The following is a 229,517-nucleotide window of genomic DNA, read 5'->3' as shown; positions in this document are numbered from 1 at the left end:
GACAGACCTGTATTGCCTCGCCTACGAATACCTGGAAGACGTGCATGGCCACGGCGTGCGCTATGCGGAGTTCTTCTGGAACCCGACCGGCACCGTGCGCGTGTCGGGCATCCGCTATGACGCGGCGCAAGACGCCATCGTGGCCGCCATCCGCGACGCGCAGCGCGACTTTGGCGTGATCGGCCGCTTGATCCCCAGCATCGACCGCGAAGCGGCTCCCGCCGAAGCCGTGCAGATGGTGGAATGGATGAAGGCTTACCGCGCGCCGGAAGTCATCGGCATCGGCATCGACTACCGCGAAAACGACCGCCCGCCAGAGTTGTTCATCGAAGCCTACCGCGCCGCGCGCGAGGCCGGATTCAAATGCACGGCGCATGCTGGCGAATTCGGCATGCCGTGGATGAACGTGGAGACGGCCATCGAGCAACTGCAGGTGGACCGGGTCGACCATGGCTACACCATCGTCGACAACCCGGAGCTGGCGCAGCGCTGCGTGGAGCGCGGCCTTGTCTTCACCGTGGTGCCGACCAATTCCTATTATCTGCGCACACTGGCGCCTGAACGCTGGGCCCTCGATCACCCGATCCGCGCCATGGCCAAGCTGGGCTTGAAACTGCATCCGAACACGGACGATCCGACCCTGCACCACGTGACGCCGACGGGCGCCTGGATGATGATGCGCGCATTCGGCTTCGGCCTCGATGACATGCGCGGCTTCATGTTGAATGGCCTCGACGCGGCCTGGATAGACGACAGCACGCGGCGCGACTGGCGCGCGCAATTTACGCGTGAATTTGACGCGCTGCGGGCAAGAGTCGTCGAATAAATCAGGCTGACGCCGGTGGTGGCGCCAGCAGCGATGGAAATGCCCGCTGCGGGCAGCTTTGGCGCTCGCACACCTTGCAGCCCGTGCCGATCGGCGTGGCGCTGGTGGGGTCGTGCAGATCGAGTCCCTTCGAATAGATCAAGCGGTGCGCCTGCGAGATGTCGCAGCCCAGCGCCACGGCAAAGGTTTTCCCCGGTGCCCTGAAACCCGGTGACGCCGTGCTGACCTGGCGCGCGATCCACAGATAGGTGCAGCCGTCCGGCATGCTGGCCACTTGCGTGAGTACTTGCCCCGGATGGCTGAAGGCGTCGTACACGATCCACAGCGGACACGTGCCGCCCACTCTTGAAAAGTGAAAGTCCGTGGCCGACTGGCGCTTCGAGACGTTGCCCGCGCGGTCGACGCGCACGAAGAAGAAGGGCAGTCCCGCTGCCTCGGGGCGCTGCATGGTGCTCAAACGGTGGCAGACGGCTTCGAACCCCACGCCGAACTGGTGCGCCAGGCGCTCGATATCGTAGGCGCGCGTTTCCGCCGCCTGCAGGAAGCGCTGGTACGGCATCAAGAGGGCGCCCGCGAAATAATTGGAAAACGCCAGGCGCGCGCTCGTTTGCGCGGCCGCGCCGGAGAGCCCCGCCGCCAGCACGAGAGCGTCGATCAGCTCGCTGTGTTCGAGCAGGCTGATTTGTGCCGCCATCTGGAAGGCGCGCTGGCCGCCCGTCAGGGTGTCGGGCAGCCACAGTATCTGTTGCTGGGCGTCGTAGCGGTGCTTGCGCACCATGCCCGCGTCGCCATCGGACAAGCGCACTTCGATGCCGTGGCGTTCCAGCAGCCGGCCTTGCAGCGCATCGAGCGTGCGCAGGGCGGGATCGAATTGTCCCGCCACCAGTTCCGCCGCCCGGTCCAGTTCATCGATGTAGTTTTGCCGCCGGTTCAGGTATTCGCGCACTTCCTCGTCCGTGGATGGGGCCGCCGAGCTGGCGCCGCGGCTGCCGTCGTCGAGGCGTGCGGCCAGCGTGTCGGCCCGTTCCGCCATCACCCGGTAGCGCCGCTGCAAGAGCAAAATCGAGCGCGCCAGTTCCGGCATGTTTTCCACCAGCATTTTCAATTCCGCCATCGAGGTGGGCGGCGCGTCGGGCAATTCGCCGAACACGTCGCGCACGTCGGCCACCAGGCTGGCGCTGTCGTGTTCGGAAAAGATTTGCGGATCGACCCCCAGCACGCTGCTGATGCGCAGCAAAATCGGCACCGTCAGCGGGCGCTGGTTGCGCTCCATCTGGTTCAGGTAGCTGGGTGAAATGCCCAGGGACTTGGCCAGCGCCACCTGCGTCATGCGCCGTTCCTCGCGCAGCCGCTGCAGGCGCACGCCCATGAAAACCTTTGCCATTGCGTTTCCTCTTCCCCGGTTTGTGGAATCTGCAAATTTACAACATTTGCAGATTAACAGATTCAGCTTTGCATTATCTCGCATTTTCACGCCTTGTTCGCGGCGGCGATTGTGCGAATAATGCAAACAGACTTATACCCACACAAGGAGACACCGAGTGACCACGCAAACTGCAATTCCGACCGTTCCCCTCTTGATCAACGGCGAGTGGGTTGAATCCCAGACCACCATCTGGCGCGACGTCGTCAACCCGGCCACGCAGGAAGTATTGGCCAAGGTGCCGTTCGCCACGCCGGACGAAGTCAACGCGGCCATCGCCTCGGCCCAGCGCGCCTTCAAAACCTGGCGCAAGACGCCGATTGGCGCGCGCGCCCGCATTTTCCTCAAATTGCAGCAGCTGATCCGTGAAAACATGGCCGACCTGGCCGCCACCCTGACGATGGAACAGGGCAAGACCCTGCTCGACGCGGAAGGCGACGTCTTCCGTGGCCTGGAAGTGGTCGAGCATGCCGCCAATATCGGCACCCTGCAAATGGGTGAATACGCGCAAAACGTGGCCGGCGGCGTCGATACCTACAGCGTGATGCAGCCGCTGGGTGTGTGCGCCGGCATTACCCCGTTCAATTTCCCCGCCATGATCCCGTTGTGGATGTTCCCGATGGCGATTGCCTGCGGCAACACTTTCGTGCTGAAACCATCGGAGCAAGACCCGCTCGTGACGGAAAAACTCGTGCGCCTGGCCTTGCAGGCGGGCATCCCGGCCGGCGTGCTGAACGTGATACACGGCGGCGAAGACGTGGTCAATGCCTTGTGCGACCACCCGGACATCAAGGCGATTTCGTTCGTGGGTTCCAGCAAGGTGGGCACGCACGTGTACCAGCGCGCCAGCCTGAACGGCAAACGCGCGCAATGCATGATGGGCGCCAAGAATCACGCCGTCGTCTTACCGGATGCCAATAAAGAACAGACCCTGAACCAGCTGCTGGGCGCCGGTTTCGGCGCGGCCGGCCAGCGCTGCATGGCCGCATCCGTCGCCGTGCTGGTGGGCGAAGCGCGCACATGGCTGCCGGAACTGTCCGCCAAGGCGCAGACCTTGACGGTCGGCGCGGGCAAGGACAATCCGGACCTGGGTCCCGTGATTTCCTGCGCCGCAAAAGAGCGCGTGTTCAGCCTGGTCGCCAAGGGCATCGAGCAGGGCGCCGTGCTGACCCTTGATGGCCGCGACGTCAAGGTTGACGGCTATCCGAATGGCAACTTCGTCGGACCGACGATTCTGTCTGGCGTGAAACCTGGCATGGTCGTGTATGACCAGGAAATCTTTGGCCCCGTCCTGATCGTCGTCGAAGTCGATACCCTCGATGAAGCGATTGCCCTGGTGAACGCGAATCCGAACGGCAACGGTACGGCGCTGTTCACGCAAAGCGGCGCGGCCGCGCGCTACTTCCAGGAAGAAATCGACGTGGGGCAAGTCGGCATCAACGTGCCCATTCCCGTACCCGTTCCCCTGTTCAGCTTTACGGGGTCGCGCGGCTCCAAGCTGGGCGATTTGGGTCCGTTCGGCAAGCAAGTCGTGCTGTTCTACACGCAGACGCAAACGATTACCCAGCGCTGGTTCACGGACGCTGCCTCGGTGGGCAAGGTCAACACCACCATCAGCCTGAAATAAGGAGCTGGCATGGACTTTGAACTGAGCGACGAGCAGCGCGAGTTCCAGCAGGCGGCGCGCGCGTTTGCCGAAGGCGAACTGGCGCCGCACGCGGCCCATTGGGACGCGGAATCGATTTTTCCTGTGGAAACGATAGCCAAGGCGGGCGAGATGGGCTTTTGCGGCCTGTACACGCCGCAGCGCTGGGGCGGCCTGGGCCTGTCGCGCCAGGACGCGGCCATCGTGTTTGAAGAGCTGGCCGGTGGCTGCACCTCGACCACGGCCTACATCACCATCCACAACATGGCCACCTGGATGCTGTCGCGCTGGGGCCAGGAAGCCCTGTGCGACGAATGGGTGCCGGCCCTGGCCGCAGGCCAGAAGCTGGCCAGCTATTGCCTGACGGAACCGCAATCCGGTTCCGATGCGGCATCGCTGCGCACGAAAGCCGTCAGGGATGGCGACTTTTATGTACTCGACGGCACGAAAGCCTTCATTTCCGGCGCGGGCCAGACGGATATGCTGATCGTCATGGCACGCACGGGCGGCGAAGGCGCGGCCGGCATTTCCGCGTTTGCCGTGCCGGCGAACCTGCCCGGCATCGTGTATGGCAAGAAGGAAGAAAAGATGGGCTGGAACAGCCAGCCCACGCGCATCATCAGCTTCGACCAGGTGAGAGTGCCGGCGGCTAACTTGCTGGGCGCGGAAGGCGAAGGCTTTGCCATTGCCATGAAGGGCATCGATGGCGGACGCATCAATATCGCTGTGTGCTCGGTGGGCACGGCGCAGGCGGCCCTCACGCGGGCGCAGGCGTACATGAAGGAGCGCACGCAGTTCGGTCGTGAACTGGCGCAATTCCAGGCCTTGCAATTCAAGCTGGCCGACATGCTGACGGAACTGGTGGCGGCGCGCCAGATGGTGCGCCTGGCGGCCTGGAAACTCGACCAGGAAAGCCCGGACGCGACAGCCTATTGCGCCATGGCAAAACGTTTCGCCACGGATGTCGGTTTTAATGTTGCCAACGATGCGCTGCAATTGCACGGCGGCTACGGCTACATCCGCGAGTATCCGCTCGAGCGCCACGTGCGCGACACGCGGGTACATCAAATCCTGGAAGGGACGAATGAAATCATGCGCCTGATCGTCGCGCGAGCGATTTTGAAAGATGGCGCCACGGAGAATCTGCGATGAGTAAAGTGTATACAAATTTGCTGCTGGAACGCCATGGCCATACGGCCCTGGTGACTCTCGACAACCCGCCCGCCCATACGTGGACCCTGGCCAGCCTGAACGCGCTGACGCAACTGGTGGCCGACCTGAATGCGGACCCGGACGTGTATGCGCTGGTGATCACGGGCGGCGGCGCCAAGTTCTTCTCGGCTGGCGCCGATCTGAAAGTGTTTGCTGACGGTAATAAAGACACGGCGTTCGCCATGGCCGCCGCCTTTGGAGAAGCGTTCGAGGCGCTGTCCGCGTTTCGCGGCGTCAGCATCGCCGCCATCAATGGCTATGCCATGGGCGGCGGGCTTGAATGCGCGCTCGCTTGCGATATTCGCATTGCCGAAGAACACGCGCAGATGGCCTTGCCGGAAGCGTCCGTCGGCTTGCTGCCGTGCGCGGGCGGCACGCAGCACCTGCCGTGGCTGGTGGGCGAAGGCTGGGCCAAGCGCATGATTTTATGCGGCGAGAGAGTCGATGCGGCCAAGGCGCTGGCCATCGGCCTGGTCGAGGAAGTCGTGCCAACCGGCAAGGCTGCCGCCACGGCACTGGCCCTGGCCGCCAAGGTGGCGCGCCAAAGTCCCAGCAGCGTGACGGCGTGCAAGACCCTGATCCAGGGCGCGCGCAGCCATCCGCTGGTCAATTCCTTGCCAGACGAGCGCACCTTGTTCCTCGGCCTGTTCGATACGCAAGACCAGAAAGAGGGCGTGCAAGCGTTCCTGGAAAAACGTCAGGCGGAGTGGAAGAATGGCTGAAACAGTGAAACTGGAAGAGCGTGACTGTCCCGGCGGCATGAAGCTGGGCGTCATCACCCTCGACGCGCCAAAGTCCTTGCATGCCCTGACCCTGGACATGATACGCGCCATCGATGGCGCCCTCGTGCGCTGGGCCAGTGACGCTGCCATCGCCTGCGTGGTGCTGCAATCGTCGACCGACAAGGCCTTCTGTGCCGGCGGCGACGTGCGCAGCCTGCGCTCGGCCATCGTCGAGCAACCGGGTGTCGTGCCGAACCCGCAGGCGCTGGCCTTCTTTGCCGAGGAATACCGGCTCGACCACCGCATCCATACGTACGTGAAACCGCTGCTGGTGTGGGGCGGCGGCATCGTCATGGGCGGCGGCCTGGGCCTGATGGCGGGCGCCAGCCATCGCGTCGTGACGGAAAGCACGCGCATCGCCATGCCGGAAATCACGATCGGCCTGTTCCCGGACGTGGGCGGCAGCTGGTTCCTCGGCCGCATGCCGGGGCGCAGCGGACTGTTCCTGGGGCTGACGGGGGCACCGATGAACGCGGCCGACGCCCTGTTCACCGGTCTGGGCGACTATTTCCTGCGCCAGGAAGAGCGCGCCATGGTGCTTGACTCGCTGGCGCTGGCGCAATGGCAAGCCAGCCCGCAAGCGAACAGCGAGCAGCTGAACCGCTTGCTGCGCGGCTTCTCGGCGCCGGCATCCATGCTGCCCGTCTCGGAAGTGCGCGCCAACTTCGACGCCATCGCCGTGCTGACGCAAGCGCCCACCTTGCCTGAAGTGGTGGCCGCCATTGCCGCATATGACGGCGATTCGGCGTGGCTGCAAAAGGCGGCCCACTCGCTCGACAAGGGTGCGCCCACTTCGGCGGCCTTGGTGTGGGCCATGCGTGAACGCACACGCCACATGAGTCTGGCGCAAGTGTTCCAGCTGGAACTGACCGTGGCCGTGCAGTGCTGCGCCCATGCCGATTTCCGCGAAGGCGTACGCGCCTTGCTGATCGACAAGGACAACGCGCCGCAGTGGCAGCCGGCCAGTCTGGCCGAGGTCAGCGGTGCGTATCTCAATGAATATTTCGCGGCGCCATGGGATAGCCATCCTTTGCGCGACCTGCATTAAAAGAACAACAGGAGATTTTTACCATGCAACATATCGCTTTCATCGGCTTGGGCAACATGGGCGCGCCGATGGCCCGCAATCTGGTGGCCGCCGGCTTTCACGTGTCCGTGTTCGACCTGGCGCCGGCGGCAGTGGCGTCGCTGGTCGAGGCGGGCGCCACGGCGGCTGCGTCCGCCAGCGCGGCCGTGCAGACGGCCGACGCCGTCATCACCATGTTGCCAGCCAATAAGCACGTGCAGGAACTGTACCTGGCGGCCGGTGGCGTGCTCGATTCGGCCAAGCCCGGTGCCTTGTTCATCGATTGCAGCACCATCGCCGCCGATGTGGCGCGGCAAGTGGCGCAGGCGGCCAGCGAGCGCGGCTTTGCCATGATCGATGCGCCCGTCTCGGGCGGCACGGCGGGCGCGGCGGCTGGCACCCTGACTTTTATCGTCGGCGGTAGTGTAGCGGCCTTGCAGCAGGCGCGGCCTTTGTTGGAAAAGATGGGCAAGAATATCTTCCATGCGGGCGAGGCGGGCGCGGGCCAGGTGGCGAAGATTTGCAACAACATGCTGCTGGGTATCTTGATGGCGGGGACGGCCGAGGCGCTGAACCTGGGCGTGGCGCATGGCCTGGATCCGAAAGTGTTGTCCGATATCATGGCCAAGAGTTCGGGCCGCAACTGGACCCTGGAAGTGTACAACCCGTGGCCAGGTGTCATGGACGGCACGCCCGCGTCGCGCAATTACACGGGCGGCTTCGGCACGGCGCTGATGCTGAAAGACCTGGGCCTGGCGCAGCAGTCGGCTCTGTCGGCGAACGCGCCCACGCCCTTGGGCGGGCTGGTGCGGCAGTTGTACCAGATGCATGCGCAAGCCGGTTATGCGCAGCAGGATTTCTCCAGCATCGTGCAAATGCTGCAGCCGGGCTTGAATAAACCCGTTTGAGAAATTTTGGGCAAAAAAAAGCCCGCTGGTAAAAGCGGGCTAAATCCAATTCTTGGAAGAGTTGGAGGAGACAGATGCATTATGCTGCATCGCCACATATAACTCCAATTTATCTTTGGAATATCAACTATGGATTTCCGTGATATCTCTTCCCGGTAGCCGCGCAGCGGCTACCGTTGCCGCCACTCAGGCCGGATTGCAAACGACCTTCACCGTCGTCACATTCGCTTCACCCATGGTGCCGCCACCCGTGCCTGGCTGTACGACGCAGAGCAGACCCTTAGGCTGAACGGAGACGCTGACGCCAAAGGTGTCGCCATAGGCGACAGGGCCGACCATGGTAAAGGTCGTGGCATCCTTGGCCACCGTTGTGGGTGTACTACCGTTAATCAGCACCAGGCCGTCCACCGTCAGGCCGGAAATCGTGCCGCCCACGGTATATTTGTTTTGCGAGCAAGTAACCGAGGCGCTGATATTGATGTAATGGCCAGCCGAACCGGAACCACCGCTGATGCCGCAAGTCATGTGGGCTGGTTGTTTATTGACGGTGATGTTGTAGTCGGTGCCATAGTCGATGCGCTTGGCAAAGGTAAACGCTGTTTTTCCCGCAGGAACCGGCAGGGTGTCGCTGCCATTGGCCAGGATCAGTCCTTCATTGTTTAAGCCTGTGATGGTGCCGCCGACCTCATACGAGGCCTTGCCGCCGCAAGCGGCCAGTCCCAAGGTCAGCAGCAGTGCGGCGAGTGGGCGCAAGCAGGATAACTTCATGTATTTCTCCAAAAATTAGGTGACGAATCGCAAGGATTACTGCGGCGTGCAGTCAAGTGTGGCCGCGGTCGTGGCGGCGGAGCCCATCGTGCCGACCGTATCGCTGCCGTCTGCACTGCTGGAACCCTGGAAGCGGCACTTCAGGCCCGTTGGCTGCGTCAGTATGGAAATGCCGTACGCGGCGCCGTCATCAACGCTTGCGAATTCGTAGGCGGTGGCGCCAGCCAGCAGGGTGGTGCCGGTGGGGCCCATCACCAGACGCAAGCCATCGGCGCTCAGGCCCGTGACCGTGCCGCGAAGCAGGTAGGTGTTGGTCTTGCAGTTCACCTGGGCCGTGCTCACGGAGTAGCTCGATGCCTTGCCGACGCCATTGATAATCGTGCAAACGGCGCCCTTGGGCTGTTGCGCGATGGTGATGTCGTAGCGGTCATCGGTCTTGACCAGCTTGGTGAAAACAACGGAGTTCTGGCCCGCAGTTACCGGCAAGCGTTCCCCGTCATTCTGGAGAATCAGGCCATCCTTGGCCAGGTCTCTGATTTGGACTTGCAGATACAGGTTGCCGCCACTGCCGCCGCAGGCTGCCAGTGTGGCGGCACAAGCCGCCGCCAGCATCGAGCGCAGGTACAAATTTTTCATACAGTCTCCAAAACGAATTAGGTTGGGTAGCGCAACGCGGACGCTGGCGCCGCATTGGAATGGCGCCTATTTTAGTCTATCTGGCAAGCTGGATGATCTTGCCTTGTATCACCCTGTAACAATTTTTCGCCGGGAAGCGCTGGCCCGGCCCCATTTCACGGGGGCGCAGCCATGCCGGCGGCGGCGATCGGTGCGACAATAGCTATACCCTGCGCACTGTGACGCAGCATCCCATTGTGAGTCCCATGTCCCTTGCTCCTGTAAAACCCGCCGTGCCGCCCAAGGCCATCCTCTTCGACCTCGACGATACCTTGTGGCCCATCGCGCCCGTGATTGCTGCCGCCGAAACCCTGCTGCACGACTGGCTGGCCACGCATGCACCCAAGGTGGCGCAGCAGTTTTCCATCGAACTGCTGCGCCAGCACCGTCTGGCCATGCTCAATGAACAACCGCATTTCCATGGCAACCTGATCGAGTTGCGCCGTGCGGGCCTGCTGGCCGCCTTCGAGGCTGCCGGCGAGGATCCCGCCCTGGTCGACGGCGCCATCGCGCAGTTCCTTGCGGCCCGTCATCGCGTCCAGCCATATGACGACGTCTTGCCGGGCCTGGACTGGATGGGCCAGCGCATGCTGGTCGGTTCCATCTCGAATGGCAATGCGGACCTTGAAATTATCGGCCTGGCGCAGCATTTCAAGGTATCGATCGCCGCCAGCGACTTTGGCGTGGCCAAGCCAGACGCCAGCATCTTCCTGGCCGCTTGCGCCGCGCTGGACGTGGCGCCGCATGAAGCCGTGTATGTCGGCGACGATCTGTATTTCGATGTGACGGGAGCGCAGGGGGCGGGCATGCGTGCCGTGTGGATGAACCGCAAGGGCAGCGATGCCCACCTGGCCGCCGGCGTGCAGCCCGACGCCATCTGCGCCAACTTTGATGAATTGCTGTTGTGGCTGCAGGGGCAACTGGAAGATTGATCGCCGCCGGACGGGCGAACGTGCATAATAGGCGCTGTTGCTGCACGTTCGGCCGCTTTCGTTGCCGCTTGCCTAAAAAATACTTGCTAAAAAATACTTGCCTAAATAAAACACCATGCAACTCGATACACGTGCCCAAACACTGCTGAAAGCCTTGGTCGAGCGATATATCGCCGACGGCCTGCCGGTCGGTTCGCGCGCCTTGTCGAAAATTTCGGGCCTCGACCTGTCGCCGGCCACGATCCGCAACATCATGGCTGACTTGGAAGAGCTCGGTTATGTGTCCAGTCCGCACACCTCGGCCGGACGCATCCCCACGCCGCGCGGCTACCGCATCTTTGTCGACACCTTGCTGACTGTGCGGCACCTGGACGAGCACATGGTGGAGTCGCGCATGCGCCTGCAGACGCCGCAGCCGCAAAAAACCATCGCCAACGCGGCGCAGATGTTGTCGTCGCTGTCGCAGTTTGCCGGCGTCGTGCTCAGCCCGCGGCGCGAATCCGTGTTCCAGCAAATCGAATTCTTGCGCCTGTCCGAAAAACGCATCCTGCTCGTCATCGTCGCCCCCGGCGGCGACGTGCAGAACCGTCTATTGCTGACGGAGGCCGACTATACGCCGGCGCAACTGGTGCAATCGGCCAACTATATCAATCAGAATTATGGCGGCCTGTCCTTCGACGCCGTGCGCGTGCGCCTGCAGGGCGAGCTGCGCCAGTTGCGCGACGATATGGGCAGCCTGATGCAGGCTGCCGTGGAAGCGGGCAGCGAAGCGATGGCCGACCATAGCGACGACATGGTGATTTCCGGCGAGCGCAACTTGCTCAGCGTGAGCGATCTGTCATCGAATATGCATTCGCTGCGCCAGATGTTCGACATGTTCGAGCAAAAAACGGGTTTGATGCAGCTGCTCGACGTTTCGAGCAAGGCGACGGGCGTGCAGATTTTCATCGGCGGCGAATCGAACCTGGTGCCGATGGATGAGATGAGCGTGGTGACGGCGCCGTATGAAGTCAACGGCAAGATCGTGGGAACGCTGGGAGTGATCGGACCGACGCGCATGGCTTACGAGCGCGTCATCCCGATTGTCGATATCACGGCCAAGTTGCTGTCAAGCGCACTCAGCCATCATTGATCGTACTGCCTGACGTTTGCCGCTCCGGTGGGAGCGGCAAACGTGGATCAGGCGGTTTTGTGCGGGCAAGCTGTCTTGGTGCAGTTGCCGTAGATGGCCAAAGCGTGTTCGGCGATCTTGAAGCCGCGCTCTTCGGCCACTTTTTGCTGGCGGATTTCGATGTCTTCGTCGAAGAATTCTTCGACCCGGCCACAGTCGAGGCACACCAGGTGATCGTGGTGGGAGCCTTCGTTGAGCTCGAAAATCGCCTTGCCGGTTTCAAAATGGTTGCGGTTGAGCAAGCCAGCCTGTTCGAATTGCGTCAGGACGCGGTAGACAGTTGCTAAACCGACATCCATATTGTCGGCCAGCAGAATTTTATACACGTCTTCCGCGGTCAGGTGGCGTACCGGGCTACTCTGGAAGATATCGAGTATCTTCAGCCGTGGCAGGGTGGCTTTCAGGCCGCTTGCCTTGAGATCACTAGGATTGTTACTCATGTTTGTTGCTCGTATGTGGGTCAGGTGCTTTATCATATAGCGTTTTGTCGGGGAGTGCCAAAATATGCTTTTTTTTGGCGGGCCGGTCACTCCTGGCGTTTTGTTCATCCAATTGAGGTCATTTATGCGCGTAACACCGGCTGTATTGCCATCTCTCTGGCACCGTATTTCATTTCGAGCACCAGTCGTGGCAGGCATGGTCTGTGTCGCGCTGGCCATGTCCGGCTGCGCCAGCCGTGGCATTCTGGGCGAAAAGCCGGCAGCTGCTCAAAAAGAAGGCAAGGAACTGGTTCCCGAACAGGGCGCACAAACGACCACCATCACGCCGCTGCAAAAATTCATGTGGTTTTTCTCGCCCTACCGTCCTGACATTCAACAAGGCAATTTTGTCTCCGAAGAGATGCTGGCCCAGTTGAAAGTGGGCATGACGCGCGACCAGGTGCGTTTCGTCCTCGGCACCTCGCTGCTGACCGATATCTTCCATGCCGACCGCTGGGATTATCCATTCCGCCTGGCCCGTGGCAGTGGCGAAACCACCAGCAGCCGCGTGGTCGTGTACTTCGGCAAGGATGGCAAAGTGGAACGTTTCGAAGGCGGCAACTTGCCGACGGAAAAAGAATACATCGACCGCATCGCTGGTCCGTCGCCATTCGCCAAGGTCGCCAAGGCCGACGCGCCTGCCGCCGCCGTGCCATCGCCCGTGGCGCCAAGCGCCGTGCCGGTGCCGGCCGATGCCGCGCCAGCCATTCCCGTGAGCAAGCCTGCGCTTGTACCTGCACCTGCAACGGCGCCTGCCGCCGAGCCTGCGCCTGCACCTGCTGCCGAACCCACCAAATAAGTTGTTGTAAGAGAATAAAATGACTGAACTGAAAATTGCCATCGCTGGCGCCAGCGGCCGTATGGGCCATATCCTGATCGAAGCCGTCAGCAACGCACCTGACGCCGTGCTGGCCGGCGCGCTCGACCGTGCTGGTTCGCCATCCGTCGGCCAGGATGCCGCCGCCTTTCTCGGCAAACCTGCCGGCGTGCTGATCGAATCCGACTTGGCCACCGGCCTGGCCGGCGCCGATTACCTGATCGACTTCACGCGTCCCGAAGGCACTTTGCAGCACCTGGCGTATTGCGCCGAGCATGGCATCAAGATGATCATCGGCACCACCGGTTTCAATGACGCTGGCAAGGCCGCCATTGCCGCCGCCGCCGAAAAGACGGCCATCATGTTCGCGCCGAACATGAGCGTGGGCGTGAATGTCACCATGAAGCTGCTGGAACTGGCCGCCAAAAGCCTGTCCGAAGGCTACGACATCGAGATCATTGAAGCCCATCACCGCCACAAGGTCGATGCGCCGTCGGGCACCGCCCTGCAAATGGGCGAAGTGGTGGCCGGCGCCTTGGGCCGCGACTTGAAGGAATGCGCCGTGTACGGCCGCGAAGGCGTGACGGGCGAACGCGACCCGTCGACCATCGGCTTTGCCACCATCCGCGGCGGCGATATCGTCGGCGACCATACGGTGCTGTTTGCCGGCATCGGCGAGCGCATCGAGATCAGCCACAAGTCGAGCAGCCGCGTCACCTACGCCCACGGCGCCTTGCGCGCCGCGCGTTTCCTGGCCGACAAGCCGACCGGCCTGTTCGACATGCAGGACGTGCTGTCGCTGAAGAACTGAGGAAGATCATGGCCACTGCCATCCTGAATGGAAAAGACATCACCGACGCAGCGAGCTTTCACGCGCAATGCGTGCCCGCCTTCGGTTTCCCCGCGTTCTACGGCAACAGCATGGATGCCTGGGTAGATTGCCTCAGTTATCTGCGCGACGACGAAAACATGACGCAGTTCCGTTTGAAACCAAACGAAGTGCTCGACATTGTCGTGCAGGATGCGGAAGCGATGAAGGCGCAAGTGCCGGACTTGCTGGAAGAAATCACGTTCTGTATCGCCGGCATCAATGAGCGCTATGAGGATTATGGCGAAAAACCGGCGTTGAAATTGACGCTGAAGTAATTCCGGGGTCAGTCGCTTCGCGATCGGAATGCGCCCGATTCGGGCGCATTCCCCCTCAGGGTCCGACCCCGGCCGTTCCGCCGTTGGGGTGAGTTACACCACCTTGCGTTCGCGCAAGCCGTCAATCTCCGTACTGTCCAATCCCAGCCACTGCTGCAGCACCTCCTGCGTATGCTGCCCCAGCAACGGTGGCGGCAGCCGGTACTGCACTGGCGAGCTTGAGAGGCGGACGGGGTTGGCCACCAGCGCCACCATGCCCGCCGTGGGATGCGGCATTTCCACTTTCAAGCCACGCGCCACTACTTGCGGGTCGGCAAAGACCTGGTCGATGCGGTTGACGGGGCCGCACGGCACGGCTTGCGCCTCGAAGGCGCTGATCCACTCGGCCGTCGTGCGCATGACCGTGGCCTGGCGCATCAAGGGGATCAGGATTGCCCGGTTTGCCACGCGCTGCGGATTGGTGGCGAAGCGTTCATCCTGCGCCCATTCCGGATGGCCGGCGACGGCGCAAAAGCGCGAGAATTGCCCGTCATTGCCGATCGCCAGAATCATGTCGCCATCGGCCGTGGGAAAGTCTTGATATGGGACAATGTTCGGATGCGCATTGCCCATGCGCTGCGGCACCTTGCCGCCGCACAGGTAGTTGGCTGCCTGGTTGCCCAGCGCCGCCACTTGCACGTCGAGCAAGGCCAGGTCGATATGCTGACCCAGTCCCGAGCGTTCCCGTTCGGCCAGCGCCGCCTGCACGGCGATGGTGGCGTACAGGCCCGTCAGAATGTCCGTCTGCGCCACGCCCACTTTTTGCGGCCCGGCACCGGGCTGGCCATCGGGTATGCCCGTGATGCTCATCAAGCCGCCCATGCCCTGGATCAGGAAGTCATAGCCGGCGCGCGCCGCGTACGGCCCATCCTGGCCGAAGCCCGTGATGGAGCAGTAGACGAGGCGTGGGTTGAGCGCCAGCAAGCTGGCCGCGTCCAAACCATATTGCTTCAAGCCATCGAGCTTGAAATTTTCCAGCAGCACGTCCGATTCGGCAGCCAGCTTGCGCACCAGCGCTTGTCCTTCAGGGGCGGCCAGGTCGATGCACAGCGAGCGCTTGTTGCGGTTGGCGCACTGGAAGTAGGCGGCTTCGGCCGTGTCGCGGCCGTCCTCGTCTTTCAGGTAGGGCGGGCCCCAGGAGCGCGTGTCGTCGCCGCGGCCCGGCTGTTCAACCTTGACGACGTCGGCGCCCAGGTCGGCCAGCATTTGCCCGGCCCACGGACCGGCCAGCACGCGTGACAGGTCGAGCACGCGCAAGCCGACCAGCGGCGCGGGCCGCAGGGTGGAAGCCAAGGCGTCCATTAGTTGAACGCGGCGATGCCGGTGATGGCGCGGCCGATGATCAGCGCGTGCACATCGTGCGTGCCTTCATAGGTGTTGACCACTTCCAGGTTGACCAGGTGGCGGATGACGCCGAACTCGTCGGAAATGCCGTTGCCGCCCATCATGTCGCGCGCCACGCGGGCAATATCGAGGGCCTTGCCGCAGCTGTTGCGTTTCATGATGGACGTGATTTCCACGGCGGGCGAACCTTCATCCTTCATGCGGCCCAGGCGCAAGCAGCCTTGCAAGCCCATGGTGATTTCCGTCAGCATGTCGGCCAGTTTCTTTTGTACCAGCTGATTCGCGGCCAGCGGCCGGCCGAATTGCTGGCGGTCCATCGTGTACTGGCGCGCTTTCAGGTAGCAGTCTTCGGCCGCGCCCAGCGCGCCCCAGGCGATGCCGTAACGGGCGCTGTTCAGGCAAGTGAATGGGCCTTTCAGGCCGCGCACGTCGGGGAAGGCGTTTTCTTCCGGGCAAAATACTTCATCCATGACGATTTCACCGGTGATGCTGGTGCGCAAGCCGACCTTGCCGTGGATTTCCGGCGCCGACAGGCCTTTCCAGCCTTTTTCCAGCACGAAGCCGCGGATCGCGCCTTCATCGTCCTTGGCCCAGACGACGAACACGTCGGCGATCGGGCTATTGGTGATCCACATCTTCGCGCCCGACAGGCTATAGCCGCCCGGCACTTTACGCGCGCGCGTGACCATGCTGCCAGGGTCGGAGCCGTGGTTCGGTTCCGTCAGGCCGAAGCAGCCGATGAATTCGCCCGTCGCCAGTTTCGGCAGGTATTTCTGTTTCGTTTCTTCGTTGCCGAAGGCGTTGATCGGCACCATCACCAAGGATGATTGCACGCTCATCATCGAGCGGTAGCCCGAATCGACGCGCTCGACTTCGCGCGCGGCTAGGCCGTAGCAAACATAGTTCAGCCCGGCGCCGCCGTATTCTTCGGGAATCGTCGTGCCCAGCAAGCCCAGCTCGCCCATTTCGCGGAAAATGGCCGCGTCCGTGCGGCCATGGCGGAACGATTCGAGGACCCTGGGCACCAAGCTGCCCTGGCAATAGTCGCGGGCCGCTTCCAGCACGGCGCGTTCGTCGCCCGTCAGTTGATCTTCCAGCAGCAGGGGGGAATTCCAGTCGAATACGGTTTTGCTCATCACAGGCCTCGCAGGTGAGCGCCGGTGATCGGCGCAAGATTGAATATGGCTCATGGTAGGTTTTTGCCTAGCCTTGCGCAAACGATTTTTTCGCACCCAGACATGCGTTCTGCGCATATCTTGCGGCATACTAGGGGTCTTTCACCGGCCGGATACCCCCATGTCACGCAAAATCCCCATGCTGCAAGCCTTGAACTGCTTCGAGGCGGCTGCGCGGCACCAGAGCTACACGCATGCGGCGCGCGAACTGTCGCTGACGCAAAGCGCCGTCTCGCGCCAGATTTCATCGTTGGAAAGTTTTCTCGGCGTGCAACTGTTCCAGCGCACGCGCCATGGCGTGCTGCTGACCAGCGCCGGCGCCGCGTATGCGCGGCAGATCGCGGCCCGCCTCGACGGCCTGGAGCGCGACACGCTCGACACCATGGCGCGCCAGGGCGGTGGCGGCGCCTTGCAGCTCGCTTCCGTCCCCACGTTTGCCACGCGCTGGCTGATGCCGCGGCTGTCGTCGCTGGCGGGCTTGCACCCGGACATCGTCGTGCACATCGATGCCTACACGAAACCGTTCATGTTTGCCGATACGGAATACGACGGCGCCCTGTACGCAGGCACGCCCGAGCAGTTGGCGCGCTGGCCCGGCACGCGCGCCACCTTGCTCATGCATGAAGAAATCGTGCCCGTCGCCAGCCCGCGCCTGCTGGCGGCGCGCAGCGAGTGGCAGCCGCAGGATTTACTGGAACTGACCTTGTTGCAGCAAAGTACGCGCCCGGGCGCCTGGCGCCAGTGGTTTGACGCCATGCAGGTCGAGGGAGAAGGACGCGATGGCGCGCACTATGGCGCCCGCTATGAACTGTTTTCCATGCTGGCCATGGCGGCCGTGCAAGGGCAAGGCGTGGTTTTGCTGCCACGCATGCTGGTCGAGGCGGAACTGGCGCGTGGCGAGCTGCGCATCGCGTGCGAGCGCCCACTGCGCGGCCAGCGCGCCTATTACCTGATCACGCCTGAAACGGCGCATGAAAAGACGGCCCTGCAGCAACTTCGCGCATGGCTGCAGGGTGAAGCCGCCTAAACGACCTTGGCCGTGTCGAAATGGGGATTGTCGATCAGGCCGATCTGGTTGCCGTAGGGGTCGAGCAATTCCACCGTGCGGATGCCGTCGCCCACGTCCGTGATCGGATGGTGCAGGCTGCCACCCAGCGCCACGATGCGCTCGACTTCCTGCTCGATGCCGTCCACGCCCCAGTACGTCACGCTGCCCTGCGCGCCAGGCTGGCCGTCCGGCAGCAAGCCCAGCTCGAAGCCGCCGATATTAAAACCGACATAGAACGGCTGGTCGAAATACGGCGCCGTGCCGAATACCTGGCTGTACCAGGCTTTGGCCTTGTCCAGGTCGGGGACGGGATAGGTGACGGTACGTAAACCCTTGATCATGTTCTGCTCCTGGTGAATGAAGAATCACGCCATCATGCCACCGGCGCGTGGCGCGTGATTGTAAAAATGGAAGGTGTTCAAGTGCGCCTGCCCGCCAGCCACGCCTCGGGCGAGCTGCGGGCGAAATCCTGGAAGTCGTGGATCAGGTGCGACTGGTCGAAATAGCCATATTGCAAGGCCACTTGCGCCCAGTCCTGTTGTCCCGCCAGGTTTTGCATGCCGGCGCTGGCGGCGCGAAAGCGGCAGATGCGGGCAAACAGCTTCGGGCTGATGCCCACTTGCTGGCGAAATTGCAGCGCCAGGTGCTGGCGCGACACGCCCAGCTGGCGCGCCAGGCCGTCCACGCGCACCTGGCCCGATGCCGCCTCGATGGCGGCGATCGCATGCTCGGCCGCGCCCGCCTGGCGCCGTGGCGGCGCGGTGCGCAGGCGCAGCAGCAGATATTCCTGCAAAATGGAAACTCTTTGCGCGTTGGACAAGGGCTCGCTCCACAGCGCGTCGCCGAGGCGCGCCGCCAGTTCGCGGCCCCACAGCTGCTGCAAGCCCGTGCGGCCATCGCTGAGCTCGTACAAGGGGAGCTGGAAGAAGCGGGCCGCCGCGCCTGGCTTGAAGCGGGCCGCCACCGTTTGCACGAGACCCTGGCTGACGACGGCAATCGGCGCCGTCATCATGCCGACGGCAAAGCTGGCGTCCTGCTGGTCCTGGCACAGGATGTCGATGCAATTGTCGGGCAAGACCTGGTGCGTGACGGGCGTGGCGCCCGTCTGCACGCGGCAGGTCCAGACGCAATCGAGCCAGGGCCGCAGGGCGGGGAGGGGCGGATATTCCTGGTAGACGATCATGGCCGGTTTTGATGCAAAGAACAAGATTGTGCATATATTACACAGCAGAATTGCGCGCCGGCCAAAATTTGCCAGACCGGGCCGCCAGCGCGCCGTGCTATCGGGCGGCGACAACCAGTATAATGCTCGGTTCATATCCACTATTGGCCGGGCCACGCTGGTCGCACATCATCATGCAAGATAAATATAGTCCCGCCGACGTCGAACAAGCCGCCCAATCGCACTGGAAGGCGATCGACGCCTATAAAGCCGTCGAACACGACCCACGTTTCCCTAAAGGCAAGTATTTTGCCTGCTCGATGCTGCCTTACCCTTCGGGCAAGCTGCACATGGGTCACGTACGCAACTATACGATCAATGATGTGATGTACCGCTACCTGCGCATGAACGGCTACAACGTGCTCATGCCGATGGGCTGGGATGCGTTCGGCATGCCCGCGGAAAACGCGGCCATGGCCAACAACGTGCCGCCCGCGCAATGGACGTATTCGAACATCGCCCACATGAAGCAGCAGATGGAATCGATGGGCCTGGCCATCGACTGGTCGCGCGAAATGACCGCCTGCAAGCCCGAATACTACAAATGGAACCAGTGGATGTTCCTCAAGATGCTGGAAAAAGGCATCATCTACAAGAAGACCGGTACCGTGAACTGGGATCCGATCGACCAGACCGTGCTGGCCAACGAACAAGTCGTCGATGGCCGCGGCTGGCGTTCGGGCGCGCTGATCGAAAAGCGCGAAATCCCCATGTACTACGCGCGCATCACCGATTACGCGGAAGAATTGCTGGCGTATGTGGATGACAAGCTGCCGGGCTGGCCCGAGCGCGTGCGCACCATGCAGACCAACTGGATCGGCAAGTCGACGGGCGTGCGCTTCGCCTTCCCGCACCAGATCAAGGATGCCGAAGGCAGCCTGATCGGCGACGGCAAGCTGTATGTGTTTACCACGCGTCCTGACACGGTGATGGGCGTGACCTTCTGCGCCGTGGCCGCCGAGCACCCGCTGGCCATCCACGCCGCGCAAAGCAATCCTGCGCTGGCGGCGTTTAACGCCGAATGCAAGCTCGGTTCCGTGATCGAAGCGGACATGGCGACGATGGAGAAGAAGGGCATGCCGACCGGCCTGTTCGTCACCCATCCGTTGACGGGCGCGCAGGTGGAAGTGTGGGTCGGCAACTACGTCTTGATCACCTACGGCGATGGCGCCGTGATGGGCGTGCCGGCGCACGACGAACGCGATTTCGGCTTCGCCAAGAAATACAATCTGCCGATCAAGCAAGTGATCGAAGTCAAGGGCCAGGAATTTTCGACGGACGCCTGGCAGGAATCGTATGGCAGCAAGGATGGCGTCTGCGTCGCCTCCGGCAAATATGACGGCCTGCATTTCGCGTCCGCCGTCGATGCGGTGGCCGCCGACCTGGCGGAGCTGGGCCTGGGCGAAAAGAAAACCACGTTCCGCCTGCGCGACTGGGGCATTTCGCGCCAGCGCTACTGGGGCACGCCGATCCCGATGATCCATTGCCTTGACTGCGGCGTGGTGCCGGTGCCGGAAAAAGATCTGCCGGTGGTGCTGCCGGAAGACTGCGTGCCGGACGGCACGGGCAATCCGCTGAATAAATATGAAGCCTTTTTGCAGTGCGACTGCCCGCAGTGCGGCAAGCCGGCGCGCCGCGAGACGGACACCATGGATACTTTCGTCGATTCGTCGTGGTACTACATGCGCTATACCTCGCCAGGCTCGAACGACGCCATGGTCGACGCGCGCAACGATTACTGGATGCCGATGGACCAGTACATCGGCGGCATCGAACACGCCGTCATGCACTTGCTGTACGCGCGCTTCTGGACCAAGATCATGCGCGACTTCGGCCTGGTCAAGTTCGACGAGCCGTTCGTCAACCTGCTGACGCAAGGCATGGTGCTCAACGAAACGTATTTCCGCAAGGACGCCGTGGGCAAGACCACCTGGTTCAATCCGGACGACGTGCGCCTGTCGCTCGATGACAAGGGCCGTCCGCAAAGCGCCGTCCTGGTGGCCGATGGCCAGCCGGTGGAAATCGGCGGCACGGAAAAAATGTCGAAGTCGAAGAACAACGGCATCGACCCGCAAGCGCAGATCGAGCAGTACGGCGCCGACACGGCCCGTTTGTTCACCATGTTCGCCTCGCCGCCGGAACAGACGCTGGAATGGTCGGGCAGCGGCGTCGAAGGCGCGAACCGCTTCCTGCGCCGCGTGTGGAACTTCGGCTACGCCCAGTCGGCCACGATCCAGGCCGCGCTGGCTGGCGGCGCCGCTCCTGCCACGGGCGACGCGCAGAAAAACCTGCGCCGCGAATTGCACAAGCTGCTGCAGCAAGCCGATTACGACTTGAAGCGCATCCAGTACAACACCGTCGTATCGGCTTGCATGAAGATGCTCAACACGCTGGAATCGGCCAAGCTCGATGACAGCGCGCAGTCGAAGGCGCTGATCGCCGAAGGCTTCTCCATCTTCCTGCGTCTGTTGAACCCTGTCGCGCCGCACATCACCCACGTGCTGTGGCAGGAACTCGGCTACGCTGGCGTGCACGGCGATCTGCTCAACGTCGCCTGGCCGCAAGTCGACCCGGCCGCATTGGAACAGTCCGAGATCGAGATGATGATCCAGGTGAACGGCAAGCTGCGCGGCTCGATCACGGTGTCCAAAGATGCGGACAAGGCCAGCATCGAAGCGGCTGCGCTGGCGTGCGAAAGTGTGCAGAAGTACGTCGAGACCACGCCGAAGAAGATCATCGTCGTGCCAGGCAAGTTAATCAGCATCGTGGTGTAATCATGACGACTTCCTCTCAAGTATCGCTGTTGGGCCGCCGCGCCGTGCTGGCATTGGGCCTGACTGTTTTGCTGTCGGCCTGCGGCTTTCATTTGCGCGGTTCGAACGGCAGTTTCATGCTGCCGTTCGCGACGATGTACATCGGCTTGCCCGACACGTCGCCGCTGGCGATCGGCCTGAAGCGCTATATCCGCGCCATTGGCAGCACGGAGGTGGTGAGCACCAAGGATGGCGCCGACGCCGTCCTTGAAGTGCTCAACGACCCGGAGAGGAATCGTACCAAGACCATTTTGTCGCTGAACAAAAATGGCCGCGTGCAAGAGTACCAACTTGGCTATTCGATCAATTTCCGCGTGCTGGACAAGGAAGGCAACCAGTTGCTGGCGCCGACCACCATCAGCCTGGTGCGTCCGATTACCTTCGACGAATCGCAGGTACTGGCCAAGGAAACGGAAGAAGCGGCGCTGTACCGCGACATGCGCAACGACCTGGTGCAGCAGATCATGCGCCGCCTGGCCGCCATCAAGCCGGTGCTGCCGGCCATGTCGGTGGCGCCAGTGGCGCCCGTGACGCCGGTCGCCCCAGCCCCGCAGCAGTAACGGGGACGCCATGCAATTGCGGATAGACGCGCTCGATGGGCATGTGGCCAAGCCGCTGGCGCAGCTGTATGTGATCACCAGCGACGAACACTTGCTGGCGCTGGAAGCGGCCGACAAGATCCGCCGTGCGGCGCGCGCGCAAGGGTTTTCCGAGCGCGACGTGCTGACGGTGGAGCGCAGCTTCAAGTGGGGCGAACTGCTGGCGGCGAACCAGGAGCTGTCGCTGTTCGGCGATAAAAAACTGATCGAGCTGCGCATCCCCACCGGCAAGCCGGGCAAGGATGGCGGCGCGGCGCTGCAAAGCTACGCGAAAAACCTCAGCCCCGACAACCTGACCCTGATCACCTTGCCCAAGCTGGACTGGGCCACGCAGAAGGCGGCCTGGGTCGCCAGCCTGCAGCAGGCGGCCGTGTATATCGACATCCCGAACGTGGAACGGGCGCAGTTGCCGGCCTGGATATCACAGCGCCTGGCCGCGCAGGGACAAAGCGCCGAACGGGCCAGCATCGACTTCATCGCCGAGCGGGTGGAAGGCAATTTGCTGGCGGCGCACCAGGAAATCCAGAAACTGGGCTTGCTGCATGCTGCGGGCAAGCTGACGTACGAACAAGTGCAGGACGCGGTGCTGAACGTGGCCCGCTACGATGTCTTCAAGCTGTCCGAAGCCATGCTGGCCGGCGACCCGGCGCGCCTGGTGCGCATGCTCGAAGGCTTGAAGGGCGAGGGCGAGGCGCTGCCGCTGGTCTTGTGGGCCGTCTCCGAGGAAATCCGCACGCTGTTAAAATTAAAGGCCGGCATGGCGCAAGGGCGTCCATTGGGCGCGCTGCTGAAGGAATACCGCATCTGGGGTCCGCGCGAGCGGATGATGGAACCGGCCCTGCGGCGCATTTCGCTGCCCGTGCTGGAAGCGGCGCTGCAGCAGGCGGCGCAGGTGGACAAGATGATCAAGGGCTTGCGCGCCAAGGGCTACGCGGGCGACGCCTGGGACGCCATGCTGCAGCTGGGCCTGAAGATCGCCAAGGGTTAACTTTTATGGATACGAGCATGGACATCACAGAATATATGCAGGACGTGGGCACGCGCGCGCGCGCCGCCTCGCGCGCCATGGCGCGTGCCGACAGCGCCACGCGCAACCGCGCCTTGAGCCTGATCGCCGCCGCCATCGTGCGCGATGCCGACCTGCTGCGCGCGGCCAACCAGCGTGACCTCGATGCGGCGGCCGCCGCCGGCCTGGCGCCGGCCATGCTCGACCGCCTGACCCTGTCCGACGCCGCCATCGCCACCATGGTCGAAGGCTTGACGCAGATCGTCTCGCTGGCCGATCCGATCGGCGAAATCTCGAACATGAAGTTCCGCCCGACGGGCATCCAGGTAGGCCAGATGCGCGTGCCGCTGGGCGTCATCGGCATCATCTATGAAGCGCGTCCGAACGTGACGGTGGACGCGGCCGGCCTGTGCATCAAGAGCGGCAACGCGACGATTCTGCGCGGCGGCTCGGAAGCGATCCATTGCAACCGCGCGCTGGCCAAGCTGGTGGCCGAGGGTTTGCAGGGGGCGGGCTTGCCGGCCGATGCCGTGCAAGTGATCGACACCACGGACCGCGCCGCCGTCGGCGCACTGATCACCATGCCGCAATTCGTCGACGTCATCGTGCCGCGCGGCGGCAAGGGTCTGATCGCGCGCCTGATGGAAGAGGCCACCGTGCCGATGATCAAGCACCTCGACGGCATCTGCCACGTGTATATCGACGCCAAGGCCGATATCAAAAAGGCGATCGATATCGGCTTCAACGCGAAGTGCCACCGCTACGGCACCTGCAACACCATGGAAACCCTGCTGGTGTCGCGCGCCGTCGCCGCCACCGTGCTGCCGCAGCTGGCCGAACTGTATTTGACCAAGCAGGTGGAACTGCGCGCCGATCCGGAAAGCCATGCGATCCTGGCCGCCGCTGCCTATCCGCACCTGGTGCCGGCCACCGAGGAAGACTGGTCCACCGAATACCTGGCGGCGATCCTGTCGGTGAAGGTGGTCGACGGCATCGACGAAGCGATGGATCACATCAACCAGTATTCATCGAAGCACACGGAATCGATCATCACGGAAGACTACAGCGACGCGCTGCGCTTCCTGCGCGAAGTCGATTCCGCCTCGGTGATGGTGAACGCGTCAACGCGTTTCGCCGACGGCTTCGAATATGGCCTGGGCGCCGAAATCGGCATCTCGAACGACAAGCTGCATGCGCGCGGTCCGGTGGGACTGGAAGGCCTGACCTCGCTCAAGTACGTGGTCTTTGGCCACGGCGAAGTGCGCAAATAGTCTCTTTCACGGGCTGCTCACAAGGCGGCCCGTGCTCTCGTTTTTCTCCACCTCCGACACTGGAAACCCCATGCTCTTTCTCTGGACCAAAGCCTTCCACATCATCTTCGTCATGTCCTGGTTCGCCGGCCTGTTTTACTTGCCGCGCATCTTCGTGAACCTGGCGATGGAGACGGAAACGGTCGCCACCGAGCGCCTGCTGCTGATGGCGCGCAAGCTGTACCGCTTCATGTCGTTGCTGGCGCTGCCGGCGATGGTGCTGGGCCTGGCCTTGATGTGGATGCTGTACGGCGGTGGCGAAGGCCGCATGAAGATGCCGGGCTGGATGCATGCCAAGCTGACGTTCGTGGTGCTGCTGCTCGGCTATCACCACGCCTGCGGTTCCATCCTGCGCAAGTTTGAAAAAGGTCTCAACAAGCGCAGCCACACCTGGTTCCGCTGGTTTAATGAAGTGCCGGTGGTGATGCTGCTGGCCGTCGTCGTGCTGGTCGTGGTCAAGCCTTTCTAAGGGAGTAGAGATGAGTGCAAGCCAGAGCAAAGTCGTGCAGTATTTCTTCGCCCCCCACTCGCCATGGACCTATCTGGGTCACGCGCGCCTGATGGCCATCGCCGCAAAGACGGGCGCACAGATCGACGTGCGTCCCTTCGACCTGGGCAAGGTCTTCAGCGTGTCGGGCGGCCTGCCGCTGGCCAAGCGCGCGCCGCAGCGCCAGGCCTACCGCCTGGCCGAACTGGCGCGCTGGTCGGCCTTCTTGCAAGTGCCATTGACCCTGCAGCCGAAGTTCTTCCCCGTGTCGCCGGAAGCGTCGGCCAAGCTGATCATCGCCACGCGCCTTGCGCACGGCGTGGAAGCCTCGCTGAACCTGGCGCACGCCATTATGCGCGGCCTGTGGGCCGAAGAGCGCAACATCGGCGACGAGGAAACGCTGGTGCAGATTGCCGTTGACGCCGGCTTCGATGGCCGTCAGTTGCTGAAAACGTCGGAAACGGCCAGCGTGCAGGCCGAATACGACGCCAACACGGAAGCGGCTACCGCCGCCAGCGTCTTTGGCTCGCCGTGGTACATCGTCGATGGCGACGGGTACTGGGGTCAGGACCGCCTCGATTTTGTCGAGCGGGCGCTGGACGCAAAATAGATAGAGGTGTAGGTCGGATTAGCGCCCCGCGCGTAATCCGACAAGCTCAGTCGCTAGCGCATGTCGGCTTACACCCTGGCGGGCTAAGCCGACCTACGTGATATACAGGATTTTTAGTTAATTGTTTTTCAACGGATAAAAGGTATCCTAATTATGGCTTCATATTTTTGCCCATGCCCGCGCGGCATGGAAGCGGCACTGGCCGAGGAACTGGGCGAGATCGCCCAGGATAGTTCGACCATGAAGGTCCACAACCAGGTGCCGGGCGGCGTACACTGCTCGGGCGACCTGCTGGACTCCTATCGCATCAACCTGCATTCGCGCATCGCTTCGCGCGTGCTGATGCGCATGGCCCATTCCGGCTACAAGACGGAAAACGATATCTATGACCTGACCCTGGCGCAATCCTGGGAAGACTGGTTCGGCGTGCACCACACGATCCGCGTCGACGTCACGGCCGTCAAATCGCCGCTGCGCAGCCTGGAATTCACGACCCTGAAAATCAAGGATGCGATCTGCGACCGCTTCCGCGACCAGTTCAACGAGCGTCCATCGGTCAACACCAAGACGCCGGACATGCGCATCGTCGGCTTCCTCGACGCGCACACGTTCACCGTCTACCTCGACACCTCGGGCGAAGCCCTGTTCAAGCGCGGCTGGCGCGAAGAGACGGGCGACGCGCCGCTGCGCGAAAACCTGGCCGCCGGCCTGCTGCGCGTGTCGGGCTGGAAGCCTGGCATGGTGCTGTTCGACCCGATGTGCGGTTCCGGCACCATCCTGGCCGAAGCGGCGCAGATGCTGCAGGGAATTCCACCGGGCGCCTCGCGCCAGTTCGCGTTTGAAAACTTCCACGACTTCGATCCGGCGCCGTGGAATGCCATGAAAAACGCCATCAAGGTCAATCCGCTGCCGGCCGAACCGACCATTTTCGGCAGCGATATTTCGGGCGACATGGTCGCCATGACGCGCCATAACCTGCGCTGCGCCGGCGTGCGTTTCGACGTGCCGCTGAAACAGATCGAGGCGCAGGAAGTCAAGCCGCCAAGCGACGTGCCGGGCATCATGCTGACCAACCCGCCGTACGGCGAGCGTATCGGCGTGCGCGGCGACAGCACCATCCCGGAAGATGAACTGTCGACGTCCTTCTATTCGGCCATGGGCACGACCCTGAAGCAGCGTTTCGCCGGCTGGACCGTGTTCCTGTTCACGGCCGACCTGGGCTTGCCCAAGCTGCTGCGTTTGAAAGAAGCGCGCAAGACGCCATTCTTCAACGGCGCGCTGGAATGCCGTCTGTTCCGCTTTGACATGGTGGCCGGATACAACCGCCGTGAAGAGGCCAAACCGAAACCACAGCAGTAAGCGTTCACCGCAGACCCCCGCAGTAACCCCGCGCCCGGACCGTTGTCGGTCCGCCCGCCACTTTGGATCCGCCATGTTTCCCACCCCTCCGGCCGACGTGCCGCCCGACCCGGTCACCCCCGTTCCGCCTCCCACGCCGAGCCACATGGCGCCGCTGAGCCGCGGTGCGCTGGCGATGATGCTGGCCGGGCTGTCGATGCTGGGGCCCCTGTCGATCGACACCTATCTGCCCGCGTTTGGCGCGATCCAGGGTTCGTTGCAGGCCTCGCCGCTGGAAGTGCAGCAGTCGCTGACGTTCTACATGCTGGCCTTTGCCGGCATGGTGCTGTGGCATGGCGCCATCTCGGATACTTTTGGCCGGCGCAACGTCATTCTCGTGTCGCTGCTGATGTTTGCCATCGGCTCGCTCGGTTGCGCTTCGGCGCACACCGTGCACTACCTGTGGTTCTTCCGCATCATGCAGGGCGTGTCGGCCGGCGCCGGCGTGGTGATCAGCCGCGCCATCATCCGCGACTTGTACGCCGATGCGGCGGCGGCGCGGCTGCTGTCGCTGGTGACGATGATCTTTTCCATCGCCCCGGCCGTGGCGCCGATTCTCGGCGGCTGGATCGTCATCTGGTTCGACTGGCGCTCGATTTTCCTGTTCCTCGCCTTTTATACGGTGGTGTTGCTGGCGTTCTGCTACTGGCGCCTGCCAGAAACCCTGCCGATGGAAAAGCGCCAGCCGTTCAATCCCCGTTTCCTCGCGTCGAGCTATGGCCAGATACTGCGCTCGCCCCTGTTCCACATCAAGGCTGGCATCGTCGCCCTCAATTTCGCGGGCCTGTTCCTGTTCATCACGGCCGCGCCGGAAATGCTGCCCAAGCAGCTGGGCCTGGGGCCATCGCAATTCGCCTGGCTGTTCATTCCCTGCGTCAGCGGTATCTTCATGGGCGCCGCGGCGGCCAACCGCATCGCTGGCAAGGTCACGTTCGCGCGCCAGATCGGCATCGGCTTTGCCTTCCTGCTGTGCGCCGCCAGCGTCAACGTCGTGTATCACCTGTTCCTGCCGCCATCGTTGCCCTGGTCGGTGCTGCCCCTGTTCTTCTACACCTTCGGCATGTCGCTGGTGGGGCCGGGCGCGACCCTGCTGGCGCTCGACCTGTTCCCGCATATCCGCGGCACGGTCGCTTCGTGCCAGTCGTTTGCCAGCACCTTGCTGGGCGCCGTGGTGGCCGGCGTGATCTCGCCGCTGCTGTCCGGTTCCGTGCTGTGGCTGGCGTCGGGCCAGCTGGCGTTTACGGGCCTGGCGCTGGCGCTGTGGCTGATATCGCGGCGCTTCCGCCACCGTTTGCTAGGTTCCTTCAAGGCATAAGTTTCCACTGCAGAACGCTGGATTTATTTCAACTTAATTTTCTATATTGCAAGTAATATCCGGCGCTTATGATAAGATGACTTCTTTCCCGGCATCCTCTCAGGCAATAGATTTTTTGGTTACAGGAGTGGAGGATTCCTCTGAACGTGGCCGCGCTTCGCTGCTAAGCGCTCATCCTTTTCGAACCGGCAATGCCTGATACGATGCATCAATCTGATCAAGATATTCGCAATCGCCTGCTGATTGCCCGCCTGCCGGCCATGCCGCAGATCCTCCTCAAGCTGATCGCCCACCTGCAGGCCGACGATGCCGGCATGCCGGAGCTGGCCGCCCTGATCGCCAAGGATGCGGGCATGACCAGCAAGATCCTCGGCGTGGCCAACAGCTCGGCCTACCATCGCCAGGGCAAGGTCGTCAGCCTGGAGCAATCGCTCGTGTCGCTGGGCACGGACATGATCAAGACCCTGGTCATCAGCGAATCCGTCTTCCAGACCTTCAACAGCTTCCCCCATTCCGGCAGCACGGATTTGCGCGCCTTCTGGAAAAGTTCGCTGTCGGCCGCCGTCATGGCGCGCGCGCTGGCCAAGGCCATGGCCTATCCGCACGTCGAGGAAGCGTATCTGGCCGGCTTGCTGCACAACGTGGGCCGCCTGGCTTTGCTGGCCACGGCGCCGAAGGAATACGCGTTCAATTTCACGGCGCGCGACGATGCCGCCCTGTGCGCGGTGGAGCAGCGCACCTTGCAGATCACGCATGCCGAAGCGGGCGCCTGGCTGATCGAGCGCTGGCATCTCGATTCCTTCCTGGCCGACAGCGTGCTGTATCACCATGAACCGCTGGCGCGCCTGGAAGCGAGCCATCCCCTGATCCGCATCGTGCGCCTGGCGCACCTGCTGTGCTGCCATGCGGACGATGCGGACGAGGCCGAGTCCATCGCGCAGGCGGCAAGCCTGTGCGCGCTGGACGTAGCGGTGCTGGATGACCTGGCCGGCAGCGTCGCGCGCCAGGTGGCGCAGGCGGCGCAGCACCTGGGCATCGACCTGGCCGGCGCGGACGATATCGCCACGCCGCCCGCGTATGCGCCGCCCGCCCCCGATCCGGTGCAGCAGCGCCTGTCCGACGAAGTGCGCAACATGGTGCTGGTGTCCGAAGTGGGCCAGACCTTCGCCCGGCAACAGGGCGAGAGCAGCCTGCTCGAAGCCATCACGCGCTCGGCGCGCATCCTGTTCGATTTCGACACCGCCGTCATCCTGCTGCAAAACCCCACCGGCCATGCGCTGGTCGGCGTGGCGGCGGGCGAACATCAGCATCGCCTGGCCGGCTTCTCGATCCCGCTGGCCAAGGGTGGCCCCCTGGCGGCCTCCGCGCTCGAATGCCAGCTGGCGTTCCTGAAACGCGACATGCCGGCGCTGGGTATCGTCGAGGAGCAGCTGTTCCGCATTCTCGGCACGGACAGCCTGGTTTGCATGCCTCTGGCGGCGGGCCAGCGCAGCCTGGGCGTGCTGATTGGCGGCGTGGCGGCGTGGCAGATTCCCGCTTGCCAGAAGCGCGAGGGTTTCCTGCGCGCGTATGCCAACCAGGCCGCCACGGCGCTGGAAACGGCCATCAGCGCGCGCGGCCTGGCACGGCGCCAGCTCGATCACGTGGCCGAGGAGTACCGCGAAGCGTCGCGCCGCGTCGTGCATGAAGTGAATAACCCGCTGTCCATCATCAAGAATTATCTGAGCGTGCTCGATCACAAGCTGGAGAAACAGGAGCCGGTGACGGGCGAGATGGCTATCCTGAACGAGGAAATCGACCGGGTCGGCCAGTTGATCGGCGGCCTGGCCGATCTGCAGCCGGTGCCGGCCAGTGGCGTCACCGATTGCGCGCGCGTGGTCGACGAGGTGCTGCGATTGTTCCGCGCCACCGATTTCCTGCCGCCGAAGATCGAAGTGGTCACGCGCATGCAGGATGCGCCTTGCGAGGTGGAGGCCGATGCCGGCATGCTCAAGCAAATCCTGCTCAACCTGCTGAAAAACGCCGTCGAAGCCTTGCCCGATGGCGGGCGCATCGAAGTGGCGAACCGTGGCCACGTCAACCGCGACCGCCGTCTGTACCTGGAACTGTGCGTCAGCGACAATGGCGCCGGCCTGGCGCCGGAAGTGCTGGCCAATCTGTTTTCCCCCGTGCGCAGCAGCAAGGAAGGCGCGCATCACGGCCTGGGCCTGTCCATCGTGCACGACCTGGTCACGCGGCTGCATGGCGTGATCGGCTGCCGCAGCAGCAAGTCCGGCACCTCGTTTGAAATTTTACTGCCCATTCCCGTGCCGGCGAGCGCTGCAACCGCGCTGCCCGCGCCCGGCAATATCGCCTTGTCTTCGTAACGTCCATGAACTCCTCTGCCATTCCGTTTGACCTGGAAAACAGCCCGCGCATCCTGCTGGTCGACGACGAGCCCCGTTTGCTCGCCTCCCTCCACGAATTGCTGAAGGACCGCGGCTACCAGCTGTACACGGCGACCTGCGGCAGCGAGGCGCTGGCGCAGCTGTCGAAACTGCGCTTCGACCTGATCCTGCTGGACTTGCGCCTGCCCGACATGAGCGGCCATGAAATCATGGACCACATCAACCGGCGCGGCATCGAGGGCGACGTCATCGTCATGAGCGGCGACGTCGGCATCGAGGCGGCCATCGGCGCTCTGAAGCGCGGCGCCTACGATTACCTGCGCAAGCCGTACAGCCGCGAGGAGCTGCTCAAGACGGTGGAGAACGCGCTGCAAAAGCGCAAGCTGGCGCTGGAAAACGAGCGCATCGCGCTGCAGCTGGAAAACTCGGAAAAGATGTACCGCTACCTGGTCGACAGCTCGCCCGACATCATCTATACCCTGAACCACGAAGGCCGCATCACTTTCATCAACGACCGGGTGCACCAGTTGCTGGGCTTTAGCCGCGAAGAGCTGATCGGCAGCCATTATTCCATCCTCGTGCATGATGAAGACCAGGAGCGGGCGCGCTATGCCTTCAATGAGCGCCGTATTGACGAGCGCGCCTCGCGCAATGTGGAACTGCGCCTGAAGTGCCATAGCGGCAGCGGCAGCGACCGTACCTTCAACAACACCTTGATGACGGTTCCGCTCAATTCAATCGGCATGCACGGCCACGATCAGGAAGCGAAAAAGCAGGAATACTTCGGCACCTACGGCGTGGCGCGCGACATCACCGACCGCAAGCGCGCCGAGGAAGTCATCTCTTACCAGGCCTATCACGATATCCTGACGGACCTGCCGAACCGCATGCTGTTCAAGGATCGCCTGGGCCTGGCCGTGATCCAGGCGCGGCGCAAGCTGACGGAACTGGCCGTGATGTTCATCGATCTCGATCGCTTCAAACTGGTCAACGACACCCTGGGCCACGTGAAGGGCGACGAATTGCTGCAGCAGGTGGCGCTGCGCCTGAAGGATTGTTTGCGCCGCGGCGATACGCTGGCGCGCCAGGGAGGCGATGAATTCACCATCGTGCTGCCGGAGCTGCGCGACCGCCAGGATGCGCGCCTGATCGCCGACAAATTCCTCGAATGCCTGCACCAGCCCTTCGACCTCGATGGCAACCAGGTGCATATTTCGGCCTCGATCGGCATCGCCATCTATCCGGGCGACGGCGAGACCATCGACGAGCTGCTGCGCCACGCCGACATCGCCATGTACCAGGTCAAGGCGCTGGGCAAGAACGGCCACAGTTTTTATCACGAGTCCATGCTCGACGTGTCGCACCAGAAGATCGCGCTCGAGCAAAGCCTGCGCAAGGCGCTGGAACTGAACCAGCTGGAGATGTATTACCAGCCGCAGGTCGATGTGATGACGGGCCGCATCGTCGGCGCCGAAGGCCTGATGCGCTGGAACCACCCGCAACGGGGTTTGCTGACGGCCGGCGAATTTTTGCCGTTCGCCGAGGAAAACGGCTTGATGCTGCCGATCTCGGACTGGATGCTGGGCGCCCTGTGCCGCGACCTGGTGCAGTGGAACGCGGCCGGCGGCGAAGCCGTGCGCCTGTCGCTCAATCTGTCGCCGCAATACCTGGACCGGGGCGACTTTTTCGAGAAGATGCGCGGCGCGCTGACGCGCTATGGCATCGCGCCGGAAAAGATCGAAGTGGAGATCACGGAAAACATCTGCATCCGCAATCCGCAGTATGCGATCGAGCAGTTGAACAAGCTGTGCCAGCTGGGCGTGTCGGTGGCCATCGACGATTTCGGCACCGGCTATTCCTCGCTGTCGTACCTGCACCGCTTTCCCATCCACACGATCAAGATCGACCAGTCGTTTGTGAAGGAAATCCATGACGAGCACGGACACTATCCCGTCATCCTGGCCATCATCTCGATCGCGCGCGGCCTCGGTCTGCACCTGATCGCCGAGGGCGTGGAAACGGAAGGCCAGGCGCGCTACCTGCAGGACAAGGGCTGCACCACGATGCAGGGCTATCTGTACCACCGGCCCATCTCGCTGGGCAGTTTCATCGGCGTGCTGCAGGAGCAAAACCGCCTGATCGCCGATGCCGCCCCCGCGCTGCCACAGGCGCTGGCCATCGAGGCTTGACCGTGCCGCTTGCCGATCCCCGCTCCACGGCTGCTCATTACACAGCGGACTATTTGCGCCTGAAAGGCCTGGCCGAGAAGGGCAATGCGAACGCCCAGCACAGCCTGGGCTTCATGCATTTCAATGGCCAGGGTATCGAGCAAAGCTATGCGCTGGCGCTGCACTGGTACGGCCTGGCCGCCGCGCAGGGGCTCGAACACGCGCAATACAACCTGGGCGTGATGTGCCAGAAGGGGCAGGGCGTGCCACAGGATTTTGCGCAGGCGGCGCACTGGTACCAGCAGGCGGCCGAGCAGGGGTACGCGGCGGCCCAGTACAACCTGGGCTGGCTGTATGCCAAGGGCCAGGGGCTCGCGCAAGATAGCGGGCTAGCCATGCTGTGGTTCAGCCGTGCGGCGGAACAGGGCGACGCCGGTGCACAAAACAACCTGGGCATGATGTATGACAATGGCAAGGGCGTGCCGCAGGACTTCGTGCAAGCCATCAATTGGTACCGCAAGGCAGCCGAACAAGGCTATGCGCGCGCGCAGTTCAACCTGGGCCTGCGCTACGACAATGGCCAGGGCGTGCGCCAGGATCGCCAGCAGGCGACGGCCTGGATGCGCAAGGCGGCCGAACAGGGCTATGCGCCGGCCCAGTTCAACCTGGCGCTGCGCTATGAAAATGGCGATGTGCTGCCGCAAGACAGCAAGCAGGCGATCAGCTGGTACCGGCGCGCGGCCGAGCAGGGCCACGCCAGTTCGCAGTTCAACCTGGGCCTGATCTACGACAATGGCCAGGGCGTACCCTGCGACAAGCAGACGGCGCTGGAATGGTATGTCAAGGCGGCGGGACTGGGCCATGCGGCGGCCCAGCACAATCTGGGCCTGCACCATGAACATGGCGCCCACGATTACGCGCAGGCGCAAGCGTTTTACCGCCAGGCCGCCGAGCAGGGCTTTCCCGCCGCGCAGTACCAGCTGGGACTGTTGCATGAGCATGGACAGGGCACGCCTGCCGATGCGCAGGAAGCCATCTTCTGGTACCGCAAGGCGGCCGACCAGGGACATGTGCGGGCGCAGTTCGACCTGGGCCTGCGTTATGAACATGGCCAGGGCGTGCCGCAGGATCTGTCGCTGGCGCTGGAGTGGTACCGCCGTGCCGCCGAGCAGGACTACGCGCCGGCGCAATACATGCAGGGCGTCTTGCATGACCGCGACGACGGTCCCGCGCCCGACAGCCAGCAGGCCTGCGCCTGTTATTGCCGCGCCGCCGCGCAGGGCCACAGCCTGGCCCAGTTTGCGCTGGGCGTGCGGCATGACAATGGCCAGGATGTGCCACAGGACTATGCCGCCGCCTGGGATTGGTATGCGCTGGCCGCGCGCCAGGGCCATGCGCGGGCGCAAATGAATCTGGGCTTGATGGCGGCCAGCGGCCAGGGTGGCCCGCTCGATTTGCAGCAGGCGTACATCTGGCTGTCGATGGCGGCGGCGGCCGGCGTGGCCGGCGCTGAAAAATCCCTGCGCCAGACGGCGGCGCGCATGCGCGAGACGGATCTGGCGCGGGTGCGCGAACAGCTGGCGGTGATAGCCGGCTGAGCTGCGTTGCCCGCGTTAGCGTGCGCGGATACAACAGCAGGTGCTGTATAGTCCTTTCCCTTCGCCATCTGTGGCTCTCCTTGTTTTCCCCAAGACGCAAAAAATTGCTGCGGTATTTGCGGTTTTGATGTGCTAAGGTTCCAGCAGAAGGTGGTCTGTCTATTCTTTAGAAAAGGAAAACTATGCGCCTGAACCCTTCCACTGGCCGTTCGGCCGCCCTCCTGTGCGCGCTGGTGTTGCTGTCGTCCGGCGCCGGCGCCGGTCCCCTGGATGCCCTCAGCAACCAGGATGCGAGCAATGGCTTGAAAGCGGCACTGGAAGCCGGATCGGCCGCCGCCGTTGCCAAGTTGGGCATCGAAAATGGTTTTCTGAACAATGACAAGGTCAAGATCAAGTTGCCCGGCATTCTGGAGCAAGCCAAGCCCTTGCTGAAAATGACGGGCCGCGGCCAGCAACTGGACGACCTGGTGGTGTCGATGAACCGTGCCGCCGAGTCGGCCGTGCCGATGGCCAAGCCCTTGCTACTCGACGCCGTCAAATCGATGAGCGTGAGCGATGCGAAAAATATCCTGTCCGGTGGCGATACCTCCGTCACGGATTTCTTCCGCCAGAAGACCTCGGCGCCCCTGGCCGTCAAATTTCTGCCCATCGTGAAATCCGTGACCGACCGTTCCGGCCTGGCCAGCAAGTACAACAGCACCATGAGCCAGATCGGCAAGACGGGACTGGTACCGCAGCAGCAATCGACGGTGGAAGGTTATGTCACGGACCGTGCGCTTGACGGCCTGTATCTGATGATCGGCGAGGAAGAAAAAGCTATCCGCAGCAATCCGCTCGCCTATGGCAGCAAGATTATCGGCAAAGTGTTTAGCAGTTTGAAGTAGCCCGCCACCGCCGCCGCGAAGATTTGCTAGCGGCGTTCGATTCAGGTGTTTGCATCTTAGACTTGCATGGCATCGATTGAGTCCGCTCCCATATGCGGACGCTCAATCTGATCCATCGCTTTGTCATACCCGTCGTCAGAGGAGAGCGCAGCCGTTCCAGTATGTCGAATTCGATTGGTGTTGGGCTGGTCTGCCTGGGTAGTCAGGATATCGATTGCAGCAATGATATCGCTGCCAGGAACAGCGCAGCAATGGGCAGAGCATTTCGTAGAATCCTGCTCTTCATGCTCGATGACTCGTTTAATGCCGCATTCAGCTTGTTGATGAGGTCTTCCGCGAGTCTGCATTGCCACCTGTACCAGCTCAAGTTTATCGTTATGCTGTGCTTGCCGGTTAATGAGTTTTATCTGGTCATCGATAAGCGTCCGCTGCGCATCCGCGTTCGTTTTTACCCTGTCAGGAACGAAGATAAATATATTGTGACATTCGACGAAAAAATTGTCCCAAAAATTCCACGGTTTGCTCAGACTGCGATGGGAAAAGTGGCTTTGATGGCCTACCACGATCTACAGATGGCGAAGCACCGGACGCAGTCATTGGTAGGTGCGAATACTACGCGTGACCGTGTGATTGATGCCATGCAGCGGCAGCTTGATACTGAAAAACCTGACCTGATTTTAAACGCGTTTTATTGGCTTGACAGCCTGACAAATACCCGCACTTTTCGAATATTTCTCAGCCAGATTGCCAACAACAATCCATCTGTCAAACGTGCTGCCGCCGCGTTTGGTTTTGGCGATGGTTGCAGGTCAGACGCTGACTTGTTGGATATATTTGACAGGTTAAAGACGCCAGGCTTTGCCACAACAAATATGGCATTCAAGTAGGCAGTTTAGACGACTGAAAAAGGCCATTTGGATGCGCGTGGTTGGGTTTTCGCGTCCGGCGCCGACTCGCGGTCCAGATCGATGCCGACAAGGGCTCGAATGGATTGGCTGTCGTAGTTCGTACCGTCGATGCCTTCGTCCGACATACCAAAGCATTGCTGGGCCACGTACATGCACAGCATGCGCACCAGTCCGATCGGTGGGCGCCCTGCGCACTCAAGCTTCGGATAGAACAGCTCGATGGCTTGATGCAGATTGCCCCATGGCTTCACGCTGTCGATCTTGGCCTGGACGGGCGCCCCGCGTCAGCTTCTTCTTCGCGGCGTATTAAGATCGGCAAAGCTCTTTTGCATGGTAGATGGTGGTGATACCGTGATTGTCTCAGGTCAGGCGGCGGCAGGGAACAACGTCCGATAAATTAATCAGTGTTTTCATAAACGCATACAAAGCAAAGGATGCACTACATCCGAATTGGAACGACGCAGTGTACAACTTGCAGTGTCAAGTTCTATTTGACGGAGAGCAAGATCAAAACCTTCTGAGGCTAGCAATTCGTCTCATGATGTTTTGTGCTCATTTCTTGCCCTCCGCCTACCTGTCAGCTGAAATTACCGATTATTCCACGGACCGCTTTTTAATGGCCCGGAGGAGAAAACTGCCTAATGACATGTCGACTCCATTCCTTAAAAATACCGAAGTACCCAGCCATACTTTGATTTTTTTGGTTGTCATTGCTGCTGCTGGCAAGATAAGCCCGTATTTCTTCGCCTAAATTTTCACTGCGAATAGTTCTACCTTCGCAGTTCAGATGATATGGAGTTTCGAAGAAGAATTCCTTCGCCATCATCGAATTATTAACGGTTCCGACTATCGGTAATCTGGCGGCCTGCATAATTCTGCCAATTTCATTAAAGTTTTTTTGAGTAATCTCCGACATCGATTTTTCGTTCTTATCAGTTGAAGGGAACGTGAAAACGACTCTAATTCCCAGAGTGGAAAAGTAGCTAACTCTCTCTCTAAGAAAGGCTAAAGTTTTAAATGATATGTTTAATGGTCCATCCATGCCATATCCGGAATTTACTTTAGTGCTGATCATCCCACAGGTATTTTCAATGTCTCCAAGCTTATTGGTGGTCAAATAACTGTATGCAAATTCTTTCTGCCCTGGCCATTTCGAATATTTTTCAAGAAGTTCCAACTCTGACGCTAATTTCCTTGCTGGATGATCCTTCAATATTTTGTCGGAATTGACCTTGTTGTACCAATTATTCAATATCGTTTTGATTGATACCGAGCTAATAAAAAATATTCTTCGATATGATGATAAAGCCTCGAAATAATCTTGATTCCATGAGAATATTTCGTTGATCCAGCCTGAACTCGGTTTGTCAAAATTGCTGGTATAGTATTCCCATTCAAGTGGCATAACCACCAAATCGCCAGGTTTTGCAACTTTTTCAATTTGATTGAAAATTCCATCTATTGGGATGCCAGCGTAAATGGCCATATTCACCACTGGACGACCAATTATTTTAGAGACTTTGTCACTGTCCACGCCGAAGAGTGAATTTGATCCTGACGCGATCAAGACCTTTTTTCCGACCGTATTTGCAGCGAAATGGTTCTTCAGAACCTGCTCTTCACCAACCCAGTATTGTGCTTCATTTGGCGCTCCAAATTGATAAGAAAAGAAAAGATAATATTGCGCAGACAGGAAAGTAATCGCGCCACAAAAAAATAGAAGATAAAGACGTGTACTTTTCATCAGAACTGAAAGTAAAGGAAATGGTTAGGGGCATCGGTTCCAAATTGCATCACAATCCCGAAAAAGAACAGGGTAGCCAAGAGGGCTGCCCATGGAAGCGATTGTGACCATTTATATGGCGCATTAGAACAGACCTGAACTATTTGTCCTTCTTTATTCAAGCCAAACAGTTCTGCTGTGTTTCTAACTCCAAGCACTATCACAGTTGCCGTGGCAATGACAGCAAGTGCAATTGTTTGGTCAAGTTCTGAAAATATTGACGGATTTTGATTGTAGGTAATCATTGAATTCAAAATAGTTACTGCAGATTTCACCGATTCAGCACGGAAAAATACCCATGCAATGATCACGCAAAACATCGTGATAGCCCAATAAAGTAATTTTACTGGAGCGAAACCAGAAAGCCATTCTAGATTAAATGATTTAATTATCTTTCTGTAAATATGGTTGAATACCAATAGAATGCCGTGAAGAGCTCCCCATATCACGAATGTATAAGCTGCACCATGCCAAATTCCGCCAAGAAGCATTGTCAAAAATAAATTAAAAATTCGGCGCGTCTCCCCATGTTTATTTCCACCCAAGGGGATGTAGAGGTAATCCCGTAGGAATGTCGAAAGGGTCATGTGCCACCGACGCCAAAATTCGATAATGCTGGTAGCTTTGTACGGGGACCAGAAATTAATTGGGATATTGATACCTAACATTAAGGAAACACCAATCGCCATATCTGAATAGCCCGAGAAGTCGAAGTAGAGCTGCATGGTATAGGCCAATGCTCCTATCCAGCTATCAAACATTGCTACGTTTCCACTGGTCGACGCAGAAAATACCGCGTTCGCAAATGGTGCGGCCTGGTCGGCAATGAGAACTTTTTTTGCCAGTCCTAACGTAAAAATACTCAGTCCAATTGCAATATTTGAAGATTTAAGCCGCGTTCGAGAAGTATCATAGAACTGCGGGATCATCTGTTTATGGTGCAAAATAGGTCCGGCAATCAGATGCGGGAAAAAGGTTATGAATAGAGTATAGTTAACGACATTTCGCTCGTGCGCTTTACCTCGGTAAACATCCACTAGAAATGCAATCTGAGTGAATGTAAAGAAAGATATACCAAGCGGCAGATCAATATGTGGATCTGTGTATGTATATCCCAACAAGCTGCTCAAGGCCTCCATTACAAATGCAGTGTATTTGTAATATCCAAGCAGTGCTAAATTGCAGCTAACTGCGATTGTTAGGGCAATATATGCATTTTTGTGAGTGCCTTTATTGCCTGCCTTGAGCCGTGAAATTAGCGAGCCGGATAGGTAGTTAAACGCAATTGATGTTAACAACAGCGGGATATATTTTAATGTCCAATAGCCATAAAAAAACAGCGATGCTGTTGCAAGAAATGCTATGGCTGATCGATGGCTGAATCTACCTAGGGCAAAATATCCCGCAAGGACGATTGGTATATACAGAAAGATGAAGTTAAAAGAGTTGAATAGCATCGTGTTTTTCACAACTCCTATCACCGGAGAACACATGGCAAATAGGTAAATTGTAGATTTTTTATAAAAAGCGATTTTGCCGTAGATTTATTCTTGTGCATTCTTCGGCTATATGGAGCTGCACCCTCGATCGTCATTTTCAACTCGCGTATGACGCCGCGTTCCTGTCTAGATTTCAAATCTGCACACAGTTGTTATCTACGCACTACTTCTTGTTGATAAACTTCATTTGCAGTTTGACGCGAGAGAAAAGTTATGTCTGTTTGAATACCTCGCAAAGTATATGCTTATCAAAATGATCCGCCGGATTCACTGCGTACCAACGACCAAGTTCTTATCGTGTATCATCACTATCGCTTTCATCATGCTGAATTCATATGGACTCTTGGCGCTGGCAACATATTTGACCTCGGGGCCTTGGGGGCATACAGCTTATTTTTCCTTCGGCTTTTGCCTCAGAATCCGTCGCGCTCGGTCGAGAAGGTCTGTTTGGTTTGTTGCTGCTGTGGTACTTCAGCCATTTGTCGTTCGACTCCTGATGGAGTCGCCATATACGGGAAGATAACGTGCGCAACACTCACTTCATCCGTTTGACTTACCGTGGATGGACCTAAGGTTCCCTACAATGCCAAGTTCGCAATTCATGATTCTAGATCTGTCACAGCGTCCTCGAGCATTCCTACGCACCCTGTACCAGATGTCTGTGGGAGCGTTCCAGCAGCTTTGAGGTGGTTAGATGCATAATCGCCTATCTCATTATTGTTGTATAGATAATCATATGTTTGATGCACGACGAATTGATCACTGATGCCCACTTGGCCGCTGCGATAGAAGTGGCTCCGTTTGTCTGGACCGAGAAGCCCGTTTTATAAGTGGAATCGCTGTAGCAGTTAAGCCGTCGATTTTATCGCTGGCAGCGTCCCGAAGTATATCTCATCCGGTGTCCGATCCGCCAGACGCGAATGAAGACGCTTTTGGTTGTACAGCATCAGGTAGTGACCGATTCAGCGACGTGCCTGGCTGACCGATTCGTATGCCCGCAATAGATATCTTTACATTTGAGACTGCGGCATACTCGCTCGGTCAACACTTTGTCACGCCAGCTGCCTTTGAATGAAAACTCCAGGTGCAATTCATCGATACGGCGCATCAATTCCAGATCGGCCTCACGAGCCGGCTGTGCCTCATAGTGGGCGTTTGAGCGGTTGATCCCGATCAGCTTAATCTGCTTACTCACTGGCAATTTATGATAGCCAGCGTCGCCGAGCACTACAATTTTGTCGCCATGCTGCAGTGCATGCACCTAGGTCACGTCGGCGACACAGCCCGCTGTGCCGACGACGCTGTGTACCAGGCCTGATGGCCGCGTTTACACCACCATTGGCTGCAAGTAGCTGGCGGAACTTCAACAAAGTCGTTGCGTCCGGTGCCGACTCGCGACCCAAATCAATGCCGACCAAGGCACGGATAGACTGGCTGTCGTAGATCGCATATTCGATGCCTTCATCCGATCATCATCAGTGCGGGGCGTAGTTTGCTGCAGAGTTAGAAATCCCTAAATTGATTACTCAATATAGGGATTTTTAGAGCAACTTTAGCCGATTCTACCTATTGACAAATCTGCGTAAATTCCAGGAATGTAGTATGCAAGTAATGCTATGGATATGGTTGCCATCGCAATTTGTATTGAGGAATTCAATCGGGTAATCAAAAAACCTATTGGAATTAAATTCACTATTAATGTCATATTGAGAGATCTGGGTGGAAAAAATGGAGCCAAAAATAAAATAATGGCCATAAATAAAGATAAAATCAATGGAATGACAACGTACTTAATGTATGAGGATTTTGATGTATTTACTTTTAGAGCTAATGAAATTATTATCAATGCAAATATTAATATAAAAGAAAAAACAATGGGAATGCTTGTCTGGGGAAGTCTTTCAAAAAGATGGAGTTGAATATGTTCAAGGAAAGACATAGTTCTCCATGAGTCAAAATCTTTTGCCATCATTCTTGCTTTATTACCAGGTGAAAATATAAGGATGGCTGCGCCGACACAAAATGAAATTGCCATTGTAATTAATCTTGATAGCAATTCCGGGCATTTAAAAAATGAATAGCCTATCAAAATGAAGCTCAAGGCAACAAGTGATGCACTTGAGCCTTCATTTGTGCAGCCGGCAATTAGAGAAAGGAAAATCGCTATTGGCAAATTATCATATTTTCGGTCAAATACACGATAAAGCATCCATATATATATAATGCAGAACATGGAAGTCCATAGATAGTTGGCGGCACCAACTATCCAGAATGTGGTTTGAGCTATCGCTGGATTGAATAAAATATAAGAGGAAAAACATACTATTAACGCGCTTGTAGATATCTCGTTGTTATTTTTTCTGCCTATTGAAACTACAATGTATATTATAATTGCAACGGGAATTGCATTTACGAAAGACATTAAATTTCTATCTGGAAATTGTAGAATGCCGGAACTTATAAAGTCTGCCACTACCCTTCCACTCCATGAAAGATAATGATTAAATTTCACATCGAAATTGAGCCCAAATTTCTGATACGCGAAATCATCAGATAAAAGTGGAGTAATTACATTGCATGCCAGGGTAATTAAATATATGCCTATAAGGGCAATCCAGTTTCTTTCTTTGCTATTTATCATTTTTTAATATAACTATTTAAAATAAATCGTGGTCTGGTCCTGGTTTAAACATATATTTTTCCAATATATGTCCAACCTTTGAGAGAGAGTGTCGAAAATAAGTTTATCCCTAAAGCGCAAGATTTCGTATCTTCCACCTATTACGCATGAGCGTATTTGCGACGCTTTCAGCGAGGTCATATATTACTGCAGCAAAAATTAGGTCAGAGGCGCCCCTCTGTTGTACATCGTCCCGCTTGAGCCACTTGGTGGCCGTGGCACGGGTGATATTGAAGACCTTGGCGGCCTCGTGGTCGGACAAGCCCAATTCCTTGATTTCCTGCCGGACTTTCGAGGAAGTGTGGGCTTGAGGGTGAATGCGTATGCTCATGGAGTGAAGTTTATGCGATGTGCTGCAAACGGTAGGACGATCGCGGTGTCAAGCCAGCGATCAACTCGTCAAGCACGGTTCTGGCGCGAAACAGAGCCATGCTGCGACGAGGAATATGATCATACGAAACTAAATAGCGAGTTGACTTAGGTCATTCAGGGCAAACCCAAAGATTTCTACAATGTCTTGTTTTAATGCTCGTATTTAATTCACCTATGCAGGCGCCAGTAATATTAGCTGGCACAAGTCTATCAGAGCTGCAAGGCAACTGTTAGACAAATATTTTTGTTTAATTGAATAGGTGCGTGTGAGCATGCGTGTAGCGACGGTGCGTCTTATTGAGCAAGCTATTATACCTTGGTGACATTGGCCATCGCATCTTTGAGCACAGCAACCATGCTGCAACGTTGCCAACAGCGGTGAAACCCGCGTAAAATGCAGGCTTCGCGGGTGTAGCTCAATGGTAGAGCAGAAGCTTCCCAAGCTTACGACGAGGGTTCGATTCCCTTCACCCGCTCCATTTTTCGCTGGCGCCTGGCTTGATGCGGCGCAGCCACTTATTTCTCCATTCCCATGTCTTCTGATACCCCAGCAAACGGCCCGGCGCGGCCGATGATGTACGATCCGACCGAACACCGCATCCGCAGTTTCGTGACCCGCGCGGGACGGCTTTCCGTTGCGCAGGCGCGCGCGCTCGAGACCCTGGGTCCGCAGTTCCTGCTGCCTTTCGCCAAGGAATCGGTAGATTTCGAGCAGGTGTTCGGCCGCAAGGCGCCCGTGATCCTGGAAATCGGCTTTGGCATGGGCGCGACGACCGCGCATATCGCCAAGGCCATGCCGGAGAAGGATTTCATCGGCGTTGAAGTGCATACGCCCGGTGTCGGCAGCCTGTTGAAGCTGATCGGCGAAGAGTCGCTGACGAATCTGCGCCTGCTGCAGCACGATGCTGTGGAAGTGCTGACGCACATGATTCCCGCCAATTCGCTGGCCGGTATCCACGTTTTCTTCCCCGATCCATGGCACAAGGCGCGCCATAACAAGCGCCGCCTGATCCAGTCGCCGTTCGTCAAGCAGTTGACCGATCGCCTGGCGCCGGGCGGCTATCTGCATTGCGCCACCGACTGGGAAGATTACGCGGTGCAAATGCTGGACGTGCTGGGCGCCGAGCCGCAACTGCGCAATAGCGCTGAGGGCTACGCGCCGCAACCGGCGTATCGTCCGCTGACCAAGTTTGAAAACCGTGGCTTGAAGCTGGGCCATGGCGTGTGGGATCTGGTGTTCATCAAGAAATAATCTGGCGGTTTGCCCACCTGTGCCGTTTGCACGAGAACAAGCCTGCCGCGGCGACGCCGCAGGCTTTTTTAATGCGCGCGCTAGCGTGCGCTGGCTAGGCAAGGTGGGCGAATTACGGTAGTCTTATCTTTTTTGCATTGATTGATATTATGTCCAAGAAAATACTCGTGACCGGCGCATCCGGTTTCATCGGTTCGCATACTTGTGTCGAATTGCTCGCTGCCGGCTTTGATGTCGTCGCGGTGGATAATTTGTGCAATAGCGCGCGCGAAGCGATGGCGCGCGTGGAGCGCATCTCCGGCAAAAGCGTGCCCTTCTATGAGGCGGACGTGCGCGACCGCGCGGCCATGGCCGCCGTCCTGCGCGAGCACGCCATCGATGCTGTGATCCATTTCGCCGGCTTGAAGGCGGTGGGCGAATCCGTGGCGCAGCCGCTCATGTATATGGACAACAATGTGTCGGGCACCGTGGCCCTGCTGGAAGTGCTGGCGGCGGCGAATGTGAAGCGTTTTGTATTCAGCTCGTCGGCCACCGTGTATGGCGATCCGGAAGCCTTACCGACCCTGGAATCGTCGCGCCTGTCCGTGACCAACCCATATGGACGCTCGAAGCTGATGGTCGAGCAGATCCTGGGGGATCTCGTGCATGCTGATGCCCAATGGCAAGTCGGCGTGCTGCGCTACTTTAATCCCGTCGGCGCGCATGCCAGCGGCTTGATCGGTGAAGATCCGGCCGGCATCCCGAATAACCTGATGCCCTTCATCGCCCAGGTGGCCGTGGGCCGTCGCGAACGCCTGGCCGTCTTCGGCAACGACTACGATACGCCGGATGGCACGGGGGTGCGCGACTACATTCACGTGGTCGATCTGGCGCTGGGCCATGTGGCCGCGCTGAACCGCCTGTTCTCCACCGAGGGCGGCTTTACCGTCAACCTGGGCACGGGCCACGGCTACAGCGTGCTCGACACCGTGCGCGCCTTCGAAGCGGCCAGCGGCCGCAAGGTGCCGTATGACATCGTGCCGCGCCGCCCCGGCGACATCGCCAGCTGCTACGCCTCGGCCGACAAGGCAAAGGAGTTGCTGGGCTGGCAAGCGCAGAAAAACATCGACGACATGTGCCGCGACCACTGGCGCTGGCAGCACCAGAACCCGCAAGGCTACGCAGCCTGAGAGAAGATTGATGTCTCTAGTTTTGGCACAGCATTAATGCATCCTGCCAGTTAGGCAAGCCGCAGAAAGTCTCCATCAGTTTCTGCGACGACAATACCGAATTGGCTGGTCGCTGTGCCGGAACCGGGTACTCGGATGCCAGTATCGGTGTCAGCCGCGGCTTTTTCGTGACCGATGCATGGGCCATGATCGCCTCGGCAAAGCCAAACCACGTGGTTTTTCCTTGTGCCGTCAAATGGTAGAGCCCGGAATGCTTGTCCCACCACGCTTGCTGGTCGGCTGTGGCCAGGCTTTGCGCTACGATGTGCGCGGTAGTATCGGCGATGGTACGGCTCCATGTGGGAGCGCCGAATTGATCCGACACGATGTTCAGCGCGTCGCGCTCCTGAGCCAGGCGGCGCATGGTGAGCAGGAAGTTTTTGCCATGCGTGCTGTAAACCCAGCTGGTGCGCAGTATAAGATGGGCTACGCCGCTGGCTTGAATGGCCTGTTCGCCTGCCAGCTTGCTGCTGCCGTAAACATTCAGCGGGCAGGTCGGATCCGTTTCCAGATAGGGGATGTCTTTGCTGCCGTCGAACACGTAGTCGGTGCTGTAATGTATCAATGTGGCGCCAAGCTTCTTGGCCTCTTCAGCCATGACACCAGGTGCCTCGCCATTGATGCGCAGTGCAAGTTCCGGTTCACGTTCCGCCTGATCGACCGCGGTGTAGGCCGCAGGATTGACGATCAGCGTAGGCTTCACAGTGCGAATGACGTCCCGCACCTGTTGCAGATTGCTCAAGTCCATTTGACTGCGATCAAGCGCGATGATTTCTCCCAAGCCTTGCAGGCTGCGCTCGAGCTCATAGCCTACCTGGCCAGTTCTTCCGGAGATTAAAATTCGGCTCATGAGTATTCCTGTCTATATTGGTGCCAATAGTATGCCTGAAGGCGGCTGGATTGAGTGAATAGCCCGCTAGTTTTTCGGTGCCTTGTCTGGTGAGAGTTGCCATGCGCCGCCCATAAAAAATCCCGCTCACACGCAAGTGTGGCGGGATTTTTTTTAGAGCGCCATCAACCCAATGGCGTCAAAAGCAGCTATTAAGGATACAGGCCGCGCACTTCACGAGCCTGGAGAACACGCGTGCATGCCAGGATGAAGGTGGCGGTACGCATCGACACTTTCTTCTCTTGCGACACTTGCCATACCGCGTCGAACGCTTCGCGCATGATGCGGGTCAGGCGGCTGTTGATTTCTTCTTCCGTCCAGAAGAAGCTCGAGAAGTTCTGCGCCCACTCGAAGTAGCTGACGGTTACGCCGCCGGCGTTGGCCAGTACGTCCGGCACGATCAGCACGCCACGGTCGGTCAGGATGTCGTCCGCTGCCGGCAGGGTCGGGCCGTTGGCGCCTTCCAGGATGATCTTGGCGCGGATGACTTGTGCGCGTTCGGCCGTGATCTGCTGTTCCAGTGCGGCCGGGATCAGGATGTCGCAATCGATGCCCCAGAAATCTTCGCGTGGCACGAATGCCTCGGCGCCCGGGAAGCCTTCGACGCTGCCCACTTCGGCCACGTGTGCCAGCAATTGCGGGATGTTCAGGCCGCCGGCATGCACGACGGTGGTCTTGTGGTCTTGTACCGCGACGATTTTCGAACCGGCTTCAGCGAACATGCGGGCAGCGACGCCGCCCACGTTGCCGAAACCTTGCACGATGACTTTCGCGCCTTCGAGCGACATGCCGACCTTGGCGGCCGCATCGCAACCGACGACGAACACGCCGCGGCCCGTCGCATCGCGGCGACCCAGGCTGCCGCCCAGCGAAATTGGTTTACCCGTCACCACGCCGGTCGACATATTGCCGCCGATCATGGCGTAGCTGTCCATCATCCACGCCATGACTTGTTCATTCGTGTTGACGTCCGGCGCCGGGATATCCTTGTTCGGTCCGATGATCATGCTGATCTCGCTCGTGTAGCGGCGGGTCAGGCGTTGCAGTTCGTTGCGCGACAGGGTCTTCGGATCGACACGGATACCGCCCTTGGCGCCGCCGTATGGCACGTTGACCGCTGCATTCTTGACCGTCATCCAGGCCGACAGGGCCATCACTTCCGACAAGGTCACGTCCTGGTGGAAGCGCACGCCGCCTTTGCCCGGACCGCGCGACAAATTGTGCTGCACGCGGTAGCCTTCGTAGTGGGCAATGGTGCCGTCATCGCGCTCGATAGGCACGTCGACCGTCAGGATGCGCTTTGGACGCTTCAGCGTTTCCACCCAGCGCGACAGGTTGCCCAGGTACGGCGTAACGCGGTCGATCTGCTCGAGGTAGACGCCCCATGGGCCCAGGTCTTCAGGATTGAGGTAGGAAGGAAGTGCGTGCTTGCTGGTCATGCTTGATAAGCTCCTGGACAATACGAATACGTTAGAGGCACAGCCGAGATGCAGCTGCGCGCAGCGGAACCGCATCGTAGGCGATAGCCTCATGCCCGGGCCAATGCTTTGTGCGCATCCGGTTATGCATTTCTTGCATAGTTGTATTGTCAGGATTGCCAGTCAGGACTGAACGGCCTCGGTGGCGCGTTTGCGGCGCTTGCTGGCGCGCGCCTTGCCTTCCTGCGCCTGCACCAGGTACTGCCACAGGCTTTCGACGATCTGCTTGCCAGGGCGCAGGCTCGATGGGCGCTCGCGATATAAACGGATTTCCAGCTCGATTTCCCAGCCTGGCGCGCCGCCGTCGGCGCGCGCCAGATGCTTGTACTTGACGTCGCGCATGACGGCCGATTCGGGCAGAAAGGCGATGCCGCGTCCCTCCAGCGCCATCATTTTGAGGCCTTCGGCCATGTCCGTTTCGTAGCAGGTTTCCAGGAACAGGGGCGCCTTGGCGTCGGCCAGCAGCAGCTCCACCATGCGTCCCAGGTAGGCATTGCTGGTGTAGGAAAGGAAGGGTAGCGGCTCCTTGGCGCTGCCGGGCAGGACGAAGTCCGGCACCTTGTCCTGGCCGCAGCGCGCATACGCGCGCAGGGTTTCGCGGCCCATCACCAGCATGTCGTAGCGGCCCGTATCCAGCTGCACCGGCTGGCGCGGATGGTGGTAGCACAGCAACAAATCGCAGCCACCGTCGACCAGCTGCAGCACGGCGTCGTGCACGTTCAGGGCCATCAGGCGGCTGTTGATCGGCGCAAAACCGTCTTCCAGCGCCGTCAGCCATTTCGGCATGAAGGTCAGCGACAGGGTATGCGGCACGGCGAAATCGACGCTCGTTTGCGTGGCGGCGCGCTTGCCGCGCAACAGGGCGCGCACGCCATTGATTTGTCCCAGCATTTCCAGCGCCTGCTCGTAGAACACGGCGCCGGCCGGCGTCAATCGCGTCGGATAGGACGTGCGGTCGACCAGGTCGATGCCGAGCCAGTTTTCCAGCGACTGGATGCGCCGCGAGAAGGCTGGCTGGGTGACGTGGCGCAGGGCCGCGGAACGGCTGAAATTATGCGTTTCAGCGAGCGAGATGAAGTCTTCCAGCCATTTGGTTTCCATCGCGGCAGCGTTCTCTTATCAAGGGCAGGGGCAAGGTGCAGTGCTCAGGGCGTCTCGGGCGATGCCGCCGGCTGGTACAGCGCGGCGGGCAGGCCGAAGAAAGACGGCGGGCCCAGGGTCGTGCCATCGAGCGAGCCGCCCGCATTCAGGGCCTTGTTGATGGCCGCCAGCAGGGAGCTGCGGTCGGCCAGGTTTTGTATCAGCGCGCGCGGGCCATTGTGGAAGGTGTGCTGGGCGATATCGGCGGCGACGACAAAGATCGGCTCGCGGCGCAAGGGGAACTCCACCCATTCGCCGTCGTCGTCCTGCGCGCAGAACGTATCGGGCAAGGTCATGTTTTCGGCGCCGGGAAGGTGCGACGCCAGCACCAGCCCGAAGGCTTCCGGCACCACGTCGGCCAGGCGGCGCACGGTGAGGTCGTCCTGCACCAGGGCGCGTACTTGTGCTTCCACCGCATCTTCGGCGTCGGGCTGGGCGCCGAGGATTTTCACGGCCTGGTAAATCAGGTCCGGCGAGAGCGCTTCCATCAAATCTTCCATCAAATCATCTCCAGAATCATGGCGACGATTTCGTCGCCGTACGAGGCCAGTTTTTTCTCGCCCACGCCGCTCACGCCGCGCATCTGCTCGAGCGAGGTGGGCTTGGCCTTGGCGATTTCGCGCAGGGTAGCGTCGACAAAAATGACGTAGGCCGGCACATTGTGTGTGCGCGCCGTCTCCACGCGCCACCAGCGCAGCTTGTCGAAGATCGCCTGTTCGCTGGTGGACAGATCCGTCTCGACATAGCCCTTCGCCACGCTGGTGCTGCGCTTGCTGGTTTTCACCGGTTTCTGGTACTGGCGCAGCTGCACTTTCTGGCCGCCCTTGAGCACGGGGCGCGAAGCGTCCGTCAGTTTCAGCGAGCTGTATTGTTCATGGTCGACCGAGACGAGACCCAGCGCGATGGCCTGGCGCAGGATCGACTTCCATTCCGCTTCGCCCAGATCCGAGCCGATGCCGAAGACGGACAGCGAATCGTGGTGCCAGGTCTTGATGCGTTCCGATTCCACGCCGCGCAGCACGTCGATCACGTGGCCGCCGGCGAAGCGCTGGTCGACGCGGTAGATGGCCGACAGCAGTTTTTGCACGGGTACCGTGCCGTCGAAGGACACGGGTGGCACCAAACAGGTGTCGCAATTGCCGCACGGCGAAGCCGGTTCACCGAAGTATTCGAGGAGGCGCATGCGGCGGCAGCTGAGCGTTTCGCACAGGCCCAGCATGGCGTCGAGTTTCACGCCCAGCACGCGCTTGAAAGTGTCGTCGGCCTCGGACTCGTCGATCATGCGCCGCTGCAGCACCACGTCCTGCAAGCCATACGCCATCCAGGCGTTGGCGGCCATGCCGTCGCGGCCCGCGCGCCCCGTTTCCTGGTAATAGCCCTCGATACTTTTCGGCAGATCCAGATGCGCGACGAAGCGCACGTCGGGCTTGTCGATGCCCATGCCGAAGGCGATGGTGGCGACCATGACGATGTTTTCTTCGCGCAGGAAGCGCGCCTGGTTGGCGCTGCGCTTGGCGTACTCCATGCCGGCGTGATACGGCAGGGCGCGGATGCCGCTCTGGTTCAGAAATTCCGCCGTCTCTTCGACCTTTTTGCGCGACAGGCAGTAGACGATGCCGCAGTCGCCCGTGTGTTCCGTGTTGATGAAGTCGAGCAGCTGCTTGCGGCCATTCGCCTTTTCCACGATCTGGTAGCGGATGTTCGGGCGGTCGAAGGACGAGACGAACTGGCGCGCGTCTTCCAGCTGCAAACGCAGGGCGATTTCGGCACGCGTCTGCGGGTCGGCCGTGGCCGTGAGCGCGATGCGCGGCACGTCCGGGAACTGCTCGTGCAGCACCGACAGCTTGATGTATTCGGGACGGAAGTCGTGACCCCACTGGGCCACGCAGTGCGCCTCGTCGATGGCGAACAGGGAGATTTTCGAGGCCTGGAACAGGTCCAGGCAGCGCTGCGTCATCAGGCGCTCGGGCGCCACGTAGACGACGTCGATGCCGCCCGTGCGCACCAGGCGTTCGATGCGGCTCGCTTCTTCGTAGGTTTGCGTGGAATTGAGGAAGGCGGCGCGCACGCCGACTTCGGCCAAAGCGTCCACTTGGTCCTGCATCAGCGCGATCAACGGCGAGACGACGACACCGACGCCATCGCGCAGCAGCGCGGGAATCTGATAGCACAGCGACTTGCCGCCGCCCGTGGGCATCAGTACCAGCGCGTCGCCGCCATGGCTGACGTGGTCGACGATGTCGGCTTGCTGGCCGCGGAAGGCCGGGTAGCCGAAAACGGTTTGCAGCAGGTGCAGCGCGCGCTGGTTAAGATCTTGATTCATAGTGCCTTATTCTGCCCAAACAACCCAGCCGTAGTGGGCGCTGGCCAACACCAGCAAGCCGAACACAATGCGGTACCAGGCAAAAAACGTGAAGTCGTGCGAGCTGATGTAGCGCAGCAGCCAGCGCACGCACAGGAAGGCGGAGATGAAGGCGGACACGGTGCCCAGGCCGAACAGTGGCACGTCGGTGGCCGACAGGATGTCGCGCGCTTTGTACAGAGAATAGGCGGTGGCCGCCAGCAGGGTGGGGATGGCCAGGAAGAACGAGAATTCGGTGGCCGTCTTGCGCGACAGGCCCAGCAGCATGCCGCCGATGATGGTCGAGCCGGAGCGGCTGGTGCCGGGGATCAGCGCGAACGCCTGCGCGCAGCCCACTTTCAAAGCGTCGAACGGCGTCATTTCATCGACCGAGTTGACGCGCACGGTGACGGGATTGGTGCGCGCGCGGCGCTCCACCAGCAAGATCACGATGCCGCCAATGATGAAGGCCATGGCCACCGGTACTGGCTTGAACAGCGCATGCTTGATCATCTTGCCGATGGCCAGGCCGATGATGGCCAGGGGCAGGAAGGCGATGGCCACGTTCAGCACGAACTTGCGCGATTTGGCTTCGCTGCCGAAGGTGGTCAGCACGCTGCCGATGCGCTGGCGGTATTCCCAGCACACGGCCAGGATGGCGCCGGCCTGGATGGCGATCTCGAAGACATCCATGACCTCTTTCGAGACATCCTTGGTAAAGTCGAGCAGGCTGCCGGCCAGGATCAGGTGACCCGTGGACGAAATCGGCAAGAATTCGGTAAAACCTTCGACCAGCCCCATGATGATGGCTTTTAACGCAAGAATGAGATCCATAGGTATAAACGGGTATAAGTGGCAGGATGGGGTGAGTGTGCGGCGCCCGCAATGTGCGCGGGGTCGAAGCTTACCATGCCGCAGGCCCGCGGACCTTATTTGGGCGCAGTTGGGCGGCGCTTTTTTAGCGCCGTCCGCCAGGCGAGGGGAGGCTTCAGGAAGCCTGTTTTGCCGGCGCCACCAGGCGCGCGCTGGCCGCCACCAGCAGCAGGGCGGCGCCCAGCATGGCGAAAGCGATATTCAGGCTGGTGGCGTGGGCGACGAAGCCGATCACGGCCGGGCCGGCCAGGATGCCCGCGTAGCCGATGGTGGTGATGGCCGCCACGGCCAGGCTGGCTGGCATGGCATGCTGATTGCCCGCCGCCGTAAACAGGATGGGCACGATGTTCGCCGCGCCCAGGCCGATCAGCACGAAGCCGAGCATGGCCAGGCTGGCGTGCGGCGCCATGACGGCCAGGAAGAAGCCTGCCGCTGCACACAGGCCGCCAAAAGTAAGCACCCGCTTGCCGCCAAAGCGGCTGACCACCTTGTCGCCTGTAAATCGACCGACCGTCATGGCGATGGCGAAGGCGGCGTAGCCGAGACCGCCCTTGGCTTCTTCCACGCCGCGCGTGGTGGTGAGGAACAGGGCGCTCCAGTCGAGGATGGCGCCTTCGGCCAGGAAGACGATAAAGCACAGCAAGCCGATGAAAATGACGGCGCCATGCGGCATGACGAACAGCGGCGTCTTTTCGCCGGAGGCGGACGCCGTCGGCAGCAGATGGCCTTGCGCCGCGCCCAGCACGCCGCACAGCAGCAGCATCACCACCACGCAGGACCAGGCCGGCGTCAGGCCCAGCCACAGCAGCAGGGCCATGCAGGCCGCGCCGGCGAAGCCGCCCACGCTGAACAGGGCGTGAAAGCCCGACATCATGGCGCCGCCGTTGGCTTTTTCGATGATCACGGCCTGGATATTGATGGCCACGTCGAAGGTGCCCATGGCCGCGCCAAACACCAGCAGCACCAGGCCCAGTTGCAGCGGCGTGGCGGCCAGCGCCAGGCCGGGCAAGATGGCGGTCAGCAGCAGGCCGGCGCCGGCGATGACCTTGCGGCAGCCGAAGCGTGCCGTGAGCATGCCCGTAAACGGCATCGCGCACAGCGAGCCGGCGCCCAGGCAGAGCAGCAAAATACCGAGAGTGGCTTCATCGAGGCCCAGGCGCGACTTGGCGTAGGGAACCAGCGGTGCCCAGGCGGCCATGCCGAGGCCGGCGGCGAAGAAGACCAGGCGCGTGGCGCGTTGTTGCAGGGTGCCGGTGAGATGCATGATGGAACTTTTCAAAGGTCGGGGTGGATAAAATCAGGCGCGGGCGCGCAGCACTTGCACGCCCAGCCGTTCAAAGGCGGCCACATGGGCGGCGCCGGCATCGGCTTCCAGCACCAGGTGCTGCAGCAAGCCCGTGGCCAGCACGCCGAACGGTGCGGCCGTGCCCAGCTTGTCGCTGGTGACGGCCACCACCACCGCCTTGCTGGCGCCGGCGATGCTGCGCTTGAACTCGGCCTCGTCGTAATTGAAGGCCGTCACGCCCGCGTCCGCATCGGCGCCGCAAGCGCCGAGGAAGCACAGGTCGGGATGCATGCGCTCGACCGTGCGCAAGGCTTGCGGCCCCAGGCTGGCGCCGGCGCGGCGGTCGACCCGGCCGCCAGCCATGATCAGTTCGATTTCCGGACGCTCCATCAGGGCCATGGCAATGGCTGGTGCGTTGGTGATGACAGTGAGCGCCAACTCTGGCAAGGCGCTGGCGATGGCCAGGTTGGTCGAGCCCGCATCAAAAAACAGCACCTGGCCCGCGCGCACGAGTGACACGGCGGCCTGCGCCAGGCGCGCCTTGCGTTCCGGCGCTTCCTGTTTGCGCTGCGTCAAGGTACCGCCGTCGGGCGCCAGCGGCAGGGCGCCGCCATACACGCGCTGGCACAGGCCGGCCGCCGCCATCTCGCGCAGATCGCGCCGTATCGTATCTTCGGAAACGTCGAGCTGGCGCGCCAGATCGAGCGCCAGCACGCGTCCATCGGCATGCAATTGTTGCTGGATCAGCGCGTGGCGTTGTTTGAGGAGCAGGGTGGCGGACATCGGTATATGTTTGAAACGTGCAGGAATGTGCATGAATATACGTAAACGTGCAGATGGAGTCAAGCGTACGCTATGCTTCCGTCAAATATGGCCGAAAAAATATAAACTCTGTTAGTGTTGTAAAAAATGGAATGAAATAAGGAAAGCCATGTTTTCAGTTACTTCTTTCAAAGCAAGCTTGCCGGGCCGCGCCCTGCGCCGCAGTGGATGGTTGATCCTGGGCATGATGATCGTGTTGAACGCGCTGCATTACTTGCGCAATGGCACGCTGGGCTGGAGCGATGCACGCGATTCCGTGTTCCTGCTGTTAATCTATTTCGGGATTGCCACATTGCTGGAATACAAGCGCCAGCGCGACGCCGAGGAAGCGGAGGACGCGCGCTGAGCACGGGGCAGGCAGGGACGCCGTTCGTCGCGCCGCTCAGGGCGCCGTCAGCCGTTCCAGCTCGGCCAGCCAGTGCACCGCGTGTTCGCGGCTGTCGCCGCACATCTCTGCCGATGGCTGCAAGCCGCCGCAAAAGGCGGGCCGCTGCGGCTGGCCAAAGATCTTGCAGCGGTTGTCGTCGGCCAGCTGTATGCAGCGCACGCCCGCCGGTTTTCCATCCGGCATGCCGGGAATCGGGCTGGTGATGGACGGTGCGGTGCAGCAGGCGCCGCACGATGGACGGCATGCCAGGGTGGCGGATGGTGACATGGGATTTCAGACGGGCGGGTGAGGAGCCGACAGTATAGCAAGCCGGCTCCCATGCGTCGCCAGGGTGTGTTTAGCGCACGATGCTGACGCGCTTGCCCGACAGGGTGCGGCGGGCCGGATCGCCATGCACGGTGATGCGGCCGGAACCGCTGGCGCGGGCGTTGACTTCACTCTGGACGGTGACGTCGATGTCGCCGGAACCGTTGCTCGCCAGATAGGCAACGTCGCTGCGCAGGGCCGCCAGGTTGACATCGCCCGAGCCATTCACGTTGGCGTCGAGGCGCTGCACGGCGCCGCTGGCGCTGATGCTGCCCGAGCCGTTGACGGCCACGTTGATGCGCTCGCCACGCACGCTGCCCAGCTGGATGCTGCCCGAGCCGTTTTGCGCCGCGTCCGTATTGCCGCTGGCAAGGGCCGCCGCGTTGATGCTGCCCGAGCCACCGTTGGTCACGCCGAAGCGGCCCACCGTGCCTGACAGTTCGCTCTTCATCGAACCGCGCTGCTCCAGGCTGAAATCATCGCCATTGAGGCCGCTGACCACCAGGCGGCCCGAGCCCGAGATATTGATTTTCTTCAATTGCGGCGTCGTATAGATGACGTGGATGCCATTGCTGCTGCGAATGTTCGTATCGCTCCAGAGGCGCAGGGTATTGCCGCTCACGTCGCTGTGGATCTGCGGCTGCAGATTGCTGTCCGCTTCGATCACCAGCGATGCCGTCGGGCCGACGCGCACGTCGATCTTGATGTCGATGCGCTTCATGTTGTCGATGTCGAGCGCGCTGATGTTGCTGACCTGGCGCACGTCGCGGCTCACTTGCCCGTTGCCCTGGATGGCATTGCCGCTTGAATCGGCATAGCGCACTTCGCCATCGTTGGGGTTGATGACGATGGCGCAACCGCCAAGAGCAACGGCACAGCACAGGGCCAGCAAGGTACGCATGGTGTTTCCTTTATGATTGTTTTAAGTAAGTACCAAGAATTTATGCGTACTTGCTTAGTTCAGGACAAGAAAAAGCCGGCTGCCGCGCCGCGGCTGCCGTGCTGTCGATGAGAAGATAGCAAGGCGATACCTTGGCTTGCAGGGAAATGCGATGAACTGCGCAAAATGGGGGCTGAAACGCATTCTGCTTCACCCGGCGCCGCAGGTCCGGCGCCAGAGGGCGGTGCCGCCAACGCCGGCACGGAGGGTACAATGCCTGTGTTCGGGATGCCGGGCGATGCCCCGCGCTTGACCTTGACGGTAGACCGGTCTACCATTAATGACTCAAAAGTAAGTTACTTGGAAAGATACATGCAAGCCCCGATTGATACCAAGCCCCGCTGGGAGCGGCGCAAGGATGCCCGCCCGCAGGAATTGCTCGCCGCCGCCCTCGACCTGTTTGTCGAACGGGGCTTCGCATCGACGCGCCTGGAGGATGTGGCCAAACGGGCCGGCGTGTCGAAAGGCACCCTGTACCTGTACTTTGAGAACAAGCAAGAGCTATTCAAGGCCGTGGTGCGCGACAATATCGTGCAGTCGATCGGCGAGGCGGAAGACAGCATGGCCGCCTCGGACAGCAGCAGCGCCGAGTTGTTGCGCAAGGTGATGATGCAATGGTGGGAAGAGTTTGGCGCCACCAAGCTGGCCGGCTTGACCAAGCTGATGCTGGCCGAAGCGAACAATTTCCCGGAACTGGCGCAGTTTTACAACGAAGAAGTCGTCACGCGCGGCAATGGGTTGATCGTCAGCCTGCTCGAGCGGGGCATGCAGCGCGGCGAATTCCGCCAGGTCGATCCCGTGCTGGTCAGCACCATCCTCAGCGCCCCCGTCACCATGCTGATGATGTGGACGCACTCCTTCCTGCCGTGCGAGGTCAAGAACATCGATCCGATCGCCTACATGGATGCCTTTATCGACATGAGTTTGCGCAGCCTGCAGGTGGAGGCGCCCGGGAAAAGTTGACATGCGGCGCTTGCCTCTACCGTTCAGTTGCCCCTATCCAAGGTTCGCCCCCTCAAATCTGCAGATCGTCGCAAATTTCCTCCATTCCCCGTCTTTATGGTTAACATGTGCTTTCAGCCAGTTCAACGATAAAATGGCGGATTATTACTTCACTTACCGAGTCCAAAGATGAATATCGAACAAGCCCGCTTCAATATGATCGAACAGCAGATCCGTCCATGGGACGTACTGGATATCGACGTATTGGAGCTGTTGAACGTGGTCAAGCGTGAAGATTTCGTGCCGGCCGCCTATAAAAACCTGGCCTTCGTCGATACCGAAATTCCGCTGGGCGGCGGCGAATGCATGTTGACGCCGAAGCTGGAAGCGCGCATTTTGCAAGACGTAGCCGTCAAAAAGCATGAAAATGTGCTGGAAATCGGCACCGGCAGCGGCTACATGGCCGCTTTGCTGGCGCACAAGGCACGTCATGTGACGAGCGTGGAAATCGTTCCCCAATTGAAAACCCTGGCCGAGCAGACCCTGGCCGCCAACGGCGTGACGAACGTCACCGTGGAACTGGGCGACGGCGCGCAAGGCTGGAGCAAGGGCGCACCGTACGACGTGATCGTCGTGTCCGGCGCCCTGGCCGTGTTGCCGGAAGCACTGTTGCAACAAGTGAAAGTCGGCGGCCGCATCCTGGCCATCATCGGCGAAGCGCCGATCATGTCGGCGCACCTGATCACGCGCAGCTCGGACAAGGCTTACGACACGCGCAAGCTGTTTGAAACCAATGTCACGCCGCTGCAAGCCGTGGCACCGTCGCATTTCCAGTTCTGAGGCGACCGATTCGATGGAGCATTTGAGTGCACCGCAGCTGGCCGCCTGGCTGGCTGACCCTTCCCGCCCGCGTCCGCTGTTGCTGGATGTGCGGGAACAGTGGGAGTTCGACCTGTGCCACCTCGACGGGGCCACCCTGATGCAGATGAATTCGATTCCTGCGCGCATCGATGACCTCGATGAAGACGCCGAGATCGTTTGCATTTGCCATCACGGCATGCGCAGCATGCAGGTGGCGGCCTTCCTGGAGCGCAATGGTTTTGGCAAGATCAGTAATTTGACGGGCGGCGTGCATGCCTGGGCGCTGCAAGTCGACAGCGCGATGCCTACATACTAAGTTATTTTGCAGTAGATGCACCCAGGCATGTTTTCCTGCATGCCTGCGGAGGCCTGTACCCCGCTCACCCGGCGGGCGCAAGGCAAGCGGTAGCAGATTTTTGATTCCATCAACTTTTGACGACTCCAACGGAGAAATGCAATGCGGAAACCCCTTATCGCCATGCTGATGACCAGCGCCTTTGTCTCGATGACATGCTCGCTGCAAGCGCAGGCGGCCGATCTCATCCAGGTGTACCAGCAGGCGCTGGCCAATGACGCGCAGTATGCGAGCGCGCGCGCGGCCCTGTCGGCCGGGATGGAGCGGGTTCCGCAGGGGCTGGCAGGCTTGCTGCCGCAAGTTGCCGCGTCGGGTACGAATACGCGCGGCAATACCGAGCAGATCGTCCAGAACAATGGCGGTAACAAGATCACCTCGCCGTCCGTCAACGTGCGCACGAATAGCTACAACCTGACCCTGACGCAGCCGCTGTTCCGCTGGGACCGTTGGGAAACCTATCAGCAAAGCAAGCTGGCGCAAGCGATTGCGGAAGCGCAATTTGCGCAAGTGCAGCAAGACCTGATCACCCGCGTGGCGCAGGCATATTTCGACGTGCTGAGCGCGCAGGACAACCTGGGCGCCACGCAGGCGCAAAAGGTCGCCACGACGGAGCAGCTGGCATCGGCCAAGCGCAACTTCGAAGTCGGCACGCAAACGATTACCGACACGCACGAAGCGCAGGCGGCCTACGATCTGGTGGTGGCGCAGGAATTTGCCGCCATCAATGACCTGGCCAACAAGCGCAGCGCCTTGCAAACCATCATCGGCGAAGCGCCGACCACCCTGGCGCCGATGCGCGCGGGCGTCGTCATCAGCGCGCCGGAACCGGCCGCCGTCGAGCCGTGGGTGTCATCCGCCGAAGAGCAGAATTACAGCGTCGTCACGGCCCAGTTCAATGTGGAATCGGCCAAGCGCGACATCGGCCGCAACCGCGCCGGCCACTACCCGACCCTGGACCTGATCGCCAACACGGGCCATAGCTACAGTTCCGGTGGCGGCAATGGCAACGGCAACAACAACAACGCCATCGGCGTGCAGTGGAGCATCCCGATCTTCAGCGGCTTTGCCGTCACCAGCAAGGTGCGTGAATCGATCGCGCTGGAAAACAAGGCCCGCAACGACCTGGAAACGGCACGCCGCACGGCCTCGCAAGGCGCGCGCCAGGCTTTCCTCGGCGTTAATAGCGGCCTGGCGCAAGTCAAGGCGCTGGAAGCGGCGGAAGTGTCGAGCAAGTCGGCGCTGGAGTCGAACCAGCTCGGCTATCAAGTGGGCGTGCGCATCAATATCGACGTCTTGAATGCACAGAAACAATTGTTCTCCACGCAAAAAGACCTGTCGAAAGCCCGCTACGACACCATCATGAACGGCTTGCGCCTGAAGGCGGCCGCTGGCACCCTGAAGGAAACGGACTTGATGCCCGTCAACGCCTTGCTCGACAAGTAAGCGCGGTTTTGCTCTGAATGAAAACCAGCCCCGGCAGCGGTGCTGGTTTTTTTTCGTCTTGAAGTGGTGTTACACGGCGCGGCTGTTGGCGAATTGGGTCAGCACGACACCGGCCACCACCAGCCCCGCGCCGGCCCAATGCAGCGGAGAAATGTGCTTGGCGGCAAAGCCCAGCAAGCCGTAGCGGTCGATGGCCAGCGCGGCCAGCATTTGCCCGCCGATGACGGCCGCCATGAAGGGGCCGGAGCCCATGCGCGGCGCCAGCATCAGCGCGGCCGTAATGTAAAACACGCCGGCCGCGCCGCCCAGCCAGGACCAGCCCGGTCCCCGCATGGCGAGACCGACATCGGGCGCCGGTACCCGCCAGACCAGCATCACCAGCGAGGCGAGCACGGCGCTGACGGCCAGCGAAGCGAGGGTGGCCCACAACGGGTGGCCCAGGTTGCGGCCCAGCGCGGCATTCGCGCCCGCCTGGAAGGGGACGACGGCGCCGGCCAGCATGGCCAGCGGGGCAAATACGGTAATCCATCCATGCATGGTGACACTCCCACAGTTGAGTTGATGGGATCATCGTATTATGCTGTCATGATTAAATCCAATTCGTAGTTTGTCATCTAACTATGCACCAAATGAATAATCTGCGCGCCGTCGATTTGAACTTGCTGGTGATCCTGGACGCGCTGCTCAGCGAGCGCCATTTGTCGCGCGCGGCCGAGCGCTTGCACATGAGCCAGCCTGCCGTCAGCCATGCGCTGGCCCGCTTGCGCCACTTGCTCGGCGACCCGCTGCTGCTGCGCGGCAAGGGCGGCTTCCAGCCAACGGCGCGCGCCCTGGAGCTGGCGCGGCCGCTGGCCGAAGCCCTGCAAAGCGTGCGTTCCGTGCTCGGTGGCGCCGTCTTCGAGGCGGCTACGGCGCAGCGCGTGTTTCGCCTGGCCATGTCGGATTACGGCGCGGCCTTGATCTTGCCCGCTTTGCTGCGGCGTCTGCGCGTGGAAGCGCCCGGCATCGACCTGGCCATCAGCTATGCCAGCCGACCGGCCGTGATCGCTGGCGTGCAGGATGGCGAGATCGATCTGGCGCTGGGCGTGTTCCCGCAATTGCCCGAGCAGTTGCACCGTGAAACCTTATTCGAGGAAACGTTCGTGTGCGCGCTCGATCCGGCCAGCCTGGCGGACGGTGAAACGTTGAGCCTGGAAACTTATCTGGCGCGCCCGCATGTGCTGGTGGCGTCCAGCGAAGGCGGCATGGCGGCCGAAGTCGACGCGGCCCTGGCCCAGCTGGGACAGACGCGCCGCATTGCCGTGCGTGTGCCGTACTGGACGGTCGCACCGGATGTCGTGAGGGGGACGGACTTGATCCTGACGGTGGCGCAGCGGGCCTTGCAGGGGAGTGTGGCGCAAGGGCTGGCGCTGTATGCCGCGCCGTTTGCCATCGCGCCGTTTGCGTTTGAAACGATACGGCACCGCCGTACGGACGGCGATGCGGGCATTGCCTGGCTGCGCGCGGCCATCGCACAGGCCGCCGAGCCAGGCTGAGGTATTACAGGCCGCCGCCCTGGCCGTCGAACTTGCGCTCGATCAATTCGATCTTGTAGCCGTCGGGATCGGTGATGAAGGCGATGACCGTGTTGCCGCCTTTCACGGGGCCCGGTTCGCGCGTGACGTTGCCGCCATTCGCGCGTGCCGCGTCGCACGCGGCGACGATGTCGTCGGCCGAGATGGCGATGTGGCCGTACGCCGTGCCCAGCTCGTAGCTGGTGGTGCCATAGTTATACGTCAGTTCCAGTTCCGCGTGGTCGGGGTTCGAACCATAGCCGACGAAGGCCAGCGTGTACTGGTATTCCGGATTGTCACTGGTGCGCAGCAGCGTCATGCCCAGGACCTTGGTGTAAAAATCGATGGAGCGCTGCAGGTCGCCGACCCGTAACATGGTGTGCAAAATACGCATCGTAAATCCTTGATGTTGATAGGGGAATGGCAGGATTTTATGCGTTTTACGGCTTTCTTGCCGAGACCGCCTCTGCCGCCCGGTGATGGAACAGCAGCGGACGGCATGCCGGCGTTACTCCAGATGGGCGTCCAGGGTGATTTCCGTCGCCAGCAACTTCGATACAGGGCAGCCGAGCTTGGCGCGCAGGGCCGCGTCCTGGAACGCTTCGTCGGTGGCGCCGGGAATGGTGGCCACCAGGGTCAGGTGCACGGCCGTGATGGCATAGCTGCCATCGATTTTCTCCAGGCTGACGTCGGCCGTGGTTTTCAGGGCTGTGGCGCGCAGGCCCGCCTCGCCCAGCTGGCCGGACAGGGCCATGGTGAAGCAGGCGGCATGGGCCGCGCCGATCAGTTCTTCCGGATTGCTGCCGGGACCGTCTTCGAAGCGCGTATTAAAACCATAGGCTACATTGTCGAGCGCACCGCTTTGGGTGGAAATAAACCCTTTGCCATCCTTAAGGCCGCCACTCCAGACGGCTGATCCTGTTTTTTTCATGATGTACTCCTTGCGTGGTTCGAGCGTCCATCATGCGCGCCCCATCCTTGCCCTTCCGTTCGTTGCGTCACACAGGGGGCGCATGCAGGGGAGCACGTGCAGGGCTTAGTCACTCACTGGTCCGGCGTCACGCGCCAGATGACATTGCCCACGTCGTCCGCCACCAGCAGCGCGCCCGCCTTGTCGACGGCCACGCCGACGGGGCGCCCCTGCGCCTTGCCATTGCTGTCAAGGAAACCGGCGATGATGTCCTGCGGTGGCCCGCTGGGTACGCCATTCGCGAAGTGCACATAAATGACTTTATAGCCGCTGAAGGGCTTGCGGTTCCACGAACCGTGCTGGCCGACGAAGGCGCCGCCCCGATAGCGTTCGGGCAGCAAGGCGCCGTCATAAAACGCCAGGCCCAGCGAGGCCGTGTGCGCACCGAGCGCGTAGTCCGGCGCGATGGCGGTGGCCACCAGTTCGGGGCGCGGCGGCTGGACCCGCGCATCGACGTGCTGGCCGAAATAACTGTAGGGCCAGCCATAGAAAGCGCCGTCCTTGACGGACGTCATGTAGTCGGGCACCAGGTCGTTGCCCAGCTCGTCGCGTTCATTGACGGCCGTCCAGAGGGCGCCCGTCTTGGGTTGCCAGGCCAGGCCGACAGGGTTGCGCAAACCCGTCGCATACACGCGTGCCTTGCCCGTCGCGCGCGTGACTTGCCAGATGGCGGCGCGGCCATCTTCGGCCGCCATGCCGTTCTCGCCCACATTACTGTTCGAGCCGACGGAAACATATAAAAACTTGCCGTCGGCGCTGGCGACGACGTTCTTGGTCCAGTGGTGATTGATGGGCCCGCCCGGCAAATCGATCACCTTGACGCCGGGCGCCGTGATGGCCGTCTGTCCAGTTTTGTATGGGAAACGCAGCAGCGCATCGGCATTCGCGACGTACAGATCGTTACCTACCAGGGCCATGCCAAATGGCGAGTGCAAGCCTTGCAGGAAGACGCTGCGCGTTTGCGCCATACCCTTGCTATCGATGCCGCGCAGCAAGGTGATGCGGTTGGCGCTGGGTGTGGCGGCGCCCGCCTTTTTCATCTGCATCTGCATGATGGCGCCCTTGATGCCTTTGTTATCGTCCGGTTTCGGCGGCGCATTCGTTTCCGCCACGAGCACGTCGCCATTCGGCAGCACGTACAGCCAGCGCGGATGGTCGAGGTCGCGCGCATACGCGTGGATGGCCAGGCCGGCCGCGACCACGGGGCGTTGATCTGCCGTCCAGCGCTGCACGGGGGCCACGTTGACGGTGGGAATGAATTGCTTGTCCGGCGCGGGCAGGGCGGGTTGCGGGCCAAAGCCCGCGGGCATGGCGGGCGCCTGGGCGTGGGCGACAGATGCGCCGCAGGCAGCGACCAGCAGGAATGAACAGACGTAACGGTGCATGGCGTACTCCAGAGCAGCAGTGCGTGACAGTTGGAGTCAGCGCGCCTTCTTTGGTTCCAGCTGCGGGTCGGGCCGGGCCTGTTTTGGCACGGTGGGCTTGACCTTTTCCACGCCGGGCTGGGCGCGCCGGTCCGTGTCGACCAGGCCCCGTTCCAGATCGCTGGCCGCCTGCTGCATGATCTTGCGCGGACGCACGTCTTGCGCATCGGGCGATTCATCGCGCTCGTGCGGCAGGCGGTCGACGCCGTCATTTTTGACCTTTTCATCGGTATTGATCTTGCGTTCACTTGGTTGGGTAAGCATATGGCCTCCTGACAGTAAAGTAAAACCAGTGTCCCGCCGCGGCAGGCCGCCTGCAAGCGGATTTGTCCATGCAGGGAGCGCTGGCGCACGCATGGACGATTCTTTTTCTGCGCTACACTGCGTGCAACACCAAGAACGCCCCTTGCGGGCACACGGCAGCCGCACTATACTGTGCATATATACAGTATCATGCGATGCCGGCGTGCGACGCGACAGCCTGGGGCGGTTTGCCACCGAATTCATTACCGAGACTCTTATGCCCGTCGATACACACGCCGAACAGCGCGCCGAACAGCCAGCAGCGACCTTGCCAGCCCCGGGCGAGCGCTTCAACCTGGGCGCCAAGACCATCGCCCTGGTCGTGCGCCAGAATACGGATGGCATTGCCGAGCCCGTAAAAAGCATCGTCGATTTCCTGCAAGTGCTGGGCCACACGGTGGTCTTCGAGGCGGAGACGGCCGCGCACCTGAACCTGGCGTTTCCCGGCGTGCGCGCCATGTCGCCGGCGGAGATCGGCGCCGCCGCCGATTGCGCCATCGTCATGGGCGGCGACGGCACCATGCTGGGCATTGCGCGCCAGCTGGCGCCATTCGACGTCCCCTTGATCGGTATCAATCAGGGGCGATTAGGTTTCATGACGGATATCCCGCTCGAGCGCATGCTGCCCGTGCTGGCGCAAATTCTCGGCGGCCGCTTCAAGGCCGAACGCCGTACCTTGCTTGAAGGCAGCGTGCTGCGCGACGGTGTATCGATTCACGTGGGCATGGCCGTCAACGATGTCGTCGTCTCGCGCGGCGCCGGCGCCGGCATGGCCGAATTGCGCGTCGAAGTCGACGGTCACTTCATGTACAACCAGCGGTCCGATGGCTTGATCATTTCCACGCCCACGGGCTCGACCGCGTATTCGCTGTCGGCTGGCGGCCCGCTGCTGCACCCGACCCTGGGCGGCATCGTGCTCGTGCCGATCGCCCCGCACGCGCTGTCGAACCGGCCCATCGTCTTGCCCGATTCCAGCCAGATCGTCGTGGAGATCGTGCGCGGGCGCGATATCAGCGTCAATTTCGACATGCAGACCTTTGCCAGCCTGGTGCAGCAAGACCGCATCCTCATCCGCCGTTCGCCGCACACGATTACCTTCCTGCATCCGGAAGGGTGGAGTTACTACAACACCCTGCGTGAAAAGTTGCACTGGAATGAGTACCCGTCGGGCGAGGGCAAGCTCAGCTAACATTTTTCTCCACGCTAACCCGCGGTGCGCCGCCTAACCACAGAAGCCATGCTCCATACACTGTCCATTCGCGATTTTGTCATTGTCGATACCATTGAACTGGAATTTTCCGCCGGCTTCAGCGTGCTGACGGGCGAGACGGGCGCCGGCAAGTCCATCCTCATCGATGCGCTGACCCTGGCGCTGGGCGGGCGCGGCGACGCCAGCGTGGTGCGCGAAGGCGCGGCCAAGGCCGACATCACGGCTGATTTTTCCGTCAGTGAAGTGGCGCAAGCGTGGCTGGTGGCCAACGAATTCGCCAACGACGAGGGCGGCGCCCTGCTGCGCCGCGTGATCGACAATGCGGGCCGCTCGAAAGCGTATATCAACGGCATCGCCGCCACGGCCGCGCAGCTGCGCGAACTGGGCGACATGCTGGTCGACATTCACGGCCAGCACGCGCACCAGTCCTTGCTGAAAAGCGAAGCGCAGCGCGCCTTGCTCGATGGCCAGGCGACGGCGCGCGAAGCGGGCGCGGAACAGGATGCGCGGCAAGTGGCGGCCCTGCACAAGCGCTGGCGCGCCCTCGTGCGCCAGCGCGAAGAATTCGAAACGAATGCCGCCAACGTGCTGTACGAGCGCGAACGCCTGGAATGGCAAGTGGGCGAGCTGGAAAAACTGGCCGCCAAGCCCGGCGAGTGGACGGAGATCACGAACGAGCACAGCCGCCTGTCGCACGCGGCCAGCTTGCTGGAAGGGGCGCAGGAAGCCCTGTCCCTTATTTCCGAGTCGGAAGACCATCCGATCGTGTCGCAACTGTCGGCCCTGAACCAGAAGCTCGGCAAGCTGGTGTCCGTCGATGCGGAATTGCAGCCCATCGTCGACCTGATCGAATCGTCGCGCATTCAATTGCAGGAATCCGTGTACGCGCTGAACAATTATCTGGACCGGGTCGAGCTGGACCCGGAACGCCTGCACCAGCTCGATGCGCGCATGGAAGCGATGCACAGCACGGCGCGCAAATTCCGCGTCACGCCCGAAGAATTGCCGGAGGAACACGCCAAGCTGTCGGAAAAGCTGCAGCACCTGGCCGACGCTTCCGACATCGAAGGCTTGCTGCGCCAGGAAGCGAAGATCGAGGCGGAATACCGCGCCGTGGCCGAACGGTTATCACACACGCGCCGCGCCGCCGCCCTGGAGCTGGGGCAAGCCGTCACGCGCGCCATGCAGGAACTGAGCATGACGGGCGGCAGCTTTGAAATCGCCCTGCACCCGTGCGAACCGGCCGCCCACGGCTTGGAACAGGTGGAATTCCTCGTCGCTGGCCACGCGGGCACGGCGCCCCGCTCCCTGGCGAAAGTGGCTTCCGGCGGCGAACTGGCGCGCATCGCGCTGGCCATTTCCGTCATTACCTCGCACGCCACCACCACACCGACCCTGATCTTCGACGAGGTCGACAGCGGCATCGGTGGCGCCGTCGCGGAAGTCGTCGGGCGCCTGTTGAAACGCCTGGGGCAGGGACGGCAAGTGCTGTGCGTGACCCACTTGCCGCAAGTGGCCAGCCAGGCGAATCAACACTTCCAGGTGGCAAAAAGCACCCTGGACAATGGCAAGACGGCCTCGCGCATCGACATGCTCGACGCCAAGGCCCGGGTGGAAGAAGTGGCGCGCATGCTGGGCGGCCTGGAAATCACGGCCACCACGCGCAAGCATGCGCGTGAACTGCTGGCAATTTAAACGCAGGCTTAAATCCGGGGTCAGACCCCCGGATGCGTTAGCGCTGAGCTTGACGTTAGCGGCATTGAGGGTCTGACCCCAGCACTTCGCTATTAACTCAATGCAACTATAATAACTGGCTAATCCATCCAACGCCTTCGAAGAGCCTTCATGTCATTTCAAACAGAACCTCCGTACACGCATGGCAGTATCGACCGCAGCGCCGTGGTGCTGGTCAACCTGGGTACGCCCGATGCGCCGACGTCGTCGGCCGTGCGGCGTTACCTGAAGCAATTTTTGTCGGATCCGCGCGTGGTGGAAATTCCCCGCATCGTCTGGTGGTTCATTTTGAACCTGATCATCTTGCCGTTCCGCTCCGGCCAGTCGGCCAAGAAATACGCGTCGATCTGGACGCGTGAAGGCTCGCCCCTGAAAGTGCATACGCAAAAGCAAGCCAAGCTGCTGGCCGGCGCGCTGGCCGAGCGTGGCCACGACGGCGTCACGGTGGCCATGGCCATGCGCTACGGTTCGCCTTCCTTGCCCGACGTGCTGGCCAAGCTGAAAAGCGAAGGCTGCGAGCGCATCGTCATCCTGCCGGCCTATCCGCAATATTCTGGCACGACGACCGGTTCCATCTACGACGCCGTGTTTGCCCATTACGCCACGGTGCGCAATGTGCCGGAATTGCGTTTTATTAAGCAATACCACGAGCACGACACGTATATCGACGCCTTGCGCGACTCCGTGCTGAACCATTGGGACGCGCATGGCCGTCCGGAAAAACTGGTGATGAGCTTTCATGGCGTGCCCAAGCGTACTTTGCTGCTGGGTGACCCCTATCACTGCCAATGCCTGAAAACGGCGCGCCTGCTGGCGGAAAAGTTGAAATTAACTAAAGAGCAATACGTGGTGACCTTCCAGTCGCGCTTTGGCAAGGCCGAATGGCTGCAGCCGTACACGGCGCCTACCCTGGTGGCGCTGGCGCAACAGGGCGTCAAGCGCGTCGACCTGCTGTGTCCGGGCTTTACCAGCGATTGCCTGGAAACCCTGGAAGAGATCGCCATGGAAGCCAAGCATGATTTCGAGACGGCCGGCGGCCAGCAGTTTCACTACATCGCTTGTCTGAACGAAACGCCAGCCTGGATCGCGGGCCTGGCGGAAATTGCGGAACAGCACATGATTGGCTGGCCGACGATGAGGACGGCGGCGCAGCGCGAGGCGGACAAGAAGGCGGGCGAACAGGCGCGCGCGGCGGCCTTGGCCCTGGGCGCGACGAACTGACATTATTGAATTTTTTGCCATCTTGAAGCCGCGCTTGCGCGGCTTTGTCATGTCTGGCGCGGTCAAGGAGTTTTCCAAATAGCAACACCGCCAGTGGCGATGGCCGTGGCGGGGCTGGTAGAATGCCCGCTTTGCCGTGGGAAGCCTGGCAAATCAAGGGATACGCGCACGGATCGCTGGCCAAAATGGATAGCGTTTTGTAATACGCTGTAACATGGACCGATGTAATTCTGGTTTTGCCACGCATACCCCTTGAAACAATAGGATATAGCCCCATCTGCCCGTTAGTGTTGTAAAGATAGTTAGACTAACTCATTTAAGTCATTGATTGTAGGAGCTTTTCAGATGCAAGATCAGGAAAACCAAGCTGTACCTAATCCGCAAGCGGACGCCGCGGCTCCCGCAGAGCCTACTTTGGAAGAGCAGCTGGCGAGTACCGAAGCGCGTCTTGCAGAGATGCACGATGCCTTCATGCGCGCCAAGGCTGATGGCGAAAATATCCGCCGCCGCGCGCAGGAAGATGTTGCTAAAGCGCACAAATTCGCAGTCGAGAGCTTTGCCGAAGCCATGGTGCCCGTCAAAGACAGCCTGGAAACGGCGCTGACGGTGGAAGCACCGACCATCGAATCGCTGAAAGAAGGCGTCGAGATGACCTTGAAGCAATTGAACGCCGCGTTCGAGCGCAACCGCCTGGTGGAAGTATTGCCAGTGCAGGGCGAGAAGCTCGATCCGATGAAACACCAGGCCGTTGCCGTGGTGCCAGCGGAGCAGGAAGCCAATACCATCGTGTCAGTCCTGCAAAAGGGCTATATGATTGCGGACCGCTTGCTGCGTCCAGCCATTGTCACGACCGCGCAAGCAAAATAATCAGAGTGCGGCATCAAGCAAGCCTTGAAACCATGCCGCTTTGCCACATATAAGAACCATCTGAAATCTAGCAAATAAAAGGAAATAAATCATGGGTAGAATTATCGGTATCGATCTGGGAACCACGAATTCCTGCGTTTCCATCATGGAAAACGGTCAACCAAAGGTAATCGAAAACGCTGAAGGCGCACGCACGACGCCGTCGATTATTGCTTATCAAGAAGATGGCGAAATTCTCGTCGGCGCGCCAGCGAAACGCCAGGCCGTGACCAATCCGAAAAACACGCTGTACGCAGTCAAGCGTCTGATCGGTCGCAAGTTCGACGAAAAAGAAGTTCAAAAAGACATCGCGCTGATGCCGTACCAGATCATGAAAGCCGACAACGGCGATGCATGGATCGGCGTACGCGACAAAAAACTGGCGCCGCCGCAAATTTCGGCTGAAGTCCTGCGCAAGATGAAGAAAACGGCAGAAGACTACCTCGGTGAAGAAGTCACCGAAGCCGTCATCACCGTGCCTGCGTACTTCAACGACTCGCAGCGTCAAGCCACCAAGGATGCCGGCCGTATCGCTGGCCTGGACGTCAAGCGCATCATCAACGAGCCAACCGCGGCAGCGCTGGCGTTCGGCCTGGACAAGACCGAAAAAGGCGACCGTAAAATTGCCGTGTATGACTTGGGTGGCGGTACGTTCGACGTGTCGATCATCGAAATCGCGGATGTTGATGGCGAGAAACAATTTGAAGTGCTGTCGACCAACGGCGACACCTTCCTGGGCGGCGAAGACTTCGACCAGCGCGTCATCGATTACATCATCGACGAGTTCAAGAAGATCAACGGCATCGACCTGAAAAAAGATCCGATCGCCCTGCAGCGCATCAAGGCTTCGGCCGAGCGCGCGAAGATCGAATTGTCGTCGTCGCAGCAAACCGAGATCAACGAGCCGTACATCGCCATGGCGAACGGCGCACCGGTCCACTTGAACCTGAAGATGACCCGCGCCAAGCTGGAGTCCCTGGTGGAAGAGCTGATCACGGCCACGATGGAACCATGCCGCATTGCTATCAAAGATGCTGGCGTGAAAGTGTCGGACATCGATGACATCATCCTGGTCGGCGGTATGACGCGTATGCCGAAGGTGCAGGAAAAAGTGAAGGAATTCTTCGGCAAGGATCCACGCAAGGATGTGAACCCGGACGAAGCCGTCGCCGTGGGCGCAGCGATTCAAGGTTCGGTCCTGTCGGGCGAACGCAAGGACTTGCTGTTGCTGGACGTCACCCCTCTGTCCCTGGGTATCGAAACCCTGGGCGGCGTGATGACCAAGATGATCCACAAAAACACGACGATTCCGACCAAGTTCAGCCAGGTATTCTCGACGGCCGACGACAACCAGCCTGCGGTGACCATCAAGGTCTTCCAGGGTGAGCGCGAAATCGCCGCCGGCAACAAGGGCCTGGGCGAATTCAATCTGGAAGGCATCCCGCCAGCATCGCGCGGTACGCCACAGATCGAAGTGACCTTCGACATCGACGCCAACGGCATCTTGCATGTCGGCGCGAAAGACAAGGCCACCGGCAAGGAAAACAAGATCACGATCAAGGCCAATTCCGGCTTGACCGAGGCTGAAATCCAGAAGATGGTCAAGGATGCCGAGCTGAACGCGGAAGAAGACAAGAAGGTCAAAGAATTGGCCGAGTCGCGCAACCAGGCCGATGCTCTGGTACACTCGACCCGGAAATCCTTGACCGAATACGGCGACAAGCTGGATGCGGGCGAGAAAGAGAAGATCGAAGCGGCGATCACCGACCTGGAAGCAAGCATCAAGGCGGGCGACAAGGCTGAGATCGACGCCAAGGTGGAAGCACTGTCGAGCGCATCGCAGAAACTGGGCGAAAAAATGTACGCCGACATGCAAGCGCAGCAAGCTGCCGGCGGCGCGGAAGGTGCACAGCAAGCCGCTGGCGCATCGGACGCAGGCGCCAAGCAAGACGACGTTGTTGACGCTGACTTCAAAGAAGTCAAAGACAGCAAGTAATGTCTTGCGCTCCCATGCACTGGGGGCAGCCGGGCTGAACGCTACATCGCGGGATTAGCCGCGAAGACCGGCCGAGCCGAGTCGCTGCGCCTAGCGCAGCACTCGACTCGGCTTTTTCGTGTAATTTTTACATCAGTAGATAGACTGCAAGGTGCCGACAACATGGCAAAGCGTGATTTTTACGAGACACTCGGTGTCGCAAAAAATGCTTCGGAAGAAGAGATCAAAAAGTCTTACCGTAAACTGGCGATGAAATACCATCCGGACCGCAATCCGGATAGCAAAGAATCGGAAGAAAAGTTTAAGGAAGTCAAAGAAGCCTACGAGATGCTGACCAATCCGGAAAAGCGCGACGCGTATGACCGTTATGGTCACGCTGGCGTGGACCCGAACATGGGCGGCGGTGGCGGCTTCGGCGGCGGTGCTGGCGGCTTTGCCGACAGCTTCGGCGATATCTTCGGCGACATCTTTGGCGGTGGCGGTGGACGCAGCCGCAATGCGGGGCCACAGGTGTACCGTGGTGCCGACTTGCGCTACAACCTGGAAATTACACTGGAGCAAGCTGCTCACGGCTTCGACACGACCATCCGCGTGCCGAGCTGGGACAAGTGCGACACCTGCCACGGTAGCGGCGCCAAGCCGGGCACGTCGCCGACCACCTGCGGTACCTGCGGTGGCCACGGCCAGGTGCGCATGCAACAAGGTTTCTTCAGCATCCAGCAAACCTGCCCGAAATGCCATGGCAGCGGCAAGGTCATCACCGACCCGTGCACGCCATGCGGCGGCGCCGGTCGCATCAAGCGCAACAAGACCCTGGAAGTGAAAATTCCAGTCGGTATCGACAACGGCATGCGTATCCGCTCGTCCGGCAACGGCGAACCGGGCACGAATGGCGGTCCGTCGGGCGACCTGTATGTGGAAATCCACATCAAGCCGCACGCCGTATTCCAGCGCGAAGGCGACGACCTGCATTGCGAAATGCCGATCTCGTTCACCAAGGCGGCTTTGGGCGGCGAAATCGAAGTGCCTACCCTGAACGGCAAAGTGTCGTTCACGATCCCGGAAGGCACCCAGTCGGGTAAAACCTTCCGCCTCAAAGGCAAGGGCATCAAGGGTGTGCGCTCCGGTTACGCGGGCGACCTGTTCTGCCACGTGGCCATCGAAACACCCGTGAAACTGACGGAAAAACAGAAAGACCTGCTGCGCGACTTTGAAAAGTCGACCACCGAGGGCGGTGCCAAGCACAGTCCGCAAAGCAAGACCTGGAAAGACAAGGTCAAGGATTTTTTTGAATAAGCACACGTAATACCATGCGCCGGGATGCTTCAACATCCCGGCGTTTTTTTCATCACGACTGAGCAATGTGCGCGCATCGCCGGCCTATGGGCGCGATCTGCCGCCAATGCAGTCGTACGTACACAATGGGAGCGATATGACCGAACAGAAAAATGGCCCGGCCCTGGCGGAACTGCTGCAGCGTAACCGCCGCTGGGCCGACTCGATGGTGGCAAAAGACCCGAACTTCTTCAAGAACCTGGAAGCGCAAACGTCGCCCGAATACCTGTGGATCGGCTGCTCCGACAGCCGCGTGCCAGCGAATGAATTGCTGGGCATGGCGCCTGGCGACGTGTTTGTGCACCGAAATATTGCCAATGTGGTCGTGCATTCCGACCTCAATTGCCTGTCCGTCCTGCAATTTGCCGTGGACGTGCTGAAAGTCAAACACGTCATCATCGTCGGCCATTACGGCTGCAAGGGCGTGCATGCGGCCATGACGGGCACGCGCATCGGCCTGGTCGACAACTGGCTGCGCCACGTGCAGGACGTGGGCCAGAAGCACGAACGCTACCTGGGCGACGTGCTGACCAGTCGCCAGCGCGGCGATCGCCTGTGCGAACTGAACGTCGTCGAACAAGTCTTGAACGTGTGCCAGACCACCGTCGTGCAAGATGCGTGGGAACGGGGCCAGGAACTCAGCGTCCATGGCTGGGTCTATGGCTTGAAGGATGGCTTGCTGAACGACCTGGAAGTGACCGTCACGGCTGGCCACGAACTGGCGCCGCGCATGGCGACCCGCCTGGCCCGCTACGAAGCAATCGCGTAATCGATGCCGGCGCCGTGCTTACGGCGCCGCATTATCCAGGCGGCCCAGGTAATCGGCCGCCTCCCGCACGCCCTCCTGCGCCGCCTGGCGCAGCCAGGTTCTGGCCTGGGGAATGTCCTGCGGCGTGCCCCGGCCTTCGGCCAGCGCCACGCCATAGTGGTAGCGCGCCAGCCGCGCATAGGCCGCGTCATCATTCGTATGCGCGCCGCGCCGCATCAGCGCCGTCGCCTGTTGCAAGTCCTTAGTCACGCCGATGCCCGTTTCGTACAGCTGGGCCAGCCAAATCATCGAATACACATCGTTCCAGCGCCGGATGCAATCTTCAAAGATGGCGACGGCGGCCGTATGGTCACCCGTCTTGTCGGCCGCATAGCCGTACAAACACTTGATGCGCTTGTCACTGTGCACATAGGCTTTGTAGCTGAGATCACTTTCACCCTCGCTATCCTGGGCGTGGACGAAAGCAGGGAGCAGCAGGGCGAGCAGCAGGGCGTAGGTGGGCATGGCTTTCCTGATCAACGATTGAAGCTTGGTAGATAAGCAAGTTGCGTGCTAGCGCGATTCCCCGGCAAAGCCGGCGCAGCTGCGCCATTGCGTGACAGTGCCTGTTGCAGCGTGGCACAACGCGCCGCGCATATCCATATCAGAAATGCTTCGTTTGCAGGATGGGCGAGCAGGCATACAGTGGACTTCCCCAGACTTTTGGCGAGTTCCCATGTCGGCCGTCCTGAAACCCAAGTACTCCACCAGCCATTTCCGTATCGAGACGTTCGATGCGCCCCTGGGCGCGCAAGTGCTGGGGCTGGACCTGGCGCAGCCGCTGTCACTGGACGACTTCCAGCGCCTGCACCACGCCCACCTCGACCATCACGTGCTGGTGTTCCGCGACCAGCGCATCACGCCGCGGCAGCAAGTTGATTTCAGCCGCTGCTTCGGCCCGCTGCAAATTCACGTGCTGCGCCAGTTCCAGTTGCCTACGCAGCCGGAAGTGCTGATCATCTCGAACATCGTTGAAAACGGCCAGCCCATCGGCCTGGGCGACGCGGGCCATTTCTGGCATTCCGATTTGTCGTACAAGGAAGTGCCCAGCCTCGGCTCCATGCTGCACGCGCAAGAGTTGCCGCAGGACGGTGGCGATACCGTGTTTGCGAATATGCATCTGGCGTGGGACAGCTTGCCTGCCGCGCTGCGCCACGCCGTGCGCGGCGCCCGTGCCGAGCACAGCTACCTGAGCCAGTATGAGGAATTGCGTCGCCGTAACCCGTGGCGGCCCGCCCTGACGCAGGCGCAGATCGATGAAGTCACACCCGTGACGCACCCCGTCGTACGCGTGCATCCGGAAACGGGACGCCGCGCCCTGTTTGTCAGCGAACATTTCACCACGCGCATCGTCGGCTTGCCCGACGATGAAAGCCGCGCCCTGCTCGACGAACTGTTTGCCCATAGCGTGCGCCCGGAGCACCTGTATGTGCACCGCTGGCAGCCGTACGACCTGGTGTTCTGGGATAACCGTTCCCTGATGCATCTGGCGACGGGTTGCCCGCCCGAGCAGCGCCGCAAACTGTATCGCACCACGATTGAAGGCGATGCGCCCTACTGATTTTTTTGAACGTAGTTGACCCAAGGAGTGTCCATGTTGCCGATCTTTAGCTTTTCCCGCCGCCTGCTCGCCGCCATCGCCGTGCTGTGCATGGCCATGCCCATGGCCCGGGCCGAAGGGCAGATCCGCATCGCGGGCCAGCATGGCATCACCTTCTTGCTGCTCAATATTGCACAGGAACAAAAGCTGATTGAAAAGCATGGCAAGCAGCAGGGCATCGATGTCAAAGTCGAGTGGATCACCCTGTCCGGCGGGCCGGCCATCAATGACGCTTTGTTATCGGGCAATATCGATATCGCAGGCGCCGGGCTGGGGCCGTTGCTGACCATCTGGGACCGCACGAAAGGCCGGCAGAATGTGCGCGGCGTGGCGTCGCTGGGCAACTTCCCCTACTATTTGGTCAGCAATAATCCCAAGGTGAAAACCCTGGCGGACTTGACGGACAAGGACCGCATCGCCCTGCCTGCCGTCTCCGTCTCCGTCCAGGCGAGGATATTGCAAATGGCTGTGGCGAAACAGTGGGGCGACAAGGAATTTGCGCGGCTCGATAAAATCACGCAAACCCTGCCGCACCCGGATGCGGCCGCCGCCATCATCGCCGGCGGCACGGAGCTCAGCGGCCACTTCGGCAATTCGCCGTTCCAGGAACAGGAACTGGCGCAAAACCCGAACGCCCACATCATCCTGAACTCGTACGACGTGCAAGGCGGCCCCAGCTCGTCGACCTTGCTGTATGCGACGGAAAAATACCGCAAGGACAATCCGAAAACCTACCGCGCCTTCATCGCCGCGCTGGCGGAAGCGGCGCAGTATGCGAGCAGCAACCCGCAAGGCGCGGCCGACATCTACATCAAGGTGAATAAAAGCAAGGTGGACCGCAATCTGCTGCTGAAAATCTTTGCCAACCCGCAAGTGCAATTCAAGATCGCGCCGCAAAATACCTATGGCCTGGCGCAATTCCTGCACCGCGTGAGCGCCATCCGCAACTTGCCCGACAGCTGGCGCGATTATTTCTTTGACGATCCTGCCATCACGCAAGGAGGCTGACATGAACGCGCCCGCTTTTCACCTGGTCCGTCCTCCCGTTGCGCTACAGCCGCTGCTCAGCGTCAAGCATGTCAGCCTGGAATACCGCACCGAGCAGCGCACCGTGCGCGCCACGCATGACGTCAGTTTCGACGTGTTTCGCGGCGACCGCTTCGTGCTCCTGGGGCCATCCGGCTGCGGCAAGTCGTCCTTGCTGAAAGCCGTGGCCGGTTTCATCGCGCCGCGCGCGGGCAGCATCGCCATGCAGGGCCTGCCCATCCACAAACCGGGGCCGGACCGTGTCGTCGTGTTCCAGGAATTCGACCAGTTGCCGCCATGGAAGACCGTGCTGGAAAACGTCATGTTCCCCTTGCTGGCCAGCAAGCGCCTGGACAAGCAGGCGGCCCGTGAGCGCGCCCATCACTGGATCGCCAAGGTGGGCCTGGCCGGCTTTGAGGATGCCCATCCGCATACCTTGTCGGGCGGCATGAAGCAGAGGGTGGCCATCGCCCGTGCCTTGGCCATGCAGCCGGAAGTGCTGCTGATGGACGAGCCGTTTGCCGCCCTCGACGCCTTGACGCGGCGCAAGATGCAAGAAGAGCTGAGCCGGCTGTGGGAAGAGCTGCGCTTTACCCTTGTGTTCGTTACGCATTCGATCGAGGAAGCTTTGGTCGTGGGCAACCGCATCCTGCTGCTGTCGCCCCATCCGGGCCGGGTACGGGCCGAACTCAACAGCCATCAATTCGGCTTGCACAGCGCGGGCAGCGCGGAATTCCAGGCCGCCAGCAGCCGCATCCATGGTTTGTTGTTCGATGAGGAAGTCGCTCCCGTCCCGCAAGCAGTGACCGCGCAGCGGGAGGCCGTATGAGCGCGCTGCTGGAGCCGCCTATCCGCCAGGAATTCGTCTACGCGGCGCCGCCGCCGGCCGGCGTCACCGTCGAGCGGCCGCTGTCGCGCTGGCAGCGTCTGAGCCAGCATGCGCTGTGGCGCAAGGCTTTCATTTTGCTCAGCCTGGCCCTGCTGTGGGAAGGCGCGGCGCGCTGGACGCAGAACGATTTATTGCTGCCCAGTTTTCTGCAGACGGCGCAGGCGTTTATCGGCGGTATCGCCAGCGGGGAATTGCTCACGCGCACGGCCGCCTCCCTCGTCGTCTTGCTGCAAGGTTATGCGGTGGGCGTGTTGGCCGCCTTCGTGCTGACCTTGCTGGCCGTGTCCAGCCGCCTCGGACGCGATCTGCTGGAAACCCTGACGGCCATGTTGAATCCCTTGCCGGCGATTGCCTTGCTGCCGCTGGCCCTGCTGTGGTTCGGCCTCGGGCGCGCCAGCCTGATCTTCGTCATCGTCCATTCCGTGATGTGGCCGCTGGCCCTGAACACGTATGCGGGTTTCCAGGGCGTGCCGGAAACCCTGCGCATGGCGGGCCGCAATTACGGGCTGAACGGCTTGCGCCTGGTGCTGCACATCCTTGTGCCGGGCGCCTTGCCCTCCATCGTCTCGGGTCTGAAAATAGGCTGGGCATTCGCCTGGCGCACCCTGATCGCGGCCGAACTGGTGTTCGGCACGACGTCGGGGCAGGGCGGCCTGGGCTGGTACATCTTCCAGAACCGCAACGAGCTGTACACGGACAAGGTCTTCGCCGGCCTGGCGGCCGTCATCGTCATCGGTTTAATTGTGGAAAACCTTGGCTTTCGCAGCCTGGAACGGGTGACTCTGAAACGCTGGGGCATGCAGCGCTAGTTCTCACGACAATTATTTCAGCATGCTGCGCGCCGCCGCGATGATTTGCCGCGACAGCTGCTCCATGCGCGGCGATTGCACCTTCCACGTGTGCCAGTACAGGGCCACGTCGGCCGGGGTCTTGGGCGTGAGCATTTCCACCAGCTCGCCATCCGTATTCGCTTTCAACAGCAGTTCGGGCACCATGCCATAGCCGAGGCCGTAGCGGATGGCGTTGAAGTGCGAGGTGGCGCCGGGCACGTAATGGCAGGGGTAGGCGCCTTCGGGCAAGCCCAGCGCTTCTTGCAGGAACGACGATTGCAAGGTGTCCTTGCGCGTGTAGGCGACGACGGGCGCCGTGCGCGCCGCCTTGCGCGTCAGGCCGTGCGCAAACCACTGCTGGCGGAACGCGGGCGTGGCCACCAGCCAGTAGCGCATCACGCCCAGCGGCTCGGCCGTGCAGCCGCGCATGGGCTTGGCTTCCGTGCTGATGCAGCCGATCGCCATGCCCGTTTCCAGCAAGGTATACGTGTGGTCCTGGTCTTCCACGGTCAGGTCTAGCAGCACTCTTTCGCGTATCAGCACTTCGGACAGGGCCGGGAAGAACCAGGTGCCCATCGAGTCCGCATTCAGCGCCAGCACCAGGGTCAGCGGGGCATCCTGCTGCACCGCCAGTTCCGCCTGCAAGTCCGCTTCCAGCAGCTTGGCGCGTTTCAGGTACTGCATCAGCCGCTGGCCCATGCGCGTGGCGCGCGCGGGACGGCTGCGCACGATCAGCGCATTGCCCAGCTGACTTTCCAGTGCCCGCACCCGCTGGGAAATGGCCGGGGAGGTCAGGTGCAGCCGCAGCGCCGCCTGCTCGAAGCTGCCCGTTTCAACGACGGCGCGAAACGCTTCCGTGTGCTTGGGATTGAGATCCATGGTGATTGCCTTGCATAAGAAAAATTTATCAATACTAAATAATACTTACTTTTGATAAGGATGGGTGTGTTGCAGTGCACAATGCCTCTTTGATGGAGTGCCGCGCGCCAGCGTGCGGCCTCCTGGCAGCAAGGAATACCAACATGGAAGCACAAGCGAACGACAGCATCACCCGCAAGCCCCAGTCGAAGCTGGCGCGCAATCTGAAATTCGGCCTGGGATTGACCCTGGGCCTGGGCATGGCCGCCGCCCTGGCGGGCGGCTGGTGGCTGCGCCAGGCCTGGCAGGATTTGCCGGCCGTCGAACACCTGGCCCAGTACAAGCCCGCGCTGCCGCTGCGCATTTTCTCGAGCGAAGGCGAGCTGCTGGCCGAATACGGCGAAGAGCGGCGCGAATTCCTGCCCTTGAAAGACATCCCGCTGCGCATGCGCCAGGCCTTGCTGGCCATCGAAGATGCGCGTTTCTACGAACACGGCGCCGTCGATTTTTATGGTCTGACGCGCGCGACCCTGGCCAACGTCGTCACGGGCCACCACGTACAGGGCGCCAGCACCATCACCATGCAGGTGGCGCGCGACTTTTTCCTGTCGCGCGAAAAAACCGTGCAGCGCAAGCTGACGGAGATGCTGCTCGCCTACAAGCTGGAACAGCACTACGGCAAGGACAAGCTGCTGGAACTGTATATGAACCAGATTTACCTGGGCGAGCGCTCCTACGGTTTTTCCGCCGCCTCGAACATTTACTTTGACAAGCCGCTGGCCGACGTCAGCATCGCCGAAGCGGCCATGCTGGCCGGCTTGCCGAAAGCGCCGTCGGCCTACAACCCCGTCGCCAATCCCCAGCGCGCCACCGTGCGCCAGCATTACATCCTGCAGCGCATGCGCGAACTGGGCTATATCACGCCAGTGGAATACGATGCGGCGGTGGCGGAAAAACTGGCCCTGAACAAGGACCGCAACAGCTCCGTGCATGCGGCCGCGTATGCGGTCGAGGAAGCGCGTCAATTGATACTGCAAAGCTATCCCGAAGGCGCCTACAGCATGGGCCTGGACGTGACGACCACCATCCGCATGGCGCCGCAGCGGGCGGCCGACAAGTCGCTGCGCGATGGCTTGCTGAATGCGCAGGCGCGGCGCGGTTACCGTGGCCCGGAAGCCCGTCTGGCCGCTTCCGCAGACAGCGTGGCGCGCCAGCTGGCCGCCTACCCGGACAGCGGTGAACTGCGCGCCGCCCTCGTGCGCAAAGTCGATACCGCCGGCAAGCGCCAACTGACGGCGCAGCTGCGCAATGGCGACGACATCGTGGTCACCGCCTCGGAAGCACGCCTGGGCGGCAAGCTGGCCTGGGATGGCAAGCGCGCCATCGTTGAAAACAGCGTGATCCGCGTGGTGCACGATGCGGCGAAAAAACGCTGGCTGGTGAGCCAGTTGCCCGAGATGGAAGGCGCGCTCATTTCCGTCGAGGCGCACAGCGGCGAAATCGTCGCCATGGCGGGCGGCTTCGATTTTTACCGCAACCACTATAACCATGCCATGCAGGCCTACCGCCAGCCTGGTTCCAGCTTCAAGCCTTTCGTGTATTCGGCGGCGCTGGAAAAGGGATATTTTCCCGGCACGGCCGTGGACGACACGCAGCGTTTGCTGCTGCCGCAGGAAACGGGCGCGCGTCCCTGGCGTCCGCGCAATTACGGCAACAACTATGAAGGCTTCATCAGCGTGCGGCGCGGCCTCGTGCGCTCGAAAAACCTCGTGGCCGTCAGCCTGATGCAGGCGGCCGGCCCCGGCTACGTGCAGCACTACGCCACGCGCTTCGGCTTCGAGGGCGCGCGCAATCCCGTCTCCCTGCCGCTGGCGCTGGGCGCGGGCGCCGTCACGCCGCTGCAGCTGGCGCAATCGTATGCCGTGTTTGCCAATGGCGGCATGCAGATGCCGCCGAAACTGATCAAGGAAGTGCGCAGCCGCAGCGGCGAAGTGCTGTTCAGCGATGCGGCGCCGCGCGCCAAGGGTGAGCCGGCGCCCGGTACGCAAGTGATCTCCACGCGCAATGCCTACGTCATGGACAGCATGCTGCGCGACGTCGTCAAGAGCGGCACGGGACGCGGCGCGCTGGCGCTGGGACGCGGCGACGCGGCCGGCAAGACGGGCACGTCGAATAACGCCTATGACGCCTGGTTCGCCGGCTATTCCTCGGGCCTCGTCTCCGTCGTGTGGCTCGGCTACGACCAGCCGAAAAGCCTGGGCAACGCCACGGGTGGGACGTTGGCGCTGCCCGTCTGGCGCGACTACATGCAAGTGGCCGTGCAGGGCCGCCGCGAGCAGGTGCTGGCCGAGCCGCCAGGCCTGGCGCTGCTCGATGGCGATTACGTGTATGCCGAATACCTGGCCGGCGACTGCCTGCAGGATAACTTTGCCTTTATCCACAGCAGCGTCAGTTGCGGCAGCGGCGGTGCGGACACGCGCATGGCGCACGGTGAGGCTGGCGCTGGCGATGGCGGCTCGAGCACGGGCATGAACGAAGCGCGCACCCTGAGCGAAGCGCGCGAACGCGAACAAATTCTCAAATCATTTTCGGAAGAATAAGAGCATGCTGCTATATACGATTTACCTGGTGGCGATCGTCGCCGAAGCGATGTCCGGCGCCATCATGGGCATGCGGCGCGGCATGGATTTGTTCGGCATTTGCATGATCGGCACCGTCACGGCGCTCGGCGGCGGCACCGTGCGCGACGTGCTGCTGGGGCACTATCCGCTGGGCTGGATCGCGCATCCCGAATACCTGCTGTTTACCATCGGCGCGGCCATCGTGACGGCCTTTGTCGCGCGCTATTTGCACCATTTGCGCGCCATCTTCCTGCTGGTCGATGGACTGGGCCTGGTGGCGTTTTGCGTGATCGGCTGCGACATCGCCATGTCGGCCAAGATGCATCCGGCCATCGTCGTGCTGGCGGGGATGATCACGGGCGTCTTCGGCGGCCTGCTGCGCGATATCCTGTGCAACCAGATCCCGCTGGTGCTGCAGCGCGAAGTGTATGCCACCGTGGCCCTGTTTACGGGCGCCCTGTATGTCGCCCTGCTGCACTTCAAGGTCGACAGCTCGGTGGCGCAGCTGGCGTCCATCGGCGCCGGCTTCCTGTTCCGCTTCCTGGCCCTGCACTTCGAGTGGCGCCTGCCGAATTTCAATGGCGACCGCATACGCGGTTTTGAGTAAGGCAGCAGCAGCGTGATTATTTTCGCGCGCGTTTAACCCCTTTTTCTGCGCTGCCGCGTTTCATGTTGGACACCCCAGCCAACCGGAGAAGAAGCGATGCCCAGCGTCCTCAAGATCACATTGATACTGTCCCTGCTGCTGTCGGCAGGCAGCCACGCCGCCGGCACGGCGTCGCGCAAGACCCTGGCGCCGTTCGCCAGCGAACAGGCCTTGAGCAGCTATCTGCAGCAGTTGCAGGCGCGCCAGGCGGCCCTGCAAAGGGAGCAGCAGAAACTGCAGCGCGCCACGGCGCAGCCCATGTCGGCGCCGCCGGCCCCGCCCGCGCCGATGATGGCGAAATCCGCGCCGGCAGCATCGGCAGAAGCGGCGGAATCCGTCACCAATGTGCAGACGGCGGGCGTGGACGAAGGCGGCATCGTCAAGCTGCATGGCAAGCACCTGGTGATGCTCCGGCGCGGCAAGCTGTTTACCGTGCAGGTGGGGGGCAATGTCCTGCAGCCCGTGTCCTCGCTCGACGCCTTCGCGCCGGGCAGCGACCCGTCGGGCAGCTGGTATGACGAGATGCTGATCGATGGCGACACGGTCGTGGTGATCGGCTACAGCTACAGCCGCGGCGGTACGGAGATCGGGCTGTTCGACGTCAACGCCGACGGCAAGCTGGCCTACCGTTCCACCTATCACTTGCGCTCCAACGATTATTATTCCTCGCGCAATTACGCGAGCCGCCTGGTCGGCGGCAAACTGGTGTTCTATTCGCCCCTGTCGCTGAACCTGCGCCGGGGCGACCCGTTCGGCGGCTTTCCCGCGCTACGCCGCTGGCGTCCCGATGCCGTGCCGTCCGACTTCAAGCGCATCGCCCCTGCCACGCGCATCTACCGCACCGATGAAGAACCGGAAACGGGCTTCGGCCTGACCCTGCACACGGTCACCGTGTGCGACCTGGCGCAGCGCGACATGCGCTGCGAAGCGACGGCCGTGATGGGGCCGCAGGGCCGCGTGTTTTATGTGTCGGGCGAATCCGTTTTCGTGTGGACGACGCGCCGCGGCAGCGACTCGGGCGTGTTCCGCATTCCCCTCGATGGCAGCGCGCCCAGCGCACTGAAGGTGGCCGGCGCGCCCGTCGACCAGTTCTCGTTCCTCGAAAGCCCTGACGGTCATCTGAACGTGCTGCTGCGCGCCGAAGGCCAGGGCGACGCCATGTGGGACGGCGCGCGGGGGCGCGGCGACATGGCCTTGCTGCGCGTGCCATTGGCCTCGTTTTCCGATGGCCGCGACAGCGCGCCCGCCAGCAGCTACCAGCCGCTGCCCGGTGGTGGCGGTTATGGGCTGCAAAACCGTTATGTGGGATCCTATCTCTTGTACGGCAATCCGGGCAATCCCGGACGTCGTCAGGCGGACCAGGCCTGGCCGCGCCAGCCACTGTATGCCGTGCGCTGGGCCGATGCGGGCAGCGTGCAAGCCTTGTCCCTGCCGCATGGCGTGGAGCGCATCGAGGCGCTGGGCAATGACGCCGTGGTGATCGGCGCGCAGGGCAGGGATCTGCACTTCAGCACCATCCGCCTGGGGGCGCAGGCGGCGATTGCCACGCGCTACATCCGCGCCGACGCGGCGCAGGGCGAGTCGCGCAGCCACGGCTTTTTCTACAAGCCGCAAACGGCCAGCGAAGGCGTGATCGGCCTGCCCATCCTGAGTGCGGACGAGCGGCCTGGCCTCAACAAGTCAGCCGCCTCCGTCCTGTATCTGCGCAACAGCGGCTTGCAGTTGACGGAACTGGGCGCGCTGGCGGCGCGCCCGGGCCAAGTGCCGGACGACGGTTGCCGCGCATCGTGCGTGGACTGGTATGGCAATGCGCGTCCCTTGTTCCTGCAGGGCCGGGTCTTCGCCCTGCTCGGCTATGAAGTGGTGGAAGGGGCGCTCAAGGATGGACAGATCCGCGAAGTGCGCCGCATCAGCTATGCACCCATTGCGTCCCCTGTTCGCTGACGGCGCTGGGAAATTGCCGCTGCCGCGTAGTTCGGCTACACTGCTCCGCATGCCCGACACCCTCATTACCGCGACGGATGAAGACCTGATGCTGCGCTACAGCGCCGGCGACCTGCCGTCGTTTCGCGAATTGTACCGGCGCCATGGCCAGGGACTGTACCGCTTCGTGGCCTGGCGTTCGCCGCGCCGCGCCTGGGTGGACGAGATCGTGCAGGATGCGTGGGCCAGCCTGCACGCGGCGCGCGCCGGCTACCAGCCGCAAGCGGCGTTTCGTACCTATCTGTACCAGATCGCGCGCAACCGCCTGATCGACCTCCTGCGCCAGCGCGAAGGTCAGGAAATCGACGCTACGGACGAACTGGCGGACGAGGGCGCATCGCCGCCGCAATCGCTGGAACAGAAACAGCAGCACGCGCTGCTGCATGCGGCCATCGCCGCGCTGCCGGTGGAACAAAAGGAAGCGCTGGTGCTGCAGCAGTTCAGCGGCATGAGCATTCTGGAGATCGCCGTGGTGACGGGAGCGGAAGCGGAAACCGTCAAGAGCCGGCTGCGCTACGCCATGCAGAAATTGCGCGCGGGCTTGGACAGCGCCGCTGGCGCGGGAGGACAGGCATGAAGACGCACGATCAAGATAATGACGATTTGCATGACGAGGAATTGAAGGCGTTGCTGGCCAGCCTGCCGCAGCCCGCGCCTTCCAGCGCGCTTGATGCGGCCATCCTGGCCGACGCGGAAAAAGCCTTGCCGCAACCGGTCGCCGCGAACGACAGCGCCGATGGCGTGCTGCGTACCTTGCCAGCCAAAAAATCACCGGACTACCTGCAGCGCTGGCGCGTTCCGCTGGGGCTGGCCGCCGCCGTGCTGTTGACGGTGAACCTGATCGGCGTGGACTGGTTCGGTTCGAAGCCGGCGCAATTTCCCGTGGTGGGGGAACCGGTCACGCAAGAGGTGATGCGGGAAGCCGCACCGGTCATTGCACCGGCGGCCGCACCTGCGACTGAGTTTGCGCCACCACCGCCAGCACCGCGCGCCATGGCCAAGGCGGCACCGAGGCCGCCGGCGCAAGCCGAGCCAGTGCCAGCACCCGTGTCAGCACCCGTTCCTCCGCCAGCGCCACCGGCCCCGCCACCTCCTCCGGCAATGCGGGAGGCGATGGAGCAGCAAGCGGCCATGCAGGCCGAAGCCAGCCTGCAGCGCCAGGCGCCGGCACAGCGGGCGCTGGCCAAGCCTGCGCCTGTCGCGGCACGCGCCGCGCCGCTGCCGCCGCCCGCAAAGCTGGACGCCTCCGTGTGGTTGGTGAAGATCGACGCGCTGCTCAAGGCGGGCGAAGGCGCGCTGGCGCAGGAGGAGTGGACGGCGTTCCAGCAGGCGTATCCCGATTATCCGGTGGCCGGGGAGCTGCGGCAGCGGCTGGAGAGTAAGTAAAAAACGCTAGACGATCCCCTTCCTGCGTTCCCACACGGCGCTGCCGACGAAAATGGCGGCGCACACCCACATCACGGCCGGCAGGGCGTTCACGCCCACCGATTGCATCAGGACGCCCGTCAGCAGGGGGCCGCCGCCGCTGGTGATGCCCCAGGTGGCATTGACGATGGCGCTGGCGCTGGTCAGTGACAGGCCCGTAAACCGTTCGCCGCAGGCCACCAGCGCCAGCATGTAGATGCCGCCCGCCGCCGCGCCCAGCAAGAGCAGCAAGGTCCACCACAGCCACGGCGTGCCGACGGCGAATGGCAGCAGCGGCAGCAACAGGCAGACGGCCACGCCGCAGCCCGCGTGGACTTTGGCGCGGCCGTAGCGGTCGGCCATCCAGCCCAGCGCGAATTGCAGGCCCGTGTCGCCCACCAGCACCACGGTGGCCGACAGCAGGGCCAGGTCCGTGCCGATGCCGTGCTCCATCGCGTACAGGGGCAGCAAGCTCAATGCCAGCGTATCGAACAGGGCGAAGAAGGCGGCGCCGAGCACGATCATCGGCATGCGCGGCAGGATCAAGGTCCACTTCACGCCATGTTCTTCCGGTTCCTTTTCCGGGCCGCTGTTCGAGATCAGCATCAATCCCGGCACGGCCAGCAAGAACAGCAGGCCGCAGGCGGCGAAGCTCCAGCTGATCTTGTCATTGAACAGCGCCACGAGGGCAGGGCCGATCAGCTGGAAAAACGTAAAACTGGTGGTGTACATGGCCACCACTCTTCCCCGCGAATTATCGGGCGCCAGCCGGTTCACCCACGCTTCGCCGATGGTAAACAGCACGCCCATGGCGCCGCCGAACAGGAAGCGCAGCACGCTCCACGCCAGCAGGTGGTCGGTACACTGCATGGCGATCGTCGCCAGTGAAGCCACCCACACGGCGCCCAGCATGGTGGCGCGCGCGCCGAAACGTCCCACCCAGCGCGAGACAAATGGCGAGGCGGCCAGGATGCCCAGGGCGCTGACGGCCGTGATCATGCCGATGATGTCCGTGCCCACGCCGCGCTGGTGCAAGGTCAATGCGGTGAGCGGCATGGTGGCGCCCAGGCCCAGGCCCACCACGCCGATGCTGACGACGAGGGCGAAGAAGTCGCGCCATGGCATGTGCTTCATGGCTGCCCCCGCAGGGTGAAAATGGTGTTCGGGATGGCTGGAAAACGGTGTGGATGCATGGGAAAGGTAGGGACTTTGCCTGCGGCGCTGGTGTTTGGCGCCGGACGGGCATATGATGATTTTATCAAGAGCAATATTGCAAAGCCGTAGTGTAGGCGATGTGTGCCACCGCTGGCCATTCCCATCCGTGTGGCCGCTGCCTGCGGCTCTGCTGTACAGTGAAGCGAGCGGCAGCGCTGTCATGGCGCTGTCATTGGATCGTCACGCCAGCGAGGAAGCTCCATGCGCCGTCCCATCGTTCTCGTTCCCGCCTGCCAGCGCCAGCTTGGCAGCCACGCCTGGCACATGGCGCAGGATAAATACCTGCACGCCGTGCTGCGTGGCGCCGGCTGCATGCCGCTGCTGCTGCCCGCCCTGGGCGCGGACGCGGACCTGGAGGCGGCGCTGCACGTCGCCGACGGCGTCATGCTGACCGGCTCCGCCTCGAACGTCGACGCTCGCCTGTATGGCGAAAACATCCTCCATCCCGACCTGCCGCAAGACCCCGCGCGCGACGCCACCACCTTGCCCCTGATCCGCGCCGCGCTGGCGCGCCAGTTGCCCTTGCTGGCCATTTGCCGCGGCTTCCATGAAGTCAACGTGGCCCTGGGCGGCAGCCTGCACCAGGCCGTGCACGCGGTGCCGGGCATGCAGGACCACCGCGAGAACGTGCTCGATCCTTTGGAGCGCCAGTACGCGCCTTCGCACCGCATCAAGCTGATGCCCGACGGCCTGCTGTCACGGTTGCTGGGCGGCGAGAGCGAGATGATGGTCAATTCCCTGCATGGCCAGGGCATCGCCAGGCTGGCCGATGGCTTGCTGGTGGAAGCGCTGGCCGACGACGGCCTGGTGGAAGCGTATAGCGTGGCCAGCGCCGCCGGTTTTACCTTGGCCGTGCAATGGCATCCGGAATGGCAGGTGGAAGACAATCCGCAGGCCATGCGCTTGTTCGGCGCCTTCGGCCAGGCGTGCCGCGATTACCAGGAACAGCTGCATAGAAAGAAAGAATGACAGGCGCACCGCACCAGTATCACGAGGTGTTTGATCAAGACCAGCGAGAGGGAAACATGGCAATACGCGAAAATTTCACTTATACGGACATGGATTTGTGGCTCAATGAAAAGCGCGTCACGGAAATCGAATGCCTGGTCCCCGACTTGACGGGCGTGGCGCGGGGGAAGATCCTGCCGCGCGGGAAATTCACCCAGGAGCGCGGCATGCGCATCCCGGAAGCGGTACTGGGCATGACGGTGACGGGCAATTACCCGGTCGATGATGGCGGCTATGACCGCGCCATTTCCAGCACCGACCGCGACATGATCTTGAAGGCCGACCCCACCACCATCACCATGGTGCCGTGGGCCACGGACCCCACCGCGCAAGTCATCCACGACTGCTATTTTTCCGATGGCGCGCTGGTCGATTTCGCCCCGCGCTCCGTGCTGCGGCGCGTGCTGAAACTGTATGCGGACAAGGGCTGGAAACCCGTGGTGGCGCCGGAGCTGGAGTTCTACCTGACGGCGAAAAACACGGACCCGGACTTGCCACTGAAGCCGCCCATCGGGCGCAGCGGCCGGGCCGAGACGAGCCGCCAGGTCTACAGCATCGATGCCGTCAACGAGTTCGACCCATTGTTCGAGGATATCTACGATTACTGCGAATTGATGAACCTTGACGTCGATACGCTGATCCACGAGATCGGTGCAGGGCAGATGGAAATCAACTTCCTGCACGGCGACCCATTGGGCCTGGCCGACAAGGTGTTTTTCTTCAAGCGCACCTTGCGCGAAGCGGCCTTGAAACACGATATGTACGCCACCTTCATGGCCAAGCCCATGGCGGGCGAACCGGGTTCCGCCATGCACGTGCACCAGAGCGTCGTCGATGCGAAGACGGGCCTGAACATCTTCAGCAACGAGGACGGTTCGGCCGCCCCCATCTTCAAGCATTACATCGCGGGCTTGCAGCGCTACATGCCGTCGGCCATGGCCATCGTCGCACCCTACGTGAATTCCTACCGCCGCATCGTGCGCCACACGGCCGCGCCGATCAATATCCAGTGGGGCCTGGACAACCGCACGGTGGGTTTTCGCGTGCCCGAGTCGGGCGTGCAGGACAGGCGCGTGGAAAACCGCATCATCGGCGCTGACGCGAATCCCTACTTGGCCCTGGCCGTCACCCTGGCTTGCGGCTACCTTGGCATGACGGAGCAGCTGGAGGCGACACCGATGATGGTGGGTAGCGCCTACGACATGAAGTTCGAACTGCCGCAAGGCTTGCCCGAGGCCCTGCAGCTGCTGCGCGCGGAAGACAAGCTGCGCACGGTGCTGGGCGAGCGCTTCATCGACGTGTATGCGGCCATCAAGGACCTGGAGCACCAGGAGTTCATGACGGTCATCAGCCCCTGGGAGCGCGAACACCTGTTACTGCACGTATAAAGGATCATCTATGAGCACATCCAACAATCCGCTGGCGCCAAGCGCCGCCCTGGTTGCGTCCGTGGCGCAGAAAAACGCGGCGCCGCAGGTGTACGATACAAACGCCATCCAGCAGATGGACTCGGCCCACTACCTGCATCCATTCACCGATTTTAAAGATCTGGCAAGCAAGGGCGCGCGCGTGATGGTGCGCGGCGACGGCGTCTATCTGTGGGATAGCCAGGGCAAGAAAATCGTCGACGGCATGTCGGGCCTGTGGTGCGTGAATGTCGGCTATGGCCGCACGTCGATCTCGCAAGCCGTCTACCGGCAGATGGAGACGCTGCCGTTCTATAACAGCTTCTTTGGCACGACCAACGTGCCGGCCGCGCAGCTGGCGGCCAAGCTGGCGCAGATATCGCCGCCGCAGTTCCAGCACGTGTTCTTCACCAGTTCCGGCTCCGAAGGCAACGACACGAATTTGCGCATGGTGCGCCGCTACTGGGATATCCTCGGCTACAAGGAGAGACATACCATCATCAGCCGCCACAACGCCTATCACGGCAGCACGGTGGCGGGAGCGTCCTTGGGCGGCATGGACGGCATGCATGCGCAGGGCGGCATGCCGATACCGGGCATCGCGCATATCGGCCAGCCCAATTACCTGGAGTCGGGCCACGGATTGACTCCCGAGGCATTCGGTGTAAAAGCGGCTGGCTGGCTGGAAGACAAAATCCTGGAAATCGGCGCCGACAAGGTGGCCGCCTTCATCGGCGAACCGGTGCAGGGCGCGGGCGGCGTCATCATCCCGCCATCAACCTACTGGCCCGAGATCCAGCGCATCTGCGACAAATACGGCATTTTGCTGATCGCCGATGAAGTCATCTGCGGCTTTGGCCGCCTGGGGCGCTGGTTTGGCTCCGAACTGTTCGGCATCAAGCCCGACCTGATCACCTTTGCCAAGGGCGTCACCTCGGGCTATGTGCCGCTGGGCGGCGTGCTGGTGGGGGACCGCGTCGCTAAAGTCTTGATTGAACAGGGCGGAGAGTTCACCCACGGATTCACGTATTCCGGCCACCCCGTCGCCTGCGCGGCGGCGCTGGAAAACATCCGCATCATCGAGGAGGAACAGCTGGTGGCCAAGGTGGCCGATGATACGGGGCCGTACCTGCGGCAGTGCTTCGCCAGCCTGGGCGAACACCCGCTGGTCGGCTATGCGGACAGCTGCGGCTTGGTCGCGGGCCTGAACCTGGTGCGCAAGAAGGGCGCCACCGTGCACGAGAACGAGCTGTTCGACGAAAGCCAGGGCGTGGGCATGATCTGCCGCGGTCACATGTTCGACAATGGCGTCATCATGCGCGCCGTGGGCGAGCGCATGATCGTCGCCCCGCCGCTGGTGATGACGCGCGCGCAGATCGATGAAATGGTGGGCCTGATACGGCTGTGCCTGGACAAGACGTATGCGGACGTGAAAGCGAAGGGGTGGGTGTAGGTTTTTGCTGAACCCAAAATCTAAGCGCCGGGGTCGTACCCTGAGGGTACGACTCCAGTCTCTGCTGTTGGGTTTTTATCGACATCTGTACAATTTTTAGACCAGATAAGCGGCAGTTCCGCTAAACTTCCATCCTGGCCGCTCTTTGTAGCGGCCAGTTTTTCATTTTGACACCCACTTACCCAAAGCACCCACATGACGATAGCAACATCCGCCGCGTCGGCCAGCGACGCCCCAGCGCCTTTTTTGCTGATTGATCAACTGGTCAAGGAATTCGATGGCGTGCGCGCCGTCAATGATATTTCCGTGACGATCAACAAGGGCGAGATCTTCGCCTTGCTCGGCAGTTCAGGTTGCGGCAAGTCGACCCTGCTGCGCATGCTGGCGGGCTTCGAGACGCCGACGTCGGGCAGGATCGCCTTGGCTGGCAACAGCATCGTCGATGTGCCGCCGCACCAGCGCCCCATCAACATGATGTTCCAGTCGTACGCGCTGTTCCCGCATCTGTCCGTGTGGGACAACATCGCCTTCGGCCTGCGCCGCGATGGCTTGCCGAAAGCGGAAGTGGCGGCGCGGGTCGAGCAGATGCTGGCGCTGGTGCAGCTGGGCCAATACGCGAAACGCAAGCCGCATCAGCTGTCTGGCGGGCAGCAGCAGCGCGTGGCGCTGGCGCGCAGCCTGGCCAAGCGGCCGCAATTGCTGCTGCTCGACGAGCCGCTCGGCGCGCTCGACAAGAAACTGCGCGAGCGCACGCAGATGGAGCTGGTGAACATCATCGAGCAGGTGGGCGTCACCTGCGTGATGGTCACGCACGACCAGGATGAAGCCATGAGCATGGCCACGCGCATCGCCGTCATGAGCGAAGGGCGCATCCTGCAAGTGGGCGCACCCGGCGAAATCTATGAAACGCCGAACTGCCGTTTTGTCGCCGACTTCATCGGCAGCGTCAACCTGTTCGACGGCCGCATCACGCAGGACGAAGCCGATCACGTGGTGATCGCCACGCCCCATGGCGAGCACTATGTTTCGCACGGCATCACGGGCAACCTGGGCATGGATGTCTCGGTGGCCGTGCGCCCCGAAAAAATCGGCATCCAGATCGCGCCACCCACTTTGGAAGAGCGCGCGTCACCAAAGGAACACGGCTACAACTGCGCCCAGGGCGTGATCGTCGCCATGGCGTATTTTGGCAATGAAACCAGCTACCACGTACGCCTCGACAGCGGCACGGTGGTGAAAGTGTCGCGCACCAACGCGGCCCGCCACGACGCCGCGCGCCTCGAGCGCGAACAGCGCGTGTGGGTGTGGTGGGATGGCGCCGACATCGTCGTGCTGACCAGCTGAGGCCACCATGACGTCCATTCTGCAAATGCTGCGCAACCTGGTGACCTTACGCTGGCTCACTGGCCGCAACGCCGTCATCGCCGTGCCGTCGCTGTTCCTGACGGCCGCCTTTTTGGTACCGTTTCTGATCGTGCTGCGTATCAGCCTGTCCGACATGGACACGGCGGGCAGCCCGTTCGGCGGCTTGCTGTCGTATGTCGACGGCATCGTCGTGCTGAAGGTGAAAATCGCCAATTACCTGTTCATCGCCGCCGATGAACTGTATCTGCTCACCTACCTGAGCTCACTCAAATACGCGGCCATCACCACGGCCATCTGCCTCTTCATCGGCTATCCGTTCGCCTACTTCATGGCGCGTGCCAAACCGTCCATCCGTCCCGTGCTGATGATGCTGGTGATGCTGCCGTTCTGGACCTCGTTCCTGCTGCGCGTGTATGCGTGGAAGGGCATCCTGGCCAACCACGGCTTGCTCAACGACCTGCTGATCGCGCTGGGCATCGTGAGCGAGCCGCTGCACATGATGAACACTTCGTTTTCGCTGGTGGTCGGCATGGTGTACGCCTACCTGCCGTTCATGATTTTGCCCCTGTATGCGAACCTGGTGAAAATGGACATGCGTTTCCTGGAAGCGGCGGCCGACCTGGGCGCCACGCCCCTGCAGGCGTTCTGGCGCATCACGGTGCCCCTGTCGAAATCGGGCATCATCGCCGGCGCCATGCTGGTGTTCATTCCTTCCGTGGGCGAATACGTGATTCCCGAGCTGCTGGGCGGCCCGGAAACCCTGATGATCGGCCGCGTGCTGTGGGATGAATACTTCACCAATAACGATTGGGCCATGGCGTCGTCGGTGACGGTGCTGGTGGTCTTGCTGATCCTCGTGCCGATGGCCATTTTTAACAAATACAAGACGGACCAGGACGCGGAGGAGCGCACATGAACGGACGTACTTTCCTGCAGCGCTGGTTCGGCCGCGGCTGGCTTTCGCTCGGCTATCTATTCCTGTACCTGCCCATCATCGTACTGATCGTCTTCTCGTTCAACAGCTCGCGCCAGGACATGGTGTGGAGCGGCTTCTCGCTGCGCTGGTACAGCGAGTTGATGAGCGATATGGAGATCATCTCGGGTTTTGGTTTGTCGCTGAAGATCGCCTTCATGTCGGCCACCTCGTCCGTCATCCTCGGCACCTTCGCCGCCTTTGCCTTGACCAGCTACCAGCGCTTCCGCGGCCGCACGGTGTTTTCCGCCATGGTCAGCGCGCCTTTGGTGATGCCGGAAGTGATCATCGGCCTGTCCTTGCTGCTGATGCTGGTGTCCATGCAAAAGGTCTTCGGTTTTCCCGAGCGGGGCGTGCTGACCATCTGGCTCGGCCACACCCTGCTGGGCATGGCGTATGCGGCCGTGGTGGTGCAGTCGCGCCTGCAGGAGATGAGTAAATCGCTGGCCGAAGCGGCCATGGACCTGGGCTGCCGTGCGCACCAGGTGTTCTTCCTCGTGACTCTGCCGAACATCACGCAGGCGCTGGCGTCCGCCTGGCTGCTGACGTTTACCCTGTCGCTCGACGACGTGGTGCTGTCCGCTTTCCTGTCCGGCCCCGGCTCGACGACGATGCCGCTGGTGATCTTCTCGCGTGCGCGCCTGGGGCTCGATCCGCGCGTGAACGCCATCGCGGCGCTGACGATACTGGTGGTGACCATCGCCGTCATCGTGTATGCGATGATGCTGGCGCGCGCGGACCGCAGACACCGCAAGCAACTGTCTGCGGCCTATTTGGAAGACTAGAGTAAGCTGGCGTTTTCACCTTGCAGGAGACGACCATGACGGAAAACACCAGCTGGCATGCACGGGCCGCAGCGCTGACGATCGATGGACGCGCAGTTATCAATGGCAAGCGGACAAGTTCCATATCCGGCCAGACTTTCGATAACCTGTCGCCCATCGACGGGCGCTTGCTGGGGCGGGTGGCCCGCTGCGACACTGCCGACGTGGATGCGGCCGTGCAGGCCGCCCGCGCCGCCTTTGACGACCGCCGCTGGGCAGGCAAGTCGCCCGCGCAGCGCAAGCGGATAATGATCAAGTTCGCCGACCTGGTGCAGAAATACGGTCCCGAGCTGGCCCTGCTGGAAACCCTGGACATGGGCAAGCCGATCAAATACAGCCAGAGCGTGGACGTGGGCTCCACGGCCAACTGCCTGCGCTGGTATGGCGAGGCGATCGACAAGGTCTACGATGAAATCGCACCGACACCCGCCAATAGCCTGGCCCTGATCACGCGCGAACCGGTGGGTGTCGTCGCCGCCATCGTGCCGTGGAATTACCCGATGATCATGGCCGCCTGGAAGATCGCGCCCGCCCTCGCGGCCGGCAACAGCGTGATATTGAAACCATCCGAAAAATCGCCGCTGACGGCCTTGCGCCTGGCCGACATCGCGCTGGAAGCGGGCGTGCCGGCGGGCGTCTTCAACGTGCTGCCCGGTTACGGCAACGAGGCCGGCGCCGCGCTGGCGCTGCACATGGATGTTGATTGCATCGGCTTTACGGGTTCCACGCGCACGGGCAAATTGATCGTGCAAATGGCGGGCCAGTCGAACCTGAAACTGGCGTGGACGGAATTGGGCGGCAAGTCCGCCAACATCGTTTGCGCCGATTGCCCGGACCTGGACAAGGCCGTGGCGGCCGCCGTCGGCTCCATCTTTTTCAACCAGGGCGAAAGCTGCAACGCGCCTTCGCGGCTGTTCGTGGAGGAATCGATCAAGGATGAATTTATCGCCAAGGCGCTGGCCATGCTGCCCCGCTTCCAGCCCGGCGACCCGCTCGACGAAGCCACCGTCATGGGCGCCATCGTCGACGCCACGCAGATGCAAACGGTGATGGGCTACATCGCGGCCGGCAAGAACGAAGGCGCGCAATTGCTCGGTGGCGGCGAGGCCGTGCGCCTTGATACGGGTGGCTATTACGTGCAGCCGACCATTTTCGGCGTGGACGCGGGCATGACGATCGCGCGCGAAGAGATCTTCGGCCCTGTGCTTTCCGTGCTGGGCTTTACGGATATCGCCGAGGCGGTACAGCAGGCCAACGCCACGCCGTACGGCTTGCAGGCGGCCGTGTGGACGTCCGACATCTCCAAGGCCATTCAGACGGCGCGCGCCCTGCGCGCGGGCACCGTGCACGTCAACCAGTACGACGGCGACGACATCACCGTGCCGTTCGGCGGCTACAAGCAGTCGGGCAACGGGCGTGACAAGTCATTGCATGCGCTGGACAAGTACACGGAGCTGAAGACGACTTGGATACAGGTGGGCTAGTGTGCGTAGATTATCGCGATGATTAGCTCCTATATGATCTAATTATTGGCAAAAATATGCTAAATTAGGTGTTATAGGGACTATTTTGGGGGCGGTATGGAGTATCATTTTCAAATCTTTCATGAGGAAGTATGGAAAGATTGTGCATTGCTTACCCTGCTCGAACCCGCCGGCGGCAACCCCCGTACTGCCACGCTGTTTGAGTACGACCTCGATTATGCCTTCGAGAAAAAAGTCGAACCCGTATCGCTGCGCTTTCCCGTCACGGCAGATATGCAGAGGTTGGCGCAATGGCCAGCCTTTGTGTTTGACCTGATCCCCCAGGGGAGTGGGCGGGCGTATCTGCTGGGGCAGCTGCAACTGGCGGATGGTCCTGCCGCCGATTTTCCGTTGATGTGCGCCGGTGCCTTCAATCCCATCGGGTGTGTCCGCGTTGCCGAGGCAGTGCAATACTATGAACAGCATCTTGCCCGCCACGAGACCGACACACCCATGCACGGGTTGTCATTGGAAGACATCATTGGCCGCGGCGAGGTATTTCACGAACGCATGCTGGTACACAGCATGCTGGCAGCAGGTAGCCTCGGTGTCCAGGGCGCGGCGCCGAAATATTTGCTGACGACGGACCATGAGGGAATGTGGCATGCGGATGGCGCATTGGCCGACGAGCGCGCGGCAGCGCATTTTATCGTCAAGCGGGCGCGGGGCAAGACCCCGAGCGATGACAAGGTGCTGAGAAATGAAGCGGCCTACATGCGCGTGGCGAGTGCGATGGGCTTGCGCACGGCTGGCGAGCTTCGCTACCAGGAAGATACCCTGTTCATTCCACGCTTTGACCGGATAGTCCGGGATGGCAAGGTACTTCGCCTGCATCAGGAAAGTGCGGCTTCGTTAGCCGGCATCGTTGGATTTGAAGCTTCGCCCAGCCAGTTCGAGCTGTTGCAGGCATTGCGCGCCGTCGTCAGCGACAAGACCACCGAGACCGTTGAATTCCTCAAGCGCGACATATTGAACCTGGCCATGCGCAATACCGACAACCACGCACGCAATACCGCCGTTCAAAAGATCGGTGCCAACGTGCGTCTCACGCCGTTGTTCGATTTTGCGCCCATGTATCTGGACCCGGCAGGCATTGCACGGGCAGCGCGCTGGTACCATCCGGTCAGCAAAAAAGAGCTGCATGCATGGCCTGCCATTCTGGCCGCCATGGATATTGCCGACGTGGAGCGCAATCACATTCAGGTTGAACTTTACCGCTTCGGCCAACGACTCGTCGAGCTGGAGCGGCGCATGCTGCAGGCAGGCGTGGATGATGATATCGTCGCCTTTCTCAGGCCTCACATCGCCACGCAGATCGAACAATTGAGCGCGCTGGGGGAGCACTGAGATGGCGCGCACCCATATCGACAAGGAACAGCTCAGGCAGCGCAGGGCGGTGCTCTACGACGCCATCGCGCGCGGTGAAGTCACGCTCCAGCATGCGGTGAAGGAGATGCGCGCCATCTCGCGCATGACGCAGGCGCAATTTGCGGAACACCGAGGAGTCAGCCTGAAAACCATCAAGGAAATCGAGAACGGCAAGGGCAACCCGACCATCCAGTCGCTGAATCGCATCGGACAGTTTTTTGGACTGGAGGTGGCGTTTGTACGGACAGAAACGCTACGCGAAAAAAAAATCGCCCCGGCAAGTACCGGAGCGATATCGCCTCAATAGGCTAAGTAATCCTCAGGAAATTATTGTGAAATTATGACGAACATAGCCGGATGCTATGCAAGGCGTCCGCCGCGACGCAGTGCGAGCACTGCGAGCGGTGGGCAACGCCGCAGAGTGCCGGTTATGGAAGTCAGAAATCACAATAATTTATGGGGGTTACTTGGATCAGAAGCAGTGTTCCAGCGCCGGGAAGCTGCCATCCTTGACGGCTTTGACGTAGCCGGTGACGGCGTCGTCGATGCTGGCCGCGCCTTCCATGAAGTTGCGCACGAAGCGCGCTTTGCGGCCTGGGAAGACGCCCAGCATGTCGTGCATGACGAGCACCTGGCCCGAGCAGTCGGGACCTGCGCCGATGCCGATGGTCGGAATCGTCAGCATGTCGGTCACTTCCTTGCCCAGTTGCGTCGGCATGGCTTCCATCAGCACGATGGCGGCGCCCGCGTTTTGCAGCACCAGCGCGTCGTTCTTCAGTTCCGCCGCGCTTTCCGTGCTCTTGCCCTGGACTTTATAGCCGCCCAGCTGGTGCACGAATTGCGGCGTCAGGCCGATGTGGGCGCAGATGGGAATGCCACGCTCGGAAAGGAAACGCACGGTCTCGGCCAGCCAGGCGCCGCCTTCGATCTTGATCATGTGCGCGCCAGCCTGCATCAGGATGACGGCGTTGGCATAGGCTGTCTCGGGCGTGCCGTACGCGCCGAACGGCAGGTCGGCAACGATCATGGCGGACTTGCTGCCGCGCGCCACGGAAGCCGTGTGGTAAGCCAGTTCGGCCACGGTGACGGGCAGGGTGGAGCTATGGCCATTGCAGACCATGCCGAGCGAATCGCCGATCAGCAGGATCTCCACGCCGCAGCGGTCCATCAGGGACGCGAAGCTGGCGTCATAGCAGGTCAGCATGGTGATCTTTTCGCCGGCGGCGCGCAGCGTAGCCAGCGTGTGGATGGTCACGGCCTTGTTGGCGACAGGCTTGGATGGCGCCGGCGCCGGTGTGGCGGCCTTGTCTTTTGCGGCCAGATCTGTTCCTTGCAAATAAGCGGACATAGGTATTCTCTAGAGTGAAAGGGGGTGATGCGATTGCGACGCCGCTAGTGTAGTACTTTATGCGGCGTGCTGCAGGGACGGCATTGTAGTGTATGTCTGGCGCAGCGGTTCAGAGCCGGCTGATGGCCTGGTCGGCCACCGTGGCCAGGTAGTCTTGCGCCGGCCCGAGTCCGGGCACGACGATGGCGGGCGCCAGGGCCAAGAGCGGCACCAGCACGAAGGCGCGTTCGGTGAGGCGCGGATGCGGCACCGTCAGGGTGGCGCTGGCGATCTGCTCATCGCCGTACAGCAGCAAGTCCAGGTCCAGGGTGCGCGGGGCGTTGCGGTAGGGCCGTTCGCGCCCGTGCGCCGCCTCGATGGCGTGCAGGGCCAGCAGCAGTTCCTCTGCCGGCAGGGTGGTGCTGATGCGCGCCACGGCGTTGATGTAGTCGTCACCGCTGGAAGCTATGGGCGCCGTGCGGTAGCTGGCCGAGGCGTCCAGCAGCGATGCGCCAGGCAGGCGCGCCAGTCGCGCGATGGCATCGTGCACATTCGCGCGCGCGTCGCCCAGGTTGGCACCGATACCGATGTAAGCAATGACTACCATTATTCGCCGCTGCTGCTGCCGGTGGTCGAACCGCCGCCCGTGCTGGTCTTGCTGCGCGTGCTGCGGCGTGGCGGACGCTTTTTCTTGACGGCGCCCGGTGCGGCATTGGCGCTGACGAGCAGCGCTTCGCGCGTTTCCTCGTCGCCTTCATAAAAGGCCGTCCACCATTCGCCGATGTCCATGTCGATCTCGCCCGAGGCGCAGCGCAGCAGCAGGAAGTCGTAGCCGGCGCGGAAGCGCAGGTGCTCGAGCAGTTTGTACGGCGCCTTGCCGACACGGCGCTCGAAGCGCGGCTGCATCGACCAGATGTCGCGCATGTCGGAGCCGATCTTGCGCTGCAAGGCCAGTTTTTCCGTTTGCGAATCGAGCACGTCGTCGGCCGCCAGGTGCAGCGCGGGAATGGTCGACTCGCCGGCGGCGCGGTAAGCCGTCCATTTTTCCAGTACTTGGTGCCACAGCAGCGAGGCAAACAAAAAGCCTGGCGAGACGGTCTTGCCGGCCGCGATGCGCTGGTCCGTGGCGTCCAGTGCCAGGGTGACGAATTTCGCGCCCAGCGGCTGCTCCAGCACCACGTCGAGCAGCGGCAGCAGGCCGTGATGCAAGCCTTCCTTGCGCAGCTGCTGCAGGCAGGCCAGCGCGTGGCCGCTCATCAGCAGTTTCAGCATCTCGTCGAACACGCGCGGGGCGGGCACGTTGTTGATCAGCGGCGCCATGATGGGGATCGGCGCGGCCGTGTGCGGCTCGATGGTGAATTTCAGCTTGGCGGCGAAGCGCACCACGCGCAGCATGCGCACGGGGTCTTCGCGGTAGCGCTCTTCCGGTTTGCCGATCATGCGCAGGGTCTGGGCGCGGATGTCTTCCACGCCGCCGTGGTAGTCGAGCACTTCCTGCGTGGCCGGGTTGTAGTACATGGCGTTGATGGTGAAGTCGCGGCGCAGCGCGTCTTCGTGCTGCAAGCCGAAGGTGTTGTCGCGCAGGACGCGGCCATGTTCATCCTTCGGCGCGGAGTCGGCGCCGGCGCCGCGGAAGGTCGTCACTTCCAGCAAGTCCTGGCCGAACATCACGTGCACGATCTGGAAGCGCTTGCCGATGATGAAGGCGCGGCGGAACAGGCGCTTGACCTGTTCCGGCGTGGCGTTGGTGGCGATGTCGAAGTCTTTCGGTTTCACGCCCAGCAGCAGGTCGCGCACGGCGCCGCCGACGACAAAGGCCTCGAAGCCCGCTTCCTGCAGGCTGCTGGTGACGCGGATGGCATTCGACGACACCAGTTTCGGGTCGATTCCGTGTTGCGCAGGACCGAGCACGATGGGTGCCGTGGTGTCGCGCGCTGCCTCTTTTTTAACGCCGAGGATCTTGCGGATGAATTTTTTAATCATTGAATAAGTGAAGTGATGGCCAGCCGTGGAGGGATGCGTGTGCGCTCAAAGCGGTATTGGGGTTGGTCGCGACAGGGTGGGTCACGACCGACAGCAGGGGAATGTCGTTGTGCGAATCGCTGTAAAAATAGCTGCGCTCGAACTGCCCCAGTTCCTTGCCCATCTTTTCCAGCCAGGCGTGGGTGTGGGTCAGCTTGCCCGCGCCCAGGGTCGGCGTACCAACCAGCTTGCCCGTGACATTGCCTGCGTCGTCATACTCGGGCATGGCGGCCAGCAAGTGCTCGACGCCCAGCGCATCGGCGATGGGTTTGGTGATGAAATGGTTGGTCGCAGTGACGATGGCCAGCAGGTCGCCCGCGTCCTGGTGCTGCTTCAGCAGGGCCACGACTTCCGGGCGGATGGCCGGCATGACCACTTCAGCCATGAATTGCCGGTGCAGCGCTTCGAGGCGTTCGCGCGGGAATTGCGCCAGGGTGCCGAGGGAAAATTCCAGGTATTCCACCGGGTCGAGCGTGCCGGCCTGGTATTGCGCGAAAAATTCGTCGTTGCGGCGGGTGAATTCGGCGGCGTCCACGGCACCGATGCGTACCAGGAATTCGCCCCACTCGTGATCCGAGTCGATGGGCAGCAGGGTGTGGTCGAGGTCAAACAGGGCCAGATTCATCATTCTTTCGCTTCCGCCTGCAGCAACTCGCGCAACAATGGCAAGGTGATTGGGCGTTGGGTTTCAAGGGAGTAGAGGTCGAGAGAGTCCAGCATTGTCGACAGCGAACGCATGTCGCGCCGGAAATGGGACAGCAGATAGGGTAACACGCCGGGCGACAAGGTCAAGCCGCGGGTGGTGGCCGCCTGGGTCAGGGCGGCGATTTTTTCATCGTCGGTCAAGCCGTGGATCTGGTAGATCAGGCCCCAGCCCATGCGCGTGCGCAAGTCTTCGCGCACGGGCAGCACGGCCGGTGGCACGGCGCCGCTGCACACCATATAGGCCTTGTTGGCGCGGATTTCATTGAACAGGGCAAAGGCGTCGATCTGCGCCAGCGGCGACAGTTTTTCGCAGTCGTCGAGCAGGTACAGGTCGACGTCGGGCGAATACACGAATTCGGACTCGATCGAGAATGGCGAAATATAGCGCGCGCGCTCGGTGCTGGCCAGGGCCTTGAGCAGGTGGCTCTTGCCGGCGGCCAGTTCGCCCCACAAGTAGGCAAAATGTTCGCGCGACGTGCGCGCGGCGAACTGGCGCATCAGCTGCGCCACTTCGGCATTCTGTCCCACCTCGAAGGTATCGAGGCTGTGCGCCTGGTCTGTGCCTAAATCGAGCACCAGTTGTTTCATGGCGTACGCCTTGTCCTGTTTTTCATTACTGCATGTGCATCGTGGTATTGCTAGGTTGATATGATATCCGCTTTTACTAGGTATTATAGAAGCTGCTGGAGAGGTAGTGGCGTCTTAGATGCTTAAAAGCGACCATCAGCACGGCAGAAGCGGGTAAAGCGAGCAAAACGCCGACGAAACCGAACAATTGTCCGAAAGCCAATAAGGCGAAGATCACGGCCAGCGGATTTAAACCGATGCGCTCGCCCACCAGGCGCGGCGTGAGGAAAAAGCCTTCGATGACCTGGCCGCAGCCGTAGATGACGGCCACGGCGATGACGCCGCTCCAGTCGGCAAACTGCAGCAGGGCGGCGATCAGGGCCAGCATCAGTCCCAGGCCGAAGCCCAGGTAGGGGATGAATACCAGCAAGCCCGTGATGATGCCCACAGGCAATGCCACTTCAAAACCGGCTATGGCCAGCGCCACCGAGTAGTACGTGGCCAGCACCAGCATGACGAGCAACTGGCCGCGCAGGTATTGCGCCAGCAAGGTGTCGACTTCCTGCGCCATGCCCACCGTGCGGCCGACCCAGCGGCGCGGCACGGCGCCGGCGATGCGCGCCAGCATCGGGTGCCAGTCCAGCAACAAATAAAACAGCACGACGGGAATGAGCACCACGGTGGCCAGCCAGCCCAGCACGGCCGTGCCGCCGATGCGCGCCGAGGCCAGCACCGTGCTCCAGATTTCATCGCCGCTGGTGGCCATCTGCTGGCTCAGCATGCGTTTGATGCCCGTGCCATCCAGGCGCACGCGGATGCCGAGGTCGCGCAGTTTCGGCGCCAGGAATTCGTTCGCCTTGCTGAGAAATTGGGGGATTTGCGCCTGCAACAAGGGGATTTCCTTCTGCAACACGGGCACGACGATCAGCACGAGCGCCGTAATGGCGAGGAAAAACAACACTACGACGACCAGCACGGCCAGCGGACGGGGCACGTAAAAACGCTTGTAATGCAGGCGCTGCAAGCGGTCCACGCCGGGATTGAGCACATAGGCGAGGATGGCGGCGGCCAGGAAGGGCGTCAGGATGGGACCGAGGCTGACGAGCAGCAGCAAAAATGCCAGCCAGACCGCGATCCAAAATGCTGTTTGCTTCTGCTCGGCGGTGATGGCGAATGGCATGTAGTTTGTGCTGTTGCGTTAAAAAAAGGCAGTTAATTACGAAATGGCGGGGCAGTTTGATAAAATAGCGACTTGATCGACCGAATTCACCCGCTGGCGTCCTGCCGTACGATGTTGAAAAACATGCTTGCGCGCGCGTGCCGGCGGGTATCCGCCTTCTATTTTACCGCCTCCGCTGCCACCACACCATGAACCAGACTTCTAATGTTTCCCTTTCCTACCGTGACGCTGGCGTCGATATCGACGCAGGCGACGCTTTAGTCGAAGCAATCAAGCCGTTTGCCAAGCGCACCCTGCGCGAAGGCGTGATGGGCGGCCTGGGCGGTTTTGGCGCCATGTTTGAAATCAGCAAGAAGTACAAGGAACCAGTGCTGGTCTCCGGCACCGACGGCGTCGGCACCAAATTGCGCCTGGCGTTCGAACTGAACCGCCATGACACGGTCGGCATCGACCTGGTCGCCATGAGCGTCAACGATATCCTGGTGCAAGGCGCCGAGCCCCTGTTCTTCCTCGACTACTTCGCTTGCGGCAAGCTGGACGTGGCCATCGCCACCGACGTCATCAAGGGCATCGCCCAGGGTTGCGAACAAGCCGGTTGCGCGCTGATCGGCGGCGAAACGGCGGAAATGCCGAGCATGTACCCGGCCGGCGAATACGACCTGGCAGGTTTTGCCGTCGGCGCCGTGGAAAAATCGAAAATCATCGACGGCACCAAGATCGCCCCGGGCGACGTGGTGCTGGGCCTGGCCTCGTCGGGCGTGCACTCGAACGGTTACTCGCTGGTGCGCAAGATCATCGAAGTGGCGAAACCTGACCTGGAAGGCGACTTCCACGGCCGTAAACTGGCCGACGTGCTGATGCAGCCGACGCGCATCTACGTCAAGCCGCTGCTGGCGCTGATGGATGCCATGGAAGTCAAGGGCATGGTGCACATCACCGGTGGCGGCCTGGTGGAAAACATCCCGCGCGTGCTGCAGCCTGGCCTGGTGGCCGAGCTGGACTCGAAGGCATGGACCATGCCGCCACTGTTCACGTGGCTGCAACAGCACGGCGGCGTGGCTGACGCCGAAATGCATCGCGTCTTCAACTGCGGCATTGGCATGACCGTCATCGTCTCGCAGGAAAACGCGGATGCCGCCATCGCCCAGCTGCAAGCGGCTGGCGAAACCGTCTCGCGCATCGGCACCATCCGCGCCCGCGTGGGTGACGAGCACCAGACCATCGTGATCTAAGTTATCACACGCATAGAAAAGGCAGGCACTCGCGAGAGGCCTGCTTTTTTTACGTCCGCAGGTCTTACCTTGCGTGCGCCGGCTTCATGCGGCCATCCGGCTGCGAGCCTCCTTTTCCGATCATGGCCACGCTGACGGCCGAGATGAGGGAGGCGAACAGGATGTAGCCGACGATGTGCCACGGCTCGCCATTGCCCGTTTTTAGCAGGTAGGTGGCGATGATGGGTGTCAGGCCGCTGGCGAAGATGCCGGAGAACTGGTACACGAAGGAGATGCCCGTGTAGCGCACCTTGGCGTCGAACAGGTCGCAGAACAGGGCTGCTTCCGGGCCGTACACGGCCGAATACAGCACGCCCAGCGGGATGATCACGGAACACCACAGCAGCAGCGGATTGTCGGCGTGGTGGAGCATGATCCAGAAGGCGGGAATCGACGACACGCCCGTGATCAGCGAGCCCCAGAAAAACACCTTGGTACGGCCGATGCGGTCCGACAGGCGGCCGAAGAAGGGTATGCAGAAGCACATCACGACGGCCGACGCCATCACGCCCATCAGCGCTTCCGTGCGATCGATCTTGATGGTGTTGGTCAGATAGGTGATGGAAAACACGCCGAAGATATTGAAGAACACGCCGTCGATATAGCGCGCACCCATGCCCTTCAAGACATTGCCGGGATAGCGTTTCAGCAGGTCGAAGAACGGGATTTGCGTCTCCGCGTTCTTCTCCTTGACGGCCTGGAACTCGGGCGTTTCCATCACGTTCAAGCGTATCCACATGCCGATGAAGACGAGGGCGGCCGACAGGATGAAGGCGACGCGCCAGCCCCAGGACAGGAACTGCGCATCGCTCAAGCTGTAGGAGAGGATGGCCACCACGCCGGAAGCGAGGCACAGGCCGATGGCCAGGCCGATCTGCGGCAGGCTGGCGTAGAAACCGCGCTCCTTCGGCGGTGCATATTCATACGCCATCAGTACGGCGCCGCCCCATTCGCCACCGAGGCCGATACCTTGCAGCACGCGCAGGAACAGCAGCAGGCCAGGCGCCCAGTAGCCGATGTGCTCATACGTCGGCAGCACGCCGATCAGGAAGGTGGAGACGCCCATGATCATCAGGGTCATCACCAGCATGCTCTTGCGGCCGATCTTGTCGCCGAAGTGGCCGAAGATCACGCCGCCGATGGGGCGCGACAGAAAGCCCACGGCGAAGGTGCCGTAGGCCAGCATGGTCGAGACGAGCGGATCGCCGCCCGGGAAATACAGCTTGCTGAACACGATGCCGGCCACGACGCCGTATAAAAAGAAGTCGTACCACTCGATGGTGGCGCCGATCACGCTGGCCATCACGACTTTCCGTAGCTCTTTGGCCTTTTTCGGATGGTTCGTATTGTTATCCATAATATCTAGTCTCCAATCGATATCGATTATGTGTTTTTTTCTGATGCTTGGCTTGTCGCCGAGTCATTGGAGGCGGGGCCGTCTGCCCGCCGCTGGCATCCTCCTTTGAGAACGAAATGGGGGCGAGTCAGGCTGCCTTGGGCAGGCGCACGGCGTCGGCCAGGATCATGTCGGCCGCTTTTTCGGCGATCATGATGGTGGGTGCGTTCGTATTGCCCGAGACGATTTCCGGCATGATCGACGCGTCGACCACGCGCAGGTGCTGCAGGCCGTGCACGCGCAGGCGGTCGTCGACGACGGCCATGGCGTCATGCCCCATCTTGCAGGTGCCGCTGGGGTGGTAGATCGACTGGCTGAAGCGCCGCGCCGCGTCCAGCAGTTCCTCGTCCGTTTCGAACTGCGGGCCGGGCACGAACTCGGAAATGATGTGCGGCGCCAGCGACGGGGCGGCGGCGATTTTTCTCGCCACGCGCAGGGCGGCAATCGCCGTTTTCTGGTCGCGCGGGTCGGACAGATAGTTCGGGTAGATGCCCGGATAGGCAAATGGATCGGCGGACTTGATCGACACGTGGCCGCGGCTGTGCGGGCGCAGCTGGCACACGGACGATGTAAAGGCGGAAAACGGATGCGCGCCTTCGCCCGGCTTGTCGGCGCTCAGCGGCTGCATGTGGAACTGGATGTCGGGCCGCTCCACCTCGGGCGAGGAGCGGGTAAACACCGTCACCTGGCTGGCCGCCAGGGTCAAAGGTCCCGAGCGGGAAAATACATATTGCATGCCCACCCACAGCTTGCCCCACAGGCTGTTGACTTCATCGTTCAGGGTTTTCAATCGCGTCTTGAAGACGAGGCGGATTTGCAGATGGTCTTGCAGGTTCTGTCCCACGCCGGGCAAGTCGTGCACCAGCGGCACGCCCACTTCATCGAGCAGGGCGCGCGGTCCGACGCCCGAGCATTGCAGGATTTGCGGCGAGCCGATGGCGCCCGCGCATAAAATCACTTCACCGCTGGCGCGCGCCTGGCGCAGCTGGCCATCCTGCCGGAATTCGATGCCGACGGCGCGCTTGCCCTCAAACAGCACGCGGGTGATTTGCGCGCGCACTTCCACGCGCAGGTTGGCGCGCTTGCGGGCGGGCCGCAGGAAGGCTTTCGCCGTGCTCCAGCGCAAGCCCTTGCTGGCCGTCTGCTGGAAGTAGCCGACGCCTTCCTGCGTGGCGCCGTTGTAATCGGCATTGAAGGGGATGCCGCTTTCCGTGGCGCCGGCAATGAAGTGTTCCGCGATGGGACGGCGCAGGCGCAGGTCCGACACTTTCAATGGACCGCCGACGCCGTGGTAATCGCTGGCGCCGCGTTCCTGGTCTTCCGATTTCTTGAAATAGGGCAGCACTTCGGCATAGCTCCAGCCTGCATTGCCCAGCTCGGCCCAGCGGTCGTAGTCTTCCTTCTGGCCCCGTACGTACAGCAAGCCGTTGAGCGAGCTGGAGCCGCCCAGCACCTTGCCGCGTGGCCATTGCAGCTGGCGCCCCGCGATGCCGGCGTCCGCTTCCGTGCGGTAGCACCAGTCCAGCTTTGGATCGTGCATGGTCTTGAAATAGCCGACCGGTACGTGTATCCACGGATTGTTGTCCTTGCCGCCCGCTTCCAGCAGCAATACCTGGTTGTTGCTGTCATGCGACAGCCGGTTGGCCAGCACGCAGCCGGCGGAACCGGCGCCGACAACGATGTAATCATAGTGTGTTTGCAACATTGCTCTTGTCTCCTGCGTTGCGGTATCTAACTGCCTCGGCGGGCATTTTTTGCGATACACTGGTCTTTATTGGTTATTTTTTGGAACGTCTGGTTCCATTTATAAAAGACGTGCAGCACCGGGACAAGCGGAAACAGCCGCATACGCGAGAGGTGAAACAGAACATGCATGATGCGTTTCAAAAACGGCCGGGTGAGGCCGAAGAAGGCAACCAAGCGGGTGCTGGCACGGCGGCCAGTCATGGCGACGAGGCGCGGGGCTTGCGTGTGCTGCGCCTGATTGAGCACCTGGCCAGCGCCAGCCAGCCCTTGACCCTGTCGCAGCTGGCTACGCGCATGCAGGTGCCCAAGGCCAGCATGATGCGCTTGCTCGATACCCTGGAACAGCATGGCTATGTGCTGCGCACGCCCGTGGGACGCGGCTATGTGCCCGGCGCGGCATCCACCAACCTGGCGCTGGCGACCCTGCGCAACAATGCCCTGATCCGCGTGAGCCGCAGCATCCTGGGCAGCCTGGTGGCGGTCACGGGCGAGACGTGCAACCTGGCCATTCCCGAGGGCAATGCGATCGTCTACGTGGACCGCGTGGAAACGCAGGAACCGCTGCGCCTGCACCTGGTGCTGGGTTCGCGCGCGCCCATGCATTGCACGGCCAGCGGAAAATTATTTCTGGCGCACATGACCCTGCTGGAGCGGCGCGAATTGCTGGCCATGCTGGGCCTGGAAGAGCGCACGCCGAAAAGCATCACGGATCCCGCGCTGCTGGAGCGCGAGATCGTGCGCATCGCCCGCCTGGGCATCGGCATTGATGACGAGGAATTCGTGCACGGCATGGTGGCCGTCGCCGTGCCCATTTGCGCGGCCGACGGGCGCATCGTGGCGGCCGTGGCCTGCCACGCGCCTGTGGCGCGCAAGTCCGTGGAGCAACTGCTGCAACACGTGCCGCAGTTAAAAGAAGCGGCCGTCAAGCTGCGGCCGCTATTGCTAGCGGAAAACAGCTAAGGTTTCAAGACCTTCGCTACTTTTGCGGCGCGCAGACGGAAGGCATCGGGCATGCCCGAACCCAGCAGCGGGCGCAGATATAACCTGAAAGCATCGGTGACGTCCGTGCCGCTGGCGCTGATGAATTCGTCTTCCATGGTGCGGGTCTTGCCCGCGACCTCGGTGAGCGGCAGCAATTCATAATCGACGGAATAAAAGCCCGTACGCTTGATGGCAACAGAGCCGTCACGGTCGCCCCACATGGCGAACTGCACCGCCTTCTCGCCCACTTCGCGCGCTTCGCGTTGATCGACATCAGAGACGCAGCCGATGAAGGAGCGCTGCAGATAGCCGAAGGTATCGCCGCGCACGCGCTTGATGCCGAGCCTGGCCTTGATTTCGTCGCACAGCAGGTCGGCCAGCGCGCCCGTGCCGGACAATTGCACATTGCCGTGCGCATCGCGTTCGACCTCATTGCCCACCTGTTTGGCCAGCAGGCTGGCGATCGGTTCGCCCGAAGCGTCGTGGATGCCTTCCGACACGGCGATCACGCAGCGGCCATATTTTTCATAGGTCGCCTTCACGTCGGCAAGGAAGTTGTCGAGCACGAAGACTCGCTCGGGCAGGTAGAGCAGGTGCGGGCCATCGTCGGGGAACTTCTTGCCCAGCGCCGAGGCGGCCGTCAAGAAGCCCGCGTGGCGGCCCATCACCACGCCCACGTACACGCCGGGCAAGGCCGCGTTGTCGAGGTTGGCGCCGGCGAACGCTTGTGCGACGAAACGCGCGGCCGAGGGAAAGCCGGGCGTGTGGTCGCTGCCCACCAGGTCGTTGTCGATGGTCTTCGGGATGTGGATGCAGCGCAGCGGATAGCCGGCCTTGTGCGCTTCCTCGCTGACGATGCGCACCGTGTCGGACGAGTCATTGCCGCCGATATAAAAGAAATGTTCGATCTCGTGCGCGCGCAGCACTTCGAAGATTTGCTGGCAGTAGGCAATGTCGGGCTTGTCGCGCGTGGAACCGAGGGCCGAGGACGGCGTGGCGGCCACCAGTTCCAGGTTGTGGCTGGTTTCCTGCGTCAGATCGACGAATTCTTCATTGACGATGCCGCGCACGCCATGCAGCGCGCCATACACGCGCGTGACATGCTGAAAGCGCCGCGATTCGAGCACCACGCCCACCAGCGACTGGTTGATGACGGCGGTCGGGCCGCCTCCCTGGGCAACAAGAATTTTTCCAGACGGCATGGGATTTCCTCGTAAATGGAACGGCCCTCCAGCCTACTCCTTTTTTGCCGCGGCGCTGTCTTTTTACCCCAGGTCTTGATGCGCTTTTATTCCGGCGCCCTAATATGCTCGACCAGCCCCGTGCTGCGGCGTCCCGGCGCCGGTGTCAGCCAGCTGACGAGGATGGCTGCGGCTAGGCCGGCCGGCACGCCGAAGATGCCGGCGGAGATGGGCGCGATATGCATCCATTGACCACTGGCATTACCTCCCAGCATGGTGCTTGTGTGCAGCATGTAATACAGGCACACGCCAAAGCCCGTCAGCATGCCGGCCAGCGCGCCCTGGTAGTTGGCGCGTTGCCAGAACACGCCCAGCACCAGCGGCGGGAACAGGGTCGAGGCGGCCAGGGAAAAGGCCACGCCCACCAGCGACAAGATGTCCGCCGGCTTTTGCGAGGCCGCATAGGCGGCGATGAAGGCCACGGCCAGCAGCAGCAATTTTGAAATCGTCACGCGCTTTTGCGTCGAGGCGGTCGGGTCGACCACCTTGTAATACACGTCGTGCGACAGGGCGTTGGAGATGGCCAGCAGCAAGCCATCGGCCGTCGACAGGGCGGCAGCCAGGCCGCCGGCCGCCACCAGGCCGGAAATCACGTAGGGCAGGCCGGCGATCTCGGGCGTGGCCAGCACCAGCACGTCGGCGTCGATGGAAATTTCCGCCAGTTGCACGATGCCGTCGCGGTTGACGTCGACGATGCTGATCAGGGGACTGAGCTTGTCCACATTGGCCCAATACGACACCCAGGTGGGCAGGTTCGCGTATTGCGTGCCCACCAGCGCCGAGTAAATGTCGTATTTGACCAGCACAGCCAGCGCGGGAATCGTGAGGTAGATCAACAAGATGAAGAACAGGGTCCAGAAGACGGAGACGCGCGTCTCGTGCACGGAGGGCGTGGTGTACGATCGCATGAGGATATGCGGCAGGGCGGCCGTGCCCAGCATCATGCAGAATACGAGGGCCAGGAAATTGTTGCGCTTGATGTCGGATTGCTCCCGGTCGGCGGCGGGAAACGGCTGCGCGTGCGGAATGATGGGCTCGGCGCGTTTCTGGTTCTGCGCCTGCGCGGCCTGCCACAGCACGCGTGCCTCATCCGGACTTTTCGGATAGGCAATCAGATAGCGTTCCGCGTTGCGGATGTCGAACAGCGAGGCATTGCGCTGGCGCAAACTATCGAGCTGGCGCTGGGCCGTCAGATGGCCTTGTTCCCAGGAAGCGGGCAAGTCGTCGATGCGTGCCTGGTAGCTGATGGCGCGCTGGTGGAAGATGGCGCGCACTTCGTTTTCTTTCGGATCCGTTTCCAGCACGTGTTCGCGCGCGCTCAGTTGCGGCAACACCTTGCCGTAGGCGATCTGCGGCACGGGATTGTCCGCATGCTTGACCGACAGCCATATGGCGGGAATCAGAAAGGCGACGAGGATGATGATGTACTGCGCCACCTGCGTCCACGTGATGGCGCGCATGCCGCCCAGAAAGGAGCACACGAGGATGCTGGCCAGGCCCAGGAAGATGCCGACGGAAAAATCCACGCCCGTGAAGCGCGAGGCGATCAGGCCGACGGCGTAGATCTGCGCCACCACATAGGTAAACGACACGATGATGGTGGCGGCCACGGCTACCACGCGCACGCTGGCACCCCGTTTGTCGGTGCCGCTGCCGTAGCGTGCGGCGAGGAAATCGGGAATCGTGTACTGGCTGAACTTGCGCAGGTAGGGCGCGATCAATAGCGCCACCAGGCAATAGCCGCCCGTCCAGCCCATGATGAAGGCCAGGCCGTCGAAACCGTTCAGGTACAGGCCGCCGGCCAGGCTGATGAAGCTGGCCGCCGAAATCCAGTCGGCGGCCGTGGCCATGCCGTTGAACATGGCCGGCACCCGGCGCCCCGCCACATAGTATTCGGTGACGTTCGAGGTGCGGCTGATGACGCCGATGGTGGCGTACAGGGTGATGGTGACGAGCATGAACAGGTAGCCGATCCACGCGCGCGGCATGCCTTCCTGCTCCAGCACGGACAAAGCCAGCAGGAAGGCGGCGAAGCCGGCCGTAAACAGCAGGTAGTAGCGGCACAGGCGCGCAAAGAAGCTGCGCTGGGCGCTCATGTTTGCTCCTCGGCATGAAAAGCCCGGTCCAGGCGCCGCATGCGCCAGGCATACAAGGCGATGATGGCCAGGTAGACCAGCGAGGCGCCCTGGGCCGCCATATAAAAGGGCAGCGGCCAGCCGAACAGATTTAAATGCAACAGTTCGCGTGCATAAAACACGGTCAGGAAGCCCGTCAGCAGCCAGACCAGCAGCAGGATGGCCGTCAGGCGCCGTGTCTTGCGCCAGTGCACATCGCGGCGCGCCTGCAGCTCGGGGCTGGGCGTGCGCGCCGGCCGCGCCGGGGGAGCGCTTGGGCTTGGCTTATCCATACGTGATGTCATCCTCTTCTGGCGCGTCCGGCAACAGCAGGGCGATGCTCAGGCGCAACAGGGTGCCCGGCAGCTTCGGCGACTGCGCGCGCGGATTGTTAAAAATATCGACTTCGGCGCCATGCTGCTGGGCAATTTCGCGCACGATGGCCAGGCCCAGGCCGCTACCGTCGACATTGCTGCCGAGAATGCGGTAAAAGCGTTCGAACACGTGGGCCCGTTCGGCCGGCGCAATGCCGGGGCCAGTATCTTCCACTTCCAGGATGGCCAGCTCCAGGGTGCTGCGCACGCGCACCGTGACGCTGCCACCGGCCGGCGTATAGCGCAGGGCATTGTCGATCAGGTTGCTCAGCAGCTCGCGCAGCATCATGGCATTGCCGGAAATCATGATCGAATACGCGGGCTGCTCGAAGCCCAGGTCGATATGCTGGGCAAACGAGGCTTGCACCCAGTCCTGCACCACGCCGCGCGCCAGTTCGCTCAGTTCGATCGGCTCGAAAGCCGTGCCCGCCTGCGGCTGGTTTTCCGCGCGCGCCAGGGCCAGCAGTTGGTTGACCAGGCGCGTGGCCGCTTCCGAGCTTTTCGCCAGTTGCAGCAGCGAGCGGTGGATTTCGTCGTGGTCGGTCTGGCGCAGCGCCAGCTCGGACTGCATGCGCATGCCGGCCAGCGGCGTCTTCATCTGGTGCGCGGCATCGGCGATGAAGCGTTTCTGCATGTCGATCGACAGCGACAGCCGCGCCAGCATTTCGTTGAGCGAGCCGACCAGCGGCGTGATTTCCTCGGGCACCTGGCCCGATTCGATGGGCGATAAATCGTCGGGTGGCCGGGCGCGTATGCGCTCCTGCAATTGCGCCAGCGGCGACAGGCCGCGCGCCAGGGCAAACCAGACCAGGGCCAGGATCACGGGCAGGATGATGAACTGCGGCAAAATCACGCCCTTGATGATTTCATTGGCCAGCTGGGCGCGCTTTTCCAAGGTTTCGGCCACTTGCACCAGTGCGCGGCTGGGCTCATCGTCGTTGCTGGAAGGAATGTCGAGATAGCTGAACGCCACGCGCACGGGCGTGCCGTGGATGGTGTCGTTGCGAAACAGCACCATGCCGCTGCGGTATTTGTCGGGGTCCTGCGGCGGCGGCAAATCGCGGTCACCGTCGAGGTATTCGCCGCGCGGCCCCACCACCAGATAATACAGGGTGTCGATATCGTCGCCGCGCAGGAAGTCGCGGCCATTATTATTGCTGCTCTTTTCGTTCTTGTCCGGCACGCGGCGCAGCATGGCGCCGTCAGCCTGCTTGACCTGTTGCGTGAGCACGGTCACGCTGTCTTCCAGCGCATGGTCGAACGGCTGATTGGCGATGCCCTTGGCCACCAGATAGGTGATGGCGATGCTCATCGGCCACAGCAGCAGCAGGGGCGCCAGCATCCAGTCGAGGATTTCGCCGAACAGCGAATGCTCGATGGTGTCGTCTTGTTCCGTGGTGGGCGGCTCGAACCAGTCGTCGTCGTCCGGCTCGTCTGCTGGCGCCTCGCGCGCCTTCACTTGCTGGCGGGTCCGCTGGCCGGGCTGGCCGACTCGCCTGCTTCGGCGTTCAGGCGCGCCGCTTCCGAGTATTTTTCCAGGCAATAGCCGAGGCCGCGCACGGTGGCGATGCGCACGCCGCCCACCTCGATTTTCTTGCGCAGGCGGTGCACATACACTTCGATGGCGTTGTTCGACACTTCTTCGCCCCATTCGCACAGGTGGTCGACCAGCTGTTCTTTCGAGACGAGGCGGCCGGTGCGGCCCAGCAATATTTCCAGCAAGCCCAGTTCGCGCGCCGACAGGTCGAGCATCTGGTCGTTGATGTAGGCGCTGCGCCCCACCTGGTCGTAGCTGAGGGGGCCGTGCTTGATGATGGTGGCGCCGCCGCCAGCGCCGCGGCGAGTCAGGGCGCGCACTCTTGCCTCCAGTTCCGACAGGGCGAACGGCTTGGCCATATAATCATCGGCACCGAGGTCGAGGCCATTCACGCGTTGTTCGATGGAATCGGCGGCCGTCAGGATCAGCACGGGCAACAGCGAGGCGCGCGCGCGCAGGCGGCGCAGCACTTCCAGGCCGGACATCTTGGGCAGGCCCAGGTCGAGGATCAGCAGGTCGAATTCCTGGGTGGACAGGGCCGTATCGGCCTCCTGGCCCGTCTTGACGTAGTCGATCGCATAACCGGACTGGCGCAGCGAGCGGGTCAGGCCATCGGCCAGCACGCTGTCATCTTCGGCAAGTAAAATACGCATGGTGCACTTCCTATGCTTGCGGCGGTAGAAGTTTGTATTGTGTTTCATTTTCCGCAAGGTGGCGAGTTTTTGTGAGAAACCAGGCTTGTATTGATCTGTTTCAAAACAAATCCACGTTCCGCTTGCATTGATCACTGTTTTTTTATACAGTACTGTCTGTGTAAAGAATTTAACCCACTGGCGCTATCGCAGGCTGCACGGTTCACGTAGATGCGTCACGTGAATCCGCAACTGTAGAACGGCTGAAAGAACATATGGACGATAAAAAAGCTGTAGTACCCGCATCGGAAAAAGCCAAGGCGCTCGCCGCTGCACTGGCGCAGATCGAGAAGCAGTTTGGCAAAGGTTCGGTCATGCGCATGGATGCCAGCGCAGTGATCGAAGAAGTGCAAGTCGTGTCGACCGGTTCGCTCGGCCTCGATATCGCGCTGGGCGTGGGCGGCTTGCCGCGCGGCCGCGTGGTGGAGATCTATGGTCCGGAATCGTCGGGTAAAACCACGCTGACCCTGCAAACCATTGCTGAAATGCAAAAACTGGGCGGCACCTGCGCCTTTATCGATGCCGAGCACGCGCTCGACGTCGGTTACGCGCAAAAGCTGGGCGTGAACCTGCATGAATTGCTGATCTCGCAACCGGACACGGGCGAACAGGCGCTGGAAATCTGCGACGCCCTCGTGCGTTCGGGCAGCGTCGACCTCGTCGTCATCGACTCCGTGGCCGCGCTGACGCCACGCGCCGAGATCGAAGGCGACATGGGCGATTCCCTGCCAGGCCTGCAAGCGCGTCTGATGTCGCAAGCCCTGCGCAAGCTGACCGGTTCCATCAACCGCACGAATACCCTGGTCATCTTCATCAACCAGATCCGCATGAAGATCGGCGTGATGTTCGGCAGCCCGGAAACGACCACCGGCGGCAATGCGCTGAAATTCTACGCCTCCGTGCGCCTCGATATCCGCCGCACTGGCTCGATCAAGTCCGGCGATGAAGTGATCGGTAACGAAACCAAGGTCAAGGTCGTCAAGAACAAGATCGCGCCACCGTTCAAGGAAGCGCACTTCGACATCCTGTACGGCGCCGGCACCTCGCGCGAAGGCGAAATCCTGGACCTGGGTTCGGATGCCAAGATCGTGGAAAAATCCGGTTCGTGGTACAGCTACAACGGCGAACGCATCGGCCAGGGCAAGGACAACGCCCGCGCCTTCCTGCAAGAGCGTCCGGCGCTGGCCCGCGAAATCGAAAACAAGGTCCGCGCTTCGCTGGGTGTGCGCGAACTGCCGCCGCTGGCTGTTGAAAAGCCGGAAAAAGCCGATAAAGCCGCCGACAAGGCTGCCAAGGCTGCGGAAGCCAAGCCAGAGTAGGTCGGATGAGCGCGGCAAAGCCGCGCGTAATCCGACAACACCACAGACGTCAACAATGTTGTCGGATGACGGCCCAAGGGGCCTGATCCGAGCTACGCATGGCTTGCCGCAAGGTGTGACCATGATCGCCGTCCCGCGCTGTTGCGCCGGGCGGCGATTGTGTTTGGGTGATGTGATCGTGGAATGAAAGACAAGGTGGGTGTATGGCCGCAGTACAACTGAGCCTGAAGGGCAGGGCGCTCCGCTTTTTGTCGATGCGTGAACACAGCCGCATGGAATTGCGGCGCAAGCTGCAGCGCCATGCGCAGGAGGGCGATGACGTGGAAGCCTTGCTCGACAGCCTGGAACAAGCCAACTGGCTGTCGCAGGAGCGCTTTTCCGAGTCGCTGATCCACCGCCGCTCGGCCCGCTTCGGCAATAGCCGCATCATGGCGGAATTGCAAAGCCATGGCATAGCCGGCGAGGCGCTGCAGGAACTCAAGGCGGGCCTGGCCGAAGGCGAGACCGCGCGCGCCTGCGAAGTGTGGCGCCGCAAATTTGGTGAAGTGGCGCAGGATGCCGAGCAGCGCAACAAGCAGATGCGTTTTTTGATGCAGCGCGGCTTTTCGCAGCGCGCCGTGCAGGTGGCCTTGAAGGGGCTGGACCCCGACGAGGAATAAGGTTGGCCATGGCGACCCCGCCGTGCCCCCATGAACTGCGCATTCAAACGCCGTCTGTTTCCTGTATGGCGACGCCGCGCGATCAGGTATGCTGGCGCTCGAACGCTGTGCGATGCGCGCGGCCCCACTGATCGTGACAGGATGCAAGATGAGCAACTGGAATGCCGGCTATATGGCCGAAATCGCTTATACCTATGGCTATTACGAAGAATTGAATCCCTTGCGCTTGCGGCTGCCCCTGCTGGCCGCCGGCCTTGCCTTGCCGGCCAGCGGCACGGCTTGCGAGCTGGGCTTTGGCCAGGGTATCAGCGCCAACATCCATGCGGCGGCGTCCGCCACGCGCTGGCATGGCAATGATTTCAATCCTTCCCAGGCCGCCTTTGCGCAGGAGCTGGCCAGCGCGGCCGGCGCCGGCGCGCAGTTCACGGACGAATCGTTCGCGCAGTTTTGCCGACGCGACGACTTGCCCGATTTCGACTTTATCTGCCTGCACGGGATCTGGAGCTGGGTCTCGGCGGACAATCGCGCGCTGATCGTCGACTTCCTGCGGCGCAAGCTGAAAGTCGGCGGTGTCGTCTTCATCAGTTACAACACGCAGCCAGGCTGGGCCGCCATGATGCCGATGCGCGACCTGATGGCCGAACATAGCCGCGTCATGAGTGCTCCGGGCCAGAGCGTGCTGGCCAGAGTCGCTGGCGCCATCGATTTCGTCGACAGGATGATCGCCGTGCAACCGCGCTATCTGGCGGCCAATCCGCTCCTGGCGGAGCGCTTCGACAAGCTCAAGACGATGGATGGGCAGTATCTTGCCCATGAGTATTTCAATGCCGACTGGCAACCGATGGCCTTTTCCAGCGTCGCGGCCATGCTGAGTGAGGCCAAGCTCGAGTTTGCCGCATCCGCCAACTATATCGCTCTGGTCGACATGCTGAACCTGACGGCCGAGCACCAGCAATTCCTGGCCGAGATACCCGATCCCACCTTCCGCGAGACGACGCGCGCTTTCCTCGTCAACGAGCAGTTCCGCAAGGATTACTGGGTCAAGGGCGCGCGCAGGCTGACGCCATTCGCCCAGGCCAGCGCCTTGCGGGCCGTGCGCGTGATGCTGGCCGTGCCGCGCGACGAAGTGGTGTTGAGCGTGCATGGCGTGCTGGGCGACGCCGATATGGATGAGCGCGTATATGCGCCCGTGCTCGATGCCATGGCCGACCATCGCGTGTACACGATAGGCGAGCTGGAGCAGCAACTGTCGGGCAGCGACGCCAAGCTGGCCGCCTTGCTGCAGATCATGCTGGTGCTGGTCAGCAAAGGCAGTGTGCTGGCTGTTCAGGACGAGGCCGATATCGCCGTGGCGCGGCCGCAGACGGCACGCCTGAATGCGCACCTGCTGGAACAGGCGCTGGCAAGAACCGATTTGCTTGTCCTTGCCAGTCCCCTGACGGGCAGCGGCGTGATTGTATCGCATTTACAACAGCTCTTCCTGTGGGCGAAACTGCAAGGTTGTCTAACGCCCCAAGACTGGGTAAGCGCGACCTGGCCCGTGATGCTGCGCCTGGAGCAACTGTTGACAAGGGATGGGCAGCCCTTGCTGACGGAAGAGGAAAACCTGGCCCAGTTGCTGGTGCACGCGCAGTATTTTTCTGCGCACACCTTGCCTGTTTTGCGCGCATTGGGCGTGACAGACTGAGGCGTGGCGTCGGCCAGCTTGCCGGTGCCTGTCTACCTGCTTCCTGCTTATTCGTATTGTGAATGTTTGTTATTTATTTTGCGATTTTCATTGATAATTTGCGGCGGACGGCCAGACCAATAAATAATTATGTTGCGGCGCAACTAGCGCCCTGTGTGCTACACTTTTAGGGTTTTTGCGGCGCCGCAGGTGCGGTTGCTGTTCGTAGAAGCTGCGAACGGCGTGCTTTATGCACATGGCTGCTTACTAATTATGGCCGCGCAAGCGGCATCGGTCTTATGCCCCTGTCAACTCCCGTATCCCGGCGCGCCCTACGGCACTCCCGCGTTATCGACGTCCAAGCGTATGTGCGCGACGACGGCCTGTGGGATATTGACGCCCGTATCACCGATATCAAAAGCTATGATGCGACCCTGGCCTCCGGCCCCCGTCCCGCCGGCGCCCCTCTGCATGACCTCCATTTACGCATTACCGTCGATCGCGAACTGACCATTGTCGAGGCCGAAGCTGCCTCCGATGCCGTGCCCTATCCCGGTTTTTGCGATACCATCGGCCCCGCTTACCGGGCCTTGATCGGTCTGAATTTATTGAAGAATTTCCGCCGCGACTTGAAACAGCGCCTGGCGGGAATCGCTGGCTGTACCCATTTGACCGAACTGGCGCAAGTCTTGCCGACTGCGACGGTTCAGGCATTTGCCGGCGATGTCTGGTCGACCCGCGACGGTGCGAATGCTGACTTATCGCATGAAAAGCCGTTTCAACTCGACAAATGCCACGCCCTGCGCACCGATGGCGGGGCGGTGGCACAGTATTACCCGCGCTGGGTAGCCAAGCCGTGACCCCGGCGCTTTCCTGTTTTTTTTGCACCACTAACCGTATTTTTACACATCAGTATCAGAAGGGAAGCCAGCATGAAAATCCATGAGTATCAAGCCAAAGAAATCCTCCGGCAGCACGGAGTGACGGTACCACGCGGTATCCCGTGCATGTCCGTCGAAGAGGCAGTCAAGGCTGCGGAAACCCTGGGCGGCCCGGTGTGGGTCGTCAAGGCACAGATCCACGCAGGTGGCCGCGGCAAGGGCGGCGGCGTGAAAGTGGCAAAATCGATCGAGCAAGTCAAGGAATACGCTGACCAGATCATGGGCATGCAGCTGATCACGCATCAGACCAGCGCCGAAGGCCAGAAAGTCAACCGCCTGCTGGTGGAAGAAGGCGCCGACATCAAACAAGAACTGTACGTTTCGCTGGTCACCGACCGCGTTACCCAGAAAATCGTCCTGATGGCGTCGTCCGAAGGCGGCATGGACATCGAAGAAGTGGCCGAGAGCCACCCTGAGAAGATCCACCACGTCACCATCGATCCAGGCACCGGCCTGACCGATGCCCAGGCAGACGACATCGCCGCCAAAATCGGCGTGCCTGCCGGCTCCATCGCCGACGCGCGCGTCAACCTGCAAGGCCTGTACAAAGCGTACTGGGAAACCGACTGCTCGCTGGCCGAGATCAACCCGCTGATCGTTACCGGCAGCGGCAAAGTCATCGCTCTGGACGCCAAGTTCAACTTTGACCCGAACGCCCTGTTCCGTCATCCGGAAATCGTCGCCCTGCGCGATCTGGACGAAGAAGATCCAGCTGAAATCGAAGCGTCGAAATTCGACCTGGCCTACATTTCGCTCGACGGCAACATCGGTTGCCTGGTGAACGGCGCCGGCCTGGCCATGGCCACCATGGACACGATTAAACTGTTCGGCGGCGAGCCAGCCAACTTCCTCGACGTCGGCGGCGGCGCCACGGCGGAAAAAGTCACCGAAGCGTTCAAGATCATGCTGAAAAACCCAGGCCTGAAAGCCATCCTGGTGAACATTTTCGGCGGCATCATGCGTTGCGACGTGATCGCTGAAGGCGTTATCGCCGCAGTGAAAGCCGTCTCGCTGAACGTGCCACTGGTGGTGCGCATGAAGGGCACCAACGAAGACCTGGGCAAAAAGATGCTGGCCGATTCCGGTCTGCCTATCATCGCAGCCGACACCATGGAAGATGCAGCCAAGAGCGTCGTTGCCGCTGCTGCCGGTCAAGCTTAATTAAGGAATCAACATGTCCATTCTGATCAATAAAGATACCAAAGTCGTTACCCAAGGGATCACCGGCAAGACCGGCCAGTTCCACACCCGCGGTTGCCGCGACTACGCGAACGGCAAAGCTGCCTTCGTGGCAGGCGTGAACCCGAAGAAAGCCGGCGAAGATTTCGAAGGCATTCCAATTTTCGCTAACGTTACCGAAGCGAAAAAAGAAACCGGCGCCAACGTTTCCGTGATCTACGTACCGCCAGCAGGCGCGGCAGCGGCGATCTGGGAAGCTGTCGAAGCTGAAATGGATCTGGCCATTTGCATCACCGAAGGCATTCCTGTGCGTGACATGATGGCTCTGAAAGACCGCATGGCCAAAGCCAACAGCAAAACCTTGCTGCTGGGCCCTAACTGCCCAGGCCTGATCACGCCAGACGAAATCAAGATCGGCATCATGCCAGGTCACATCCACAAGAAGGGCCGTATCGGCGTGGTGTCGCGTTCGGGTACCCTGACCTATGAAGCAGTGGGTCAGCTGACCGCACTGGGCCTGGGCCAATCGTCGGCAGTCGGCATTGGTGGCGACCCGATCAACGGTCTGAAGCACATCGACATCATGAAGATGTTCAATGATGATCCAGATACCGACGCGGTCATCATGATCGGCGAAATCGGTGGTCCAGACGAAGCCAACGCGGCTTATTGGATCAAAGACAACATGAAAAAACCGGTCGTCGGCTTCATCGCTGGCGTGACGGCTCCTCCAGGCAAGCGCATGGGCCACGCCGGCGCGCTGATCTCGGGCGGTGCCGATACGGCACAAGCCAAGCTGGAAATCATGGAAGCTTGCGGCATCACCGTGACCAAAAACCCGTCGGAAATGGCGCGTCTGCTGAAAGCCATGCTGTAATTTCAGCCTGGTTACCGCAGTACAAAAAAGGAGCTTCGGCTCCTTTTTTTTGTCCGCAAGACAGGCCGATTCCCGGCCTGGGCGGACGATGCTGGTCCGAACCTGCCCAAATGTGTCGCTTTTCTTTCCATGCGTGCCGCCGCTGCCCGGGCGCGCCGCTGGCATGGCGCTTGCAACGTACCTGGCGTGAGCAATGCACCATGGGAGGATACGATGCGCGCGCAAAGCGGATTTACCCTGATAGAACTGATGATCGTGGTGGCCATCGCCGGCATCCTGGCGGCCGTGGCCATTCCCCAGTATGGCGACTACACGATGCGGGCCAAGGTTAGCAACGTGCTGGCGGCCGCTGCCCCGTTGAAAACGGCCGTGGCCCTGTGCGTGCAGGAAAACGGCGGTGAGGCGGCCGCCTGCAGCACGCCCACGGAGAGCGCACCAAGTGCGATTCCCGTGTTCAGTGCCACGCGCGAAGTGGCCAGCGCCACGGTGGACAAGGGCAATATCGTGCTGACCCTGGCGGCCGACCTGGGCACGGGTATCGGTGGACAAACCGTGACGATGACCATGAAGCCGGGCACGAGCAGCCTGACCTGGTTCAATAGCACCACCGTGACGAATCCGGCGGCGAAGGAGGCGATTACCAAAAACAATATTCCCGACGTGACGCCGACGCTGTAGGTGACGCTTGTCAGCCCGGTATCAGACGATTTTTTGCCGGTCCGCGATCAGCGCTTCATAGGTGAGGTTTTGCAGCAGGGTGTAGTGGGTCGGCTCCAGGTCGATGAATTGCACGCCATACGTATAGATTTCCGCCACCTCGGCGGCGTGGCCATTCGACGGCTTGCCCACGCTGACGTTCTGGATGCGGGCGCGCGTATTGACGCGCATCTGATGCTTGTTCGGCTGCACCAGCAGGGTAAAGCTCAGGGCCACGCCTTCGTCGTCCGGCGTGAGCATGCCGGGCGCTTCGATCAGCGCGCCCGAGACGCTGAGGTTGACGATGAACACGGGCACGGCCGCCACGTCGCGGTAGCTCAGCTGCGCCGGAATGTCCACCTTCACGCGCATGGCCGTGCGCAGGCTGGTGCCCTGGATGGCGTCGGGAAAGCTCAGGTGGACATAATTGAGCGGGCGGCCAAAGATGCGCAGCACGCTGCAGGAAAACGAGCAGACGGTGACGCCGGAAAACACGCGGATGGTCAGCTTGTCACCCTCGTTGAGCACGATGGAAGCGCCGTTTTCCATGGGAATCTTGACGATCAGGTACTCATCTTTCACATAGCCGATCAGGGTCGAGAAATGCTGGATGGGCTTGATGGTGCGGTGCGTGATGAACTGGATGCGGCCACCCACCTGCAGATTCATGGCCTCGAAGTCGAAGTCCTGGAGCTTGGTTTCCGCGGCGGGGTGCTTGCTTGTCATGCGATGCTCATCTGGATATGGACGACTCGCAGTATGCATGATTTCTTGATGAAAAAGCATTTATATCAATGAAATTCATATTGGCATTGAAAAATGCCAGGTGCACGCGCCGTCACGCGGTGCAGGCTTTACAATTGCTTCAATATTGACGAATGTGAATCCTATGCAGCGCAGCTACTTCTGGACCATGTTGTTCCTCATCCTGCATCAAATCGACGCTGCCTACTGGAAAGAGTGGGAAATGTTCCATCTGCCTGGCGGCGTGCAGGGTTTTCTGGTGTTTAACCTGGCGGCGATTGCCGTGGTGCTGGTGGGCTACAAGCACGTGTTGCTGTCCACCGCGCGGGCACCTTTTTATGCGAGCTGCTGCGCGGCCCTGGGCGTGGCCACCTTCCTGATCCATACCGGCTTTGCGCTGGCAGGACAGGAGCAATTTCACTTGCCGCTGTCCAAGGCCATCATCGCGCTGTGCCTGTCCGGCGGCGCCTGGCTAGTGTACGATTTGCGCCGCTTCCAGGAGCAGCTGGCGCGCCAGGCAAAATAATTACACCTCAGCGTGCCAGTCACCCGACTTGCCGCCATGCTTTTCCAGTACGCGCACATTCGTCATGACCATGCCCCGGTCGACGGCCTTGCACATGTCGTAGATCGTCAACAAGCCGATTTGCACGGACGTGAGCGCTTCCATTTCCACGCCCGTCTTGCCCGTCGTGTCGACCTGGGCGCGGCAGTGCACGCTGTTGGCCGCTTCGTCGACTTCAAAATCGACGGTGACGCGCGTGAGGGCCAGCGGGTGGCACAGGGGAATCAGGTCGCTGGTGCGCTTGGCGCCCATGATGGCGGCGATGCGGGCGATGCCCAGCACATCGCCTTTTTTTGCATTGCCTGAAATGATCAATGCCAGGGTGGCGGGCTGCATGCGGATGGTGCCGGCGGCCACGGCGCTGCGGCGCGTGTCTTCCTTGCTGCCCACGTCGACCATATGGGCCTGGCCCGTGGCGTCGAAATGGGTCAATTCCCCGGCGGGGGCTTGCTTGTCTGCTGTTGTCATGGCGTCAAAAATAGGTGAGGAGTGGGGCGCGGCACGCGTGGGAATGGGGGCCGCTAACAAGGTATGATAGCACCCGTGAATTCAAAAACTCCCCTCCAGACCGTACTCGAAAACGCCGCTGCCGCATGGCTGCGCCAGTCATGGCGTGCGTCCCTGCTGGCCGCGCTGTGCTGTGCTGCGCCTTCTGCGCTGGCGCAAACCTATACCTCCGCGCCAGCGGCGCCGGCCGCCAGCGCGGCGGCCAAGCCGGCAAGCAGCTGGACGCCGCTGGCCGTGCCGCCGGCGCCGAACCTGCCGAACCTGGGCGACACGTCGCGCGAAGACCTGTCGCCGGCGATGGAGCGCAAGATCGGCGAGGAAATCATGCGCGGCATCCGCGGCGACCGCGACTACCTCGATGACGCGCCCTTGCTCGAATACCTGAATACCTTCGGCAACGCCCTCGTGGCGGCGCGTCCCAGCGTGCGCGGCGAAACGAATTACGACTATTTCTTCTTTGCCGTGCGCGATCCCCAGTTGAACGCGTTTGCCTTGCCTGGCGGCTTCATCGGCGTGCACTCGGCCCTGGTGCTGGCGGCGCAAACGGAGGCGGAACTGGCTTCCGTGCTGTCGCACGAGATCGGCCATGTGGCGCAGCGCCATATCGCGCGCATGCTGGGCCAGCAGCGCCAGGATGCCCTGATGCCGCTGGCCGCCATGCTGCTGGCGGCGCTCGCTTCGCGCGCCGGTGGCGACGTGGCCATGGGCGTGTTTGCCGCCGGCCAGGGCCTGGCCATCCAGCGCCAGCTCAATTTCGGCCGCGACGCCGAACGCGAGGCGGACCGCATCGGTTTCCAGATCATGGGCGAAGCCGGGTTCGACACCACCGGCATGGTGGCCTTCTTCGGCCGCATGCAGGCGGCCAGCCGCTCGTACAGCGACCTGATGCCTGCTTATCTGCAGACTCACCCGCTGACGACGGAACGCATCGCCGACATCCAGGCGCGCATCCGCGAGCAGCCGTACAAGCAGCGTGCGGACAGCCTGAGTTTTCACCTGGCCCGCGCCCGCGCCCGCGTGCTGCAGGATGAAAGCGTGCAAGGTTTGTTGAATGCCAAGGCCCTCTTCAAGACGCAGCTGGAACAGCAAAGCCGCTTCCAGGTGACGGCCGCCCATTACGGCTTGTCCTTTGTCGCCGTCAAGCAGGGCAAGCCGGCGGAGGCGCAAAAGGAACTCGATGCGGCCAATGCGGCACTGCACCAGCCGGCCGCGCCAAATGTGCTGACGTCGGGCGGCACGCAGGGTCCCAATTCGCTGCTGGCGGCGATGGCGCTGGAAGTGCTGTTGATGCCGGCGCAAAAGAAGGAAGTGGCGCAACAGGCACTGAAGGCGGCCGACGCTGCGCGCCAGCAGTTCCCTCTCTCGCGCGGCATTGCCCACCAGTATGCGGAAGCGTTGATGGCTGCCGGCAAGCTGGAGCAATCGACCCTGTATTTGCGCGAACAGGTGCAGCTGTACAAGGAAGAGCCGGAACTCTACGATTTACTGGCGAAAGCTTATGCGGACCAGGGCAAGATGACCTTGCAGCACATGGCGCTGGCCGAATCGTACGTCTTGCAGGGCGCTACCATGGCCGCGCTGGACCAGCTGACGATCGCCCGCAAATCAACGGACGCGACCTTTTATGACCAGGCCGTGATCGATGCGCGCGAACGCGAATTGCAGGAAAAGCGCCGCGAACAGATCAAGGATCAGAAGGGTTAGTCCTGATCGGCTTGCGGCACCGGCTGGAAGTCGAAGGTTTGCGGCACGGCATCGTAGCGCAGCGGCTGCACGGCAATGTGCTTGCCTGCGTGCAATAGGGTCAAGCTGCCCTGGTGCAATTCCAGCCAGTCCAGCAAGTCGTCGTTGCTGGCCACTTGGCCATCGACATGTAGCGCATCGAGCACCTGCGACAGGTCGCGGTCGTCGACCTGCGCCACGATATCGCCATGGCGCAAGATCAGCATGCCGTCGTCGCACCAATACACTTGCTCGATCTGTTCCAGCGGCGCGCCCGTCTGCAAGACAAAACCGTGCTGCGGATCGCTGCGGGCGATATACGGCGTCGCCTCCAGATTCACATACACGCGCTGCGGGCCGTTCTGGAAAAACCAGCAACCGCGTTCATCCTGCGCATAATTGCGGTTGATGAAATTCAACAGGGCGGCGTGGGCGATCTTGTCGCCGGGCAGTTGCTGTTGCTGCGCCTGCTGGTCGCGCATGCGCCAGTGGCCGCGCGCGTCCAGGCCCAGCCAGCCGTAGCAGTGCGGTACGTTCGGCCATTTGGCCAGGGCTTGCTTGACGAGTTCATCCATGTGTAGCGTTTTCCGTGTGAGTGGGCGCACCGCCAGCGTGCCAGCTTTGCGACACAGACGGCGCCATGTTGCCGTTTTCAAAAAAGGAGAGCAGCCGTTGCGGCAGCCAGCGTGTGCTACCCGGCAACTTGCCGGCGGCAAAGCCGACGTGGCCGCCGTGGCGCGGATACTCGAGTGTGACGTTCGGCGCGGCGCTGCGCGGCAGGAAGCGTCCGGGCAGGAAAGGATCATTTTGCGCATTCAGTACCAGGGTCGGCACGGTGATATCGTGCAAGACGTGCTTGGCGCTGGCGCGGTGCCAGTAATCGTCGGCGTCGCGGTAGCCGTGCAGGGGGGCCGTGACGACATTGTCGAAGGCGTGCAAGTCGCGCGCGGCCAGCATGGCGTCACGCGCGAACAGGCCGGGGAACTGTTCCAGCTTGGTCAGGCATTTCGGTTTCAAGGTGTTCAGGAACATGCGCGTGTAGAGCCGGTTGGCGCCCGAAGACAGGGCCTTACCCCCTTGCGCCAGGTCCAGCGGGGCCGATACGGCCGCGGCCGCATCGATGAAATCGGCCTGGTGCTGCGACTGGCCCAGCCAGCACAGCAGGGCGTTGCCGCCCAGCGAGACGCCGGCCGCGTAAAATTTACCGGTGGCGCGCGGGCGCAGGCGCTGCACGATCCAGTCCACTTCCTGCGCATCGCCAGAATGGTAGAAACGCGGGGCCAGGTTGGCTTCGCCCGAGCAGCCGCGAAAATGCGGCACGGCGCCGGACCAGCCGCGCGCGGCCACCTCGGCCATCAGCGCGCGCGCGTAATGGCTGTTCGACGAGCCTTCCAGGCCGTGGAACAGCACCACGAAGGGCTGGCCCGGCTGGCCGTCGACCAGGTCGACGTCGACGAAGTCGCCATCGGGCGCTTGCCAGCGTTCGCGGCGGAAGGCCACGGCCGGCTTGGCAAGGCACACGGCCGGATAAATCGTTTGCGCGTGGCCGCCAGGCAGCCACAGCGGGGCGGTATAGAAAAGAGACAAAGCCATCAGTGCAGGATCTGTGTCCCCGCGGCATCGGCCGGTGCGCCGCCGGGGGCGATGGAGGCGTGATGCAAGACGATGCGCCAGCCGCGCGGCGTTTTTACATACACGTTCGTGGCCAGCAGGTGCGCCGGACCGCCTTCTTCCTGGGTCACGCCTTCGATGACCGTGTGCACCGAGCTCATCAGATTGTGCGTTTCATGCAGCTGCGCCGGCACGATATGCAGGCCGCCGCCGGCCAGGATGGTTTCCCACGAGGCGCGGATGGCGGCGTGGCCGATCAGGCGCGCGCCGCCCGGGTGGATGCAGACGATCTCTTCATCGTCGGCCCATAGCGCCATCAGCGCTTCGAGGTCGGCGCGGTGCAAGGCATCGTAGAACGCCGCTTCGACTTCGGCGGCGCTGCCATTGAGTTCTTTCAGACGTTTCATGACGACTCCGGCTTGATCGGTATAGCTCAGTGTGCAAATGAAAACGGCGCGCTGGGGGCGCGCCGCTGGGCAGTTTAATGGTGGCCGGCGCTGGCGCCTTCCTTCAGGGTGTAGGCCGTGCCGCAGTAAGGGCACTTGGCGATACCGTCCTTGTTGAATTCCAGGAACACACGCGGATGCGACGACCACAATGGCATGGCCGGGTTAGGGCAGTGGGCTGGCAAGTCTTTACTGTCGAGTTCGACCGCTGGCTGGGTGGTTTTTGTCATCTTGTCATGCTCCGTGAGGCTGTATGGAAGGAAGTCGGCTGCTGCCAAAAGCACGATTTTAACGGATTCAGGCAGACAGCAAAAATCATGGCTAAAATGTCGGCTCGATCATCTTCGGCTGCGGCGCGGGTTTTTGCGGAAATATGGCAGCTGCAGCGCCACACTGACTGGATTTGCCTTGCCGGTATTACCGTTGCGCCCATGCGCCCCGCGCACCATTGTTGTGCAGTTACCACACTACCTCGGCCGGAGCGCCGCGTGAACGCCGTCCCGGCCGCCAAGGACGACGCCCTGCTGAAAGACGCCTGGCGCGCCGGCCTGAACCTGGGTGCGCCCACCCTGCTGGGCATCGCCGCCTGGGGCATGGTGGTGGGCGTGGCCATGGTGAAAAGCGGCCTGACTGTCGCGCAGGCGGGGGCCATGACCCTGTTTGTCTTCGCCGGCTCGGCCCAGCTCGCATCCTTGCCCCTGCTGGCCGCGCAGGCGCCCGTGTGGGTGATCTTCGCCACGGCCCTCGTCGTCAATTTGCGTTTTGTCATCTTTTCCGTGCTGCTGGCCCCGCATTTTTCCCATTTGCCGTGGCGCCAGCGCTTTGCGCTCGGCTATGTGGCGGGCGACATCACGGTGGGCCTGTTCCTGCAGCGCTATCCCCATGAAACGCCGGACCCGGCCAAGCTGCCCTTCCTGAAAGGCTTGATTTACCCCAACTGGCTGGCCTGGCAAATCGGTTCCTTCATCGGCATCGTGCTGGGCGCCGTCGTGCCGGCCGAATGGGGGCTGGGTTTTGCGGGCACCCTGGCGATCCTGTGCGTGACGGTGCCGCTGATCCTCAGCCGCGCCGCCCTGTGCGGCGTGCTGGTGGCGGGCGCGGTGGCCGTGCTGGCCTTCAGCCTGCCGTACAAGCTGGGCTTGCTGGTGGCCGTCGTGGTGGGCATGGTCAGCGCCATGGCCGTGGAAGAATTGACCGAAAAATGGACAAAACGCCATGATTGACGGCATCGACCTGGGCGGAAGCGACGTGTGGATCGCCATCGCCGTGCTGGTGGTGGCCACGGCCGCCACGCGCAGCACCTTTTGGCTGATCGGCCACCACATCACCATTCCGCGCCGCGTGGGCGAGATGCTGCGCTATGCGCCGGCCTGCGCGCTGGCGGCCATCATCGCGCCTGACCTGCTGATGGAGGGGCAGCAAGTGCACTTGGAATTGTCGAATTTGAAACTCTTGTCGGGGATTGCCGCCACGCTCTTTTTCGTGATCCGCCGCAATATGCTGCAAACCATCGTCTTCGGCATGCTGGTTTTCACGGGCTTGCGACTGTTGCACGTTTTTTAGTAAAGCAGGACAAATCGGGGATTTGCTCTGGTCATTGCGGTAAAATAGCGCACTTCCTTCCACTCGTCATCTGGATCGCCATGTCAGCTGTTCTCAACTTCATCCGTCTGCAAGATTTGATCGCCCAAAATGCACTGCAAGGCAAGCGCGTGTTTATCCGCGCCGACCTGAATGTCCCGCAAGATGACAGTGGCAAGATCACCGAAGATACGCGCATCCGCGCCTCGGTGCCGGCCATCCGCGCCGCCCTCGACGCTGGCGCCTTTGTTATGGTGACGTCGCACCTGGGCCGTCCGACGGAAGGCGAGTTCAAGCCTGCCGACAGCTTGGCGCCCGTGGCCGCCCGCCTGTCCGAGCTGCTGGGCCAGGAAGTTGCACTAAAACAAAATTGGGTCGATGGCGCCGGCCTGGAATCGCTGGCTGCCGGTCAGGTCGTCCTGCTGGAAAACGTGCGGGTCAACAAGGGCGAAAAGAAAAACAGCGATGAGCTGGCGCAGAAAATGGCCAAGCTGTGCGATATCTACGTCAATGACGCGTTCGGCACAGCCCACCGCGCGGAAGCGTCCACGCACGGCATCGCCAAGTTCGCTCCCGTCGCCTGCGCCGGCCCGCTGCTGGCCGCCGAACTCGATGCACTGGGGAAAGCCTTGCACGCCCCAGCCCGCCCACTGCTGGCAATCGTTGCCGGTTCGAAAGTATCGAGCAAGCTGACCATTTTGAAAGCCCTGTCCGACAAGGTCGATAACTTGATCGTCGGCGGCGGCATCGCCAACACCTTCATGAAGGCCGTTGGCTTGAACGTCGGCAAGTCGCTGGTGGAAGCGGAACTCGTCGAGGAAGCCAAGGCCATCATCGAGATCATGGCCAAGCGCGGCGCGCAAGTGCCGATTCCCGTCGACGTCGTGTGCGCCAAGGAGTTTTCGCCGACGGCCGTTGCCACCGTCAAGGACGTGGCCGATGTGGCGGACGACGACATGATCCTCGATATCGGCCCGAAAACGGCGGCCCTGCTGGCGCAGCAGATCGCCGCCGCCGGCACCATCGTGTGGAACGGTCCGGTTGGCGTGTTCGAATTCGACCAGTTCGGCAACGGCACCAAGACTCTGGCCCTGGCCATTGCCGAGTCGAAAGCTTTCTCGATTGCCGGCGGTGGCGACACCCTGGCGGCGATTGCCAAATACGACATTACCGATAAAATCAGCTATATCTCGACCGGCGGCGGCGCTTTCCTGGAGTTCCTGGAAGGCAAGACTTTGCCGGCCGTCGAAATCCTGATGCAGCGCGCCGCTTGAGGCGCTGCCGTTAGCAGTTCAGTACCAAGCGCAGCCTGACCGCTGCGCTTTTACCTTGCCGGGCGGTTCAGCCGCCAGGTCTTGCTCACCTTCGCTCGCGCACAAGGACTCCTATGCCACGCGGTACAAAAATCGTAGCAACAATCGGCCCCGCTTCCACTGACTTCGATATTCTGGTCAAAATGATACGCGCGGGCGTCGACGTGGTGCGCTTGAATTTTTCCCACGGCAAGGCGCAAGACCATATCGACCGCGCGGCGCTGGTGCGCCTGGCGGCGGCCGAGTGCGGACGCGAAGTGGCCATCATGGCCGACATGCAAGGGCCGAAGATTCGCGTCGGCAAGTTTGAAAACACCCGTATCCAGCTCGAGGCGGGCGAGCGCTTCATCCTCGACGCCAAGTGGGGCGAAAACGGCGAACTGGGCAACCAGGAAAGAGTCGGCCTCGACTACAAGGCCTTGCCGCGCGATTTGCACAAGGGCGACGTACTGCTGCTCAATGACGGCCTGATCGTGCTGATCGTCGAGCGCATCCACGGCAGCGAAATCCACACCACCGTCAAGATCGGCGGCGAGTTGTCGAACAACAAGGGCATCAACCGCCAGGGCGGCGGCTTGTCGGCGCCCGCGCTGACGGCCAAGGATATGGAAGATATCAAGACGGCCATGAGTTTCCAGGCCGACTATCTGGCCATTTCCTTCCCGAAATGCGCGACCGACATGGAAATGGCACGCCAGCTGGCCAATATCGCCGGTGAACCGTACCACCACAAGCCGATGATGATTGCCAAGATCGAGCGCGCGGAAGCCATTCCTGCCCTGCAGGAAATTCTCGACGCTTCCGACGGCATCATGGTGGCCCGTGGCGACCTGGCCGTCGAAGTGGGCAATGCGGCCGTGCCGGCCTTGCAGAAGCGCATGATCAAGATGGCGCGCGCGTCGAACAAATTAGCCATTACTGCCACACAGATGATGGAATCGATGATCGTCAACGCCGTGCCGACCCGCGCGGAAGTGTCCGACGTGGCCAATGCCGTGCTCGACGGCACGGACGCCGTCATGACATCGGCCGAAACGGCCTCGGGCAAGTACCCGATCGAGACGGTGGAAATGATGGCCGCCATCTGCGTCGAAGCGGAACAGTCCGAATACAACAAGCTCGACGCCGATTTCCTCAACGTCACGTTTACCCGCATCGACCAGTCGATCGCCTACGGCGCGCTGTTCACGGCCCATCACCTGCGCGTGAAAGCCATCGTGGCGCTGACGGAATCCGGTTCCACCGCCTTGTGGATGAGCCGCCACAGTATCGACACGCCGATCTACGCGCTCACGCCCAGCGTGACGACTTTGCGCAAAGCCGCGCTGTACCGCAATGTTCGGGCGTATCATCTGATGCAGAACGCCCCCAGCGCGCAAGTGCTGAAGCAGGCGGAAGAGCTGCTGGTGGCGCAAGGCATCGTCCGCAAGGGCGACATGATCGTCGTCACCTGGGGCGAGCCGATGGGCCAGGTGGGCGGCACGAATGCATTGAAGATCGTCACAGTGGGTGAATTTGAATAAGGCCCAAGAATTCAGGCGCCGCCGCGGTCATTGACCGCGAAGCGCCGCAACGGTTTCTATTGTTATCTGGAGTATTACCATGTCTCTCGTATCCATGCGTCAACTGCTGGACCATGCCGCCGAAAACGGTTATGGCATTCCTGCTTTCAACGTCAACAACCTGGAGCAAGTGCAAGCCATCATGGCCGCCGCCGATGCGCTGAACTCGCCGGTGATCATGCAGGCGTCCGCTGGCGCGCGCAAGTACGCCGGTGAAGCGTTCCTGCGCCACCTGATCGACGCGGCCGTCGAAGCGTATCCGCACATTCCCGTCGTCATGCACCAGGATCACGGCCAGTCGCCGGCCGTCTGCATGGCCGCCATCCGCTCGGGTTTTACTTCCGTGATGATGGACGGTTCGCTGGAAGCGGACGGCAAGTCGGTCGCCTCCTACGACTACAACGTGGAAGTGTCGCGTGAAGTGGTGAAATTCTCGCACGCCATCGGCGTGACGGTGGAAGCGGAACTGGGCGTGCTCGGTTCGCTGGAAACCATGAAGGGCGACAAGGAAGACGGCCACGGCGCGGACGGCACCATGACCCGCGAGCAACTGTTGACGGACGTGGCGCAAGCGGCCGACTTCGTGCAGCGCACTCAGTGCGACGCCCTGGCGATCGCCATCGGCACCTCGCACGGCGCCTACAAATTCACGCGCAAGCCGACGGGCGACATCCTGGCCATCGACCGCATCAAGGAAATCCACGCGCGCATCCCGAACACCCACTTGGTGATGCACGGTTCTTCGTCGGTGCCGCAGGAATTGCTGGCCATCATCCGCGAATTCGGCGGCGACATGAAGGAAACCTACGGCGTGCCAGTCGAGGAAATCCAGGAAGGCATCCGTCACGGCGTGCGCAAGATTAACATCGACACCGACATCCGCCTGGCGATGACGGCTGCCGTGCGCAAGTACCTGTTCGAGAACCCGTCGAAATTCGACCCGCGCGACTTCCTGAAGCCAGCCCGCACCGCCGCCGAGCAAATCGTGCGCGCGCGCATGCAGGCTTTCGGCTGCGAAGGCCAGGCGTCGAAAATCAAGGTCATCACGATGGAAAAAATGGCCGAGCGCTACAAGGCCGGCGAGCTGTCGCAAATTGTGAAGTAAAATTCTGTCTGGAACGGGCCGGAAGCAATGCTCCGTGCCCGATTTTCTCGACCGGCGGGCACCCCCTGCCTGCCGGTTTCGTTTCATCCAACTATTCCCCCGCTATGAACAGCCTCTATCAGACTTCCATCCATTCCCTGCCATTGCTGGGCCACGGCAAGGTCCGCGACAACTACGCCGTTGGCGACGACAAGATTTTGATCGTCACCACGGACCGCCTGTCGGCCTTCGATGTCGTCATGAACGAGCCTATCCCCGGCAAGGGCAAGGTTCTCAACCAGATGAGCGACTTCTGGTTCGAGAAACTGGGCCATATCGTGCCGAACCACCTGACCGGCGTGGCGCCGGAATCCGTCGTGGCAGCTGAGGAAGTGGAGCAAGTGCAAGGCCGCGCCGTCGTGGCCAAGCGCTTGAAACCGATCATGGTCGAGGCAGTCGTGCGCGGCTACATCATTGGTTCGGGCTGGAAAGATTACCAGGACACGGGCAGCATCTGCGGCATCGCGCTGCCAGCGGGCCTGCAACAGGCGGAAAAATTGCCGCAACCGATTTTCACGCCGGCCGCCAAGGCCGAGCTGGGCGAGCATGACGAAAACATCAGCTTTGCTGAAATGGAAGAGCGCATCGGTGCCGACCTGGCCGCCAAGATGCGCGACGTGGCCATTCAACTCTACAAGACGGCCGCCGAATACGCGGCCACGCGCGGCATCATCATCGCCGACACCAAGTTCGAATTCGGCCTGGACGACAATGGCGTCATGCATTTGATGGATGAAGTGCTGACGGCCGACTCGTCGCGCTTCTGGCCTGCGGATTCGTATCAGCCTGGCATTTCGCCGCCATCGTTCGACAAGCAATTCGTGCGCGACTACCTGGAAACCCTGACCTGGGGCAAGACCGCACCGGCGCCTGCGCTGCCGGCCGACGTCATCGAAAAAACCCAGGCCAAGTATTTTGAAGCCATCGAACGCCTGACGGGCGAGAAGCTGAAGGCCTGAGATGACTGAGCAAAACAAGCCGCTGGTCGGCGTCATCATGGGTTCGTCCTCGGACTGGGACGTGATGCAGAACGCGGTTGCCATGCTGAAACAGTTTGGCGTGCCGTACGAAGCGCAAGTCATTTCCGCGCACCGCATGCCTGACGAGATGTATGCGTACGCGAAAAGCGCGCGCGCGCGCGGCTTGCGCGCCATCATCGCCGGCGCCGGCGGCGCGGCCCACCTGCCTGGCATGGTGGCGGCGATGACCATCGTGCCCGTGCTGGGCGTGCCCGTGCCGTCGAAATACTTGCGCGGCGAAGATTCCATGCTGTCCATCCTGCAAATGCCCAAGGGCGTGCCGGTGGCCACCTTCGCCATCGGCGAAGCGGGCGCGGCGAATGCGGCGTTGACGGCGGTGGCGATGCTGGCCGCCAATGACGATGCCCTGGCCGAGCGCCTGGAAGCCTTCCGTGCCACGCAAACGGCCGCCGCCAAGGCCATGGTCTTGCCTGAATAATGTGTTTGAAAAATAATGAATAGTAAATCGACTTCCCCATTGCTGCCTGCCGCCCATCCATCGGCGTGGCTGGGCGTGATGGGCGGCGGCCAGCTCGGCCGCATGTTTGCCCAGGCCGCCCAGAGCATGGGTTATCAGGTTGCAGTTCTTGAACCTGTGCTGGAACCGGCCGCCACTTGCCCTGCGGGGCAGGTGGCGCAGCGCCTCATCAATGCCGGCTATGACGATGTCGCCGGCCTCGACGCCCTGGCGGCGCAATGCCTGGCCGTCACCACGGAATTCGAGAACGTCCCGGCCGACAGCCTGTCGCGCCTGGCCGAACGCGTGTTCGTGGCGCCCAACGCCCATGGCGTGTCGGTGGCGCAGGACCGCATCGCGGAAAAGCGTTTTTTTGTCGGCTGTGCGGCCAAATCGGGCGTGCTGCCGGCGCCGCACATGGTGATCGCCACGCAGCTTGACATCGACGCCATCAGCGACGACTTGCTGCCGGGTATCTTGAAAACCGTGCGCATGGGCTATGACGGCAAGGGCCAGTTCCGCGTGCGCACGCGCGACGATGTGCGCGCCGCGTTCGCGGAAATGGGCGAAGTAACTTGCCTGTTGGAAAAGATGCTGCCGCTGGCGTATGAAGTGTCCGTCCTGACGGCGCGCGGCGTGGACGGTGAATCGGTCGTCTATCCGATCGCCGAAAATGTGCACCGCGACGGCGTGCTGTTTACCACCACCGTGCCGGGTCCGAACGTGTCGGATGACTGCGCTGCCAAGGCGCAGCGGGCGGCGCAAGCCATGGTGGCCGAACTCGGCTATGTCGGCGTGCTGTGCATCGAATTTTTCGTGCTGGAAGATGGCAGCCTGGTGGTCAATGAAATGGCGCCGCGTCCGCACAACAGCGGCCACTATACGATGGATGCCTGCGTCACCAGCCAGTTCGCGCAGCAGGTGCGGGCCATGGCGCGTCTGCCGCTGGGCGACGTGCGCCAGCATTCGCCGGCCGTGATGCTCAACATCCTCGGCGACGCCTGGTTTGCCGGCGACAGCGATGCTGCCTGCGAACCGGCGTGGGACCAGGTGCTGGCGCTGCCGGGCGCCTGCCTGCATCTGTATGGCAAGGATGATCCGCGCCGTGGCCGCAAGATGGGCCACCTGACTTTCATCGCCGCCACCTTGCCGCAGGCGCAGCAGCGCCTGCGCGACGCTTGCCTGATTTTGGGAATCGCACCGTGAGCGTGCCCGCGCAAGACTTGGCAGCGGCGGCGGCCGTGCTGGAGGCGGGCGGCCTCGTCGCTTTCCCGACGGAAACCGTGTATGGCTTGGGCGCCGATGCGGAAAACCCGGCCGCCGTGGCGCGCATCTATGAAGCCAAGGGCCGTCCTTCGGACCACCCCGTGATCGTGCACGTGGCACCCGGCGCCGACCTGGCACACTGGTCCGATGATATCCCGCCCGAAGCGCAGCAACTGGTGGCCGCCTTCTGGCCCGGTCCGCTGACCCTGATCGTCAAGCGCGCCGCGCATATTCCCGACGCCGTCTCCGGCGGCCAGGATACGGTGGGCTTGCGCTGCCCGTCGCACCCGGTGGCTATCGCATTGCTACGCACTTTCAAGGGTGGCAAGGGCGGCCTGGCGGCGCCGTCGGCGAACAAGTTCGGCAACGTCAGCCCGACCACGGCGCAGCATGTGCGCGATGAATTCGCGGCGGAACTCGCCAGTGGCTTGCTGGGCCAGGTTCTCGATGGCGGGCAGAGCGACGTGGGCATCGAGTCGACCATCGTCGACCTGTCGCGCCTGGCCACACACGGTCCCGTGCTGTTGCGTCCCGGCCATATCAGCAGCGAACAGATCGCCGCCGTCATCGGCCGCGCACCGGCAGTGGCGGACGCTGCCGCGCCGCGCGCCTCGGGCACCCTGGAATCGCACTACGCGCCGCACACGCCTGTTGCGATGCAGCACAGCGACGACGTGAGCGCTACCCTGAACCGCCTGCTCAATGACGGGCGCCGCGTGGCCCTGATCCACTACTCGGATCTGCCGCCGGCCAGCGCCAGCGTGCGCCTGGCCGCGACGCCGGAAAATTACGCACATGCGCTGTATGCCTCGCTGCGCACGATGGACCAGGTCGGCGCCGAGCTGATACTCGTCGAAGCCCCACCCACCGGCCCCGCGTGGCTGGGCGTCAACGACCGTTTGCGGCGCGCCGCATTCGGCTCAAGTGGTATCTTGCAGCAATTCCTGTCCGTCTGAAAAAAGCCCCGCAAGGGGCTTTTTCTTGATGCAGCGCAATAGCGATGCTTGCCACGAAACATAGTAAATCCGCCATAATCCATCTGATCGCCCGGCCATGACAGGGCGCCGGCGGTGTTGTTATTTCGTTGATTTTTAAAACATATTTTCTATACAAGCCTGAGGAACGATGGCATATTAGTTGGGTAGCGAATAGCACGCCCGTTCGTTTAGAAACCAGAAAAAAGACCGAGGAGACAAAATGCATCAAACAAAATTCGCGCTGGCCGTGCTGGCTGCGGCTGTCCTGGCAGGTTGCGGTGGCGCCAGTGGCGGTGATCAAACCTTGAAAGTCAAATACACGGCGCAGGTGTCGTTCGGCGACAGCCTGTCCGATGTCGGTTCGTATGCCGTCGCCGGCGTGGCGGCGAGCGGTGGCGGCAAATTCACCATCAATGGCGACAATACCAAGATCAATCCTGAACTGACGGGCAAGAACTGGACCGAGCACCTGGCCGCGCAATTCGGCTTGCCGGCGCCATGCGCCGCCGAAACGGGCCTGGAAGGCAGCGTACCGAGCCTGCAGGCTCCGCGCGTCAAGCATGCCGGCTGCTTCGGCTACGCCATGGGCGGTTCGCGCGTCACCAAGCCCGTTGGTCCGAACAACAAGCTGGCGGGCGGTGCGCTGGGCGCCCTGACCGTGCCCGTGGTGACGCAAATCGCGAACCATCTGGCTGTTTCCGGCGGCAAGTTCAGCGGCACGGAAGTTGTTTTCGTGATGGCCGGCGGTAACGACGTGCTGTTCCTGCTGGGGCAATTGCAAGCGGGCGCGACGGACGCCGGCAAGAAGGCTGGTGCGGATGCGGGAGCGAAAGCCTTTGCCTCCAACCTGATCACCGCCCTGGTGGCCAACTCGACCAATCCCGTCACGGCGGCGCAAGCCATCGGTGCGGCGGTAGCAACCGCCAGTGCGGCGCCTGGCGCGACATCGACATCGATTGTGCAGGCCGCCGTCTTCGCTGCAGCCAACCAGCCGGGCAATGCCGCCGTCGGTTCGCCCACCGTGTATGGCCCGCTGGTCGCCAAGGCGCAAGCCGATGCGACTGTGACGGGCAATGCTGCCGGCGCCAAAGCCGGTGCCGAATACGCTGCGGCCCAGGGGCCGTTGCTGGTTGCCGAGATGAAAAAAGCTGGTATCGAACTGGTGGCGCAGGTCAAGGACCAGATCATTGCCAAGGGCGCCAACAATGTGGTGGTCAACAACCTGCCGGACGTGGCCGGTACACCATCGGGCTTGAGCAAGGATGCCAATACCAAGGCGCTCATCAATGCCATGGTCAGCGCCTTCAACGGCGAGCTGAGTGCCGGCTTGAACGGCAATGCGAAAGTCTTGCTGGTCGACGTGTATGCCGTCAGCCATGACCAGGGCGTCAATCCTGCCCCGTATGGCTTGACCAACGTCAGCGAGACGGCGTGCGACCTGTCGCCAGCGAAAAATTCCCTGGGCAGCTCGCTGGTCTGCAATGGCACCAACCTGAAAGCGGGCGACGTCAGCCACTACTCGTATGCCGACGATGTGCATCCTACGCCGTTCAACAACCTGTTGCTGGCCCGTTACGTGGCCAAGGACATGGTCGTGCGGGGCTGGCTGTAAGGGATGGCCGCGCCAGCTACGTCTACGGGACGTGGCTGGCGCTGGCAGCGACAAGTTTGGATAGCCCGGCTATCCGCACATAATGATCAGGAGACAAGATGAAGAATCGTTTGAATACCGCTGTACGCGTGCTGGCCGCGGCTGCCGCGATGGCCATGGCGACGGGCGCTTCGGCGCAAAGCGCAGGCACCTGGATGGTCAAAGCCGGCCTCAACAAGATCACGCCGCACGTGGACAGTGGCGACATTTCCGCGCCGGCACTGCCGGGCACGAAAGCCGACGTCAAGTCGGATACCAAGCCCATCCTGACCTTTGCCTACATGATCACGGACAATGTTTCCGCTGAAATGATCCTCGGCGTGCCGTACAAGCACGACCTGATCGGCGACGGTTCCATCAAGGGCACGGGCAAGCTGGGGACGGCGGAAGCCTTGCCGCCGACGGCTTTCATCCAGTACCGTTTCTTCCAGCCTAATGCGATGATCCGCCCCTACGTGGGCGCGGGCTTGACGTATGCCTATTTCCAGAAGGAAAAAGGTTCGGGCCAGATGACGGCCTTGCTGGATCCGGGTGGAAAACCAGTGACGTATCGCATGGACAACAAGCTGACCGGTAGCCTGGTGGTCGGCAGCACCCTGGCCTTCAACGAGCGCTGGTTTGCCGACGTGGCCGTGGTCAAGACCTACCTGAAAACCAAGGCGAAATTTTCGACGGGACAGACGCAGGACATCAAGCTCGATCCGGTTGCCGTGAGTGTCAGCATCGGATATAACTTTACGCTGTAAAACAAAAAATCCGCCTCGGCGGATTTTTTTTTGTCCCGTTCCCGCTCAGGCTGGCGGGGTATTGAACTTTCCATTGTGGAAGATCAAGGGCGGCTGCGCGGCAAACGCGCATTGTTCCACTTCGCCCACGAAAATGACGTGGTCGCCTTCCGGATAGCGGCTGCGGTTGTGGCATTCGAACCAGGCCGATGCGCCTTTCAGGATGGGCTGGCCCGTGCGCGACAGTTCGTAGTCGACGTCGTCGAAGGGATTCGGCGTGCGGCGTGAAAAGCGCGTCGCCAGTTCCGCCTGGTCGGCGCCCAGCACATTGATGACGTAATGCGAGTTGCCGCTGAAAATGGGCATGCTGTTCGCCACGGAACCGAGGCTCCACAGCACCAGCGGCGGCGACAGCGAGACGGAATTGAAGGAACTGGCCGTCAAGCCACGGAAACTGCCGTCGGCCAGGCGCGTCGTGATGACCGTCACGCCGGTGGCAAACTGTGACAGTGCCTGGCGGAAATGTGTCGTATCGAATTCTTGCGCTGGCGCGCGGGGAGAGCGTGTGTTCATGGGTGACCTGTCTATTTGCTGACATTATGCCAAAAATCGGCCGCGCCAGCGCAATTGTGGCCAGCATGCTCCTATGTGCGGTGCCTAACGCGCCGTTTCAAGCGGCGCTGCAGGCCGTTGCGCTTTACGTTACAGTGGTGAAATGATACGTCGCAGAGGCGTTGCGGGAGGGCATCATGCATCAACAGACGGAAGTGGCGGTATTCGGCGGTGGCTGTTTCTGGTGCCACGCTGCCGTGTACGCGGAAGTGCGCGGCGTGACGCGCGTCGAGGCCGGCTACACGGGCGGCAAGGTACCCGACCCCAGCTATGAACAGGTGTGCACGGGCGAGACGGGCCACGCGGAAGTGGTGCGCCTGGAATTCGATCCTGCCATCATCAGCTATCACGACTTGCTGGAAATCTTTTTTACCTTGCACGATCCCACCACCTTGAATCGCCAGGGAAATGATGTTGGCACGCAATACCGTTCCGTCATCCATTACCAGTCGGCCGCGCAGGAAAGCGTGGCGCGCAAGGTCGTGGCCGAGATGGCCGGCGTGTGGGATGCGCCCATCGTCACGCAGCTGGCGCCGGCAGCCGTCTTTTATCCGGCCGAGGAGTGCCATCAGAATTATGTCGAGCAGCATCCCTTGCAGGGCTATTGCGCCCTGGTCGTTGTGCCGAAGGTGGAGAAATTCCGCGCCATGTACGCGGGACGCCTGAAGTAAGCGCCCCGCATGCGTCCGTCTGTCAGGGCGTGAGCACGGGCGCCGGCCTTGTTTCCTGCGTATTCTCCTGCGCATACATGTAGTTGCGCGACCAGGGCAGCGTGGAAGAGCGCCGGCCCGCCTTCACGCAGACGATCTGGTACAGGCTGATCAAATCTTGCTCGAAGGCATAGGCGCAGCCGGCCAGGTAGACGTGCCAGATGCGGAAGCGCCGCTCGCCCGCCAGCGGACGGATCTGTTCGGCATGGGCTTCGAAATTCTCCGTCCACAGGGCGCAGGTGCGCGCATAGTGGCGCCGAAGGTTTTCCACATCCAGCACTTCCAGCCCGCCTTGCTGCATGGTTTTCAGGACATTGCCGATGTGCGCCAGCTCGCCGTGCGGAAACACATATTTTTCGATGAATTCCCCGCCGCCATACGGCGTTTCGCCATTCTCCGGATCGGTCGAGGTGATGCCGTGGTTCATCGCCATGCCGTCGGGCGCCAGCAGCTTGTTGATGATGGAAAAGTAGTCGGGCAAGTGTTTCAGGCCCACGTGCTCGAACATGCCCACGCTGGTGATGCGGTCGAACTGGCCCGTGACGTCGCGGTAATCCTGCAGGCGGATGTCGATCAGGTGGGCCAGGCCGGCCGCCGCCACTCTTTCGCGCGCCAGCGCGTACTGGTTTTCCGACAGGGTCACGCCCACGCAGCGGGCGCCATATTGCTGTGCGGCACGGATGACGAGCGCCCCCCAGCCGCAACCGATGTCGAGCAGGCTCTGGCCCGGCTGCAACTGGATTTTCTTCAGGATATGGTCGATCTTCTTGACTTGCGCCTGCGCCAGGGTTTCATCGCCATGTTCGAAATAGGCGCAGGAATACACGAGGGCGGGGTCGAGAAACTGTTCATAGAACGCGTTCGACACGTCGTAGTGGTAGCGGATGGCTTCCGCATCCTTGCTCTTGTCGTGCGTAAAGCTGCGCACGATGCGGGCCAGCTTGCCTTCCGGTTTCAAGGTATTGCGTGCCAGGGCATTGCAGATGGAAATCATGTCCATCGCCTTGCCCTTGACCTCGATATTGCCTTCCACATAGGCCGAGCCCAGGTTGGCCAGCGAGGGGTTCAGCAGATAGCGGGCCGAGGCGACGGTCGGCAAACGGATGGTGACGCTGGGCGTTTCGCTGGACAGGTCGACGTACTGGCCGTTCCACAATTCTATGCGTAGCGGCAAGGCGGTCTTGCTGCGGATGCTGGCGATCCAGGACTTGAGTTGATTTTGTACAAACAAAATGGCCTCCAATGCAGCGGCCGCCGTGGCAGCCGAAAATTGAGAAACAATATCATTTAGTAACTTCTATCCTCATAGCCTACACCGATATTGACCAGCCTGCTTTGCGCCGCCCCGCCTATCCTGCTCAAGGTTGCAAGCGTTGCATGCTCCATTGCCCGTCAGCACCACGCGTAAACACGATGCGGTCGTGGAAGCGTGAACGGCGTCCCTGCCAGAATTCGATGCGTTCCGGCTGCAAGCGGTAGCCGCCCCAGTGTGCCGGGCGCGGCGGCTGCGCGTCGCCGACGGCGGCCACCACGGCCTCATAATTGCTTTCCAGCGCGGCGCGGTCGGCGATGGGGGCGCTTTGCTGCGAGGCAATCGCCGAAAGCCGGCTTTGCAAGGGGCGCACATTGAAATACTCGTCGCTCTCGGCCGCCGTGGTTTTCACCACCGTGCCTTCGATGCGCACTTGCCGCTCCAGCTCGCGCCAGAAGAACAGCAGGGCGGCGTGTGGATTGTGTTCGAGCTGCTGGCCCTTGTCGCTGTGGTAATTCGTGTACCAGGTAAAGCCCCGCTCATCGAACTGTTTGATCAGCACGATGCGCGAGCTGGGCTTGCCTTCAGGACTGACGGTGGACAAGTCCATGGCGTTCGGTTCCATCACTTGCGCGTTGACGGCCTCGGCAAACCATTTCTGGAACTGGGCGATGGGATCGGCCAGCACGTCCGTCTCGCTCAGGCTCGATTGCACGTAGTCGGTGCGCATGGCCGCCAGCACGGCGGCCGCGTCCGGCACTTCGGGCACTTCCGGCGCGATGCCGCGGCGGCGCTGCATGGCCGTGCCCAGCCGCTCCATTTGTTGCGCGCTGAACAGGCGCTTGGCCATCGGCGCCAAATGCCCCTCTTCCTTAGTCATGTGGGCCTGGTAGGCGGCGACATAGGCGGCCACGCCCTCGGCGGACAATTGCGTGCCCGTGCCGGCCGCGATGGCGTCCAGTTCCGGGCGCAGGGTCAGCCAGGCCTGGTCCATGCGCTGGTGGTCGGCGAGGATTTCCGGCACCAGGGTCGCCAGCAGGGCGGCGTCGTCGCCCGTGGCGGTCGCCTGCAGCATGGGCATCAAGTCCTGCTCTTCATCGTCATGGTGCAGATGGGCGGCTTTATTGAAATATTGCAACACCGCCTTGGCCGCCTGCTGCGCGTCCGTCGTGTTGCCGTGCTGCGCCAGATGGCCCAGCAGGTTTTGCAGGGTCGTCAGCTGCTTGCGGATCTTGTCGTGGCAATGCTTGAGCACGGCGATGGGCTGGTCAAAGCCGGGAACGGAGTCGAACAGGGGAGAGGTCATGGCGAGTTCTCGTGGTGGGCGGTGTGGGGGCGTGGCGACGGTTTGGATTGTCGCTGTGTCAATTCGGCTATTTTAGAATATCCGTCAGCGCAGTGTCCGTTAAAATGGCGCCATGCATACCTCCACCAATGAACAAATTTCCATGGACTTGACCGAGATCGATTTTGAGCGGCGTTTCGGCGGCATTGCCCGCCTGTACGGCGCCCCCGCGCTGGAACGCTTCCGCGCCGCGCATGTGTGTGTGATCGGCGTGGGCGGCGTCGGTTCCTGGATCGTCGAAGCGCTGGCGCGCAGCGCCATCGGCCGCCTGACCCTGATCGACCTCGATAATGTTGCCGAATCGAACATCAATCGCCAGATCCAGGCGATGAGCGACACCATCGGCCAGGCCAAGATCACGGCCCTGGCCGAACGCATCGAACTGATCAACCCGTTTTGCCAGGTCACGCAGATCGAGGATTTTATTACTCCCGATAACCTGGAGCAGTTGCTGGGCGGGCGCGACTTCGACTACCTGGTCGACGCCATCGACAATGCCAAGGCGAAAGCGGCCGTGATCGCGTATTGCCGCGCGCGCAACATTCCCATGCTGACCATCGGCAGCGCGGGCGGCCAGACGGACCCGACCCTGATCGCCGTGCGCGACCTGTCGAAAACGGAACAGGAACCGTTGCTCAAGCGAGTACGCAAACTGTTGCGCACTGAATATGGTTTCCCGCGTGGCGTGAAAAACAAATTCAACGTCGACGCCGTGTTTTCCATGGAACCGTTGAGCACCCCCGAGAGCGCCGAAGCGTGCGCCATCGATGGCACGCCCGCCGCCGGCGTGACGGGCCTGAACTGCGCCGGCTTCGGTTCCAGCGTGGTGGTGACGGCCAGCTTCGGCATGGTGGCGGCCGCCCATGCGCTGAAAAGCTTGCGCCAGGACAAATCAGCGGCCTTGCCGGACGCCGCCTAGCTTAGTCGCCTAGCTTAGTCGCCTAGCTTAATTTCCTGCTGGCCAGGATGCGGTAGTCGCCGCTGCTTTTGATCGATTCCACCAGCACCAGCTCGTCCGCCAGCCAGGTGATGGGCGCGAAATCCCCGATGGCCGGTGGCGGCGCCTGGCGCGCCAGGGTCACGTGCGGCGTAAAGCGGTCGTGCTCGAAGCGGGGCGCCAGTCCCTGTTCCGCCAGGCTCTGCATGCAGGACGCGCGCAAGTCGAGCAAGGCCGGCGAAGGTTGCGCCAGGGCGGCCCAGGCCAGCGCCAGCTGCGCAAAGTGGCTGGCGTGATCGAACAGCAAGGGCATGGGACGCGCCGGTGTGTGCGCCAGAATGTCCAGCAGGGCCGGCAGCTCGCTGGCCGGGCGCTGACCGAGGAAGGCCAGGGTCAGGTGCAGCTTGTCCGCGCGCACGGGTTTGCCTTGCAAGCGCGCCTGCCAGGCGGCCAGGGCCGCGCGCGTGGCCGCGTCGGGCCACAGGGCATAAAACAGACGGGGGCAATGGGTATCGGGCGACAAGTTTTTCCTATCGTTGCGGCGGTTTGCTATTATTGGCGTTGCCTGCCCACTTGCACTGGCAGGGATCTCACCGAAACTCAATGAAAGAATACATCATGACGCGTAGCTCCGTTTTGTTTGCCCTGATCTGCTCCGTCGCCGCGTCGCTGGCGCAGGCACAGGCGCCAGCGCCTGTTCCCGCCTCCGCCGTCTCGCTGAGCCCCGGCCCTGTCGCCGATAAATTGATCATCATCGACAACAAGGTCGGCACGGGCAAGGAAGCGTCCGCTGGCAATGCCGTCACCGTGCACTACACGGGCTGGCTGTACCGTCCGCTGGCGAAAGATTCGCGCGGCAAGAAGTTCGACAGCTCCGTGGGCCGTGGCCCGTTTGACTTCCCGCTCGGCAAGGGCATGGTCATCAAGGGCTGGGACCAGGGCGTGGCCGGCATGAAAGTGGGCGGCAAGCGCACCCTGATCATTCCAGGCGAACTGGCCTACGGTCCGCGCGGCGCCGGCAATGGCGACATTCCACCGAACTCGGCACTGATCTTCGACGTGGAATTGCTGGACGTGAAGTAATTGTTCAGTTTGGCGGCGGCGCATCCCCGCGCCGCCGCCATTTACGTTCTGAAACGCGGTAGACTGGGTTCTTCTGTAATTGCTGTGGAGACCCCCCCCCATGAACATCGCCAACGACGTCACTGAACTGATCGGCAACACCCCCCTGGTGCGCATCAACCGCATCGCCGCCGGCAGTGTGGCCACCATCCTGGCCAAACTCGAATTCTACAATCCCGCGCACAGCGTCAAGGACCGCATCGGCCTGGCCATGATCGTCGCCGCGGAAGCCGCAGGCAAGATCCATCCCGATACCGTCATCGTCGAGCCCACCAGCGGCAACACAGGCATCGCGCTGGCCATGGTGTGCGCCGCGCGCGGCTACCGTTGCACCCTCGTCATGCCCGACACCATGAGCCGCGAGCGCCGCATCCTGTTGCGCGCCTATGGCGCCGAGCTGGTGCTCACGCCCGGCAGCGAAGGCATGCTGGGCGCCATCCGCAAGGCCGAAGAACTGGTGGCGGCCGACCCGCGCTACCTGATGCTGCAGCAATTCAACAATCCCGCCAATCCCGCCATCCACCGCGCCACGACGGCCGAGGAAATCTGGCGCGACACGGATGGGCAAGTCGATATCGTCATCGCCGGCGTGGGCACGGGCGGCACGATCACGGGCATCGGCGAAGTGCTGAAGGAACGCAAACCCGGCCTGCAAGTGATCGCCGTGGAACCGGAAGCGTCGCCGATGCTGTCGAAGGGTACCAAGGGACCGCACCCGATCCAGGGCATCGGCGCCGGTTTCGTGCCGCAGATTCTCAACACGACCATCTACGACGAAATCATCTGCGTCAAGAACGACGACGCCTTCGCCACGGCGCGCCTGGCCGCCAGCGACGAAGGCTTGTTGGTCGGCATTTCGTCGGGCGCCGCCCTGTGGGCCGCCCTGCAAGTGGCGCGCCGTCCGGAAAACGCGGGCAAGACCATCGTCACCATCATTCCGTCGTTCGGCGAACGCTACCTGAGTACTGCCTTGTACGCGGGCCTCGGTGATTGATTTGTAAACAGTAGGGACAGGTCTATCCCTTCCGCCAGCGCGCGGTTGCCCGCGTCGCCCGGGTGCAGGTGGTCGCCCGAGTCGTAATCGGGCAGCAGGCGCAGCGGGTGCGCAGGGTCGCGCGCCAGCGCGTCGAAGTCGAGGACGGCATCGAACGTGCCGCTGGCGCGTATCCACGCATTCAATTGCTGGCGCAGCGCATCTTTATCAAGCTGGTAATAGTCGCTCAGGGGCGTGCCGGGCAGGGCGCCTGCGAACGGCGTCAGGGTGGCAGCGATCACGCGCACGCCGCGGCTGCGCGCCTGGGCGACCAGCTGGGCGTAGCCGCTTGTTAATTCCTCCAATGTTGGCCGTTTTTGCCGTGGCGCAAACGCCGTGCCGGGCCAGCTGATGTCATTGATCCCCAATAAAACGATGACCGTGCGCACGCCAGGCTGCGCCAGCACGTCGCGTTCGAAACGGGCCAGGGCATTGTCTCCCATGCCGTCGGACAACAGCCGCCCACCGGAAATACCCGCATTGACCACGGCCACGCCGTGCGGCGCCAGGCGTTCAGCCAGGAAATCGGGCCAGCGCGCATCCATCCCCAGGCTGGCGCTGGCGCCATCGGTGATCGAGTCGCCAAGGATGGCCACTGCTTGCCCCGCCGCCATCGCCTCCACCTGGATGGCCGTCAGTAAAAGGCGCGCCGTGGTGGTCTGCACGCCGGGCGCGTCATCGATGCGCGCCGCCAGCGTCTGGTCTTGCGGCGCGATCCAGGCCGTCTCGCGGCCATCCCAGTGAAACGTGGAGACGGGACTGGCTTGCGGCAAATGGATGCTCACCGTCAGCCGCGCCAGATCCGGCACGGATAGCTCGACGGGGTCGCTGACGAGCGGCGCGCCCGGCGCCACGCTGGCCGCCGGCTGGCCGGAAAACGTCAGCGTGCGCAAGCTGCCGGGTTGGATGGCTGAGCCGGACGCGGCCAGGGCCACCGTGGCCGCGCCAATGCGCAGCGGCGCCTTGCCATACGCATTCGACAGCACGATGCGCACGCGCGGGCCGCCCACGCTGAGGCGCGCCACCTGGCGCACGGTTTGCGCTTGCAGCACGGCGGGTACGTTGGATGGGAAGAGGAAATCGCTGCGCCACACGGCTTGTGGGCTGGCCGTCCAGCTGGCCAGCCAGGCTTGAGGAGGTTCGGCCGCATGGGCGGGAGAAACACTCAGTGCCAGGCTCAGCAAGGCGGCGGGAAAAATGGACAATCGTTGCATGGCGGCTCGCTTCATCAGGGGAATGTATGCATGATGAAAGCAAAGCCATTTATGTACTAGACTATCTCATTGAAGAACATTTATGAGTTGAATTCACAATGGCCAGACTGGAAGTGAACCGTTCCGGCGAACTGGAAGTGTTTGTGCGCGTGGTCGAGCTCGGTGGCTTTTCCGCCGCCGCGCGCGCCTGCGGCATGACGCCGTCGGCCGTCAGCAAGCTCGTTGCGCGGCTGGAAGAGCGCCTGGGTGCGCGATTGCTGAACCGTTCCACGCGCCAGCTGCAGCTGACGGCCGAAGGCTGCGGCCTGTACGAACGGGGGCGTCACGTGCTGGCGGCCCTGGACGAGGCCGAGCGCTGCGCCGGCGTGCAGGATGTGCCGCGCGGCAAAATCAGGGTCAATGCGAACGTGCCGTTCGGTCAGCATTTTTTGTTGCCGCTGGCGCCGTTGTTTCTCGAACGCTATCCCGAGGTGACGCTTGACATCGTGCTCACGGATGAAGTGGTCGATATCCTCGAGCAGCGCACGGACGTGGCCGTGCGGGCGGGGCCATTGAAAAGTTCCAGCCTGCTGGCGCGCAAGCTGGGCCAGACGCGCATGGTGATCGTGGCGGCGCCCGCCTACCTGGCGCGGCGCGGCACGCCGCAGGCAGCGGCCGAGCTGGCGTCGCACAATCTGCTCGACGCCAATTACGCGCGCGCCCGCTCGGGCTGGCCGCTGCGCCTGCCCGAGGGCGACGTCGTCGTGCCTGTCGTCGGCAATGCCCAGGCCAGCGATGGCGAAGCCTTGCGGCAGCTGGCGCTGGCGGGACTGGGGCTGGCGCGCCTGGCCGCCTTCCAGGTGCGCGCCGATATCGCGGCCGGCCGTTTGCAGGCCGTGCTGGAAGAGTTCAACCCCGGTGACAGCGAGGAAGTGCATGCCGTGTTTGTGGGCCAAGGCGGACATGTGCCGCAGCGCGTGCGCGTCTTTCTCGATTTCCTGGCGCAGAACGTCAAGCTGAACTGATGCATTAGGCTACAGGCGGACACTGCCGCGCAGTACAATATCGGACGGGCCGCAATGGTTCGGTCCGTATTGTGCCTTTGAATGGAAATATGTTCCTGGTAAAACCTGAACGCCGCCGCCTGCTGCAGGTGGGCGCAACCGTGGCTGTCATCGCGCTGGGCCTGGCCTCGCGCGCCTATCCCCAATTCGTCCCCGCCGCGCTCGGCAAGTATCCGGGCGACGCCCTGTGGGCCATGATGATCGTCTTTGCGCTGGGCATCATCGCCACGCGCATGCGTACCTGGCAACTGGCATCGTGGTCCTTGCTGATCTGCTTTGCCGTGGAATTCGGCCAGCTGGTCCAGGCGCCGTGGCTCGTCGCGCTGCGCGCGCATCCGCTGGGGCACCTGGTACTGGGTTCCGCCTTCGGCTGGGGTGATTTGATCGCCTACACGGCCGGCGTGGCCGTGGCGGCGATCATCGACAAGCTGGCGCTGTTCAAGCGCCGCTAGCCTTATTTGACGTTACCCTCAGCGTCGCGCAGTTCCACCGGCGCCAGCTTCAGCTTGGACAATTGCGGGGCGATCTTCGCCTTGTCGCCCACGCCGATGACGATCAGCTTTTCCGGCTGCAAGTATTTTTTCGCCACCTGCTGCACCTGCTTGTCCGTCACGCTGGCAAAGCGCTGCGGCAAGGTCGTGTAATAGTCGAGGCCCAGGCCATAGATGTACGCGTTCGCCATGCTGGCGCTGATGCTGGCGTTCGTGTCGAACTGGCCCGGCAAGGACAGCACTTGCGAGTTGCGCGCATTCGCCAGTTCCTTGTTGCTCAAGGGCTTGGCGATCATGGCGCGCAGTTCCTTGACGGTTTCCGACACGGCCGGGCCCGTCACATCGGTGCGCACGCTGGCGGCAATCGAGAACGGTCCAGGCTGGTTGCGGTACTGGAATTGCGAGCGCACGCCATACGTATACCCCTTTTCTTCGCGCAAGTTGGTGTTCAGGCGGCTGGTAAATAAGCCGCCCAGCGCCGCGTTCATCACTTGCAGCGGCGCGTAGTCGGGCGTGGCGCGCGGCACGGCGATGGCGGACAGGCGCACGGCCGTTTGCGGCGCGCCCGGCTTGTCGACCAAAATCAACTTTGCCTTCGTCGTTTGCGGCGCGGCGGCCACGGCCGGCGCCACCGTGCCTGGCTTCCAGCTGCCGAACTTGGCTTCGGCCAGCGCCTTCAATTCCGCTTCGCCGATATCGCCCGAAACGATCAGCGCCGCATTGTTGGGCAGATAATGCTGCTGCCAGAAACCTTGCAGGTCGGCGCGGCTGGCCGCTTTCAGCGCCGCTTCCGTGCCCAGCTGGATGTAGCCATACGGATGCTGCGGGCCATACAGGGCCGCCGCTTCCACCCGGGCCGCGACAAAGCCCGCGTTTTCGCGCTGCTGTGCCAGCTGTCCGATGCGGCTGGCGCGCTGGCGCTCCACTTCTTCTTGCGGGAATTGCGGGTGCAGCACCACGTCGGCCAGCACGTCGAGCGCTTGCGGGAAGGTGGCTTTGAGCGACGTCAGCTGGGCGAACGAGGCATCCGTGCCGGAGCCGGTACTCAGCAGGGCGCCCAGTTGCGCCACATCGTCGGCGATCTGCGGCGCCGTGCGCGTGGCCGTGCCTTCCTGCAGCAATTGCGCCGTAAAGCTCGACAAGCCCGGCTGCGCCAGCGGATTGGCGCCCGAGCCGCTCTTGATCACCAGCTGGCTGGACACGAGCGGCACGGCCCCGTTGTAGTGGTGAATCACGGTCAGGCCGTTCGCCAGGGTGAACGATTTTCCTTGCGGTAAAACAATCTTCGGTGCGGGACCGGCCTTCGGCACGGCATTGCGCCATGGCTCGTCGGCATTGATGGCCGTGCCTGGCGCAGGCTTGACCTTGCCCGGCGCCGGTGTCGGCACTTCCGCGCCCAGGTCCGGCGTGCCCGGCACGCCGTAGACGACGACGCGCGACTGGTTTTTCAGGTACTGGTCCACGGCGCGCTGCACGCCGGCCGCCGTCACCTGGCGGTAGCGCTCGATATCCTTGGCCAGGTAGCCGGGGTCGCCCACGTACTGGTTGTATTCGTTGAGCAAGTTGGCCACGCCGCGCCCGCCCATTTTTTCCACCTGGCTCAGCATGTTGGTCTCGATGCTGTTGCGCGCCCGCTCCAGTTCCTTCTCGGTCGGGCCCTTGGCGCGCAATTGCTCCAGCTCCGCCTGCAGGGCTTGCTCGATTTCCTCGGGCTTGCGGCCCGGGCGCGCCGTCGCGTCGATGGTGAAGATGGAAGTGAGGGCGTTCGAACCCTGGCTGGCGCCCACGTCTTGCGCGATCTGCTTGTCGTACACCAGGGATTTATATAAACGGCTGGACTTGCCACCGGCCAGGATGTGCGCGGCCATCGACAGCTCCGCGTCATCCTTGGTGTAGGCGGACGGCGTCAGCCAGGCCATGAAGACCCGCGGCAATTCGACCCGGTCCTGCACCACGATGCGGCGTTCCTGCGTGATGGGCGGCGTCACGACATCGGGCTTCGGCACGGCCGGGCCGCTCTTGAAGCTGCCAAAATACTTGTTGACCAGTTCCTTGGTTTTCGCCTTGTCGATATCGCCGGCGATCACGAGGCTGGCGTTGTTGGGGCCATAGTATTTGCTGAAGAATTCCTTGATGTCGGCCAGTTTCGCGTTCTGGATGTCCACGTGCGAACCGATGACGCTGGCGTAATACGGGTGGGTCTTGGGAAACAGCTGATGGTACAGGGCTTCCTGCACGATGCCGTAGGGCGCATTCTCCACGCTCTGGCGGCGCTCGTTGCGCACCACGTCCTGCTGGTTCGTCAGCGCCGTCTGGTCGAGCACGTCAAGCAGGTAGCCCATGCGGTCGGAATGCGTCCACAGGGCCAGTTCCAGCTGGTTCGACGGTACCGTGTCGAAATAATTGGTGCGGTCGAAATCCGTGCTGCCGTTCGAATCGGTGGCGCCCGCGCCTTCGAGCAACTGGTCGGCCATGCCGCGCGGCACGTGCTTGGTGGCGGCAAACATCATGTGCTCGAACAAATGCGCAAAGCCCGTCAGGCCCGGCGCTTCATTCGCGGGACCCACGTGGTACCAGATATTGACGGCCGTGACGGGCAGTTTATGGTCTTCCACGAGAATGACGTCGAGGCCGTTCGGCAAGGTGTATTTTTCGTAGGCGATATGCGGCACGGCCGCCGCGCCCGTCGTGACGGCCGCATCGGCGGCGTGGGCGTGGGCGAGGGTGAGCGGGGCGCCGTACAGCGACAGCAACAGGGCGGGGAGGGCCAGCAGTTTGATCGGTTTCATGCATGCTTCCAGGGATAGGTGGAGAAGACGCTGCGGCTCGCTCGTGGCTGGCGCAGCGGGACGTTAATACGGTCGGTGCTACTGTCGTTACTACGGTCGGTGCTACAGTTTATACAGCAGGGCCGCGCCGCCCAGCACCAGCAGCGCGCTGGCGACGGAGACGATGGCCGCGGCGCCCAGCAAGCGCCATTCGCGCGGAGAGAACCAAGGGGCGCGCCCGGACGCTTGCGGCACAGGCTGGGGCACGGCCGCCGGCAAGCCGCCCGCCGCGCGCGCCTGGGCCGCCAGTGCCTGCGTGGCGGCGTCCAGCAGGGCCAGCTGGCGCTCGACGGTTTCCGCCAGCACGGCTTCGTTCAGCGCCACGAGAGCGAATATCGGGTCATCGACATCGACCTTGATGCCCGTTTTGTCGAACACGTGGCTGCGCAGTTTGTGCCGGTCCATCTACCACTGCACCTTGTCGAGCTGTTCGAAGATGTCGCGGTAGACGACCTTGATGCGCTGCTTTTCCATGATGTTGAACTTGTCGTTCTGCAGCACTTCCTGCATCGTCAGGCGCGCCGTGTTCATCTTCTTGACGTCCGCGCCGAAGGTGTCGGGATTGCGCTGGCTCAGGGTGATGCTGCCTTTCACGCGCGCGCGGTTGTCGCTGTACGACTGCGATTCGACGAATTGCTTGCCCGACGCCGATTGCAGCAGACCGAAGTGTTCGTTTTGCCACAGCACCAGCGGCACCTTCGTCGATTGGGCCGTCGCCACAAAACCCGTGGCCGTGTCGTGCAGGGTATCTCCGCCGCCGACGATGGTGTGGATGTAGACCTTGCGGCCCGATTCTTCCAGCAGCGAGAAGCAGTCGTTTTCCAGCAGGTAGCCCATCAGCGGCGAAAACGTGTTCGCGCCATTGTCGACCACGCAGTTGCCGTCTTCTTCGAGGATATCGATCATCAGCGCGTCGAAGCGTTTCGGGTCGATGTTGCGCGCATCCGTCATCACGGGCACATGCTTGACGTTCATCGCCTTGTAGCGCGAAAAAGTCGCGTTTTCCTGGTCGGTGTCATAGCAGCGCAAAGGCGTATCGTCCTTGCCGCCTATCCACTGGGCCAGCAGGGTAGAGACGAGGGTCTTGCCGATGCCGCCCTTGCCCTGCAGGATGAAATGTACCGTGTTTTGCATTGCGACTACTCCAAGTTGTTGCGTCAGTGACAATCAAAGATCCGTGACAGCGGCGACTGGCATTTTTACCACAATCCTTTGCAAATATGCCATGCGGAACAGCGAATCTGGTTATGATGTTAATCAGGATACCATTGATACAGAGCAAGTTTTGTGTGAAAAATGCACCCCAGAGTGTGAACGAGGACGCAGTGCCGATCTCCAGTCTCGATAAAGCCGACATTGACCGTCTGAATCAGCAAGCCCTGGCTTGCCTGGTCGGCAACCGCCGCCAGGCGCGCCGGCTGGCGCAGATGGCGCTGGCGGCGGCGCAACGGCAACAGTATGCGCGCGGCGGCGCGTATGCGGAACTCAATCATTGCTGGCTCGCGTACTACGCGGGCGAGGCCGAACCGTCGTGCGAGCGTCTGGGCGCGTATTTCCAGCACAGCGGCGACCTGGAAGGGGGCATGGAAGTGGCCGCCCTGCAGGGCGCATATGCGAGCCGGCGCGGCGATTTTGCCGATGCCGAGCAGCATTTCCTGCAGGCGCGCAGCCAGGCCGCGCAGATCCCCGATTCCTTGCACAAGTTCATGTTGTACGCGCGCCTGGGTGTCGATGCCCTGAACCGTGGCGATACGCAGGACGGCCCGCGCAATTTCCTGCTGGCGCTCGACATCGCCGAACGCTTCGGCAGTCCCGCGCACCGCGTCAACAGCCTGTCGAACCTGGCCTCGTCGCAGCATGACCTGGGCAACGATGAAGATGCGATCCCCCTGCTGGTCGAGGCGCTCGAGATCATCGGCACGCAAAAGCTCAAATACCAGCAAACCATCGTCTCGGCCAACCTGGCCATGTGTTTATTGGCCACCGGCAAGCCGGCCGAGGCGCTGGCGCTGGTGGAACCGTTTTACGAGTGGCCGGAAGAAGACCTGGCCGTGCGCGCCTTTCTGTTCTGCATCGCCGCCCACGCGGCCATCCTGCTGCGCCAGCCCGACAGCGCCCTGCAATTGCTGTTGCGCGCCGAAGAGTATGCGCGCCGGGGCCAGGACCTGGAAGAGCAGATGCATGCGTGGCTGGTGCGCGGCAAGCTGGACCTGCACGCGGGCCAGACGGCGCAGGCGCTGGCCTCGCTGACGCAGGCGCACAGCCTGCTGAGCTGGACGCGCAATCCATTTCATCAGCAGCAGATTTTGCGCGGCTTGGCCGACATCAACGCCCAGCTGGGTGAATGGCAGGTCGCGTATGGCTATTTGCAGCAATACCAGGCCGCCTACGAGGCCAGCAGCAAATCGGCGCGCGCCTCGCGCAGCCTGATGCGCAACCTGGAAAAGGAAATGCACAGCCTGAAGGCCGAGCGCGACAAGGCGCTGGAGCTGCAGGCGGCGCGCGAGACGGAAAACGCCAAGCTCGAGCACCTGAACCGCGAACTGGCGCACCAGATCCTGCACGTCAATTCCCTGCAGGACAGCCTGAAGGAACAGGCCCTGCGCGATCACCTGACGGGCTTGTACAACCGCCGCCATTTTGAAACGTGCCTCAATGCCATCCTGCACGAAGCCGATGCGGATGCACCCGTGGCCATCGCCATCATCGACCTGGATTTTTTCAAGCGCGTCAACGACACCTACGGACACAACTTCGGCGATGAAGTGCTGATCCAGTTCGCGCGCCTGGTGGAAGGCCAGCTGCGCGGCAGCGACATGGTGTGCCGTTATGGCGGTGAGGAATTCTGCCTGCTGTTGCGCGAAGCCGACAGCCTGATCGCGGCGCACAAGATCGACGATATCGCCGCGCGCTACCGCCAGTTGCTGATCCAGCAGGCGCCGCACAGCTTGACGGGCTGCACTTTTTCGGCCGGCATCGCCGAATATCCGCGCCACGGCGCCGGCCGCCACGAATTGCTGATGCGCGCCGACAGCGCCCTGTACGCGGCCAAGCAGGCGGGCCGCGACCGCGCCTGCATCGCCGACGCTACTGGATAAAACGCAGCAGTTCCCGCAGCGCGTGCGCCACGGCCTGCTCGCGCACGGCTTGCCTGTCGCCGGCGAATACCAGCCGCTGCGTCTGCACGCGCCCGTCCATGGCCCAGCCGAAGCAGACGGTGCCGACGGGTTTGCCCGGCACGCCGCCCGTGGGGCCGGCGATGCCCGTGGTCGAAACGGCCACCTGGGCTTCGCTGTGGGACAGGGTGCCTTGCGCCATGGCGGCGGCCACTTCCTCGCTGACGGCGCCGTGTGCGGCGATCAGTTCGGCAGGTACGCCCAGCATGCTGGTCTTGGCCCCGTTGGAATAGGTGACGAAGCCCCGTTCGAACCAGGTGCTCGAGCCCGCAATATCGGTGACGGCCTGCGCCACGCCGCCGCCCGTGCACGATTCGGCCGTGGCCAGCAGCAGTCCCTTCGCCTGCAAGGCCAGGCCGACGGCGGTGGAGAGGGGGACGAGTTCCTTGCTCATGGATGACTCCTGCATGCGGTGAAAATGGTGGCAAGACTGTAGCATGGTCAACGGTAAAAGAAACTTTCCCCGGTCACAGCGAAAATGCGTACACTCTTTTATACATTTGCTACCACTTCGGGCCGGCAGGCGGGCCGCCGCTGCGCTACCCGGGTGCGCATCGCTCGAACAGGCAAGCGGCATGGTGCCGCGCCTTCGGATTGCATTATCTTTACTCGGTTGTCATGGTAATTCTGAACTGGACCTGGTGGCGTCATCCTGGCCCCCTGCGCCGCCCCGTGCGCGGCCGCCGCCTCCCTCTTCGCTGGGGCTGGCTTTTGCTGCTTTTGGGCGTGCTGTGCGCCGATGCGCGGGCACAGGTGCCGGGGGAGCTGGAACGCCAGGTCAAGGCCGGGTATCTGTACAAGTTTGCCGGCTTTGTCGAATGGCCCGACGGCAGCTTTGCCCGGCCCGACTCTCCGCTGGTGATCGGCGTGGCGGGCGCCGATGCGCTGGCCGAGCAGCTCGAACAGAGCGTGGCCGGGCATAGCGTCAACGGCCGCGCCGTGCAAGTGAAAAAAGTGCGCCGCGGCGAAACGCTGGCCGGGCTGCACGTGCTGTACCTGGGCGCGCTGGAGAAAACGGCGCTGCAGGAAATGCTGGCCGCCAGCCGTGGCCTGGCGTTGCTGACGGTATCCGATTCGGATGAGGTCTACGCGATGGGCAGCATGATCAATTTTGTGATGGCCGAAGACAAGGTCCGCTTCGACGTGGCCTTGAAACCCGTGGCGCAGGCGCATATCCGCATCAGCGCGCGCATGCTGCTGGCCGCCTACCGCGTGCAGACGGGAGGCGCCTAGATGATCAGACTGCGTTCCATCCGCCACAAGCTGATGTCGGTGGTCTTGCTGACCACCCTGGTGGCGCTCGTCATTTCGCTGGGCACCATCGTCGTCTACGACTTGCGCGCCTACCACCGCAACCTGGTGGCCGACATCAGTACCCAGGCCGAGCTGCTGGGGCACATGAGTTCGGCCGCGCTGGCCTTCGACGACGAGCGCCTGGCGCTGGAAAACCTCAACCTGATGCGCATCCGTCCGCGCGTCACGGCCGGCGCCCTGTACAAGGCCGACGGCAGCCTGTTTGCCAGCTACCGCGCGCATCAGCACGTGGGCGAGCTGCCGTCGATGGCGGGCAAGGAAGGCGTCAGCATCGCGGGCAAATCCGTCGAATTGTTCAAGCCCATCGTCGACAATGGCGAACTGCTGGGCACCGTGTATCTGCGCGCCGATTATGAACTGGCCGGCCGCACGGCCGATTACCTGGCCATCGCGCTGAGCGTGACGGTGCTGGCGCTGCTGGTGGCCTTGCTGCTGCTGCGCCGCCTCGATTTCGTCATCACGCAGCCGATCCTCGATATCGCCGACGTGGCGCGCGAAGTGATCGAGACGGGCGACTATTCGCGCCGCGCGCGCAAGCTCAGCGTCGATGAAGTGGCGCAGCTGGTCGATTCCTTCAACAAGATGCTGGCCGAGATCGAGCTGCGCACGCAGGCGCTGGAGCGCTCGAACGGCGAACTGGCGAGCGAAGGCGAACAGCGCACCGAGGCGCAGCAGGAAGTCATGCGCCTGAACCAGGAACTGGAAGTGCGCGTGCACGAGCGCACGATGCAGCTGGAAATGACGAATGGCGAACTGGCCATGGCGATGGAAGAGGCGCGCAGCGCCAACTATGCCAAGTCGGCGTTCCTGTCGTCGATGAGCCATGAATTGCGCACGCCGCTCAACGCCATCCTGGGCTTCGCGCAAATCCTCAGTTCCGACCGTCTGCCGTCGACCCTCGAGCAAAAGAAGGAGTTCGCCGGGCATATCCTGAAATCGGGACGCCATTTGCTCACCCTGATCAATGAAATCCTCGATCTGGCGAAGGTGGAATCGGGCACGGTCAGCCTGTCGCTCGAACCCGTGGGCCTGGACGCCATCTTGCAGGAATGCCGCGACATGATCGCGCCGCTGGCCAGCCAGCGCGGCATCGGCATGGCCTTCCCCGACGCCTGCCCCCTGAACGTGCTGGCCGACCGCACGCGCCTCAAGCAAATCCTGCTGAACCTGCTGTCGAATGCGCTCAAGTACAACCGCGAGCGGGGGCAGGTGGCCATCGATTGCGCGCCGCAGGCGGGCGGGCGGGTGCGCATCAGCGTGCGCGATACGGGCGTGGGCCTCGACGGCGAACAGGTGGCGCTGCTGTTCCAGCCTTTCAACCGGCTGGGGCAGGAAGGCGGCACGGAAGAAGGCAGCGGCATCGGCCTGGTGGTCACCAAGCGCCTGGTCGAGCTGATGGATGGCAGCATCGGCGTGACCAGCGTGCCCGGCGAGGGCAGCACCTTCTGGATCGAGCTGCGCGTGGTCGACGCCTTGCCCGCACCCGACACGCTGGCCTTGCCGCGGCCGGACCTGGCCGGCGCGCTGCTCGAGCACAGCGCCCCCGTGACCTTGCTGTACGTGGAAGACAACCCCGCCAACCTGACCCTGGTCGAGGAAATCGTGCGCTACTGCCCGCAATTGCAACTGCTGACGGCGACCGATGGCCGCCTGGGCGTGGAAATGGCGCGCACGCACTTGCCGCAGCTGATCCTGATGGACATCAACCTGCCGAACGTGAACGGCACGGACGCGCTGAAACTGCTGCGCGCCGATCCGCGCACGGCGCACATCCCCGTCATCGCCCTGACGGCCAACGCCATGCCGGGCGACGTCGAGCGCAGCCTGGCGCTGGGCTTTTACCGCTACCTGACCAAGCCGATCAACCTCGATGAATTTACCGAGGCGATCAACAGCACCCTGGCCTATGTGGCGCAGCAGCGCCGGCAGAAGGGAACCGGCGCACCATGATCAGCCAGGCCGATATCTATGCGGCGAAAATTCTCATCGTCGACGACCAGGAAGTCAATCTGCGCCTGCTCGAGCATTTGCTGCACAGCGGCGGCTACACGGCCCTCACCAGCACCCTCGACGCGCACGCCGTGGCCGGCCTGCACCAGCGCCACCAGTTCGACCTGATCATCCTCGACCTGGTGATGCCTGGCATGAGCGGCTACGAGGTGATGGATACCTTGCGCCCGCTGGAACTGGAAGGCTATTTGCCCGTGCTGGTGATCGCCGCCGACCCGGACGCCAAGCTGGCGGCGCTGGAAGCGGGCGCGCGCGACTTCATCAGCAAACCGTTCGATGCGCTCGAGGTGCTCACGCGCATCCGCAACATGCTCGAAGTGCGGCTGCTGCACCGCGCCGCGCGCCACTACAACACCCTGCTCGAACGCACGGTGGGCCAGCGCACGGCCGAACTGCAGCGCTTTCGCGGCGCCATGGACGCCACGACCGACGCCATCTTTCTCGTCGACGTGGTGGGCATGACCCTGGTCGACGTCAATGACGGCGCGTGCCGCCTGCTCGGCTATGCGCGCACCGAACTGCTGGCGCTGGCCCCTGGCACCTTGCTGCCGTCGCCGCCGGCCCCGCCGCTGGCCGCGCTGCCGGGCGGCCCGGCCCACCTGGCCACGGAAGTGACGGAGTGCGAACTGGTGCGGCGCGATCTGAGCCTGATCCCTGTGGAGCTGGGCTGGCACTGGTATGCGCAGGCGCCTGTGGCGGGCGGCTATCCTGGCGCTGCGGCCACGGGTGGTCTGCTGCTGATCGCCGTGGCGCGCGACATCAGCGAGCGGCGCCAGGCGCAGGAGCGCCTCAAGCACCTGGCCCATTACGATGGCTTGACGGGGCTGCCGAACCGCAGCCTGTTTTACCAGACGCTGGCCCAGGCCGTGGAACTGGCGCAAGAGAAAAGCTGGCGCATCGTGGTGCTGTTCATCGCGCTCGACCGTTTTAAAAGCATCAACGACACCCTGGGGGCGGCCTTGGGCGACGAGCTGCTGCGCCAGTTCAGCAACCGCCTGGTCGAATGCGTGCGCCTGCGCGACACGGTGGGGCGATTGGGCAACGACGAATTCGCGTTGATACTCACCATGAGCCGCAACCAGCAGGAAGCCGTGGCCGTGGCCAACCAGGTGCGCGAAGCCTTGCGCGCGCCATTCGATTTGCGCGGCCATGCGGCCACCCTGACGGCCAGCATCGGTATCGCCATGTATCCGGACGACGCCACCGACCCGGAAACCCTGATCAAATACGCGAATACGGCCATGGGCGGCGCCAAGCAGGCGGGCCGCGACGGCTACCGCTTTTTCACGGCCGGCATGAACGTGCAGGTGCTGGCGCGCCTGGACCTGGAACTGGCGCTGCGCCATGCGCTCGAACACGAGCAGTTCATCCTGTACTACCAACCGAAGGTGGATTTGCGCACGGGGCGCATCAGCGGCGTCGAAGCGCTGCTGCGCTGGCGTCGTCCCGGCTACGGCCTGGTGGCGCCGGCCGAATTCGTGCCGGTGCTGGAAGACACGGGACTGATCGTGCGCGTGGGGGCCTGGGTGATCCAGGCCGCCTGCCGCCAGATCGCCGAGTGGCGCGACAGCGAAGTGGGACCCGTGCACGTGGCCGTCAATGTGTCGAGCCGCCAGTTTGCCGAAGGCGACCTGGAAGGCGAAGTGACGCGCGCGCTGGCGCAGCATGGCGTGGCGCCGGAATTGCTGGAACTGGAACTGACGGAAACGGCGCTGATGTCGAATGCCGAGCGCACCATCGTCGTACTGGGCAAACTGAAGAAAATCGGCGTGAAGGTAGCCATCGACGATTTCGGCACCGGCTATTCGAGCCTGGCGTATCTGCAGCGCTTCCCCATCGACAAGCTGAAAATCGACATCGCCTTCGTGCGCAACATCACCAGCAATCCGAATGACGCGGCCATCGCGCTGGCCATCGTCAGCATGGCGCACAGCCTGAAACTGAGCGTGGTGGCCGAGGGCGTGGAATCGCGCCCGCAGCTCGAATACCTGCGGCGCAACCGCTGCGACGAAATCCAGGGTTTCTATTTCAGCCGCGCCCTGCCGGCGCTGGAGCTGGGACAGATGATCGTCGCCGGCGCCGGCCTGCCGCCCGGCCACGACCCGGCCGCGCAACCGGCGCAAACGCTGCTCATCGTCGATGACGACGTCAACGTGCTGTCGTCATTGCACCGCCTGTTCCGTCCCGAGGGCTACCAGATCCTCACGGCCAGCACGCCGGCCGAAGGCTTTGAAATGCTGGCCCTGCACCGGGTGCACGTGATCGTCTGCGACCAGCGCATGCCGAGCATGAGCGGCACGGAGTTTTTGAGCAAGGTGAAAGAACTGTACCCGGAAACCATCCGCATCATCCTGTCCGGCTACACGGGCCTCGAAGCGGTGCTCGACTCGATCAACCGGGGCGCCATCTACCGTTTCTATACGAAACCGTGGGACGACACCCAGCTGCGCGACAATATCCGCCTGGCTTTTCAACACTACTGGATGGTGAACCAGCCGGGGCTGGCGCGCGTGGCGGTGCGTTAGCCGTCCTTATGCGCTGAAATGGTCGAAAGAAGACAGCTGCAGGTCGAGCGGCTGCCCATTTGCATCCACCAGCCGCAAGCCTGTGTGCGCCTCGATGCGCCCGACCCTGGTGACAGGCGTGCCGCAGCTGGCCGCCAGCGCGGCGATGGCCGCGCGCGACGTGGCGGGCGCCGTGAAACACAGTTCATAATCGTCGCCGCCGGCGGCCGTGTAGCGGCGGCGCAGGGTGGTGTCTTGCCGCGCCAGCACGGGGCCGGCGGGCAGGGCGTCGACGTCGAGGGTGGCGCCTACTTGCGACGCTTTTAATATGTGGCCCAGGTCGCCCACCAGGCCGTCCGAAATGTCGATGGCCGCATGCGCCAGGCCCGCTTCGGCCAGCGCGCAGCCGAGCGCCACGCGCGGCGTGGGCATGTGCATGCGCGCGCCTGCTGTGGCCAGGTCGGCTGGCGACAATGCCTGTTCCATGCGGTAGCCGGCCAGCGCCAGGCGCGCGTCGCCCAGGGTGCCGCTGACCCAGATGTCGTCGCCCGCCACGGCCGCGCTGCGGCGCAGGGCCTGGCCCGGCGCCAGTTCGCCGAACACGGTGATGCAGATATTCAAAGGGCCCTTGGTGGTGTCGCCGCCGATGAGTTCGCAATTAAACGCGTCGGCCAGCGCAAACAGGCCGTCGGCAAAGCCGGCCAGCCAGGCGCGTTCGGCTTGCGGCAGCGCCAGGGCCAACGTGAATGCCACGGGACGCGCGCCCATGGCGGCCAGGTCGGACAGGTTCACGGCCAGGCTTTTGTGACCGAGCATGCGGGCGTCGGCGCCGGCAAAGAAATGCCGGTTCTCGACCAGCATGTCCGACGAGATGGCGATCTGCTTGCCGGCGCCGGGTGTCATCAGCGCGCAATCGTCGCCGATGCCGAGGGTGGCGCGGCCGGGGCGCTGGCGCACGAAATAGTGTTTGATCAGGTCGAATTCGGAAAGCGCGTCGTGTGGGGCCATGGCGTGGTCAGTTCGTTGAATGAGGGTGTGGCCCGGCTATTATAGGCTGGCCTACAATAGGCGCCTTTGCCACTGCCGATCCGCTTGCCATGCCCATCCTCGATATTCACTTCTTGCTGCAATCCTGGCTCGATCATGGCTGCTTGCGCGACCCGCAAGCCGTCGGCCTGAGCACTTTCGAGGCGCAGGAGCTGGTGGCGCACGGCTTCTATCCCGTCAGCGACGTCGACCAGCTGTGCCTGTACGAGGACGAGCGCCTGTTCCGTCGCGCCGGCCGGCCCGTGCACGCATTGTTCAAGGCGTTTCTGCAGCGCGGCCAACTGGTCGCGAATGGCCTGGGCCTCGGTGATCAGGTGCACCTGGCCGGCTTCCTGCGCGCGGCGCGGCAGCCCTTGCCGGCGTTTCGCGTGCTGCTGGAACAAGGTGGCCGCAGCGGCGCCCTGCTGTTCGAGAATGGCCTGGTGCTGCAGTTTGCCGCCAACTTGCGCGGCAAGCCACGCCATTACTATCTGACCCTGGCCGAGGGCCACGTGGCTGATGCCCAGCTTCCCGACCGCGACAGCGATATCGACTTGCGCGCGGCCAGCGCACGCCATGTCCAGGCCCTGTACGACAGCCGCGACCCTGCCGAACTGCAGCGCCTGGCCCGGCGCGGCAATGCGGCGCTGCGCGAGCTGGCGAGTCTGCTCGCTTAAATTTTCTTCGCCTGCGCCATGCCGTGCAGCAGCTTGGCCAGCAACTGGTCGAGCTGGCGCTGCTCGTCGGCGCTGAGCGCCGACAGCATGGCGCGCTCGTTCTCCACGTGCAGCAGCACCAGCTTTTCAATCAACTCCAACCCCTTTTGCGTCAGGGCCACCAGCACGCCGCGCCGGTCCGTCGGGTGCTTCTGGCGTTCGATCAGGCCGGCCGCTTCCAGCCGGTCGATGCGGTTGGTCATGCCGCCCGAGGACAGCATGGCCGCTTCGTACAGGGCCGTCGGCGTCAGGCTGTAGGGCGCGCCCGAGCGGCGCAAGGTCGCCAGCACGTCGAATTCGCCCGGCTGCAAGCCGTGTTCGGCGAACAGCGGGTTGAGCCAGTCGCGCGCCATCAGCTGCGCCACCGTGCCCAATTGGCCCACCAGCTGCATGGCGCGCGTATCCATCTGCGGCAGCTCGCGTTGCCATTGTGCGGCGGCAAATTGCGCGCGCGTGTGTTCTTGCGGGGTGTCTGTCATGGGGATCCATTTATCTTGACCTCAAGATAGATTTCTATCTTTATGTTAAGATACTTTTCATCGAGTCATATTTGATGACGCATTAAACCATGTGCCTCCCAGCGAGGCAAGGACTATCCTATGCCTTCAACACGCCCTGCCGCCTCCCCTTCTTCTTCATTGTCTTCGGCCCTGCTGGTGGCCGCCATCATCTTGCTGGGGCTGAACCTGCGGCCCATCCTGGCCGCCATCGGCCCCTTGCTCGACAGCATCCAGGCCAGCACGGGCCTCAGCAATGCCGACGCGGGCTTGCTGACCACGGTGCCCGTGTTTGCCATGGGCGTGTGCGCGCTGGCGGGCGCGCAGTTGCAGCGCCGGCTCGGCGTGGCGCGCGGCATCGGTATCGGCATCGCCATCATCGCCGCCGCCTGCGCGCTGCGCTGGCCTCTGCATGGCAGCGGCGGCCTGATCGCCACGGCGGCCCTGGGCGGCCTGGGCATCGCGCTGGTGCAGGCACTGCTGCCGGCCTTCATCAAGCGCCATTTCCCCGAGCGGGCAGGCCAGCTGATGGGCTTTTATACGACGGGCATCATGGGCGGCGCGGCCATTGCCGCCGCGTCCGCTTCACCGTTGGCCCAATCGCTGGGCTGGCAGGCGCTGCTGGCCCTGTGGGCGCTGCCCGCCGTGGCTGCCGCGCTGCTGTGGCGCCGCGCAGCCGCTTCGCGCGTGGACGTGTCCGGCGGCGCGGGCGCCAGCCTGCCCGTGGGCAGTGGCCGCGCCTGGCTGCTGATGGTGTTTTTCGGCATCGGCACGGGCGCCTACACCTTGGTGCTGGCCTGGCTGCCGCCGTTTTATACGGAGCTGGGCTGGAGCGCGGCCGACAGCGGCTTGCTGCTTGGCGCCTTGACCCTGGTGGAAGTGCTGGCGGGACTGGTGATTTCCAGCGTCATCCACCGCTTCCCCGACCGCCGCATCCTGTTATTGTCCGTATTGTTGTCCGTGCTGGCCGGCCTGGCTTGCCTGATCGTGGCGCCCGCGCAACTGGCGCTGCCCGCCGTGATATTGCTGGGCTGCGGCATCGGTTCGCTGTTCCCCTTGTCGCTGATCGTCAGCATGGACCACGTGCGTGACCCGGCCGGCGCCGGCGCGCTGCTCGGTTTTGTGCAGGGGGGCGGCTACATCATCGCCAGCAGCATGCCGTTCATTGCCGGCCTGATCCGCCAGCACTCGTCCAGCCTGGCCCAGGCGTGGATGGTGATGGCGGGCGGCGTGGTGCTGTTGTTGCTGATCGCCGTGCGCTTCGCGCCCGGTGCGCGGTTGGCGTCACCAGCGGCAAAAATCGCGTAGGCTGTCGGCTTGTCCTTGATAGAAAGATCCGCCATGGCTGACCATCCCGCCACGCCACCATCCCTGCTGCCCGCCAACCGCCGCATCGTGCTGTCCGGCGAGGATGCGCTGCGCATCCTGCGCGAGATCGAATTCCTGCTGCAGTCGCTGCATCACATCGGCCGCCATTATTATCCCGATGGCGACGATGACGGCGCCGATGCCGAGCGCCGCGCGCGGTATTGCGCGGAGACGACGCGCTTCATCGACGCGCAGCAAGCGACGACGCGTCTGGCGCTGATGCGCAGCATTTTGTCCGCGCCCTTCGACAGCACCCTGGGCGCGGACGACATGGACGATATCGAGCGCGCCGTCGCCGCGCTGCCGCTGTGGCGCGCCTCGGATGATCCATCACAAAAACTAATTGAAATTTAAAATTCGATAGTTTTTCCTGTTCAGGACGTTTGTGCCGCCGGACGGCCTTACAATGCTAGGTTATGCGTTTTCGTGATATCAGACTGTGGCTAGCGGAAAATACCTAGCTAATTGAAAGAATCGGTCTGATAAAATCCGGAACACCCGATCGACCAAACAGGAAGGCAGCACAGCATGGATTCGTCATCTGATAAAAAAGAAGAATTGCGTCAACAATTGCGCTTGGCCGCACTCGAGTATCACGAGTGCCCGCGCCCCGGCAAAATCAGCGTGACGCCGACCAAACAACTGACCAACCAGCGCGACCTGGCACTGGCCTACTCGCCAGGCGTGGCGGCACCGTGCGAAGAAATCGTCATCGATCCGGCGAATGCCTATAAATATACGGCGCGCGGCAACCTCGTGGCCGTCATCACCAACGGCACGGCCGTGCTGGGACTGGGCAATATCGGCCCGCTGGCCGCCAAGCCGGTGATGGAAGGCAAGGGCGTGCTGTTCAAGAAATTCGCCGGCATCGACGTCTTCGACATCGAAATCAACGAGATGGACCCGGACAAGCTGGTCGACATCATCGCCTCGCTGGAACCGACCTTCGGCGGCGTGAACCTGGAAGACATCAAGGCGCCCGAGTGTTTCTACATCGAGCGCCAGCTGCGCGACCGCATGAAGATTCCCGTCTTCCATGACGACCAGCACGGCACCGCCATCATCGTCGGCGCGGCCATCCTGAACGGCCTGAAAGCCGTCGGCAAGAAAATCGAGGACTGCAAGCTGGTCGTGTCGGGCGCGGGCGCCGCGGCGCTGGCCTGCCTGGACCTGATCGTCGACCTGGGCTTCCCGCTGAAAAATATCTACGTCACCGACCTGGCCGGCGTCGTCTACAAGGGCCGCACGGAATTGATGGACCCGGACAAGGAACGCTTCGCGCAAGACACGCCGCTGCGCACCCTGGCCGAGATCATCCCGGACGCCGACATTTTCCTCGGCGTCTCCGCCGGCGGCGTGCTGAAGCAAGACATGGTGCGCAAGATGGCGCCGAACCCATTGATCCTGGCGCTGGCCAACCCGAATCCGGAAATCCTGCCGGAAGAAGTCAAGGCCGTGCGCAGCGACGCCATCATCGCCACGGGCCGTTCGGACTATCCGAACCAGGTCAACAACGTGCTGTGCTTCCCGTACATCTTCCGCGGCGCCCTCGATTGCGGTGCGACGACGATCACGCGCGAAATGGAAATCGCCGTGGTGCACGCGATCGCCGACCTGGCGCATGCCGAGCAGTCGGACATCGTGGCCACCACCTATGGCATCAGCAACCTGTCGTTCGGTCCTGAGTACCTGATCCCGATGCCGTTCGATCCACGTCTGCTGATCAAGATCGCGCCAGCGGTGGCCAAGGCGGCCGAGGATTCCGGCGTTGCGACGCGTCCGATCAAGGACTTGCAAGCGTACGCGGACAGCCTGCAGCAATTCGTCTACCGCAGCGGCACCTTCATGAAGCCGCTGTTCCTGATGGCGAAATCCACGCCGGCCGAACTCAAACGCATCGTCTACGCCGAAGGCGAAGAAGAGCGCGTGCTGCGCGCCGTGCAAGTGGTGGTCGATGAAAAACTGGCGCGTCCCATCCTGGTCGGCCGTCCACCGGTGCTCGAAGCGCGCATCCAGAAGTTCGGCCTGCGCCTGAAACAAGGCGTCGACTTCGACGTCATCAACCCGGACTTCGACGAGCGCTATCGCGATTACTGGAACACGTATTACGCGATGACGAGCCGCAAGGGCGTCACCGAGGAATACGCGAAGCTGGAAATGCGCCGCCGTCACACCCTGATCGGTTCGATGATGATCCACAAGGGCGACGCCGACGGCATGATCTGCGGCACCTTCGGCACCACCCAGCTGCACCTGAAATACATCGACCAGGTGCTGGGCAAGCGCGCCGGCAGCAACGTGTATGCCGCCATGAACGTCCTGATCATGCCGGAGCGTCAATTGGTGATGGTCGACACGCACGTCAATGAAAACCCGGACGCCGAGCAGCTGGCCGAGATCACCATCATGGCCGCCGAAGAGATGACCCGTTTCGGCCTGTCGCCGCGCGCGGCCCTGCTGTCGCACTCGAACTTCGGTTCCAGCGACAGCGCTTCGGCGCAAAAGATGCGCGCCGCCCTGGCCATCGTCAAGGAACGCGCGCCGGACCTGGAAATCGACGGCGAAATGCACGGCGATACGGCCCTCGACAGCAAGCTGCGTCAAAAACTGATGCCCAATTCGGCACTGAAGAACGACGCCAACCTGCTCGTCATGCCGAACATCGAGTCGGCCAACATCGCCTACAACCTGGTGAAAACGGCGGCCGGCAACGGCATCGCCGTGGGCCCAATCCTGCTCGGCTGCGCCAAGCCCGTGCACATTCTGACGCCATCGGCCACCGTGCGCCGCATCGTCAACATGACGGCGCTGTGCGTCGTGGATGCTGTCGCCCAGCGTAAAGCCTAAGCCTTAGCAGCACATGAAAAGCCGCCCCGTCCGCAAGGAGGTGCGGCTTTTTTACATGGGTGGCACGGGCAGGGCCGTGGCCGGATGGCGGCGCAGGTAATAGTGGCGGTACAACATGATCTCGCCCCACACCAGCAGCAGCGCGGCCAGCGCGAGCAGGCCCAGCGTGATCTTGAGCGAATTGAAATAGGCGCCGGCCTGGCGTTTGACGGCGTCGATGAAAATCATCGGCACTGATTTGTCGAGTTTGCTGAAATCGGCCTGGCGCGCCACATCGGTGGTCAGGCGCACTGCCAGGTCGGTGCCCAGACTGGCCAGGTCGCCCGTCGCCTGGCCACGGAAGCCGGCGCCCTTGAGCGCTTCGCCCAGCACAGTTGCCCTGGCGATCAGCTGTTCCTGCAGCACCTGCGTCAGCAGCACGCTGCCGCGGCGCAAGATGAATTCATTGATCCAGCGTGCCTTGCTGCGTTCCCAGTAACTGTCGGATGTAGGCCGGTAATACATGTCTTGCACGAAGGGTTCGATCAGGCTGCGCATGCTGATAGCCTGGCCCGGGGCGATCAGCCTGACCTGCTGTTCCAGGTAGACGCGCAGCGCCGGCATCTGCGCTTCGACCACCGGCTGCAGGTCGCGCTCAAGGGCCTGGTTGACGACGCGGTGCACGCTGTGCACGGCGCCAAACCCGCCACCGAGGAGCGGCAGCGCGACGAGGATCAACACATAGCTGAGCTTGGCGGCCACATGCCAGGCGGGCGGGCGGCGCACCAGCAGGCATTTTCTGGCCAGCTGGTAGCAGATGCCGAGCGCCAGCACAAAGCCGATCACGCCATACAGCAGCATCCACGGCAGGACCGTCCACAGCAGGTCGCTGCCGAACGGCGCCAGGGTGCTACTCCAGTTGAGCAGTTGTTGCTTCATGTACATTGCCTTGAGGTAAGTAATCAGGCAATTATAGCTATTTAGCAAATAAACATGGCGCGCTTGACGTCAATGCGCCATCAGCACCGGTACCGTCATCTGGCGCAAGATCGTTTCCGTCACGCCGCCCAATAAAATTTCGCGGAAGCGCGCGTGGCCGTAGCCGCCCATCACCAGCAAGTCCGCATGCACTTCGGCGGCCATGGCCAGCAGCGCCGCGCCGATGTCGCCCGTGGTGGTGGCCGAACGCACTTCGACGGGCACGCCATGGCGGCTCAGGTAGGCGGCGATGTCGGCGCCCGGGTGGCGCGCCGGCTGCGCGTGGCCGGCCGGCGGGTGCAGCAGGGCCAGCACCACCAGGCGCGCCGCGCGCAAGAGGGGCAGGGCGTGGCCAATGGCGCGCGTCGCTTCCATGCTGCCATCCCAGGCCACCACGACGGTGTTGTCCACTTGCGCGAACTGGCCGCTGCGCGGCACGATCAGCACAGGACGGGCCGCGTTCAGCATCACGTAGGGCACCAGGTCGCTCATGGCGCCGGGCAGGGCTTCGCTGTCGTCGTGCTGGCTAAGCACCGTCAAGTCGCTGTAGCGGGCGCTGACGGCCATGCCGCCATCTTCATCGTCTTCGATCAGGCGCCGTTCCAGCGAGGCGGCGCCGGCCTGGCGCGCCAGCGTTTCAAACTGGGCCAGCGCCTGTTCCGCCTGCCCGTGCAGGGCTGAAATCTGCGCCGCCACGGCGCCGCCGCGCATGCCGCGGTTGTTTTCCACGTAAAAGCGCGACAGGCCCGTCATGGCTGCGCCGATCAGGTGCGCCTGGTGCGCGTGCGCCAGCCGCGCCGCGATGGCGATGCGCTGCGGCGCATGGCGCGACAGGTCGGCGTGGACGAGGATGGATTTATAGGCCATGGTGTCATTCGCTAGTCAGGATGGCAACAAGGCTAGAACGGCAACAGGGGCAAGTCCAGCATTGCCGTGCTGGCGGACGTTTTTCTTATGCTGGGCTTGATATGGGTCAAAAAAATACGGGCCATGGCCATCTGCAAGGCCACAGCCAGGAAATTGCGAGCTGTTTGATGCGCGTCAAAATGCCTGGCCCGCAGCCAGCCATAATGGCATTGAACTCCTTGCCCTTCCAGTGGTCTGCATCGGCGCCGGCGCCATCTGTCCGGCACTTGTTTGTGTGACGCAACAACGCTGGCCGTGGCGGGAGTTCCCTCTTCAAGCCTGCGCCTGGTGTTCCGCTTTCTCCGCCCAGCGCAGCCGGATGGCGTCGATGGCGGGCAGTTCCTGCACAAACAGCTCGACCAGGCGCGCATCGAAATGGCTGCCTTGTTGCGCTTGCAGATAGCCCACGGCGTCCAGTACTGACCACGCGCGCTTGTACGGACGCACCGAGGTCAGCGCGTCGAAGACGTCGGCCACGGCGACGATGCGCCCGGCCAGCGGAATCGCTTCGCCCGCCAAGCCGTCCGGATAACCGCTGCCATCCCATTTTTCATGGTGCGACAGGGCGATTGCGCGCGCCAGCGCCAGCATGCCGCCTTCGGCATGTTCGCCGATGATGTCGCCGCCGATGCGCGCATGCGTCTGCATGATGGCCCATTCGTCGGCGTCGAGCTTGCCCGGCTTTTGCAGGATGCGGTCGGGGATGCCGATCTTGCCCACATCGTGCATGGGCGCCGCGTGCAGCAGGTCGTCCGCGGCGGCCTCGTCCATGCCTGCGGCCACGCCCAGCAGGCGCGCGTAATGGCTCATGCGGATCACGTGCAAGCCTGTTTCATTGTCCTTGTATTCGGCCGCCAGACCCAGGCGCTGGACGATCTGCAGCCGCGTTTCCTTCAGCTCGTCGATGCGCACCAGCGACAGGTGCGTGCGCACGCGGGCGCGCACGATGGCGGGGCTGAGCGGCTTGGTGATGTAATCGACGGCGCCCGCTTCAAAACCGCTGAGTTCGTCGCGCATGTCGTTCAGGGCCGTGACGAAAATGACGGGGATGGCGGCCGTCCGCGGCGCCGCTTTGAGCTGGCGGCAGGTGTCGTGGCCGCTCATGCCGGGCATCATCACGTCGAGCAGGACCAGCGCCGGGCGCTCCTGCTGCGCCAGTTCCAGCGCCCGCGCGCCATCCTTGGCGAACAGCAGCGCGTAGTCGTTTTGCAAGATCTGGCGCAGCAGCTGCAAATTGGCCGCCTCATCGTCGACGACGAGAATCACGGGCCGGGCGGGTGCATTCATGGGGGCTCCGGGGCGTAGGTGTGCAGCAAGTCGTGCAGCAGCGACTGTGCCAGGGGGAAATCAAAGTCGTCGATGGCATGCAACAGCGGCGCCAGCGCATCCGCTTGCGCGCCCATGGCGTGCTGCAACTGTGCTTGCGCCGCGTCATCGAGTTCGCCGCGCCGCAAGGCGCTTAATAGTGCACTGGCCGCTTGCCGGGCGGCGGGCGCGTCGATGGCAGCCGCTGATGCCGCTGCTGTCGTCGCCGGCAAGGCAGGCGGCGCCAGCCGGGCGATGGCGGCCAGGGCCGCCGGCCATTGCGTCAGCAGGGTGCCCAGCGATGCGTCGAGCTGCTGGGGCGTGGCGGGACCGGGGCTGGCGCAGCATTGCTCCAGCGCCGCCAGGCTGGCGGCCAGTTGCTCCAGGCCGAGGTTGGCCGCCATGCCGCGCAGTTTGTGGCTCTGAGACAAGAGCGTTGCATGCTCGCGCGCCTCGATGGCGGCCAGCAGGGCCGGCGGCAGGCGGGAATGCTCGATTCCGAAACGGGCCAGCGCCGCGCGGTAGGCGCCGTCGTTGCCGGCCCAGCGCTGCAGGGCGCCCGCATGGTGCAGGACCCGTCCGCCAGCGGGCGCCGGCGCGTGGCTGGCGTCGGCCGGGTCCGCCGCCAGGCCCAGCACGCGGGCGATTTCCTGCGACAGCGCCTGCCATTCGACGGGTTTTGTCGCGAAACCGTCCATGCCGGCCGCGCGCGCCGCCTTGCGGTGCGCATCGAGCACGCTGGCCGTCATGGCGATCACGGGCACGCACGGGCGGCCATCGCGCAGGGCGGCGGCGCGGATGGCTTGCGTGGCGGCCAGGCCATCCATGCGCGGCATTTGCAAGTCCAGCAGCAGCACGTCGAAGTCGTCCTGCTGCGCCAGTTGCAGGGCTTGCGCGCCATCGCCGGCCGTGATCACCGTGTGGCCGCGCTTGCCCAGCAGTAAGCTCAGCAGCTCCAGGTTTTGCGGTACGTCGTCGGCGGCCAGCACGCGCAGGGGCGGCAGGCGCACGCTGCGGCGTTCGCTGGCGGGCAGTGCCGCCTGGCGTGCCGGCAACAAGGGCAGCATGACGTGGAACACGCTGCCGTGCGGCAAGGCGGCGTCGGCCCAGATGCGCCCTTGCATCAGGGTCACCAGCTGCCGGCTGATGGTGGTGCCCAGGCCCGTGCCGCCAAAGCGCCGCGTGGTCGATGCGTCGGCCTGCACGAACGGATCAAAAATGGCGTCGCGCCGTTCCGCGGGGATGCCGATGCCGCTGTCCTGCACCAGCAGGTGCAGCTGGCCATCGTCGCGGCGCGCCGTCAGGCTGACGCCGCCGCCGGGCGTGAACTTGATGGCGTTGTCGAGCAGGTTGCCCAGCACTTGCCGCATGCGCAATTCGTCGCCATGCAGCACGGCCGGCAGTTGCGGGTCGTACTGCACCTCCATGCGCAAGCCTTTGGCGCGCGCGTGGATGCCATACGTGGACGCCAGTTCATCGACCAGCGCCAGCAGGCTGTAGTCGCGCAATTCCAGCGCCACGGCTCCCTTGTCCAGCTTGGCCGTGTCGAGCACTTCGTTGAGCAGGCGCAACAGCGAGCGGCCGGACTGGCGCACGGTGTCGAGGTGGCGCCGCTGCTCCGGCGCCAGCGGCGAGTCGAGCAGCACATCCGTGAAACCGAGGATGGAATTCATCGGCGTGCGGATTTCATGGCTCATGTTGGCGACAAAGCTGGCCCGCGTGGCGGCCGCCAGCTCCGCTTTTTCCTTGGCCATGCGCAAGTCTTCCTCCATTTGCCGGCGTTCGCTGATGTCGAGGATGACGCCGTCGACCCAGCGCACGGCGCCGGCCGCATCGTGCACGACGGTGCCCCGCTCCCACAGCCAGCGCGCCGTGCCGTCGGCATGCAGCAAGCGGTATTCGAGCAGGTAGGGCTCGCCGCTGGCGACGCTGCGGTTGAAGACGTCGATGACGTAGGCGCGCTCTTCGCTGGCGATCAGTCCCGTGATGCTGCGGCGCGGCACGGCGCCGAGAAAGTCGGCGGGTGGATAGCCGGTGACGGCTTCCACGCCATCGCTGATGAACAGCATGGGCTGGTTTTCCGCCGTGGTGCAGCGAAAGGCGATGCCGGGAATATTGCCGATCAGCGAGCGCAACTGCTGCTCGCTTTCGCGCAGGGCGGCCAGCATGGCGCGCCGTTCGCTGATGTCCGTAATGAACAGCACATATAAATCCTGGTCGGCCAGGCGTGCGCTGGCCATCGAGCGCTGCACGGCGACCGGGGCGCCATCCTTGCGCAGGTAGATGATTTCCTCGCTGGTGTGGACCGCCTCGCCTTCGCCCGTGCGCAGGTAGTGCAGCAGGCCGTGCTGTTCCGACTGGCGCACGTCGCTGACCAGCACGCTGACATGGCGGCCGACAATTTCCGCCGATCGCCAGCCGAGGATGCGCTCGGCAGCGCCGTTGAAGTCGACGATGTTGCCGTGCCGGTCGATGGTGATGACGCCGTCGACCGTGCTCGTCAGCAGCGAACGGGTCCAGTGTTCGCTCTGGTTCAGGTGGCGAAACAGTTCGCGGTAACGCAAGATGCCCACGGCCGAGGCGACGAGGATCGTCAGGGCGATGGTCAGCAGGGTCACGCTGACCACCAGCATGGGCCGGTTGGCATCGGCATCATTGCCTGGGGGAATCGTCCCCACGAAGCGGGCCGCCTGCATGCCCATGTAATGCATCCCGGCAATCGCAGAGCCCATGACGCAGGCGCTGATCAGCGTGCGCTGCGACGAGGCTACGCGGCTGCTCCAGCCGCGCAGACCGAAACGTATCCACAGGGCCAGGGTGGCCAGCGCTACGGCAACGACGAGCGACAGCGCGAACAGCAGCGGATCGTAGCGCAGTGACAGGCCCATGCGCATGGCGTGCATGCCCGTGTAATGCATGGCGCCAATGCCCAGGCCCACCAGCAAGCCGCTGCGCAGCAGCAGCGGCGCCGTGACGGCGCGCCGGCTGATGGTGGCCAGGGCGACGAATGAGGCCGCCACGCTGGGCACGATGGACAGCAGGGTCAGGCCGGGATCGTAGGCGACGCTGGTGCCCAGCTCGAAGGCCAGCATGCCGATGAAATGCATGGCCCACACGCCGCAGCCCAGCGCCAGGCTGCCGGCCAGCAGGCACAGCAGGTGCAAGCGGCGGCTGATGCTCGCCTGCGCGCGGCTGTACGCCGTCATCTGGAAAGCCATCCACGACGTGAAAATGGCGATCACGAGCGACAGCAGCACGAGTCCCGGCGCATGCTGGCCATGCTGCAACTGGGCCGGGTCGGCGGGAAGATGGAACAGGTGCTGGACGCTGGCAGGTATCATCGTAGGAAACAGGTGACGCGTTTGGCGCTGGCGTGGGCGCCTGCCGCCACGGCGGGTGATCGATGCGGATTACCTTACCAGATTTCCGGAAACAAATATCTTAATTGTAATTATTTTCCCTGTCGTGCAAGTCATTTCCAGGGGGATGAGTGGGGCGCTCACCTTGTCGTGCCCGTGGAATGGCGGTGCTGACGAGGAAGTTGCCATCAGGAATTGTGTGGTTTTTTTGCAAGGTGCGACGCCTTGCCATGCGTCATGCTACATTCGCGTCCTGTTTTTTCTGAAAGGATGACTATGCCTTTAAGTAACAACTTCTTGCAGCATAATCAGCAAGCCTGGGATGCCCAGGCTGCACAGAACAGCCCATGGTCGCAGCCTGTCGACAGCGCCACCATCGCCGCGGCGCGTGCCGGGCAGTGGCAAATTCATTTGACGCCCGGCCCCTTGCCGGCCGGCTGGCTGGGCGAGGTGCAAGGCAAGCGTATCCTGTGCCTGGCCGGCGCCGGCGGGCAGCAGGCGCCCGTGCTGGCGGCCGCCGGCGCGCACGTGACCGTCTTCGATTTGTCCGGGCAGCAACTGGCGAAAGACCGCATGGTGGCAGAACGTGACGGTTTGCAGCTGGCTACCGTGCAGGGCGATATGCGCGACCTGAGCCGTTTTGCCGACGCCAGTTTTGATCTCATCGTCCATCCTGTATCGAATCAGTACGTGCCCGACATCGGCTCCGTATGGCGCGAATGCGCGCGCGTGCTGGCCGATGGCGGCGTGCTGCTGAGCAGTTTTTTCAATCCGGCCGTATTCATCGGCGACCGCGACCCGCAATGGGCACAGCAGGGCTTGATACGGCCCCGTTTCGTGCTGCCGTATTCGGATCTGGAGGATATGGACGCCGATGCGCTGGCATTGCGCATGGAGCAGGGCGATGCGCTGATCTTCGGTCACGGGCTGGACAGCCAGATCGGCGGCCAGTTGGCGGCGGGCTTCGTGCTGGCGGGGTATCACGAGGAAATGCATCCCCACCCGCGCTTTGAAATTGAAAAATACCTGCCCAGCTTTATCGCCACGCGCGCCATCAGGCAGGCGCGCGCGGTGTAGTGAGGATTAGTTGTACGGCTGCAGATCGAGCCACACGGCATATGACAGGCGCTTGCCATTCCACAGTCCGCCACCGCGGATGACGGCGTCACACGAAGTCAGCTGGCCCACCAGGTCCATGCGACCCAGGTTGCGGCGCAGGCGCAGCGCGTCGTTGTGCGACAGGTAGCCGACCAGCAGGCCGTCGATGAAGACGGCGATGGCCTTGTCCTGGAACGGGTTGGCGTCGTCGCATACGAGCAGGGCCAGGCATTTTTCTTCCGCATTGCCGGGACCATGCTCGCCGGCCAGTTTGGCGATGGCGCTCTGGTACATCGCTTCGTTTTCCACTTCCGACGCAAAGCGCCCCTCGTCGCTCCAGTGGTGCGCGGGGGCGCCCGCAGGAATCGCCGGCACGTACTGGCGCACCGAGACGAGCGGCTTGTGCAGCGGTTTGACGGGCGTGCGGCCACTGAAGACGTAGTACAGCAGGGCGATGACGATCACGATGGCAAGCAGGTAAAGCATGGTATCTCTCTGATTTCGAAGGGGGGAGCCGGGAGCGCGGGCTTGCCGCGCGGCGTTGCCGCTACTATAGCAAGTTCGCCGCCCGGTTCCGCGTAAATCTGGCCATCAGATGGCGGCGCCGGCGCAGTGCGCGTGGGTCGTTCAGCACGATGGGCGAGGCGCCCGTCAGGCCCGAATAGTACTGGCCGTGCTGGCGCAGGACGATGGCATAGTCGCGCGGCGCGTGGCCGTGCGCCAGCATGCGCGCGTCGCAATCGACTTCGATGGCAAAGCGCAGCCGGTGCAGTTGCCACCACAGGGGCAGGTTCCACGGCATGAGAATAATCAAGGCATATGCCAGGGCCAGCAGCAGCGGATCGCGCGCGGCCAGCCGGCATTGCGCGTGCGCCAGCAGCAGCGCCTGTTGCTGGGGCGAAATCAGTTGCAGCCAGACGGGCATCACGATGCGCGGCCGCAGCAGCCCCGCCACGCAGGGACCGATGCCGCCGCTCAAGTACACGGGCGTGCCCAGCAACGATGTTTTCTGCCAGCGACGCTGGTGCGACAGCAGCCAGACGCTGCGCAGCGCCAACAGCAACAGCATGCCGCTCGATAAGACAAACCAGCCCAGTTTCAGCTGTGCCTGTTCCGCCGGCATGGCCGCCAGCACGCCGGGCAGCCACGCCAGCGGCAAGATGGCGGACGCGGCGATGGCCGCCAGCCACAGCCAGCGCGTCGTGCGTCCGCGCCGCTGCAGCAGGCGCTCGGCGCGCCAGGCGGCGGCGCTCAACAGCAGCGCCAGCGCCATGCTGGCAGCCAGCCAGGCCGGCACTAGCGTACCAGCGCCATGCCGACGGAGGCGGGCGCCGTGTGCTTGAAACCGAATTGCGCATACAGCTCTTGCGCCTGGCCATCGGCGATCAGGCTGACATACGCGCTTTCCGGCACCTCGGTCTCGATGAATTGCATGATCTCGCGCATGATGCGCTTGCCCAGGCCCTTGCCCTGGTGGGGCGGCAGCACGGCGATATCGGTGACCTGGAAGAAGCAGCCGCCGTCTCCGATGACGCGGCCGATCCCCACCACCTCGTCGCCATGCAGGATTTGCACGGCAAACAGGGAATTCGGCAAGCCCTTGGCCGCCGCCGCCGTGCTTTTCGCGCTCATGCCGGCGGCCACGCGCAAGTGCTGGTAGGTGGCGATGGAGGGGATGGCCAGGCGGGTGATATAAGGCGATGCAGCGGTCAAGACGATCTCCTGTGCAATATGGATGGAATGACCATTATAGGGGCACCCTTTATTCGCCGCGCGCTATGTCGTCCGGAGCGCTTTTGCGCTATGGTGGCGTCATCCATATATTTGTTGAAAGCACGCCATGTCCGCAGGATTTACCGCCACCGAGTTGTCCGTCATCAATGAAGACGACGCCCTGATCACCACCCTGGCCGCGCCAGCCGGCAAAGGCGAGCCCGTCTACCTGATGCTGCAGCGCGCCGACGAGTATGACGAGCAAGACGTGGCCATGGGCATGGACGAGCCGTATATCGAATACTGCGGCCAGGAGTTTGCCTGGTACGGCCACATGCACGCCGTCATCCTGCATCCGAACCGTTTGTCCGTGCAGATGGATGCCGAGGCCGCCATGCAGATGGATGACGACGGCCAGATCGACGTGCGTTTCAACCTGACGCCCGAACGCTACGCCCAGCTGCAGCAGGCGCTGCGCACCACGTTCGAGGGCTGCGATTATTATCGCGAGGAGCGTTGATCTGCGCGGACGGCGCCGGCCATGGTGTCGCGTATGTTCGATAGCTGGTATTGACGGGGGGAGAAGGCGATGACGGTGCTGATACTCGGGTTGCTGCTGTTCCTGGGCTTGCACTCGGTGCGTATCCTCGCCGATGGCTGGCGCGGCGCCCAGCTGGCGCGCCTCGGCGAAAAGCGCTGGAAGGGGCTGTATTCGCTCGTGGCGTTTGCCGGACTGGGCTTGATTATCTGGGGCTACGCCCTGGCGCGCCAGCAACCACAGGTGCTGTGGACGCCGCCCATGGGCTTGCGCCAAGCCACCGCCCTGCTAATGCTGTTTTCGCTGATTTTATTGGCGGCGGCCAATGTCCCAAGCAACCGCATCAAGACCCTGGTGCACCACCCCATGCTGCTGGGCACGCAACTCTGGGCCGTCGCGCATCTGCTGGCCAACGGCAACGTAGCCGACGTGCTGCTGTTCGGCGGCTTTCTCGTCTGGTCGTTAGTGGATATGTATTCCGCCGTGCGGCGCGACCGCGCGGCCGGGGTGGCATATCCGGGCGGCACAATGAAAGGCACCTTGATCGCCATAGTCGCGGGCTGTGCGCTGTGGCTGCTGCTGGCGTTCTGGCTGCACGGCGTGCTGTTTGACGTGCGGCCGTTTGGATAGCCGGATGGAGCAAGCGATGGAGATCGCCCTGCGCGGCCAGCTGGTCGAGCTGCCGCCGCTGCGGCCGGAACATGGGCCACAGCTGCTGCAGGCGGCCGCCGATGGCGAACTGTGGAACATGACGGTGACCGTGGTGCCCGGCCCCGCCACCATGGCCGCCTACATCGCCACGTCCCTGGAAGGACGGTACGCCGGCAGCGTCATGCCCTTCGTCATCGTGCAGCGGGCCACGGGCGCCGTCGTTGACAGCACACGCTTCTGGAAAATCGATCGCGCCAACCGCAAGATGGAGATCGGCCACACCTGGCTAGCCGCCTCCGTGCAGCGCTCAGGTGTGAACACGGAAGCGAAATTGCTGCTGCTGACGCATGCCTTCGAGGTCATGCGGGCCGTGCGCGTGCAATTCACCACCGACGAGCTGAACAAAAAATCGCGCGCCGCGATCCTGCGCCTGGGCGCCGTCCAGAAAGGCATCGTGCGCCATGAGCGCATCATGCCGGACGGGCGCAAGCGCAACTCCGTGCGTTTCAGCATTATCGATACGGAGTGGGAAACGGTGAAGGCGGGGTTGCAACTGAGGCTAGGCCTTAGCGCAAAAAAACCCGCAGCATCTGGCGATGGGCGGGTTTGATCAGGTAATGCCAAAACATGTTCTGTGGTGCCGGGAGCCGGAATCGTTTCCCGCCTGTTCATGCGGGTTTCCGGGTTTTTGCGTAAATTGGCGTAAGCGAAATTAGTTTTTCTCGCGGTACGATTGTACCCTGCCAATCACCTCTTTCGCGTTGTACAACGGCTGGGCGCGACCTTTCGATGTTGGCAGGCGGATACCACTTGCTGGAGATGAAGCGACTTCAGTGATCACCTCTCAAGCGGATCTGGAAAAATTGGCCGCCGCCCGAACTGGCTCTCTGCAGTGGAAGCGCTGAAATCTGATCGCGTTGGAAAATAAGAAAAGACGTTGGAAAATACAAAAAAAGGTTACAAGCCGAAGCATGTAACCCTTTGATTTTTCTACTCATTCTGCGGATTGGCTGATGGGGTTCGAACCCACGACAACAGGAATCACAATCCTAGACGTCGCGGAATTCCTGCATTCTCCAGTTATCGTGAGGCACATTTATTAATGTGCGCGTGGCTATAAAACTCCCCAGGTACACTTTTGAATCAGACGTTCAGTGCACAGGGCAATGTCTTTGTGGCCATTGCCGTCGGCGTTTGTAAATTGGTTGATCGAGGCTATTATTGCTGGCTGCACAGGTTCTAGCTTGAGACAGGGAGCGCTGATTGTGGCTGTTGGTGCAGCGGCAATCAGCCATGGCCAGGCTGTTCTTGGTGTTGCTGCAGGGTATCAGACATGGGCATTGGCCGTTTCTTTTGGGGTGTCTAAGCAGCTTTTATCACTGGGTAGCAACAGTATTTTTGGGATGCGGTCAATCAAAATTAAGGCGCGCGCTTCAATCCATCGGAAAACGATCGCGGCTGTTATGGATGCGGCTACGGAAGCGGCAATTATCAACCAAGCATTAGCGATGTTCAGTGCTGATCGGTTGTGTGCTTCAATCACCAAATATGAAGTTAGGGAGCTAATAATCGCGAAATGTACGAGATAAAGCGGGAATGAAATATCTCCAAGAAATACCGAGATTTTATTGGAGAAGAACGCTATTGCCGATTTTGAAGTGTAAAAGCAATACACCAAAACTGGCGCGACCAGCATGTTCATATCATCGGCAACGACCAGGATTGCTATCATTGCTGCGACCAATACGCCCCTCCAGAGGCGGAACTTGGTACCTACCATTTGTTTATCGAAAAAACCGTTTGACCGAAGCTGTGCGAATAATACTCCAATCAAAAATAAAGCGTTGAACGAACGGATCAAATAAAGAAAAACTATTGCTGTGATCAAGGTCTGAGTCGGATAAGACAGGCGCTTAGACATGTACAAATAATGGATAACTATAAAAGATCCGATCATTTCAACTGACATTGTCCAGAGGTATGGGTTGTAAGAGATAGCGACAGTGTGTGCGTCATAAACCGAAATTAACGAATACCGTAGCATTCCAATTAGACTAGGGTTAAAGTTGATGGCAGCACCTAGCCATGCTTCTCTGTGAAGAATTGCAGCAGCTTGGATATTGAAGGTCAGCCCAGATCGCATAAGGGCGTACACGAGTGCGCAGGACATTAAGATAGGAACTGTCAGCCTAAAGTAACGTTTGATTAAAATTGAATCAAGTGATCGATAGGAGTTGGTCCGATAGTATGAAATCGAAAGTGCATCTCCTGATAATACGAAGAAAATTGCTACCGCCAATCCTCCGTTGAAGAAGATATGTGTTAGAGGGTTACGAAACTGAGGAAATAATGCTCCGAACATTTCGTTGATCAGGTGAAAGAATAGAACTGAAGCCGCTGCCCAACCGCGGATTCCGTCTATTTCAAGATTTCGTTTCTGCATTTTTAGCTCATAGTGGGAAACAACGCTTGTATTGTAAGTAAGTCACGTCTTTCTTGCAAAGAAATAGCGATGTTACACAGAGTTGATTGGATTTTGTGACTATTTGGTCGCTATGCAGCTAGTCAAAGTAGTTCGCCATTGAAGGTACGTCCCATCTGTTGCCCGCCAACTCGAGCACAATTTCATCCTAATTTCTTCTTGATCTGCGCTGCAGTTTTGTTGTAGTAAACCTGCAGCTGCCGAATGTCTTTATGTCCTATCATCCTGGCCAGTTCAAGAGTATCCAGCTTCTTGGCGAGTCTTGTGACGGCTTCGTACCGAGTGTCGTGGAAGCTTAGCTTTTCGATGCCAGCGTGAGTGACTGCCTTCCGAAATAGTGCATCGCGACTTTCGTCGGACACTTTGAAATAGGGTTCATGAGCGCCTGGCGTCGGCAGTTCGCTGAGAATCTCAAGCGCACGCTTAGATAGGGCGACGTCCCGCTTGATATCGTTTTTTGTGCGAGGCAGGTGCGCTACTGCGCCTGTGACGCGCTCTGGTGTGATGCTGAGAATTTCTCCTGATTGCATGCCCGTTTCGAGTGCAAATAAAAATGCGGCTGCGACGATACTTGAGGTGTTTGTGATTTCGCAGTCATATCCGAGTGCCAGGCATATTCTGTCAATTTCATCTTGGCTGATGAGACGGTCCCAAGACTCTGGGGCCTTTGGTCGACGAACATCGGCCGTGGGACTTTTCGCCGTCCATTTCCATTCGCGGCGTGCGGTCGTAAATACCTGCGAGATCAAATTGAGGTCTCGATTGACAGTAGAACCCAAGACTGTTTTGAGGCGCAAGTCGCACCATTGTCCCAGAATGTCTGAGGTAATCTCCCGACCAGGTAGTCGCCCAGTTTCTTGTCGGCGACCATATGCTTAGCGATTGCGGTAAGTTGGATGGCTTCCCATCGCGCACCCTTCGTGTGAACTGAAACCTCGTCGCGGTACCGCTCAAACGCTTGTAGGCAAGTTTTACCTGCGACAATGCCGGTGGCGTCACTGCGGCGCAGCTGTGCTTCCCGCTCGGCCGCCCATGCATCGGCTTCTGCCTTAGTACTGAATGTTTCTAATTCGCGTGTGCCGAGCACTGCAATTTCTGCGCGCCAGCCGCCTGAACGTTTTCTGAATGATGCCATGATCTCTCCAATTTGACGTAATCATGACGTAACGCCTATCAGTTTTTATCGGGAGTAATAGATTTGATCAGACAAGAAAAAAGCCACTAAATCCTTGATTTTATTGGATTTAATGGCTTTATCGGTATTTCTTTGATGTGTTCTGTGGTGCCGGGAGCCGGAATCGAACCGGCACGCTGTTTCCAGCGCGGGATTTTGAGTCCCGTGCGTCTACCTATTCCGCCATCCCGGCAACGCGAGACGCATTATCACTGATTTGTCACAATCTGGCAAGTTTTATGCTTTGCGTGTGTTTTACAAAGCATTGAAAATCTTTGACAGTACCCATTCCAGCGCAAGAAGCGGAGTGCCGCGCCTGGCCAGCCGTCCTATCGTGTCCTTTCACTACCTGGAGGGATATGCCATGCAACAACTGGAAAACAATGTCGCCATCATCACCGGTGCCAGCTCGGGCATCGGCCATGCGGCGGCGCGCAAGCCGTGGCCTGCGCCGGCGATGTGGGCGACGCCGCGCGCGCGTAAGGGATACGTAATGCGGCGCTGGAAACGCCGACGGCCCGGGGATGAGCCGGGCCGTCGGTGGTGTGCTGCTACATCAAGCTCAGTTGTGAGCCGAGTTCAGCAGACGCGCGATGATGTCGTGGTTGAGCCAGACGACCGGTGCTGGCGGTTCCGACATGGTGTGGAACATCAACGGGCCCGTGCCTTCCAGCACCAAGGAACTCAGGTGGTCGGTGATCAGTTCCTTGCGATCCTTGTGCAGCTTGGTGATGTCGTCCGAGGTGCCGATCATGACGTCGGCCAGCTCTGGCGTGTTGTCCATCGGCCAGGCGGCGAAGTTGCGGAACTGTACGCTGGTGGCGTCGCCATTGTAGGCGGCGATACGGTCGAGCAAGTCTTGCAGCGAGACGCCGTCTTCCAGCAAGCCCTGGCAAATTTTCCATTGCTCTTCGGCCCAGGCCGCGCCGCCTTCTTTTTTCAGCGCGTCGAGCAGGGGGAACAGGGACAGTTCCACGCCAACAAAAATGTCGGACGAGTTCGTGCGGATTTCCGGGCAGTTGAAGACGGTGGCCTTGATGCCTTTGTCCCACGCGGCCTTGGCCACGTTTTCCAGGCGCATCTTCGCCAGGCCTTGCGTGTAGTTGCTGTAGGTTTGCCACTGGTACTTGCCGTCGATCAAGATCTCGGTGCCGTGGTAGCCGTAGGCGCTGTAGCGCACCTGGCCGCCCGTTTGCTCGATGCGGGCGCGGATGGCGGCGCTGCCGTCGATCAGGTGTTGCAGGGTGTTGGCCGTGACTTCGTCGAAGTTCATCAGGATCAGCTTGCCCAGGTCGCTGTCGAGCAGGGCGCGCGAGGACATGAAGCGCTCGCCACGGCCTTTATAGATGCGGTTGGCGATGGCCAGGAAGACTTTGACCTTTGGAATGCCGCCAGCCATGGTGTGGGCGAAATACACATTGCTGCCGTCAGGAATCAGGCTGTCCAGCTCGGCCATGGCTTTTGCCACGGAAGCGCTGAAGCGGGCGATGCCGGCTTCGCGGCAACGCTCGATCTGCGCCCAGTCCAGCTTGTCTTCCTGCCAGCTCTTCAGGGTCATGTCGGCCAGCAGGGCCGTCGGCGTCGGTTCGCCGGCTGGCGCGTCGAGGTCGAAACCGGCCATCAGCGGCACATTGATGATGCGGCCGCCCAGGTTGGCTTCGGCTTCGGCCAGCTCTTCCGCGTTCAGCGGACGCAGCGCCATGTTTTCATCGCGGCGGCCGACCGTCATGCCGACGATATTCATGCCCGCCTTGCGCGCTTCGTCCAGCAAGCCATTCACATAGCCGCGGCCGAACAGCTCGCCGAACAGCACAAAGGTGTCGCCCTTGCGGAAGATATTTTTTTGCGGGATGTCTCTTAGGGACGTGATCTCGGTCATGGTGTCAATTCATTCAAAAAATAGCAGGGGAGGCGCATACCGCACAGCCTGCTGGTTCAACATAGTGATAAATTATGCGCCCTTTCAGTGGCGACAATCTTCTTGCGAACGATTCTCGTCTGGAGCGGCATCTTCTTCTTTGGAACAGCTCTTATTCTTTCGCCATGGCGTATTTTACGCTGCCACGGCGCACAGCGCCCGTGGACAGGGTCAGATAAGCCCGGCAGGCGCCGATATTACCTCAGCTTGGCCGCGCAGGTAAGCAGAATTGATCTAAAACAAATCCTGCTGGCCGGACACAAGCCGTGAAAAATCGTCGCCCAGGAAGGGCAGAATCGCGTCGGCCACCGGTTGCAGCTGGCGCGTCAGGTAATGGTGGTAGTCGATGGGCGAGCGCTGCGTTTCCAGCGGTTCGGGCCCCGCCACCGTGATGACATAGCTGATCCAGCCGCCGTTCTGGTATTGCAGCGGCCGTCCCTGCGCCAGGTTGTAGGCGTCGGCCGTGCGCGCCGCGCGCACATGGGGCGGTACGTTGCGCTGGTAGTCGTCGAGCGGACGGCGCAGGCGTTTGCGGTAGACCAATAAAGCGTCGAATTCGCCGCGCACGGTGCGCGCCACGTAGTCGCGCACATAATCCTGGTAGGCGGCGCGCTGGAAGATGCGCCGGTACAAATCCTGCTGGAATTGTTGCGCCAGCGGCGTCCAGTCGCTGCGCACGGTTTCCAGGCCCTTGTAGACCATGTCCTCGCTGCCGTCCGGCTTGCCCACCAGGCCCGCGTAGCGCTTCTTGCTGCCTTCTTCCGAGCCGCGGATGGTGGGCATCAGGAAACGCCGGTAATGCGTCTCGAATTCCAGCTCCAGCGCATTGTCCAGGCCGAATTCATCGCGCAGATAGGTATTCCACCAGGCATTCACATGCGCCACCAGTGCGCGGCCGATCTTGCCCGCTTCCTCGTCCGTATGCGCCGTCTTCAGCCACACGAAGGTGGAATCCGTGTCGCCATAAATCACCTGATAACCCTGCCCGGTGATCAATTCTCGTGTGCGGTGCATGATGTCGTGGCCGCGCAGGGTGATCGACGAGGCCAGGCGCGGATCGAAAAAGCGGCAGCCGCTGGAACCCAGCACACCATAAAACGCGTTCATGATGATTTTTAACGCTTGCGACAGCGGTGCATTGCGCTCGCGCTTGGCCGTCTCGCGGCCTTGCCACACCTGTTCCACGATGGCCGGCAGGCAATGTTTCACACGCGAGAACTGCGCGCCCCGGTAGCCGGGCACGGTATCGGCTTCATCGCCGCTGGTGCCCACCACCAGGCCCACGGGGTCGATCAGGAAGGTGCGGATGATGGACGGGTACAGGCTTTTGTAGTCGAGCACCAGCACGGAGTCGTACAAGCCCGACTGCGAATCCATGACGAAGCCGCCGGGGCTGTTTTCGCCGGACACGTCTCCCAGGTTGGGCGCCACGTAGCCTTGCCGGTGCATCAGCGGCAAATATAGATGTTCGAAGGCGGCCACGGAGCCGCCGCTGCGGTCGGCCGCCAGGCCCGTCACGCTGGCCCGTTCCAGCAAGAAGGTCAGCAGCTCGGTCTTGGCGAAGATGCGCGTGACCAGCTCGCAATCCTTGAGGTTGTAGCGGGCCAGCGCCGGTTTGTCTTCGCGAAAACGCCGGTCGATCTCGGCCATGCGCTGGTAGGGATTGTCGATGGACTTGCCTTCGCCCAAGAGCGTTTGCGCCACGTTTTCCAGGCTGAACGAGGAAAAATTCCACGTCGCCGATTTCAAGGCTTCGATGCCGTCGATGATGAGGCGCCCTGCGGCGGCCGCAAAATAGTGTTCTTGCTTGCCGCCGTGTTCGCGCCATTCCATCACGGCGCCGCCGCGTCCCAGCTTCAAGGGAACCTGGTAGCGTTCGGCGTGCTGGCGCAGCACGCGCAAGTCGAACTGCACCAGGTTCCAGCCGATGATGGCGTCAGGGTCGTGGCGTTCCATCCACGTGTTCAGGCGTTCGAGGATCTGTGCGCGGCTATCGCAGTATTCGAGGTCGAAATCCAGGGCGTCATCGCCGCCGTTTGGCGGCCCCAGCATGTAGACCTGGCGCTGGCCGCAGCCTTCCAGGGCCAGCGAATACAGCTCGCCATGCGCCGTCGTCTCGATATCGAGCGACACCAGTTGTAATGTGGGGCGATAGCCGGGTGCCGGTTTCAGCTGCACTTCCGTTTCTCCGCTGAAGGTCACCGGTGCCGTGATGAAACGCTCCATCAGGTAGCGCTCGGGCGGGCGGATGTCGGCTTCGTACACGTCGACGCCGTGGGCGCGCAGCTGCTTTTCCAGCTTCAGCAAATGCCGGTATTGCTTGCAGTACAGCCCCAGCACGGGGCGGTGATGAAAATCGCACAGCGACAGGGGACGCAGCTCCGCGTGGCGCTCGCCGCGCAGCAGCTGTTGCGCCTGTTCCTGCTGCTCCATGGGGAGGAAGGCGACGGCCGTTTGCACGGGCAGGCGCACGTGGCGGGGTCCGGCATCCGTTGCCAGCCAGAAATCGACTTCCGTGCCGTCGCGCGTGTCGCGCCAGTGGCGGGTCAGGATGAAGCCCTGTTCGAGCGGGTGCTGCGTGGTGCCTGTCATGGTGCCGTGAGTGTCTGGTGTACTGGCCTGCACATTACAGCAAGCTGCGCAGGGCGGGGGCGGTTGCGGCTATAATTTTCTGCATCGAAGACGATAACAAGAGCGCGTCGCGCCACACACCCTGGAGACAGCATGCAAGCAATGAGTTATGTACACGGCGCCCACGAGACGCCGTTGATCGGCGAAACGATAGGTGCCTACCTGGACGGCATTGCCGTCCGCTACGGCCAGCACGACGCCCTGATCGTGGCGCACCAGAACGTGCGCTGGACGTATCGTGAGTTCCAGCAACGCGTGCACCGCCTGGCTGCCGGCTTGCTGAAACTGGGCTTGCAGCCGGGCGACCGGGTCGGCATCTGGTCGCAAAACTGCGCCGAATGGGTGCTGACGCAGTTTGCCACGGCGAAAGCCGGCTTGATCATGGTCAACATCAACCCCGCCTACCGGCGCTCGGAACTCGAATACGTGCTCGACAAGGTGCAATGCAGCGCGCTGATCCTGTCGCCCAGCTTCAAGTCCAGCGATTACCTGGCCATCGTGCAGGACGTGGTGCCGGAAATCGCCCGTTCGCGCGCGGGCGCCCTGCAGTCGCCGCGCCTGCCGCAATTGCGCCACGTCATCCGCCTGGGCACGGACGCCACGCCGGGCATGCACAACTTCGACGCCCTGATGGATGGCATTGCCGACGCCGACCTGGCGCACCTGGAAGAAGTGAGCGCTGGCTTGCAGTTTGACGACGCCGTCAACATTCAGTTCACGTCCGGCACCACGGGCGCGCCGAAAGGCGCCACCTTGACGCATCACAATATCCTGAACAACGGCTTTTTCATCGGCGAAGCCATGCGCCTCACCGAACAGGACCGCTTGTGCATCCCCGTGCCCCTGTACCACTGCTTCGGCATGGTGCTGGGCAACCTGGCCTGCGTCACGCATGGCGCGGCCATGGTGTTTCCCGGCGAAGGATTTGACCCGAAAGCCGTGCTGGAAACCGTGCAGGCCGAACGCTGCACGGGGCTGCACGGCGTGCCGACGATGTTCATCGCCATCCTCGACCATCCTGACTTCAAGCAATATGATCTGTCCCAGTTGCGCACCGGCATCATGGCCGGTTCGCCCTGCCCGATGGAAGTCATGACGCGTGTCATCGAATTGATGCACATGGCGGAAATCACGATTGCGTATGGCATGACGGAAACGTCGCCCGTCAGTTTCCAGACGGCGATCGAGGATCCGCGCGAAATGCGCGTGTCGTCCATCGGCAGGGTCCACCCGCACCTGGAAGTGAAAATCGTCGATGCGGAAGGGCGCATCGTGCCGCGCGGCGAAAAGGGCGAATTGCTCACGCGCGGCTATTCCGTGATGCAGGGCTATTGGGGCGACCCGGAAAAGACCAGCGAAGCGATCGATGCGGCGCGCTGGATGCACACGGGCGACCTGGCCGTCATCGACGACTACGGCTTTTGCAGCATCGTCGGGCGCTCGAAGGACATGGTGATACGCGGCGGCGAAAACATCTATCCGCGCGAAGTCGAGGAATTCCTGTACCGCCACCCGAGCGTGCTCGACGTGCAATGCGTGGGCGTGCCCGATGCCAAGTATGGCGAAGAGCTATGCGCCTGCATCATCCTGCGTCCGGGCACACAGGCGACCAGCGACGACATCCGCGCCTTTTGCGATGGGCAGATCGCCTATTACAAGATTCCTCGCTATGTGCGTTTCGTCGAGGAATTCCCCATGACGGTGACGGGCAAGATCCAGAAATACCTGTTGCGCAAGCAGGTGGCGACGGATCTGGGCTTGAGCGTGGAATAAATTTTTCGTCAGCGCATAAAAAAACACCGGGACGCTCGCGCGGCCCGGTGTCTTGCATTGATTCAGCGTAAAGCTTAAGCCATCGCGGCTTGTGGTGCGCGCGCTGGCGTGCGGCGGCGCACGAAGGCGAGCAGGCCCAGGCCGGCCAGCAGCATGGCGTAGGTGCCTGGTTCCGGTACGGCCGACACGCTCACCGTGTTGAAGCCGGCGCCGTTCATCGACACGTGGCCATAATTGATCGAGCTGACCGAATTGGCGACCAGGGTGCCGTTCATGCTGCCCGAACCGGAAAACGCGCTGTTCGGTGCGAGGATGCTGCCGTTGATGCCGACGTTGTTCAGGTTGGTGGTGGTGGCGTTGGCGAAGTTCAGCAGCGTACGGTCGGCGAAGCTGCCGAAATTGTCGAAGCCACCGCTCATGGTGATGTTGGTGGCCGTGCCGTTGATGATGATGCTGGCCGTGCTTTTCAGCGACGATACGTCCAGGGTCAGGTTATGCAGGTCGTTCGCCGCGATGGTGAAGACGTTGACGTCGGCGTTGACATCGCCGACCAGCTTGAAGCCGCCGTATTGCGAGATCACGGTGCCATTCGATTGCAGCTTGGCCACATCGCCCGACAGGGTCGTCAGTTGCTGCTGGGCAGCCGCAAAGTCCAGGGTGGAGGCATTGCCCTTGCTGAAGGTGCCCGTTGGGTACCACGATGGCGCCGTCACGCTGCCGCTGGCATTGCTCACGCCATACACGCCCGTACCATTGATGGTGCCGCCGCCGATGTTCAGGCTGTTACCGGCGACCAGGGTATTGACGGCGCTGCCCGGCTTCTTGTTCGAGCCGACGCTGTAGCCGTCCAGGTAGATATTGCCGCCAGCGGCCAGGCTGCCGCCGACGCTGGTAAAGCCGCTGGCGTTGCTGCTGCCGATGTTGCCGAAGATAAAGGCCGAGTAGCCGTTGGCGACGCCGAGGTCAATCACGGTTGCCTGGGCCGAAGCGCTGAAGGAGAAGGCGAACAGGGCGGCGCTGATGAGCGGCAAGGTGCGGGTAGTAAATAATTTCATGGACAATCTCATGGTGAATGGGGGGACGAATCGGGCGGGAAAGCAAGACACCGCCATCGCGCAAGCCATCATTATAATCTAAAAAGCAATTCTCGTACAATTTAGGTAATTAACTATATTTAAAAGCAACACTTTTCCTGTCGCCAGTGTTTGTCTGATGGACATGAAAAAACCGGGACTGGCCCGGTTTTTTGCTGCTTACCTGACGCGCTGGTACAGGCGGAAACGTTCTACGTCATCCGTGGGGCGGCGTCCTTCCCACAGCTTGATCCAGTCCGCGCCATGGTGCTCGGGCAACTGCTCCTTGCTGTCAGGCACCTTGATGCTGTCTTGCAACAAGAACACATCGCATTGCTGTTGCCCCACCTTGGCGAACGGCAAGTGGCCGAAGTAGGCGAACGAGGCGCGCTGGGCGGCGCCGACGTTGCTGTTGATGCACTTGCTGCCTGGCGGCAGGTGGACGGAAATCTGGTGCGCCACGCTGGCGTAGCTCTTGCTGTAGTTCAGCGGCGGCAAGAACAAGGTCATGATCAGCACCCAGATCAGGATCAGGCCACCGGACGACAGCACCACGGCGCGCCACAGCACGGCCGGCTGGCGCGAGATGCGCCAGTGCACCAGCGCCACCCAGCCCGCGCTGGCGCAGGCGGCCACGAAAAAGGCCAGCAAGTCCAGCTCGGGCTTGAAGCCTGGCATGAGTTTCAGGGCGTTATGCGACAGTTTCGGCGGCCAGCCCGTCAGGATGGCGAACCAGAACACCCACAGCGCGAGGGCGCAGATGGTCAGCACCATCACGGAGAACCAGTCGATGGCGTTGATGGCGCCCCGTTTCATCGTCAGCAAGCCGAACGCGGCCATCACGGCCAGTGGCGGCAACAGGGGCAGCAACTGGCTCGGGTCCGGATCGGGATGGCACAGGCCCAGGATGGCCAGCATGGCGACAAAGGTCAGCGGCACGACGATGTGCAGCACGTGGTGCTGGCGGCGCCAGGCATACACGGCCCAGGCAGCGAATGGCCAGGCGGGCCAGAAGAACCAGATGCCGACACGCAAGAAATATTGCAGGCTCTTCAGGCTCGGGGCGCTGAACTGGCGGCAATTCCATTCCATCCACGCTTGCAGCGGCGAATGGCCGTACGGCTGCAGCCATGCACCCGGCAGCAGCCAGACGAGGGTCAGCGCGACGCCGATCAGGATGGCCAGTGCCAGGTGGCGTATGCTGCGCAGCAAGGGCAGGCGCAGGAAGATGGTGCACAGCAGCAGGGCGATGCTCAGCGCCGCCGGCGTGATCCAGCCGCGCGCCAGGGTCAGGCCGCCCATCGCCAGGCCCAGCAGGGCCGCATTGCGCACGGACGGGCCTTCCATGTAGCGCACGGCGCGGTACAGCAAATAGGCCATCAAGGACACGTACAGCGCTTCGGCCGTGATGTCATGGCTGTGCTGCAGCAGGCCCAGGCAGCCCAGGTAGATGAGCACGGCGGCATCGGCCAGGGTGCGGCCGAAGTCGTCCGGCTCGGGCTGGCCGCCGAAGGCCAGGCGCAGCGGCTGGGCATCGTTGCGGCGCCCCAGGTTGAAGGCGGTGTACCAGACGGACAGGGTGCTGACGACGAAGATGCCGATGGTCGACATGCGCGCGCCGAAGACGTCGCCGTCGATCCAGCCGAACAGCTTGATGAAAATGGCGCCCAGCCAGAAGGTCAGCGGGCCTTCATCGGGCAGCGACAGACCGGCCACGTTGGGCCACAGCCAGTCGTTCAGGCCGCCATGCGCCATGGTCCACATGATGCCGAAACTGGCGGCATCATCGTTCTTCCACGGTTCGCGGCCGATCAGGCCAGGCAGGATGTACAGCAGGCCGAGCGCAAACAAGGCCCATCGTGGCAGCGCGAGTGTGGCAGCGGCGGGAAGGCGGACTGGCTTCATCGATAATCGGTATCAGAATAGTGGCAAGACGCGACGAATGGCGTCGGGTATGCGCGAGTATAAAGTAAAGCGGCCAAAGACAAAAAAGGCAGCCGTGGCTGCCTTTTCTCTGGCAGCCGAAGCTGCCCTTTTTTGCCGCAAAGCGGCAAAAATCAGCCTGCTGCGACTGCGGTTTTCGAACCAACCGAACCGAACTTCTGACGGAACTTCTCGACGCGACCAGCGGTATCGACGATTTTGTGCTTGCCCGTGAAGAATGGGTGCGATTCAGCCGAAACCTCGATCTTCACCAGTGGGTATTCTTTACCGTCGTGGGTGATTTTTTCGCGGGTCTGGATGGTCGAGCGGGTGACGAATTTGAAATCGCACGACAGATCGTGGAAAACAACTTCGCGGTATTCTGGATGGGTATCGACTTTCATGGTCTTCTCTCTAGTTTGGTAGCCAAACAGCACTTCGTCGGTCGTCCAGCTTCTTGACCCGATTGCCGATCACTTGCCAGGGTTTAAAATAATGCAACCGTCGATTATATAGCGCTTTCGGGCCGCCGGCAATAAAAAAGCCGCTCAGGGAGCGGCTTTGCATGATCGCGTGGGGTGGCGTAGGTCGGATTAGCGCGCAAGCGCGTAATCCGACGACAACACCACCTTCTTCGCCAACAATGTTGTCGGATTACGGCCCTGCGGGCCTAATCCGACCTACGATACACGACAGGCGGATTTAGCCCCCCCGGCGCATCATGTCGAAGAACTCCGCGTTATTCTTCGTGGCTTTCATCTTGTCCAGAATGAACTCCATCGCCTCGATCTCGTCCATCGAGTACAGCAACTTGCGCAAAATCCAGATTTTTTGCAGTTCGTTCGGCTTGATCAGCAGTTCTTCGCGGCGGGTACCCGATTTGTTCAGGTTGATTGCCGGGTAGACGCGTTTTTCGGCCAGACGGCGTTCCAGATGCACTTCCATGTTGCCGGTACCCTTGAATTCTTCAAAGATCACGTCATCCATGCGCGAGCCCGTTTCGATCAGCGCCGTGGCGATGATGGTCAGCGAGCCGCCTTCTTCGATATTGCGCGCGGCGCCGAAGAAGCGTTTTGGACGTTGCAGCGCGTTCGCGTCGACACCACCGGTCAGGACCTTGCCCGAGGCAGGGATGACGGTGTTGTAGGCGCGCGCCAGGCGGGTGATCGAGTCGAGCAGAATCACCACGTCTTTTTTCATTTCGACCAGGCGCTTGGCTTTTTCCAGCACCATCTCGGCCACTTGCACGTGGCGTGTGGCCGGCTCGTCGAAGGTCGAGGCGACGACTTCGCCGCGCACGGAGCGTTGCATTTCGGTCACTTCTTCCGGACGTTCGTCGATCAGCAGCACGATCAGGGTGATGTCCGGGTGATTGGCCGTGATCGCATGGGCGATGTGCTGCAGGATCACGGATTTACCGGATTTCGGCGAGGCCACCAGCAAGCCGCGCTGGCCTTTGCCGATCGGGGCGATCAGGTCGATGATGCGGCCGGTGATGTTTTCCTGGCCATTCATTTCACGTTCCAGGCGCAGCGGCTCGTTCGGGTGCAGCGGCGTCAGGTTTTCAAACAGGATGCGGTGTTTCGACATCTCCGGCGATTCGCCGTTGACCTTGTCGACTTTGACCAATGCGAAATAGCGTTCGCCATCTTTCGGGGTCCGTACCTCGCCTTCGATCGAATCGCCGGTGTGCAGATTGAAGCGGCGGATTTGCGAAGGGGAGATGTAAATGTCGTCGGTGGACGCCATGTAGCTGGCGTCGGGCGAGCGCAGGAAGCCGAAGCCGTCAGGCAGCACTTCCAGGGCGCCGTCGCCAAAAATCTGTTCGCCGGACTTGGCGCGTTTTTTCAGGATAGCGAACATCAGCTCCTGTTTGCGCAAGCGGGCTGCGTTGTCAATGTCAAGACCGATCGCCATCTCAAGCAGGGCGGATACGTGTAGGGCCTTTAGTTCGGATAAATGCATATGTGTTGAGTGTCCCGAGACGGGATGTAAAGGTAGGGGAGGGGACTGCGTGGCGTTGATTAATTATTGGGGAAGGCTGTGCACGAATGAGGGCAAAGCCGCTTCCCGATGGTTCCAGTCAGGCGGCGCTGCGGGCGCAGCGCTGCCCATCATACATTAAATGTTGCTGTCGACGAAAGCGGTCAACTGGCCCTTGGCCATGGCGCCCACTTTTTGAGCAGCTGCAACACCATCCTTGAACAGGATCAGGGTCGGGATGCCGCGGATACCGAACTTGGCAGGTACTGCCTGGTTCGCGTCCACGTCCATCTTGGCGATCTGGATGCGGCCGGCGTATTCCTTGGCCACTTCTTCCAGGATCGGGGCGATGGCCTTGCAGGGACCGCACCATTCCGCCCAGAAGTCGACCAGTACTGGCAACTCGGATTTCAGGACGTCTGCTTCAAAAGATGCATCGCTAATGTGTTTGATATTTTCGCTCATATTTTCCTCAAATGAGGGTGGGATCAATAATGCCTGGAATTAACCATACGCTGGTTCGCCATCCATGCTTCCTGGAATGCAATGAGAAGATGGGGACAATGGGCACGAATTCAATGTTCTTGGAAGGTGCGACCAGAGGTATGCAGGCGGGGATGGCTGAAATAATAACCCATTTTTTCAAAGCGTGGCGATTATTGCAGAAAAACTTGAGGCATATCGTCGCCGCAGGTGCCGGCAGGGCGGCAAAGCCGCATGCCTGCTGGCCTGCAGCGCCGTGTCCGCCCTCCCGGCCGGCCTGCGCGCTCAGGCTTGTACGCTGGCCTGACGCGCCGTGTGCTGCAATTGCAAGTTCACCATCAGCTGCAATTCCGCGCTTTCCATCGGCTTGCGGAAGGTGCCCAATATGTGCAGGCCGTTGGCCATGGCCAAGCGTTCGGCCGCCAGGCGCACGGCCGAATGCAGGCCCGACAGCAGAACCACGCCGCCGCGGAAGCCGTTTTCCGCCGCCATGCGCAAAAATTCGATGCCGTCGATGTCGGGCATGGACAGGTCGCAGATCAGCAGGTCGGGCTGGTGCTGCTTCAGGGTCGACAGCGCCTGTTCGCTGTGCGATTCGCAGCGGATGTCGAACGAGCCCATCTGCTCAAGCATGTCGCTGAGCACGTCGAGCATGAAAACGTCGTCGTCCAGCAGCAGCACGCGCAATGGCGCCAGGCCTGCTTCGTTGTGTTCCTGGCTTGCTTGGTTTGATACAGTGTTCATCGTCATGTCTTTCTGTTGATATGCATCGCTGTCGATGCCGATACCTTGCCGCAGCCCAATTTGGCGATAGCTAATCGTCATTGGCAAAGCTGGTGTTATTCATGATTTGTTCGGTAATCTGTTCCAGCAGGGGCCACAGGCGCGTGACGATGCGCCGCGCCCGCTCCGCCTCGTCGGCCGGTTCGCCCGGCGCCAGGGTTTCCAGGTTGTGGCACAGTTCGGCCAGTCCCAGGGCGCCTACGGTGCGCGCCGACGACTTGATGCGGTGCCCCAGTTCGCGTACCTGGTGCACGTCGCCGCGCGCCAGGGCCGCATCGATGTCGCCAAAGCCATCTTGCGTGGTCTGCAGGAACTTGAAGGCGAACTTGCGCACCTTTTCCGGGTTGTAGCCCAGCAACTTGGCCAGGATGGACAGGTCGATCACTTGCGGGTCGCCAGCCAGCGTGGTCTTGAAGGCGGGCGCGGCGCGGTTGCGCGCCGGTGGCGGCGGCGTTTCGCGCGCCGGCAGCCAGCTGGCGATGGTCTGGTACATCATGGCCGGCTGGATGGGCTTGGAAATGAAATCGTCCATGCCCGCCTCCAGGCAGCGCACGCGGTCTTCGCTGGTGGCCGTGGCCGTCATGGCCAGCACGCGCAGGTGCGCCAGCTGCGGGTCGGCGCGGATGTGGCGCGTCGCCTGCAAGCCATCCATCAGCGGCATCTGCACGTCCATCAGCACGCAGTCGAACTGGGTCTGGCGCAGCAGGTCGAGCGCCTCTTCGCCATTGTTGGCCAGGCAGACGGAGGCGCCCGCTTCTTCCAGCAATTCCAGCGCCACCTGCTGGTTGAACGTATTGTCTTCCACCAGCAGGATGCGCGCATGCTTGAGCGTGCGCATCACCAGGGCCGCGTCGGCGCTGGCGCGCATGGCCGCCGCCGTCTGCACCATGCTGTCGAGCATGGCGGGCGCGGCCTGGTCGGAAATGCCCAGGTTGGCCGTGAACCAGAAGGTGCTGCCGGCGCCGGGACGGCTGTCGACGCCCACGTCGCCGCCCATCAGCTGCGCCAGCTGCTTGCAGATGGCCAGGCCCAGGCCCGTGCCGCCATATTCGCGCGTGGTGGAGGTGTCGGCTTGCTGGAAGGACTGGAACAGTTTGCTCATTTCATCCTGCGACAGGCCGATGCCGTGGTCGCACACTTCAAAGCGCACGAGGCAGTGTTTCGCGTCCGCCACCACCCTGCGCACTTTCACGGTAATGCTGCCCTGTTCGCTGAACTTGATGGCGTTATTGGCGTAGTTGATCAGCACCTGCCCCAGGCGCAGCGGGTCGCCCACGAGCACGGCCGGCAATTGCGGGTCGATCTCGAACAGCAGTTCCAGGTTCTTGCCGGCGGCGCGCGGCGCCACCACCGTCATCAGCGTTTGTACGACATGGTCGAAACTGAAGTTGACGTGCTCGATTTCCAGCTTGCCCGCCTCGATTTTCGAGATGTCGAGGATATCGTCGATGATGCCCAGCAAGTGCTCGCCGGCGAAGCGGATTTTTTCCAGGTAATCGCGCTGGCGCGGTTCCAGGTCCGTTTTGAGGGCCAGATACGCCATGCCGATCACGCCATTCATCGGCGTGCGGATTTCATGGCTCATGTTGGCCAGGAATTGTCCCTTCGCCAGGCTCGCTTCTTCGGCCACCTGCTTGGCCTGATCGAGCTGTTCCGTGCGCTGTGCCACGCGCTCTTCCAGATGTTCATTGAGCTCGCGCAAGGCGCTCTCGCTGCGCTTGTGATACGTGATGTCCGTCAGGCTGGCCACCACCATGCCCACCTTGCCGTACTCATCGCGGATAGCCTCGGTATTTACGGACAGCCATGACAGGCTGCCGTCAGGCTGCAGCACGCCCATCAGCACGTCGCGCATGGCTTCGCCCGTCGACAGGGTGATGTGCACGGGATGGCTGCGCTGGTCGAAGGCGGAGCCGTCTTCGCGGATGGCTTGCCACAGGCTGTTGCCGGCCGGACTGGCCGCCAGCATGCGCTCGGCGGCGGCATTGCTTTCCAGGATGTGACCGTGGCTGTCCTGCACCACCAGGCCATTCGTCACGGCACCGAACACGGACGCCATGCGCTGGCTCGAGTTCGACAGCGCGATCGACGCCTGGCGCCGCTCGGTGATGTCGGTAATCATCGCCAGGGTGCCGCCCGGCTCGCCGTTGTCCGACTGGATGCTGGTGCTCGACAGCAAGCCCCACAGGCTGGACTGATCCTTGCGGAAGAAGCGGAAATCGACCTGGTCCGGCTGGCTGGCCTGACTGCCGTGACTGGCCAGGCGGCGCTGCATCAGCAACTGGCTATCGCGGTCCATGAAGTCGAGCAGGGGACGGCCCAGCATTTCCTGCACCGTGTAGCCGAGCATGTGCGCCATCTTCGGGTTGACGAAGGTGGTCTTGCCGTTCGCATCCGTCATCCAGATGCCTTCGGCGGCCGTCTGCACGATCAAGCGGTAGCGTTCCGAACTGGCGTGCAGCGCTTCCTCGGCGCGTTGCCGCTGCGTCATGTCGCGCAGCGAGACGATGGAAAACACTTGCCCGGCCATGCGCAGCGGCGACAGGCTGACCTTGGCGGGAAAGTGCGTGCCGTCGCGGCGGCGCGCCATCATCACCCGGCCAGGCAGGCTGTGCCGTCCTTGCGGGTCGCCCGCGGAGTGGCTGGTCGTGCTTTCCGGTACCAATTGCTCCAGCGACATGCCAATCAATTCGGCCAGCGGATAGCCGAAGCAGCGCGCGCCGATCTGGTTGGCGTAATGCACCTTGCCCTCGACATCGGCCACCAGCATGGCTTCGGGCGCCGCTTCCAGCATCGAGCGCATGCGCGATTGCTCGTCCTGCTTGCGCTCGCTGATGTCGCAGACGATGCCGCTGGCCTGTGTGGCGCTGCCATCCGAGGCGCGCGACAGGACGGCGCCGCGCGCCAGCAGCCAGCGCCAGTGGCCGTCGCTGTGGCGCAAACGGAATTCGCAATTGAAGGTGCCAGGCGCCTGGACGTCCAGATGCTGGCGAAAGGCCAGGCTCAGGCGCGCGCGGTCATCGCGGTGGACTTCGGCCAGCCAGTCGGCCAGTGCATGTTCGAGCCTGGCATGCTTGTCGCCCAGGACGTCCTGGTACTGGGGCGCGAACTGCAGCCGGTCGGACTGGCGCCGCCAGGTCCAGCCGGCCATGGTGGCGCCGCGCAAGGCTTGCACGGCATCCTGTTCGGCCTGGGCCTGCGCGGGTTGGGGCTGGTGGCGCAACTGCTGGCGCAGGCGCCAGGCTTGCCAGCAAGCCAGTCCCGCCAGGGCGGTGGCGCTGGCGGCGGCATACGGCCACAGCAATGCCGGCGTGATGCCGTGCGCCGCCGCCTGCACCGGCAGCGAAAGCGTCATGCCTGCCGCCAGCATCGTACGCGCGAGCCGGCGCAGCGCAGGGCGCCGTGGGCGTGGTGCGCCGAAACTCGTGTGGCTGCAATACGACAAATGCATCCCTTTCTGGGGCGTGATTGGACTAGGCTGGCAGTACATGAGGCGCGCTCAAATAAACGCCTGCGGCGCTTTCTGGCGGCAACTATAGCATCGAATATTTACTCGGAGTATTTAAGTTCGGAAACGGCCAAAACGGGATTTTTTTTGCCCCGAAATGGCTGTTTTTTTCGCGATTTGGTGAGAATTCGTGAGAAAGTTTGCGCGAAATCGTGCTACGGAATCAGCGATCTGTAGAACACCTGATAAAACCGTAGCGAGCGGCAGCGATTTGTGGACGAGAAGCGCAACCGTGCTTGAGCACGGTGAGCATCACAGGCCGCAAAGCGCGACGCGCAGTAGGTTTTTCCAGGTGTTCTTAGGTGAAACTGCCGGCAAACTGATAGCGGTGTCCGGGATGCCACATGGTGGCGGTCGAGGCGATCTTGCCGCCTGAACGCGTCTGGCGGCGCAGCACCAGGCAAGGCTGCTTGGTGTCGATGGCCAGCATTTCGGCGATGTCGCGCGGCGCCGACAGCGCTTCGATGCTGTAGGTGGCGCCTTGCAGGGGGGCGGCTGCCATCAGGTATTCGTTTGGCGTGATGCTGGAAAAATCCTGCGTCATGTAGTCGGGCGCGCATTCGGGATTGACCCAGCGGTCTTCCACCTGGATCGGCACGCCGTTTTCAAAATGCACGATCAGCGAATGAAACAGCGGGTGTTCCGGCGGCAGGCCGAATTGCTTGGCCAGCAAATCGGACGCCTTGGTGCGTTCCAGCAATTGCAAGCTGCTGCGATGGATATGTCCGCGCGTCCGCACTTCATCGGCGATACTCTTGATTTCCAACAAGGTCGCCTGGTATTTTTGCTGCGCCACATAAGTGCCCGAACCCTGGCGCCGCGTCAGTATTTGCTCGCTGGTCAGTTCGCGCACGGCGCGGTTGACCGTCATGCGCGAAACGCCGAATTGTTTTACCAGTGCTTGCTCGGAGGGAATCACGTCGCCTTCCTTCCAGCGCCCGGCGGCGATGCCGGCCAGCAGAAAATCCTTGATGCGCTGGAAAATGGGCGTATTTTCTTGTGTAGTGTGGTCGTCCAATGCGGTTTCTCCGGAGCACGGGCAGGGCGCGCCGCCGGCTGGAGGCGCGATGGCCGATTTTAGCACCGAGCACGATGGCTGCCGCCAGCCTTTTTTTGAATTCAAAAGCAAGCGCCGGAGTGTGGCGCCGGCCAGCGCTGGCTATGCTGGCTACTTGCCAATGACAAGCACGGAGTCCGACATGGATCACTCTTACACCACCGATGATGAGCGCTGGGATGCCCTGCAGCGGCGCGCGCCCGACGCCGACGGCGTCTTTTATTACTCGGTACGCACGACGGGTGTGTATTGCCGCCCTTCCTGCGCCGCGCGTCCCGCCTTGCGCCGCAACGTGGCTTTCCACGCCAGTTGCGAGCAGGCGGAGGCGGCCGGCTTTCGCCCTTGCCTGCGCTGCAAGCCGAACTTGCCGCCGCTGGCCCAGCGCCAGGCGGCCATCGTGGCCGACATCTGCCGGCTGATCGACGCCAGCGACGAGCTGCCCGACCTGGACTCGTTGGCGCAGGCTGCCGGCATGAGCCGCTTTCACTTCCATCGCGTCTTCAAGGCGCACACGGGCATCACGCCGAAAGCGTACGCGGCGGCGCGGCGCGGCGAACGCCTGAAGGCCGGCTTGCAGGGCGAAGCGAATGTCACGGAAACCTTGTATGCGGCCGGCTTCAATTCCAGCGGCCGCCTGTATGCCGCCACGCCGGGCTTGCTGGGCATGACGCCTGGCGCCTTTCGCGCCGGCGGCAGCGGCGCCGTGATCCGCTTTGCCATCGGCGCCTGCTCGCTGGGCGCCATCCTCGTGGCCAGCACGGACAAGGGCATTTGCGCGATTCTGATCGATGACGATCCGGAAGTGCTGCTGCGCGACTTGCAGGACCGTTTTCCGCAAGCCGAGCTGCGCGGTGCGGAGCTCGAGTATGAACAGACGGTGGCGCAAGTGGTCGGCCTGGTCGAGGCGCCCGCTATCGGCCTGGACTTGCCGCTCGACGTGCGTGGCACGGTGTTCCAGCAGCGCGTGTGGCAAGCTTTGCGCGAGATTCCCGCCGGCAGCACCGTCAGCTATGCCGAGCTGGCCCGGCGCATCGGCGCCCCGCAAGGCGCGCGGGCCGTGGCCGGTGCCTGCGCGGCCAATGCGCTGGCCGTCGCCATTCCCTGCCACCGCGTGGTGCGCAACGATGGCGCGCTGCCCGGCTACCGCTGGGGCGTGGAACGCAAGCAGGCGCTGCTGGAACGCGAGGGCGAACGGTGAGGGCGCTGGATTGGCGGCAGATCGAGGATGATCTCAATCAATACGGCTGCGCCGTCATGCCGGGCTTGTTGGATGCGGATGCCTGCGTGGCGCTGGCGGCGCAGTATGACGACGCGTCGCGCTTTCGCAGCAAGGTAGTGATGCAGCGCCATGGCTTTGGACAGGGCGAATACCAGTATTTCGCCCATCCGCTGCCTGACCTGGTGGCCGCGTTGCGCATGGGCTTGTATTCCCCCTTGGCGGTCATCGCCAACCGCTGGCACGCCGCCATGGGCCTCGCTAGCCGCTTTCCGTCCAGTCACGCCGATTTCCTCGCGCGCTGCCATGCTGCCGGGCAAAACCGGCCCACGCCCCTGCTGTTGCGCTACCGCGAGGGTGACTACAACTGCCTGCATCAGGACCTGTATGGCGAGCACGTGTTTCCGCTGCAACTGGCCGTGCTGCTGTCGCGCCCGCAAGACGATTTCTCGGGCGGCGAGTTCGTGCTGACGGAGCAGCGCCCGCGCATGCAGTCGCGCGCCGAAGTGGTGCCGCTGGCGCAGGGCGACGCCGTCCTCTTTCCCGTCGCGCTACGCCCCGTGAATGGCACGCGCGGCAGTTACCGCGTGAACATGCGCCATGGCGTGTCGCGTTTGCGTTCGGGCTTGCGTCATACCCTGGGCATCATTTTTCATGATGCGAGCTGAACGGTAGTTGCGGCGCTTGAGTTTCCAGGATTACATGGCATGATGGCTGCTCCTTGTCACTCTTTCATTTCTGCCATGTCCGCGTTGCTCCGCCTGCTATGCCTGTTGACCATGTTTTTGCTGCCCGCAGCCCATGCGGACGAGGGCGTGCCCGCGCTCGTTGCGGAGGCCGCATCCGCCGTGGTGCCGTCGCAGCTTGCGGCCAGGACGGCGCCGCTGATGTTTGCCAACCGCAAGGTCTTCGTCTTCCGCGCCGCGCTGGCCGGCTATCCGCCCGATGAACGCGCCGTTGGCGCGCAGCGCCGCCTGGAAGGCGTGCTGGCGAAGAATGGCCCCCTGCAGACGAGCACGCGCATGATTCCCGAAGGCACGCAAGTGCTGCTCGATGGCGTGCAACTGTTCGTCGTCGTGCCTGGCGACGTCAACCAGTTGGCCGGCGACACGACGGAAAGCGTGGCGAAAACGGCGGCCGGCGAGTTGAGCAAGGCCGTACTCGACTATCGCGAGCAGAGCAGCTGGCGCTACCTGGCGATCGCCGCAGCCGTGTGCGCTGCCGCCACCCTCGTGTTCTGGCTGGTGTGGCTGGGCTTGACGCGCTTTTACCGCTGGGCCAAGCGCCGCAGCGGCATCCTGCTGGCCTCGCGCCTGCGCGACGTGCGCCTGAAAAACGTGCGCGTGCTCGATGCCGAGCACTACATCGCCTTCGCCTATCAACTGCTGAGCGCCGTGCTGTGGGGCTTGCGCCTGATGGCTACGTATCTGTGGGCCGCCTTCGTGCTGGGCCGACTGCCCTACACACGTTCCTGGGGCGAAAGCCTGAGCGGTTATCTGTTCGACGTGGCGGCCGATGTCTTCCACGCCATCATCGGCGCCTTGCCGGGACTGGTGCTTGTGTGCGTCATCTTCGCCATCGCGCGCCTGATCGCGGCCACGGCCGCCTCGCTGTTCAAGCGCGTGGAAAGCGGCGAATTGCAAATCGGCTGGCTCGACAAGGACACGGCCCTGCCGACGCGCCGCATCGCCAGCGTGGTGATCTGGCTGTTCGCGCTGGCCATGGCGTACCCGTATTTGCCGGGCTCGCACACGGCCGCCTTCCAGGGCCTGTCCGTGCTGGTGGGCCTGATGGTATCGATCGGCGCGTCGAGCATCGTGGGCCAGGGCGCCAGCGGCCTGATCCTCATGTACACGCGCGCCCTGCGCAAGGGAGAATATGTGCGCGTGGGCGACAGCGAGGGTACCGTGGTCGACGTGGGCATGTTCGAGACGCGCCTGCGCACGGGCCTGGGCGAAGAGGTCGCCTTGCCGAACGCGTGGGTGATGTCGCAAACGACAAAGAACTATTCGCGCGCCCAGCCCGGCGGCGGTTTCGTGCTCGACTCCACCGTCACCATCGGCTACGCCACGCCATGGCGGCAAGTGCACGCCATGCTGGAACTGGCCGCCTCGCGCACGCCGGAACTGTCGACCACGCCAAAACCGTACGTGATGCAGCTGGCCCTGCAGGATTACTACGTGCAATACCGCCTGGTCGCCTACGCCAGCGCCGAAGTCCCCCGCCAGCGCGCCGAAGTGCTGAACCGCTTGCACCAGAATATCATCGACGTCTTCAACGAGTTCGACGTGCAGATCACCTCGCCGCACTACATCGATGATCCGAAAGAATCGCAGGTGGTGCCGCCGGAGGAATGGTTCAGGGCGCCGGCGAAGCGGGGGGAGGAATCGTTCGACGTGGTTCCGCCCAAGTCTTGAGCGCGAGGAGTGTCCTGTCCGTGATGCGGGAAATCACACGTGCTATCTTGGTTTTTCCTCGGGCGCGCAGGTATTCTTGCCTTTTGTCAGCTGAACCACTAGGAAGCCCCCGGCGGGGGCTGTGAGCAGGCAAAAATCTGCCGAGTAGCGCGAAGTGGGATCGGATGCGGATGGCGGCCGTCCGAGGAAGGATACGCCATACACTTTTCCCGCAATCAGTGGCGCTGCTTCGCTGCTCTCGGCCCCATCAGGAGCCTTGCCGTAGCGCACGCATCCCCTGTTTGGCAGCCGATACGTGGGATCGCCAAACGAGGCATTGGGAAACATCACCGTCCATACATCTTTCCAGCCATTCGGCCCAGGTGTGCTGATCGTCAGCATCTTCAGGCTGACAGGGCCTCTTGATCTTTCCTCTTCATTGGCAATCTGGAAGCAGGGAAGGCCCGCTTCCGTGATGACGGCGGCGCGGCCCATGCGCGACCATGCCGAGGCATCGATAGTCGCCAGCGCGGCAAGCAGGAATAACAGTGTGTAACGATATGGCATGGCGATCCTTGCACTATCTGATGAGCGAATGCTCTGGGCAACTACCCTGTCTCCACGCTGGCGTGTCGCTGCCAATGGCGATGATTTTTCGTTCACCAATGGACGTGGCAACGATACAGAATTTCCCTCTATAGCCATAGGTCGGGTCGGAAGGATCATCTGGACGCCCATTCAAGAAGAAGCTGTAAACTCGTCCTGTTTGCAGTTCAGGGGCAGGCATGCCATTTGCGCCCTGTGGTATGTCGCCATAGAGAAGACAGATTTTTGATGAAAGCGGAACTTTTCTTCCTCCGCTCATCACAAAGCTCCACACTTTTGTAGCGGGTTTTACTGACAGGTCTGAAATACTGAGTGCTCCCAGAAGTGGCTGACCGTTACGTTTTTCTTCCGTCTGCGAGATGGTGAAGCAGGGTGTGCCATTCACTGAACTGATTTCAGCATCGGCGATGCGTGATGTTGCACAGGCATGCAGGCCGAGGGACATGAGCAGTATGAACAGGGCATTCTGCTGCAAGGACATCATGTTTTCCCTATTTCTGAACGGGACAGATTTCGTCTATCCAGGCTTGGCTATCGCTGTCGATACGAAGAATCTTGCGCTCTCCAGAGATGCCGCTGATTAAGCAAAACTTGCCCACGTAACCGCGAGTAGGGTCCGATGGATCGGCTGGCCCACCGTTCAGGAAGACGTCATACATCCGTCCCGTTTTCAGCGGCGGCGCTTTGGGTGGCTTGACCTCTGCCGTTGCTGGAGCAACCCCATATGGCAGGCAGGACTTGGCATACACAGGAATAGTCGCTGCGCCCGGTAAGAGAAAAGACCATACTTCTACTGCAGGCTTAACGGATACATCTGTCAGTACGATCGCACTAATCCGAGGAAGCCCGTTGCGCGCTTCTTCTTTTTGCGAAATGGTGAAACAAGGAGTGCCATTTTTTAGCAGTACTTCCGCGTATGCCATGCGGGACATGCCGAAAGCGTTATGGTATGTCAAACAAAGGCTCATGTTCAGAGTTGCGGCCAGGCAGATTCGTCTTGCTTTTCCTATCTTTAAAAAAGTCATGTAATACCTCTTCATAGAGCTCTATCGAGTTTTGATATTCCGGTTGCCGCATTGCATTTGGTTTTTTTAAATACTTCAGTGTGTGATAGTCGGCGAGCAGGTCACCTTGTGCTTCCATGTTGTAATCCGATAATTTTTTCTTCGGAAGTAGTACATACTTGTAATCCAAACCTAGCCTGACAAGTCCCCGTATCGCTACTGGATAATTCAATTGATGCTGCCAAACATGCACCATTTCATGCATGAACCAGTTTTTTGGCCTTGGTTTCTCCTTTGAGAAGTCCTCTCGGAATTCCGACTCATGAAAATAAATCGCCCCATCCGGCGTCATGGCCACGTTCTTCGGCTGCAAGCCGAACCATAGATACGGCTCGCCATGCACCTTGACCTTGCCGTAGTTGATCGCATCCTGGAACAGCATCCACGCCATGTCGATCTATCCCTTGGTTAGCGGGCGAACCTTGTTCTTGACTTTGACCTGTTTGACGGATGAACCGACGTCCTTGTTGGTCGTCTTGATGCTTTCCAACTGGACGACCTTGATGGTAGGCGCAGCGTGTTTTGGCGCGGCGGCGCAGCATGGCGATTTATCCGCGTGCGGCAGGAATTCGGCCTGGGTAATCTGTTCCTCCCGCTTGCTGGTAATTCGCCCCGTGCGCCCCTTCGCATCCATCGTCCCCGTCCACGTTTCGCCATTGCTCAAGGTGAGCCGGTAGTCGGCGTGCGCCAGCGGCACCTTGTTTAGCGAGACGAATTCCAGCTGCTCGTCATAGCCGCAGCACCAGCACTCGTCGGGCTGGCCGGCCAGGCGGTGCAGTTCGCAGCCGCTTGTCGCGTTGCGCAGGGTGGCGCCCAGCACGGGCTGGCCGTCGGCGCTGAAGGTGACGATCATGCTGTCGAAGCGCGCGCCCAGGCTTTTCTTCTGGTGGGCCACGAGTTTGAAGAACACGTCGCACGCGGTGGTGCTGATGACATGGTGCCTGGCCATGGGAGCTCCGCGACAAAACGCCAGCGTAGGACCGCGGCGGCGGGGAGGTATTGACTGGGCGCAAGGCATGCGCGCCTGTGTCTGCCTGATTGACCATTTTGCCAATTTCTATACACTCGTCTTTTCATTCATTCACGAAAAGACCTGGAGATGGAAATGCCGACCCTGCCCTTGCGCCGTACCCTGCTAACGCTCGCCTGCCTGGGCGCCCTTGGCCACGTGCATGCCGACACGGTGATCGACAACGCCAACGGCTACACGCTCAATGCTGCCGGCAAGGTGGTGCGCTTCACGGCGCTGGCCTTTGACGATGCGGGCAAACTGCTCGCCGTCGGCAGCGCCGCGCAAGTGAAACGCAAGGCGGCCAAGGGCGCGAGCCACGTCGACGTGCAGGGAAAAACCGTGTTGCCTGGCCTGATCGACGCGCATGGCCACGTGTTCGGCCTGGGGACGATTGCCAGCGGCGTGATGCTGTACGGTTCGTCCTCGCTGCCGGCCGCCGTGCAGGCCGTGGGCGACTTCGCGCGCGCGCATCCGGAACGCAGCTGGATCGTCGGCAATGGCTGGAACCAGGAAATCTGGAAGCTGGGGCGCTTTCCCACGGCCGTGGAACTCGATGCGGCGGAAAGCGCGCGGCCCGTGTGGCTGCGCCGGGTCGATGGCCACGCGGGCTGGGCCAACAGCCGCGCGCTGGCGCTGGCCGGCATCACGCGCGCCACGCCAGATCCGGCCGGCGGCAAGATCGAACGCGACGCGGACGGCAACGCCACCGGCGTGCTGGTCGATAACGCCATGGACTTGATGGACGCCGTGCTGCCCAAGCCGGGCGACGTGGAAAACCGCGCCGCGCTCGATGGCGCGCTGGCGCAGCTGTCGCAAGTGGGCCTGACCAGCGTGCACGATGCGGGCATCGGCCAGATGCAGGACCGGCTGTTCCGCGACTATGCGGATCACGGCAAGCTGACGGTGCGCGTGTACGGCATGATCGCCGACACCACGGACGACTTCGACGCGCTGTCAAAAAATGGACCCTTGACCAGCTATGCGCGCGACATGTACGCCCTGCGCGCCGTCAAACTGCTGTCCGACGGCGCCCTGGGCAGCCGCGGCGCGGCCCTGCTGGCGCCGTACAGCGACGATCCTTCAACCCGCGGCCTGCTGTTCTTCAAAGATGACGCCATGCGCGCGAAGATGGAAAAAGCCATGCGCGCCGGCTATCAGGTGAACGTGCACGCCATCGGCGACGCGGGCAATCATCAGATCCTCGACGGTTACCAGGCCTTGAGCGCGCAATACCGCAGCGTGGGCTTGCGCCACCGCATGGAGCATGCGCAGGTGGTGAAACTGAGCGACATCCCCCGTTTCAAGGCGCTGGGCATCGTGCCATCGATGCAGCCGACGCACGCCACGTCCGACCAGAACATGGCGGAGCAGCGCGTGGGCCACGAGCGCATCAAGGGCGCGTATGCGTGGCGCACCTTCCTTGCGCAAGGTTCGCGCATCGCCTGCGGATCGGACTTCCCCATTGAGTCGCCGAACCCGTTCGAAGGCATCCACGCGGCCGTCACGCGGCAAAACAGCGAAGGATTCCCGGCCGGCGGCTGGTATCCCCAGCAAGCCATGACGGTCACCGAGGCGCTGCGCTGCTTCACCCTCGACGCAGCCTGGGCAGCGCACCAGGAAAAGGTCATCGGCACACTGGAGGCGGGAAAATGGGCGGACTTCATCGTCGTCGATCAGGACCTGTTCACCGTCGCGCCGGCCGCCATTGGCAAGACGCAGGTGCTGCAGACGTGGGTGGCGGGCAAGCGCGTGTTCGAGAAAAAGTAGACTGTTTTCGCTTGTAAAAATCTGTTGACTTGGTTGTATAGACAACCTATGCTGGGAGTACAAGAGCGGGCCACGTATCGGGCTAGATACGCCCGCTCGCACCCTACGAGGAGACAGCATGAACAGCACAATGGACACCGATCCACGCTTTGATGCCAGCCGTACCATCCGCGCCCCGCGCGGCACGGTCATGGCTTGCAAGAGTTGGCAGGCCGAGGCGGCCTACCGCATGTTGCAAAACAATCTGGACCCGGAAGTGGCGGAAAATCCGCAGCACCTGGTCGTCTACGGCGGCATCGGCCGCGCCGCCCGCAACTGGGCCTGTTTCGACCAGATCCTCGCTTCCTTGCGCGAACTGGAAGACGACCAGACCTTGCTGATCCAGTCCGGCAAGCCGGTGGGCGTGTTCCAGACCCACGCGGATGCGCCGCGCGTACTGATCGCGAACTCCAACCTGGTGCCGAAATGGGCCAACTGGGAACACTTCAACGAACTCGATCGCCAAGGCTTGTTCATGTACGGCCAGATGACGGCCGGCAGCTGGATCTATATCGGCACGCAGGGCATCGTGCAGGGCACGTATGAAACCTTTGCCGAAGCGGGCCGCCAGCATTTCGGCGGCGACTGGGGCGGGCGCTGGATTCTGACGGCGGGCCTGGGCGGCATGGGCGGCGCGCAGCCGCTGGCCGCCACCATGGCGGGCGCCGTCTCGCTCAATATCGAATGCCAGCAAAGCAGTATCGACTTCCGACTGCGCACGCGCTACCTGGACAAGCAGGCGGCCAGCCTGGATGAAGCCCTGGAGCTGGTCAAATATCACACCGAACGCAAGGAAGCGATCTCCATTGGCCTGCTGGGCAACGCGGCCGAAGTGCTGCCGGAACTGGTACGCCGCGCGAAAGCGGGCGGCCTGGTGCCCGACCTGGTGACGGATCAGACCTCCGCGCATGATCTGGTCAACGGCTACCTGCCGCGCGGCTGGAGCGTGTCGGACTGGAAGGCGGCGCAGCAAGACCCGCAGCGCCACGCGCGCCTGACGGTGGCCGCCGCCGATTCCTGCGCCGCCCACGTGCAAGCCATGCTCGATTTCCACGCCATGGGCGTGCACACCGTCGATTACGGCAACAACATCCGCCAGGTGGCGTTCGACCAGGGCGTGCAGAATGCCTTCGATTTCCCCGGCTTCGTGCCCGCATATATCCGCCCGCAGTTTTGCGAAGGACGGGGCCCGTTCCGCTGGGTGGCCCTGTCGGGCGATCCGGAAGACATCTATAAAACGGATGCGAAGATCAAGGAGCTGTTCCCGCACCACACGCAGGTGCACCACTGGCTGGACATGGCGCGCGAGCGCATCGCCTTCCAGGGCCTGCCGGCGCGCATCTGCTGGCTGGGACTGGGCGAGCGCCACATCGCCGGCCTGGCCTTCAACGAGATGGTGCGCACGGGCGAACTGAAGGCCCCCATCGTCATCGGCCGCGACCACCTCGATACGGGCTCCGTCGCCAGCCCGAACCGCGAAACGGAAAGCATGAAGGATGGCACGGACGCCGTCTCCGACTGGCCGCTGCTCAACGCCATGCTGAACACTGCCGGCGGCGCCACCTGGGTCTCGCTGCACCATGGCGGCGGCGTGGGAATGGGGTATTCTCAGCATGCGGGCATGGTTATCGTGGCCGACGGCAGTGAAGCGGCGGCGAAACGCCTGGCGAGAGTGCTGGTCAACGACAGCGGCTCGGGCGTGATGCGCCATGCCGATGCCGGCTACGAAACAGCGGCCGCCTGCGCCAAGCGCAATAATCTGAACCTGCCGATGCTTAATACGAAGTGAAAGCAAACATGACACAGCACTCCAAAAGTTGGACCCTGAAACCGGGCGCGATGACCCTGGGCGACCTGCGCGCCGTGTGGGCCGCCCCCGCGAAACTGATTCTCGCCGCCGAAGCCTATCCCGTCATCGAGGCGTCGGCCGCCGCCGTGCAAGCCATCGTCGCCAAGGGCGATGCGGCGTATGGCATCAACACGGGCTTCGGCTTGCTGGCCAAGACGCGCATCCCCGATGAAAAACTCGAGCAATTGCAGCGCAACCTGATCCTGTCGCACTCGGTCGGCACGGGAGAATTGCTGTCGGACGCCGTCGTGCGCCTGATCATGCTGATGAAGATCGGCAGCCTGGCGCGCGGCTATTCCGGCGTGCGCCCGCTGATCGTCGACACCCTGATCGCCCTGTACAACGCGGGCATCATGCCGGCCATTCCCGCCAAGGGTTCCGTCGGCGCCTCGGGCGACCTGGCGCCGCTGTCGCACATGACCCTGGCCATGCTGGGCGTGGGCGACGTGCGCGTCAACGGTGAATTGATGGCGGCGCCCGAAGCGCTGGCGCAGGCGGGCATCGCCCCCGTGGTGCTGGCGGCGAAAGAGGGCTTGGCGCTGATCAACGGCACGCAAGTGTCGAACGCGCTGGCGCTGCATGGCCTGTTCATGGCAGAACGCCTGCTGGAAGCGGCGATGGTCACGGGCGCGCTGTCGCTCGACGCGGCCAAGGGCAGCGACTCGCCGTTCGACGCGCGCGTGCATGCCGTGCGCGGGCAGCCGGGGCAGATCCTGGCCGCGCAGATGTACCGCCAGCTGGTGGCGCACAGCGCGATTCGCGCCTCGCACCTGGAAGGCGACGAGCGCGTGCAGGACCCGTACAGCCTGCGCTGCCAGCCACAAGTCATGGGCGCCTGCCTGGATCTGATTGGTAACGTCGGCCGCACCTTGCTGATCGAAGCCAATGCCGTCACGGACAATCCGCTGATCTTCCAGGATGGTCCCAACGGGCAGGCGGAAATCGTCTCGGGCGGTAATTTCCACGCCGAGCCGGTGGCTTTTGCCGCCGACACGCTGGCGCTGGCGATTGCTGAAATCGGCGCGCTGGCCGAGCGCCGCATCGCGCTGCTGATCGACGCCACCTTGTCCGGCCTGCCACCGTTCCTCGTGCGCGACCCGGGCGTCAATTCCGGCTTCATGATCGCCCACGTGACGGCGGCCGCGCTGGCGTCGGAAAACAAGTCGCTCGCGCATCCGGCCAGCGTCGACAGCCTGCCGACGTCCGCCAACCAGGAAGACCATGTGAGCATGGCCACGTTTGCCGGGCGCCGCCTGGACGACATGGCGCACAACACGGCGGTCATCGTCGGTATCGAGCTGCTGGCCGCCGCGCAGGGCATCGATTTCCACCGTCCGCTGAAAACCTCGCCGCACCTCGAACATGTACACCAGCAGCTGCGCCAGAAAGTGCCGTTCTTCGACGCCGACCGTTTCTTCGCGCCCGATATCGAAGCGGCCAAGCAGATGGTGCTGCAGGGTGAGTTGAGCAGCACGTGCAAGAATTTGTTCGCCCCGCTGTACGCTTGAGCGGGCGCAAGGAGACAAGCATGGATTTCCGCTTCAACGAAGGCAGCATCCCGCTGCTGGTGTCGATGCCCCACGTGGGCACCGACATACCCGACGATATCGCCGCGCGCATGACGCCGCAGGCCCTGATCAAGGCCGACACGGACTGGCATTTGCGCGAGCTGTATGGCTTTTTGCAGGAGATGGACGCGTCCGTGCTGTCGGCGCGCTGGTCGCGCTATACCATCGACTTGAACCGCCCGCAGGAAGACACGAATCTGTATCCGGGCCAGGATACGACGGGCTTGCTGCCCAACGATACGTTTCACCGCGAGCCGCTGTACCTGGCCGGCAAAGAGCCCGATGCGGCCGACGTACAGCACCGGCTGCGGCGCTACTGGGCGCCGTATCATGCGCAGTTGCGCGCGGAACTGGACCGCCTGCTGCGCGTGCATGGCGCCGTGGTGCTGTGGGATGCCCATTCCATCGCCTCGCGCGTGCCGCGTTTTTTTGAGGGCAAGCTGCCCGACCTGAACTTCGGCACGGCTGATGGTGCCAGCTGCGATGGGGGCCTGACGTCCGCCGTGGTCGATGTCGCGCGCGCGCAGGATGCATTTACCGTGGCCTTGAATGGCCGCTTCAAGGGCGGGCACATCACGCGCCATTACGGCCAGCCGGCCGGCCGCGTGCATGCGATCCAGCTGGAGATGTGCCAGTGCCTGTACATGAATGAACCTGGCATGGATGACGCGGCGCCATTCGGCTACCGTCCCGACCTGGCGGCACAGGTGCAGCCGCTGCTGCGCCAGATGATGGCAGCGGCCGTGGCATGGGTGGCGCGTTGAGCGGCTGTCTGTTCGCGCGCCATGCGCTGCTGCCGCAAGGCTGGCGCCGCGACGTGCTGCTGGAGTGGGATGCGGCAGGCGATCTGACGGCGGTGACCGACAATGCCGCGCCGCCGCCCGGCGTGGAAGTGCTTGAGTATGTCTTGCCCGGCATGGTCAACCTGCATTCGCATGCCTTCCAGCGGGCGCTGGGCGGCATGACGGAAGTCGCCGGTGACGGGCCGGATAGTTTCTGGACCTGGCGCGACCTGATGTACCGTTTCGCGCGCCACATCACGCCGCAGCAGATGGAAACCATCGCCGCCCAGCTGTTTGCGGAATGCCTGCGCCATGGCTACACGGCCGTGTGCGAATTCCACTACCTGCAGCGCGATATGGCCGGTGCGCTGTATGCGCGTCCTGCGGAAACGGCCGAACGGGTGCTGGCCGCGGCGCGCCTCAGCGGCATCGGCATGACCATGCTGCCCGTGCTGTACAGTCATGCGGGCTTTGGCGAGCAAGCTTTGAAAGAGGAACAGGCGCGCTTTCGCACCAATGCGGATGACGTGCTGCGCATCGTCGAGGCGCTGGCGCCGCAGCGCGGCGGGCAGGTGGAGGTGGGCTTTGCGCCCCACTCGCTGCGCGCGGCCGGCGTGGCGCAGATTCGCGAAGTGGCGCAAGCGCTGCCCGCGGAGCGTCCCATCCACATCCACATCGCCGAGCAGCAGGGCGAGGTGCGCCAGTGTCTGGACTACAGCGGCCGGCGCCCGGTGCAGTATTTGTACGATCAGATCGACGTCGATGCGCGCTGGTGCCTCGTGCATGCGACGCATGTGCAGCCCGATGAAGTGGCGCTGATGGCGGCCAGCGGCGCCGTGGCGGGCCTGTGTCCGACGACGGAAGCGAACCTGGGCGACGGCTTGTTTCCGCTGGCCGAATTCATCGCCGCCGGCGGGCGTTTTGGCGTCGGCAGCGACAGCCACGTGTCGCAGTCGCCGGTGGAAGAATTGCGCTGGCTTGAATATGGCCAGCGCCTGCAACGGCAGCAACGTAATGTGGCCGCCACGGCAGATGAACGCCGCGTGGGAGATTACCTGTGGCAGGCGGCCTTGCAGGGCGGTGCGCAGGCGGCCGGGCGCAAGCTCGGTGCCCTGGCGCCCGGCTGCCGCGCCGACTTGCTGGTGCTCGACGACGCGCATGTGAACCTGTGCGGCGTGGCCATCGCCGATGTGCTGGGCAGCGTACTTTTCTGCGGCAACGACAAGCTGGTGCGCGACGTGCTGTGCGGCGGCCAGTGGCAGGTGCGCGATGGGCGCCACGTGGCGCAGGACGCCATCGCCGCCGCCTACAAGCGCACCCTGGCGCAACTGAGGGCGCTCTGATGGCGACCTTCATCCCGCAGGAATGCCTGCGCGCCGCGCCGTGGAAAAACGGCGGCGGCAGCACGACGGAAATCGCCATTGCTCCCCCCGGCGCCGGCTTCGATGATTTCGACTGGCGTATCAGCCTGGCGACGATCACGGCCAGCGGACCGTTTTCCAGCTTTCCCGGCATCGACCGCAGCCTGATGCTGGTCGATGGCGACAGCGTGCAACTGACGTTCGACGGCGCGCGCAAGGTGGTCTTGAGCGCGGCGCAGCCGATGCTGTGGTTTCCCGGCGAGGCCGTCGTGTCCGCGCAAGTCAAGGGGACGACGACGGATTTCAATGTGATGACGCGGCGCGACCACTGCCGCCACCAGCTGGAAAAAATCACGGCCCCGTGCCGGCTGGTGCGGCGCAGCGCGGCGACCTTGCTGTTTGTCGCCGGCGAAGGCCACGTGCTGGCGCGCGGCGCGGAACAGCAGTTCGCGCTGGCCCGTTATGACGCGCTGCTGCTCGATGCCGACGATGCGTCGGAATGGCGGCTCGACGCCTTGCAGCGTTCGGCCGTGTTGTGCGTCGACCTGTTTACCTAGGAGAGAAAAGCCATGCAAGACTGGGATATGGTCATCCACAACGTCCACCTGGCCACGATGGAGCATGGCTATGGCGAATTGCTTGACGCGGCCATCGCTGTCAAGGATGGCCGCATCGCGTGGTTCGGCCCCGGCGACGAGCTGCCGGGCAGCGGCGCGGTGCTGCACGACGGCCAGGGTTGCTGGCTGACGCCCGGCCTGATCGACTGCCACACGCACATCGTCCACGCGGGCAACCGCAGCGACGAATTCGAGGCGCGCCTGAATGGCGCCAGCTATGAAGACATCAGCCGCGCCGGTGGCGGCATCATGTCCACCGTGCGCGCCACGCGCGCGGCCAGCGATGACGAATTGCTGCGGCAAAGCCTGCCCCGCGTGCTGGCGCTGCTGGCCGAGGGCGTGACCACCCTGGAGATCAAGTCCGGCTATGGCCTGGACGCGGACAGCGAGGCGAAGATGCTGCGCGTGGCGCGCAGGATAGGGCAAGAGCTGCCCGTGTCCGTACGCACCACCTTCCTCGGCGCGCACGCGCTGCCGCCCGAATATGCGGGCCAGGCCGACGCTTATATCGAGCTGCTGTGCGCGCAGATGCTGCCGCAGCTGGCGGGCGATGGACTGGTCGACGCCGTCGACGCATTTTGCGAGCGCATCGGCTTTACGCCGGTGCAGACCGAAAGGGTGTTCGCGGCGGCGCGCGCCTTGAACCTGCCCGTCAAATTGCATGCGGAGCAGCTGTCGGACCTGGGCGGCGCGGCCCTGGTGGCCCGTTACGATGGCCTGTCGGCCGACCATCTGGAATTCCTGTCGGAAGAGGGCATCGCCGCCATGGCGCAACATGGCACGGTGGCCGTGCTGCTGCCGGGCGCGTATTACTTTTTGCGCGAAACGCAGCCGCCGCCGGTGGCGGCGTTGCGCGCGGCCGGCGTGCCGATGGCCGTGTCCACCGATTGCAACCCGGGCACGTCGCCGATGACGTCCTTGCTGCTGGCGATGAACATGGCGTGCACCTTGTGGCGCTTGACGCCGCAGGAAGCGCTGGCCGGCTGCACGCTGCATGCGGCGCGCGCGCTGGGCTTGCAGCATGAAACGGGCAGCCTTGCGGTGGGCAAGCGCGCCGATTTTGCCCTGTGGCGCATCGCGCGCCCGGCCGACCTGGCGTATGCGCTGGGCCTGAACCCGTGCGCGGGCGTGGTGCATGGCGGTGTCTGGCGCGCGCCGGTGGTAAGCTTGCCGGATTGATCATCCGTCCTGGAGCGCCGCGTGCGTGTTGTTTACCTGTTGTTGTTGCTGGTTTTTGCCGCCGCGCCCATGTCCTCCCTTGCCATGGATGGCGGCACCCTGAAGGTGGGTTCGAAGCGCTTTACGGAATCGTACATCCTCGGTGAAATCGTCAAGCAGAGCGCCGCGCCGCACGTCCAGGCGCAGCACCGCCAGGGCCTGGGCAACACGGCCATCGTGCTGGCCGCGCTGCAGGCGGGCAGCATCGACGTGTATGCCGAATACATGGGCACCATCGGCAGCGAAATCCTCAAGCACGACAAAGCCATCGACCTGGCGCAGATGCGGCGCGAACTGGCGGCGCTGGGCCTGGGTGTGGCCGTGCCGCTGGGCTTTAACAATACCTATGCGCTGGCCATGCGCGGCGATGAAACGGGCATTGCCAGCCTGGCGCAGCTGGCCCAGCACCCGGCTCTGACATTCGGCCTGTCGCATGAATTCATCGGCAGGGTCGATGGCTGGCCGGGCCTGGCCGCCCGCTATGGCTTGCCGCAGCGCCCGCGCGGACTCGATCACGGCATCGCCTATGAAGCATTGGCGCAGCGCCAGGTGGACGTGATCGACATCTATTCGACGGACGCGAAGATACGCCAGTACGGCTTGCGCGTGCTGGCCGACACGCAGCAGTACTTTCCCCGCTACGACGCCATGCTCTTGTTCCGCCTCGACTTGCCGCCGCGCTTTCCCGCCGCCTGGCTGGCGCTGCAAGGCTTGCAGGGGCGTATCAGCGAGAGCGACATGATCGCCATGAATGCTGCCGTGGAAATCGATGGCAAGACTTTTTCCTACGTGGCACGCCAGTGGCTGGCGTCCGGCACGCAGGCGAACAAACCGGGCGCCACGCGCAGCAAGCTGCTCGATAAAATCATCGGTGACGATTTGTGGACCCTGACGCGCCAGCATCTGACCCTGGTGCTGCTGTCGGTGGCATTGGCGTGCGTGATCGGCATTCCGCTGGGCGTGCTGGCGGCATTTTCGGCGCCGCTGCGGCAAACGGTGCTGGCCTTCGTCGGCGTGCTGCAGACGGTGCCGTCGCTGGCCCTGCTGGCGATATTGATCCCCGTGCTGGGCATGATCGGCACGGTGCCGGCGCTGGTGGCCCTATTCGTGTATGCCTTGCTGCCCATCGTGCGCAACACGTGCACGGGCATCTTGCAGGTGCCGCAAGGCTTGCGCATGGCGGCGCTGGCGCTGGGCTTGAACAAGCGCGACCGCTTGCTGCACGTGGACTTGCCGCTGGCCTTGCCCGTCATGCTGGCGGGCGTGAAAACGGCAGCCGTGATGAGCGTGGGCACGGCCACCATCGCCGCCTTCATCGGCGCGGGTGGTTATGGCGAACGCATCACCATCGGCCTGGCGCTGAACGACAACGACATGCTGCTGGCCGGCGCGATCCCCGCAGCCGTGCTGGCCCTGCTGACGCAAGGTCTGTTCGAGCTGGTGGAGCGCTGGGCCGTGGCCGGCCGGCAGCACTGACGGCATCACGGTTACAGCGAGTGCAGTTTGGAGCGCACCGAGACGACGGCCTGGTGCAGGATGCGTTCAGCCTGGAAGTCGTTCTCGCGCTGTTCGGCGATGGCTTGCAAGTCGCGCGTGTAACGCTCCAGGCGGGAGCGCAGGTAGGCGCGGTAGATTTTCATGACGAGCGGTTTGGCAGAAACATTCATGATGTGGCTCCCAGGTGCGTAATGATGCGTTCATTTTGTGTGAGCGGAATGCCGCCACTTTGCGCCATATCAAATGCCATGACCCCGTCAAATTGGCGTGTTTGACATTGCACAATGCCCGCCAGGGCGAAGATGCCACACTGAATCTTCCCTGCTCGCCTGGTCATCATCAGCCGCTGCGGGCCCTGATTCCTTCAAGCATATTCAAGGAGCGTCGCATGGTCATTTTTGCCGTGGTTGCTGGCTGCATCGCCTGCCTGACAGTGTACCAAATCTATAAAAATGCGCAGGGTGGCAGTGGGGTTGCGCAACAACATATCGGCTTGCACGGCACATTGATTGAACCACGGAAATAATCAGTGTCATTCAAGCGACACTTGGTGAAACTTGGTTAGCAGATTTAAGTCAAATGTAAGGCCCGGTAAGCAAATGTAAAGGTCTGCGCTATCGCAAGCGACAGCGTTTATATTGATAACCGTTGATTGCATTCTCCCCCTCCCACTTGACAATGGGTTCTACCCCGCGGTGCCGCTAGCCCGCGGGGATTTTTTTGGGCAATTGGTTTATGCAGATATCGGCGTACCCGCCGACAATTGCGTCAAGGCATCTCCAGCGACCCGGCAGATGCGCCAGTCTGGCATCACGTCCGCGCCCATGCCCTTGTAGAAATTGATCGCGTTTTCATTCCAGTCCAGCACCGACCATTCGAAGCGGCCGCAATCGCGTTCGACGGCCAGTTGCGCCAGCGCCACGAGCATCTGCTTGCCATAGCCCTTGCCGCGCACCGATTGCTTCACATACAGGTCTTCCAGGTACAAGCCCTTGCGGCACAGGAAAGTGGAAAAATTATGGAAGAACAGGGCAAAAGTCACCACTTCGCCATTTTCCTCGCCCACCAGCGCTTCGCATGCGGGATGGGCGCCGAACAGGCTGTCGTGCAGCATGGATTCCCTGGCGATCATCATGTGTTCGAGTTTTTCAAACACGGCCAGTTCGTGGATCATGCCAAAGATGGCGGCCACGTCGGATGCGGTCGCGGGACGGATGGCGAGGGAGGAAGAGGTGCTCATGTTGCCTTTGTTGATGGAGTGGTGGAAAGGGAAGCGATGGGACTCGTCTTGCGTGCGCCCGACGTCAGGGCCCAGGCCACGCTGGACAGGCACAGCACCATGCCCACCCATTCGATGGCGGCGGGCCGGTAGTGTTCGAACTGCACCGACAGCAGGACGGAAATGACGGGCGTGACGACGCCGATGTACACGGTCTTTTGCGTGCCGATGCGGGCGATTAAGGTGAAATAGGCGCTGAAGGCGATCACCGAACCGAAGATGGCCAGGTACACCAATCCCATCCAGTAACTGGGGCGCGTGGGCAATTGCCACGACTGGCCCGTGGCGACGGCCCAGACGGCCACCATCAAGGTGCCCCACAGCATGGTCCAGGCCATGGTCAGCATCACGTTACCGGAGTGTTCGCGCACTTTCATGACGAGGGCGTTGCCTGCCGTGCTCGACACGGTTGCCACCAGCGCCAGGATAAAGCCGAGCAGGAAATGACCATTGCCGCCGCCCAGAATATCTTGCAGCGCCGCGCCGATGGACTGGTAAAACAGCAGCACGATGCCGCAGATGGCGACGAATGCGGCGCAGCAGGTGCTCCAGGTGATCGGTGTGCCGAAGGCGATGCGGTTGAGCAACGGCGTCCAGAAGACCATCAGCGCAAACAGCACGCTGACGAGGGCCGAGACCAGGTATTGCTCCGAACTGTAGGTGCACACATAGCTGAGGGCGAACGAGGCCAGTCCCTGCAGCAGCATCCATTTTTGCGCGCGCCAGGGCAGGCGCAGGCGGTCGCCGCGCACGGCGCACCAGGCAAACAGGGTGGCCGACGCGAGGCCGAAGCGGTAGACCACGGAAACGGCGGGGGCGACATCGCCCAGCTGCAAGGTGATGGCCCAGAAGGTGGAGCCCCAGATCAGGCAGGCAATAATGAACAGGAGAGGAGAGGACATCGCGCAAGTATACGGGCATCGCGCGTTCCGGTCGAGTTTGGCAAATGCGCAGGCAGGCATTGAGCCAGCGCAGTGCTTCTGGAAAATGTTGAATTTATGAAAATATTTACTTTATTATCAAGTAAATATTTTCTGAATTGCATTTTTGAAGGGGACCGCCATGCCAGCCTCACTGCAGATCAAAGTATGGAGCGTGCTTGTGTATGTCGTCGTGACGGCTGTGATTGCCATCTGGCTGCACCCTTCCGCCTTGCTCGCTGCCGGCGCATTCGGCTGAGCGCATGCGCCGGCAAGCGGATCAATGCGTGACGCGGGTCTTGCGGCCATCGGACAGCAGGCGCACGCGCTCGCCCGGGCGGAACAGCTCGTCGGCGTCCTGCACGATGGCGCGCATGTCGCCATTGTCCAGGCGCACGGTGATTTCCAGGCCGGCTTTGTTCGAGGCATTCGCTTCGATGCTCTTGCCGGCCATGCCGCCGGCGACGGCGCCGAGGATGCTGGCCGCGATGGCGCCTTTGCCGCCGCCGATAGTCGAGCCGGCCACACCGCCCAGCGCCGCGCCAGCCAGCACGCCCGTGCCCGTTTCACCCTTGTCAATGGTTACCTGGCGCACGGATTCAACCGTACCCATGCGAACCGATTGTTCATTCTGCGCCTGGCGCGCATTGTAGACATTTGCCGAGTTCGGTTGTACGGCGCAGCCGGCCAGGGTGGCAAGCAATGCCACTGCAATAATTGGTGCTTTCATGTGGGACTCCCTTGGACAAAAGTTGCTTGCCGATTGCGTCGACCGGCAGATGGTGACTTATCATAAGGACACTTGCCTCAGATAACTAGTTACGAATGGTAAAAATCTGTTACCAACTTCGCGTAAGCGCTTGCCGCTCAATACGTCAGCCGCAGGCGCCGGTATAAAAATCCCAGCACGAACAGCGGCCCCACCAGTAAAAAACGCAAGTCGTCGAGGAACGACGGTTTCTTGCCTTCGATCTGGTGGCCGATGAACTGGCCTATCCAGGCCAGCACGAACAGCGCCAGCGACACGGGCAGGATGGTCAGCGCCGGCATGAGCAGCAGCAGGCCCAGCATGGCGGCCAGCATCGCCAGCATGCCCGCAGCAAACGGGCGCGACAGCTTGTAATAATAGTATAAGGCCAGAATACTGCCGAGCAGCGCCACGCTGGGATGCACGCTCCACAGCAGCCCCAGCAGGCTGAAAACGATCAGCGGCACACACACGATGTGCACCCATTCATTGACGTGATTGCGGTGGCTTTCGCCATACTGTGCCAGCAGGGTATCGATGGTGCGCATGGGTGGTCTCTTGTGTAGGCAGGGTTGTGCGGGAATTCTACACTGTCGCGTGGCCGGGTAAAATGGCCCATCATTTTCCTTTTCGGAACGCTCATTTGAATAGCCCAGCCATCTTGCCAGACGTTGCCGCCGACCCGCGCAAGCGCTGTTTCGATCCCGTCGTCAATGCCGATACGCGCTTGCTGGTACTGGGCAGCCTGCCCGGCGAAAAATCGCTGGCGCACAGCCAGTACTATGCGCATCCGCAAAACAGGTTCTGGATGCTGCTGGGCGAAGTGCTGGGCGTGGAGTTGAAGAACCAGCCCTATGAGGAACGTCTGGCGACCTTGTTGGCGCACGGCGTGGGCCTGTGGGATGTGGTGGCGCAGGCGCAGCGCACGGGCAGCCTGGACAGCAACATCCGCGAACGCGACGACAACGACCTCGTGGCTCTGGCCGCCAGCCTGCCGCAGCTGCGCACGATCGCTTTCAATGGCGGCACGGCCGCGAAGCTGGGCATCAAGGTGCTGGGTGAACATGCGCAGCGCTACCGCATCGTCAGCTTGCCGTCGAGCAGTCCCGCCTACACCTTGGCGTATGCGCAGAAATTGCAGGCGTGGCTGGCTTTGCGTGGCTGATGTCAGGCGGCAAGCCTGTGCATGAGGCGCTGCGCCCGTTCTTGCCGGTACTGGCGCCGCCAGAACCAGGCGATGCAGATCAAGCCCAGCAGGGATGGCGCCAGCTGCGTCCAGGGCTGGCCCACGCGCAGCAGGTTGCCGGCGGCGGCGGAAAGCATGGCGAACAGCGAGGCGAGCAGCTTGTAGATATGTTCATAGCGCCACAATATGCCATGCCAGCGGCGGGGAAAGGCCCAGCGCGCGCCGTCGTAGACGAGGATGGTGGCCAGGCCGCCCAGCGATGACAGCACGACGATGGCTTGCTGTCCGGAAGCATCGTGCTGCAGGCGCAACAGGATCAACCCGCCCGCCACCAGCGCGGCTGCCGTCATCGCGCCATCGACGGCTTGCGGACCGGCATCGCGCGTGTAGACGGCGCGCCAGCCGCTCAGCAGCTGGTACAGCACCAGCACCGTCAGCACGGCAAAGACGGGACGATAGTCAAACAGCAGATTGCCGATGGCGGCCGTGGCGCAGACCAGCAAGGTCAGCCACCCGAACAGCCGGCCGCGGCGGCGGTGCTGCGGCGTGCCCTTGGCTGTCGCCAGCAGGAAGAGCCCCAGGCCGATGGCGGCGCTGCCGGCCAGCACATGGGTGGCAATATTGATCAGTTGCGGCTGGGACATGCACATCTCCGGGAGGTGCGCCAGGCTGGTCGCACGCTAACGGGAGATGGTATCTTGATAACTGCCGCTTGTCGAGATGACGGGCGGTGTGAGGACAGAATTTACGCCGGCGCGTACGGCTGCGCTTCCAGCGGCTGTCCCTTGGCATCGAATTTCAGCGCCACGGACAGTTGCGTCACGCCGATGGTGGCCAGCGCGTCGCAGATGTCGTCGACTTCATCCTGCAGGTCGGCAGCCAGGTCCAGCGGCTTGTCGGCGCTGTGCAGCAGCTGGCCGCTTGCCGTGCTGACGTTGACGCGCAGCAGCATTTCGCCGTGCTCATCGGCCGGGCCGACGACCACCGACACGTCGGCAGCGTCCACCTGGTTTTCCGCCAAGGCATGGTTGATGCCGGACATCATTTGCAGCATCGCGTATTCGCTCATGCCTTGTTCCTTGCCACCGTGGAACAGATCCTGGTAGAGGAAACTCACTTCCAGCGCGCTGCCGGCCGGCGCCAGGCAGCGTTTCACCAGGTCGCCCACTTCCGTCGTCCATTGCTGGTAGCGGGCCATGCGCGCGTCGAACCAGGCGTCGAGCGCCGCTTCGTCCTTCGGTTCCGCATAGAACGGGTCGTCCACGCGTTTCAAGGCAAAGCCCAGCAGGAAGCGCAGTTCGACGGCCGTGTCTTGCGGGCCGAAGGCCGTTTCGCTCCAGCCGACGATGCTGCTTTCCAGACCCGGCGTGGCGACGATTTTCTTGTCCGTCATCGAGCTATAGGCATCGCGCACCATGTCGTGCAAATGGCTGTAGGTGATGCGGTCGATTTCATCGAGGTCATAGGCATGGCTCATCAGGACCACCTTGGCCTTGGCGCTTTCCAGTTCTGCCTGCTGGAAACTTTTCACCAGTGCTTCGAAAGCGTCCTGGTCCTGGAAACTGTCCGCTTCCTTCAGACCGCCCGTGCTTTGCACCAGCAGGGGCACGACGAAGGCGTTGATTTCCATCGCCGGGGCATTCTCGCGGCGGATCACGGAAATGGACGCCGCTTCCTCGATGTGGCTGCGCAGGTACTGATAGGCGCCCACGTCTTCGTATTTCGAACGCTCGATGGCGTCGTACAGGATTTCATCCTTCTTTTGATTCAGGGCCTTGCGGATCAGGCGGCCGAACTCGACGGCTTGCTCGGCCAGCACCGTGCCCTGCGATTCGCTGTCTTCCTGCTCCGCCAGGTTCAGGGCCATCGTGCACAGCATGCGCGTGACGGATTCATCCTTGTCTTCAGGCGTGTTGGCGGATTTACGGGGGACAGGGCGCTTATTTTTGGGCATGGCGATCAACAGGTTAAGAAAGACGGGTCAGGCAAACGGAAACAGGCGCCAAGGCTTTGCCAGGCGCCGGGACAGATCATACAGGCGGACGCGGCCGCCTGATACATCAATGGTCGGTATCGAACATCTCGTGCAATTCGTCGAGCAGGTCGGCGGCTTCTTCCTGCGACAGGCCGAGATGCTGGCAGGCAAGCTCGCCGCCCTTGTCCCACTCGAGCGAGGTACTGTTGCCATGGTAGCGCTGAATGCCTTTTTCGGCCAGCAGCGACAGGGCGACGAGCGAGCGGATGGCGTCGTCCGTGGACGGATCTGCCAGCACCGTGTAGTCGTGGTGGTGCAAAATCGCCCAGGAGACGTCGGAGGACAGGCCCCAGTTGCGCGCCAGCAAGCAGCCGATGGCCGCATGGTTGGTCTGGTGGCGCGCGTCTTCCAGTGCCGTAAAACAATTGTTCGCATCGTTGGCCGCCGCCGCATACGTGTTGACGTAGTCGGGAAAGCGGTTCATCAGCAGGGGCACGCCGATGTCGCAGAACAGGCCGAAGGTGTGGGCGATGTCGGGCGGGGCGATGCGCAGCTTGCGCGAGGTAAATACCAGGGCGCGCGCGCGCTTGGCCGACACATCCCAGAAGTTGGTCAGTTCCACGCCTTCCGCTTCCAGCGCCTGGCGTGCCAGCAAGCCCGTCATCATGGCGCTGCACTGGTTGATGCCAAGAAAATTGATGCCTTGCTCGACGGACTTGGCCTTGCGCGCGGCGCCATAGAACGGCGAGTTGGCCAGTTTCAGCAGGGCGCCGGACATGCCGACGTCATCGGCGATGATGCGCGCGATGCGGCGCGGCGACGGGTCCTGTTCCGCCAGTTCGCGCTGCAGGTCGACCAGCAGGCTGGGACGCGGCGGGATGCGGATGGAACGCATCAGGGCGTCAACCGGATCTTCCTGCACTACCTGCTTTTGCGCTGCCGCTCTCATCATCACGCTTTCATCATCATTTTTGTGCCCGGTGCTTAGTCTGTCGTGCGCTGTCGCTGCCCGCCTCATGAGCGTCTGGCGCAGTGCCCGACGATTATCGCTGTTTATGCGCGGCAATAGTTCATCTCTGCAATATTTTGTCGCAAAAATCCTCGTTTTGGCCTACTCCGGCTGCGATTTTCGTCATTTTACGACGCGGCCCATGAAAGAATTCATGATTAAAATAGCAAGTTTCATTTGTTTTCAAGGTGGGACAAGGCGTGCGGCGGGATGCGTGGCGGTACAATTGCCGGATGAAAAAAATCCTCGCGGGTATCGATTTTGCGGACGATTCCAGCAGCGTGGCGCGCCAGCTGATCGGCGTGACGGTGCTGGTCGATGGCGTGGGCGGGCGCATCGTGGAAACGGAAGCGTATGACCGGCTGGACCCGGCTTCGCACACGTATGGCGGCATGACGCCGCGCAATGCAGCCATGTTCGGCCCGCCCGCGCACGCCTATGTCTACCGCTCGTATGGCATCCACTGGTGCCTGAACTTTGTGTGCCGCGAAGCGGGCCATGGCGCGGGCGTGCTGATCCGCGCCATCGAACCTTTGGTGGGCCTCGACATCATGCGCGAGCGGCGCGGCGTCGACGATGCGCGGCTGCTGTGCTCGGGGCCGGGCAAGGTGTGCCAGGCGCTCGGTGTCACGCACATGCACAACCGGCTGGCGCTCGATGCGCCGCCGTTCATGCTGTTGCCCCGCGAACAAGAGGTGACGGTGCAGGCGGGCTTGCGCATTGGCATTTCCAAGGCGATGGACACGCCGTGGCGCTTCGTGCTGGCCGGCTCGCGCTATCTCAGCAAACCGATGCGCGCGCCAGCCGCCTAGCTGCGCCGGCGCTGCGGCGTCGTGTTTGTGCCGGGCAAGGCGGACTTGCCGCGCAACGGGCTGTGCAGTGCGCGCCGGTCCTGCTGCGCACTGGCCGGATGCTGGAATGCTTCTTCCTCGGTCGGGCCGCTCGGCGCGGCGGGGCGCTGGTCCAGGGTGAAGACGCTGACTGCCGCCGACAATTTGACGGCCTGGTCCTGCAAACTGGCCGCCGCTGCCGCCGCCTGCTCCACCAGGGCCGCATTTTGCTGGGTGACATCATCCATTTGCGTGACGGCCTGATTCACTTCCGTGATGCCCGACGCCTGCTCCGCGCTGGCCTGTTTCACGCGCTGGATGATTTCATTGACTTGCTGCACCGAAGCCACGATGGCGCCCATGCTGTCGCCCGCTTGCTGCACGGCCACGCTGCCGCCATCGATGGTGGTCACCGAGGTGGCGATCAGGGTCTTGATTTCCTTGGCCGCCTGCGCCGAGCGCTGCGCCAGGGTGCGCACTTCGGATGCCACCACGGCAAAGCCGCGGCCTTGTTCGCCCGCGCGCGCCGCTTCCACCGCCGCATTCAGCGCGAGGATATTGGTCTGGAAGGAAATACCATCGATCACGCCGATAATATCCACGATCTGGCGCGAATTGGCGCGTATTGTCGCCATCGTCGTCACCGCCTGCTGCATCGACTCCCCCCCTTGCACAGCCAATGTGGATGCTTGCCCCGCCAGCTCGCAGGCCAGCTGGGCGTTGTCGGCGTTGTCATTGACGGCTTGCGTCAGCGCTTCCATGGCGCTCGATGTTTCTTCCAGCGAACTGGCCTGCATTTCCGTGCGCGCCGATAAATCCAGGTTGCCGGTGGCAATTTCGTGCGAGGCCGTGTCGATTGATTGCACGGCGTCCATGATGGTGCGCAAGGTCTGGTTCAGGTGGGCGATGGTCTGGTCCAGCACGCGCGAGGTGGCGGCGATTTCGTCATTGCCCTGCTTGGGCGCGCCGGCCGTCAGTTTGCCCGCCGCCAGGTCTTGCACGGCGTCGGCAATGCCGCGGATTTCCACCAGCATGGCGCGCCGCACCAGCATGGTCACGACGATGGAGACGAAGATAGACAGCAGCACCGTCAGCAGCAGGCTCCAGCCCAGGGTGCGAAACTCGGCGCTGGCCGTCGCATGGGCCTGGCTGCTGAGCGTCGTTTCCAAGGCCGACAGTTGCGCCAGCTGCGTATTGAACTGGCCGAATTGGGTTTCCGCCTTGAGCATGGAATTGGTGGCGATCGACTGGTCCATCTGCGCCATTTCCATGGTTTCCAGCACGGCCTTGCGATAGCCGGCCAGCGCCGCGATGGCCGCATCGACCAAAGTGCGCTCGGCGCCCGTGGCCGTGGAACGCAGCGTGGTCAGCTGGGTGCCGATGGCCGCGTGGCGCGCCTTGATCTGTTGTTCAAGTGCATCGAGGCGGGCCTTGGCGAAGCTGCCATTCGTCCACGACAGCAACTGGTACATATTGCCATGCACCTGCCTGGCCTCGCCGAGTACATCGGCGGCCGCCTTCAAATGCGTGATGCGCACCCGCACCATGTTTTCCAGCGAGGCATTTTGCCGCACCATGCCATACCATGCGCCGGTCGAGCTGAGTATCAGCAACAGCAAGACCAGTATGGGCGCCAGCAATAATTTTGGTCCGATGCGTAATTGATTGAGCATGCTTGACTCCTGGCTATGGCTGTTCACACCGCAGGCGGCGCGCGGTGTGCATGCGCGCCGCCCCTGCCTTATTTTTTGTAGATCCCCGCTTCCAGCACTACATCGTTGACGCGCAGGATGTATGTGGTCTTCGGTTCGATCTTGCCGCTGGTGGGATTCTTGTACTGGTAATCGACCCAGCCCTTGCCCTGTTTTTGCGCCAGTTCAATGATTTCACGGCGATATTTCTTGCCATTCGCATCGGGCACATCCGTCAAATCCTTGCCCACGATGGAAGGATTGATGGGGTGGGCCAGCACGATGCCCGTCTTGATGTCGCGCATGTCCACGTATAGCGAGCCCTGCACGAAGTCCGGGTCTTTCGCCGTGATTTTCTTCATCATTTCTTCCTTGCCATGCGCCTTCATGAAGGCGGCGCCCCGTTCGGCCATGGCGATGGCGTCTTTTTCCGTTGGTTCGACGGCGGCACTGACGCTGCCGCCGGCAAATGCCAGGCACAGCAGGCTACCCGTGAATAAGCGTTTCATGAAAGCTCCTTGTGATATCGAGGGATATGTTGCCAAGTCGTAATTTACGTCGCCGATGCTTCCCTCAAATTGCGATGGAACAAACTAAGGTGTTGCTTGTAGGCAGCATGCAACGTATCGACGGCTTGTTGATATGTAGCAATTTGGTTCCGAACGGCAAGAATTATGATGACTTTCACAGCATGCCGGGCGGGTCTGGCATGAGGGGGAAGAGGCTGGAATTGGACGATGTAGGGCTGATTTCATGCAAGTTATCGCTATTTACAGGCAAGGAGCTTATCGTGTCCGCACTCATTACCGAGCCGTTTTCACCCAAGTTCAAGCCGTATACGCGGCAGACCATTCAACAGGCGCGGCAGTGGGAATGGCTGCCGGAAGAGCAGCGCGAAGCCGTGCAAGTGGTGTCGCACGTCTTGCCGTTTCGCACCAATGAATATGTGCTCGATCAGCTGATCGACTGGAACAATATCCCTGACGATCCCATTTATCGCCTCGTCTTTCCCCACCGCGACATGCTGCCGCCCGAGCAGTACGCGCACTTGCGCGACCTGGTGCTGGTCAAGCAGGACAAGGCTGCCATTGATGCCTATGTGCATGGCTTGCGCCTGGGCATGAATCCCCACCCGGCCGGCCAGATGACGCATAACGTGCCGAAGGTCAACGATGCGCCCGTGCGCGGCTTGCAGCATAAATATGCGCAGACGGTGCTGTTTTTCCCCAGCGCGGGCCAGACCTGCCACGCGTATTGCACCTTCTGCTTTCGCTGGCCCCAGTTTGTCGGCATGGACGACATGAAGTTCGATGCGCGCGAGTCGCATGAGCTGGCCGCCTACCTGAAACTGCATCCGAAAGTGACGGACGTGCTGATCACGGGCGGCGACCCGATGATCATGAACACGCGGCAACTGGCCGCCTACCTGGAGCCGCTGCTGGCGCCGGGTCTGGAACACATCCAGAACATTCGCATCGGCACCAAGGCGGTGGCGTATTGGCCGCAGCGCTTCGTGTCCGACCGCGATGCGGATGACTTGATGCGTCTGTTCGAGCGCGTCGTCAAGGCGGGCAAGAACCTGGCCGTGATGGGCCATTACAGCCACGCCGTCGAGTTGCGCCAGGACATCGCCCAGCAAGCCGTGAAACGCATCGTTTCCACGGGCGCCACCTTGCGCATGCAGGGGCCGCTGATCCGCCACATCAATGAAGATCCGGCAAGCTGGGCCGAGCTGTGGCAGACGGGTACGCGCCTGGGGGCGATTCCGTATTACATGTTCGTGGAACGGGACACGGGGCCGCGCGGCTATTTCGAGCTGCCCCTGGCAAAAGCGCACGAGATTTTCCAGGCCGCCTACCAGATGGTGTCCGGCCTGTCGCGCACGGTGCGCGGGCCGTCCATGAGTGCGTTTCCCGGCAAGATCGTCATCGACGGCATCGTCACCATCAATGGCGAAAAACTGTTTGCCCTGCAATTTTTGCAGGCGCGTAATCCGGATTGGGTGCGGCGGCCGTTTTATGCGAAATTCGATGCGGAAGCGACGTGGATGGACGATCTGAAGCCGGCCTTTGGCCACGACAAGTTTTTCTTTGAAACGGATGAGCCTGTGCCGCAGGTGCCGCATAAAATCATCCGTCTGGCAAAGGCCGCCTGAGCATGCACGGCGCCGGCGCTTTTTCCCGCTCCGGCATGGCCGTATTTTGTCTGGTATTCCTGCCGTTCGCGCTCGGGCATTACCTGTCGTGCCTGTTGCGCGGCGTGAATGCCGTGCTGACGGCCGAGTTGCTGAGCGCCATCGCCCTGACGCCAGCCCAGCTGGGCCTGCTGACCAGCGCTTTTTTTCTCGCCTTTGCGCTGGTGCAATTGCCGGTTGGCATGGCGCTGGACCGCTACGGTCCCCGCACGGTGCAACTGTGGCTGCTGGCGCTGGCGGCCCTGGGCGTGTGGCTGTTCAGCCGGGGCCACAGCTTTGCCGAACTGATGTGGGCGCGCGCCTTGATGGGAGCGGGCCTGGGCGGTTGTTTCATGGCCGCCGTGAAAGCGATCTCGTGCGCCATCGCGCCAGCGCGCCTGCCTTCCGTGCATGGCTACCTGATCGCCGTGGGCGGGCTGGGCGCGGCCACGGCCACCATGCCCGTCAAGCTGGCCCTGCACTATACGGACTGGCGCGGCGTCTTCCTGGGCCTGGCGCTGGCGGCGCTGGCCATCGGCTTGCTGATCCGCCTGCTGTCGCCGGCCATGCCCGCGCCCGCCGCCGACATGAACAAGGTGAACAAGATCAGCGTGTGGAGCGTCTATCGGGATCCCGGTTTTCGCCGCACCATCGCGCTGATCCTGCTGCCGCACACGGTGTTCTTTGGCGTGCAGGGTTTATGGATAGGTCGCTGGCTGGCCGACGTGGGCGGCTTGTCCGATGACAATGTCGCGTATCTGCTGTATCTGGGCATGGCGGCCGTCATCTTCGGCGCCATCGGCATGGGCATGCTGACGGAATGGGCCGGACGGCGCGCGATTGAACCCATGCAAGTGGCGGGCGCCGGCATCGTCCTGTTTGTCGCCGTGCAAGTGGCGATGGCATGCAATGTGGTGCCCAGCCTGCCGTTGCTGTCCGTGCTGTTTACCTTGCTGGGCACGGTGACGGGCCTCGAATATGCGATCGTCGCGCAAAGCATGCCGGCCAGCTTGACGGGAAGGGCGGCCACCTGCCTCAATCTGCTCATTTTCACGGGCGCCTTCCTGGTGCAGGCGGGCTTTGGCCTGATCCTCGGCTGCTGGCCCCTGAACAGCCAGCAGCAGTATCCGCCACAGGCCTACCAGGTGGCGTTTGGCGTGCTGGCGGCCTTGCAACTGCCGGGACTTGCGATGTTTTTCATTCACCGCTACAGGTGTGCCGGACCATCCGGTAAAATGACAGCCTGCACAGCGGCAATGATCAACTCCAAGGAAGACTATGAAACTCGTTCGTTATGGACGTCCAGGCAAGGAAAAACCGGGCCTGATCGATGAAGAAGGCAAACTGCGCGACCTGTCCGGCGTGATTGCCGATATTGACGGCGCACAACTGTCCGACAAAGCCCTGCGCAAGCTGGCCAAGCTCGACGAAAAGACCTTGCCTTTGGTGCGCGGCAATCCACGCTTCGGCGTGCCGCTGGCGAAAGTCGGCAAGTTCATCGGCATCGGCCTCAATTATGCGGATCACGCGGCCGAATCCGGCATGGCTATCCCGGCCGAACCCATCGTCTTCATGAAGGCCATTACCTGCCTGAATGGCCCGGACGACAATGTCGTGTTGCCAAAAGGCTCGAAAAAGACGGATTGGGAAGTGGAACTGGGCGTGATCATCGGCACGCGCGCGCAATATGTGAGCGAAGAAGACGCCCTGAAATACGTGGCCGGCTATTGCGTCGTCAACGATATCTCTGAGCGCTCGTTCCAGCTGGAACGGGGCGGCCAATGGGATAAAGGCAAGGGCTGCGACACCTTCGGCCCCATCGGCCCGTGGCTGGTGACGCGCGATGAAATCATCGATGAGCAGGACCTGGACCTGTACCTGGAAGTCAATGGCAAGCGCATGCAGACTGGCAATACGCAAACCATGATCTTCACGGTGGCGCAGATCGTCAGCTATCTGTCGCAATTCATGACACTGGAACCGGGCGACGTCATCGCCACGGGTACGCCGCCGGGTGTGGGCCAGGGCCGCAAGCCGCAGCGTTTCCTCAAAAAAGGCGACAGCATGCGCCTGGGCATCCCCGGCCTCGGCGAACAGCAGCAGGACGTGCTCGCCTGGACTGCTTGATGGCCGGTAGCGATATCGACCGCTTGCCCGCGCTGCCTTTGGCGCAGCTGGACCCGCAGCAGCGCGCCGCCGCGCAAGCCATCATCGATGGTCCGCGCGGGGCGCTGTACGGCCCCTTCGTGCCGCTGATCCGCAGCCCCGAGCTGATGGAAACGGCGCAGCGCATGGGAGAATACTTGCGCTACCGCAGCGCCATCGGCACGCGGCTGTCGGAACTGGCGATCCTCGTGACGGCGCGCCAGTGGGACCAGCAAGTCGAGTGGGCCATTCACGCGCCGCTGGCCGTGCAGAACGGCATCGCGCAAGCGGCCGTGGACGCCATTGCTGAACGGCGCGTGCCGCTTGCCCTGAAAGAAGACGAGCAAGCCGTGCACGACTTTTGCATCGAGCTGCAGCAGAACAAGCGGGTCAGCGACGCCACGTATGCGCGGGCGTTGGTGCTGTTCGGCGAGCATGGCGTGGTCGACTTGATGGGCATCAATGGCTATTACACTTTCCTGGCCATGGTGATGAATGGCGCGCAGACGGCCGTGCCGGCCTTGGGCGTGCCGCCCTTGCCCGCCTGATGAGATGAGTTTAGAAGAGTTCTTCGGCAAAGATGGACAAAGTGTAATGAAGTTGCAATTATTCAATATATAATTTTACTTCCCTTCCATTGCCAACAAGCTCAATGAAAACTCGTCCGTGCTTCACCCTGATGGGCCGCGCCTTCCTGGCGCTGGCCCTTTCTTTTTGTCCCTTGATGACGGTGCGTGCGCTGGCCGCCGAGACGGCCGCCAGCGCCAGCGCTTCCGCCCTGGAAAACTCCGTCGTCAAGGTGTTTTCCACCCTGCGCGGGCCGGACCCCTATAAACCCTGGAGCAAGGCCGCGCCGCAAGAGGTGACGGGTTCCGGCGTCGTCATCGAAGGCCGCCGCATCCTCACCAATGCGCACGTGGTCGGCTATGCCAGCCAGGTGCAGATCCAGGCGAATGGCGCCGGCGACAAGATACCGGCGACCGTGCTGGCCATCTCGCGCGGCATGGATCTGGCCTTGCTGAAAATCGACGACGACAGTTTTTTCGCCAGCCACAAAGCCGTGCCGCGCGCGAATGTCTTGCCGGACGTGCGCGATGCCGTGCTGGCATATGGCTATCCGACGGGCGGCACCTCATTGTCGATCACCAAGGGCATCGTCTCGCGCATCGAATTCGTGCGCTACAACTTTCCCGTCTCTGGCCTGCGCATCCAGATCGATGCGGCCATCAACCCGGGCAATAGCGGCGGCCCCGTGATTGCCGGCGACAAGATGATCGGCCTGGCCTTTGCCGGCATGCTCAATGCGCAAAATATCGGCTATATCATCCCCAACGAGGAAATCGAGCTGTTCCTGCGCGATCAGGAAAGTGGCACGCCCAAGGGCAAGCCGGCCATGCGCGACGTGACGCAAACACTGGAAAACCCCGCGCTGCGCACCTATCTGAAGCTGGCCAAGGGCGTCGAGGGCGCCGTCGTGATGTCGCCGGCCAGCAAGGATGCGGCTTATCCGCTCAAGGAGTGGGATGTCATCACGCATATCGGCGACTTTCCCATCGACAACCAGGGCATGGTCAAGCTGAACGCCAACAGCCGCGTGCGCTTCCAGTACCGGGTGCAGCAACTGGCGAAAGACGGCGAATTGCCGTTGACGGTGGTGCGCCAGGGCGCGCCCCTGAAAGTCAAGGTGCCCGTCTCGGCCGCGCACCCGATGCTGATCGCCGGCCTGCAGGGCAATTACCCATCCTATTTCATCTTCGGCCCGATGGTGTTTTCGCGCGCCACGACGGAATTCATGGCGGCGCCCAATGGCAACCCGGCAATATTGGGCGGCATGGCGTTTGCCGGCAATCCGCTGGCCACGCGGCGCGGCGATGCGCCCGATAGCGAGCGCGAAGAGCTGGTGGTGATCGCCGCGCCCTTCTTCCCGCACAAGCTGATGAATGGCTACAGTACCCGTTT

At 62.1% G+C, this 229,517-nt stretch carries 213 protein-coding genes, 2 tRNA genes and 2 pseudogenes (2 of these 217 only partly in view); 119 read left to right on the top strand and 98 right to left on the bottom strand.

The window, feature by feature from the left end; all coding sequences use genetic code 11:
* Positions 1-826: the 3' portion of an adenosine deaminase gene (locus KO539_RS08595; RefSeq protein WP_219308387.1), read on the top strand. The gene continues 230 nt to the left of window position 1, outside the view; 826 of the gene's 1,056 nt are visible here — the last part of the coding sequence; its start codon lies off the left edge, out of view; the stop codon is at positions 824-826.
* Between the two features lies 1 nt (position 827).
* On the opposite strand, the gene KO539_RS08590 is transcribed toward KO539_RS08595, so the two are convergent.
* Entirely contained in the window at positions 828-2,210 is a 1,383-nt protein-coding gene (locus KO539_RS08590; protein ID WP_219308385.1) for a short-chain fatty acyl-CoA regulator family protein, read from the bottom strand.
* Positions 2,211-2,367: 157 nt separating this feature from the next.
* Between KO539_RS08590 and KO539_RS08585 the strand changes: the two genes are divergently transcribed.
* Genes KO539_RS08585 through mmsB form a run of 5 tightly spaced genes read left to right on the top strand, consistent with a single transcriptional unit; the run spans position 2,368 to position 7,862 of the window.
* On the top strand, positions 2,368-3,876 hold the full coding sequence (locus KO539_RS08585; protein ID WP_219308383.1) for a CoA-acylating methylmalonate-semialdehyde dehydrogenase: 1,509 nt from the start codon (positions 2,368-2,370) through the stop codon (positions 3,874-3,876).
* Positions 3,877-3,885: 9 nt separating this feature from the next.
* Positions 3,886-5,046: an acyl-CoA dehydrogenase family protein gene (locus KO539_RS08580; RefSeq protein ID WP_219308382.1), complete on the top strand. Its 1,161-nt coding sequence runs from the start codon at positions 3,886-3,888 to the stop codon at positions 5,044-5,046.
* Positions 5,043-5,828: an enoyl-CoA hydratase gene (locus KO539_RS08575; RefSeq protein WP_219308381.1), complete on the top strand. Its 786-nt coding sequence runs from the start codon at positions 5,043-5,045 to the stop codon at positions 5,826-5,828. The genes KO539_RS08580 and KO539_RS08575 overlap by 4 nt, the downstream gene beginning before the upstream one ends.
* On the top strand, positions 5,821-6,936 hold the full coding sequence (locus KO539_RS08570; protein ID WP_219308380.1) for an enoyl-CoA hydratase/isomerase family protein: 1,116 nt from the start codon (positions 5,821-5,823) through the stop codon (positions 6,934-6,936). The genes KO539_RS08575 and KO539_RS08570 overlap by 8 nt, the downstream gene beginning before the upstream one ends.
* A 23-nt stretch (positions 6,937-6,959) precedes the next feature.
* Positions 6,960-7,862, top strand: a complete 903-nt coding sequence (gene mmsB, locus KO539_RS08565) for a 3-hydroxyisobutyrate dehydrogenase (RefSeq protein WP_219308379.1) — start codon at positions 6,960-6,962, stop codon at positions 7,860-7,862.
* A 186-nt stretch (positions 7,863-8,048) separates the two neighbouring features.
* Here the strand turns inward: mmsB and KO539_RS08560 are convergent, their stop codons facing one another.
* Both KO539_RS08560 and KO539_RS08555 read right to left on the bottom strand, forming a co-directional pair.
* Complete coding sequence (locus KO539_RS08560; RefSeq protein ID WP_219308378.1) at positions 8,049-8,630, bottom strand: hypothetical protein; 582 nt, start codon at positions 8,628-8,630, stop codon at positions 8,049-8,051.
* Between the two features lie 36 nt (positions 8,631-8,666).
* Positions 8,667-9,266, bottom strand: coding sequence for a hypothetical protein (locus KO539_RS08555; RefSeq protein WP_219308377.1), 600 nt, complete (start codon positions 9,264-9,266; stop codon positions 8,667-8,669).
* A gap of 245 nt (positions 9,267-9,511) precedes the next feature.
* Here KO539_RS08555 and KO539_RS08550 point away from each other — a divergent pair, with 245 nt between their 5' ends.
* Positions 9,512-10,237, top strand: a complete 726-nt coding sequence (locus KO539_RS08550; RefSeq protein ID WP_219308376.1) for an HAD family hydrolase — start codon at positions 9,512-9,514, stop codon at positions 10,235-10,237.
* A gap of 115 nt (positions 10,238-10,352) precedes the next feature.
* The gene (hrcA, locus tag KO539_RS08545) at positions 10,353-11,369 is read left to right on the top strand and encodes a heat-inducible transcriptional repressor HrcA (RefSeq protein ID WP_035822689.1); all 1,017 of its coding nucleotides are present in this window, start codon (positions 10,353-10,355) and stop codon (positions 11,367-11,369) included.
* Positions 11,370-11,416: 47 nt separating this feature from the next.
* Here hrcA and fur read toward each other — a convergent pair whose 3' ends face one another.
* The gene (fur, locus tag KO539_RS08540) at positions 11,417-11,848 is read right to left on the bottom strand and encodes a ferric iron uptake transcriptional regulator (RefSeq protein ID WP_219308375.1); all 432 of its coding nucleotides are present in this window, start codon (positions 11,846-11,848) and stop codon (positions 11,417-11,419) included.
* Positions 11,849-12,044: 196 nt separating this feature from the next.
* Between fur and KO539_RS08535 the strand changes: the two genes are divergently transcribed.
* From KO539_RS08535 to KO539_RS08525, 3 genes are read left to right on the top strand one after another with little or no spacing between them, the layout of a single operon-like run.
* Positions 12,045-12,686, top strand: coding sequence for an outer membrane protein assembly factor BamE (locus KO539_RS08535; RefSeq protein ID WP_219308690.1), 642 nt, complete (start codon positions 12,045-12,047; stop codon positions 12,684-12,686).
* Positions 12,687-12,705: 19 nt separating this feature from the next.
* The gene (gene dapB, locus KO539_RS08530; RefSeq protein ID WP_219308374.1) at positions 12,706-13,515 is read left to right on the top strand and encodes a 4-hydroxy-tetrahydrodipicolinate reductase; all 810 of its coding nucleotides are present in this window, start codon (positions 12,706-12,708) and stop codon (positions 13,513-13,515) included.
* A gap of 8 nt (positions 13,516-13,523) precedes the next feature.
* On the top strand, positions 13,524-13,850 hold the full coding sequence (locus KO539_RS08525; protein WP_219308373.1) for a barstar family protein: 327 nt from the start codon (positions 13,524-13,526) through the stop codon (positions 13,848-13,850).
* A 93-nt stretch (positions 13,851-13,943) separates the two neighbouring features.
* Here the strand turns inward: KO539_RS08525 and KO539_RS08520 are convergent, their stop codons facing one another.
* Together KO539_RS08520 and KO539_RS08515 are read right to left on the bottom strand one after the other, a co-directional pair.
* A complete protein-coding gene (locus KO539_RS08520) occupies positions 13,944-15,191 on the bottom strand; it encodes a CaiB/BaiF CoA-transferase family protein (RefSeq protein ID WP_219308372.1) in 1,248 nt (415 codons plus the stop codon).
* Positions 15,191-16,369, bottom strand: coding sequence for an acyl-CoA dehydrogenase (locus KO539_RS08515; RefSeq protein WP_219308371.1), 1,179 nt, complete (start codon positions 16,367-16,369; stop codon positions 15,191-15,193). Before KO539_RS08515 ends, KO539_RS08520 begins: the two co-directional genes overlap by 1 nt.
* A 160-nt stretch (positions 16,370-16,529) precedes the next feature.
* Here KO539_RS08515 and KO539_RS08510 point away from each other — a divergent pair, with 160 nt between their 5' ends.
* Complete coding sequence (locus tag KO539_RS08510) at positions 16,530-17,435, top strand: LysR substrate-binding domain-containing protein (protein WP_219308369.1); 906 nt, start codon at positions 16,530-16,532, stop codon at positions 17,433-17,435.
* Here the strand turns inward: KO539_RS08510 and KO539_RS08505 are convergent.
* Both KO539_RS08505 and KO539_RS08500 read right to left on the bottom strand, forming a co-directional pair.
* Positions 17,432-17,797, bottom strand: a complete 366-nt coding sequence (locus KO539_RS08505; RefSeq protein ID WP_219308367.1) for a VOC family protein — start codon at positions 17,795-17,797, stop codon at positions 17,432-17,434. The two genes, KO539_RS08510 and KO539_RS08505, sit on opposite strands and share 4 nt — an antisense overlap.
* A gap of 77 nt (positions 17,798-17,874) precedes the next feature.
* Positions 17,875-18,663 (bottom strand): DUF6597 domain-containing transcriptional factor, encoded by a 789-nt coding sequence (locus KO539_RS08500; protein ID WP_257626140.1) that lies wholly within the window; start codon positions 18,661-18,663, stop codon positions 17,875-17,877.
* Between the two features lie 149 nt (positions 18,664-18,812).
* Between KO539_RS08500 and leuS the strand changes: the two genes are divergently transcribed.
* The 13 genes from leuS to KO539_RS08435 all read left to right on the top strand — a co-directional run bounded on the left by leuS (position 18,813) and on the right by KO539_RS08435 (position 36,140).
* Complete coding sequence (leuS, locus tag KO539_RS08495; RefSeq protein ID WP_219308366.1) at positions 18,813-21,452, top strand: leucine--tRNA ligase; 2,640 nt, start codon at positions 18,813-18,815, stop codon at positions 21,450-21,452.
* 2 nt (positions 21,453-21,454) lie between these two features.
* The gene (gene lptE / locus KO539_RS08490) at positions 21,455-22,051 is read left to right on the top strand and encodes an LPS assembly lipoprotein LptE (RefSeq protein WP_035822677.1); all 597 of its coding nucleotides are present in this window, start codon (positions 21,455-21,457) and stop codon (positions 22,049-22,051) included.
* 10 nt (positions 22,052-22,061) lie between these two features.
* A complete protein-coding gene (holA, locus tag KO539_RS08485; RefSeq protein ID WP_035822675.1) occupies positions 22,062-23,078 on the top strand; it encodes a DNA polymerase III subunit delta in 1,017 nt (338 codons plus the stop codon).
* A 17-nt stretch (positions 23,079-23,095) separates the two neighbouring features.
* Entirely contained in the window at positions 23,096-24,367 is a 1,272-nt protein-coding gene (locus tag KO539_RS08480) for a glutamate-5-semialdehyde dehydrogenase (RefSeq protein ID WP_219308364.1), read from the top strand.
* Positions 24,368-24,437: 70 nt separating this feature from the next.
* On the top strand, positions 24,438-24,875 hold the full coding sequence (locus KO539_RS08475; RefSeq protein ID WP_034745744.1) for a CopD family protein: 438 nt from the start codon (positions 24,438-24,440) through the stop codon (positions 24,873-24,875).
* 10 nt (positions 24,876-24,885) lie between these two features.
* Positions 24,886-25,503 carry a 2-hydroxychromene-2-carboxylate isomerase gene (locus KO539_RS08470; RefSeq protein WP_219308362.1) on the top strand — a complete coding sequence of 206 codons (618 nt, stop codon included), beginning with the start codon at positions 24,886-24,888 and terminating at the stop codon, positions 25,501-25,503.
* Between the two features lie 153 nt (positions 25,504-25,656).
* Positions 25,657-26,862: a class I SAM-dependent RNA methyltransferase gene (locus tag KO539_RS08465; protein ID WP_374106359.1), complete on the top strand. Its 1,206-nt coding sequence runs from the start codon at positions 25,657-25,659 to the stop codon at positions 26,860-26,862.
* Between the two features lie 73 nt (positions 26,863-26,935).
* Positions 26,936-28,216: a multidrug effflux MFS transporter gene (locus KO539_RS08460; RefSeq protein WP_200880291.1), complete on the top strand. Its 1,281-nt coding sequence runs from the start codon at positions 26,936-26,938 to the stop codon at positions 28,214-28,216.
* Between the two features lie 203 nt (positions 28,217-28,419).
* Positions 28,420-30,582: an HDOD domain-containing protein gene (locus KO539_RS08455; protein WP_257626139.1), complete on the top strand. Its 2,163-nt coding sequence runs from the start codon at positions 28,420-28,422 to the stop codon at positions 30,580-30,582.
* Positions 30,583-30,587: 5 nt separating this feature from the next.
* Positions 30,588-32,792, top strand: coding sequence for an EAL domain-containing protein (locus KO539_RS08450; protein WP_219308359.1), 2,205 nt, complete (start codon positions 30,588-30,590; stop codon positions 32,790-32,792).
* A gap of 2 nt (positions 32,793-32,794) precedes the next feature.
* Positions 32,795-34,369 (top strand): SEL1-like repeat protein, encoded by a 1,575-nt coding sequence (locus KO539_RS08445; protein WP_219308685.1) that lies wholly within the window; start codon positions 32,795-32,797, stop codon positions 34,367-34,369.
* Positions 34,370-34,551: 182 nt separating this feature from the next.
* Positions 34,552-35,253, top strand: a complete 702-nt coding sequence (locus tag KO539_RS08440) for a DUF4197 domain-containing protein (RefSeq protein WP_219308357.1) — start codon at positions 34,552-34,554, stop codon at positions 35,251-35,253.
* A gap of 92 nt (positions 35,254-35,345) precedes the next feature.
* The gene (locus KO539_RS08435; RefSeq protein WP_219308356.1) at positions 35,346-36,140 is read left to right on the top strand and encodes a hypothetical protein; all 795 of its coding nucleotides are present in this window, start codon (positions 35,346-35,348) and stop codon (positions 36,138-36,140) included.
* A gap of 44 nt (positions 36,141-36,184) precedes the next feature.
* Here KO539_RS08435 and KO539_RS30120 read toward each other — a convergent pair.
* The 6 genes and pseudogenes from KO539_RS30120 to KO539_RS08405 form a co-directional block, all read right to left on the bottom strand.
* A pseudogene (locus tag KO539_RS30120) lies at positions 36,185-36,493 on the bottom strand (transposase); the annotation flags it as partial.
* 281 nt (positions 36,494-36,774) lie between these two features.
* Positions 36,775-37,905 carry a hypothetical protein gene (locus tag KO539_RS08425; RefSeq protein ID WP_219308354.1) on the bottom strand — a complete coding sequence of 377 codons (1,131 nt, stop codon included), beginning with the start codon at positions 37,903-37,905 and terminating at the stop codon, positions 36,775-36,777.
* Entirely contained in the window at positions 37,905-39,401 is a 1,497-nt protein-coding gene (locus KO539_RS08420) for an MBOAT family protein (RefSeq protein ID WP_219308352.1), read from the bottom strand. Before KO539_RS08420 ends, KO539_RS08425 begins: the two co-directional genes overlap by 1 nt.
* Before the next feature lie 988 nt (positions 39,402-40,389).
* A complete protein-coding gene (locus tag KO539_RS08415) occupies positions 40,390-40,704 on the bottom strand; it encodes a hypothetical protein (RefSeq protein ID WP_219308351.1) in 315 nt (104 codons plus the stop codon).
* A 3-nt stretch (positions 40,705-40,707) separates the two neighbouring features.
* Positions 40,708-40,900, bottom strand: a pseudogene (locus tag KO539_RS08410) (transposase); the annotation flags it as partial.
* Between the two features lie 95 nt (positions 40,901-40,995).
* Complete coding sequence (locus KO539_RS08405; protein ID WP_219308349.1) at positions 40,996-42,084, bottom strand: DUF6056 family protein; 1,089 nt, start codon at positions 42,082-42,084, stop codon at positions 40,996-40,998.
* An 816-nt stretch (positions 42,085-42,900) separates the two neighbouring features.
* Here KO539_RS08405 and KO539_RS08400 point away from each other — a divergent pair.
* From KO539_RS08400 to galE, 3 genes are all read left to right on the top strand, one after another.
* Positions 42,901-42,974: transfer RNA gene (locus tag KO539_RS08400), tRNA-Gly, on the top strand.
* A 92-nt stretch (positions 42,975-43,066) separates the two neighbouring features.
* Entirely contained in the window at positions 43,067-43,747 is a 681-nt protein-coding gene (gene trmB / locus KO539_RS08395) for a tRNA (guanosine(46)-N7)-methyltransferase TrmB (protein ID WP_219308347.1), read from the top strand.
* 149 nt (positions 43,748-43,896) lie between these two features.
* Positions 43,897-44,916, top strand: a complete 1,020-nt coding sequence (gene galE / locus KO539_RS08390) for a UDP-glucose 4-epimerase GalE (protein ID WP_219308345.1) — start codon at positions 43,897-43,899, stop codon at positions 44,914-44,916.
* Positions 44,917-44,932: 16 nt separating this feature from the next.
* Here galE and rfbD read toward each other — a convergent pair whose 3' ends face one another.
* The 8 genes from rfbD to KO539_RS08350 form a co-directional block, all read right to left on the bottom strand.
* A complete protein-coding gene (rfbD, locus tag KO539_RS08385; RefSeq protein ID WP_211548418.1) occupies positions 44,933-45,805 on the bottom strand; it encodes a dTDP-4-dehydrorhamnose reductase in 873 nt (290 codons plus the stop codon).
* Positions 45,806-45,996: 191 nt separating this feature from the next.
* Positions 45,997-47,283 carry a Glu/Leu/Phe/Val dehydrogenase gene (locus tag KO539_RS08380; RefSeq protein WP_219308343.1) on the bottom strand — a complete coding sequence of 429 codons (1,287 nt, stop codon included), beginning with the start codon at positions 47,281-47,283 and terminating at the stop codon, positions 45,997-45,999.
* 162 nt (positions 47,284-47,445) lie between these two features.
* Positions 47,446-48,423: a LysR family transcriptional regulator gene (locus KO539_RS08375; protein WP_219308342.1), complete on the bottom strand. Its 978-nt coding sequence runs from the start codon at positions 48,421-48,423 to the stop codon at positions 47,446-47,448.
* Between the two features lie 44 nt (positions 48,424-48,467).
* Positions 48,468-48,962: a hypothetical protein gene (locus KO539_RS08370; protein ID WP_035822625.1), complete on the bottom strand. Its 495-nt coding sequence runs from the start codon at positions 48,960-48,962 to the stop codon at positions 48,468-48,470.
* Positions 48,962-50,785, bottom strand: coding sequence for a DNA helicase RecQ (gene recQ, locus KO539_RS08365; protein WP_035822620.1), 1,824 nt, complete (start codon positions 50,783-50,785; stop codon positions 48,962-48,964). The genes KO539_RS08370 and recQ overlap by 1 nt, the downstream gene beginning before the upstream one ends.
* 6 nt (positions 50,786-50,791) lie before the next feature.
* Positions 50,792-51,637 carry an undecaprenyl-diphosphate phosphatase gene (locus KO539_RS08360; RefSeq protein ID WP_046684440.1) on the bottom strand — a complete coding sequence of 282 codons (846 nt, stop codon included), beginning with the start codon at positions 51,635-51,637 and terminating at the stop codon, positions 50,792-50,794.
* A gap of 154 nt (positions 51,638-51,791) precedes the next feature.
* A complete protein-coding gene (locus KO539_RS08355) occupies positions 51,792-52,940 on the bottom strand; it encodes an MFS transporter (RefSeq protein ID WP_219308341.1) in 1,149 nt (382 codons plus the stop codon).
* Positions 52,941-52,973: 33 nt separating this feature from the next.
* On the bottom strand, positions 52,974-53,744 hold the full coding sequence (locus KO539_RS08350; RefSeq protein ID WP_257626137.1) for a DeoR/GlpR family DNA-binding transcription regulator: 771 nt from the start codon (positions 53,742-53,744) through the stop codon (positions 52,974-52,976).
* Between the two features lie 148 nt (positions 53,745-53,892).
* Between KO539_RS08350 and KO539_RS08345 the strand changes: the two genes are divergently transcribed.
* Entirely contained in the window at positions 53,893-54,129 is a 237-nt protein-coding gene (locus KO539_RS08345) for a hypothetical protein (RefSeq protein ID WP_152598787.1), read from the top strand.
* Positions 54,130-54,165: 36 nt separating this feature from the next.
* Here KO539_RS08345 and KO539_RS08340 read toward each other — a convergent pair whose 3' ends face one another.
* On the bottom strand, positions 54,166-54,438 hold the full coding sequence (locus tag KO539_RS08340; protein ID WP_219308339.1) for a YkgJ family cysteine cluster protein: 273 nt from the start codon (positions 54,436-54,438) through the stop codon (positions 54,166-54,168).
* 70 nt (positions 54,439-54,508) lie between these two features.
* On the bottom strand, positions 54,509-55,378 hold the full coding sequence (locus KO539_RS08335; protein WP_219308338.1) for a head GIN domain-containing protein: 870 nt from the start codon (positions 55,376-55,378) through the stop codon (positions 54,509-54,511).
* 351 nt (positions 55,379-55,729) lie between these two features.
* Here KO539_RS08335 and KO539_RS08330 point away from each other — a divergent pair, with 351 nt between their 5' ends.
* The 4 genes from KO539_RS08330 to KO539_RS08315 all read left to right on the top strand — a co-directional run bounded on the left by KO539_RS08330 (position 55,730) and on the right by KO539_RS08315 (position 59,018).
* Positions 55,730-56,380 (top strand): TetR/AcrR family transcriptional regulator, encoded by a 651-nt coding sequence (locus KO539_RS08330; RefSeq protein WP_034788763.1) that lies wholly within the window; start codon positions 55,730-55,732, stop codon positions 56,378-56,380.
* A 168-nt stretch (positions 56,381-56,548) separates the two neighbouring features.
* The gene (locus KO539_RS08325; protein WP_034788761.1) at positions 56,549-57,199 is read left to right on the top strand and encodes a protein-L-isoaspartate O-methyltransferase; all 651 of its coding nucleotides are present in this window, start codon (positions 56,549-56,551) and stop codon (positions 57,197-57,199) included.
* 13 nt (positions 57,200-57,212) lie between these two features.
* Complete coding sequence (locus KO539_RS08320; protein ID WP_035822603.1) at positions 57,213-57,536, top strand: rhodanese-like domain-containing protein; 324 nt, start codon at positions 57,213-57,215, stop codon at positions 57,534-57,536.
* A 141-nt stretch (positions 57,537-57,677) separates the two neighbouring features.
* Positions 57,678-59,018 carry a TolC family outer membrane protein gene (locus tag KO539_RS08315; protein ID WP_219308337.1) on the top strand — a complete coding sequence of 447 codons (1,341 nt, stop codon included), beginning with the start codon at positions 57,678-57,680 and terminating at the stop codon, positions 59,016-59,018.
* A 69-nt stretch (positions 59,019-59,087) separates the two neighbouring features.
* Here KO539_RS08315 and KO539_RS08310 read toward each other — a convergent pair whose 3' ends face one another.
* Positions 59,088-59,555, bottom strand: a complete 468-nt coding sequence (locus KO539_RS08310) for a DMT family transporter (RefSeq protein WP_219308336.1) — start codon at positions 59,553-59,555, stop codon at positions 59,088-59,090.
* A 92-nt stretch (positions 59,556-59,647) separates the two neighbouring features.
* On the opposite strand from KO539_RS08310, the gene KO539_RS08305 reads away from it, so the two are divergent.
* Positions 59,648-60,553 carry a LysR substrate-binding domain-containing protein gene (locus KO539_RS08305; protein WP_219308335.1) on the top strand — a complete coding sequence of 302 codons (906 nt, stop codon included), beginning with the start codon at positions 59,648-59,650 and terminating at the stop codon, positions 60,551-60,553.
* A gap of 4 nt (positions 60,554-60,557) precedes the next feature.
* Here KO539_RS08305 and gloA read toward each other — a convergent pair whose 3' ends face one another.
* From gloA to KO539_RS08285, 4 genes are all read right to left on the bottom strand, one after another.
* Complete coding sequence (gene gloA / locus KO539_RS08300) at positions 60,558-60,965, bottom strand: lactoylglutathione lyase (RefSeq protein ID WP_071653386.1); 408 nt, start codon at positions 60,963-60,965, stop codon at positions 60,558-60,560.
* 114 nt (positions 60,966-61,079) lie between these two features.
* Positions 61,080-61,502, bottom strand: coding sequence for an OsmC family protein (locus KO539_RS08295; protein ID WP_035828320.1), 423 nt, complete (start codon positions 61,500-61,502; stop codon positions 61,080-61,082).
* A gap of 113 nt (positions 61,503-61,615) precedes the next feature.
* Positions 61,616-62,926, bottom strand: a complete 1,311-nt coding sequence (locus KO539_RS08290) for a sorbosone dehydrogenase family protein (protein ID WP_219308332.1) — start codon at positions 62,924-62,926, stop codon at positions 61,616-61,618.
* Between the two features lie 36 nt (positions 62,927-62,962).
* Positions 62,963-63,229: a hypothetical protein gene (locus tag KO539_RS08285; RefSeq protein WP_219308329.1), complete on the bottom strand. Its 267-nt coding sequence runs from the start codon at positions 63,227-63,229 to the stop codon at positions 62,963-62,965.
* Positions 63,230-63,485: 256 nt separating this feature from the next.
* Between KO539_RS08285 and KO539_RS08280 the strand changes: the two genes are divergently transcribed.
* The 7 genes from KO539_RS08280 to can all read left to right on the top strand — a co-directional run bounded on the left by KO539_RS08280 (position 63,486) and on the right by can (position 72,439).
* A complete protein-coding gene (locus tag KO539_RS08280; protein ID WP_235211748.1) occupies positions 63,486-64,457 on the top strand; it encodes an NAD kinase in 972 nt (323 codons plus the stop codon).
* 48 nt (positions 64,458-64,505) lie between these two features.
* Positions 64,506-66,173 carry a DNA repair protein RecN gene (recN, locus tag KO539_RS08275; RefSeq protein WP_219308328.1) on the top strand — a complete coding sequence of 556 codons (1,668 nt, stop codon included), beginning with the start codon at positions 64,506-64,508 and terminating at the stop codon, positions 66,171-66,173.
* A gap of 150 nt (positions 66,174-66,323) precedes the next feature.
* The gene (hemH, locus tag KO539_RS08270; protein ID WP_219308327.1) at positions 66,324-67,433 is read left to right on the top strand and encodes a ferrochelatase; all 1,110 of its coding nucleotides are present in this window, start codon (positions 66,324-66,326) and stop codon (positions 67,431-67,433) included.
* A 345-nt stretch (positions 67,434-67,778) separates the two neighbouring features.
* The gene (gene grpE / locus KO539_RS08265) at positions 67,779-68,300 is read left to right on the top strand and encodes a nucleotide exchange factor GrpE (RefSeq protein WP_071075290.1); all 522 of its coding nucleotides are present in this window, start codon (positions 67,779-67,781) and stop codon (positions 68,298-68,300) included.
* 91 nt (positions 68,301-68,391) lie between these two features.
* On the top strand, positions 68,392-70,335 hold the full coding sequence (gene dnaK / locus KO539_RS08260; protein WP_034745982.1) for a molecular chaperone DnaK: 1,944 nt from the start codon (positions 68,392-68,394) through the stop codon (positions 70,333-70,335).
* A gap of 162 nt (positions 70,336-70,497) precedes the next feature.
* Positions 70,498-71,631, top strand: coding sequence for a molecular chaperone DnaJ (dnaJ, locus tag KO539_RS08255; RefSeq protein ID WP_034745985.1), 1,134 nt, complete (start codon positions 70,498-70,500; stop codon positions 71,629-71,631).
* A gap of 136 nt (positions 71,632-71,767) precedes the next feature.
* Positions 71,768-72,439: a carbonate dehydratase gene (can, locus tag KO539_RS08250; RefSeq protein ID WP_035822585.1), complete on the top strand. Its 672-nt coding sequence runs from the start codon at positions 71,768-71,770 to the stop codon at positions 72,437-72,439.
* Between the two features lie 18 nt (positions 72,440-72,457).
* Here the strand turns inward: can and KO539_RS08245 are convergent, their stop codons facing one another.
* A complete protein-coding gene (locus KO539_RS08245; RefSeq protein WP_219308326.1) occupies positions 72,458-72,943 on the bottom strand; it encodes a tetratricopeptide repeat protein in 486 nt (161 codons plus the stop codon).
* Positions 72,944-73,154: 211 nt separating this feature from the next.
* On the opposite strand from KO539_RS08245, the gene KO539_RS08240 reads away from it, so the two are divergent.
* Genes KO539_RS08240 through KO539_RS08225 form a run of 4 tightly spaced genes read left to right on the top strand, consistent with a single transcriptional unit; the run spans position 73,155 to position 76,802 of the window.
* The gene (locus tag KO539_RS08240; RefSeq protein WP_219308325.1) at positions 73,155-74,039 is read left to right on the top strand and encodes a TauD/TfdA family dioxygenase; all 885 of its coding nucleotides are present in this window, start codon (positions 73,155-73,157) and stop codon (positions 74,037-74,039) included.
* A gap of 33 nt (positions 74,040-74,072) precedes the next feature.
* On the top strand, positions 74,073-75,086 hold the full coding sequence (locus tag KO539_RS08235) for an ABC transporter substrate-binding protein (RefSeq protein WP_219308324.1): 1,014 nt from the start codon (positions 74,073-74,075) through the stop codon (positions 75,084-75,086).
* Position 75,087: 1 nt separating this feature from the next.
* Positions 75,088-75,933 (top strand): ABC transporter ATP-binding protein, encoded by an 846-nt coding sequence (locus KO539_RS08230; RefSeq protein WP_176389694.1) that lies wholly within the window; start codon positions 75,088-75,090, stop codon positions 75,931-75,933.
* Positions 75,930-76,802, top strand: coding sequence for an ABC transporter permease (locus KO539_RS08225; RefSeq protein WP_219308323.1), 873 nt, complete (start codon positions 75,930-75,932; stop codon positions 76,800-76,802). The genes KO539_RS08230 and KO539_RS08225 overlap by 4 nt, the downstream gene beginning before the upstream one ends.
* Before the next feature lie 12 nt (positions 76,803-76,814).
* Here the strand turns inward: KO539_RS08225 and KO539_RS08220 are convergent, their stop codons facing one another.
* Positions 76,815-77,708 carry an HTH-type transcriptional regulator ArgP gene (locus KO539_RS08220; protein WP_208672440.1) on the bottom strand — a complete coding sequence of 298 codons (894 nt, stop codon included), beginning with the start codon at positions 77,706-77,708 and terminating at the stop codon, positions 76,815-76,817.
* A 137-nt stretch (positions 77,709-77,845) separates the two neighbouring features.
* Between KO539_RS08220 and KO539_RS08215 the strand changes: the two genes are divergently transcribed.
* From KO539_RS08215 to KO539_RS08195, 5 genes are all read left to right on the top strand, one after another.
* Positions 77,846-80,281, top strand: a complete 2,436-nt coding sequence (locus KO539_RS08215) for a penicillin-binding protein 1A (protein WP_219308322.1) — start codon at positions 77,846-77,848, stop codon at positions 80,279-80,281.
* Positions 80,282-80,285: 4 nt separating this feature from the next.
* Positions 80,286-80,909 (top strand): trimeric intracellular cation channel family protein, encoded by a 624-nt coding sequence (locus tag KO539_RS08210; RefSeq protein ID WP_219308321.1) that lies wholly within the window; start codon positions 80,286-80,288, stop codon positions 80,907-80,909.
* 96 nt (positions 80,910-81,005) lie between these two features.
* Positions 81,006-82,892, top strand: a complete 1,887-nt coding sequence (locus KO539_RS08205) for a beta-propeller domain-containing protein (RefSeq protein ID WP_219308320.1) — start codon at positions 81,006-81,008, stop codon at positions 82,890-82,892.
* Between the two features lie 49 nt (positions 82,893-82,941).
* Complete coding sequence (locus tag KO539_RS08200) at positions 82,942-83,508, top strand: sigma-70 family RNA polymerase sigma factor (protein WP_257626136.1); 567 nt, start codon at positions 82,942-82,944, stop codon at positions 83,506-83,508.
* Entirely contained in the window at positions 83,505-84,317 is an 813-nt protein-coding gene (locus KO539_RS08195) for a hypothetical protein (protein WP_219308318.1), read from the top strand. Before KO539_RS08200 ends, KO539_RS08195 begins: the two co-directional genes overlap by 4 nt.
* Before the next feature lie 6 nt (positions 84,318-84,323).
* Here KO539_RS08195 and KO539_RS08190 read toward each other — a convergent pair whose 3' ends face one another.
* The gene (locus tag KO539_RS08190) at positions 84,324-85,712 is read right to left on the bottom strand and encodes an MFS transporter (RefSeq protein ID WP_374106357.1); all 1,389 of its coding nucleotides are present in this window, start codon (positions 85,710-85,712) and stop codon (positions 84,324-84,326) included.
* A 39-nt stretch (positions 85,713-85,751) separates the two neighbouring features.
* Here KO539_RS08190 and KO539_RS08185 point away from each other — a divergent pair, with 39 nt between their 5' ends.
* From KO539_RS08185 to KO539_RS08145, 9 genes are all read left to right on the top strand, one after another.
* Positions 85,752-86,519, top strand: a complete 768-nt coding sequence (locus KO539_RS08185) for a gamma-glutamyl-gamma-aminobutyrate hydrolase family protein (protein ID WP_219308317.1) — start codon at positions 85,752-85,754, stop codon at positions 86,517-86,519.
* A gap of 56 nt (positions 86,520-86,575) precedes the next feature.
* Entirely contained in the window at positions 86,576-87,946 is a 1,371-nt protein-coding gene (locus KO539_RS08180) for a glutamine synthetase family protein (RefSeq protein WP_099376355.1), read from the top strand.
* A 10-nt stretch (positions 87,947-87,956) separates the two neighbouring features.
* Entirely contained in the window at positions 87,957-89,417 is a 1,461-nt protein-coding gene (locus tag KO539_RS08175) for an aspartate aminotransferase family protein (protein WP_219308316.1), read from the top strand.
* Between the two features lie 195 nt (positions 89,418-89,612).
* Positions 89,613-90,761, top strand: a complete 1,149-nt coding sequence (locus KO539_RS08170; RefSeq protein WP_219308315.1) for an ABC transporter ATP-binding protein — start codon at positions 89,613-89,615, stop codon at positions 90,759-90,761.
* 7 nt (positions 90,762-90,768) lie between these two features.
* Positions 90,769-91,698, top strand: coding sequence for an ABC transporter permease subunit (locus tag KO539_RS08165; protein WP_219308314.1), 930 nt, complete (start codon positions 90,769-90,771; stop codon positions 91,696-91,698).
* Complete coding sequence (locus KO539_RS08160; protein ID WP_219308313.1) at positions 91,695-92,540, top strand: ABC transporter permease; 846 nt, start codon at positions 91,695-91,697, stop codon at positions 92,538-92,540. The genes KO539_RS08165 and KO539_RS08160 overlap by 4 nt, the downstream gene beginning before the upstream one ends.
* Before the next feature lie 35 nt (positions 92,541-92,575).
* On the top strand, positions 92,576-94,063 hold the full coding sequence (locus tag KO539_RS08155; RefSeq protein ID WP_219308312.1) for an aldehyde dehydrogenase: 1,488 nt from the start codon (positions 92,576-92,578) through the stop codon (positions 94,061-94,063).
* A 96-nt stretch (positions 94,064-94,159) separates the two neighbouring features.
* The gene (locus KO539_RS08150; protein ID WP_219308311.1) at positions 94,160-95,449 is read left to right on the top strand and encodes a type II toxin-antitoxin system HipA family toxin; all 1,290 of its coding nucleotides are present in this window, start codon (positions 94,160-94,162) and stop codon (positions 95,447-95,449) included.
* A 1-nt stretch (position 95,450) separates the two neighbouring features.
* On the top strand, positions 95,451-95,777 hold the full coding sequence (locus tag KO539_RS08145) for a helix-turn-helix transcriptional regulator (RefSeq protein ID WP_035822549.1): 327 nt from the start codon (positions 95,451-95,453) through the stop codon (positions 95,775-95,777).
* Positions 95,778-95,942: 165 nt separating this feature from the next.
* Here KO539_RS08145 and panB read toward each other — a convergent pair whose 3' ends face one another.
* The 6 genes from panB to KO539_RS08115 all read right to left on the bottom strand — a co-directional run bounded on the left by panB (position 95,943) and on the right by KO539_RS08115 (position 101,271).
* A complete protein-coding gene (panB, locus tag KO539_RS08140; protein WP_176388229.1) occupies positions 95,943-96,818 on the bottom strand; it encodes a 3-methyl-2-oxobutanoate hydroxymethyltransferase in 876 nt (291 codons plus the stop codon).
* 109 nt (positions 96,819-96,927) lie between these two features.
* The gene (gene folK, locus KO539_RS08135) at positions 96,928-97,404 is read right to left on the bottom strand and encodes a 2-amino-4-hydroxy-6-hydroxymethyldihydropteridine diphosphokinase (protein ID WP_219308310.1); all 477 of its coding nucleotides are present in this window, start codon (positions 97,402-97,404) and stop codon (positions 96,928-96,930) included.
* Positions 97,404-98,780: a polynucleotide adenylyltransferase PcnB gene (pcnB, locus tag KO539_RS08130; protein WP_099401752.1), complete on the bottom strand. Its 1,377-nt coding sequence runs from the start codon at positions 98,778-98,780 to the stop codon at positions 97,404-97,406. The genes folK and pcnB overlap by 1 nt, the downstream gene beginning before the upstream one ends.
* Positions 98,773-99,444, bottom strand: coding sequence for an HAD family phosphatase (locus KO539_RS08125; RefSeq protein ID WP_035828308.1), 672 nt, complete (start codon positions 99,442-99,444; stop codon positions 98,773-98,775). Before KO539_RS08125 ends, pcnB begins: the two co-directional genes overlap by 8 nt.
* Positions 99,444-100,112: a DnaA regulatory inactivator Hda gene (gene hda / locus KO539_RS08120; RefSeq protein WP_034788687.1), complete on the bottom strand. Its 669-nt coding sequence runs from the start codon at positions 100,110-100,112 to the stop codon at positions 99,444-99,446. Before hda ends, KO539_RS08125 begins: the two co-directional genes overlap by 1 nt.
* 76 nt (positions 100,113-100,188) lie before the next feature.
* Entirely contained in the window at positions 100,189-101,271 is a 1,083-nt protein-coding gene (locus KO539_RS08115) for an AI-2E family transporter (RefSeq protein ID WP_034746048.1), read from the bottom strand.
* A 188-nt stretch (positions 101,272-101,459) separates the two neighbouring features.
* Here KO539_RS08115 and purM point away from each other — a divergent pair, with 188 nt between their 5' ends.
* Positions 101,460-102,503, top strand: coding sequence for a phosphoribosylformylglycinamidine cyclo-ligase (gene purM, locus KO539_RS08110; RefSeq protein ID WP_034788683.1), 1,044 nt, complete (start codon positions 101,460-101,462; stop codon positions 102,501-102,503).
* Between the two features lie 64 nt (positions 102,504-102,567).
* On the opposite strand, the gene KO539_RS08105 is transcribed toward purM, so the two are convergent.
* Entirely contained in the window at positions 102,568-103,899 is a 1,332-nt protein-coding gene (locus KO539_RS08105) for an MFS transporter (protein WP_219308308.1), read from the bottom strand.
* 127 nt (positions 103,900-104,026) lie between these two features.
* Entirely contained in the window at positions 104,027-105,643 is a 1,617-nt protein-coding gene (locus tag KO539_RS08100) for a GMC family oxidoreductase (RefSeq protein ID WP_219308306.1), read from the bottom strand.
* A gap of 164 nt (positions 105,644-105,807) precedes the next feature.
* Between KO539_RS08100 and KO539_RS08095 the strand changes: the two genes are divergently transcribed.
* Complete coding sequence (locus tag KO539_RS08095) at positions 105,808-106,644, top strand: IclR family transcriptional regulator (protein WP_219308304.1); 837 nt, start codon at positions 105,808-105,810, stop codon at positions 106,642-106,644.
* Here KO539_RS08095 and KO539_RS08090 read toward each other — a convergent pair.
* From KO539_RS08090 to KO539_RS08070, 5 genes are all read right to left on the bottom strand, one after another.
* Positions 106,641-107,867, bottom strand: a complete 1,227-nt coding sequence (locus KO539_RS08090; RefSeq protein ID WP_219308302.1) for a 6-phosphofructokinase — start codon at positions 107,865-107,867, stop codon at positions 106,641-106,643. The two genes, KO539_RS08095 and KO539_RS08090, sit on opposite strands and share 4 nt — an antisense overlap.
* Positions 107,868-107,953: 86 nt before the next feature.
* Positions 107,954-110,002, bottom strand: coding sequence for a sodium:solute symporter family protein (locus KO539_RS08085; protein ID WP_219308300.1), 2,049 nt, complete (start codon positions 110,000-110,002; stop codon positions 107,954-107,956).
* Positions 109,999-110,313 (bottom strand): DUF4212 domain-containing protein, encoded by a 315-nt coding sequence (locus tag KO539_RS08080; protein WP_219308298.1) that lies wholly within the window; start codon positions 110,311-110,313, stop codon positions 109,999-110,001. Before KO539_RS08080 ends, KO539_RS08085 begins: the two co-directional genes overlap by 4 nt.
* A complete protein-coding gene (locus tag KO539_RS08075) occupies positions 110,306-111,853 on the bottom strand; it encodes a sensor histidine kinase N-terminal domain-containing protein (protein ID WP_374106355.1) in 1,548 nt (515 codons plus the stop codon). The genes KO539_RS08080 and KO539_RS08075 overlap by 8 nt, the downstream gene beginning before the upstream one ends.
* Complete coding sequence (locus KO539_RS08070) at positions 111,850-112,584, bottom strand: response regulator transcription factor (RefSeq protein ID WP_034746066.1); 735 nt, start codon at positions 112,582-112,584, stop codon at positions 111,850-111,852. The genes KO539_RS08075 and KO539_RS08070 overlap by 4 nt, the downstream gene beginning before the upstream one ends.
* Before the next feature lie 254 nt (positions 112,585-112,838).
* On the opposite strand from KO539_RS08070, the gene recA reads away from it, so the two are divergent.
* The 7 genes from recA to KO539_RS08035 all read left to right on the top strand — a co-directional run bounded on the left by recA (position 112,839) and on the right by KO539_RS08035 (position 119,942).
* The gene (gene recA / locus KO539_RS08065; RefSeq protein WP_219308296.1) at positions 112,839-113,942 is read left to right on the top strand and encodes a recombinase RecA; all 1,104 of its coding nucleotides are present in this window, start codon (positions 112,839-112,841) and stop codon (positions 113,940-113,942) included.
* A gap of 203 nt (positions 113,943-114,145) precedes the next feature.
* Positions 114,146-114,601 (top strand): recombination regulator RecX, encoded by a 456-nt coding sequence (gene recX, locus KO539_RS08060; RefSeq protein WP_099376372.1) that lies wholly within the window; start codon positions 114,146-114,148, stop codon positions 114,599-114,601.
* A gap of 148 nt (positions 114,602-114,749) precedes the next feature.
* Positions 114,750-116,288 (top strand): class I SAM-dependent methyltransferase, encoded by a 1,539-nt coding sequence (locus KO539_RS08055; RefSeq protein WP_219308294.1) that lies wholly within the window; start codon positions 114,750-114,752, stop codon positions 116,286-116,288.
* A gap of 278 nt (positions 116,289-116,566) precedes the next feature.
* Positions 116,567-117,127 carry a DUF2889 domain-containing protein gene (locus KO539_RS08050; protein WP_035822519.1) on the top strand — a complete coding sequence of 187 codons (561 nt, stop codon included), beginning with the start codon at positions 116,567-116,569 and terminating at the stop codon, positions 117,125-117,127.
* A 72-nt stretch (positions 117,128-117,199) separates the two neighbouring features.
* A complete protein-coding gene (gene sucC, locus KO539_RS08045) occupies positions 117,200-118,369 on the top strand; it encodes an ADP-forming succinate--CoA ligase subunit beta (protein ID WP_034746081.1) in 1,170 nt (389 codons plus the stop codon).
* Positions 118,370-118,382: 13 nt separating this feature from the next.
* Entirely contained in the window at positions 118,383-119,264 is an 882-nt protein-coding gene (gene sucD / locus KO539_RS08040) for a succinate--CoA ligase subunit alpha (RefSeq protein WP_034746085.1), read from the top strand.
* Between the two features lie 213 nt (positions 119,265-119,477).
* Positions 119,478-119,942 (top strand): pilin, encoded by a 465-nt coding sequence (locus KO539_RS08035; RefSeq protein WP_219308292.1) that lies wholly within the window; start codon positions 119,478-119,480, stop codon positions 119,940-119,942.
* Positions 119,943-119,963: 21 nt separating this feature from the next.
* Here the strand turns inward: KO539_RS08035 and KO539_RS08030 are convergent, their stop codons facing one another.
* Complete coding sequence (locus KO539_RS08030; RefSeq protein ID WP_219308291.1) at positions 119,964-120,686, bottom strand: flagellar brake protein; 723 nt, start codon at positions 120,684-120,686, stop codon at positions 119,964-119,966.
* 163 nt (positions 120,687-120,849) lie between these two features.
* Here KO539_RS08030 and KO539_RS08025 point away from each other — a divergent pair, with 163 nt between their 5' ends.
* Entirely contained in the window at positions 120,850-121,230 is a 381-nt protein-coding gene (locus tag KO539_RS08025) for a DUF6713 family protein (protein ID WP_219308289.1), read from the top strand.
* Here KO539_RS08025 and moaC read toward each other — a convergent pair whose 3' ends face one another.
* Complete coding sequence (gene moaC / locus KO539_RS08020; RefSeq protein ID WP_034746095.1) at positions 121,231-121,737, bottom strand: cyclic pyranopterin monophosphate synthase MoaC; 507 nt, start codon at positions 121,735-121,737, stop codon at positions 121,231-121,233. It lies immediately after the preceding gene.
* A gap of 153 nt (positions 121,738-121,890) precedes the next feature.
* On the opposite strand from moaC, the gene KO539_RS08015 reads away from it, so the two are divergent.
* On the top strand, positions 121,891-123,480 hold the full coding sequence (locus KO539_RS08015) for a M48 family metalloprotease (RefSeq protein ID WP_035828300.1): 1,590 nt from the start codon (positions 121,891-121,893) through the stop codon (positions 123,478-123,480).
* On the opposite strand, the gene KO539_RS08010 is transcribed toward KO539_RS08015, so the two are convergent.
* The 4 genes from KO539_RS08010 to KO539_RS07995 form a co-directional block, all read right to left on the bottom strand.
* Positions 123,477-124,073, bottom strand: coding sequence for a DUF2946 family protein (locus KO539_RS08010; protein WP_035822509.1), 597 nt, complete (start codon positions 124,071-124,073; stop codon positions 123,477-123,479). The genes KO539_RS08015 and KO539_RS08010 overlap by 4 nt on opposite strands.
* Positions 124,066-125,091: a YheT family hydrolase gene (locus tag KO539_RS08005; protein ID WP_219308287.1), complete on the bottom strand. Its 1,026-nt coding sequence runs from the start codon at positions 125,089-125,091 to the stop codon at positions 124,066-124,068. Before KO539_RS08005 ends, KO539_RS08010 begins: the two co-directional genes overlap by 8 nt.
* Positions 125,091-125,516, bottom strand: coding sequence for a nuclear transport factor 2 family protein (locus tag KO539_RS08000; protein WP_034746103.1), 426 nt, complete (start codon positions 125,514-125,516; stop codon positions 125,091-125,093). Before KO539_RS08000 ends, KO539_RS08005 begins: the two co-directional genes overlap by 1 nt.
* 74 nt (positions 125,517-125,590) lie before the next feature.
* Positions 125,591-125,785, bottom strand: coding sequence for a zinc-finger domain-containing protein (locus tag KO539_RS07995; RefSeq protein ID WP_034780619.1), 195 nt, complete (start codon positions 125,783-125,785; stop codon positions 125,591-125,593).
* 258 nt (positions 125,786-126,043) lie between these two features.
* Between KO539_RS07995 and KO539_RS07990 the strand changes: the two genes are divergently transcribed.
* The 11 genes from KO539_RS07990 (at position 126,044) to KO539_RS07940 (ending at position 137,271) form a co-directional block, all read left to right on the top strand.
* Complete coding sequence (locus tag KO539_RS07990; protein WP_219308285.1) at positions 126,044-126,778, top strand: AzlC family ABC transporter permease; 735 nt, start codon at positions 126,044-126,046, stop codon at positions 126,776-126,778.
* Positions 126,771-127,118, top strand: a complete 348-nt coding sequence (locus KO539_RS07985) for an AzlD domain-containing protein (protein WP_374106354.1) — start codon at positions 126,771-126,773, stop codon at positions 127,116-127,118. The genes KO539_RS07990 and KO539_RS07985 overlap by 8 nt, the downstream gene beginning before the upstream one ends.
* Before the next feature lie 80 nt (positions 127,119-127,198).
* Positions 127,199-128,410 (top strand): phosphoglycerate kinase, encoded by a 1,212-nt coding sequence (locus tag KO539_RS07980; protein ID WP_219308283.1) that lies wholly within the window; start codon positions 127,199-127,201, stop codon positions 128,408-128,410.
* Between the two features lie 113 nt (positions 128,411-128,523).
* A complete protein-coding gene (pyk, locus tag KO539_RS07975; RefSeq protein ID WP_034780607.1) occupies positions 128,524-129,972 on the top strand; it encodes a pyruvate kinase in 1,449 nt (482 codons plus the stop codon).
* 79 nt (positions 129,973-130,051) lie between these two features.
* A complete protein-coding gene (fba, locus tag KO539_RS07970) occupies positions 130,052-131,116 on the top strand; it encodes a class II fructose-bisphosphate aldolase (protein ID WP_035822493.1) in 1,065 nt (354 codons plus the stop codon).
* Positions 131,117-131,220: 104 nt separating this feature from the next.
* Positions 131,221-132,114: a phosphoribosylaminoimidazolesuccinocarboxamide synthase gene (locus KO539_RS07965; RefSeq protein WP_219308281.1), complete on the top strand. Its 894-nt coding sequence runs from the start codon at positions 131,221-131,223 to the stop codon at positions 132,112-132,114.
* A gap of 1 nt (position 132,115) precedes the next feature.
* Positions 132,116-132,613: a 5-(carboxyamino)imidazole ribonucleotide mutase gene (gene purE, locus KO539_RS07960; protein WP_046684384.1), complete on the top strand. Its 498-nt coding sequence runs from the start codon at positions 132,116-132,118 to the stop codon at positions 132,611-132,613.
* A gap of 15 nt (positions 132,614-132,628) precedes the next feature.
* The gene (locus KO539_RS07955) at positions 132,629-133,837 is read left to right on the top strand and encodes a 5-(carboxyamino)imidazole ribonucleotide synthase (RefSeq protein ID WP_219308279.1); all 1,209 of its coding nucleotides are present in this window, start codon (positions 132,629-132,631) and stop codon (positions 133,835-133,837) included.
* Complete coding sequence (locus KO539_RS07950) at positions 133,834-134,853, top strand: L-threonylcarbamoyladenylate synthase (RefSeq protein WP_219308277.1); 1,020 nt, start codon at positions 133,834-133,836, stop codon at positions 134,851-134,853. Before KO539_RS07955 ends, KO539_RS07950 begins: the two co-directional genes overlap by 4 nt.
* A gap of 241 nt (positions 134,854-135,094) precedes the next feature.
* Positions 135,095-136,486, top strand: coding sequence for an SGNH/GDSL hydrolase family protein (locus tag KO539_RS07945; protein WP_219308275.1), 1,392 nt, complete (start codon positions 135,095-135,097; stop codon positions 136,484-136,486).
* 98 nt (positions 136,487-136,584) lie between these two features.
* On the top strand, positions 136,585-137,271 hold the full coding sequence (locus KO539_RS07940) for an OmpW family protein (RefSeq protein WP_219308273.1): 687 nt from the start codon (positions 136,585-136,587) through the stop codon (positions 137,269-137,271).
* Positions 137,272-137,316: 45 nt separating this feature from the next.
* On the opposite strand, the gene KO539_RS07935 is transcribed toward KO539_RS07940, so the two are convergent.
* Entirely contained in the window at positions 137,317-137,823 is a 507-nt protein-coding gene (locus KO539_RS07935; protein ID WP_035822470.1) for a flavin reductase family protein, read from the bottom strand.
* Between the two features lie 176 nt (positions 137,824-137,999).
* On the opposite strand from KO539_RS07935, the gene msrA reads away from it, so the two are divergent.
* Positions 138,000-138,533, top strand: a complete 534-nt coding sequence (msrA, locus tag KO539_RS07930) for a peptide-methionine (S)-S-oxide reductase MsrA (RefSeq protein WP_219308272.1) — start codon at positions 138,000-138,002, stop codon at positions 138,531-138,533.
* A 22-nt stretch (positions 138,534-138,555) separates the two neighbouring features.
* Here msrA and KO539_RS07925 read toward each other — a convergent pair whose 3' ends face one another.
* Both KO539_RS07925 and pdxH read right to left on the bottom strand, forming a co-directional pair.
* Positions 138,556-139,803, bottom strand: a complete 1,248-nt coding sequence (locus tag KO539_RS07925) for a cyclopropane-fatty-acyl-phospholipid synthase family protein (protein WP_219308270.1) — start codon at positions 139,801-139,803, stop codon at positions 138,556-138,558.
* 127 nt (positions 139,804-139,930) lie between these two features.
* Positions 139,931-141,130, bottom strand: a complete 1,200-nt coding sequence (gene pdxH / locus KO539_RS07920; protein WP_219308268.1) for a pyridoxamine 5'-phosphate oxidase — start codon at positions 141,128-141,130, stop codon at positions 139,931-139,933.
* Positions 141,131-141,242: 112 nt separating this feature from the next.
* Between pdxH and tcdA the strand changes: the two genes are divergently transcribed.
* The gene (gene tcdA / locus KO539_RS07915; protein WP_257626134.1) at positions 141,243-142,088 is read left to right on the top strand and encodes a tRNA cyclic N6-threonylcarbamoyladenosine(37) synthase TcdA; all 846 of its coding nucleotides are present in this window, start codon (positions 141,243-141,245) and stop codon (positions 142,086-142,088) included.
* A 22-nt stretch (positions 142,089-142,110) separates the two neighbouring features.
* Here the strand turns inward: tcdA and thpR are convergent, their stop codons facing one another.
* Positions 142,111-142,629, bottom strand: coding sequence for an RNA 2',3'-cyclic phosphodiesterase (gene thpR, locus KO539_RS07910; protein ID WP_219308266.1), 519 nt, complete (start codon positions 142,627-142,629; stop codon positions 142,111-142,113).
* 95 nt (positions 142,630-142,724) lie between these two features.
* Between thpR and KO539_RS07905 the strand changes: the two genes are divergently transcribed.
* Complete coding sequence (locus tag KO539_RS07905) at positions 142,725-143,189, top strand: FKBP-type peptidyl-prolyl cis-trans isomerase (protein WP_099401727.1); 465 nt, start codon at positions 142,725-142,727, stop codon at positions 143,187-143,189.
* A 100-nt stretch (positions 143,190-143,289) separates the two neighbouring features.
* Entirely contained in the window at positions 143,290-144,222 is a 933-nt protein-coding gene (gene cysK, locus KO539_RS07900; RefSeq protein ID WP_046684376.1) for a cysteine synthase A, read from the top strand.
* Here the strand turns inward: cysK and KO539_RS07895 are convergent.
* Complete coding sequence (locus tag KO539_RS07895; protein ID WP_219308264.1) at positions 144,183-145,475, bottom strand: GDSL-type esterase/lipase family protein; 1,293 nt, start codon at positions 145,473-145,475, stop codon at positions 144,183-144,185. The two genes, cysK and KO539_RS07895, sit on opposite strands and share 40 nt — an antisense overlap.
* 98 nt (positions 145,476-145,573) lie before the next feature.
* On the opposite strand from KO539_RS07895, the gene KO539_RS07890 reads away from it, so the two are divergent.
* Positions 145,574-146,479, top strand: coding sequence for a LysR family transcriptional regulator (locus tag KO539_RS07890; RefSeq protein WP_219308262.1), 906 nt, complete (start codon positions 145,574-145,576; stop codon positions 146,477-146,479).
* An 89-nt stretch (positions 146,480-146,568) separates the two neighbouring features.
* Entirely contained in the window at positions 146,569-146,970 is a 402-nt protein-coding gene (locus KO539_RS07885; RefSeq protein ID WP_052140015.1) for a DUF2809 domain-containing protein, read from the top strand.
* 2 nt (positions 146,971-146,972) lie between these two features.
* Here the strand turns inward: KO539_RS07885 and KO539_RS07880 are convergent, their stop codons facing one another.
* From KO539_RS07880 to KO539_RS07870, 3 genes are all read right to left on the bottom strand, one after another.
* Positions 146,973-149,798: a pitrilysin family protein gene (locus tag KO539_RS07880; RefSeq protein WP_219308260.1), complete on the bottom strand. Its 2,826-nt coding sequence runs from the start codon at positions 149,796-149,798 to the stop codon at positions 146,973-146,975.
* Between the two features lie 102 nt (positions 149,799-149,900).
* Positions 149,901-150,242: a hypothetical protein gene (locus KO539_RS07875; RefSeq protein WP_219308258.1), complete on the bottom strand. Its 342-nt coding sequence runs from the start codon at positions 150,240-150,242 to the stop codon at positions 149,901-149,903.
* Entirely contained in the window at positions 150,243-150,971 is a 729-nt protein-coding gene (locus KO539_RS07870) for a hypothetical protein (protein WP_219308256.1), read from the bottom strand.
* A gap of 191 nt (positions 150,972-151,162) precedes the next feature.
* Between KO539_RS07870 and KO539_RS07865 the strand changes: the two genes are divergently transcribed.
* The gene (locus KO539_RS07865; RefSeq protein ID WP_374106353.1) at positions 151,163-152,935 is read left to right on the top strand and encodes a diguanylate cyclase; all 1,773 of its coding nucleotides are present in this window, start codon (positions 151,163-151,165) and stop codon (positions 152,933-152,935) included.
* On the opposite strand, the gene KO539_RS07860 is transcribed toward KO539_RS07865, so the two are convergent.
* Positions 152,925-153,407: a CinA family protein gene (locus KO539_RS07860; protein WP_219308255.1), complete on the bottom strand. Its 483-nt coding sequence runs from the start codon at positions 153,405-153,407 to the stop codon at positions 152,925-152,927. The genes KO539_RS07865 and KO539_RS07860 overlap by 11 nt on opposite strands.
* 317 nt (positions 153,408-153,724) lie before the next feature.
* Between KO539_RS07860 and KO539_RS07855 the strand changes: the two genes are divergently transcribed.
* Genes KO539_RS07855 through KO539_RS07845 form a run of 3 tightly spaced genes read left to right on the top strand, consistent with a single transcriptional unit; the run spans position 153,725 to position 158,862 of the window.
* On the top strand, positions 153,725-154,246 hold the full coding sequence (locus KO539_RS07855; RefSeq protein WP_035822448.1) for a YfiR family protein: 522 nt from the start codon (positions 153,725-153,727) through the stop codon (positions 154,244-154,246).
* A complete protein-coding gene (locus KO539_RS07850; protein ID WP_099401719.1) occupies positions 154,247-156,277 on the top strand; it encodes an ATP-binding protein in 2,031 nt (676 codons plus the stop codon).
* Positions 156,274-158,862, top strand: a complete 2,589-nt coding sequence (locus tag KO539_RS07845; RefSeq protein ID WP_219308254.1) for an EAL domain-containing protein — start codon at positions 156,274-156,276, stop codon at positions 158,860-158,862. The genes KO539_RS07850 and KO539_RS07845 overlap by 4 nt, the downstream gene beginning before the upstream one ends.
* A 6-nt stretch (positions 158,863-158,868) precedes the next feature.
* On the opposite strand, the gene thiL is transcribed toward KO539_RS07845, so the two are convergent.
* A complete protein-coding gene (gene thiL / locus KO539_RS07840) occupies positions 158,869-159,849 on the bottom strand; it encodes a thiamine-phosphate kinase (RefSeq protein ID WP_219308253.1) in 981 nt (326 codons plus the stop codon).
* Positions 159,850-159,938: 89 nt separating this feature from the next.
* Here thiL and KO539_RS07835 point away from each other — a divergent pair, with 89 nt between their 5' ends.
* The gene (locus tag KO539_RS07835) at positions 159,939-160,544 is read left to right on the top strand and encodes a hypothetical protein (RefSeq protein WP_219308252.1); all 606 of its coding nucleotides are present in this window, start codon (positions 159,939-159,941) and stop codon (positions 160,542-160,544) included.
* Here KO539_RS07835 and KO539_RS07830 read toward each other — a convergent pair.
* Positions 160,541-161,062 carry a MarR family winged helix-turn-helix transcriptional regulator gene (locus KO539_RS07830; RefSeq protein ID WP_219308251.1) on the bottom strand — a complete coding sequence of 174 codons (522 nt, stop codon included), beginning with the start codon at positions 161,060-161,062 and terminating at the stop codon, positions 160,541-160,543. The genes KO539_RS07835 and KO539_RS07830 overlap by 4 nt on opposite strands.
* Before the next feature lie 120 nt (positions 161,063-161,182).
* On the opposite strand from KO539_RS07830, the gene KO539_RS07825 reads away from it, so the two are divergent.
* The 3 genes from KO539_RS07825 to KO539_RS07815 all read left to right on the top strand — a co-directional run bounded on the left by KO539_RS07825 (position 161,183) and on the right by KO539_RS07815 (position 165,295).
* Positions 161,183-162,388, top strand: coding sequence for an MFS transporter (locus KO539_RS07825; protein ID WP_219308250.1), 1,206 nt, complete (start codon positions 161,183-161,185; stop codon positions 162,386-162,388).
* Between the two features lie 33 nt (positions 162,389-162,421).
* Positions 162,422-162,802, top strand: a complete 381-nt coding sequence (locus KO539_RS07820; protein WP_219308249.1) for a hypothetical protein — start codon at positions 162,422-162,424, stop codon at positions 162,800-162,802.
* Between the two features lie 174 nt (positions 162,803-162,976).
* Positions 162,977-165,295, top strand: a complete 2,319-nt coding sequence (locus KO539_RS07815; RefSeq protein ID WP_035822433.1) for an NADP-dependent malic enzyme — start codon at positions 162,977-162,979, stop codon at positions 165,293-165,295.
* A 51-nt stretch (positions 165,296-165,346) separates the two neighbouring features.
* Here KO539_RS07815 and KO539_RS07810 read toward each other — a convergent pair whose 3' ends face one another.
* From KO539_RS07810 to KO539_RS07795, 4 genes are all read right to left on the bottom strand, one after another.
* The gene (locus KO539_RS07810; protein ID WP_219308247.1) at positions 165,347-166,213 is read right to left on the bottom strand and encodes a hypothetical protein; all 867 of its coding nucleotides are present in this window, start codon (positions 166,211-166,213) and stop codon (positions 165,347-165,349) included.
* A 69-nt stretch (positions 166,214-166,282) separates the two neighbouring features.
* Complete coding sequence (locus KO539_RS07805; RefSeq protein ID WP_035822427.1) at positions 166,283-167,119, bottom strand: universal stress protein; 837 nt, start codon at positions 167,117-167,119, stop codon at positions 166,283-166,285.
* A gap of 312 nt (positions 167,120-167,431) precedes the next feature.
* On the bottom strand, positions 167,432-168,445 hold the full coding sequence (locus tag KO539_RS07800) for a two-component system response regulator (RefSeq protein WP_219308245.1): 1,014 nt from the start codon (positions 168,443-168,445) through the stop codon (positions 167,432-167,434).
* Positions 168,442-171,804, bottom strand: a complete 3,363-nt coding sequence (locus tag KO539_RS07795; RefSeq protein ID WP_219308243.1) for an MHYT domain-containing protein — start codon at positions 171,802-171,804, stop codon at positions 168,442-168,444. Before KO539_RS07795 ends, KO539_RS07800 begins: the two co-directional genes overlap by 4 nt.
* A gap of 288 nt (positions 171,805-172,092) precedes the next feature.
* Here KO539_RS07795 and KO539_RS07790 point away from each other — a divergent pair, with 288 nt between their 5' ends.
* Complete coding sequence (locus KO539_RS07790) at positions 172,093-172,899, top strand: class I SAM-dependent methyltransferase (RefSeq protein ID WP_374106352.1); 807 nt, start codon at positions 172,093-172,095, stop codon at positions 172,897-172,899.
* A 6-nt stretch (positions 172,900-172,905) separates the two neighbouring features.
* Here KO539_RS07790 and KO539_RS07785 read toward each other — a convergent pair whose 3' ends face one another.
* The 3 genes from KO539_RS07785 to KO539_RS07775 all read right to left on the bottom strand — a co-directional run bounded on the left by KO539_RS07785 (position 172,906) and on the right by KO539_RS07775 (position 174,633).
* Complete coding sequence (locus KO539_RS07785) at positions 172,906-173,406, bottom strand: hypothetical protein (RefSeq protein ID WP_035822417.1); 501 nt, start codon at positions 173,404-173,406, stop codon at positions 172,906-172,908.
* Positions 173,407-173,470: 64 nt separating this feature from the next.
* Positions 173,471-174,217 (bottom strand): M56 family metallopeptidase, encoded by a 747-nt coding sequence (locus tag KO539_RS07780; RefSeq protein WP_219308239.1) that lies wholly within the window; start codon positions 174,215-174,217, stop codon positions 173,471-173,473.
* Positions 174,217-174,633 carry a GNAT family N-acetyltransferase gene (locus KO539_RS07775; RefSeq protein ID WP_257626132.1) on the bottom strand — a complete coding sequence of 139 codons (417 nt, stop codon included), beginning with the start codon at positions 174,631-174,633 and terminating at the stop codon, positions 174,217-174,219. The genes KO539_RS07780 and KO539_RS07775 overlap by 1 nt, the downstream gene beginning before the upstream one ends.
* Positions 174,634-174,760: 127 nt before the next feature.
* Here KO539_RS07775 and KO539_RS07770 point away from each other — a divergent pair, with 127 nt between their 5' ends.
* From KO539_RS07770 to KO539_RS07760, 3 genes are all read left to right on the top strand, one after another.
* Complete coding sequence (locus KO539_RS07770) at positions 174,761-175,153, top strand: Imm10 family immunity protein (protein ID WP_052140012.1); 393 nt, start codon at positions 174,761-174,763, stop codon at positions 175,151-175,153.
* 69 nt (positions 175,154-175,222) lie between these two features.
* Entirely contained in the window at positions 175,223-175,801 is a 579-nt protein-coding gene (locus KO539_RS07765; RefSeq protein WP_219308237.1) for an NnrU family protein, read from the top strand.
* A gap of 4 nt (positions 175,802-175,805) precedes the next feature.
* The gene (locus KO539_RS07760) at positions 175,806-176,432 is read left to right on the top strand and encodes a GNAT family N-acetyltransferase (protein WP_225242693.1); all 627 of its coding nucleotides are present in this window, start codon (positions 175,806-175,808) and stop codon (positions 176,430-176,432) included.
* Positions 176,433-177,149: 717 nt separating this feature from the next.
* On the opposite strand, the gene KO539_RS07755 is transcribed toward KO539_RS07760, so the two are convergent.
* The 6 genes from KO539_RS07755 to KO539_RS07730 form a co-directional block, all read right to left on the bottom strand.
* A complete protein-coding gene (locus KO539_RS07755; RefSeq protein ID WP_219308235.1) occupies positions 177,150-178,265 on the bottom strand; it encodes an acyltransferase in 1,116 nt (371 codons plus the stop codon).
* Between the two features lie 182 nt (positions 178,266-178,447).
* A complete protein-coding gene (locus KO539_RS07750; RefSeq protein ID WP_219308233.1) occupies positions 178,448-179,083 on the bottom strand; it encodes a site-specific integrase in 636 nt (211 codons plus the stop codon).
* The gene (locus tag KO539_RS07745; RefSeq protein ID WP_219308231.1) at positions 179,050-179,439 is read right to left on the bottom strand and encodes a hypothetical protein; all 390 of its coding nucleotides are present in this window, start codon (positions 179,437-179,439) and stop codon (positions 179,050-179,052) included. Before KO539_RS07745 ends, KO539_RS07750 begins: the two co-directional genes overlap by 34 nt.
* Positions 179,440-179,584: 145 nt before the next feature.
* Positions 179,585-179,671: transfer RNA gene (locus KO539_RS07740), tRNA-Leu, on the bottom strand.
* Positions 179,672-180,040: 369 nt separating this feature from the next.
* Complete coding sequence (locus tag KO539_RS07735) at positions 180,041-181,357, bottom strand: hypothetical protein (protein ID WP_219308230.1); 1,317 nt, start codon at positions 181,355-181,357, stop codon at positions 180,041-180,043.
* 273 nt (positions 181,358-181,630) lie between these two features.
* Entirely contained in the window at positions 181,631-183,988 is a 2,358-nt protein-coding gene (locus KO539_RS07730) for a DNA polymerase II (protein WP_219308228.1), read from the bottom strand.
* Between the two features lie 132 nt (positions 183,989-184,120).
* On the opposite strand from KO539_RS07730, the gene KO539_RS07725 reads away from it, so the two are divergent.
* Positions 184,121-185,800, top strand: coding sequence for an AMP-binding protein (locus KO539_RS07725; protein WP_219308226.1), 1,680 nt, complete (start codon positions 184,121-184,123; stop codon positions 185,798-185,800).
* A gap of 74 nt (positions 185,801-185,874) precedes the next feature.
* Here the strand turns inward: KO539_RS07725 and KO539_RS07720 are convergent, their stop codons facing one another.
* The 8 genes from KO539_RS07720 to hutC all read right to left on the bottom strand — a co-directional run bounded on the left by KO539_RS07720 (position 185,875) and on the right by hutC (position 196,571).
* Positions 185,875-186,855, bottom strand: a complete 981-nt coding sequence (locus KO539_RS07720) for a choice-of-anchor A family protein (protein WP_219308224.1) — start codon at positions 186,853-186,855, stop codon at positions 185,875-185,877.
* 198 nt (positions 186,856-187,053) lie between these two features.
* Complete coding sequence (locus tag KO539_RS07715; RefSeq protein ID WP_219308222.1) at positions 187,054-188,778, bottom strand: glycosyltransferase family 39 protein; 1,725 nt, start codon at positions 188,776-188,778, stop codon at positions 187,054-187,056.
* Positions 188,779-188,930: 152 nt separating this feature from the next.
* Positions 188,931-189,200, bottom strand: a complete 270-nt coding sequence (locus tag KO539_RS07710; protein ID WP_034746247.1) for a type B 50S ribosomal protein L31 — start codon at positions 189,198-189,200, stop codon at positions 188,931-188,933.
* A 298-nt stretch (positions 189,201-189,498) separates the two neighbouring features.
* Positions 189,499-190,761 (bottom strand): transcription termination factor Rho, encoded by a 1,263-nt coding sequence (gene rho / locus KO539_RS07705; protein ID WP_034746249.1) that lies wholly within the window; start codon positions 190,759-190,761, stop codon positions 189,499-189,501.
* A 156-nt stretch (positions 190,762-190,917) separates the two neighbouring features.
* The gene (gene trxA, locus KO539_RS07700; protein ID WP_034780502.1) at positions 190,918-191,244 is read right to left on the bottom strand and encodes a thioredoxin TrxA; all 327 of its coding nucleotides are present in this window, start codon (positions 191,242-191,244) and stop codon (positions 190,918-190,920) included.
* 303 nt (positions 191,245-191,547) lie between these two features.
* The gene (locus KO539_RS07695; protein WP_051959621.1) at positions 191,548-192,006 is read right to left on the bottom strand and encodes a response regulator; all 459 of its coding nucleotides are present in this window, start codon (positions 192,004-192,006) and stop codon (positions 191,548-191,550) included.
* Between the two features lie 70 nt (positions 192,007-192,076).
* On the bottom strand, positions 192,077-195,400 hold the full coding sequence (locus KO539_RS07690; RefSeq protein WP_219308220.1) for a PAS domain-containing hybrid sensor histidine kinase/response regulator: 3,324 nt from the start codon (positions 195,398-195,400) through the stop codon (positions 192,077-192,079).
* A gap of 451 nt (positions 195,401-195,851) precedes the next feature.
* Positions 195,852-196,571 carry a histidine utilization repressor gene (gene hutC, locus KO539_RS07685; protein WP_176388179.1) on the bottom strand — a complete coding sequence of 240 codons (720 nt, stop codon included), beginning with the start codon at positions 196,569-196,571 and terminating at the stop codon, positions 195,852-195,854.
* Positions 196,572-196,752: 181 nt separating this feature from the next.
* Here hutC and ada point away from each other — a divergent pair, with 181 nt between their 5' ends.
* The 3 genes from ada (at position 196,753) to KO539_RS07670 (ending at position 200,243) form a co-directional block, all read left to right on the top strand.
* Positions 196,753-197,808, top strand: coding sequence for a bifunctional DNA-binding transcriptional regulator/O6-methylguanine-DNA methyltransferase Ada (ada, locus tag KO539_RS07680; RefSeq protein ID WP_219308218.1), 1,056 nt, complete (start codon positions 196,753-196,755; stop codon positions 197,806-197,808).
* Positions 197,809-197,864: 56 nt separating this feature from the next.
* On the top strand, positions 197,865-198,494 hold the full coding sequence (locus KO539_RS07675) for a 2OG-Fe(II) oxygenase (protein ID WP_219308671.1): 630 nt from the start codon (positions 197,865-197,867) through the stop codon (positions 198,492-198,494).
* 75 nt (positions 198,495-198,569) lie between these two features.
* Entirely contained in the window at positions 198,570-200,243 is a 1,674-nt protein-coding gene (locus KO539_RS07670; RefSeq protein ID WP_219308217.1) for a mechanosensitive ion channel family protein, read from the top strand.
* A gap of 42 nt (positions 200,244-200,285) precedes the next feature.
* Here the strand turns inward: KO539_RS07670 and KO539_RS07665 are convergent, their stop codons facing one another.
* The 5 genes from KO539_RS07665 to KO539_RS07645 are packed head-to-tail and all read right to left on the bottom strand — an operon-like array spanning position 200,286 to position 202,841.
* Positions 200,286-200,789, bottom strand: a complete 504-nt coding sequence (locus KO539_RS07665) for a hypothetical protein (RefSeq protein ID WP_219308215.1) — start codon at positions 200,787-200,789, stop codon at positions 200,286-200,288.
* Positions 200,790-200,802: 13 nt separating this feature from the next.
* Positions 200,803-201,312 (bottom strand): hypothetical protein, encoded by a 510-nt coding sequence (locus KO539_RS07660; RefSeq protein ID WP_219308213.1) that lies wholly within the window; start codon positions 201,310-201,312, stop codon positions 200,803-200,805.
* Between the two features lie 7 nt (positions 201,313-201,319).
* The gene (locus KO539_RS07655) at positions 201,320-201,853 is read right to left on the bottom strand and encodes a hypothetical protein (protein ID WP_219308211.1); all 534 of its coding nucleotides are present in this window, start codon (positions 201,851-201,853) and stop codon (positions 201,320-201,322) included.
* A complete protein-coding gene (locus KO539_RS07650; RefSeq protein ID WP_219308210.1) occupies positions 201,771-202,283 on the bottom strand; it encodes a Rhs element Vgr protein in 513 nt (170 codons plus the stop codon). The genes KO539_RS07655 and KO539_RS07650 overlap by 83 nt, the downstream gene beginning before the upstream one ends.
* Before the next feature lie 6 nt (positions 202,284-202,289).
* Complete coding sequence (locus tag KO539_RS07645) at positions 202,290-202,841, bottom strand: hypothetical protein (RefSeq protein ID WP_219308208.1); 552 nt, start codon at positions 202,839-202,841, stop codon at positions 202,290-202,292.
* 156 nt (positions 202,842-202,997) lie between these two features.
* Between KO539_RS07645 and KO539_RS07640 the strand changes: the two genes are divergently transcribed.
* From KO539_RS07640 to KO539_RS07605, 8 genes are all read left to right on the top strand, one after another.
* Positions 202,998-204,671, top strand: coding sequence for an amidohydrolase (locus KO539_RS07640; RefSeq protein ID WP_219308206.1), 1,674 nt, complete (start codon positions 202,998-203,000; stop codon positions 204,669-204,671).
* A gap of 118 nt (positions 204,672-204,789) precedes the next feature.
* Positions 204,790-206,499 carry a urocanate hydratase gene (gene hutU, locus KO539_RS07635; RefSeq protein ID WP_219308204.1) on the top strand — a complete coding sequence of 570 codons (1,710 nt, stop codon included), beginning with the start codon at positions 204,790-204,792 and terminating at the stop codon, positions 206,497-206,499.
* Between the two features lie 8 nt (positions 206,500-206,507).
* Positions 206,508-208,067, top strand: coding sequence for a histidine ammonia-lyase (gene hutH, locus KO539_RS07630; protein WP_219308202.1), 1,560 nt, complete (start codon positions 206,508-206,510; stop codon positions 208,065-208,067).
* Between the two features lie 20 nt (positions 208,068-208,087).
* Positions 208,088-208,891, top strand: a complete 804-nt coding sequence (gene hutG / locus KO539_RS07625; RefSeq protein WP_219308197.1) for an N-formylglutamate deformylase — start codon at positions 208,088-208,090, stop codon at positions 208,889-208,891.
* Positions 208,876-210,252, top strand: coding sequence for a formimidoylglutamate deiminase (locus KO539_RS07620; RefSeq protein ID WP_219308195.1), 1,377 nt, complete (start codon positions 208,876-208,878; stop codon positions 210,250-210,252). Before hutG ends, KO539_RS07620 begins: the two co-directional genes overlap by 16 nt.
* Positions 210,252-210,827 (top strand): HutD family protein, encoded by a 576-nt coding sequence (locus KO539_RS07615; protein ID WP_219308193.1) that lies wholly within the window; start codon positions 210,252-210,254, stop codon positions 210,825-210,827. The genes KO539_RS07620 and KO539_RS07615 overlap by 1 nt, the downstream gene beginning before the upstream one ends.
* Before the next feature lie 12 nt (positions 210,828-210,839).
* Positions 210,840-212,066 (top strand): imidazolonepropionase, encoded by a 1,227-nt coding sequence (gene hutI / locus KO539_RS07610; protein WP_219308191.1) that lies wholly within the window; start codon positions 210,840-210,842, stop codon positions 212,064-212,066.
* A 69-nt stretch (positions 212,067-212,135) separates the two neighbouring features.
* Positions 212,136-213,581 (top strand): glycine betaine ABC transporter substrate-binding protein, encoded by a 1,446-nt coding sequence (locus KO539_RS07605; protein WP_257626201.1) that lies wholly within the window; start codon positions 212,136-212,138, stop codon positions 213,579-213,581.
* A gap of 11 nt (positions 213,582-213,592) precedes the next feature.
* Here the strand turns inward: KO539_RS07605 and KO539_RS07600 are convergent, their stop codons facing one another.
* On the bottom strand, positions 213,593-213,772 hold the full coding sequence (locus KO539_RS07600) for a hypothetical protein (protein WP_034746290.1): 180 nt from the start codon (positions 213,770-213,772) through the stop codon (positions 213,593-213,595).
* A gap of 14 nt (positions 213,773-213,786) precedes the next feature.
* Between KO539_RS07600 and KO539_RS07595 the strand changes: the two genes are divergently transcribed.
* The gene (locus tag KO539_RS07595) at positions 213,787-214,128 is read left to right on the top strand and encodes a hypothetical protein (RefSeq protein WP_219308189.1); all 342 of its coding nucleotides are present in this window, start codon (positions 213,787-213,789) and stop codon (positions 214,126-214,128) included.
* A 207-nt stretch (positions 214,129-214,335) separates the two neighbouring features.
* On the opposite strand, the gene KO539_RS07590 is transcribed toward KO539_RS07595, so the two are convergent.
* The 4 genes from KO539_RS07590 to KO539_RS07575 form a co-directional block, all read right to left on the bottom strand.
* Entirely contained in the window at positions 214,336-214,842 is a 507-nt protein-coding gene (locus KO539_RS07590; protein ID WP_219308187.1) for a GNAT family N-acetyltransferase, read from the bottom strand.
* Positions 214,839-215,783 carry a DMT family transporter gene (locus tag KO539_RS07585; RefSeq protein WP_219308185.1) on the bottom strand — a complete coding sequence of 315 codons (945 nt, stop codon included), beginning with the start codon at positions 215,781-215,783 and terminating at the stop codon, positions 214,839-214,841. The genes KO539_RS07590 and KO539_RS07585 overlap by 4 nt, the downstream gene beginning before the upstream one ends.
* Positions 215,784-216,081: 298 nt before the next feature.
* Entirely contained in the window at positions 216,082-216,531 is a 450-nt protein-coding gene (locus KO539_RS07580) for a glycine zipper 2TM domain-containing protein (RefSeq protein ID WP_035822363.1), read from the bottom strand.
* Positions 216,532-216,668: 137 nt separating this feature from the next.
* Complete coding sequence (locus KO539_RS07575) at positions 216,669-217,097, bottom strand: DUF962 domain-containing protein (protein ID WP_219308183.1); 429 nt, start codon at positions 217,095-217,097, stop codon at positions 216,669-216,671.
* Positions 217,098-217,192: 95 nt separating this feature from the next.
* Here KO539_RS07575 and KO539_RS07570 point away from each other — a divergent pair, with 95 nt between their 5' ends.
* Positions 217,193-217,714: a DNA-deoxyinosine glycosylase gene (locus KO539_RS07570; protein WP_257626131.1), complete on the top strand. Its 522-nt coding sequence runs from the start codon at positions 217,193-217,195 to the stop codon at positions 217,712-217,714.
* A gap of 2 nt (positions 217,715-217,716) precedes the next feature.
* Here KO539_RS07570 and KO539_RS07565 read toward each other — a convergent pair whose 3' ends face one another.
* The 3 genes from KO539_RS07565 to KO539_RS07555 all read right to left on the bottom strand — a co-directional run bounded on the left by KO539_RS07565 (position 217,717) and on the right by KO539_RS07555 (position 220,662).
* Complete coding sequence (locus tag KO539_RS07565; protein WP_219308179.1) at positions 217,717-218,379, bottom strand: hypothetical protein; 663 nt, start codon at positions 218,377-218,379, stop codon at positions 217,717-217,719.
* Between the two features lie 101 nt (positions 218,380-218,480).
* A complete protein-coding gene (locus KO539_RS07560; RefSeq protein WP_257626130.1) occupies positions 218,481-219,689 on the bottom strand; it encodes a hypothetical protein in 1,209 nt (402 codons plus the stop codon).
* Positions 219,690-219,795: 106 nt separating this feature from the next.
* Positions 219,796-220,662, bottom strand: coding sequence for an HDOD domain-containing protein (locus tag KO539_RS07555; protein ID WP_035822356.1), 867 nt, complete (start codon positions 220,660-220,662; stop codon positions 219,796-219,798).
* Positions 220,663-220,952: 290 nt separating this feature from the next.
* Between KO539_RS07555 and KO539_RS07550 the strand changes: the two genes are divergently transcribed.
* Positions 220,953-221,531: a DNA-3-methyladenine glycosylase gene (locus KO539_RS07550; protein WP_219308177.1), complete on the top strand. Its 579-nt coding sequence runs from the start codon at positions 220,953-220,955 to the stop codon at positions 221,529-221,531.
* On the opposite strand, the gene KO539_RS07545 is transcribed toward KO539_RS07550, so the two are convergent.
* Positions 221,528-223,222, bottom strand: a complete 1,695-nt coding sequence (locus KO539_RS07545; protein ID WP_219308176.1) for a methyl-accepting chemotaxis protein — start codon at positions 223,220-223,222, stop codon at positions 221,528-221,530. The genes KO539_RS07550 and KO539_RS07545 overlap by 4 nt on opposite strands.
* A gap of 68 nt (positions 223,223-223,290) precedes the next feature.
* The gene (locus tag KO539_RS07540) at positions 223,291-223,749 is read right to left on the bottom strand and encodes a cache domain-containing protein (protein WP_034780434.1); all 459 of its coding nucleotides are present in this window, start codon (positions 223,747-223,749) and stop codon (positions 223,291-223,293) included.
* Positions 223,750-224,030: 281 nt separating this feature from the next.
* Here KO539_RS07540 and KO539_RS07535 point away from each other — a divergent pair, with 281 nt between their 5' ends.
* The 5 genes from KO539_RS07535 to KO539_RS07515 form a co-directional block, all read left to right on the top strand.
* A complete protein-coding gene (locus tag KO539_RS07535; protein WP_374106349.1) occupies positions 224,031-225,395 on the top strand; it encodes a KamA family radical SAM protein in 1,365 nt (454 codons plus the stop codon).
* Between the two features lie 2 nt (positions 225,396-225,397).
* Positions 225,398-226,747 carry a nitrate/nitrite transporter gene (locus tag KO539_RS07530; protein WP_219308175.1) on the top strand — a complete coding sequence of 450 codons (1,350 nt, stop codon included), beginning with the start codon at positions 225,398-225,400 and terminating at the stop codon, positions 226,745-226,747.
* Positions 226,692-227,540, top strand: coding sequence for a fumarylacetoacetate hydrolase family protein (locus KO539_RS07525; RefSeq protein ID WP_219308174.1), 849 nt, complete (start codon positions 226,692-226,694; stop codon positions 227,538-227,540). The genes KO539_RS07530 and KO539_RS07525 overlap by 56 nt, the downstream gene beginning before the upstream one ends.
* Entirely contained in the window at positions 227,540-228,106 is a 567-nt protein-coding gene (locus KO539_RS07520; protein ID WP_219308173.1) for a carboxymuconolactone decarboxylase family protein, read from the top strand. The genes KO539_RS07525 and KO539_RS07520 overlap by 1 nt, the downstream gene beginning before the upstream one ends.
* Before the next feature lie 104 nt (positions 228,107-228,210).
* Positions 228,211-229,517, top strand: the 5' portion of a protein-coding gene (locus tag KO539_RS07515; protein ID WP_225242662.1) for a S1C family serine protease. Its footprint extends 247 nt past the window's final position; only the first 1,307 of its 1,554 coding nucleotides appear in the window; its start codon is at positions 228,211-228,213; its stop codon lies beyond the right edge, outside the window.

Source organism: Janthinobacterium sp. NKUCC06_STL (assembly GCF_019345455.1).
In the GTDB taxonomy this organism is placed as follows: domain Bacteria; phylum Pseudomonadota; class Gammaproteobacteria; order Burkholderiales; family Burkholderiaceae_D; genus Janthinobacterium; species Janthinobacterium rivuli.
Note: the sequence above shows the minus strand (reverse complement) of the source record. Positions and strands in the feature narration are given on the sequence as shown.

Coding starts and splice junctions, on each gene's coding strand:
- KO539_RS08590 (WP_219308385.1), bottom strand. CDS start 2,210: ATGGCAAAGGTTTTCATGGGCGTGCGCCTGCAGCGGCTGCGCGAGGAA.
- KO539_RS08580 (WP_219308382.1), top strand. CDS start 3,886: ATGGACTTTGAACTGAGCGACGAGCAGCGCGAGTTCCAGCAGGCGGCG.
- KO539_RS08575 (WP_219308381.1), top strand. CDS start 5,043: ATGAGTAAAGTGTATACAAATTTGCTGCTGGAACGCCATGGCCATACG.
- KO539_RS08570 (WP_219308380.1), top strand. CDS start 5,821: ATGGCTGAAACAGTGAAACTGGAAGAGCGTGACTGTCCCGGCGGCATG.
- mmsB (WP_219308379.1), top strand. CDS start 6,960: ATGCAACATATCGCTTTCATCGGCTTGGGCAACATGGGCGCGCCGATG.
- KO539_RS08560 (WP_219308378.1), bottom strand. CDS start 8,630: ATGAAGTTATCCTGCTTGCGCCCACTCGCCGCACTGCTGCTGACCTTG.
- KO539_RS08555 (WP_219308377.1), bottom strand. CDS start 9,266: ATGAAAAATTTGTACCTGCGCTCGATGCTGGCGGCGGCTTGTGCCGCC.
- KO539_RS08550 (WP_219308376.1), top strand. CDS start 9,512: ATGTCCCTTGCTCCTGTAAAACCCGCCGTGCCGCCCAAGGCCATCCTC.
- hrcA (WP_035822689.1), top strand. CDS start 10,353: ATGCAACTCGATACACGTGCCCAAACACTGCTGAAAGCCTTGGTCGAG.
- fur (WP_219308375.1), bottom strand. CDS start 11,848: ATGAGTAACAATCCTAGTGATCTCAAGGCAAGCGGCCTGAAAGCCACC.
- KO539_RS08535 (WP_219308690.1), top strand. CDS start 12,045: ATGGTCTGTGTCGCGCTGGCCATGTCCGGCTGCGCCAGCCGTGGCATT.
- dapB (WP_219308374.1), top strand. CDS start 12,706: ATGACTGAACTGAAAATTGCCATCGCTGGCGCCAGCGGCCGTATGGGC.
- KO539_RS08525 (WP_219308373.1), top strand. CDS start 13,524: ATGGCCACTGCCATCCTGAATGGAAAAGACATCACCGACGCAGCGAGC.
- KO539_RS08520 (WP_219308372.1), bottom strand. CDS start 15,191: ATGGACGCCTTGGCTTCCACCCTGCGGCCCGCGCCGCTGGTCGGCTTG.
- KO539_RS08515 (WP_219308371.1), bottom strand. CDS start 16,369: ATGAGCAAAACCGTATTCGACTGGAATTCCCCCCTGCTGCTGGAAGAT.
- KO539_RS08510 (WP_219308369.1), top strand. CDS start 16,530: ATGTCACGCAAAATCCCCATGCTGCAAGCCTTGAACTGCTTCGAGGCG.
- KO539_RS08505 (WP_219308367.1), bottom strand. CDS start 17,797: ATGATCAAGGGTTTACGTACCGTCACCTATCCCGTCCCCGACCTGGAC.
- leuS (WP_219308366.1), top strand. CDS start 18,813: ATGCAAGATAAATATAGTCCCGCCGACGTCGAACAAGCCGCCCAATCG.
- lptE (WP_035822677.1), top strand. CDS start 21,455: ATGACGACTTCCTCTCAAGTATCGCTGTTGGGCCGCCGCGCCGTGCTG.
- holA (WP_035822675.1), top strand. CDS start 22,062: ATGCAATTGCGGATAGACGCGCTCGATGGGCATGTGGCCAAGCCGCTG.
- KO539_RS08480 (WP_219308364.1), top strand. CDS start 23,096: ATGGACATCACAGAATATATGCAGGACGTGGGCACGCGCGCGCGCGCC.
- KO539_RS08475 (WP_034745744.1), top strand. CDS start 24,438: ATGCTCTTTCTCTGGACCAAAGCCTTCCACATCATCTTCGTCATGTCC.
- KO539_RS08470 (WP_219308362.1), top strand. CDS start 24,886: ATGAGTGCAAGCCAGAGCAAAGTCGTGCAGTATTTCTTCGCCCCCCAC.
- KO539_RS08465 (WP_374106359.1), top strand. CDS start 25,657: ATGGCTTCATATTTTTGCCCATGCCCGCGCGGCATGGAAGCGGCACTG.
- KO539_RS08460 (WP_200880291.1), top strand. CDS start 26,936: ATGTTTCCCACCCCTCCGGCCGACGTGCCGCCCGACCCGGTCACCCCC.
- KO539_RS08455 (WP_257626139.1), top strand. CDS start 28,420: ATGCATCAATCTGATCAAGATATTCGCAATCGCCTGCTGATTGCCCGC.
- KO539_RS08450 (WP_219308359.1), top strand. CDS start 30,588: ATGAACTCCTCTGCCATTCCGTTTGACCTGGAAAACAGCCCGCGCATC.
- KO539_RS08440 (WP_219308357.1), top strand. CDS start 34,552: ATGCGCCTGAACCCTTCCACTGGCCGTTCGGCCGCCCTCCTGTGCGCG.
- KO539_RS08435 (WP_219308356.1), top strand. CDS start 35,346: ATGCGGACGCTCAATCTGATCCATCGCTTTGTCATACCCGTCGTCAGA.
- KO539_RS08425 (WP_219308354.1), bottom strand. CDS start 37,905: ATGAAAAGTACACGTCTTTATCTTCTATTTTTTTGTGGCGCGATTACT.
- KO539_RS08420 (WP_219308352.1), bottom strand. CDS start 39,401: ATGCTATTCAACTCTTTTAACTTCATCTTTCTGTATATACCAATCGTC.
- KO539_RS08405 (WP_219308349.1), bottom strand. CDS start 42,084: ATGATAAATAGCAAAGAAAGAAACTGGATTGCCCTTATAGGCATATAT.
- trmB (WP_219308347.1), top strand. CDS start 43,067: ATGATGTACGATCCGACCGAACACCGCATCCGCAGTTTCGTGACCCGC.
- galE (WP_219308345.1), top strand. CDS start 43,897: ATGTCCAAGAAAATACTCGTGACCGGCGCATCCGGTTTCATCGGTTCG.
- rfbD (WP_211548418.1), bottom strand. CDS start 45,805: ATGAGCCGAATTTTAATCTCCGGAAGAACTGGCCAGGTAGGCTATGAG.
- KO539_RS08380 (WP_219308343.1), bottom strand. CDS start 47,283: ATGACCAGCAAGCACGCACTTCCTTCCTACCTCAATCCTGAAGACCTG.
- KO539_RS08375 (WP_219308342.1), bottom strand. CDS start 48,423: ATGGAAACCAAATGGCTGGAAGACTTCATCTCGCTCGCTGAAACGCAT.
- KO539_RS08370 (WP_035822625.1), bottom strand. CDS start 48,962: ATGGAAGATTTGATGGAAGCGCTCTCGCCGGACCTGATTTACCAGGCC.
- recQ (WP_035822620.1), bottom strand. CDS start 50,785: ATGAATCAAGATCTTAACCAGCGCGCGCTGCACCTGCTGCAAACCGTT.
- KO539_RS08360 (WP_046684440.1), bottom strand. CDS start 51,637: ATGGATCTCATTCTTGCGTTAAAAGCCATCATCATGGGGCTGGTCGAA.
- KO539_RS08355 (WP_219308341.1), bottom strand. CDS start 52,940: ATGCATCTCACCGGCACCCTGCAACAACGCGCCACGCGCCTGGTCTTC.
- KO539_RS08350 (WP_257626137.1), bottom strand. CDS start 53,744: ATGTCCGCCACCCTGCTCCTCAAACAACGCCACGCGCTGATCCAGCAA.
- KO539_RS08345 (WP_152598787.1), top strand. CDS start 53,893: ATGTTTTCAGTTACTTCTTTCAAAGCAAGCTTGCCGGGCCGCGCCCTG.
- KO539_RS08340 (WP_219308339.1), bottom strand. CDS start 54,438: ATGTCACCATCCGCCACCCTGGCATGCCGTCCATCGTGCGGCGCCTGC.
- KO539_RS08335 (WP_219308338.1), bottom strand. CDS start 55,378: ATGCGTACCTTGCTGGCCCTGTGCTGTGCCGTTGCTCTTGGCGGTTGC.
- KO539_RS08330 (WP_034788763.1), top strand. CDS start 55,730: ATGCAAGCCCCGATTGATACCAAGCCCCGCTGGGAGCGGCGCAAGGAT.
- KO539_RS08325 (WP_034788761.1), top strand. CDS start 56,549: ATGAATATCGAACAAGCCCGCTTCAATATGATCGAACAGCAGATCCGT.
- KO539_RS08320 (WP_035822603.1), top strand. CDS start 57,213: ATGGAGCATTTGAGTGCACCGCAGCTGGCCGCCTGGCTGGCTGACCCT.
- KO539_RS08315 (WP_219308337.1), top strand. CDS start 57,678: ATGCGGAAACCCCTTATCGCCATGCTGATGACCAGCGCCTTTGTCTCG.
- KO539_RS08310 (WP_219308336.1), bottom strand. CDS start 59,555: ATGCATGGATGGATTACCGTATTTGCCCCGCTGGCCATGCTGGCCGGC.
- KO539_RS08305 (WP_219308335.1), top strand. CDS start 59,648: ATGAATAATCTGCGCGCCGTCGATTTGAACTTGCTGGTGATCCTGGAC.
- gloA (WP_071653386.1), bottom strand. CDS start 60,965: ATGCGTATTTTGCACACCATGTTACGGGTCGGCGACCTGCAGCGCTCC.
- KO539_RS08295 (WP_035828320.1), bottom strand. CDS start 61,502: ATGAAAAAAACAGGATCAGCCGTCTGGAGTGGCGGCCTTAAGGATGGC.
- KO539_RS08290 (WP_219308332.1), bottom strand. CDS start 62,926: ATGCACCGTTACGTCTGTTCATTCCTGCTGGTCGCTGCCTGCGGCGCA.
- KO539_RS08285 (WP_219308329.1), bottom strand. CDS start 63,229: ATGCTTACCCAACCAAGTGAACGCAAGATCAATACCGATGAAAAGGTC.
- KO539_RS08280 (WP_235211748.1), top strand. CDS start 63,486: ATGCCCGTCGATACACACGCCGAACAGCGCGCCGAACAGCCAGCAGCG.
- recN (WP_219308328.1), top strand. CDS start 64,506: ATGCTCCATACACTGTCCATTCGCGATTTTGTCATTGTCGATACCATT.
- hemH (WP_219308327.1), top strand. CDS start 66,324: ATGTCATTTCAAACAGAACCTCCGTACACGCATGGCAGTATCGACCGC.
- grpE (WP_071075290.1), top strand. CDS start 67,779: ATGCAAGATCAGGAAAACCAAGCTGTACCTAATCCGCAAGCGGACGCC.
- dnaK (WP_034745982.1), top strand. CDS start 68,392: ATGGGTAGAATTATCGGTATCGATCTGGGAACCACGAATTCCTGCGTT.
- dnaJ (WP_034745985.1), top strand. CDS start 70,498: ATGGCAAAGCGTGATTTTTACGAGACACTCGGTGTCGCAAAAAATGCT.
- can (WP_035822585.1), top strand. CDS start 71,768: ATGACCGAACAGAAAAATGGCCCGGCCCTGGCGGAACTGCTGCAGCGT.
- KO539_RS08245 (WP_219308326.1), bottom strand. CDS start 72,943: ATGCCCACCTACGCCCTGCTGCTCGCCCTGCTGCTCCCTGCTTTCGTC.
- KO539_RS08240 (WP_219308325.1), top strand. CDS start 73,155: ATGTCGGCCGTCCTGAAACCCAAGTACTCCACCAGCCATTTCCGTATC.
- KO539_RS08235 (WP_219308324.1), top strand. CDS start 74,073: ATGTTGCCGATCTTTAGCTTTTCCCGCCGCCTGCTCGCCGCCATCGCC.
- KO539_RS08230 (WP_176389694.1), top strand. CDS start 75,088: ATGAACGCGCCCGCTTTTCACCTGGTCCGTCCTCCCGTTGCGCTACAG.
- KO539_RS08225 (WP_219308323.1), top strand. CDS start 75,930: ATGAGCGCGCTGCTGGAGCCGCCTATCCGCCAGGAATTCGTCTACGCG.
- KO539_RS08215 (WP_219308322.1), top strand. CDS start 77,846: ATGGAAGCACAAGCGAACGACAGCATCACCCGCAAGCCCCAGTCGAAG.
- KO539_RS08210 (WP_219308321.1), top strand. CDS start 80,286: ATGCTGCTATATACGATTTACCTGGTGGCGATCGTCGCCGAAGCGATG.
- KO539_RS08205 (WP_219308320.1), top strand. CDS start 81,006: ATGCCCAGCGTCCTCAAGATCACATTGATACTGTCCCTGCTGCTGTCG.
- KO539_RS08200 (WP_257626136.1), top strand. CDS start 82,942: ATGCCCGACACCCTCATTACCGCGACGGATGAAGACCTGATGCTGCGC.
- KO539_RS08195 (WP_219308318.1), top strand. CDS start 83,505: ATGAAGACGCACGATCAAGATAATGACGATTTGCATGACGAGGAATTG.
- KO539_RS08190 (WP_374106357.1), bottom strand. CDS start 85,712: ATGACAGCGCTGCCGCTCGCTTCACTGTACAGCAGAGCCGCAGGCAGC.
- KO539_RS08185 (WP_219308317.1), top strand. CDS start 85,752: ATGCGCCGTCCCATCGTTCTCGTTCCCGCCTGCCAGCGCCAGCTTGGC.
- KO539_RS08180 (WP_099376355.1), top strand. CDS start 86,576: ATGGCAATACGCGAAAATTTCACTTATACGGACATGGATTTGTGGCTC.
- KO539_RS08175 (WP_219308316.1), top strand. CDS start 87,957: ATGAGCACATCCAACAATCCGCTGGCGCCAAGCGCCGCCCTGGTTGCG.
- KO539_RS08170 (WP_219308315.1), top strand. CDS start 89,613: ATGACGATAGCAACATCCGCCGCGTCGGCCAGCGACGCCCCAGCGCCT.
- KO539_RS08165 (WP_219308314.1), top strand. CDS start 90,769: ATGACGTCCATTCTGCAAATGCTGCGCAACCTGGTGACCTTACGCTGG.
- KO539_RS08160 (WP_219308313.1), top strand. CDS start 91,695: ATGAACGGACGTACTTTCCTGCAGCGCTGGTTCGGCCGCGGCTGGCTT.
- KO539_RS08155 (WP_219308312.1), top strand. CDS start 92,576: ATGACGGAAAACACCAGCTGGCATGCACGGGCCGCAGCGCTGACGATC.
- KO539_RS08150 (WP_219308311.1), top strand. CDS start 94,160: ATGGAGTATCATTTTCAAATCTTTCATGAGGAAGTATGGAAAGATTGT.
- KO539_RS08145 (WP_035822549.1), top strand. CDS start 95,451: ATGGCGCGCACCCATATCGACAAGGAACAGCTCAGGCAGCGCAGGGCG.
- panB (WP_176388229.1), bottom strand. CDS start 96,818: ATGTCCGCTTATTTGCAAGGAACAGATCTGGCCGCAAAAGACAAGGCC.
- folK (WP_219308310.1), bottom strand. CDS start 97,404: ATGGTAGTCATTGCTTACATCGGTATCGGTGCCAACCTGGGCGACGCG.
- pcnB (WP_099401752.1), bottom strand. CDS start 98,780: ATGATTAAAAAATTCATCCGCAAGATCCTCGGCGTTAAAAAAGAGGCA.
- KO539_RS08125 (WP_035828308.1), bottom strand. CDS start 99,444: ATGAATCTGGCCCTGTTTGACCTCGACCACACCCTGCTGCCCATCGAC.
- hda (WP_034788687.1), bottom strand. CDS start 100,112: ATGAAACAACTGGTGCTCGATTTAGGCACAGACCAGGCGCACAGCCTC.
- KO539_RS08115 (WP_034746048.1), bottom strand. CDS start 101,271: ATGCCATTCGCCATCACCGCCGAGCAGAAGCAAACAGCATTTTGGATC.
- purM (WP_034788683.1), top strand. CDS start 101,460: ATGAACCAGACTTCTAATGTTTCCCTTTCCTACCGTGACGCTGGCGTC.
- KO539_RS08105 (WP_219308308.1), bottom strand. CDS start 103,899: ATGGATAACAATACGAACCATCCGAAAAAGGCCAAAGAGCTACGGAAA.
- KO539_RS08100 (WP_219308306.1), bottom strand. CDS start 105,643: ATGTTGCAAACACACTATGATTACATCGTTGTCGGCGCCGGTTCCGCC.
- KO539_RS08095 (WP_219308304.1), top strand. CDS start 105,808: ATGCATGATGCGTTTCAAAAACGGCCGGGTGAGGCCGAAGAAGGCAAC.
- KO539_RS08090 (WP_219308302.1), bottom strand. CDS start 107,867: ATGCCGTCTGGAAAAATTCTTGTTGCCCAGGGAGGCGGCCCGACCGCC.
- KO539_RS08085 (WP_219308300.1), bottom strand. CDS start 110,002: ATGAGCGCCCAGCGCAGCTTCTTTGCGCGCCTGTGCCGCTACTACCTG.
- KO539_RS08080 (WP_219308298.1), bottom strand. CDS start 110,313: ATGGATAAGCCAAGCCCAAGCGCTCCCCCGGCGCGGCCGGCGCGCACG.
- KO539_RS08070 (WP_034746066.1), bottom strand. CDS start 112,584: ATGCGTATTTTACTTGCCGAAGATGACAGCGTGCTGGCCGATGGCCTG.
- recA (WP_219308296.1), top strand. CDS start 112,839: ATGGACGATAAAAAAGCTGTAGTACCCGCATCGGAAAAAGCCAAGGCG.
- recX (WP_099376372.1), top strand. CDS start 114,146: ATGGCCGCAGTACAACTGAGCCTGAAGGGCAGGGCGCTCCGCTTTTTG.
- KO539_RS08055 (WP_219308294.1), top strand. CDS start 114,750: ATGAGCAACTGGAATGCCGGCTATATGGCCGAAATCGCTTATACCTAT.
- KO539_RS08050 (WP_035822519.1), top strand. CDS start 116,567: ATGCCCCTGTCAACTCCCGTATCCCGGCGCGCCCTACGGCACTCCCGC.
- sucC (WP_034746081.1), top strand. CDS start 117,200: ATGAAAATCCATGAGTATCAAGCCAAAGAAATCCTCCGGCAGCACGGA.
- sucD (WP_034746085.1), top strand. CDS start 118,383: ATGTCCATTCTGATCAATAAAGATACCAAAGTCGTTACCCAAGGGATC.
- KO539_RS08035 (WP_219308292.1), top strand. CDS start 119,478: ATGCGCGCGCAAAGCGGATTTACCCTGATAGAACTGATGATCGTGGTG.
- KO539_RS08030 (WP_219308291.1), bottom strand. CDS start 120,686: ATGACAAGCAAGCACCCCGCCGCGGAAACCAAGCTCCAGGACTTCGAC.
- KO539_RS08025 (WP_219308289.1), top strand. CDS start 120,850: ATGCAGCGCAGCTACTTCTGGACCATGTTGTTCCTCATCCTGCATCAA.
- moaC (WP_034746095.1), bottom strand. CDS start 121,737: ATGACAACAGCAGACAAGCAAGCCCCCGCCGGGGAATTGACCCATTTC.
- KO539_RS08010 (WP_035822509.1), bottom strand. CDS start 124,073: ATGGATGAACTCGTCAAGCAAGCCCTGGCCAAATGGCCGAACGTACCG.
- KO539_RS08005 (WP_219308287.1), bottom strand. CDS start 125,091: ATGGCTTTGTCTCTTTTCTATACCGCCCCGCTGTGGCTGCCTGGCGGC.
- KO539_RS08000 (WP_034746103.1), bottom strand. CDS start 125,516: ATGAAACGTCTGAAAGAACTCAATGGCAGCGCCGCCGAAGTCGAAGCG.
- KO539_RS07995 (WP_034780619.1), bottom strand. CDS start 125,785: ATGACAAAAACCACCCAGCCAGCGGTCGAACTCGACAGTAAAGACTTG.
- KO539_RS07985 (WP_374106354.1), top strand. CDS start 126,771: ATGATTGACGGCATCGACCTGGGCGGAAGCGACGTGTGGATCGCCATC.
- KO539_RS07980 (WP_219308283.1), top strand. CDS start 127,199: ATGTCAGCTGTTCTCAACTTCATCCGTCTGCAAGATTTGATCGCCCAA.
- pyk (WP_034780607.1), top strand. CDS start 128,524: ATGCCACGCGGTACAAAAATCGTAGCAACAATCGGCCCCGCTTCCACT.
- fba (WP_035822493.1), top strand. CDS start 130,052: ATGTCTCTCGTATCCATGCGTCAACTGCTGGACCATGCCGCCGAAAAC.
- KO539_RS07965 (WP_219308281.1), top strand. CDS start 131,221: ATGAACAGCCTCTATCAGACTTCCATCCATTCCCTGCCATTGCTGGGC.
- purE (WP_046684384.1), top strand. CDS start 132,116: ATGACTGAGCAAAACAAGCCGCTGGTCGGCGTCATCATGGGTTCGTCC.
- KO539_RS07955 (WP_219308279.1), top strand. CDS start 132,629: ATGAATAGTAAATCGACTTCCCCATTGCTGCCTGCCGCCCATCCATCG.
- KO539_RS07945 (WP_219308275.1), top strand. CDS start 135,095: ATGCATCAAACAAAATTCGCGCTGGCCGTGCTGGCTGCGGCTGTCCTG.
- KO539_RS07940 (WP_219308273.1), top strand. CDS start 136,585: ATGAAGAATCGTTTGAATACCGCTGTACGCGTGCTGGCCGCGGCTGCC.
- KO539_RS07935 (WP_035822470.1), bottom strand. CDS start 137,823: ATGAACACACGCTCTCCCCGCGCGCCAGCGCAAGAATTCGATACGACA.
- msrA (WP_219308272.1), top strand. CDS start 138,000: ATGCATCAACAGACGGAAGTGGCGGTATTCGGCGGTGGCTGTTTCTGG.
- pdxH (WP_219308268.1), bottom strand. CDS start 141,130: ATGACCTCTCCCCTGTTCGACTCCGTTCCCGGCTTTGACCAGCCCATC.
- tcdA (WP_257626134.1), top strand. CDS start 141,243: ATGCATACCTCCACCAATGAACAAATTTCCATGGACTTGACCGAGATC.
- KO539_RS07905 (WP_099401727.1), top strand. CDS start 142,725: ATGACGCGTAGCTCCGTTTTGTTTGCCCTGATCTGCTCCGTCGCCGCG.
- cysK (WP_046684376.1), top strand. CDS start 143,290: ATGAACATCGCCAACGACGTCACTGAACTGATCGGCAACACCCCCCTG.
- KO539_RS07895 (WP_219308264.1), bottom strand. CDS start 145,475: ATGCAACGATTGTCCATTTTTCCCGCCGCCTTGCTGAGCCTGGCACTG.
- KO539_RS07890 (WP_219308262.1), top strand. CDS start 145,574: ATGGCCAGACTGGAAGTGAACCGTTCCGGCGAACTGGAAGTGTTTGTG.
- KO539_RS07885 (WP_052140015.1), top strand. CDS start 146,569: ATGTTCCTGGTAAAACCTGAACGCCGCCGCCTGCTGCAGGTGGGCGCA.
- KO539_RS07880 (WP_219308260.1), bottom strand. CDS start 149,798: ATGAAACCGATCAAACTGCTGGCCCTCCCCGCCCTGTTGCTGTCGCTG.
- KO539_RS07875 (WP_219308258.1), bottom strand. CDS start 150,242: ATGGACCGGCACAAACTGCGCAGCCACGTGTTCGACAAAACGGGCATC.
- KO539_RS07870 (WP_219308256.1), bottom strand. CDS start 150,971: ATGCAAAACACGGTACATTTCATCCTGCAGGGCAAGGGCGGCATCGGC.
- KO539_RS07860 (WP_219308255.1), bottom strand. CDS start 153,407: ATGAGCAAGGAACTCGTCCCCCTCTCCACCGCCGTCGGCCTGGCCTTG.
- KO539_RS07850 (WP_099401719.1), top strand. CDS start 154,247: ATGATCAGACTGCGTTCCATCCGCCACAAGCTGATGTCGGTGGTCTTG.
- KO539_RS07845 (WP_219308254.1), top strand. CDS start 156,274: ATGATCAGCCAGGCCGATATCTATGCGGCGAAAATTCTCATCGTCGAC.
- thiL (WP_219308253.1), bottom strand. CDS start 159,849: ATGGCCCCACACGACGCGCTTTCCGAATTCGACCTGATCAAACACTAT.
- KO539_RS07835 (WP_219308252.1), top strand. CDS start 159,939: ATGCCCATCCTCGATATTCACTTCTTGCTGCAATCCTGGCTCGATCAT.
- KO539_RS07830 (WP_219308251.1), bottom strand. CDS start 161,062: ATGACAGACACCCCGCAAGAACACACGCGCGCGCAATTTGCCGCCGCA.
- KO539_RS07825 (WP_219308250.1), top strand. CDS start 161,183: ATGCCTTCAACACGCCCTGCCGCCTCCCCTTCTTCTTCATTGTCTTCG.
- KO539_RS07820 (WP_219308249.1), top strand. CDS start 162,422: ATGGCTGACCATCCCGCCACGCCACCATCCCTGCTGCCCGCCAACCGC.
- KO539_RS07815 (WP_035822433.1), top strand. CDS start 162,977: ATGGATTCGTCATCTGATAAAAAAGAAGAATTGCGTCAACAATTGCGC.
- KO539_RS07810 (WP_219308247.1), bottom strand. CDS start 166,213: ATGAAGCAACAACTGCTCAACTGGAGTAGCACCCTGGCGCCGTTCGGC.
- KO539_RS07805 (WP_035822427.1), bottom strand. CDS start 167,119: ATGGCCTATAAATCCATCCTCGTCCACGCCGACCTGTCGCGCCATGCG.
- KO539_RS07800 (WP_219308245.1), bottom strand. CDS start 168,445: ATGAATGCACCCGCCCGGCCCGTGATTCTCGTCGTCGACGATGAGGCG.
- KO539_RS07795 (WP_219308243.1), bottom strand. CDS start 171,804: ATGATACCTGCCAGCGTCCAGCACCTGTTCCATCTTCCCGCCGACCCG.
- KO539_RS07790 (WP_374106352.1), top strand. CDS start 172,093: ATGACTATGCCTTTAAGTAACAACTTCTTGCAGCATAATCAGCAAGCC.
- KO539_RS07785 (WP_035822417.1), bottom strand. CDS start 173,406: ATGCTTTACCTGCTTGCCATCGTGATCGTCATCGCCCTGCTGTACTAC.
- KO539_RS07770 (WP_052140012.1), top strand. CDS start 174,761: ATGTCCGCAGGATTTACCGCCACCGAGTTGTCCGTCATCAATGAAGAC.
- KO539_RS07765 (WP_219308237.1), top strand. CDS start 175,223: ATGACGGTGCTGATACTCGGGTTGCTGCTGTTCCTGGGCTTGCACTCG.
- KO539_RS07760 (WP_225242693.1), top strand. CDS start 175,806: ATGGAGCAAGCGATGGAGATCGCCCTGCGCGGCCAGCTGGTCGAGCTG.
- KO539_RS07755 (WP_219308235.1), bottom strand. CDS start 178,265: ATGCAGAAACGAAATCTTGAAATAGACGGAATCCGCGGTTGGGCAGCG.
- KO539_RS07745 (WP_219308231.1), bottom strand. CDS start 179,439: ATGGCATCATTCAGAAAACGTTCAGGCGGCTGGCGCGCAGAAATTGCA.
- KO539_RS07735 (WP_219308230.1), bottom strand. CDS start 181,357: ATGACCGAGATCACGTCCCTAAGAGACATCCCGCAAAAAAATATCTTC.
- KO539_RS07730 (WP_219308228.1), bottom strand. CDS start 183,988: ATGACAGGCACCACGCAGCACCCGCTCGAACAGGGCTTCATCCTGACC.
- KO539_RS07725 (WP_219308226.1), top strand. CDS start 184,121: ATGCAAGCAATGAGTTATGTACACGGCGCCCACGAGACGCCGTTGATC.
- KO539_RS07720 (WP_219308224.1), bottom strand. CDS start 186,855: ATGAAATTATTTACTACCCGCACCTTGCCGCTCATCAGCGCCGCCCTG.
- KO539_RS07715 (WP_219308222.1), bottom strand. CDS start 188,778: ATGAAGCCAGTCCGCCTTCCCGCCGCTGCCACACTCGCGCTGCCACGA.
- KO539_RS07710 (WP_034746247.1), bottom strand. CDS start 189,200: ATGAAAGTCGATACCCATCCAGAATACCGCGAAGTTGTTTTCCACGAT.
- rho (WP_034746249.1), bottom strand. CDS start 190,761: ATGCATTTATCCGAACTAAAGGCCCTACACGTATCCGCCCTGCTTGAG.
- trxA (WP_034780502.1), bottom strand. CDS start 191,244: ATGAGCGAAAATATCAAACACATTAGCGATGCATCTTTTGAAGCAGAC.
- KO539_RS07695 (WP_051959621.1), bottom strand. CDS start 192,006: ATGAACACTGTATCAAACCAAGCAAGCCAGGAACACAACGAAGCAGGC.
- KO539_RS07690 (WP_219308220.1), bottom strand. CDS start 195,400: ATGACGCTTTCGCTGCCGGTGCAGGCGGCGGCGCACGGCATCACGCCG.
- ada (WP_219308218.1), top strand. CDS start 196,753: ATGGATCACTCTTACACCACCGATGATGAGCGCTGGGATGCCCTGCAG.
- KO539_RS07675 (WP_219308671.1), top strand. CDS start 197,865: ATGCCGGGCTTGTTGGATGCGGATGCCTGCGTGGCGCTGGCGGCGCAG.
- KO539_RS07670 (WP_219308217.1), top strand. CDS start 198,570: ATGTCCGCGTTGCTCCGCCTGCTATGCCTGTTGACCATGTTTTTGCTG.
- KO539_RS07665 (WP_219308215.1), bottom strand. CDS start 200,789: ATGCCATATCGTTACACACTGTTATTCCTGCTTGCCGCGCTGGCGACT.
- KO539_RS07660 (WP_219308213.1), bottom strand. CDS start 201,312: ATGATGTCCTTGCAGCAGAATGCCCTGTTCATACTGCTCATGTCCCTC.
- KO539_RS07655 (WP_219308211.1), bottom strand. CDS start 201,853: ATGACTTTTTTAAAGATAGGAAAAGCAAGACGAATCTGCCTGGCCGCA.
- KO539_RS07650 (WP_219308210.1), bottom strand. CDS start 202,283: ATGGCGTGGATGCTGTTCCAGGATGCGATCAACTACGGCAAGGTCAAG.
- KO539_RS07645 (WP_219308208.1), bottom strand. CDS start 202,841: ATGGCCAGGCACCATGTCATCAGCACCACCGCGTGCGACGTGTTCTTC.
- KO539_RS07640 (WP_219308206.1), top strand. CDS start 202,998: ATGCCGACCCTGCCCTTGCGCCGTACCCTGCTAACGCTCGCCTGCCTG.
- hutU (WP_219308204.1), top strand. CDS start 204,790: ATGAACAGCACAATGGACACCGATCCACGCTTTGATGCCAGCCGTACC.
- hutH (WP_219308202.1), top strand. CDS start 206,508: ATGACACAGCACTCCAAAAGTTGGACCCTGAAACCGGGCGCGATGACC.
- hutG (WP_219308197.1), top strand. CDS start 208,088: ATGGATTTCCGCTTCAACGAAGGCAGCATCCCGCTGCTGGTGTCGATG.
- KO539_RS07620 (WP_219308195.1), top strand. CDS start 208,876: ATGGGTGGCGCGTTGAGCGGCTGTCTGTTCGCGCGCCATGCGCTGCTG.
- KO539_RS07615 (WP_219308193.1), top strand. CDS start 210,252: ATGGCGACCTTCATCCCGCAGGAATGCCTGCGCGCCGCGCCGTGGAAA.
- hutI (WP_219308191.1), top strand. CDS start 210,840: ATGCAAGACTGGGATATGGTCATCCACAACGTCCACCTGGCCACGATG.
- KO539_RS07605 (WP_257626201.1), top strand. CDS start 212,136: ATGTCCTCCCTTGCCATGGATGGCGGCACCCTGAAGGTGGGTTCGAAG.
- KO539_RS07600 (WP_034746290.1), bottom strand. CDS start 213,772: ATGAATGTTTCTGCCAAACCGCTCGTCATGAAAATCTACCGCGCCTAC.
- KO539_RS07590 (WP_219308187.1), bottom strand. CDS start 214,842: ATGAGCACCTCTTCCTCCCTCGCCATCCGTCCCGCGACCGCATCCGAC.
- KO539_RS07585 (WP_219308185.1), bottom strand. CDS start 215,783: ATGTCCTCTCCTCTCCTGTTCATTATTGCCTGCCTGATCTGGGGCTCC.
- KO539_RS07580 (WP_035822363.1), bottom strand. CDS start 216,531: ATGAAAGCACCAATTATTGCAGTGGCATTGCTTGCCACCCTGGCCGGC.
- KO539_RS07575 (WP_219308183.1), bottom strand. CDS start 217,097: ATGCGCACCATCGATACCCTGCTGGCACAGTATGGCGAAAGCCACCGC.
- KO539_RS07565 (WP_219308179.1), bottom strand. CDS start 218,379: ATGTCCCAGCCGCAACTGATCAATATTGCCACCCATGTGCTGGCCGGC.
- KO539_RS07560 (WP_257626130.1), bottom strand. CDS start 219,689: ATGCCCAAAAATAAGCGCCCTGTCCCCCGTAAATCCGCCAACACGCCT.
- KO539_RS07555 (WP_035822356.1), bottom strand. CDS start 220,662: ATGATGAGAGCGGCAGCGCAAAAGCAGGTAGTGCAGGAAGATCCGGTT.
- KO539_RS07550 (WP_219308177.1), top strand. CDS start 220,953: ATGAAAAAAATCCTCGCGGGTATCGATTTTGCGGACGATTCCAGCAGC.
- KO539_RS07545 (WP_219308176.1), bottom strand. CDS start 223,222: ATGCTCAATCAATTACGCATCGGACCAAAATTATTGCTGGCGCCCATA.
- KO539_RS07540 (WP_034780434.1), bottom strand. CDS start 223,749: ATGAAACGCTTATTCACGGGTAGCCTGCTGTGCCTGGCATTTGCCGGC.
- KO539_RS07530 (WP_219308175.1), top strand. CDS start 225,398: ATGCACGGCGCCGGCGCTTTTTCCCGCTCCGGCATGGCCGTATTTTGT.
- KO539_RS07525 (WP_219308174.1), top strand. CDS start 226,692: ATGAAACTCGTTCGTTATGGACGTCCAGGCAAGGAAAAACCGGGCCTG.
- KO539_RS07520 (WP_219308173.1), top strand. CDS start 227,540: ATGGCCGGTAGCGATATCGACCGCTTGCCCGCGCTGCCTTTGGCGCAG.